This window comes from Serratia sp. MYb239 (assembly GCF_002966855.1).
In the GTDB taxonomy this organism is placed as follows: Bacteria; Pseudomonadota; Gammaproteobacteria; order Enterobacterales; family Enterobacteriaceae; genus Serratia_B; species Serratia_B rhizosphaerae.
The window spans coordinates 803,941-1,031,800 of the sequence record NZ_CP023268.1; the positions used below are offsets into that span (position 1 = coordinate 803,941).

Annotated in this window: 218 protein-coding genes, 8 tRNA genes, 3 rRNA genes, 1 pseudogene and 1 other annotated feature (2 of these 231 running past the window's edge); of the genes and pseudogenes, 145 read left to right on the forward strand and 85 right to left on the reverse strand. The window is 58.3% G+C overall.

The annotated features are described in order from the left end of the window. Positions 1-489, forward strand: partial view of a methionine gamma-lyase gene (locus CLM71_RS03720; protein ID WP_105229810.1) — the 3' portion only. Its footprint begins 702 nt before the window's first position; only the last 489 of its 1,191 coding nucleotides appear in the window; its start codon lies off the left edge, out of view; its stop codon occupies positions 487-489. A 30-nt stretch (positions 490-519) separates the two neighbouring features. Here the strand turns inward: CLM71_RS03720 and CLM71_RS03725 are convergent, their stop codons facing one another. The 4 genes from CLM71_RS03725 to CLM71_RS03740 all read right to left on the reverse strand — a co-directional run bounded on the left by CLM71_RS03725 (position 520) and on the right by CLM71_RS03740 (position 6,966). Next, complete coding sequence (locus CLM71_RS03725; RefSeq protein WP_105229811.1) at positions 520-1,914, reverse strand: amino acid permease; 1,395 nt, start codon at positions 1,912-1,914, stop codon at positions 520-522. Between the two features lie 101 nt (positions 1,915-2,015). Further along, complete coding sequence (gene hutH, locus CLM71_RS03730; protein WP_105229812.1) at positions 2,016-3,551, reverse strand: histidine ammonia-lyase; 1,536 nt, start codon at positions 3,549-3,551, stop codon at positions 2,016-2,018. Continuing rightward, on the reverse strand, positions 3,548-5,239 hold the full coding sequence (hutU, locus tag CLM71_RS03735) for a urocanate hydratase (RefSeq protein WP_105229813.1): 1,692 nt from the start codon (positions 5,237-5,239) through the stop codon (positions 3,548-3,550). The genes hutH and hutU overlap by 4 nt, the downstream gene beginning before the upstream one ends. 386 nt (positions 5,240-5,625) lie before the next feature. Next, on the reverse strand, positions 5,626-6,966 hold the full coding sequence (locus tag CLM71_RS03740; RefSeq protein WP_105229814.1) for an aromatic acid/H+ symport family MFS transporter: 1,341 nt from the start codon (positions 6,964-6,966) through the stop codon (positions 5,626-5,628). Positions 6,967-7,230: 264 nt separating this feature from the next. On the opposite strand from CLM71_RS03740, the gene queE reads away from it, so the two are divergent. Next, on the forward strand, positions 7,231-7,902 hold the full coding sequence (queE, locus tag CLM71_RS03745) for a 7-carboxy-7-deazaguanine synthase QueE (RefSeq protein ID WP_105229815.1): 672 nt from the start codon (positions 7,231-7,233) through the stop codon (positions 7,900-7,902). Between the two features lie 63 nt (positions 7,903-7,965). On the opposite strand, the gene queD is transcribed toward queE, so the two are convergent. Next, positions 7,966-8,325 (reverse strand): 6-carboxytetrahydropterin synthase QueD, encoded by a 360-nt coding sequence (queD, locus tag CLM71_RS03750; RefSeq protein WP_105229816.1) that lies wholly within the window; start codon positions 8,323-8,325, stop codon positions 7,966-7,968. Between the two features lie 414 nt (positions 8,326-8,739). Here queD and cysJ point away from each other — a divergent pair, with 414 nt between their 5' ends. The 3 genes from cysJ to CLM71_RS03765 are packed head-to-tail and all read left to right on the forward strand — an operon-like array spanning position 8,740 to position 13,009. Next, a complete protein-coding gene (gene cysJ / locus CLM71_RS03755) occupies positions 8,740-10,545 on the forward strand; it encodes an NADPH-dependent assimilatory sulfite reductase flavoprotein subunit (RefSeq protein WP_105229817.1) in 1,806 nt (601 codons plus the stop codon). Beyond that, positions 10,545-12,260 carry an assimilatory sulfite reductase (NADPH) hemoprotein subunit gene (gene cysI, locus CLM71_RS03760; RefSeq protein ID WP_105229818.1) on the forward strand — a complete coding sequence of 572 codons (1,716 nt, stop codon included), beginning with the start codon at positions 10,545-10,547 and terminating at the stop codon, positions 12,258-12,260. Before cysJ ends, cysI begins: the two co-directional genes overlap by 1 nt. 17 nt (positions 12,261-12,277) lie before the next feature. After that, the gene (locus tag CLM71_RS03765; RefSeq protein ID WP_105229819.1) at positions 12,278-13,009 is read left to right on the forward strand and encodes a phosphoadenylyl-sulfate reductase; all 732 of its coding nucleotides are present in this window, start codon (positions 12,278-12,280) and stop codon (positions 13,007-13,009) included. A 64-nt stretch (positions 13,010-13,073) separates the two neighbouring features. On the opposite strand, the gene CLM71_RS03770 is transcribed toward CLM71_RS03765, so the two are convergent. Next, positions 13,074-14,147: an aminopeptidase gene (locus tag CLM71_RS03770; protein ID WP_105229820.1), complete on the reverse strand. Its 1,074-nt coding sequence runs from the start codon at positions 14,145-14,147 to the stop codon at positions 13,074-13,076. Between the two features lie 236 nt (positions 14,148-14,383). On the opposite strand from CLM71_RS03770, the gene CLM71_RS03775 reads away from it, so the two are divergent. The 6 genes from CLM71_RS03775 to CLM71_RS03800 all read left to right on the forward strand — a co-directional run bounded on the left by CLM71_RS03775 (position 14,384) and on the right by CLM71_RS03800 (position 19,791). Further along, a complete protein-coding gene (locus tag CLM71_RS03775; RefSeq protein WP_105229821.1) occupies positions 14,384-14,764 on the forward strand; it encodes a hypothetical protein in 381 nt (126 codons plus the stop codon). A 194-nt stretch (positions 14,765-14,958) separates the two neighbouring features. Then, complete coding sequence (gene cysG / locus CLM71_RS03780) at positions 14,959-16,389, forward strand: siroheme synthase CysG (RefSeq protein ID WP_105229822.1); 1,431 nt, start codon at positions 14,959-14,961, stop codon at positions 16,387-16,389. 10 nt (positions 16,390-16,399) lie between these two features. Continuing rightward, positions 16,400-17,308 (forward strand): sulfate adenylyltransferase subunit CysD, encoded by a 909-nt coding sequence (gene cysD, locus CLM71_RS03785; RefSeq protein ID WP_105229823.1) that lies wholly within the window; start codon positions 16,400-16,402, stop codon positions 17,306-17,308. 11 nt (positions 17,309-17,319) lie between these two features. Beyond that, positions 17,320-18,747, forward strand: coding sequence for a sulfate adenylyltransferase subunit CysN (gene cysN, locus CLM71_RS03790; RefSeq protein ID WP_105229824.1), 1,428 nt, complete (start codon positions 17,320-17,322; stop codon positions 18,745-18,747). A 2-nt stretch (positions 18,748-18,749) separates the two neighbouring features. Continuing rightward, positions 18,750-19,379, forward strand: coding sequence for an adenylyl-sulfate kinase (gene cysC, locus CLM71_RS03795; RefSeq protein ID WP_105229825.1), 630 nt, complete (start codon positions 18,750-18,752; stop codon positions 19,377-19,379). Positions 19,380-19,473: 94 nt separating this feature from the next. Next, positions 19,474-19,791, forward strand: a complete 318-nt coding sequence (locus CLM71_RS03800; RefSeq protein ID WP_105229826.1) for a DUF3561 family protein — start codon at positions 19,474-19,476, stop codon at positions 19,789-19,791. A 51-nt stretch (positions 19,792-19,842) separates the two neighbouring features. Here CLM71_RS03800 and CLM71_RS03805 read toward each other — a convergent pair whose 3' ends face one another. From CLM71_RS03805 to CLM71_RS03815, 3 genes are all read right to left on the reverse strand, one after another. Beyond that, positions 19,843-20,565 carry an amino acid ABC transporter ATP-binding protein gene (locus CLM71_RS03805; protein WP_105229827.1) on the reverse strand — a complete coding sequence of 241 codons (723 nt, stop codon included), beginning with the start codon at positions 20,563-20,565 and terminating at the stop codon, positions 19,843-19,845. After that, complete coding sequence (locus CLM71_RS03810; RefSeq protein WP_105233214.1) at positions 20,549-21,268, reverse strand: amino acid ABC transporter permease; 720 nt, start codon at positions 21,266-21,268, stop codon at positions 20,549-20,551. The genes CLM71_RS03805 and CLM71_RS03810 overlap by 17 nt, the downstream gene beginning before the upstream one ends. A gap of 105 nt (positions 21,269-21,373) precedes the next feature. Continuing rightward, positions 21,374-22,135 (reverse strand): basic amino acid ABC transporter substrate-binding protein, encoded by a 762-nt coding sequence (locus CLM71_RS03815; RefSeq protein WP_105229828.1) that lies wholly within the window; start codon positions 22,133-22,135, stop codon positions 21,374-21,376. Positions 22,136-22,538: 403 nt separating this feature from the next. Here CLM71_RS03815 and ftsB point away from each other — a divergent pair, with 403 nt between their 5' ends. From ftsB to rpoS, 8 genes are all read left to right on the forward strand, one after another. Further along, complete coding sequence (gene ftsB, locus CLM71_RS03820) at positions 22,539-22,856, forward strand: cell division protein FtsB (protein ID WP_105229829.1); 318 nt, start codon at positions 22,539-22,541, stop codon at positions 22,854-22,856. A gap of 2 nt (positions 22,857-22,858) precedes the next feature. Continuing rightward, positions 22,859-23,566: a 2-C-methyl-D-erythritol 4-phosphate cytidylyltransferase gene (ispD, locus tag CLM71_RS03825; protein WP_105229830.1), complete on the forward strand. Its 708-nt coding sequence runs from the start codon at positions 22,859-22,861 to the stop codon at positions 23,564-23,566. 11 nt (positions 23,567-23,577) lie between these two features. Further along, the gene (gene ispF, locus CLM71_RS03830) at positions 23,578-24,051 is read left to right on the forward strand and encodes a 2-C-methyl-D-erythritol 2,4-cyclodiphosphate synthase (protein ID WP_105229831.1); all 474 of its coding nucleotides are present in this window, start codon (positions 23,578-23,580) and stop codon (positions 24,049-24,051) included. Positions 24,052-24,055: 4 nt separating this feature from the next. Further along, positions 24,056-25,102 carry a tRNA pseudouridine(13) synthase TruD gene (truD, locus tag CLM71_RS03835; RefSeq protein ID WP_105229832.1) on the forward strand — a complete coding sequence of 349 codons (1,047 nt, stop codon included), beginning with the start codon at positions 24,056-24,058 and terminating at the stop codon, positions 25,100-25,102. After that, complete coding sequence (gene surE, locus CLM71_RS03840) at positions 25,083-25,844, forward strand: 5'/3'-nucleotidase SurE (protein WP_105229833.1); 762 nt, start codon at positions 25,083-25,085, stop codon at positions 25,842-25,844. The genes truD and surE overlap by 20 nt, the downstream gene beginning before the upstream one ends. Then, positions 25,838-26,464 carry a protein-L-isoaspartate(D-aspartate) O-methyltransferase gene (locus CLM71_RS03845; RefSeq protein ID WP_105229834.1) on the forward strand — a complete coding sequence of 209 codons (627 nt, stop codon included), beginning with the start codon at positions 25,838-25,840 and terminating at the stop codon, positions 26,462-26,464. Before surE ends, CLM71_RS03845 begins: the two co-directional genes overlap by 7 nt. A gap of 319 nt (positions 26,465-26,783) precedes the next feature. Then, entirely contained in the window at positions 26,784-27,785 is a 1,002-nt protein-coding gene (nlpD, locus tag CLM71_RS03850; RefSeq protein ID WP_187043608.1) for a murein hydrolase activator NlpD, read from the forward strand. A 54-nt stretch (positions 27,786-27,839) separates the two neighbouring features. Next, positions 27,840-28,838 carry an RNA polymerase sigma factor RpoS gene (gene rpoS, locus CLM71_RS03855; protein ID WP_105229836.1) on the forward strand — a complete coding sequence of 333 codons (999 nt, stop codon included), beginning with the start codon at positions 27,840-27,842 and terminating at the stop codon, positions 28,836-28,838. Positions 28,839-28,911: 73 nt separating this feature from the next. Here the strand turns inward: rpoS and mutS are convergent, their stop codons facing one another. Continuing rightward, positions 28,912-31,464, reverse strand: coding sequence for a DNA mismatch repair protein MutS (gene mutS / locus CLM71_RS03860; RefSeq protein WP_105229837.1), 2,553 nt, complete (start codon positions 31,462-31,464; stop codon positions 28,912-28,914). A 323-nt stretch (positions 31,465-31,787) separates the two neighbouring features. Here mutS and mltB point away from each other — a divergent pair, with 323 nt between their 5' ends. Then, complete coding sequence (mltB, locus tag CLM71_RS03865) at positions 31,788-32,879, forward strand: lytic murein transglycosylase B (RefSeq protein ID WP_105229838.1); 1,092 nt, start codon at positions 31,788-31,790, stop codon at positions 32,877-32,879. Positions 32,880-32,917: 38 nt separating this feature from the next. Here mltB and CLM71_RS03870 read toward each other — a convergent pair whose 3' ends face one another. Next, positions 32,918-34,321: an MFS transporter gene (locus CLM71_RS03870; RefSeq protein WP_105229839.1), complete on the reverse strand. Its 1,404-nt coding sequence runs from the start codon at positions 34,319-34,321 to the stop codon at positions 32,918-32,920. Between the two features lie 237 nt (positions 34,322-34,558). Between CLM71_RS03870 and pncC the strand changes: the two genes are divergently transcribed. From pncC to luxS, 13 genes are all read left to right on the forward strand, one after another. Further along, positions 34,559-35,047: a nicotinamide-nucleotide amidase gene (gene pncC, locus CLM71_RS03875; protein ID WP_105229840.1), complete on the forward strand. Its 489-nt coding sequence runs from the start codon at positions 34,559-34,561 to the stop codon at positions 35,045-35,047. Between the two features lie 112 nt (positions 35,048-35,159). Further along, on the forward strand, positions 35,160-36,212 hold the full coding sequence (recA, locus tag CLM71_RS03880; protein WP_105229841.1) for a recombinase RecA: 1,053 nt from the start codon (positions 35,160-35,162) through the stop codon (positions 36,210-36,212). Positions 36,213-36,273: 61 nt separating this feature from the next. Further along, a complete protein-coding gene (gene recX, locus CLM71_RS03885; RefSeq protein WP_105229842.1) occupies positions 36,274-36,804 on the forward strand; it encodes a recombination regulator RecX in 531 nt (176 codons plus the stop codon). 134 nt (positions 36,805-36,938) lie between these two features. Further along, a complete protein-coding gene (gene alaS / locus CLM71_RS03890) occupies positions 36,939-39,566 on the forward strand; it encodes an alanine--tRNA ligase (protein ID WP_105229843.1) in 2,628 nt (875 codons plus the stop codon). A 252-nt stretch (positions 39,567-39,818) separates the two neighbouring features. Next, positions 39,819-40,004 (forward strand): carbon storage regulator CsrA, encoded by a 186-nt coding sequence (gene csrA, locus CLM71_RS03895; protein ID WP_004091602.1) that lies wholly within the window; start codon positions 39,819-39,821, stop codon positions 40,002-40,004. Positions 40,005-40,316: 312 nt separating this feature from the next. Further along, positions 40,317-40,409, forward strand: a tRNA-Ser gene (locus CLM71_RS03900). 3 nt (positions 40,410-40,412) lie between these two features. After that, positions 40,413-40,489 (forward strand) — tRNA-Arg (locus CLM71_RS03905). Between the two features lie 107 nt (positions 40,490-40,596). Further along, positions 40,597-40,673 (forward strand) — tRNA-Arg (locus CLM71_RS03910). A 50-nt stretch (positions 40,674-40,723) separates the two neighbouring features. Further along, a tRNA-Arg gene (locus CLM71_RS03915) sits at positions 40,724-40,800 on the forward strand. Between the two features lie 162 nt (positions 40,801-40,962). Next, positions 40,963-41,529: a fructose-1-phosphate/6-phosphogluconate phosphatase gene (yqaB, locus tag CLM71_RS03920; protein ID WP_105229844.1), complete on the forward strand. Its 567-nt coding sequence runs from the start codon at positions 40,963-40,965 to the stop codon at positions 41,527-41,529. After that, positions 41,526-41,954 carry a YqaA family protein gene (locus CLM71_RS03925; RefSeq protein WP_105229845.1) on the forward strand — a complete coding sequence of 143 codons (429 nt, stop codon included), beginning with the start codon at positions 41,526-41,528 and terminating at the stop codon, positions 41,952-41,954. The genes yqaB and CLM71_RS03925 overlap by 4 nt, the downstream gene beginning before the upstream one ends. A gap of 111 nt (positions 41,955-42,065) precedes the next feature. Beyond that, the gene (gene gshA / locus CLM71_RS03930) at positions 42,066-43,667 is read left to right on the forward strand and encodes a glutamate--cysteine ligase (RefSeq protein WP_187043601.1); all 1,602 of its coding nucleotides are present in this window, start codon (positions 42,066-42,068) and stop codon (positions 43,665-43,667) included. A 167-nt stretch (positions 43,668-43,834) separates the two neighbouring features. After that, positions 43,835-44,350: an S-ribosylhomocysteine lyase gene (gene luxS / locus CLM71_RS03935; RefSeq protein ID WP_105229847.1), complete on the forward strand. Its 516-nt coding sequence runs from the start codon at positions 43,835-43,837 to the stop codon at positions 44,348-44,350. A gap of 72 nt (positions 44,351-44,422) precedes the next feature. Here luxS and CLM71_RS03940 read toward each other — a convergent pair whose 3' ends face one another. Together CLM71_RS03940 and CLM71_RS03945 are read right to left on the reverse strand one after the other, a co-directional pair. Further along, entirely contained in the window at positions 44,423-45,712 is a 1,290-nt protein-coding gene (locus tag CLM71_RS03940) for an HlyC/CorC family transporter (RefSeq protein WP_145961159.1), read from the reverse strand. A 59-nt stretch (positions 45,713-45,771) separates the two neighbouring features. Continuing rightward, positions 45,772-46,563, reverse strand: a complete 792-nt coding sequence (locus CLM71_RS03945) for an inner membrane protein YpjD (protein ID WP_105229848.1) — start codon at positions 46,561-46,563, stop codon at positions 45,772-45,774. Positions 46,564-46,730: 167 nt separating this feature from the next. Between CLM71_RS03945 and ffh the strand changes: the two genes are divergently transcribed. The 5 genes from ffh to rplS all read left to right on the forward strand — a co-directional run bounded on the left by ffh (position 46,731) and on the right by rplS (position 50,343). Then, entirely contained in the window at positions 46,731-48,092 is a 1,362-nt protein-coding gene (gene ffh / locus CLM71_RS03950; RefSeq protein ID WP_105229849.1) for a signal recognition particle protein, read from the forward strand. Positions 48,093-48,307: 215 nt separating this feature from the next. Then, positions 48,308-48,556 carry a 30S ribosomal protein S16 gene (gene rpsP, locus CLM71_RS03960; RefSeq protein ID WP_004712517.1) on the forward strand — a complete coding sequence of 83 codons (249 nt, stop codon included), beginning with the start codon at positions 48,308-48,310 and terminating at the stop codon, positions 48,554-48,556. An 18-nt stretch (positions 48,557-48,574) separates the two neighbouring features. Further along, entirely contained in the window at positions 48,575-49,123 is a 549-nt protein-coding gene (rimM, locus tag CLM71_RS03965) for a ribosome maturation factor RimM (protein ID WP_105229851.1), read from the forward strand. Positions 49,124-49,175: 52 nt separating this feature from the next. Then, the gene (gene trmD, locus CLM71_RS03970; RefSeq protein ID WP_105229852.1) at positions 49,176-49,943 is read left to right on the forward strand and encodes a tRNA (guanosine(37)-N1)-methyltransferase TrmD; all 768 of its coding nucleotides are present in this window, start codon (positions 49,176-49,178) and stop codon (positions 49,941-49,943) included. A gap of 43 nt (positions 49,944-49,986) precedes the next feature. Beyond that, entirely contained in the window at positions 49,987-50,343 is a 357-nt protein-coding gene (rplS, locus tag CLM71_RS03975; protein WP_004932484.1) for a 50S ribosomal protein L19, read from the forward strand. An 83-nt stretch (positions 50,344-50,426) separates the two neighbouring features. On the opposite strand, the gene CLM71_RS03980 is transcribed toward rplS, so the two are convergent. From CLM71_RS03980 to CLM71_RS04085, 22 genes are all read right to left on the reverse strand, one after another. Next, complete coding sequence (locus CLM71_RS03980) at positions 50,427-50,798, reverse strand: hypothetical protein (RefSeq protein WP_234008613.1); 372 nt, start codon at positions 50,796-50,798, stop codon at positions 50,427-50,429. A 379-nt stretch (positions 50,799-51,177) separates the two neighbouring features. Continuing rightward, complete coding sequence (locus tag CLM71_RS03985; protein WP_105229853.1) at positions 51,178-51,600, reverse strand: tail fiber assembly protein; 423 nt, start codon at positions 51,598-51,600, stop codon at positions 51,178-51,180. 1 nt (position 51,601) lies between these two features. Beyond that, the gene (locus tag CLM71_RS03990; RefSeq protein ID WP_105229854.1) at positions 51,602-53,347 is read right to left on the reverse strand and encodes a phage tail protein; all 1,746 of its coding nucleotides are present in this window, start codon (positions 53,345-53,347) and stop codon (positions 51,602-51,604) included. Between the two features lie 11 nt (positions 53,348-53,358). After that, positions 53,359-53,925 carry a phage tail protein I gene (locus tag CLM71_RS03995; RefSeq protein WP_105229855.1) on the reverse strand — a complete coding sequence of 189 codons (567 nt, stop codon included), beginning with the start codon at positions 53,923-53,925 and terminating at the stop codon, positions 53,359-53,361. A gap of 3 nt (positions 53,926-53,928) precedes the next feature. Continuing rightward, a complete protein-coding gene (locus tag CLM71_RS04000; protein WP_105229856.1) occupies positions 53,929-54,162 on the reverse strand; it encodes an ogr/Delta-like zinc finger family protein in 234 nt (77 codons plus the stop codon). A 76-nt stretch (positions 54,163-54,238) separates the two neighbouring features. Further along, positions 54,239-55,390: a contractile injection system protein, VgrG/Pvc8 family gene (locus tag CLM71_RS04005; protein ID WP_105229857.1), complete on the reverse strand. Its 1,152-nt coding sequence runs from the start codon at positions 55,388-55,390 to the stop codon at positions 54,239-54,241. After that, entirely contained in the window at positions 55,387-55,869 is a 483-nt protein-coding gene (locus CLM71_RS04010) for a phage tail protein (protein WP_105229858.1), read from the reverse strand. Before CLM71_RS04010 ends, CLM71_RS04005 begins: the two co-directional genes overlap by 4 nt. Before the next feature lie 12 nt (positions 55,870-55,881). Continuing rightward, a complete protein-coding gene (locus tag CLM71_RS04015) occupies positions 55,882-57,936 on the reverse strand; it encodes a phage tail tape measure protein (RefSeq protein WP_105229859.1) in 2,055 nt (684 codons plus the stop codon). Next, positions 57,929-58,063, reverse strand: coding sequence for a GpE family phage tail protein (locus CLM71_RS04020; RefSeq protein WP_105229860.1), 135 nt, complete (start codon positions 58,061-58,063; stop codon positions 57,929-57,931). The genes CLM71_RS04015 and CLM71_RS04020 overlap by 8 nt, the downstream gene beginning before the upstream one ends. Positions 58,064-58,083: 20 nt before the next feature. Next, positions 58,084-58,371: a phage tail assembly protein gene (locus CLM71_RS04025; protein WP_105229861.1), complete on the reverse strand. Its 288-nt coding sequence runs from the start codon at positions 58,369-58,371 to the stop codon at positions 58,084-58,086. 69 nt (positions 58,372-58,440) lie between these two features. Then, the gene (locus CLM71_RS04030; RefSeq protein WP_015671015.1) at positions 58,441-58,950 is read right to left on the reverse strand and encodes a phage major tail tube protein; all 510 of its coding nucleotides are present in this window, start codon (positions 58,948-58,950) and stop codon (positions 58,441-58,443) included. Positions 58,951-58,963: 13 nt separating this feature from the next. Continuing rightward, the gene (locus CLM71_RS04035) at positions 58,964-60,133 is read right to left on the reverse strand and encodes a phage tail sheath protein (protein WP_105229862.1); all 1,170 of its coding nucleotides are present in this window, start codon (positions 60,131-60,133) and stop codon (positions 58,964-58,966) included. Between the two features lie 163 nt (positions 60,134-60,296). Next, positions 60,297-61,205 (reverse strand): baseplate assembly protein, encoded by a 909-nt coding sequence (locus CLM71_RS04040; protein WP_105229863.1) that lies wholly within the window; start codon positions 61,203-61,205, stop codon positions 60,297-60,299. Between the two features lie 4 nt (positions 61,206-61,209). Further along, the gene (locus CLM71_RS04045; protein ID WP_105229864.1) at positions 61,210-61,560 is read right to left on the reverse strand and encodes a GPW/gp25 family protein; all 351 of its coding nucleotides are present in this window, start codon (positions 61,558-61,560) and stop codon (positions 61,210-61,212) included. Continuing rightward, the gene (locus CLM71_RS04050; RefSeq protein WP_105229865.1) at positions 61,557-62,192 is read right to left on the reverse strand and encodes a phage baseplate assembly protein V; all 636 of its coding nucleotides are present in this window, start codon (positions 62,190-62,192) and stop codon (positions 61,557-61,559) included. Before CLM71_RS04050 ends, CLM71_RS04045 begins: the two co-directional genes overlap by 4 nt. An 88-nt stretch (positions 62,193-62,280) precedes the next feature. Next, positions 62,281-62,745 carry a phage tail protein gene (locus CLM71_RS04055; protein ID WP_105229866.1) on the reverse strand — a complete coding sequence of 155 codons (465 nt, stop codon included), beginning with the start codon at positions 62,743-62,745 and terminating at the stop codon, positions 62,281-62,283. Then, positions 62,720-62,953 (reverse strand): Rz1-like lysis system protein LysC, encoded by a 234-nt coding sequence (gene lysC, locus CLM71_RS24195; RefSeq protein WP_105229867.1) that lies wholly within the window; start codon positions 62,951-62,953, stop codon positions 62,720-62,722. Before lysC ends, CLM71_RS04055 begins: the two co-directional genes overlap by 26 nt. Next, positions 62,856-63,269 carry an Rz-like lysis system protein LysB gene (gene lysB / locus CLM71_RS04065; RefSeq protein WP_105229868.1) on the reverse strand — a complete coding sequence of 138 codons (414 nt, stop codon included), beginning with the start codon at positions 63,267-63,269 and terminating at the stop codon, positions 62,856-62,858. The genes lysC and lysB overlap by 98 nt, the downstream gene beginning before the upstream one ends. Beyond that, positions 63,266-63,778: a lysozyme gene (locus tag CLM71_RS04070; RefSeq protein WP_105229869.1), complete on the reverse strand. Its 513-nt coding sequence runs from the start codon at positions 63,776-63,778 to the stop codon at positions 63,266-63,268. The genes lysB and CLM71_RS04070 overlap by 4 nt, the downstream gene beginning before the upstream one ends. Beyond that, positions 63,762-63,980 (reverse strand): HP1 family phage holin, encoded by a 219-nt coding sequence (locus CLM71_RS04075; RefSeq protein WP_105229870.1) that lies wholly within the window; start codon positions 63,978-63,980, stop codon positions 63,762-63,764. Before CLM71_RS04075 ends, CLM71_RS04070 begins: the two co-directional genes overlap by 17 nt. A 3-nt stretch (positions 63,981-63,983) precedes the next feature. After that, positions 63,984-64,187 (reverse strand): tail protein X, encoded by a 204-nt coding sequence (locus CLM71_RS04080; protein WP_105229871.1) that lies wholly within the window; start codon positions 64,185-64,187, stop codon positions 63,984-63,986. Positions 64,188-64,394: 207 nt separating this feature from the next. Continuing rightward, a complete protein-coding gene (locus CLM71_RS04085) occupies positions 64,395-64,589 on the reverse strand; it encodes a hypothetical protein (RefSeq protein ID WP_105229872.1) in 195 nt (64 codons plus the stop codon). Positions 64,590-65,050: 461 nt separating this feature from the next. On the opposite strand from CLM71_RS04085, the gene CLM71_RS04090 reads away from it, so the two are divergent. Beyond that, a complete protein-coding gene (locus CLM71_RS04090) occupies positions 65,051-65,686 on the forward strand; it encodes a phage repressor protein CI (protein WP_234008614.1) in 636 nt (211 codons plus the stop codon). 28 nt (positions 65,687-65,714) lie between these two features. Here CLM71_RS04090 and CLM71_RS04095 read toward each other — a convergent pair whose 3' ends face one another. Next, entirely contained in the window at positions 65,715-67,058 is a 1,344-nt protein-coding gene (locus CLM71_RS04095; protein ID WP_105229873.1) for an anaerobic C4-dicarboxylate transporter, read from the reverse strand. A gap of 549 nt (positions 67,059-67,607) precedes the next feature. On the opposite strand from CLM71_RS04095, the gene CLM71_RS04100 reads away from it, so the two are divergent. Then, positions 67,608-68,681, forward strand: coding sequence for a 3-deoxy-7-phosphoheptulonate synthase (locus CLM71_RS04100; RefSeq protein WP_105229874.1), 1,074 nt, complete (start codon positions 67,608-67,610; stop codon positions 68,679-68,681). Between the two features lie 6 nt (positions 68,682-68,687). Next, positions 68,688-69,809 (forward strand): bifunctional chorismate mutase/prephenate dehydrogenase, encoded by a 1,122-nt coding sequence (gene tyrA / locus CLM71_RS04105; protein ID WP_105229875.1) that lies wholly within the window; start codon positions 68,688-68,690, stop codon positions 69,807-69,809. A 219-nt stretch (positions 69,810-70,028) separates the two neighbouring features. On the opposite strand, the gene pheA is transcribed toward tyrA, so the two are convergent. From pheA to bamD, 4 genes are all read right to left on the reverse strand, one after another. Then, positions 70,029-71,186, reverse strand: coding sequence for a bifunctional chorismate mutase/prephenate dehydratase (pheA, locus tag CLM71_RS04110; RefSeq protein ID WP_105229876.1), 1,158 nt, complete (start codon positions 71,184-71,186; stop codon positions 70,029-70,031). Positions 71,187-71,218: 32 nt separating this feature from the next. Further along, positions 71,219-71,345 (reverse strand) — a sequence feature (Phe leader region). Continuing rightward, entirely contained in the window at positions 71,297-71,344 is a 48-nt protein-coding gene (gene pheL / locus CLM71_RS04115) for a pheA operon leader peptide PheL (RefSeq protein WP_102024999.1), read from the reverse strand. It overlaps the preceding feature by 48 nt. Before the next feature lie 121 nt (positions 71,346-71,466). Further along, a complete protein-coding gene (gene raiA / locus CLM71_RS04120) occupies positions 71,467-71,811 on the reverse strand; it encodes a ribosome-associated translation inhibitor RaiA (RefSeq protein ID WP_105229877.1) in 345 nt (114 codons plus the stop codon). A gap of 311 nt (positions 71,812-72,122) precedes the next feature. After that, positions 72,123-72,854: an outer membrane protein assembly factor BamD gene (gene bamD / locus CLM71_RS04125; RefSeq protein ID WP_015671036.1), complete on the reverse strand. Its 732-nt coding sequence runs from the start codon at positions 72,852-72,854 to the stop codon at positions 72,123-72,125. 131 nt (positions 72,855-72,985) lie between these two features. On the opposite strand from bamD, the gene rluD reads away from it, so the two are divergent. The 24 genes from rluD (at position 72,986) to CLM71_RS04250 (ending at position 96,930) form a co-directional block, all read left to right on the forward strand. Then, positions 72,986-73,963: a 23S rRNA pseudouridine(1911/1915/1917) synthase RluD gene (gene rluD / locus CLM71_RS04135; protein ID WP_105229878.1), complete on the forward strand. Its 978-nt coding sequence runs from the start codon at positions 72,986-72,988 to the stop codon at positions 73,961-73,963. Beyond that, positions 73,963-74,694, forward strand: a complete 732-nt coding sequence (gene yfiH, locus CLM71_RS04140) for a purine nucleoside phosphorylase YfiH (protein WP_105229879.1) — start codon at positions 73,963-73,965, stop codon at positions 74,692-74,694. The genes rluD and yfiH overlap by 1 nt, the downstream gene beginning before the upstream one ends. A gap of 129 nt (positions 74,695-74,823) precedes the next feature. Beyond that, positions 74,824-77,397 carry an ATP-dependent chaperone ClpB gene (clpB, locus tag CLM71_RS04145; protein WP_105229880.1) on the forward strand — a complete coding sequence of 858 codons (2,574 nt, stop codon included), beginning with the start codon at positions 74,824-74,826 and terminating at the stop codon, positions 77,395-77,397. A gap of 499 nt (positions 77,398-77,896) precedes the next feature. Then, positions 77,897-79,438: ribosomal RNA gene (locus CLM71_RS04150) — 16S ribosomal RNA — on the forward strand. Between the two features lie 87 nt (positions 79,439-79,525). Further along, positions 79,526-79,601 (forward strand) — tRNA-Glu (locus CLM71_RS04155). 221 nt (positions 79,602-79,822) lie between these two features. Continuing rightward, a 23S ribosomal RNA gene (locus tag CLM71_RS04160) occupies positions 79,823-82,730 on the forward strand. 106 nt (positions 82,731-82,836) lie between these two features. Further along, positions 82,837-82,952: ribosomal RNA gene (rrf, locus tag CLM71_RS04165) — 5S ribosomal RNA — on the forward strand. The 16S, 23S and 5S rRNA genes sit together here with 2 tRNA genes alongside, the layout of an rRNA operon. Before the next feature lie 91 nt (positions 82,953-83,043). After that, positions 83,044-83,120 (forward strand) — tRNA-Asp (locus tag CLM71_RS04170). Positions 83,121-83,430: 310 nt separating this feature from the next. Then, on the forward strand, positions 83,431-84,138 hold the full coding sequence (locus CLM71_RS04175) for a beta-ketoacyl synthase chain length factor (RefSeq protein WP_105229881.1): 708 nt from the start codon (positions 83,431-83,433) through the stop codon (positions 84,136-84,138). Continuing rightward, positions 84,131-84,940, forward strand: a complete 810-nt coding sequence (locus CLM71_RS04180) for a 1-acyl-sn-glycerol-3-phosphate acyltransferase (protein ID WP_105233217.1) — start codon at positions 84,131-84,133, stop codon at positions 84,938-84,940. Before CLM71_RS04175 ends, CLM71_RS04180 begins: the two co-directional genes overlap by 8 nt. Before the next feature lie 4 nt (positions 84,941-84,944). Beyond that, the gene (locus CLM71_RS04185; RefSeq protein WP_105229882.1) at positions 84,945-85,205 is read left to right on the forward strand and encodes a phosphopantetheine-binding protein; all 261 of its coding nucleotides are present in this window, start codon (positions 84,945-84,947) and stop codon (positions 85,203-85,205) included. A gap of 9 nt (positions 85,206-85,214) precedes the next feature. Continuing rightward, a complete protein-coding gene (locus tag CLM71_RS04190) occupies positions 85,215-85,466 on the forward strand; it encodes an acyl carrier protein (RefSeq protein ID WP_105229883.1) in 252 nt (83 codons plus the stop codon). A gap of 15 nt (positions 85,467-85,481) precedes the next feature. Then, entirely contained in the window at positions 85,482-86,060 is a 579-nt protein-coding gene (locus CLM71_RS04195) for a hypothetical protein (RefSeq protein ID WP_105229884.1), read from the forward strand. Beyond that, positions 86,027-87,394 carry an AMP-binding protein gene (locus CLM71_RS04200; RefSeq protein ID WP_105229885.1) on the forward strand — a complete coding sequence of 456 codons (1,368 nt, stop codon included), beginning with the start codon at positions 86,027-86,029 and terminating at the stop codon, positions 87,392-87,394. The genes CLM71_RS04195 and CLM71_RS04200 overlap by 34 nt, the downstream gene beginning before the upstream one ends. Continuing rightward, positions 87,391-87,735, forward strand: a complete 345-nt coding sequence (locus tag CLM71_RS04205; protein ID WP_105229886.1) for a 3-hydroxyacyl-ACP dehydratase FabZ family protein — start codon at positions 87,391-87,393, stop codon at positions 87,733-87,735. Before CLM71_RS04200 ends, CLM71_RS04205 begins: the two co-directional genes overlap by 4 nt. After that, positions 87,726-89,444, forward strand: a complete 1,719-nt coding sequence (locus CLM71_RS04210; protein WP_105229887.1) for a glycosyltransferase — start codon at positions 87,726-87,728, stop codon at positions 89,442-89,444. The genes CLM71_RS04205 and CLM71_RS04210 overlap by 10 nt, the downstream gene beginning before the upstream one ends. Further along, a complete protein-coding gene (locus CLM71_RS04215; protein ID WP_105229888.1) occupies positions 89,441-89,869 on the forward strand; it encodes a thioesterase family protein in 429 nt (142 codons plus the stop codon). Before CLM71_RS04210 ends, CLM71_RS04215 begins: the two co-directional genes overlap by 4 nt. Beyond that, on the forward strand, positions 89,866-90,471 hold the full coding sequence (locus CLM71_RS04220; RefSeq protein WP_105229889.1) for an outer membrane lipoprotein carrier protein LolA: 606 nt from the start codon (positions 89,866-89,868) through the stop codon (positions 90,469-90,471). The genes CLM71_RS04215 and CLM71_RS04220 overlap by 4 nt, the downstream gene beginning before the upstream one ends. Continuing rightward, on the forward strand, positions 90,461-92,761 hold the full coding sequence (locus CLM71_RS04225) for an MMPL family transporter (RefSeq protein ID WP_105229890.1): 2,301 nt from the start codon (positions 90,461-90,463) through the stop codon (positions 92,759-92,761). The genes CLM71_RS04220 and CLM71_RS04225 overlap by 11 nt, the downstream gene beginning before the upstream one ends. After that, positions 92,761-93,330, forward strand: coding sequence for a DUF3261 domain-containing protein (locus CLM71_RS04230; protein WP_105229891.1), 570 nt, complete (start codon positions 92,761-92,763; stop codon positions 93,328-93,330). Before CLM71_RS04225 ends, CLM71_RS04230 begins: the two co-directional genes overlap by 1 nt. 3 nt (positions 93,331-93,333) lie before the next feature. Further along, positions 93,334-94,506, forward strand: a complete 1,173-nt coding sequence (locus CLM71_RS04235; RefSeq protein ID WP_105229892.1) for a beta-ketoacyl-[acyl-carrier-protein] synthase family protein — start codon at positions 93,334-93,336, stop codon at positions 94,504-94,506. Next, the gene (locus CLM71_RS04240; RefSeq protein ID WP_105229893.1) at positions 94,503-94,976 is read left to right on the forward strand and encodes a 3-hydroxy-fatty acyl-ACP dehydratase; all 474 of its coding nucleotides are present in this window, start codon (positions 94,503-94,505) and stop codon (positions 94,974-94,976) included. Before CLM71_RS04235 ends, CLM71_RS04240 begins: the two co-directional genes overlap by 4 nt. Continuing rightward, positions 94,973-95,704, forward strand: a complete 732-nt coding sequence (locus tag CLM71_RS04245) for a 3-ketoacyl-ACP reductase FabG2 (protein ID WP_105229894.1) — start codon at positions 94,973-94,975, stop codon at positions 95,702-95,704. The genes CLM71_RS04240 and CLM71_RS04245 overlap by 4 nt, the downstream gene beginning before the upstream one ends. Further along, on the forward strand, positions 95,701-96,930 hold the full coding sequence (locus CLM71_RS04250; RefSeq protein WP_105229895.1) for a beta-ketoacyl-ACP synthase: 1,230 nt from the start codon (positions 95,701-95,703) through the stop codon (positions 96,928-96,930). The genes CLM71_RS04245 and CLM71_RS04250 overlap by 4 nt, the downstream gene beginning before the upstream one ends. A gap of 56 nt (positions 96,931-96,986) precedes the next feature. On the opposite strand, the gene yafC is transcribed toward CLM71_RS04250, so the two are convergent. Then, on the reverse strand, positions 96,987-97,883 hold the full coding sequence (gene yafC / locus CLM71_RS04255; protein ID WP_105229896.1) for a DNA-binding transcriptional regulator YafC: 897 nt from the start codon (positions 97,881-97,883) through the stop codon (positions 96,987-96,989). Between the two features lie 300 nt (positions 97,884-98,183). On the opposite strand from yafC, the gene CLM71_RS04260 reads away from it, so the two are divergent. Next, positions 98,184-98,963, forward strand: a complete 780-nt coding sequence (locus CLM71_RS04260) for an endonuclease/exonuclease/phosphatase family protein (protein ID WP_105229897.1) — start codon at positions 98,184-98,186, stop codon at positions 98,961-98,963. A gap of 58 nt (positions 98,964-99,021) precedes the next feature. Here CLM71_RS04260 and mltD read toward each other — a convergent pair whose 3' ends face one another. After that, positions 99,022-100,413: a murein transglycosylase D gene (mltD, locus tag CLM71_RS04265; protein ID WP_105229898.1), complete on the reverse strand. Its 1,392-nt coding sequence runs from the start codon at positions 100,411-100,413 to the stop codon at positions 99,022-99,024. Positions 100,414-100,485: 72 nt separating this feature from the next. Next, positions 100,486-101,241 carry a hydroxyacylglutathione hydrolase gene (gene gloB / locus CLM71_RS04270; RefSeq protein WP_105229899.1) on the reverse strand — a complete coding sequence of 252 codons (756 nt, stop codon included), beginning with the start codon at positions 101,239-101,241 and terminating at the stop codon, positions 100,486-100,488. A 44-nt stretch (positions 101,242-101,285) separates the two neighbouring features. Here gloB and CLM71_RS04275 point away from each other — a divergent pair, with 44 nt between their 5' ends. Further along, the gene (locus CLM71_RS04275) at positions 101,286-102,005 is read left to right on the forward strand and encodes a class I SAM-dependent methyltransferase (protein WP_105229900.1); all 720 of its coding nucleotides are present in this window, start codon (positions 101,286-101,288) and stop codon (positions 102,003-102,005) included. Here the strand turns inward: CLM71_RS04275 and rnhA are convergent, their stop codons facing one another. Next, complete coding sequence (gene rnhA, locus CLM71_RS04280; protein WP_015671062.1) at positions 102,006-102,473, reverse strand: ribonuclease HI; 468 nt, start codon at positions 102,471-102,473, stop codon at positions 102,006-102,008. Between the two features lie 72 nt (positions 102,474-102,545). On the opposite strand from rnhA, the gene dnaQ reads away from it, so the two are divergent. Together dnaQ and CLM71_RS04290 are read left to right on the forward strand one after the other, a co-directional pair. Beyond that, positions 102,546-103,283, forward strand: coding sequence for a DNA polymerase III subunit epsilon (gene dnaQ, locus CLM71_RS04285; RefSeq protein WP_105229901.1), 738 nt, complete (start codon positions 102,546-102,548; stop codon positions 103,281-103,283). Between the two features lie 156 nt (positions 103,284-103,439). After that, positions 103,440-103,516, forward strand: a tRNA-Asp gene (locus CLM71_RS04290). A gap of 95 nt (positions 103,517-103,611) precedes the next feature. Here CLM71_RS04290 and CLM71_RS04295 read toward each other — a convergent pair. Then, complete coding sequence (locus CLM71_RS04295) at positions 103,612-104,553, reverse strand: sugar-binding transcriptional regulator (protein ID WP_105229902.1); 942 nt, start codon at positions 104,551-104,553, stop codon at positions 103,612-103,614. Positions 104,554-104,836: 283 nt separating this feature from the next. On the opposite strand from CLM71_RS04295, the gene dalD reads away from it, so the two are divergent. From dalD to CLM71_RS04310, 3 genes are all read left to right on the forward strand, one after another. Continuing rightward, entirely contained in the window at positions 104,837-106,207 is a 1,371-nt protein-coding gene (gene dalD / locus CLM71_RS04300) for a D-arabinitol 4-dehydrogenase (RefSeq protein WP_105229903.1), read from the forward strand. A 9-nt stretch (positions 106,208-106,216) separates the two neighbouring features. Then, on the forward strand, positions 106,217-107,680 hold the full coding sequence (xylB, locus tag CLM71_RS04305; protein WP_105229904.1) for a xylulokinase: 1,464 nt from the start codon (positions 106,217-106,219) through the stop codon (positions 107,678-107,680). Between the two features lie 68 nt (positions 107,681-107,748). Then, the gene (locus CLM71_RS04310; RefSeq protein WP_105229905.1) at positions 107,749-109,029 is read left to right on the forward strand and encodes an RbtT/DalT/CsbX family MFS transporter; all 1,281 of its coding nucleotides are present in this window, start codon (positions 107,749-107,751) and stop codon (positions 109,027-109,029) included. A 41-nt stretch (positions 109,030-109,070) separates the two neighbouring features. Here the strand turns inward: CLM71_RS04310 and CLM71_RS04315 are convergent, their stop codons facing one another. The 5 genes from CLM71_RS04315 to CLM71_RS04335 form a co-directional block, all read right to left on the reverse strand. Continuing rightward, positions 109,071-111,269, reverse strand: a complete 2,199-nt coding sequence (locus tag CLM71_RS04315; RefSeq protein WP_105229906.1) for a TonB-dependent siderophore receptor — start codon at positions 111,267-111,269, stop codon at positions 109,071-109,073. Positions 111,270-111,367: 98 nt separating this feature from the next. Beyond that, a complete protein-coding gene (locus CLM71_RS04320) occupies positions 111,368-112,696 on the reverse strand; it encodes a lysine N(6)-hydroxylase/L-ornithine N(5)-oxygenase family protein (protein WP_105229907.1) in 1,329 nt (442 codons plus the stop codon). Continuing rightward, on the reverse strand, positions 112,693-114,444 hold the full coding sequence (gene iucC, locus CLM71_RS04325) for an IucA/IucC family siderophore biosynthesis protein (protein ID WP_105229908.1): 1,752 nt from the start codon (positions 114,442-114,444) through the stop codon (positions 112,693-112,695). Before iucC ends, CLM71_RS04320 begins: the two co-directional genes overlap by 4 nt. After that, a complete protein-coding gene (locus CLM71_RS04330; RefSeq protein WP_199776397.1) occupies positions 114,441-115,391 on the reverse strand; it encodes a GNAT family N-acetyltransferase in 951 nt (316 codons plus the stop codon). Before CLM71_RS04330 ends, iucC begins: the two co-directional genes overlap by 4 nt. Further along, positions 115,391-117,136, reverse strand: coding sequence for an IucA/IucC family siderophore biosynthesis protein (locus CLM71_RS04335; protein ID WP_105229910.1), 1,746 nt, complete (start codon positions 117,134-117,136; stop codon positions 115,391-115,393). The genes CLM71_RS04330 and CLM71_RS04335 overlap by 1 nt, the downstream gene beginning before the upstream one ends. A gap of 138 nt (positions 117,137-117,274) precedes the next feature. On the opposite strand from CLM71_RS04335, the gene CLM71_RS04340 reads away from it, so the two are divergent. Further along, positions 117,275-118,477, forward strand: coding sequence for an MFS transporter (locus tag CLM71_RS04340; protein ID WP_105229911.1), 1,203 nt, complete (start codon positions 117,275-117,277; stop codon positions 118,475-118,477). A gap of 21 nt (positions 118,478-118,498) precedes the next feature. Beyond that, entirely contained in the window at positions 118,499-119,377 is an 879-nt protein-coding gene (locus CLM71_RS04345; RefSeq protein ID WP_105229912.1) for a siderophore-interacting protein, read from the forward strand. A 338-nt stretch (positions 119,378-119,715) separates the two neighbouring features. On the opposite strand, the gene CLM71_RS04355 is transcribed toward CLM71_RS04345, so the two are convergent. Both CLM71_RS04355 and CLM71_RS04360 read right to left on the reverse strand, forming a co-directional pair. Continuing rightward, positions 119,716-120,489: an amidohydrolase gene (locus CLM71_RS04355; protein WP_105229913.1), complete on the reverse strand. Its 774-nt coding sequence runs from the start codon at positions 120,487-120,489 to the stop codon at positions 119,716-119,718. After that, entirely contained in the window at positions 120,477-121,637 is a 1,161-nt protein-coding gene (locus CLM71_RS04360) for a pyridoxal phosphate-dependent aminotransferase (RefSeq protein ID WP_105229914.1), read from the reverse strand. The genes CLM71_RS04355 and CLM71_RS04360 overlap by 13 nt, the downstream gene beginning before the upstream one ends. 150 nt (positions 121,638-121,787) lie before the next feature. On the opposite strand from CLM71_RS04360, the gene CLM71_RS04365 reads away from it, so the two are divergent. From CLM71_RS04365 to CLM71_RS04375, 3 genes are read left to right on the forward strand one after another with little or no spacing between them, the layout of a single operon-like run. Further along, positions 121,788-122,402 (forward strand): methylthioribulose 1-phosphate dehydratase, encoded by a 615-nt coding sequence (locus CLM71_RS04365; RefSeq protein ID WP_105229915.1) that lies wholly within the window; start codon positions 121,788-121,790, stop codon positions 122,400-122,402. Beyond that, complete coding sequence (gene mtnC / locus CLM71_RS04370) at positions 122,399-123,085, forward strand: acireductone synthase (RefSeq protein ID WP_105229916.1); 687 nt, start codon at positions 122,399-122,401, stop codon at positions 123,083-123,085. The genes CLM71_RS04365 and mtnC overlap by 4 nt, the downstream gene beginning before the upstream one ends. After that, positions 123,085-123,627: an acireductone dioxygenase gene (locus CLM71_RS04375; protein ID WP_105229917.1), complete on the forward strand. Its 543-nt coding sequence runs from the start codon at positions 123,085-123,087 to the stop codon at positions 123,625-123,627. The genes mtnC and CLM71_RS04375 overlap by 1 nt, the downstream gene beginning before the upstream one ends. Before the next feature lie 46 nt (positions 123,628-123,673). On the opposite strand, the gene mtnA is transcribed toward CLM71_RS04375, so the two are convergent. Next, positions 123,674-124,702: an S-methyl-5-thioribose-1-phosphate isomerase gene (gene mtnA, locus CLM71_RS04380; RefSeq protein ID WP_105229918.1), complete on the reverse strand. Its 1,029-nt coding sequence runs from the start codon at positions 124,700-124,702 to the stop codon at positions 123,674-123,676. Positions 124,703-124,841: 139 nt separating this feature from the next. Between mtnA and mtnK the strand changes: the two genes are divergently transcribed. Further along, positions 124,842-126,041 (forward strand): S-methyl-5-thioribose kinase, encoded by a 1,200-nt coding sequence (gene mtnK, locus CLM71_RS04385; RefSeq protein WP_105229919.1) that lies wholly within the window; start codon positions 124,842-124,844, stop codon positions 126,039-126,041. Between the two features lie 65 nt (positions 126,042-126,106). Here mtnK and fadE read toward each other — a convergent pair whose 3' ends face one another. Beyond that, positions 126,107-128,563, reverse strand: coding sequence for an acyl-CoA dehydrogenase FadE (gene fadE / locus CLM71_RS04390; protein WP_105229920.1), 2,457 nt, complete (start codon positions 128,561-128,563; stop codon positions 126,107-126,109). A gap of 247 nt (positions 128,564-128,810) precedes the next feature. Here fadE and lpcA point away from each other — a divergent pair, with 247 nt between their 5' ends. After that, the gene (lpcA, locus tag CLM71_RS04395; RefSeq protein WP_054306523.1) at positions 128,811-129,392 is read left to right on the forward strand and encodes a D-sedoheptulose 7-phosphate isomerase; all 582 of its coding nucleotides are present in this window, start codon (positions 128,811-128,813) and stop codon (positions 129,390-129,392) included. A 75-nt stretch (positions 129,393-129,467) separates the two neighbouring features. After that, complete coding sequence (locus tag CLM71_RS04400; RefSeq protein WP_105229921.1) at positions 129,468-130,235, forward strand: class II glutamine amidotransferase; 768 nt, start codon at positions 129,468-129,470, stop codon at positions 130,233-130,235. Here the strand turns inward: CLM71_RS04400 and dpaA are convergent. Beyond that, positions 130,206-130,997: a peptidoglycan meso-diaminopimelic acid protein amidase gene (gene dpaA / locus CLM71_RS04405; RefSeq protein ID WP_105229922.1), complete on the reverse strand. Its 792-nt coding sequence runs from the start codon at positions 130,995-130,997 to the stop codon at positions 130,206-130,208. The genes CLM71_RS04400 and dpaA overlap by 30 nt on opposite strands. A gap of 709 nt (positions 130,998-131,706) precedes the next feature. On the opposite strand from dpaA, the gene CLM71_RS04410 reads away from it, so the two are divergent. The 8 genes from CLM71_RS04410 to nqrM are packed head-to-tail and all read left to right on the forward strand — an operon-like array spanning position 131,707 to position 138,825. Beyond that, positions 131,707-133,053, forward strand: a complete 1,347-nt coding sequence (locus tag CLM71_RS04410) for a Na(+)-translocating NADH-quinone reductase subunit A (RefSeq protein WP_105229923.1) — start codon at positions 131,707-131,709, stop codon at positions 133,051-133,053. A 3-nt stretch (positions 133,054-133,056) separates the two neighbouring features. Further along, on the forward strand, positions 133,057-134,298 hold the full coding sequence (locus CLM71_RS04415) for an NADH:ubiquinone reductase (Na(+)-transporting) subunit B (RefSeq protein WP_105229924.1): 1,242 nt from the start codon (positions 133,057-133,059) through the stop codon (positions 134,296-134,298). Continuing rightward, positions 134,288-135,082: a Na(+)-translocating NADH-quinone reductase subunit C gene (locus CLM71_RS04420; protein ID WP_105229925.1), complete on the forward strand. Its 795-nt coding sequence runs from the start codon at positions 134,288-134,290 to the stop codon at positions 135,080-135,082. Before CLM71_RS04415 ends, CLM71_RS04420 begins: the two co-directional genes overlap by 11 nt. Beyond that, the gene (locus CLM71_RS04425; protein WP_105229926.1) at positions 135,075-135,704 is read left to right on the forward strand and encodes an NADH:ubiquinone reductase (Na(+)-transporting) subunit D; all 630 of its coding nucleotides are present in this window, start codon (positions 135,075-135,077) and stop codon (positions 135,702-135,704) included. The genes CLM71_RS04420 and CLM71_RS04425 overlap by 8 nt, the downstream gene beginning before the upstream one ends. 6 nt (positions 135,705-135,710) lie before the next feature. After that, positions 135,711-136,307 carry an NADH:ubiquinone reductase (Na(+)-transporting) subunit E gene (nqrE, locus tag CLM71_RS04430; RefSeq protein ID WP_105229927.1) on the forward strand — a complete coding sequence of 199 codons (597 nt, stop codon included), beginning with the start codon at positions 135,711-135,713 and terminating at the stop codon, positions 136,305-136,307. Between the two features lie 27 nt (positions 136,308-136,334). Next, entirely contained in the window at positions 136,335-137,558 is a 1,224-nt protein-coding gene (nqrF, locus tag CLM71_RS04435) for an NADH:ubiquinone reductase (Na(+)-transporting) subunit F (RefSeq protein ID WP_105229928.1), read from the forward strand. Next, positions 137,559-138,590 carry an FAD:protein FMN transferase gene (locus CLM71_RS04440; RefSeq protein ID WP_105229929.1) on the forward strand — a complete coding sequence of 344 codons (1,032 nt, stop codon included), beginning with the start codon at positions 137,559-137,561 and terminating at the stop codon, positions 138,588-138,590. It abuts the gene before it with no gap. 7 nt (positions 138,591-138,597) lie between these two features. Continuing rightward, entirely contained in the window at positions 138,598-138,825 is a 228-nt protein-coding gene (gene nqrM, locus CLM71_RS04445) for a (Na+)-NQR maturation NqrM (RefSeq protein WP_105229930.1), read from the forward strand. Between the two features lie 9 nt (positions 138,826-138,834). Here the strand turns inward: nqrM and CLM71_RS04450 are convergent, their stop codons facing one another. Then, entirely contained in the window at positions 138,835-139,755 is a 921-nt protein-coding gene (locus tag CLM71_RS04450; protein ID WP_105229931.1) for a glycerophosphodiester phosphodiesterase family protein, read from the reverse strand. Positions 139,756-139,907: 152 nt separating this feature from the next. On the opposite strand from CLM71_RS04450, the gene dinB reads away from it, so the two are divergent. Beyond that, positions 139,908-140,972, forward strand: a complete 1,065-nt coding sequence (gene dinB / locus CLM71_RS04455; RefSeq protein ID WP_105229932.1) for a DNA polymerase IV — start codon at positions 139,908-139,910, stop codon at positions 140,970-140,972. A 30-nt stretch (positions 140,973-141,002) separates the two neighbouring features. On the opposite strand, the gene pepD is transcribed toward dinB, so the two are convergent. Continuing rightward, on the reverse strand, positions 141,003-142,463 hold the full coding sequence (gene pepD, locus CLM71_RS04460; RefSeq protein ID WP_105229933.1) for a beta-Ala-His dipeptidase: 1,461 nt from the start codon (positions 142,461-142,463) through the stop codon (positions 141,003-141,005). A gap of 391 nt (positions 142,464-142,854) precedes the next feature. On the opposite strand from pepD, the gene gpt reads away from it, so the two are divergent. From gpt to CLM71_RS04490, 6 genes are all read left to right on the forward strand, one after another. Next, the gene (gene gpt / locus CLM71_RS04465; RefSeq protein ID WP_105229934.1) at positions 142,855-143,313 is read left to right on the forward strand and encodes a xanthine phosphoribosyltransferase; all 459 of its coding nucleotides are present in this window, start codon (positions 142,855-142,857) and stop codon (positions 143,311-143,313) included. Positions 143,314-143,614: 301 nt separating this feature from the next. Then, positions 143,615-144,862, forward strand: coding sequence for an esterase FrsA (gene frsA / locus CLM71_RS04470; protein WP_105229935.1), 1,248 nt, complete (start codon positions 143,615-143,617; stop codon positions 144,860-144,862). Between the two features lie 60 nt (positions 144,863-144,922). After that, on the forward strand, positions 144,923-145,324 hold the full coding sequence (gene crl, locus CLM71_RS04475; RefSeq protein WP_105229936.1) for a sigma factor-binding protein Crl: 402 nt from the start codon (positions 144,923-144,925) through the stop codon (positions 145,322-145,324). Between the two features lie 107 nt (positions 145,325-145,431). After that, complete coding sequence (proB, locus tag CLM71_RS04480) at positions 145,432-146,535, forward strand: glutamate 5-kinase (protein WP_105229937.1); 1,104 nt, start codon at positions 145,432-145,434, stop codon at positions 146,533-146,535. A 9-nt stretch (positions 146,536-146,544) separates the two neighbouring features. After that, the gene (gene proA / locus CLM71_RS04485; RefSeq protein ID WP_105229938.1) at positions 146,545-147,798 is read left to right on the forward strand and encodes a glutamate-5-semialdehyde dehydrogenase; all 1,254 of its coding nucleotides are present in this window, start codon (positions 146,545-146,547) and stop codon (positions 147,796-147,798) included. 202 nt (positions 147,799-148,000) lie between these two features. Beyond that, positions 148,001-148,076: transfer RNA gene (locus CLM71_RS04490), tRNA-Thr, on the forward strand. Positions 148,077-148,431: 355 nt separating this feature from the next. On the opposite strand, the gene CLM71_RS04495 is transcribed toward CLM71_RS04490, so the two are convergent. Beyond that, entirely contained in the window at positions 148,432-149,472 is a 1,041-nt protein-coding gene (locus tag CLM71_RS04495) for an IS630 family transposase (protein WP_004966524.1), read from the reverse strand. A gap of 138 nt (positions 149,473-149,610) precedes the next feature. On the opposite strand from CLM71_RS04495, the gene CLM71_RS04500 reads away from it, so the two are divergent. Beyond that, complete coding sequence (locus tag CLM71_RS04500) at positions 149,611-150,078, forward strand: GNAT family N-acetyltransferase (protein ID WP_105229939.1); 468 nt, start codon at positions 149,611-149,613, stop codon at positions 150,076-150,078. Between the two features lie 180 nt (positions 150,079-150,258). Here CLM71_RS04500 and CLM71_RS04505 read toward each other — a convergent pair whose 3' ends face one another. Next, positions 150,259-150,597 carry a hypothetical protein gene (locus CLM71_RS04505; protein ID WP_105229940.1) on the reverse strand — a complete coding sequence of 113 codons (339 nt, stop codon included), beginning with the start codon at positions 150,595-150,597 and terminating at the stop codon, positions 150,259-150,261. Beyond that, positions 150,594-150,962: a tlde1 domain-containing protein gene (locus CLM71_RS04510; RefSeq protein ID WP_105229941.1), complete on the reverse strand. Its 369-nt coding sequence runs from the start codon at positions 150,960-150,962 to the stop codon at positions 150,594-150,596. The genes CLM71_RS04505 and CLM71_RS04510 overlap by 4 nt, the downstream gene beginning before the upstream one ends. 352 nt (positions 150,963-151,314) lie before the next feature. Here CLM71_RS04510 and CLM71_RS23860 point away from each other — a divergent pair, with 352 nt between their 5' ends. The 4 genes from CLM71_RS23860 (at position 151,315) to CLM71_RS04525 (ending at position 153,252) form a co-directional block, all read left to right on the forward strand. After that, positions 151,315-151,671 (forward strand): putative T6SS immunity periplasmic lipoprotein, encoded by a 357-nt coding sequence (locus tag CLM71_RS23860; protein WP_158684782.1) that lies wholly within the window; start codon positions 151,315-151,317, stop codon positions 151,669-151,671. A 125-nt stretch (positions 151,672-151,796) separates the two neighbouring features. Continuing rightward, positions 151,797-152,171 (forward strand): putative T6SS immunity periplasmic lipoprotein, encoded by a 375-nt coding sequence (locus CLM71_RS04515; RefSeq protein ID WP_105229942.1) that lies wholly within the window; start codon positions 151,797-151,799, stop codon positions 152,169-152,171. Between the two features lie 120 nt (positions 152,172-152,291). After that, on the forward strand, positions 152,292-152,738 hold the full coding sequence (locus CLM71_RS04520) for a DUF943 family protein (protein ID WP_234008646.1): 447 nt from the start codon (positions 152,292-152,294) through the stop codon (positions 152,736-152,738). Positions 152,739-152,787: 49 nt separating this feature from the next. Continuing rightward, positions 152,788-153,252, forward strand: coding sequence for a DUF943 family protein (locus CLM71_RS04525; protein ID WP_105229944.1), 465 nt, complete (start codon positions 152,788-152,790; stop codon positions 153,250-153,252). A 174-nt stretch (positions 153,253-153,426) separates the two neighbouring features. On the opposite strand, the gene CLM71_RS04530 is transcribed toward CLM71_RS04525, so the two are convergent. Beyond that, on the reverse strand, positions 153,427-153,765 hold the full coding sequence (locus tag CLM71_RS04530) for a helix-turn-helix domain-containing protein (RefSeq protein WP_105233218.1): 339 nt from the start codon (positions 153,763-153,765) through the stop codon (positions 153,427-153,429). 299 nt (positions 153,766-154,064) lie between these two features. Between CLM71_RS04530 and CLM71_RS04535 the strand changes: the two genes are divergently transcribed. Continuing rightward, complete coding sequence (locus tag CLM71_RS04535; RefSeq protein ID WP_105229945.1) at positions 154,065-154,958, forward strand: LysR family transcriptional regulator; 894 nt, start codon at positions 154,065-154,067, stop codon at positions 154,956-154,958. 34 nt (positions 154,959-154,992) lie between these two features. Here the strand turns inward: CLM71_RS04535 and CLM71_RS04540 are convergent, their stop codons facing one another. From CLM71_RS04540 to CLM71_RS23865, 3 genes and pseudogenes are all read right to left on the reverse strand, one after another. Beyond that, the gene (locus tag CLM71_RS04540) at positions 154,993-155,982 is read right to left on the reverse strand and encodes an aldo/keto reductase (RefSeq protein WP_105229946.1); all 990 of its coding nucleotides are present in this window, start codon (positions 155,980-155,982) and stop codon (positions 154,993-154,995) included. Between the two features lie 26 nt (positions 155,983-156,008). Beyond that, positions 156,009-156,161: pseudogene (locus tag CLM71_RS24090) on the reverse strand (aldo/keto reductase); the annotation flags it as partial. Positions 156,162-156,554: 393 nt separating this feature from the next. Next, entirely contained in the window at positions 156,555-156,893 is a 339-nt protein-coding gene (locus CLM71_RS23865; protein ID WP_145961157.1) for a hypothetical protein, read from the reverse strand. 347 nt (positions 156,894-157,240) lie between these two features. Between CLM71_RS23865 and CLM71_RS04550 the strand changes: the two genes are divergently transcribed. The 5 genes from CLM71_RS04550 to CLM71_RS04570 all read left to right on the forward strand — a co-directional run bounded on the left by CLM71_RS04550 (position 157,241) and on the right by CLM71_RS04570 (position 165,002). Continuing rightward, positions 157,241-157,810, forward strand: a complete 570-nt coding sequence (locus tag CLM71_RS04550; RefSeq protein ID WP_105229947.1) for a murein L,D-transpeptidase family protein — start codon at positions 157,241-157,243, stop codon at positions 157,808-157,810. A 96-nt stretch (positions 157,811-157,906) separates the two neighbouring features. Continuing rightward, positions 157,907-158,977 (forward strand): LacI family DNA-binding transcriptional regulator, encoded by a 1,071-nt coding sequence (locus tag CLM71_RS04555; protein ID WP_105233219.1) that lies wholly within the window; start codon positions 157,907-157,909, stop codon positions 158,975-158,977. Between the two features lie 167 nt (positions 158,978-159,144). Beyond that, on the forward strand, positions 159,145-162,228 hold the full coding sequence (locus CLM71_RS04560; RefSeq protein WP_105229948.1) for a beta-galactosidase: 3,084 nt from the start codon (positions 159,145-159,147) through the stop codon (positions 162,226-162,228). Between the two features lie 50 nt (positions 162,229-162,278). Next, on the forward strand, positions 162,279-163,529 hold the full coding sequence (locus CLM71_RS04565; RefSeq protein ID WP_105229949.1) for an MFS transporter: 1,251 nt from the start codon (positions 162,279-162,281) through the stop codon (positions 163,527-163,529). 171 nt (positions 163,530-163,700) lie between these two features. Continuing rightward, a complete protein-coding gene (locus tag CLM71_RS04570) occupies positions 163,701-165,002 on the forward strand; it encodes a mechanosensitive ion channel family protein (protein WP_105229950.1) in 1,302 nt (433 codons plus the stop codon). A 43-nt stretch (positions 165,003-165,045) separates the two neighbouring features. On the opposite strand, the gene CLM71_RS04575 is transcribed toward CLM71_RS04570, so the two are convergent. Next, complete coding sequence (locus tag CLM71_RS04575) at positions 165,046-166,533, reverse strand: UbiD family decarboxylase (RefSeq protein ID WP_105229951.1); 1,488 nt, start codon at positions 166,531-166,533, stop codon at positions 165,046-165,048. A gap of 397 nt (positions 166,534-166,930) precedes the next feature. Here CLM71_RS04575 and CLM71_RS04580 point away from each other — a divergent pair, with 397 nt between their 5' ends. The 3 genes from CLM71_RS04580 (at position 166,931) to feaR (ending at position 168,921) form a co-directional block, all read left to right on the forward strand. Then, complete coding sequence (locus CLM71_RS04580) at positions 166,931-167,155, forward strand: DUF4762 family protein (RefSeq protein ID WP_105229952.1); 225 nt, start codon at positions 166,931-166,933, stop codon at positions 167,153-167,155. Positions 167,156-167,553: 398 nt separating this feature from the next. Continuing rightward, the gene (locus CLM71_RS23870; protein ID WP_145961156.1) at positions 167,554-167,769 is read left to right on the forward strand and encodes a DUF4762 family protein; all 216 of its coding nucleotides are present in this window, start codon (positions 167,554-167,556) and stop codon (positions 167,767-167,769) included. Between the two features lie 237 nt (positions 167,770-168,006). Beyond that, positions 168,007-168,921 (forward strand): transcriptional regulator FeaR, encoded by a 915-nt coding sequence (gene feaR / locus CLM71_RS04585; RefSeq protein ID WP_105229953.1) that lies wholly within the window; start codon positions 168,007-168,009, stop codon positions 168,919-168,921. 28 nt (positions 168,922-168,949) lie between these two features. On the opposite strand, the gene CLM71_RS04590 is transcribed toward feaR, so the two are convergent. The 3 genes from CLM71_RS04590 to tehB form a co-directional block, all read right to left on the reverse strand. Further along, positions 168,950-170,449: an aldehyde dehydrogenase family protein gene (locus CLM71_RS04590; RefSeq protein WP_105229954.1), complete on the reverse strand. Its 1,500-nt coding sequence runs from the start codon at positions 170,447-170,449 to the stop codon at positions 168,950-168,952. 164 nt (positions 170,450-170,613) lie between these two features. Continuing rightward, positions 170,614-171,252, reverse strand: a complete 639-nt coding sequence (gene leuE, locus CLM71_RS04595; protein ID WP_105229955.1) for a leucine efflux protein LeuE — start codon at positions 171,250-171,252, stop codon at positions 170,614-170,616. A gap of 175 nt (positions 171,253-171,427) precedes the next feature. After that, a complete protein-coding gene (gene tehB / locus CLM71_RS04600) occupies positions 171,428-172,036 on the reverse strand; it encodes a tellurite resistance methyltransferase TehB (RefSeq protein WP_105229956.1) in 609 nt (202 codons plus the stop codon). Between the two features lie 168 nt (positions 172,037-172,204). Between tehB and CLM71_RS04605 the strand changes: the two genes are divergently transcribed. Next, positions 172,205-173,308, forward strand: coding sequence for a DUF1615 domain-containing protein (locus CLM71_RS04605; RefSeq protein WP_105229957.1), 1,104 nt, complete (start codon positions 172,205-172,207; stop codon positions 173,306-173,308). Positions 173,309-173,357: 49 nt separating this feature from the next. Here the strand turns inward: CLM71_RS04605 and CLM71_RS04610 are convergent, their stop codons facing one another. Further along, complete coding sequence (locus CLM71_RS04610; RefSeq protein ID WP_105229958.1) at positions 173,358-175,037, reverse strand: alpha-keto acid decarboxylase family protein; 1,680 nt, start codon at positions 175,035-175,037, stop codon at positions 173,358-173,360. An 816-nt stretch (positions 175,038-175,853) separates the two neighbouring features. On the opposite strand from CLM71_RS04610, the gene pagP reads away from it, so the two are divergent. The 3 genes from pagP (at position 175,854) to CLM71_RS04625 (ending at position 177,425) form a co-directional block, all read left to right on the forward strand. Then, positions 175,854-176,444 carry a lipid IV(A) palmitoyltransferase PagP gene (gene pagP / locus CLM71_RS04615; protein WP_105229959.1) on the forward strand — a complete coding sequence of 197 codons (591 nt, stop codon included), beginning with the start codon at positions 175,854-175,856 and terminating at the stop codon, positions 176,442-176,444. Positions 176,445-176,579: 135 nt separating this feature from the next. Continuing rightward, the gene (locus CLM71_RS04620) at positions 176,580-177,062 is read left to right on the forward strand and encodes a DUF2501 domain-containing protein (protein ID WP_105229960.1); all 483 of its coding nucleotides are present in this window, start codon (positions 176,580-176,582) and stop codon (positions 177,060-177,062) included. 102 nt (positions 177,063-177,164) lie between these two features. After that, a complete protein-coding gene (locus tag CLM71_RS04625) occupies positions 177,165-177,425 on the forward strand; it encodes a DUF333 domain-containing protein (protein ID WP_105229961.1) in 261 nt (86 codons plus the stop codon). Between the two features lie 13 nt (positions 177,426-177,438). On the opposite strand, the gene CLM71_RS04630 is transcribed toward CLM71_RS04625, so the two are convergent. Together CLM71_RS04630 and CLM71_RS04635 are read right to left on the reverse strand one after the other, a co-directional pair. Then, positions 177,439-178,050 (reverse strand): hypothetical protein, encoded by a 612-nt coding sequence (locus CLM71_RS04630; protein ID WP_105229962.1) that lies wholly within the window; start codon positions 178,048-178,050, stop codon positions 177,439-177,441. A gap of 78 nt (positions 178,051-178,128) precedes the next feature. Further along, a complete protein-coding gene (locus tag CLM71_RS04635; RefSeq protein ID WP_232251666.1) occupies positions 178,129-179,034 on the reverse strand; it encodes a LysR family transcriptional regulator in 906 nt (301 codons plus the stop codon). A gap of 127 nt (positions 179,035-179,161) precedes the next feature. Between CLM71_RS04635 and CLM71_RS04640 the strand changes: the two genes are divergently transcribed. The 3 genes from CLM71_RS04640 (at position 179,162) to CLM71_RS04650 (ending at position 180,852) form a co-directional block, all read left to right on the forward strand. Continuing rightward, positions 179,162-179,926, forward strand: a complete 765-nt coding sequence (locus CLM71_RS04640) for a pirin family protein (RefSeq protein WP_105229964.1) — start codon at positions 179,162-179,164, stop codon at positions 179,924-179,926. 198 nt (positions 179,927-180,124) lie between these two features. Further along, entirely contained in the window at positions 180,125-180,457 is a 333-nt protein-coding gene (locus tag CLM71_RS04645; RefSeq protein WP_105229965.1) for a hypothetical protein, read from the forward strand. 137 nt (positions 180,458-180,594) lie between these two features. Further along, on the forward strand, positions 180,595-180,852 hold the full coding sequence (locus tag CLM71_RS04650) for a hypothetical protein (protein ID WP_105229966.1): 258 nt from the start codon (positions 180,595-180,597) through the stop codon (positions 180,850-180,852). Between the two features lie 118 nt (positions 180,853-180,970). On the opposite strand, the gene CLM71_RS04655 is transcribed toward CLM71_RS04650, so the two are convergent. Both CLM71_RS04655 and CLM71_RS04660 read right to left on the reverse strand, forming a co-directional pair. Beyond that, the gene (locus CLM71_RS04655) at positions 180,971-181,717 is read right to left on the reverse strand and encodes a DUF2076 domain-containing protein (protein WP_105229967.1); all 747 of its coding nucleotides are present in this window, start codon (positions 181,715-181,717) and stop codon (positions 180,971-180,973) included. Between the two features lie 103 nt (positions 181,718-181,820). Continuing rightward, on the reverse strand, positions 181,821-182,612 hold the full coding sequence (locus CLM71_RS04660) for a helix-turn-helix transcriptional regulator (RefSeq protein ID WP_105229968.1): 792 nt from the start codon (positions 182,610-182,612) through the stop codon (positions 181,821-181,823). 101 nt (positions 182,613-182,713) lie between these two features. Here CLM71_RS04660 and CLM71_RS04665 point away from each other — a divergent pair, with 101 nt between their 5' ends. Continuing rightward, positions 182,714-183,481 (forward strand): class I SAM-dependent methyltransferase, encoded by a 768-nt coding sequence (locus CLM71_RS04665; protein ID WP_105229969.1) that lies wholly within the window; start codon positions 182,714-182,716, stop codon positions 183,479-183,481. A 196-nt stretch (positions 183,482-183,677) separates the two neighbouring features. Here CLM71_RS04665 and aqpZ read toward each other — a convergent pair whose 3' ends face one another. Next, the gene (gene aqpZ, locus CLM71_RS04670; RefSeq protein WP_105229970.1) at positions 183,678-184,373 is read right to left on the reverse strand and encodes an aquaporin Z; all 696 of its coding nucleotides are present in this window, start codon (positions 184,371-184,373) and stop codon (positions 183,678-183,680) included. Between the two features lie 358 nt (positions 184,374-184,731). Between aqpZ and CLM71_RS04675 the strand changes: the two genes are divergently transcribed. From CLM71_RS04675 to aroL, 7 genes are all read left to right on the forward strand, one after another. Then, positions 184,732-185,487 carry a nucleoside phosphorylase gene (locus tag CLM71_RS04675; RefSeq protein ID WP_105229971.1) on the forward strand — a complete coding sequence of 252 codons (756 nt, stop codon included), beginning with the start codon at positions 184,732-184,734 and terminating at the stop codon, positions 185,485-185,487. Between the two features lie 291 nt (positions 185,488-185,778). After that, entirely contained in the window at positions 185,779-186,063 is a 285-nt protein-coding gene (locus tag CLM71_RS04680) for a DUF1471 domain-containing protein (protein WP_105229972.1), read from the forward strand. 206 nt (positions 186,064-186,269) lie between these two features. After that, positions 186,270-186,827: a class I SAM-dependent methyltransferase gene (locus CLM71_RS04685; RefSeq protein ID WP_105229973.1), complete on the forward strand. Its 558-nt coding sequence runs from the start codon at positions 186,270-186,272 to the stop codon at positions 186,825-186,827. A gap of 250 nt (positions 186,828-187,077) precedes the next feature. Then, positions 187,078-188,196 carry an ABC transporter substrate-binding protein gene (locus CLM71_RS04690; RefSeq protein ID WP_105233221.1) on the forward strand — a complete coding sequence of 373 codons (1,119 nt, stop codon included), beginning with the start codon at positions 187,078-187,080 and terminating at the stop codon, positions 188,194-188,196. Then, on the forward strand, positions 188,189-190,312 hold the full coding sequence (locus tag CLM71_RS04695; protein WP_199776398.1) for a TonB-dependent siderophore receptor: 2,124 nt from the start codon (positions 188,189-188,191) through the stop codon (positions 190,310-190,312). The genes CLM71_RS04690 and CLM71_RS04695 overlap by 8 nt, the downstream gene beginning before the upstream one ends. A gap of 32 nt (positions 190,313-190,344) precedes the next feature. Beyond that, positions 190,345-190,860 carry a GNAT family N-acetyltransferase gene (locus CLM71_RS04700; RefSeq protein ID WP_105229974.1) on the forward strand — a complete coding sequence of 172 codons (516 nt, stop codon included), beginning with the start codon at positions 190,345-190,347 and terminating at the stop codon, positions 190,858-190,860. A 77-nt stretch (positions 190,861-190,937) separates the two neighbouring features. After that, entirely contained in the window at positions 190,938-191,465 is a 528-nt protein-coding gene (gene aroL, locus CLM71_RS04705; protein WP_105229975.1) for a shikimate kinase AroL, read from the forward strand. A 2-nt stretch (positions 191,466-191,467) separates the two neighbouring features. Here aroL and CLM71_RS04710 read toward each other — a convergent pair whose 3' ends face one another. Continuing rightward, a complete protein-coding gene (locus CLM71_RS04710) occupies positions 191,468-192,202 on the reverse strand; it encodes a helix-turn-helix domain-containing protein (protein ID WP_105229976.1) in 735 nt (244 codons plus the stop codon). A 100-nt stretch (positions 192,203-192,302) separates the two neighbouring features. Between CLM71_RS04710 and CLM71_RS04715 the strand changes: the two genes are divergently transcribed. Both CLM71_RS04715 and ppnP read left to right on the forward strand, forming a co-directional pair. Then, the gene (locus tag CLM71_RS04715; RefSeq protein WP_105229977.1) at positions 192,303-192,701 is read left to right on the forward strand and encodes a nuclear transport factor 2 family protein; all 399 of its coding nucleotides are present in this window, start codon (positions 192,303-192,305) and stop codon (positions 192,699-192,701) included. Between the two features lie 106 nt (positions 192,702-192,807). Further along, positions 192,808-193,098, forward strand: a complete 291-nt coding sequence (gene ppnP / locus CLM71_RS04720) for a pyrimidine/purine nucleoside phosphorylase (protein WP_105229978.1) — start codon at positions 192,808-192,810, stop codon at positions 193,096-193,098. 44 nt (positions 193,099-193,142) lie between these two features. On the opposite strand, the gene rdgC is transcribed toward ppnP, so the two are convergent. Beyond that, complete coding sequence (gene rdgC / locus CLM71_RS04725) at positions 193,143-194,054, reverse strand: recombination-associated protein RdgC (RefSeq protein ID WP_105229979.1); 912 nt, start codon at positions 194,052-194,054, stop codon at positions 193,143-193,145. A gap of 173 nt (positions 194,055-194,227) precedes the next feature. On the opposite strand from rdgC, the gene mak reads away from it, so the two are divergent. Beyond that, on the forward strand, positions 194,228-195,136 hold the full coding sequence (gene mak / locus CLM71_RS04730) for a fructokinase (RefSeq protein ID WP_105229980.1): 909 nt from the start codon (positions 194,228-194,230) through the stop codon (positions 195,134-195,136). 33 nt (positions 195,137-195,169) lie between these two features. On the opposite strand, the gene sbcC is transcribed toward mak, so the two are convergent. Next, complete coding sequence (gene sbcC, locus CLM71_RS04735) at positions 195,170-198,424, reverse strand: exonuclease subunit SbcC (RefSeq protein ID WP_105229981.1); 3,255 nt, start codon at positions 198,422-198,424, stop codon at positions 195,170-195,172. Then, entirely contained in the window at positions 198,421-199,650 is a 1,230-nt protein-coding gene (gene sbcD, locus CLM71_RS04740) for an exonuclease subunit SbcD (protein WP_105229982.1), read from the reverse strand. The genes sbcC and sbcD overlap by 4 nt, the downstream gene beginning before the upstream one ends. A gap of 255 nt (positions 199,651-199,905) precedes the next feature. Between sbcD and phoB the strand changes: the two genes are divergently transcribed. The 6 genes from phoB to proY all read left to right on the forward strand — a co-directional run bounded on the left by phoB (position 199,906) and on the right by proY (position 207,459). After that, the gene (gene phoB / locus CLM71_RS04745) at positions 199,906-200,595 is read left to right on the forward strand and encodes a phosphate response regulator transcription factor PhoB (RefSeq protein ID WP_015671148.1); all 690 of its coding nucleotides are present in this window, start codon (positions 199,906-199,908) and stop codon (positions 200,593-200,595) included. A gap of 24 nt (positions 200,596-200,619) precedes the next feature. Then, a complete protein-coding gene (gene phoR / locus CLM71_RS04750; RefSeq protein WP_105229983.1) occupies positions 200,620-201,936 on the forward strand; it encodes a phosphate regulon sensor histidine kinase PhoR in 1,317 nt (438 codons plus the stop codon). A gap of 16 nt (positions 201,937-201,952) precedes the next feature. Further along, positions 201,953-202,888, forward strand: coding sequence for a PstS family phosphate ABC transporter substrate-binding protein (locus CLM71_RS04755; RefSeq protein ID WP_105229984.1), 936 nt, complete (start codon positions 201,953-201,955; stop codon positions 202,886-202,888). A 239-nt stretch (positions 202,889-203,127) separates the two neighbouring features. Further along, a complete protein-coding gene (locus tag CLM71_RS04760) occupies positions 203,128-204,234 on the forward strand; it encodes a cobalamin-independent methionine synthase II family protein (protein WP_105229985.1) in 1,107 nt (368 codons plus the stop codon). A 444-nt stretch (positions 204,235-204,678) separates the two neighbouring features. Continuing rightward, a complete protein-coding gene (gene brnQ, locus CLM71_RS04765; protein WP_105229986.1) occupies positions 204,679-205,995 on the forward strand; it encodes a branched-chain amino acid transport system II carrier protein in 1,317 nt (438 codons plus the stop codon). 72 nt (positions 205,996-206,067) lie between these two features. Then, a complete protein-coding gene (proY, locus tag CLM71_RS04770; RefSeq protein WP_105229987.1) occupies positions 206,068-207,459 on the forward strand; it encodes a proline-specific permease ProY in 1,392 nt (463 codons plus the stop codon). Positions 207,460-208,161: 702 nt separating this feature from the next. Here proY and CLM71_RS04775 read toward each other — a convergent pair. Both CLM71_RS04775 and CLM71_RS04780 read right to left on the reverse strand, forming a co-directional pair. Next, complete coding sequence (locus CLM71_RS04775; protein WP_105229988.1) at positions 208,162-208,419, reverse strand: hypothetical protein; 258 nt, start codon at positions 208,417-208,419, stop codon at positions 208,162-208,164. Between the two features lie 130 nt (positions 208,420-208,549). Continuing rightward, positions 208,550-209,815 (reverse strand): mechanosensitive ion channel family protein, encoded by a 1,266-nt coding sequence (locus CLM71_RS04780; protein ID WP_105229989.1) that lies wholly within the window; start codon positions 209,813-209,815, stop codon positions 208,550-208,552. A gap of 242 nt (positions 209,816-210,057) precedes the next feature. Here CLM71_RS04780 and malZ point away from each other — a divergent pair, with 242 nt between their 5' ends. Beyond that, positions 210,058-211,878: a maltodextrin glucosidase gene (gene malZ / locus CLM71_RS04785; RefSeq protein WP_105229990.1), complete on the forward strand. Its 1,821-nt coding sequence runs from the start codon at positions 210,058-210,060 to the stop codon at positions 211,876-211,878. Between the two features lie 38 nt (positions 211,879-211,916). Here the strand turns inward: malZ and ggt are convergent, their stop codons facing one another. From ggt to CLM71_RS04800, 3 genes are all read right to left on the reverse strand, one after another. Further along, complete coding sequence (gene ggt / locus CLM71_RS04790) at positions 211,917-213,680, reverse strand: gamma-glutamyltransferase (protein WP_105229991.1); 1,764 nt, start codon at positions 213,678-213,680, stop codon at positions 211,917-211,919. 206 nt (positions 213,681-213,886) lie between these two features. Then, on the reverse strand, positions 213,887-214,489 hold the full coding sequence (locus CLM71_RS04795; RefSeq protein WP_054305460.1) for a peroxiredoxin C: 603 nt from the start codon (positions 214,487-214,489) through the stop codon (positions 213,887-213,889). A gap of 253 nt (positions 214,490-214,742) precedes the next feature. Further along, entirely contained in the window at positions 214,743-215,324 is a 582-nt protein-coding gene (locus CLM71_RS04800) for an ACP phosphodiesterase (protein WP_105229992.1), read from the reverse strand. A 145-nt stretch (positions 215,325-215,469) separates the two neighbouring features. Between CLM71_RS04800 and queA the strand changes: the two genes are divergently transcribed. The 5 genes from queA (at position 215,470) to secF (ending at position 220,948) form a co-directional block, all read left to right on the forward strand. Then, entirely contained in the window at positions 215,470-216,540 is a 1,071-nt protein-coding gene (gene queA / locus CLM71_RS04805; protein ID WP_105229993.1) for a tRNA preQ1(34) S-adenosylmethionine ribosyltransferase-isomerase QueA, read from the forward strand. A gap of 71 nt (positions 216,541-216,611) precedes the next feature. Then, positions 216,612-217,736, forward strand: a complete 1,125-nt coding sequence (tgt, locus tag CLM71_RS04810) for a tRNA guanosine(34) transglycosylase Tgt (RefSeq protein ID WP_105229994.1) — start codon at positions 216,612-216,614, stop codon at positions 217,734-217,736. Between the two features lie 28 nt (positions 217,737-217,764). After that, the gene (gene yajC / locus CLM71_RS04815) at positions 217,765-218,097 is read left to right on the forward strand and encodes a preprotein translocase subunit YajC (RefSeq protein WP_004949246.1); all 333 of its coding nucleotides are present in this window, start codon (positions 217,765-217,767) and stop codon (positions 218,095-218,097) included. Positions 218,098-218,121: 24 nt separating this feature from the next. Further along, positions 218,122-219,969 (forward strand): protein translocase subunit SecD, encoded by a 1,848-nt coding sequence (gene secD / locus CLM71_RS04820; protein WP_105229995.1) that lies wholly within the window; start codon positions 218,122-218,124, stop codon positions 219,967-219,969. A 10-nt stretch (positions 219,970-219,979) separates the two neighbouring features. Further along, positions 219,980-220,948: a protein translocase subunit SecF gene (gene secF, locus CLM71_RS04825; protein ID WP_105229996.1), complete on the forward strand. Its 969-nt coding sequence runs from the start codon at positions 219,980-219,982 to the stop codon at positions 220,946-220,948. Between the two features lie 74 nt (positions 220,949-221,022). Here the strand turns inward: secF and CLM71_RS04830 are convergent, their stop codons facing one another. Then, positions 221,023-221,568: a DUF3251 domain-containing protein gene (locus CLM71_RS04830; RefSeq protein ID WP_105229997.1), complete on the reverse strand. Its 546-nt coding sequence runs from the start codon at positions 221,566-221,568 to the stop codon at positions 221,023-221,025. Positions 221,569-221,765: 197 nt separating this feature from the next. Between CLM71_RS04830 and nrdR the strand changes: the two genes are divergently transcribed. From nrdR to pgpA, 6 genes are all read left to right on the forward strand, one after another. Then, entirely contained in the window at positions 221,766-222,215 is a 450-nt protein-coding gene (gene nrdR, locus CLM71_RS04835; RefSeq protein ID WP_021180191.1) for a transcriptional regulator NrdR, read from the forward strand. An 11-nt stretch (positions 222,216-222,226) separates the two neighbouring features. After that, positions 222,227-223,336, forward strand: a complete 1,110-nt coding sequence (gene ribD / locus CLM71_RS04840) for a bifunctional diaminohydroxyphosphoribosylaminopyrimidine deaminase/5-amino-6-(5-phosphoribosylamino)uracil reductase RibD (protein WP_105229998.1) — start codon at positions 222,227-222,229, stop codon at positions 223,334-223,336. 99 nt (positions 223,337-223,435) lie between these two features. Further along, on the forward strand, positions 223,436-223,906 hold the full coding sequence (ribE, locus tag CLM71_RS04845; protein WP_015671170.1) for a 6,7-dimethyl-8-ribityllumazine synthase: 471 nt from the start codon (positions 223,436-223,438) through the stop codon (positions 223,904-223,906). Between the two features lie 20 nt (positions 223,907-223,926). Continuing rightward, positions 223,927-224,343, forward strand: coding sequence for a transcription antitermination factor NusB (gene nusB / locus CLM71_RS04850; RefSeq protein ID WP_105229999.1), 417 nt, complete (start codon positions 223,927-223,929; stop codon positions 224,341-224,343). A gap of 182 nt (positions 224,344-224,525) precedes the next feature. Beyond that, the gene (thiL, locus tag CLM71_RS04855) at positions 224,526-225,503 is read left to right on the forward strand and encodes a thiamine-phosphate kinase (RefSeq protein WP_105230000.1); all 978 of its coding nucleotides are present in this window, start codon (positions 224,526-224,528) and stop codon (positions 225,501-225,503) included. Between the two features lie 10 nt (positions 225,504-225,513). Continuing rightward, the gene (pgpA, locus tag CLM71_RS04860) at positions 225,514-226,008 is read left to right on the forward strand and encodes a phosphatidylglycerophosphatase A (RefSeq protein ID WP_105230001.1); all 495 of its coding nucleotides are present in this window, start codon (positions 225,514-225,516) and stop codon (positions 226,006-226,008) included. A 36-nt stretch (positions 226,009-226,044) separates the two neighbouring features. On the opposite strand, the gene dxs is transcribed toward pgpA, so the two are convergent. Next, on the reverse strand, positions 226,045-227,860 hold the 3' portion of the coding sequence (gene dxs / locus CLM71_RS04865; protein ID WP_105230002.1) for a 1-deoxy-D-xylulose-5-phosphate synthase. 50 nt of this gene lie beyond the right edge of the window; the window shows 1,816 of its 1,866 coding nt (coding positions 51-1,866); its start codon lies beyond the right edge, outside the window — the gene reads right to left on this strand; the stop codon is at positions 226,045-226,047.

Sequence of the window (227,860 nt, forward strand, 5' to 3'; positions counted from 1 at the left end):
CTGATCGGCCTGAAGGACATGAACGGCGCGGTGCTGTCGGCGCAGGATGCGGCGCTGCTGCTGCGCGGGCTGAAAACCCTGCCGCTGCGGATGGAACGCCACTGCGACACCGCGCAGCGCATTGCAGAAATGCTGGCGCGGCATCCGGCGGTCGAGCGGGTTTATTATCCGGGGCTGCCGGTCTTCCGGCAGTACCAACTGGCGCAGCGGCAGATGGCGCGCCCGGGCGGCATGATCGCCTTTGAGCTGAAGGGCGGCATGGCGGCGGGCATCCGTTTCCTCAATGCGCTGCAGCTGATTCTGCGGGCGGTCAGCCTGGGAGATTGTGAATCATTGGCGGAGCATCCGGCCAGTATGACGCATTCGGCCTATAGCGAAGAGGAGCGCCACCGTCACCATATCAGCGACGGATTGATCCGGCTGTCCGCCGGGCTGGAAGATGCCGACGATCTGCTGGCGGATATTGAGCAGGCGCTGGCGCAGGCGTAAATAACAAGGGGCGCCAGGCGCCCCGTAAGGTTATACATCGTGTGCCGACTGGCCGATGTTGAGACCGTTGCCTTTTTTGCGCACCCACAGCCAGTAGGCCAGCGTGAGCAGCGCCACCCAGGCCAGTCCGACATACAGCGCGATGCGGCTCTCCTCAAAGTAACCGAGCAGGCCGATGACAAACACCATAAACGCCGTCGCCAGCGCCGGTGCGACCGGCCACCACGGCACCGGGAAGCTCAGCGCGGCGGCTTCCTCTTTGCTGATGGTGCGGCGCATGACGATCTGCGACAGCAGGATCATCAGCCACACCCAGACGGTGGCGAAGGTGGCGATGGAGGCGATGATCATAAAGATCTGTTTCGGGATCAGGTAGTTGAGCACCACGCCGACCAGCAGGGCAATCGCCATCACCAGCACCGTCATCCAGGGCACGCCGTTGCCGGTCAGTTTGGTGAAGCTCCTCGGCGCCTGGCCTTCCTGCGCCATGCCGTACATCATCCGTCCGGCGCCGAAGATATCGCTGTTGATGGCGGAAATAGCGGCGGTGATCACTACTACGTTCAGCAGGTTGGCGGCCGATTCAATGCCCAGGCTGCTGAAGATCTCGACAAACGGGCTGCCGTTCTGGCCGATGCTGTTCCACGGATAGATCGCCATCAGCACCATCAGCGTCAGCACGTAAAACAGCAGGATGCGCAGCGGGACGGCGTTAATCGCCTTTGGCAGCACCTTGTCGGGATCCTTCGCTTCGCTGGCGGTGATGCCGATAATTTCAATGCCACCGAAGGCGAACATCACCACCGCCAGCGAGGCCACCACGCCGCCGAAGCCGTTAGGCATAAAGCCGCCGTGCTGCCATAAATTGCTGAGGCCGGTGGCCTGCTGGGCCTGGCCGAAGCCAAACATCATCACCGCCGCGCCGCCGATAATCATGGCGACGATCGCCGCTACTTTGATCAGCGACAGCCAGAATTCCATTTCGCCGAATACTTTTACGCTGCACATATTCAGTGCGCCGATAAAGAGGATGATACTCAGCACCCAGACCCACTGGGCGACGTCCGGGAACCACAGCCCCATATAGATGCCGAAGGCGGTGACGTCGGCCAGCGCGACGATCACCATTTCAAAGGTATAGGTCCAGCCGGTGAGAAAACCGGCCAGCGGGCCGAGGTAACGGCTGGCGTAATGGCCGAACGAGCCGGAAACCGGCTGATGCACCGCCATCTCTCCCAGCGCGCGCATCACCATAAACACCGCCGCGCCGCCCACCAGATAGGCCAGCAGGACCGCCGGGCCGGCCAGCTGGATGGCGCCGGCGGAGCCATAAAACAGGCCGGTGCCGATCGCCGAACCCAATGCCATAAACCGAATATGTCGCGCGTTAAGTCCGCGTCTGAGTTGTGTTGTGTCGCTACGCATGTTGCTTCCCGTTGTTGTTGTTTTGCGAAACAGGTACATGCTGCCCGCGCCGGGTGAAACGTACCCGGCGGGGCAGAACAAACTGCGTGGTCAGTATGTGGTTATGCCAGACTTGGCAGCAGCGCCGCAGGCAGCAGCGCTGTCAGGTGACGGGCCGCCAACAGCTGGCTGGCCGCTTCAATATCAGGGGCGAAGAAACGATCCTGATCGTAATGGCTGACCTGCTCGCGCAGCAGACGGCGCGCCTGCTCCAGCCCTTCGCTGGTGTGCAGCCCTTCGCGCAGATCCAGACCCTGGCAGGCGGCCAACCATTCGACCGCCAGAATGCCGCGCACGTTGTCGGCCATTTCCCACAGGCGACGCCCGGCGGCCGGCGCCATGGAGACGTGGTCTTCCTGGTTGGCGGAGGTTGGGATACTGTCGACGCTGGCCGGGTGCGCCAGCGCTTTGTTCTCACTGGCCAGCGCCGCAGCGGTCACCTGCGCGATCATAAAGCCGGAGTTAACGCCGCCATTTTTCACCAGGAACGGCGGCAACTGCGACATATGCTTATCCATCAGCAGTGAGATGCGGCGTTCGGACAGCGAGCCGATTTCGGCGAACGCCAGCGCCAGATTATCCGCGGCCATCGCCACCGGTTCGGCGTGGAAGTTGCCGCCGGACAGCACGTCGCCCTGCTCGGCGAACACCAGCGGGTTATCGGACACCGCGTTGGCTTCGACTGCCAGAATCTCGCTGGCCTGACGAATTTGCGTCAGGCAGGCGCCCATCACCTGCGGCTGACAGCGTAGCGAGTAGGGATCCTGCACTTTTTCACAGTTGCGGTGCGAGTCGGACACTTCGCTGCGTTCGCCCAGCAGGTGGCGATAGGCCGCCGCCGCGTCGATCTGGCCGCGCTGGCCGCGAACCTCGTGAATGCGCGGATCGAACGGGCTGCGCGAACCCAGCGCCGCCTCTACGCTCAGGCTGCCGCAGACCGTGGCGGCGGCGTAGAGATCTTCCGCCTCAAACAGGCCGCGCAGTGCGAAAGCGGTGGACACCTGGGTGCCGTTCAGCAGGGCCAGCCCCTCTTTGGCCGCCAACTGCAGCGGCTTCAGACCGGCTTTCGCCAGCGCGTCGCCGGCAGACAGCCACTCGCCCTGATGGCGCGCTTTGCCTTCCCCCAGCAGCAGCAGGCTCATGTGCGCCAGCGGCGCCAAATCGCCGGAGGCGCCTACCGAGCCTTTCAGCGGGATATGCGGATAGACCTCGGCGTTAACCAGCGCCATCAGCGCCTGCAGCACCTCCAGGCGGATGCCGGAGAAACCGCGCGACAGGCTGTTGATTTTCAGCACCATAATCAGGCGCACCAGGCTGTCGTCGGTCGGTGCGCCGACGCCGGCGGCGTGGGACAGCACGATGGAGCGCTGCAGATTTTCCAGATCGTCCCGGGCGATGCGGGTCGAGGCCAGCAGGCCAAAGCCGGTGTTGATGCCGTAGGTGGTGCGGTTCTCCTCGACGATGCGTTCAACGCAGGCGACGCTCTGCTCGATGGCGGCGTAAGCGTTGTCATCCAGGGTTAATTTGACCGGATGGTGATACACGTCGCGCAGTTCGGCGAGCGTCAGTTTACCAGGGCGGATAGTGAGAGTTTTCATGCTTTTTTCCCCTGAGTGGCGGCAACCATTGGCAGGTTCAGACCCTGCTCGCGGGCGCAGTCGATGGCAATATCGTAACCCGCATCGGCATGGCGCATCACGCCGGTCGCCGGATCGTTGTGCAGAACACGGGCAATACGTTCGGCGGCTTCGTCGCTGCCGTCGCAGACGATCACCATGCCGGAGTGTTGTGAGAAGCCCATGCCGACGCCGCCGCCGTGGTGCAGGGAAACCCAGGTGGCGCCGCTGGCGGTGTTCAGCAGGGCGTTGAGCAGCGGCCAGTCGGACACGGCGTCGGAACCGTCCTGCATCGCTTCGGTTTCACGGTTCGGGCTGGCGACCGAACCGGAGTCCAGGTGATCGCGGCCGATGACGATCGGCGCTGACAGTTCGCCGCGGCGTACCATTTCGTTAAACGCCAGGCCCAGCTTGGCGCGCTGACCCAGGCCGACCCAGCAGATGCGCGCCGGCAGGCCCTGGAAGCTGATGCGCTCACGCGCCATATCCAGCCAGCGGTGCAGGTGCTCGTCGTCGGGGATCAGCTCCTTGACCATCGCGTCGGTCTTGTAGATATCCTGCGGATCGCCGGACAGCGCGGCCCAGCGGAACGGCCCGATGCCGCGGCAGAACAGCGGACGAATGTAGGCCGGCACAAAGCCCGGGAAGTCGAAGGCGTTGTCGACGCCCATTTCTTTGGCCATCTGACGGATGTTGTTGCCGTAGTCAAAGGTCGGGATACCCATCTGCTGGAACGCCAGCATTGCCTTGACGTGTTCCGCCATCGAATTTTTGGCGGCCTTCACTACCACCGCCGGCTCGCGTTGGGCGCGTTCACGATACTCTTCCCAGCTCCAGCCCTGCGGCAGGTAACCGTTGAGCGGATCGTGGGCGCTGGTCTGGTCGGTGACCATATCCGGGCGTACGCCGCGTTTGACCAGTTCCGGCAGAACATCTGCGGCGTTGGCGCACAGCGCGACGGAGATCGCCTTGCCCTCGGCGGTATAGCGCTTGATGCGCGCCAGCGCGTCATCCAGATCGCTGGCCTGTTCGTCGACGTAGCGGGTCTTCAGGCGGAAATCGATGCGGCTCTGCTGGCATTCGATATTCAGCGAGCAGGCACCGGCCAGCGTGGCCGCCAGCGGCTGCGCGCCGCCCATGCCGCCCAGACCGGCGGTCAGCACCCAGCGGCCCTGCAGGTTGCCGTCGTAGTGCTGGCGGCCGGCTTCGACGAAGGTTTCGTAGGTGCCCTGCACGATGCCCTGGCTGCCGATATAAATCCAGCTGCCGGCGGTCATCTGGCCGTACATCGCCAGCCCTTTGGCGTCCAGTTCGTTAAAGTGTTCCCAGGTGGCCCAGTGCGGCACCAGGTTGGAGTTGGCGATCAGTACGCGCGGCGCGTTGCTGTGGGTTTTGAACACGCCGACCGGCTTACCGGACTGCACCAGCAGCGTTTCGTCTTCTTCCAGCGTTTTCAGGGTTTCGACGATTTTGTCGTAGCAGTCCCAGTCGCGGGCGGCGCGGCCGATGCCGCCGTAAACCACCAGCTCATGCGGGTTTTCTGCAACTTCCGGATCGAGGTTGTTCATCAGCATGCGCAGCGGCGCTTCGGTCAGCCAGCTTTTTGCGTTTAATTGTGTGCCGCGAGGCGCGCGTACATCGACATTGCGAACTTTGTTATTTGCAGTCACAGCTCTTTCCTCAACTTGAAGTGTGGCAATTCAATCGGTGTGAATTGATGGCGTCGTTGCCTGCCCATCATGTCTGAATCGGGCGTCAGGTTTTATTAACATATACTTGTATGTACAAGCATATGCAATAGGGAATCAATTAACCGCTAAAATGGCATAAGTAAAAGTTATTTTTGTTTTTAATCATGTGGTTATTGTTTTGTTGGTTCGGTGTGGGGAAGAAAATAAGGCGAGGAATAGTGAGCTGACAGGCAAAAACGAATAAAAAATGCGTCATTTTTGAGCGTTAAATCACAATTAATTTACATAAGAATTACATGTCGGCGTGATGGATAAAAAAGCGTTATGGCGGGAGAGTCGGGCGCGGCCGGCCGCGCCCGTTGGCATCAAGGATTGGCCGTCTGTAGCGTCTTGCGGCGCGCCATTTTAACCAGCGTGGCGACGGCGGCAACGACCGCCGGCAGGCACAGGAACAGCAGAATGCTGTGCACTTCCCACTGCAGCGCCATCAGCTGTGCGCCAATCATCGTGCCGGCCACGCCGCCGAAACGGCCGATGCCCTGCATCCAGGCGATGCCGGTGGCGCGGCTGTGGGTCGGGTAAAAGGTGGCGGCCAGCGTTTGCAGCCCCGACTGTGCGCCGTTCATGGTAATACCCATCAGGAAAATCAAGCCGCCCAGCAGAACGATATGGCGATCTTCGGTGGCCATGCCGACGATCAACAGCGCGGTGACGATGAAGCCGGCGGCGACCACCTTATGCGCGTTCCAGCGGTCCATCATCCAGCCGGCCATCAGGATGCCGGCGGTGCCGCCAAAGGTGAACAGCGAGGTCAGCATGGCGGACTGCTCCAACTGATAACCCAGGCCCTGCATCAGAATCGGCATCCAGCTCAGCAGCATGTAGTAGATCACCAGCCCCATGCAGTAGGTGACCCACAGCATCAGGGTACCGAGCAGGTAGGGGCGGCTGAACAGCAGGCCGACGCTGCTTTTTGACGCCGCCAGCGGCGCTTCGTACAGATAAAAATGTTCGACGCCGTCGAGGTTTTTTCCGCTGAAGCGCTGGGTGATGCGTTTGATCTTTTGCATATCCTTGCCGCGGTTGACCAGATATTTGACCGATTCTGGCAGCAGCAGAATCAGCAGCACCGTCAGCATCAGCGGTGCGATCGCGCCGAGCAGCAGCACGCTGTGCCAGCCGTAGCCCGGTATCAGCCAGGAGGAGATCGCGCCGCCGGCGGCGGCGCCCAGCGGAAAACCGCAGTACATGGTGTTGATCGCCAGTGAACGGCAGCGCTGCGGCGCATACTCGGAAATCAGCGTAATGGCGTTAGGCATGGCGGCGCCAAGGCCGAGACCGGTAAGAAAGCGCCACAGCGTCAGGCTGTCGAGCGAACCGGCGTAGGCGGTCGCCAGGCTGGACAAGCCGAAGAACAGGCAGGAAAACACCAGCACCCGCTTACGGCCGATGCGGTCGGAGAGCGGCCCGGCCACCAGCGCGCCCAGCGACAGCCCGAGCAGGGCGGCGCTCAGCACCGGCCCCAGATCCTGCTTGACGATCCCCCAGTCCTCGGCCAGCGCCGGCGCGATATAGCCCATGGCGGCGGTGTCGAAACCGTCGATAGCCAGAACCAGAAAACCGAGAATAATCAGCGTCCAGTGGAACAGCGAGAACTTACTGTCGTCGATCGCCTGCTGGATGTTCAACTTGGTGGAATGAGCCATAGTCCCCTCGAAAAGTGCTTGTGATGGTTGTTGTATCGAACGCCGGAACGGATGCCCGACTTGTGCTTGCATGTATATACATCAGTGATGTGTGCGGGGATTAATGTCAAATACATTTATCTTATTTGTTGGCTAATTGTTATTTTTGCGACGCAGGATCGATTGTTGTGCGCCAGAGCGCGACATAGGCAGCGATGAGGTTATTTGGCCGCCGGGCGGGAATCTGAGATAATCGCGTTTTACCTGTCCAATATTGAGAGATGCATGCAGTACCCGATTAATGAGATGTTCCAGACTTTACAGGGCGAAGGTTATTTCACCGGCGTTCCGGCTATTTTTATCCGCCTGCAGGGGTGTCCGGTAGGATGCAGCTGGTGCGATACCAAACACACCTGGGAAAAGGATGCTCATCGGGAAGTGGACATGCAGCGCATTTTGGTGAAAACCGAGGAAAGCGACGCCTGGGGCAGCGCCAGCGCCGAACAGCTGCTGGCGGTAATACGCCAGCAGGGCTATAGCGCGCGCCATATCGTCATTACCGGCGGCGAACCGTGCATTTACGATTTAACCCCGCTGACCCGCCTGTTTGAAGAGCACGGCTACGGCTGTCAGATCGAAACCAGCGGCACCCACGAGGTGCAGTGCACGGCGGATACCTGGGTGACGGTTTCCCCGAAGGTGAATATGCGCGGCGGCATGAAAGTATTGGATCAGGCGCTAACGCGTGCGGATGAAATCAAACATCCGGTCGGGCGTCAGCGCGATATTGACGCGCTGGATGCGCTGTTGGAGACGCTGCACGATGAGAAACGGCGGGTGATCGCCCTGCAGCCGATCAGTCAGAAAGATGAAGCGACGAAGCTTTGTATCGCCACCTGCATCGAGCGCAACTGGCGCTTGTCGATGCAGACGCACAAGTATCTGAATATTGCTTAAGGCTGTCCGGCCGGCGGGCAAGATAGCGGGACGCGGCACTGCGCGCCCGTTATCGTTGCGCGCTTAACCTTTATAGACGCAGCCGGCGGTGCAGGTCTCTTTCACCATCACCGCGCTCAGTTCCGGCAGCAGCGGTTTCATCTGCTGCCAGATCCAGGCGGCGAGCACTTCACTGGTCGGATTTTCCAGCCCTGGAATATCGTTCAGATAATGGTGATCCAACCGCTCCCAAACGGGTTTGAATGCGGCTTTCAGTTCGGCAAAGTCCATTACCCAGCCGGTGTGCGGATCCACCTCACCGGTTATCTCCAGACGCACCATAAACGAATGCCCGTGCAGACGGCCGCATTTATGGCCTTCAGGCACATGCGGCAGGCGGTGTGCGGCTTCAAATTGAAAATCTTTAAACAGCGTGGTTGCCATTGTTACGGCCTCATTGACTCAAAAACCGACGCATACTACCGGAAAGCGTGATTGCTTGCCATTTATACCGTTATGGTCTACATGATTGCGCACGCAATGCATCCTCTGCATTTTTTATTGACGCCTGCGGGGCCTTACCGGCCGGGCCGGTTAGCGGGTAAATGCGATTCATTCAAAAAACATCAAAAAAATCGCATTAAATTCAAAATGATAAAAATGAAACCTTAGCGCTTTAAGCGTTATGCCTTACCAGTAAAACAGCTTAGTCATTTTGGTTATTAATTATTGCTATCCCTTATTTATTCGTTGCTATTTGGCTCGGTAACCTTACAAACTCTCCTGATCTTTTCAGGAAATCAGACTGAACGAAAAGACAGCGAATGACACTGGCTAAGCATAGGAATTATGTCCGCAATGACGACTCAGGCTCCTCCAACATCTTTGCTCCCGCTGACGCCCGAACAGCTCTCTAACCTGCAGGCGGCGATTGGCGACTATTCGCCGACGCAGCTGGCGTGGCTGTCCGGTTACTTCTGGGGAATGGTTAACCAACAGCCCGGAGCCGTCGCCTTGCCGGCCGCGCCCGCTGCTGCTGCCGCGCCGAGCATTACCATTATTTCCGCCTCGCAGACCGGCAACGCCCGTCGCCTGGCGGAACAGCTGCGCGACGATCTGCTGGAGGCCAAGCTGAGCGTCAACCTGGCCAATGCCGGGGATTACAAATATAAGCAGATCGCTCAGGAACGCCTGCTGATCGTGGTGGCCTCCACCCAGGGCGAAGGCGAACCGGCGGAAGAGGCGGTGGCGCTGCATAAGTTCCTGCATTCCAAAAAAGCGCCGAAGCTGAATGAAACCGCCTTTGCGGTATTTGGCCTGGGCGATACGTCCTATGAGAATTTCTGCCAGTCCGGCAAGGATTTCGACGCCAAACTGGCGGAACTGGGCGCCGAACGTCTGGTTGAACGTATTGATGCCGACGTCGAGTATCAGGACGTGGCAGCTGCCTGGCGCAAACAGGTGGTGACGGTGCTGAAAGAGCGCGCGCCAACGGAAAGCGCCGCGCCGGGCGTGCTGGCCGGCGGTGCGGTAGACCAGCTCGACAGCAGTCCGTACAGCAAAGAGCAGCCGCTGACGGCGCAGCTGGCGGTGAACCAAAAGGTGACTGGCCGTCATTCCGATAAAGACGTGCGCCACATTGAGATCGACCTGGGCGACTCCGGGCTGCGCTATCAGCCTGGCGATGCGCTGGGCGTCTGGTTCGATAACGATCCGGCGCTGGTCGACGAACTGGTGCAGCTGCTGTGGCTGAAAGGCGATGAAGCGGTCGAGGTGGACGGTAAAACGCTGCCGCTGAGTGACGCATTGCGCAGCCACTATGAGCTGACGCAGAACACTACGCCAATCGTAGAGAAATACGCCGCGCTGGCGCGTGATGAAAAGCTGCTGGCGTTGGTGGCCGACAAAGCCGCGCTGCAGCAGTATGCGCATAATACGCCGATCGTCGATATGGTGCGTCAGGCGCCGGTTGAACTCAGCGCCGAACAGCTGCTTGGCCTGTTGCGTCCGCTGACGCCGCGCCTGTACTCCATTGCCTCTTCGCAGGCGGAAACGGAAAACGAAGTGCATGTCACGGTCGGCGTGGTGCGCTATGACATCGACGGCCGCGCGCGCGCCGGCGGCGCATCGAGCTTCCTGGCCGATCGCCTGGAGGAAGACGGTGATGTGCGGGTGTTTATCGAACACAACGACAACTTCCGCCTGCCGGCCAACCCGGACACGCCGGTGATCATGATCGGCCCCGGCACCGGCATCGCGCCGTTCCGCGCCTTTATGCAGCAGCGCGACGCCGACGGCGCCGGCGGCAAGAACTGGCTGTTCTTCGGCAACCCGCACTTTACCGAAGACTTCCTCTATCAGGTGGAGTGGCAGCGCTACGTGAAAGACGGCCTGCTGACCCGCATCGATCTGGCCTGGTCGCGTGACCAGCAGCACAAAGTGTATGTACAGGACAAACTGCGCGAACAGGGCGCGGAAGTGTGGCGCTGGATCCAGCAAGGCGCGCACATTTACGTCTGCGGCGATGCCAATCGCATGGCGAAAGACGTGGAAAATACATTACTGGAACTGGTCGCCGAGCACGGTGGGATGGATACCGAGCAGGCCGACGAATTTTTAAGTGAGCTGCGCTTTGAGCGCCGTTATCAGCGAGATGTTTACTGATGAGTGATAAACACCCCGGCCCTCTGGTTGTAGAAGGCAAACTGGCCGATGCCGAGCGCATGAAGCGTGAGAGTAACTTCCTGCGCGGCACCATCGCCGAAGATCTGAATGACGGTCTGACCGGCGGCTTTAACGGCGACAACTTCCTGCTGATCCGTTTCCACGGTATGTATCAGCAGGACGATCGCGATATCCGCGCCGAACGCGCCGAGCAGAAACTGGAGCCGCGCCATGCGATGATGCTGCGCTGCCGTCTGCCCGGCGGTATTATCAGCCCGCAGCAGTGGCTGGGCATTGATAAGTTTGCCGAGGAGAGCACGCTGTACGGCAGCATTCGCCTGACCAACCGTCAGACTTTCCAGTTTCACGGCATTCTGAAAGGCAACGTGAAGCCGGTGCACCAGCTGCTGAACAAGCTGGGGCTGGACGCACTGGCGACCGCCAACGACGTTAACCGTAACGTGTTGTGCACCTCGAACCCGGTGGAGTCCGAGCTGCATCAGGAAGCCTACGAGTGGGCGAAAAAAATCTCCGAGCATCTGCTGCCGCGCACCCGCGCCTATGCGGAAGTGTGGCTGGATAAAGAGAAGGTGGCGACCACTGACGAAGAACCGATCCTCGGCCCGACCTATCTGCCGCGCAAGTTCAAAACCACGGTGGTGATCCCGCCGCAGAACGACGTCGATCTGCACGCCAACGACATGAACTTTGTCGCCATTGCGGAAAACGGCAAGCTGGTGGGCTTTAACCTGCTGGTGGGCGGCGGCCTGTCGATTGAACACGGCAACAAGAAAACCTATGCGCGTAACGCCAGCGAATTCGGCTACATTCCGCTGGAGCATACGCTGGCGGTGGCCGAGGCGGTGGTAACCACCCAGCGTGACTGGGGCAACCGTACCGATCGTAAAAACGCCAAAACCAAATATACGCTGGAGCGTGTCGGCGTCGACACCTTCCGCGCCGAAGTGGAAAAACGCGCCGGCATCACCTTCGAGCCGATTCGCCCTTATGAGTTTACCGGCCGCGGCGACCGCATCGGCTGGGTGAAAGGGGTCGATAACCACTGGCACCTGACGCTGTTTATCGAGAACGGCCGTCTGCTGGACTATCCGGGCCGTCCGCTGAAAAGCGGCGTGGCGGAAATTGCCAGAGTGCATCAGGGCGACTTCCGCCTGACCGCCAACCAGAACCTGATCGTCGCCGGCGTGCCGGAAAGCGAGAAGGCCAATATTGAAGCCATCGCCCGCGCACACGGTCTGATCGATGACGGCGTCAGCGAGCAGCGTAAAAACTCGATGGCCTGCGTGTCGTACCCGACCTGCCCGCTGGCGATGGCGGAGGCCGAGCGCTTCCTGCCGCAGTTTGTCACCAAGGTTGAAGGCATCATGCATCAGCACGGGGTGGGCGATGAGCACGTGGTGCTGCGCGTGACCGGCTGCCCGAACGGCTGCGGCCGCGCGCTGCTGGCGGAGATCGGCCTGGTGGGTAAAGCGGTCGGCCGTTATAACCTGCATCTGGGCGGCAACCGCGAAGGGACGCGTATCCCGCGCATGTATCGCGAGAATATCAATGAAGAGCAGATCCTGCAGGAGATCGACCAACTGGTCGGCCGCTGGGCGCAAGAGCGCAACGCGGGCGAAGGGTTCGGCGACTTCACCATCCGCGCCGGCATTATCCGTCCGGTGGTGGATCCGGCGCAGGATTTCTGGGACTAACCGAGGAGGCTGACAACATGGCTGAATTCGATCTGGCGGCGCTGAATGCGCTGCCGAAATCCGGGCAGGCGCTGGCGCTGGCTGAGGTCAACGGCAAACTGGAGCGGCTCTCTGCGCAACAGCGCGTGGAGTGGGCGCTGGAACAGCTGCCGGGCGCGTTTGTGCTCTCTTCCAGCTTCGGGATTCAGGCCGCGGTCTGTCTGCATCTGGTGACGCGTATCCAGCCGGATATTCCGGTGATCCTGACCGATACCGGCTATCTGTTCCCGGAAACCTATCAGTTTGTCGATCAGCTGACCGACAAACTGAACCTGAACCTGCAGGTGTTCCGCGCCGAGCACTCGCCGGCCTGGCAGGAAGCGCGCTACGGCAAACTGTGGGAGCAGGGCGTCGAAGGGATTGAGCGCTATAACCAGCTCAATAAGGTTGAGCCGATGAACCGCGCGCTGGAAACGCTGGGCGCCAACACCTGGTTCGCCGGCCTGCGCCGCGAGCAGTCCGGCAGCCGCGCCAACCTGCCGGTTCTGGCGGTACAGCGCGGCGTCTTTAAGGTGCTGCCGATCATTGACTGGGACAACCGTCAGATTTATCAGTATCTGACGGATCACGGGCTGAGCTATCACCCGCTGCGGGAGCAGGGCTACCTGTCGGTGGGGGATACCCACACCACGCGCAAGTGGGAGCCGGGCATGAATGAAGAAGAGACGCGCTTCTTCGGCCTGAAACGTGAATGCGGGCTGCATGAGTAATCCGGATGCGCTGAGTGCGCAGACGGAATAACGAAGAAGGGATGGCGCCGGCCATCCCTTTTTTTTATGGTTTTTTCGCTTTTGGCGCCGGGTGCGCCTGCGCCAGCTCTTTTAACAGCGGCAGCAGCACCTGAACGCTGTCCCGGCTGCGCTTATCAATCCGTCCCGGCAGGTAGCGGTCCAGATATTGTACGTTGTCGTACTGCGGCCGGTGCCAGGAGACGCCCTGCGGGAAGTGCGGGCTGACCGCACGCTGCTGATAGCCGTCTTTTTTGCCCAGCGCCCAGTTGGTGGCCTCGACCGCCATGACCGGAATACGCGCGTCGTCAAATACCTGCTGATCGGAGCAGCAGCCAGTGCCTTTCGGATAGTGGTCGCTGCCGGGGTTGAGCGAGGCGGCGATGCCGTAGCGGTGGGCGATATCCAGCGCCCGATCGCGGCTCTGTTTGGCGACCTTCGGCGGCGTGTTGCGGCCGGCGTGGAAATAGAGTTTGTCGCCGGTGATCAGGCTGTCGAGATTAATCACCAGCAGCGTGTTCGCCCGCTCTTCCGCACTCATGCGCTGCAGATAATTTTTCGCGCCCAGCGAGCCAAGCTCCTCGCCGCTGGTGGCGATAAAGCGCAGGCTGTAGCGGGTGGGGATATCCTTCATCCGCTGCGCCAGCTCCAGCATCACGCCGACGCCGGAGGCGTTATCGTCGACCCCTTGCAGCGTCAGGCCACCCAGGTTGTTGTCGACGTCGGCATCGCTGCGCGGCGTATAGGTATCGAAATGCGCCATGATGACGATCTGCTGCGGCCGATCGCCGCTTTTGGCGGCGATCACGGAATTGACGCGAATATTGCGCCAGTTCTCGCTGCCGTTTTTGTTGGTATAGAGATAGCGGCTGTTAATACTGCGAATATTGCTCTGATAACCCATCTGGGTGAATTGCTGTTTCAGGTAGTCGGCGGTCAGCTGTTCAGCCGGGCTGCCGGCCATACGCCCCGGAAAGTAGGTGGCGATATACCGCATTTTTTCGGCGGCGAATTTGCCTATTGGCGCATCCTGGCCGGGATGCGTCGCGGCTGAGGCGCAAAAAACGCTGCTGAATGCCGCGGCCAACAGGCCGGCTTTCAGACACTGGCGGGAAAACATAGCGGAAAATCCTTCTCGTAGGCGCTCAATGACGCCGATTATTTTTTCGGCCTTAGTATGAAACGCAATGGTGGATTAGACAATTTCATCCGCTCTTAATTTATGGCGGTAAAAGCTGAACGTCGTCGCTGGAAGGCGATTGCGAGGCGTATGGCAAATTAGCGGAATCGCTATTTAACCGTCTGAAAAATGTGGCTACTATCCGGCGAGATGATTTTTCTCGGCAGGGAGAGCGCATGATGCTGGATAAACTGGAAAACCGTCTGGGTGTCGTTGAGCAAAAGATTGAGCGCATGGATCAGCGAGTTGAACGGCTGGAGCAGCGCATTGAGGGGATGGATCTGCGCATTGAAGGGATGGGGCAGCGCATTGAGGGAGTGGAAAAGCGCGTCGAACGGGTGGAGGTGGACGTTAACCAGGTCAAACTGGATTTGGCCGCGCTGAACATGCGTTCGCTGGAATTTGTCACCAAGGGCGATCTGCATAAGGAGGTGGCCCTGCTGCACCGGGAAATTGGTTTGGTGAATAAAGAGGTTGTCAGCCAAACCAAATGGATGGTCAGCTGTATATTCGGCGTTGCCGCACTGTGCATGACCGCCGCTAAGCTGTGGTTCTGAGCGGTTTCGCCATCTCTTAAACGGCGTTATGTGCCTGTCTGTTCAGGCATGATGGCGGCGTAACCCAGCGCTGCGCCGCGCCGACGCTGCGGCCTATATTCCATAAATGCACATCTCATTCCTTTTCGTCATTTCAGGGGCTAAATCGCAGCCCGTATAGTCACACTATCTTTCCGTTATATGAAAAGGCTGTTGTGGACTATCTACCAATATTTGCCGATCTGAAACAACGTCCGGTACTGGTCGTTGGCGGCGGTGAAGTTGCTGCGCGTAAAGTTGAACTGCTTGCGCGCGCCGGGGCTGAAATACGGATAGTTGCGCAGTCGCTCTCACCGGAACTTGAACAGCATCGCCAGTCTGGACGCATCAACTGGCTGGGGCAGGCGTTTGCGCCGCACCAGTTGGATGAGGTGTTTCTGGTGATCGCCGCAACCGACGACGCCGCGTTGAACGCCCAGGTTTATGCCGAGGCGGATAAGCGCCGCTTGCTGGCCAACGTGGTGGACGATCAGCCGCGTTGCTCATTTATCTTTCCGTCGATTGTTGACCGTTCACCGCTGATGGTGGCGGTGTCATCCGGCGGCAAGGCGCCGGTGCTGGCGCGGATGCTGCGTGAAAAGCTGGAAGCGCTGCTGCCGGCCAGCCTTGGCACCATGGCGCAACTGGCTGGCGGTTTTCGCGCTCGGGTAAAACAGCAGCTGAGTTCGATCGGCGCACGCCGCCGTTTCTGGGAAAAATCTCTTAACGGCCGCTTTGCCACGCTGGCGGCCAATGAGCAGCCGCAGCAGGCGCAGCAACAGCTGGAACAAGACCTGGCCGCGTTTGCCGCCGGCGATGAGGCAGCGCAGGGCGAGATTGCGCTGGTCGGCGCCGGGCCGGGCGATGTTGGTCTGCTGACCTTACGCGGCCTGCAGGTGATGCAGCAGGCCGACGTGGTGCTGTACGACCACCTGGTGAGCGACGAGATTCTCGATCTGGTGCGTCGTGACGCGGAACGCATCTGCGTAGGCAAACGCGCCGGCGCGCATCTGGTGATCCAGGAAGAGACCAACCGCCTGCTGGTGGAACTGGCGCAGCAGGGCAAGCGCGTGGTGCGCCTGAAGGGCGGCGACCCGTTTATCTTTGGCCGCGGTGGCGAAGAGCTGCAGGTTGCGGCGGCGGCGGGGATTCCGTTCCAGGTGGTGCCGGGCGTCACGGCGGCGGCCGGTGCGACGGCCTATGCCGGCATCCCGCTGACCCACCGTGACCATGCGCAGAGCGTGACCTTTATCACCGGCCACTGCCGTCCCGACGGCGACGGGCTGGACTGGGCCGACCTGGCGCGTGCGCGCCAGACGCTGGCGATTTACATGGGCACCATGAAGGCGGCGGATATCAGCCAGCGCCTGATCGCCCATGGCCGCGAGGCGCAGACCCCGGTGGCGGTGATCAGCCGTGGCACGCGTGCCGACCAGCAGGTGCTGACCGGTACGCTGCAGCAGTTGGAACAATTAGCCCGACAGGCGCCGTTGCCGGCGCTGTTGGTGATTGGCGAAGTGGTGGAACTGCACCATCAAATCGCCTGGTTTGGGCATCAACCTCAGACGGACGGGGCCGCGCGTCCCGCCGTAGTGAATTTGGCTTAAAGGATCTGTTATGGACGAAAAACGACTCACTCACTTGCGGCAATTGGAGGCGGAGAGTATCCATATCATCCGTGAAGTTGCCGCTGAATTCAGCAACCCGGTGATGCTGTACTCCATCGGTAAAGACTCTTCGGTGATGCTGCATCTGGCGCGCAAGGCCTTCTATCCGGGCACCCTGCCGTTCCCGCTGCTGCATGTGGATACCGGCTGGAAATTCCAGGAGATGTATCAGTTCCGCGACCGCACGGCGAAAGAGTACGGTTTTGAGCTGCTGGTGCATAAAAACCCGGAAGGGGTGGCGATGGGGATTAACCCGTTCGAGCACGGCAGCGCCAAGCATACCGATATCATGAAAACCGAAGGCCTGAAGCAGGCGCTGAACAAGTACGGTTTTGACGCTGCCTTTGGCGGCGCGCGGCGCGATGAGGAAAAATCCCGCGCCAAAGAGCGTATTTACTCATTCCGCGACCGTTTCCACCGCTGGGATCCGAAGAACCAGCGTCCGGAGCTGTGGCACAACTACAACGGCCAGATTAACAAAGGGGAAAGCATCCGCGTATTCCCGCTGTCGAACTGGACCGAGCTGGACATCTGGCAGTACATCTTCCTGGAAAACATCGACATCGTGCCGCTGTATCTGGCGAAGCCGCGTCCGGTGCTGGAGCGTGACGGCATGCTGATGATGGTGGATGACGACCGTATCGATCTGCAGCCGGGCGAAGTGATCAGCCAGCGTATGGTGCGCTTCCGCACGCTGGGCTGCTGGCCGCTGACCGGCGCGGTGGAGTCCTCGGCGGAAACGCTGCCGGAAATCATCGAGGAGATGCTGGTCTCCACCACCAGCGAGCGTCAGGGCCGTATGATTGACCGCGATCAGTCCGGCTCGATGGAGCTGAAAAAGCGTCAAGGGTATTTCTAAGGAGCCGCCGGATGAATAACGTAATTGCACAACAAATCGCCGAGCAGGGCGGGGTGGAAGCCTATTTACACGCGCAGCAGCATAAGAGCCTGCTGCGTTTTCTGACCTGCGGCAGCGTCGATGACGGCAAAAGCACCCTGATTGGCCGCCTGCTGCACGATACCCGTCAGATTTATGAAGATCAGCTGTCTACGCTGCACACCGACAGCAAACGTCTGGGCACGCAGGGCGAAAAGCTCGACCTGGCGCTGCTGGTGGACGGCCTGCAGGCCGAACGCGAGCAGGGCATCACCATCGACGTGGCCTATCGCTACTTCTCCACCGAGAAGCGCAAATTTATCATCGCCGATACACCGGGGCATGAGCAGTACACCCGTAATATGGCCACCGGCGCATCGACCTGCGATCTGGCGATTCTGCTGATTGATGCGCGTAAAGGCGTGCTGGACCAGACGCGCCGCCACAGCTTTATCGCCACGCTGCTTGGCATTCGTCACCTGGTGGTGGCGGTCAACAAAATGGATCTGGTGGATTACAGCGAGCAGGTGTTTGAGCAGTTCAAACAGGACTACCTGACCTTTGCCCAACAGCTGCCAAACGATCTCGATATCAAGTTTGTGCCGCTGTCGGCGCTGGACGGCGATAACGTTGCCGGCCAGAGCGCCAACATGCCATGGTACAGCGGCCCGACGCTGCTGGAAGTGTTGGAAAGTGTGGAGGTGATTGGCCGTTCGGAAGCCCAGCCGCTGCGTTTCCCGGTGCAGTACGTTAACCGCCCGAACCTGGATTTCCGCGGCTATGCCGGCACGTTGTCCGCCGGCAAGGCGCGCGTCGGGCAGCGGGTAAAAGTGCTGCCTTCCGGCGTGGAGTCCAGCATTGCGCGCATCGTCACCTTTGACGGCGACCTGCAGGAAGCGGTGCCGGGCGAGGCGGTGACGCTGGTGCTGCAGGATGAAGTGGATATCAGCCGCGGCGATCTGCTGGTGGCGGCCGATGATGACCTGCAGGCGGCGCAAAGCGCGCTGGTGGATGTGGTCTGGATGGCGGAACAGCCGCTGCAGCCGGGGCAGAGCTATGATATCAAGGTGGCCGGCAAGAAAACCCGCGCCCGGGTGGAGGCGATTCGCCATCAGGTAGAAATCAACTCGCTGGCGCAGTATCAGACCGACAGCCTGCCGCTGAACGGCATCGGCCTGGTGGCGCTGACCTTTGACGAACCGCTGGTGCTCGACAGCTACCAGAGCAACCCGGATACCGGCGGCATGATTATTATCGACCGTCTGAGCAACGTCACCGTCGGCGCCGGCCTGATCCGTGAGGCGCAGCAGGCAACCACGGCCGCCGCCGGCGAGTTCAGCGCGTTTGAGCTGGAGCTGAATGCGCTGGTGCGCAAGCACTTCCCGCACTGGGGCGCGCGCGACCTGCTCGGAGGCCGGTAAGCGTGGCCGAGCGTGAACAGCGGCCGACCGGGCCGGACGATGAAAACGTGGTGTGGCATCCGCATGCGGTAACGCGTGCGGACCGCGAAACGCGCAATGGCCATCGCGGCGTGGTGCTGTGGTTTACCGGGCTGTCCGGCTCGGGAAAATCCACCGTGGCCGGCGCGCTGGAGCAGGCGCTGCACGCGATGGGTGTGCGCACCTATCTGCTTGACGGCGATAACGTGCGCCACGGGCTATGCCGCGATCTGGGCTTTTCGGATGATGACCGTCGCGAGAACATTCGCCGGGTCGGCGAAGTGGCGAAGCTGATGGTGGATGCCGGCCTGGTGGTGCTGACCGCGTTTATTTCTCCGCACCGCGCTGAACGGCAAATGGTGCGTGACATGCTGGACGACGGCCAGTTTGTCGAGGTGTTTGTCGACACGCCGCTGGCCATCTGTGAAGCGCGCGATCCGAAGGGCTTATACAAAAAAGCCCGCGCCGGCGAGCTGCGCAATTTCACCGGCATCGACGCGGTTTATCAGGCGCCGGAGGCGGCAGATATTCACCTGAATGGCGAACAATTGGTAACAAATTTGGTTGCGCAATTGTTAGACGTGCTGCGTGGTCAGGCTATTATCAAACCCTGAGTTCCCAAAAAGCGTGTGGCGGTTATCTGCCATGCGCTTTTTACTCTGACACGCCGCAGAGCGTGCTGAGAGCGATGAATAACCAGGGATTACTATGCAAAATGTCTCGCCCGTCGTGATTGATTCAACATCAGAGAAAGAAGAACCTTCTTACTCGTTTCTCGGTGGCGTCAGCGGTTTCGTTTTCTATTGGCTGGCGTTTACGCTGCCGTTCTTGGTCTATGGCTCCAACACGCTGTTTTTCCTGCTGTATACCTGGCCTTTCTTCCTGGCTTTAATGCCGGTGTCAGTCCTGATCGGCATCACACTCAGTATGCTGCTGCGCGGGCGTCTGATTTTGACGCTGCTGCTGACCGGCGTCGTGGTGCTTTGTCTGTTCTGGCTGGTGTTCAGTCTGTTGAGCGGTTGGTAACCAGCCGGGCGCGTAAGCGCGCGCCGACTGATTGCAAAGCCGTGCCGAAGGTTACAAAACTTTGCTTAAAAACGCCTGAGTACGCGGATTGGCCGGCTGGCCGAAAATCTGCTGCGGTGTCCCTTCCTCCTGAATGACGCCCTGATCGATAAACAGCACCCGATCCGCCACCTCGCGGGCAAACGCCATTTCGTGCGTCACTACCACCATGGTCATGCCTTCATGGGCCAGTGCCTTGATCACCGCCAGCACTTCGCCGACCAGCTCCGGGTCGAGCGCGGAGGTCGGCTCGTCGAACAGCATGACTTTCGGCTCCATGGCCAGCGCACGGGCAATCGCTACCCGCTGCTGCTGGCCGCCGGACAGGCTGCCGGGATAGGCGTCGATTTTATCCAGCAGACCGACCTTGCGCAGTAACGTTTCGGCCTGCCGCGTGGCGTCGGCGCGGGAGAGTCGTTTCACGTCCATCGGCGCCATAATAATATTTTCCAGCACGGTCATATGCGGGAACAGGTTAAAGCGTTGGAATACCATGCCGACGCTGGCGCGCATTTTATTGAGATCGGTCTTCCGATCGTGAATCGCGAAGCCGTTAACCTCGATTTCGCCGCCGGACAGGCTTTCCAGCGCGTTTAGGCAGCGCAGGAAGGTGCTTTTGCCGGAGCCGGACGGGCCGATGACGCACACCACTTCGTTGGCGGCAATCTGGCAGTCAATGCCGCGCAGCACATGGGTGGCGCCAAACTGTTTTTGCAGATTATGTACGCGAATCACTTTTCCCGAACCTCTTTTCCATATGCTGCACCATCAGCGACAGCAAGAAAGTGATGACCCAATAGACCAGCGAGATGGTCAGATAGGGTTCCCAGTAGGTGGCGTAGGCGCCGGATACGGTGCGCGCCGCGTAGGCCAGATCGGCCAGGCCGATGGCAGAGGCCAGCGAGGAATCCTTCACGATGGCGATGGCGTTATTGCCCAGCGGCGGCAGCATGCGGCGAAACGCCTGCGGCAAAATGACTTTGCGCATGGTCTTGCCGTAGCTCATGCCGAGCGAGCGCGAGGCCTCCATCTGCCCACGGTCGATAGACTGGATCCCTGCGCGGAAAATTTCGGACACATAGGCGCCGGCGTTAAGCGTAATCGCTACCACGCAGGACAGGAAAGCGCCGTAATCGGCGCGCAGTTCGCGGGCGAAATCGCTGCTCATAATGCCGCCAGCGATCAGCAGGCCGTCGCGCGGGTTGATAAACAGCGGCACCAGGGCGAAGTGCACCACCATGATCTGCACGAACAGCGGCGTGCCGCGGAAGGCGCTGATATAGATACGCACCGGCCATTGAACGCCGTAGTGCAAAATAGGTTTCCAGACGCCGTGCGGCGCCTGCGCCAGCCGGCCTAAACCGAGTATCAGGCCCCAGGTGGTGCCCAGCAGGACGCAGATAATGGTGCATTTGATGGTCATCCAGGCGCCTTCCATAAACAGCGGGGCGTACTCCTGGATGATCTCCCAGCGGAAGTTCACGGTAAGTTCCTTATTGGCAGTTGCAGGGCCGGACGTATCCGGCCCGTATCGGCGCGTGGATTATTGGGCCGGCAGCGTGGGGACGTTGTTGTCAAACCAGGTCTGGTAGATTTTGGCGTAGGTGCCGTCGGCGATGATTTTCTTCAGGCCGGCGTTGATCTTGTCGCGCAGCTCATCGTTGCCTTTGGCGACGGCGATGCCGAAATACTGCCGTTCAAACTTGGCGTCGGACACCAGCTTGAACTGCTTTTCCGGATGCGTCTTGATATAGAACTTGGCGACGCCGACGTCGCCGACTGCCGCGCCGATGCCGTCTTCATACAGCTCTTGCAGCATCAGCGGCGTATTGTCGAAGCGTTTGATGGCGGTGCTGTTTTTCCCCAGCACGTCGGATACCACGATATCGCCGGTGCTGGAGTTGACTACGCCGACCTTCAGCGCCTTCAGCGCGGCGATGGCGTCGACCGTCGAATCCTTCGGCACCACGATCGCCTGCTCCGCCGGGAAGTACGGCGCGGAGAATTCCACCATCTGCTTGCGTTTATCGGTAATGGTAATGCCGGAGATAATGATGTCACGATCGCCGGAGTTCAGCGTGGCGAAGATGCCTTCCCACGGCGTATTGACCAGCTTGATCTTGAAGCCCTCGGCATCGGCGACGGCTTTAATAATATCAATATCAAAGCCTTCCAGCTGTTTATTGCTGTTTTCGAACTCGAACGGACGGTAGGTGCCGCCGGAGCCGACCACATAGGTCGTCTCAGCAGCGGCGGAAAAGCTGGCGGTCAGGCAGGCTGCTATCAGCAGCAGGTGTTTTAACATGGCGAATCCCCGGAAGTTATGGTTGTCTTTGTTGGTGTTTATTCATATTTGATGCATAAAAATAATAACGTGGGGGTGAAATTACAACTAAGCCGGTAGGTTTTGTTGTTTTACGGTGTTAAATATTCATTTTCCTCCGTCGGCTGGTTGAAACCTTGGCGGCGTTGCCGGTAAGCCAGTGTTATTCGCTGTATAAAATATGAACCATGAGCGCTCGGTCATTGGGCGTTCGTCTGGTTTTTTCCGGCTGTGAGGGTTTTTTTTGCCGCTTTCAACGCGTTTTTAGGTTATAAACGCACATAAGTTCTCATCCGTATTCTTAAACTGGCGGCGAATTGCTGCTCTCAGTGTGGAGTCCAACGAAAAGTTGTGGGATGATTAGGCAGTTTTTCAGGGGGCGGGGATGGGAAAACTTACGCTACTATTGTTGGCATTGCTTGGTTGGTTGCAGTATTCGCTGTGGCTGGGCAAGAATGGGGTTCACGATTACGTGCGGGTCAATGACGATGTTGCAGTCCAGCAGGGCAGCAACGCCAAGTTGAAGGCGCGTAACGATCAGCTGTTCGCCGAAATCGACGATCTTAACGGTGGTCAGGAAGCGATTGAAGAGCGCGCGCGTAACGAGCTGGGCATGATCAAGCCCGGAGAAACTTTCTATCGTCTGGTTCCTGACCAATCCAGACGCGGCGTGACGCCTTCCTCGCAAAACAACGTAAAATAAACATGAATCACTCCGCAGGCTCCTTGCCGCAGGTGGTTGCCGTACTGCCGGCGGCAGGCATCGGCAGCCGTATGCAAACAGATTGCCCAAAGCAGTACCTCACCATCGGCAACCAAACTATCCTTGAACATGCGATCCACGCTTTGCTGCGTCATCCGCGTGTCCGTCAGGCGATCGTCGCCATCGGCCCGGACGATGGCCACTTTGCCCGTTTACCGATTGCCCGCGATCCGCGGGTGGTGGTGACGGTCGGCGGCCAGCAGCGCGCCGATTCGGTGATGGCCGGCCTGCAGCTGGCGGGCGACGCCGAATGGGTGCTGGTGCACGACGCCGCGCGTCCGTGTCTGCATGCTGACGATCTTGAGCGTCTGCTGGCGATTACCGAACACAGTAAAGTGGGTGGCATTCTTGCCGCGCCGGTGCGCGACACCATGAAACGTGCGGAAAGCGGGGTTGCGGCCATCGCCCATACGGTGGAGCGCCAGGACTTATGGCACGCGCTGACGCCGCAGCTCTTCCCGCAGGCGCTGTTGAAACAGTGCCTGCAGCGGGCGATGGATGAAGGGGCGAACGTCACCGATGAAGCCTCGGCGCTGGAGCATTGCGGCTACCATCCGCTGCTGGTGGCGGGACGCGCCGATAATATTAAAGTGACGCGGCCGGAAGATTTACGGCTGGCGGCGTTTTATTTAACCCAGTTGAACCAATAGGAGCAGGCTCGATGCGAATCGGTCACGGTTTTGATGTACATAAATTCGGCGGCGAAGGCCCGCTGGTGATCGGTGGCGTCCGCATTCCTTACGAACAAGGTTTGCTGGCCCATTCCGACGGTGATGTGGCGCTGCACGCCGCTACCGACGCGCTGCTGGGCGCCGCTGCGCTGGGCGATATCGGCAAGCTGTTCCCGGATACCGACCCGACCTTTAAAGGCGCCGACAGCCGCGAACTGCTGCGTGAAGCCTGGCGCCGTATCCGCGCCAAAGGCTACCGTCTGGGCAACCTGGACGTCACGATTATCGCTCAGGCGCCGAAAATGGCGCCGCATATTCCGCAGATGCGCGTTTTTCTGGCGGAAGATCTGCAGTGTCATATGGATGATGTCAACGTTAAGGCGACCACTACGGAAAAATTGGGTTTCACCGGCCGTGGCGAAGGGATTGCCTGCGAAGCGGTTGCCTTGTTAATCAAGGAGTAAGCCGATGGATATGGCAAACCTGACCTGGTTGCACGGTCAGCCGTCGTCCAGCGGCGTACTGAAGGCCAACCCGGAAGATTTCGTGGTGGTGGAAGACCTGGGCTTTACGCCGGACGGTGAGGGCGAGCATCTGCTGGTCAATATCCGCAAAAACGGCTGCAATACGCAGTTTGTCGCCGACTATCTGGCGCGTTTTGCCGGCGTTCACGGACGCGCGGTCAGCTATGCCGGCCTGAAAGACCGCCACGCGGTGACCGAGCAGTGGTTCTGCCTGCACCTGCCGGGCAAGGAAACGCCCGATCTCGCCCGTTTTGAGCTGGAAGGCTGCGAAGTGCTCGCCGCCGCTCGTCATCGCCGTAAACTGCGCATTGGCACGCTGAAAGGCAACGGTTTTACGCTGGTGCTGCGCCATATCAGCGATCGTGACGACGTAGAGCGTCGTCTGCAGGCGATTGCCGCAGACGGCGTGCCGAATTATTTCGGCAGCCAGCGCTTTGGCCACGGCGGTAATAATCTGACGATGGCGCGCCGCTGGGCCAATGACGAGATTCGCGTTAAAGAACGCAACAAGCGCAGCTTTTACCTTTCCGCCAGCCGCAGCGCCCTGTTTAATCTGGTGACGTCGACGCGGCTGGCCAATCAGCAGCAGCGCAGCGTGCTGGAAGGTGATGCGTTGCAACTGAGCGGACGCGGCAGCTGGTTTGTCGCCAAGGCGGATGAGCTGGAGAATGTGCAGCAGCGCGTGAATGACGGTGAACTGCTGATTACCGCGCCGCTGCCGGGAGATGGCGAGCCCGGCACCGCCGGCGCTGCGCTGGATTTTGAACAACAGTGCTTGGCGCAGCAGCCACAATTGCTTAGTCTCTTAAAGCGTGAGCGCGTAGACCCTGCCAGACGCGCTTTGCTGTTGCAGCCGCAGAATATGCAATGGAACTGGTGGGATGATGTCACCGTTGAACTGCGTTTTTGGCTGCCGGCCGGCAGTTTCGCCACCAGCGTAGTTCGCGAGATTATGCAGCAGGATAACCGTGATGCGGATATTACTGAGTAACGATGACGGCGTCAGCGCGCCGGGCATTCAGGTGCTGGCTGCGGCGTTGCGTGAGTTTGCCGAAGTGATGGTTGTCGCCCCCGATCGCAATCGCAGCGGCGCGTCCAATGCGTTGACGCTGGAAGCGCCTCTGCGTACCCAAACGTTGCCCAACGGCGATATCGCCGTACTGCAGGGCACGCCGACCGACTGCGTGTATCTGGGCGTGAACGCCCTGATGCGTCCGGCGCCGGATATTGTGGTTTCCGGCATTAACGCCGGCCCTAACCTGGGCGACGATGTGATCTATTCCGGCACCGTGGCGGCAGCAATGGAAGGGCGGCATTTAGGCCTGCCGGCGTTGGCGGTGTCGCTGAATGGCCACCGGCATTATGACACCGCAGCAGCCGTAACCTGCCGTCTGTTGCGTGCGTTGCTGCGTGAACCGCTGCGCACCGGAAAGATTCTCAACGTCAACGTGCCGGACGTGCCGCTGGCAGAAATCAAAGGGGTTCGCGTGACCCGCTGCGGCAGCCGCCATCCGGCGGAGCAGGTGTTTTGTCAGCAGGATCCGCGCGGTCGGGATCTCTACTGGATTGGGCCGCCGGGCGATAAATTTGATGCCGGGCCGGATACGGATTTTGCTGCCGTTGAGCAGGGCTATGTTGCGGTAACGCCGTTACAGGTGGATTTAACCGCGTATGCCGCCCAGGATGTGGTAAAAACATGGTTAACCAAAGCCGAGGTCAGCGGGGAATGGTGAGTAAGTCAATGCAAACATTGCTGGCTCAGCTGCGTCAGCAGGGGATCCAGGACGAACGACTGTTGCAGGCCATGGCGGCCGTGCCGCGTGAGCGCTTTGTCGATGAAGCGCTCCAGCATAAAGCCTATGAAAATACCGCGTTGCCGATAGGGTCGGGGCAGACTATCTCCCAGCCGTATACGGTGGCGCGTATGACCGAACTGCTGAACCTGACGCCGACGTCGCGCGTGCTGGAAATCGGCACCGGTTCCGGTTACCAGACGGCTATCCTGGCGCATCTGGTCCAGCATGTGTGCTCCGTTGAGCGCATCAAAGGGTTGCAGTGGCAGGCCAAGCGCCGCCTGAAGCAGCTCGATCTGCATAATGTTTCCACCCGCCACGGCGACGGCTGGCAAGGCTGGGCCTCGCGCGGGCCGTTTGACGCCATTATCGTCACGGCTGCGCCGCCGGAAATCCCGCAGGAGCTGATGGCACAGCTGGACGAGGGCGGCATTATGGTGCTGCCGGTGGGAGAACAGTCACAAATTCTCAAGCGTATTCAACGTCGCGGTGGCGAATTTGTTATTGATGCGGTGGAGGCGGTGCGTTTTGTCCCGTTGGTAAAAGGCGAGCTGGCCTAACCGGCTGTCTGTTTTATCGGCTAAACGCAAAATCTGTTGCACTTTCATACGTCAGGAGCGGTTTTTAACGTTCCAATAAGACTAATTTCCAATACAATTGCCTTTCTGCGGCGTTATCTGATAGCGCGGACGCGTTGAGGCCGCTACATTGACAACGAATTTTTGGCTCTCTGACGGGAGATGGCCTGGTATTCAGGCATCGGTCAGGGGAACCTCTTCAGGTAGAAACTGAGAAAAGACTTAAAGCTCAGCTACGCTGTATAGGATATTTTTTGGCTATAGATGCTGTAATGGGGGAAGCATGAGCACGGGAAGCCCAATGATTACTTTTCGCCGGGTTGCGGTGTGTACGATGATCGGTGTGTGGTTGGCGGGTTGTACGAACAGCGGTTCGTCTTCTGCTCCTATCAGCAGCGTCAACGGCGGTGGCGGTAGCCCGATGACGGCTGGCAGCGTTGCAGCTCCGTCTGCGCAGGCCACGCCGCAAGAGCGTATCGTTTATAATCGCAGTTATGACTCAATTCAAAAGGGCAGCTACAACGGCAGCACCTATACGGTAAAGCGCGGCGACACGCTGTTCTATATCGCCTGGATCACCGGCAATGATTTCCGTGATCTGGCGCAGCGCAACAATATCCCTGAACCCTATAGCCTGAATGTTGGCCAAACCATTCAACTTGGTAATGGTTCTGCCAATGCCGGCGGCGGCGTAGTAGCGGCCACGGACGCTACCGGTGGCGGTATTCCTAAACCACCATCCAGCAGTCAGATCCAAACGGCAACGGTTGATTCTCAACCAACTAACGCGTATTCTGACAATTCGGGTAAACAGAATGTAGGTAAGATGTTACCTGCAGCAGGAGCCGCCGCGGCGGGAAGCGCCACTGCTCCTGTTACCGCGCCAGTTGCTACGCCTCCGGCGAGCAGCGCCGCCAGTAATAATTCGCCGGTCAGTACCTGGCGTTGGCCGACTGACGGTAAGGTTATTGATAACTTTTCCTCATCAGACGGTGGGAATAAAGGGGTCGATATCGCTGGCACTCGTGGGCAAGCCATTTTTGCGACCGCTGATGGTCGCGTTGTGTACGCCGGCAATGCTTTACGAGGTTACGGTAATCTAATCATCATCAAACATAATGATGATTACCTGAGCGCCTACGCTCATAACGACACAATGCTGGTCCGGGAACAACAAGAAGTGAAGGCGGGTCAAAAAATAGCCACCATGGGTAGCACCGGAACCAGTTCAGTACGTTTGCATTTTGAAATTCGTTACAAGGGGAAATCCGTAAACCCGCTGCGTTATCTTCCGCAGCGATAGATTGGGCAGAATATGCTGATATTCTGCTCGCGGTATCACGGGTAGGAGCAGCTTATGAGCCACAATACGCTGAAAGTTAACGAGTTACAGACTGATGCAGATTTCGACGAGAATGGAGTTGAGGCGGAATCATTTGATGAAAAAGCGCTGGCAGAAACCGAGGCCAGCGAGAATGATTTAGCTGAAGAAGAGCTGCTGTCCCAAGGGGTAACCCAGCGTGTGTTAGACGCAACGCAGCTCTATCTCGGAGAAATTGGCTATTCGCCTCTGCTGACCGCAGAGGAGGAAGTTTATTTTGCGCGGCGGGCGCTACGTGGTGACGTGCCGTCCCGCCGTCGTATGATCGAAAGTAACCTGCGTCTGGTGGTGAAAATCGCCCGTCGCTACAGCAACCGCGGCCTGGCGCTGCTGGATCTGATTGAAGAAGGTAACTTGGGTCTGATCCGCGCGGTTGAAAAGTTCGACCCGGAACGCGGTTTCCGCTTCTCCACCTATGCCACCTGGTGGATCCGGCAGACCATTGAGCGGGCGATCATGAACCAAACCCGTACCATTCGCTTGCCCATCCATATCGTTAAAGAACTTAACGTCTACCTGCGCACCGCGCGCGAGCTTTCACATAAACTGGATCATGAGCCGAGTGCTGAAGAGATTGCCGAGCAGCTCGACAGACCTGTGGATGATGTGAGCCGCATGCTGCGTCTGAACGAGCGCATTACTTCGGTTGATACACCGCTGGGTGGGGACTCGGAGAAGGCGCTGCTGGATATTCTGGCTGATGAAAAGGACAACGGACCGGAAGACACCACGCAAGACGATGATATGAAGCAGAGTATCGTCAAATGGCTGTTCGAACTGAACGCCAAACAGCGTGAAGTGTTGGCACGGCGTTTCGGCCTGTTGGGCTATGAAGCGGCGACGCTGGAAGACGTTGGCCGTGAGATTGGCCTGACGCGTGAGCGCGTTCGTCAGATTCAGGTGGAAGGGTTGCGTCGCCTGCGTGAAATCCTGCAGACGCAGGGACTGAGCATTGAGGCGCTGTTCCGCGAGTAGCGTCGGTTGCCTGATGAATGAAATAAAAACGGTGAGCCTGCGCTCACCGTTTTTTTATGGCTACAAAAGCGGATTAGACCAGGCTTTTCAGGCGATAAATCCATTCCAGCGCCTGACGCGGGCTCAGCGAATCCGGATCCAGCGTTTCCAGCGCTTCAACCGCCGGCGAAGTTTCTTCAGTCAGCAGCGTCATCTGGGTAGCGTCTACCGTACCGGCGGCGGTGTGATTGGAGAGCGTTTCCAGCTCGCGCAGTTTCTGCCGTGCGCGTTTGATAACGTCGCGCGGCACGCCGGCCAGCGCGGCTACCGCCAGCCCGTAACTCTTGCTGGCGGCACCGTCCTGTACGCTGTGCATAAAGGCGATGGTGTCACCGTGCTCCAGCGCATCCAGGTGCACGTTGACGACGCCTTCCATTTTCTCCGGCAGGGTAGTCAGCTCGAAGTAGTGGGTGGCGAACAGCGTCATCGCCTTGATGCGGTTAGCCAGGTTTTCGGCACAGGCCCAGGCCAGCGACAGGCCGTCGTAGGTTGAGGTGCCGCGGCCGATTTCATCCATCAACACCAAGCTGTGCTCGGTGGCATTGTGCAGAATATTGGCGGTTTCGGTCATCTCCACCATAAAGGTGGAGCGGCCGGAGGCCAGATCGTCCGCCGCGCCGACGCGGGTAAAGATACGGTCGACCGGGCCGATGCTGGCTTTGGCGGCCGGCACGTAGCTGCCGATATGCGCCATCAGCACGATCAGTGCCGTTTGCCGCATATAGGTACTTTTACCGCCCATGTTAGGGCCGGTAATGATCAACATGCGACGTTGCGGCGACAGCGCAACCGGGTTGGCAATAAACGGCTCGCTCAACACCTGTTCCACTACCGGGTGGCGGCCTTCGGTAATGCGAATGCCTGGCTGATCGCTCATGGTCGGGCAGGCGTAGTTGAGCGTTTCCGCCCGCTCCGCGAGGTTGCCGAGCACGTCGAGCTCAGCCAGCGCGCTGGCGCTTTGCTGCAGTTCGCCCAGATGCGGCAGCAGCAGGTCGAACAGTTCGTCATACAGCGCCTTTTCAATGGCCAGCGCCTTGCCTTTGGAGGTGAGAACCTTGTCCTCATACTCCTTCAGTTCGGGAATGATGTAACGTTCGGCGTTTTTCAGCGTTTGGCGGCGCACGTAATGAATCGGCACCAGATGGCTTTGGGCGCGGCTGACCTGAATATAGTAGCCATGTACGCCGTTGAAGCCGACCTTCAGCGTATCCAGGCCCAGCTTTTCACGCTCGCGGACTTCCAGACGATCGAGGTAGTCGCTGGCGCCGTCTGCCAGCGCGCGCCACTCGTCCAGCTCGTCATTATAGCCGGTGGCGATGACGCCGCCGTCGCGCACCAGCACCGGCGGCGCTTCAACCACGGCGCGCTCCAGCAGGTCCTGCAGCTCATCGAACTGGCCGACCTGCGCCAGCAGTTGCTGCACGTGCGACGCCTCAACGTCCTGCAGCAGCGCGCGAATCTCCGGCAGTTGCTGGAAGGCGTGGCGCATGCGCGCCAGATCGCGCGGGCGCGCGGTCCGCAGCGCCAGACGCGCCAGAATACGCTCCAAATCGCCCACCTGACGCAGCGGAGGCTGCAGATCGGCAGTCAGATCCTGTAATGCGCCAATTGCCTGTTGACGGTTGTTCAGCACTTTGACGTCGCGGGTCGGCATATGCAGCCAGCGCTTCAGCATCCGGCTGCCCATCGGCGTGACGGTGCGATCGAGGATCGCCGCCAGCGTATTTTCGCTGCCGCCGGACAGGCTTTGGGTGATCTCCAGATTACGCCGGGTGGCGGCATCCATAATGATGCCGTCCTGCTGGCGCTCCATGGTGATGCCGCGGATGTGCGGCAGCGCGGTACGCTGGGTGTCTTTGACGTACTGCAGCAGACAGCCGGCGGCGCGCAGCGCCTGCTGCGACTGCTCTACGCCGAAGCCGGTTAGATCGCGGGTGCCGAACTGCAGGTTCAACTGCTGACGCGCGGTGTCCAGCTCAAACTCCCACAGCGGGCGACGGCGCAGGCCATGGCGCTGTTCGATCAGCGCCATTTGCTCGAAGCTTTCCGGGTACAGCAGCTCGGCCGGGTTGGTGCGCTGCAGTTCGGCCGCCATGGTTTCCACATCTTCCGGCTCGGCGACGCGGAAACGGCCGGAGCTGATGTCCAGCGTTGCGTAGCCGAAGCCGCGCGCGTCCTGCCAGATGGCGGCCAGCAGGTTGTCCTGCCGCTCCTGTAGCAGCGCTTCGTCGCTGACGGTGCCGGGCGTGACGATGCGCACCACTTTACGTTCCACCGGGCCTTTGCTGGCGGCGGGATCGCCAACCTGCTCACAGATGGCGACGGATTCGCCCAGCTGCACCAGCTTGGCTAAATAGTTTTCTACCGCATGGTGCGGCACGCCGGCCATCGGGATCGGTTCGCCCGCCGAGGCGCCGCGTTTGGTCAGGGAGATATCCAGCAGCTGCGAGGCGCGCTTGGCATCGTCATAAAACAGCTCGTAGAAGTCACCCATCCGATAAAACAGCAGAATTTCAGGATGCTGCGCCTTTAAGCGCAGATACTGCTGCATCATCGGCGTGTGTTCGACGTATTCTTTTTTTTCCATAATTTTCACTGCGTTATGTTCTGATTATGCGTCATGAGCATGATGCTTACCGTAGCCACGTTGATGCGTCCTGCAAAAAGGCCAAATGCCGGCTGCTCTGTTAGAGTGAAGATGTTAACAGGTGATACCTCAGTTTCAAACGCATCTGCAAGCGCCGGCGTTTTTTTCCTTAACTTCTGCTAAATTGTTCGCATTACTGGTTGGCGGTAGCGAAAAGACGGCGGTATTTCACTGATTATTTAACGCGGATATTCCTGTTTGTGCATCACCGTCTATGATTTACCATAACCAAAATTTTTTTAGCCTGGCTGTATGGATACCTGATGCGTCAATTTGCCCCTCTCATTCCTCTGGTTGTTTTGCTTTCCGCCTGCAGCAGCAAGCCGGAAAATACCACCCAGCCGCCGCAGAGCCGCACGGTGCAAGGCGGTTTCCTGCTGGAGGCCGATCACGTTAATCCGATGCTGTCCGGCGATTATGCCTATAACGCGGCGGCCCAGCGCTTTATCGACAAAATGGTGCGCGAGCACGGCTTTGATCGCCAACAGCTGCACGATGTTTTCGCGCAGACCAAACGCCTGGACTGGGTAATTCGTCTGATGGACCGTCAGGCGCCAAGGCCGACCGGCCAGCCGCCTTCCGGGCCGAATGGGGCCTGGCTGCGGTATCGTAATAAGTTTATTACGTCGGACAATATTCCCAACGGCGTGGCCTTCTGGAATCAGTATGCCGACGCGCTGGAGCGCGCTCACCGGGTATATGGCGTACCGCCGGAAATCATCGTCGGCATCATCGGGGTGGAAACACGTTGGGGGCGGGTGATGGGGAAAACGCGCATTATCGATGCGCTGGCGACGCTGTCCTTTGATTATCCCCGCCGTGCGACGTATTTTACCGGCGAGCTGGAAACTTTCCTGCTGATGGCGCGTAAAGAGCAGCGCGACCCGCTGGAGCTGCGCGGTTCTTATGCCGGCGCAATGGGATACGGCCAGTTTATGCCGTCCTCCTTTAAGGATTATGCGGTCGACTTTAACGGCGACGGACACATTAACCTGTGGGACCCTGAGGACGCGATCGGCAGCGTGGCGAACTATTTCCGCGCGCACGGCTGGCAGCGCGATGCGCCGGTAGCGGTGCCGGCCAGCGGCCAGGCGCCATATATGGAGCACGGCTTCAAGACCCGCTATACGGTCGGCGCCCTGCAGGCCGCGGGGCTGACGCCGCAGGGCGGGCTGGGCCATGACCAGGAGGTGAGCCTGCTGCGTCTGGATATGGGCAGCGACTATCAGTATTGGTTCGGTTTGCCTAACTTTTACACCATCACCCGCTATAACCACAGCACGCACTATGCGATGGCGGTATGGCAGTTGGGTGAGGCGGTCGGGCGCGAGCGGCGCGGCGGCAGCGTATTCTGAACAGCAAAAAGGGCCGGTGACGGCCCTTTTTCTTTGTTCTACAGCATGGTGTAGGCTTTTTTCAGCCCGGTGTCCTCATCTGGGTCCGCTCCTTGGGCGGGCGCTTCTGCCGTTTCCTCATCCGTCGCTTCCGTATTCTCTGCGGCGGGTTCCGGTTCGACCGGATCCGGTGCGGCTTCCGGTGGCGGCATGGTGTCATGAATCGTTTGTTCATCGAAGGTCGGGTTCAACGCCGGCGACAGCGGCGAACTGACCAGGCTGTCCGGCATCGGAATGTGCGGCAGCGGCGCATCGTCGACAAACTGCGATTCATCCTCTTTCACCGTGCGGCTAAAGCCGACAATCAGCACGCCGCACAGGGCGAAAAATACATACAGAATATTGCCGCCCAGCGGCTGGATCAGCATGCCGACCGTCAGCGGCCCGATGCTGGCGCCCACGCCGAAGGCCATCAGCAGACAGGCCGCCAGTGACACACGGCGCTCCGGCTCGACCAGGTCGTTGGCCAGCGCCACCGCCAGCGGATACAGCGTAAACTGCAGCATGCTGACGACAAAACCGATAGCCAGCAGCAGCGGGAAAGTGATGTGCGGCAAAATCGCCAGCGGCAGCGCCGCTAACACCAGCAGAATAGCGTTAAGGCGCATCAACAGCGTACGGTTGTAACGATCGGACAGCCAGCTCAAGGGGAACTGCGCCACCAGGCCGGCGAAAATCGCCAGCGCCATAAACAGGCCGGTATGCTGGGTGCTGAGGTCCTGCTGGCTGGTATACACCGGGGCCAGGCCGTAAAACGAGCCTACCACCATGCCGATAACCAACGTATTGGTCAGCACGCTGGGGATGTTGCGAATAAAGTAGAGCAGCTCCAGCGGCGCCGGCGACATATGGCGGACATTGGTGCGGGTGGTAAGGGCGATGGGCACCAGGCAGAGCGCGAAGCACAGGGCGATAATCAGCAGGGTGGTGATGCCCAGATCGGTTTGCAGCATCAGCACCACCTGGCCCAGAGACAGGCCCAGATAGGTGGCGGCCATATAGAAGCCGAAAACCACGCCGCGCTGATTGGATTCGGCCTGATCGTTAAGCCAGCTTTCCAGCACCATAAACTGGCACATCATGCACAGGCCGATAATCATCCGCAGCACCACCCAAATCGGGATGAATTCGGTCAAACCGTGCCCCAGCACCGCGGCGGTAATAATGCCCGCACAGGAGACGTAGGCGCGGATATGCCCGACGCGCGCAATCAAAAAATGACCGACCTTGCCGCCGATCACCAGCCCGATATAGTTGGCGGCGGTAATGGCACCGATCAGGCCGCCGGTGACGTGAATCGAGGTCAGGCGCAAAGAGATATAAGTGGTCAGCAGCCCGGAGCCAAGCAGCATCAGCAGCGTTGTGGTATATAACGGAAAGAATACGCCAAACGTTTTTTTCATTCGCTCATCCTATCGTCATCGGCGCTGATTATTGCCCGGCCACCAGCATCCTTGTTGTGTGCGCTATTGCGTTCCGCCCGTTACCTGGGCGCATTCTCTGATACTAGCAGTTTGCTCTGCGGCTTCAAACCTTGCCGGTTTTGCGCGTCGCTGCGCAATTCATTGAGCCCGCCCTCGCCGGCGCTTGATAAATGCTACTATCGGACGCATATAGCGATGATTCATTGAGGAGGCGTTATGAGCGAAGAGAGCCTGCATAAACTTAGCGTGGCCGTCGGCGAAAAATTAAAGGCAGGCGGACGCTGGATCACGGCGGCGGAGTCTTGCACCGGCGGCGGCATTGCCAAGGCGATTACCGATATCGCCGGCAGCTCCGCCTATTTCGACCGCGGTTTCGTGACCTACAGCAACCGGGCGAAGCACCAACTGCTGGGCGTATCCGAGGGGACGCTGCAGGTGCATGGCGCGGTCAGCGAAGCGGTAGTGCGAGAGATGGCGCAGGGCGCGCTGCATGCGGCGGACGCCGATATCGCGCTGTCGGTCAGCGGCATCGCCGGGCCGGATGGCGGCAGCGTGGCGAAACCGGTCGGCACCGTATGGTTTGGCTTTGCCGAGCGTTCGGGGCGGGTGTTGGCGTGCGAAAGGCATTTCAGCGGCGATCGTGACGCCGTCCGGCTGCAGGCGACGGTTTTCGCGCTGCAAACCGTGCTCGATGAATTTTTGTAAAATTAGGCTTGATACTGTATGACTGTACAGTATAATTAGTGACATTTCCTGCACAACATACATTCAGTGGCAGTGTGGGGTAAAACCGACATTGCGTAACGAAGGAGCAAAAATGGCTATTGATGAGAACAAGCAAAAGGCGTTAGCTGCGGCACTGGGCCAGATTGAAAAACAATTCGGCAAAGGCTCCATCATGCGTCTGGGTGAAGACCGTTCCATGGACGTGGAAACGATCTCTACCGGCTCACTGTCACTTGATATCGCACTGGGCGCTGGCGGCCTGCCGATGGGCCGTATCGTAGAAATCTACGGGCCGGAATCTTCCGGTAAAACCACCCTGACGCTGCAGGTTATCGCCGCCGCGCAACGTGAAGGCAAAACCTGCGCCTTTATCGATGCCGAACACGCGCTGGATCCGGTGTATGCGAAAAAGCTGGGCGTAGATATTGATAATCTGCTGTGTTCTCAGCCAGACACCGGCGAGCAGGCGCTGGAAATCTGTGACGCGCTGACCCGCTCCGGCGCGGTTGACGTGATCATCGTCGACTCCGTTGCGGCGCTGACGCCAAAAGCGGAAATCGAAGGTGAAATCGGTGATTCGCACATGGGCCTGGCGGCGCGTATGATGAGCCAGGCGATGCGTAAGCTGGCCGGTAACCTGAAAAACGCCAACACGCTGCTGATCTTCATCAACCAGATCCGTATGAAAATTGGTGTGATGTTCGGCAACCCGGAAACCACCACTGGCGGTAACGCGCTGAAGTTCTATGCCTCTGTTCGTCTGGATATCCGCCGTATCGGCGCGATTAAAGAGGGCGATGAAGTGGTTGGCAGCGAAACCCGCGTCAAAGTGGTGAAGAACAAGGTTGCCGCGCCGTTCAAACAGGCCGAGTTCCAGATCATGTACGGCGAAGGCATCAACAGCCGTGGTGAATTGATTGACCTGGGCGTGAAGCACAAGATGATTGAAAAAGCTGGCGCCTGGTACAGCTACAACGGTGATAAAATCGGCCAGGGTAAGGCGAATGCCTGTAACTTCCTGAAGGAAAACCCGGCGATCACTGCCGAGTTGGACAAGAAATTGCGCGATCTGCTGCTACACAGCAGCACCGTTGAAGCTGATGAAGGCTTTGATGGCGAAGCCGAAACCAGCGAAGAGTTTTAATCGCGACAGAGGCGATACGTTCTGATTCTGACGTATCGCCGCACGCCAAGGTTGTAATCCTATGAACGAACGGGTTTCCCAAAAGCCTGGAAACACGCAGAATGACCTGCTAAGCCGCGCGATGCGCTTACTGTCACAACGCGATCATAGTGAAGATGAACTGCGCCGCAAGCTGACGGCGCAGCCGTTTTTCTCCCGTGCTAAATTCTCCGACAAAGCCTCTTCCCCATCTTGCGATGAACCCATTGACCCAGCCGTTGTCGAACAAGTCATTGATTATTGCTATCAGCATAATTGGTTGGACGATCGGCGTTTTGCGACGCGTTATATCGGCAGCCGCAGCCGTAAAGGCTACGGTGCCCAGCGTATTCGTTCCGAGCTGATGCAAAAGGGTGTAGATAAAGAGGTGGTGCAGACGGCGTTGGCCGAATGTGACATCGACTGGTGTGAACAGGCCAAAGAGGTTGCGCAGCGTAAGTTTGGCGACCCGTTGCCGAAAGAGTGGAAAGACAAAGCCAAAGTGCAGCGTTATCTGCTTTATCGCGGCTTTTTTCAGGAAGAAATTCAGTCGATTTACCGTGATTTTGCGTAATCATCGCACACGGGGTTTTACTTCCCTCTGAAGAAAATTTATCTTATCCCCACTTTGTTCGTGAGCAGGCTGCCATCGTAAGGATGACGCGCGCCCTGTTCACGTATCGTTATTCTAGTCTTTCCGGGAAAAATATGAGCAAGAGCACCGCTGAGATCCGTCAAGCGTTTCTCGATTTCTTTCATAGTAAAGGTCATCAGGTCGTAGCAAGCAGCTCCCTGGTGCCTAACAATGATCCGACGTTGCTGTTTACCAACGCCGGTATGAACCAATTCAAAGATGTTTTCCTGGGGCTGGACAAACGCGCCTATACCCGCGCGACCACCTCTCAGCGCTGCGTTCGCGCGGGTGGTAAGCATAATGACCTGGAAAACGTCGGTTACACCGCTCGTCACCACACCTTCTTCGAAATGCTGGGCAATTTCAGCTTCGGTGATTACTTCAAACGTGATGCTATCGCCTATGCCTGGGAGCTGCTGACCGGTGAAAACTGGTTTAACCTGCCGAAAGAAAAGCTGTGGGTGACCGTCTACGAAACCGATGATGAAGCGTTTGATATCTGGCAGAACGAAATCGGTATTCCTGCCGAACGCATCATTCGCATCGGCGACAACAAGGGGGCGCCATTTGCTTCCGATAACTTCTGGCAGATGGGCGACACCGGCCCGTGCGGTCCGTGTACCGAAATTTTCTACGATCACGGCGATCATATCTGGGGTGGCCCTCCGGGGAGTCCGGAAGAGGATGGTGACCGTTATATCGAGATCTGGAATATCGTCTTCATGCAGTTCAACCGGCAGGTTGACGGCACAATGTTGCCGTTGCCTAAACCGTCGGTGGATACCGGCATGGGGCTGGAGCGCATTACCGCGGTACTGCAACACGTTAATTCCAACTACGAAATCGACCTGTTCCGCACCTTGATCGCTGCGGTCGCCAAAGTGACCGGCGCGACCGATCTGGATAACAAATCTCTGCGCGTTATCGCCGACCATATTCGTTCTTGCGCTTTCCTGGTTTCCGATGGCGTTATCCCGTCTAACGAAAACCGTGGCTATGTACTGCGCCGCATCATTCGTCGCGCGGTACGTCACGGCAATATGCTGGGGGCGAAAGAGACTTTCTTCTATAAACTGGTTGCACCGTTAATCGAGGTGATGGGGCCGGCAGCCGAAGAGCTGAAGAGCCAGCAGGCGATGGTCGAGCAGGTGCTGAAAACAGAAGAAGAGCAGTTTGCCCGTACGCTGGAGCGTGGTCTGGCGCTGCTGGACGATGAGCTGTCCAAGTTGCAGGGCGATACGTTGGATGGCGAAACGGCTTTCCGTCTGTATGACACCTACGGCTTCCCGGTTGACCTGACCGCTGACGTTTGCCGCGAGCGCGGTCTGAAAGTTGATGAGGCCGGTTTTGACGAGGCGATGGAAGCGCAGCGCCGCCGTGCTCGTGAATCCAGCGGTTTTGGTGCGGATTACAACAGCATGATTCGCGTTGATGGCGCCAGCGAGTTCTGCGGCTATGACCATGATAAGCAGCAGGCCAAGGTTACCGCGCTGTTCCGTGATGGCCAGCCCGTTGATGCTATCGCTGCCGGTGAAGAAGCCGTGGTGGTGCTGGACAGTACGCCGTTTTATGGTGAGTCTGGCGGCCAGGTTGGCGATAAAGGCGTGTTGAAAGCTTCGGCGGCGGAATTTGTCGTCGGCGATACGCAAAAATATGGTCAGGCGCTCGGCCATCAGGGCAAATTGGTACAAGGTTCGCTGAAGGTCGGCGACAGCGTTGCCGCCGAGATTGACCAGGCGCGTCGTAACCGCATTCGCCTGAACCACTCTGCCACTCACCTGCTGCACGCGGCGTTACGCCAGGTGCTGGGCGAACACGTAGCGCAGAAAGGCTCACTGGTTAACGATAAGTATCTGCGTTTCGACTTCTCTCATTTTGAAGCGATAAAACCTGAACAGCTGCGTGCGGTGGAAGATTTGGTCAACCAGCAGATTCGTCGTAATCTGCCGGTGCAGACCGAGGTGATGGCGCTGGATGATGCAAAAGAGAAGGGCGCCATGGCGCTGTTTGGTGAGAAGTACGACGACCATGTGCGCGTACTGACCATGGGCGACTTCTCTACCGAGCTTTGCGGCGGTACGCATGCGGCCCGCACCGGCGATATCGGCCTGTTCCGTATTCAGAGCGAGTCTGGTACGGCTGCGGGGATTCGTCGTATTGAAGCGGTAACCGGCGAAGGTGCAATTGCTTCACTGCATCAGCAGAGTGATTTACTGCAGGAGGTTGCCCACCTGGTGAAAGGTGATAGCAACAACCTGACGGACAAAGTGCGTGCGGTGCTCGATCGCTCTCGCGTGCTGGAAAAAGAGCTGCAACAGCTTAAAGACCAGCAGGCGGCGTCGGAAAGCGCTTCACTGTCCAGCAAAGCGCAATTGGTCAACGGTGTGAAACTGCTGGTTAGCCAGTTGGATAACGTCGAACCGAAAATGCTGCGAACCATGGTTGACGATCTGAAAAATCAACTGGGTTCTGCAATCATCGTTCTGGCTACGGTTGCTGACGGTAAAGTCAGCCTGATTGCTGGCGTGACCAAAGATCTGACCGACCGGGTAAAAGCCGGCGAGCTGATCGGCAGCGTCGCCCAGCAGGTAGGTGGCAAGGGCGGTGGTCGTCCGGATATGGCGCAAGCGGGGGGAAGCGACGTCAACGCCTTGCCTGCGGCATTAGGCAGCGTAGAAGCCTGGGTGGCTTCGAAACTGTGAATATAAATAAATAGCCTCGCTGAACGCCATAACTCATTGTTGATTATGGCGTTTTTTCAGCGTGCTAAAACAATGTGGTTATAATAACGGGAACAAAGTTTTTCAGGTCGGCTAAACTTATCATTAACTGGGGTGATACCAAGTCTACTTACATTTACTGTGGGTTCTATGGCTTACTTTTTCACCACATATGATGGATAATGGCGGGGAAACTGAGAGACCCGACTCTTTTAATCTTTCAAGGAGCAAAGAATGTTAATTCTGACTCGTCGAGTTGGTGAAACCCTCATGATTGGCGATGAGGTTACGGTCACAGTACTAGGGGTAAAAGGCAACCAGGTTCGTATTGGTGTGAATGCTCCGAAAGAAGTGTCCGTACACCGGGAAGAAATCTATCAACGTATCCAGGCAGAGAAGTCTCAGCAGACGACTTACTGATTTCAATCGTAGCGTCTCGTTGCCTAACGGGACGCTTCTGCCTTTTTTCTCCTTTCCGACGCCGTTTTTCTTCCCCTCGCTGATAATTTTTTCTCTGAGCGCTATTCAGGTTGTTGCACGGATATCGCCGTTTGTCTGTTGATAAAACACCCTTTTTGCCGTGTAATTGCCCACATTGCCTGCGAAGTGTGCAAACAAAAATAAGTTGGGAAAAATTGTTTGACTTATAAGTCGGGGAAAGTAATATGTGCGCCACGCAGTGCCGATGAGCTTCTCTAAAGCGAGTTAGGCACAATTCGAAAGAAGCGTGTTGGTGAGGTGGCCGAGAGGCTGAAGGCGCTCCCCTGCTAAGGGAGTATGCGGTCAAAAGCTGCATCCGGGGTTCGAATCCCCGCCTCACCGCCATTTGCATCCGTAGCTCAGCTGGATAGAGTACTCGGCTACGAACCGAGCGGTCGGAGGTTCGAATCCTCCCGGATGCACCATATTTAGACATGTGTTTGAACGTCGTAATTCAGACCTGTGTCACGCCATAGAGCAGTATGGTAGGGTGAGTAACAAAATACCATACGGTATCAAAAAGAATTACTGTGCATCCGTAGCTCAGCTGGATAGAGTACTCGGCTACGAACCGAGCGGTCGGAGGTTCGAATCCTCCCGGATGCACCATTCTTCAAGTCTTTCCTGATTGTCTTGTCAGGCAAGCAAAAATAGACAATGCATCCGTAGCTCAGCTGGATAGAGTACTCGGCTACGAACCGAGCGGTCGGAGGTTCGAATCCTCCCGGATGCACCATCTAAGAGAAACCCGCTTCGGCGGGTTTTTCGCTTTCTGCAAACCGCTCCCGTTCTGAAACCCTTACCCACAACGCGGCATTTTCCGACATCACGCGATCGGCGACAATTTCCCTGCTTTGCGATAAAGTAGTTTTCTTTCCTCAATGATCATGGAGTAACGATGTACGATCGCTACCAAGGTCTGATCTTTGACATGGACGGCACGATTCTGGATACCGAACCTACACACCGGCAAGCGTGGCGTGACGTGCTGGGGCGCTATGGCATAACATTTGACGAGTCTGCCGTGGTGGCGCTGAACGGTTCGCCGTCCTGGCGCATCGCCGAGGCGATTCTTGCCGCTCAGCAGGCCGATCTCGATCCTCATCAGCTCGCCGCGGAGAAAACTCGTGCGGTAGAAGCGATGTTGCTCGATAGCGTGCGTCCGTTGCCGTTGGTTGAGGTGGTGAAGTCTTATCACGGGCGCCGCCCAATGGCGGTGGGCACCGGCAGTGAACACCATATGGCGGAGAGGCTGCTGCGTCATCTGGGGCTGTATCAGTGCTTTGACGCGATTGTCGGTGCCGATGACGTCCAGCGTCACAAGCCGGAGCCGGACACCTTCCTGCGCTGTGCGGAGTTGATCGGCGTAGCGCCGGAACAGTGCGTAGTGTTTGAAGACGCCGACTTCGGCATTCAGGCGGCACGCAGCGCCAATATGGCGGTGGTAGACGTCCGTACGTTGTGAGTAGTACGCTAACGCTATTTTCATTATTCGGCAGCAGTTTTCTCAGTGCGACGCTGCTGCCGGGAAATTCAGAAATTCTTTTGGTCGCCTTGCTGACTAAAAGCCGTGTTGCACCGGAATGGCTGGTGCTGGCGGCTGCTTTGGGCAATACGCTTGGCGGACTGACGAATGTGATTATCGGGCGCCTGTTACCGGCGTTGAAGCCGCAACGCGGGCTGGAAACGGCACTGCGCTGGTTACAACGCTTTGGCCCGGCTGCGCTGTTGCTCAGTTGGTTGCCGGTAGTGGGCGATTTGTTGTGCGTGTTGGCAGGCTGGCTGCGCATGCCATGGGGATCTGTTGTGCTGTTTCTGGCGATCGGAAAGGCGCTGCGTTACGTCATTTTGACTATGATAACGCTACAGGGGATTTCCTGGTGGCACTAACGAAGTTAAACATAACCCCGGAAGGTTTCAGATTGATGGCGGACTGCGCATGCGTTGCCGCAACTGAAATTAGCGGGAATGAATACAATATTCTTCGGGCGTGGTTTTAGTATGCTTACGAGTAATCGTTTTTTGGAGCGGGAGGTCAATTTGATCCCGGACGTATCACAGGCGCTTTCTTGGTTGGAAGCCCACCCTCAGGCATTAAAAGGCATCCGCCGCGGTATTGAGCGTGAAACGCTACGCGTGACGGCGGATGGCAAGCTGGCGACAACCGGACATCCGGAACATCTGGGGGCGGCATTAACGCACCATTGGATTACCACGGACTTTGCCGAAGCGCTGTTAGAGTTTATTACGCCGGTTGATGACAATATCGATCACCTGCTGACGTTTTTACGCGACATCCACCGCTATGTGGCGCGCAATATTGGCGAAGAGCGTATGTGGCCGCTGAGTATGCCGTGTTTTATCGGCGCTGAGCAGGATATTGAACTGGCGCAGTTCGGTTCATCAAATATCGGCCGGATGAAAACGCTGTACCGCGAAGGGCTGAAGAATCGCTATGGCGCCTTGATGCAGACCATCTCCGGCGTTCACTATAACTTCTCGCTGCCGATGGAGTTCTGGCAGGCCTGGGCGGGGGTTGAGGATGCGGAAAGTGGCAAAGAGCAAATCTCCGCCGGTTATTTCCGTCTGATCCGCAACTATTACCGGTTCGGCTGGGTGATCCCTTATCTGTTTGGTGCATCGCCGGCTATTTGCTCCTCGTTCCTGAAAGGGCGGGAAACCTCGCTGCCGTTTGAAAGCAACGGACGCGGCATGCTGTATCTGCCGTATGCAACCTCGCTGCGTCTGAGCGACCTGGGTTATACCAACAAGTCGCAAAGCAATCTGGGTATTACCTTCAATGACCTGCACAGCTATGTCCAGGGGTTGAAAAAGGCGATTGCGACGCCGTCGGAAGAGTTTGCTCAGTTAGGCGTGAAACAAGGCGACCATTATCTGCAGCTGAACACCAATGTGCTGCAGATTGAAAATGAGCTGTATGCGCCGATTCGTCCCAAGCGCGTGACCCGCAGCGGCGAAACGCCGTCCGATGCCTTGCTGCGCGGCGGTATTGAATATATTGAAGTGCGTTCGCTGGATATTAACCCATTCTCGCCGATTGGCGTTGATGCGGTACAGGCACGTTTCCTTGACCTGTTCCTGATCTGGTGCACCCTGGCGGATGCGCCGGAAATGAGCAGCGATGAACTGCTGTGTACGCGTAAAAACTGGAACCGGGTGATTCTGGAAGGCCGTAAACCGGGGCAAACCATCGGCATCGGTTGTAACGATACGCGTAAGCCGCTGGTGCAGGTGGGGAAAGCATTGTTTGCCGATCTGCGGCGCGTGGCGGAAGTGCTGGACAGCGAAGCCGGCGACCGGGCGTACCAGCAGGTGTGCGATCAACTGGTTGCCGCTTTTGACGATCCGGAGCAGACGTTCTCCGCCCGTATTTTAAAGGCGATGCTGGAAGACGGAACCGGTAAGGTGGGTCTTGAACTGGCGGAACATTATCGCCAGATGCTGCAGTCTGAACCGCTGGAAATTCTTAGCGACGAGCTGTTTACACAAGAATCACGTGAGTCATGGCAGCGACAGCGCGACGTAGAAGCGGCGGATACGCTAAGCTTTGAACAGTTCCTGAAGGCAAACGGCGGGGGCTGAAAAAGAAAAAGGCCACATCAATGTGGCCAAATATGCATCTCTGATGACAGGGATGATGATAACAAATGCGCGTCTTTCATATACTGAGACCCGCAGGGTGGGAAAAGGTTTCCTTGGATCGCTAAAAAAAATCCTAAATAATTTTTCTTTTACGAGGAGGTGACAACATGCCACTGCTGGATAGCTTTACCGTAGACCACACTCGCATGGCAGCCCCGGCTGTCCGCGTTGCGAAAACCATGAAAACTCCTCATGGCGATACCATCACCGTGTTTGACCTGCGTTTTTGCATCCCAAACAAAGAAGTGATGCCTGAGCGCGGTATCCATACGCTGGAGCACCTGTTCGCGGGCTTTATGCGTAATCACCTGAATGGCCAGGGCGTAGAGATCATTGATATCTCGCCGATGGGCTGTCGCACCGGCTTTTATATGAGCCTGATCGGCGTGCCGGACGAGCAACGCGTTGCCGACGCCTGGAAAGCGGCGATGGCGGACGTGCTGAAGGTGACCGACCAGCGTAAAATTCCTGAGCTGAATGAATTCCAGTGCGGGACTTACGAGATGCACTCGCTGCAGGAAGCGCAGGATATCGCCAAGCATATTCTGGATCGCGACGTGGTAGTGAACCGCAATGACGAACTGGCGCTGCCGGCAGATAAATTGCAGGAACTGCACATCTGATAGGACGCTGGCCGCAGGTAATAAAAAAGACGCGATTATCGCGTCTTTTTTATGGATGGCAGACAGAGGGCGCTAGCTATTTTGCACGCTCTCCTCCAGCGGCTTGATCGGCGTGACGCGCACCTGTTTAATCATGTTGTCCTGCACGTCCAGAATGTCAAAATCATAGTGGCCAATGCGGATGCGGGTGCCGCTTTCCGGAATCTCTTCCAGCTCTTCAAGCAGCAGTCCGTTGATGGTGCGCGCTTCAATGGCCGGCAGGTTCCAGTTGAAGGCCTTGTTCAGCTCCCGCACGTTGGCGGTGCCGTCGATCAGTACGGAACCGTCGCTTTGCGGCGTGACTTCCTCTGCCAGCGTCGGGGACATGGAGGTGGTAAAGTCGCCGACGATCTCTTCCAGGATATCCTCCACCGTGACCAGCCCCTGAATATCACCGTATTCATCAACGACGATGCCCACTTTCTCTTTATTCCGCTGGAATTTGACCAGCTGTACGTTCAGCGGCGTGCCTTCCGGTACGTAGTAGATTTCGTCGGCGGCGCGCAGCAGATTTTCTTTATTAAACTCGTTCTTTTCCGTCATCAGGCGGTAGGCTTCACGCACGCGCAGCATGCCGATGGCGTCGTCCAGCGAATCGCGGTACAGCACGATGCGGCCGTGCGGCGAGTGCGTCAGCTGGCGCATGATGGACTTCCAGTCGTCATTGACGTCAATGCCCATGATCTCATTGCGCGGCACCATGATGTCTTCCACCGTGACCTTCTCCAGATCGAGCACCGAAATCAGCATATCCTGGTAGCGGCGTGAAATCTGCGAGTGGGATTCGTTCACAATGGTACGCAGCTCTTCTTTACTGACCGCGTCGCTGATTTGCTGGTTCATGCGGATGCCGAACAGCCGCAGCACCATGCTGGTAATGCCGTTAAGCACCCAGACCAGCGGGAACATCACTTTTTGCAGCGGCGCCAGCAGCATGCTGCTGGGGAACGCGATGCGCTCTGGGTACAGGGCGGCAAAGGTTTTCGGCAGCACCTCGGCGAACAGCAGGACGGCGAAGGTGAGTACGCCGGTGGAAATGGCCACGCCCAGATCGCCGTACAGACGCATCCCGACGATGGTCGCCAACGCCGAGGCCAGAATGTTCACCAGGTTGTTGCCGATCAGCACCAGTCCGATCAGGCGGTCAGGCTTTTGCAGCAGCTTCTCTACCCGGCGGGCAGATCGGTTGCCCTGTTTGGAAAGGTGACGAAGACGATAGCGGTTGAGCGTCATCATGCCGGTTTCGGAAGCTGAAAAATAAGCGGAAACCACAATCATGATCACCAGAATGATGATTAGGGTGGCTGTCGAAACGTGCTCCAACGCGAGATTCCTTATATATGGAGAAAGATTGCCTCATGGGTGAATGAGGCATGGCGCGCTCAGCGCACCATGATTTCCTGAATGAGTCGGCTGCCAAAATAGGCCAGCGTGAGTAAGAACGCCCCGGCGAAACTGAACCAGACCACGCGGCGACCGCGCCAGCCTTCATGGTAATGGCCCCACAGCAGAACGATATAGACAAACCATGCCATGATCGACAGCACCGCCTTGTGCACGTTCTCTTTGCTGAACAGATTATCCATATACAGCAGCCCGGTGCACAGGGTCAGCGTCAGCAACACCACGCCGATCTGCGTGATATGAAACATTTTACGTTCAATGCTCATCAGCGGCGGCATATCTGCGCTGAAACTGAGCTTTTTGTTCTTCAGCAGATAATCGAGCCACGCCAGCTGCAGTGCGTACAGCACGGCGATAATCAACGTGGCGTAGGCGAACAGCGCCAGGCCGATATGCACCATCAGTTCGGGGCTGGCCTCCAGGTGAGTGATAAACTCTCCGGGCAGCAGGCTGGCGAAGGCCAGATTAATCATGGCGAAGCTGTAGACGATCGGCAGCAGGAACCAGCCACGGTTGCGTGAAGCGACAATCGTCATCACGGTGCAGATGATCAGGCTGACGATGGATCCAATATTCAGCAGGCTCAGGTTTTGCCCGGTGCTGACGTCGAATACCCGCTGTTGCAGCGCAATGGCATGGCTGACCAGCGCCACCACGGCGGAAATGATGGCAAGCCGACGGTATGCGCTATTCTGCCGCAACAAGCTGGGAATGATCAGTCCAAGGCTGAGCAGGTAGGCTATCAAAGCCACGATGGAAAATACTGGCATAGCGTTATTTTAGGCATCGGCGTGGTTAATCGAACGGTCAGTATAGCGTTGAGCGCGCCGCACTCCAACCGATCTCCAACGCTGAGGCAGAGATCGTTAACGCTTCGTGTTATAATCGCCGCAATTGTGTCGCCATGGCGGCCTGTCATTACGTTGAGCCTGAGACGATGTTTGAAAATTTAACCGATCGATTATCGCGCACACTGCGCAATATCAGCGGCCGCGGGCGGCTGACAGAAGAGAATATCAAGGAAACCCTGCGCGAAGTGCGCATGGCATTGCTGGAAGCCGACGTGGCGCTGCCGGTGGTGCGGGACTTTATCAATCGCGTGAAAGAGAGCGCGGTCGGTCATGAAGTCAACAAGAGCCTGACGCCGGGGCAGGAGTTCGTCAAAATCGTCAAGGGCGAGCTGATCGCCGCGATGGGCGAGGTGAACACCGAACTGAACCTGGCGGCACAGCCGCCGGCGGTGGTGCTGATGGCGGGCCTGCAGGGCGCCGGTAAAACCACCAGCGTCGGTAAGCTCGGCAAATTCCTGAAAGAGAAACAGAAGAAGAAAGTACTGGTGGTATCTGCCGACGTTTATCGCCCTGCGGCGATCAAACAGCTGGAGACCCTGGCCGAAAACGTCGGCATCGACTTCTTCCCGTCCGACGCCAAAGACAAGCCGATTGATATCGTCAACCGCGCGCTGCAGCAGGCGAAGCTGAAGTTCTATGACGTGCTGATCGTCGATACCGCCGGCCGTTTGCACGTCGACGAAGCGATGATGGACGAAATCAAACAGGTGCACGCGGCGATTAACCCGGTGGAAACGCTGTTTGTGGTTGACGCCATGACCGGTCAGGACGCCGCCAATACCGCGAAAGCCTTTAATGAAGCGCTGCCGCTGACCGGCGTGGTGCTGACCAAGGTTGACGGCGATGCACGCGGCGGTGCCGCGCTGTCCATTCGTCACATCACCGGCAAACCGATCAAATTCCTGGGCGTCGGCGAGAAAACCGAAGCGCTGGAGCCGTTCCACCCGGATCGCGTTGCCTCGCGCATTCTCGGCATGGGCGACGTGCTGTCGCTGATCGAAGATATCGAGAGCAAGGTTGACCGCGAGCAGGCTGAAAAACTGGCCAGCAAGCTGAAAAAGGGCGACGGCTTCGATTTGACCGACTTCCTGGATCAGCTGAAGCAGATGCGCAATATGGGCGGTATGGCCAGCATGCTGAGCAAACTGCCGGGCGCGGGCCAGCTGCCGGATAACGTCAAATCGCAGATGGACGACAAGGTGTTGGTGCGTATGGAAGCGATCATCAACTCGATGACGCAGAAAGAGCGCGCCAAACCGGAAATCATCAAAGGCTCGCGCAAGCGCCGCATCGCGATGGGTTCCGGCATGCAGGTGCAGGACGTTAACCGTCTGCTCAAGCAGTTTGACGAAATGCAGCGCATGATGAAGAAGATGAAAAAGGGCGGCATGGCGAAGATGATGCGCAACATGAAAGGCATGATGCCGCCGGGCTTCCCGGGCCGCTAAGCGTCGCGATCTCCTGGAGATCTCGGCGCTGACCGTATTGCCGCTTGCGGCAAAAAAATGCCCGAAAGTGTGATGGCGCCAAAACGAATTAGCGGTGATCTACGCTTTAGATTGCTTTTTGCGCCAAAATGAGTAAAATTTTCGGGCTTTTTATATTGCAACCGGGCCCCGTCCCTCAATGGGGCCCGGCTGTTTTATTAACTAAAGAGGATGTTATGGTAACAATTCGTTTGGCACGTGGCGGCGCTAAAAAGCGTCCGTTTTATCAAGTAGTAGTGACCGACAGCCGCAACGCTCGTGACGGTCGCTTCATCGAGCGCGTAGGCTTCTTCAACCCGATCGCTTCTGGTCAGGCTGAAGCACTGCGTCTGGACCTGGACCGTATCGAACATTGGGTCGGCCTGGGTGCAACCGTTTCTGATCGCGTTTCTGCGCTGATCAAAGACGCTAAGAAAGCAGCTTAATCTGTCGCGGTGGTGGCAATGAGCAAGCAACATAAACCGCTGGTGCCTGAACAGCCGATTGTACTCGGCAAACTGGGTTCCAGTTACGGCATTCGTGGTTGGCTCAGAGTGTTTTCATCCACCGAAAACGCCGAAAGCATTTTTGACTATCAGCCCTGGTTTATCCAGAAGGCGGGTCAGTGGCAGCACGTTGAGCTTGAGAGCTGGCGTCGTCACAATCAGGATCTGATCGTTAAGGTGAAAGGCATTGACGATCGGGATGAGGCGAATCTGCTGACCAATTGCGAAATTGTCGTGGATTCCAATCAGCTTCCGCAGTTGGAAGAGGATGATTACTACTGGAAAGACCTGATGGGCTGCCAGGTAGTCACCGCCTCCGGCTACGATCTGGGCAAAGTCATCGATATGATGGAAACCGGATCAAACGACGTAATGGTCGTGCGGGCAAACCTGAAAGATGCATTCGGTATGAAGGAAAGGTTGATTCCGTTCCTTCATGGGCAGGTTATCAAGAAAGTCGATCTCGCTGCCAAGGTGATCGAGGCAGATTGGGATCCTGGTTTTTGACCTCCGGATCATGTGGTCGAAGCAAGCGGAATAACGGTACGGAGATTGGCTTGTGTTTATTGGTATTGTAAGCCTGTTTCCTGAAATGTTTCGCGCAATCACCGATTACGGAGTGACTGGCCGGGCAGTAAAGAATGGCCTGCTGAGCGTCCAGTGTTGGAGTCCGCGTGACTTCACCTACGACCGGCATCGTACCGTGGACGATCGCCCATACGGCGGCGGCCCGGGAATGCTGATGATGGTGCAACCTTTACGGGAAGCCATCACGGCTGCGAAGGCAGCGGCAGGCGAGGGTGCAAAGGTGATTTATCTTTCACCTCAGGGGCGCAAGCTGGATCAAACCGGCGTTTGCGAACTGGCGGCCAATCAAAAGATGATTTTGGTGTGTGGCCGCTACGAAGGGATCGATGAGCGCGTGATCCAAACCGAAATTGACGAAGAGTGGTCAATCGGCGATTACGTTCTCAGCGGCGGGGAACTGCCGGCAATGACCCTGATCGACTCTGTCGCCCGATTTATTCCGGGCGTGCTGGGACGTCAGGCGTCAGCAGAAGAAGACTCTTTTGCCGACGGATTGCTGGATTGCCCGCACTATACCCGGCCTGAGGTGTTGGAAGGGATGGAAGTGCCGCCGGTTTTACTGTCGGGCAACCATGCCGAGATACGTCGCTGGCGCTTAAAGCAGTCGCTGGGCCGAACCTGGCTTAGAAGACCTGAACTTCTAGAAAGCCTAGCTCTGACTGACGAGCAAGAGGTGTTGCTGGCCGAGTTCCAACGGGAACACCGGGCTTCGCAACAGGACTATGAAGGCAACGTCTAAGACGACGCCGATATATCAGTTTACCTAGGGTAAGAGACATATTATGAGCAACATTATTAAGCAACTTGAACAAGAGCAGATGAAGCAAGACGTACCTGCGTTCCGTCCGGGTGATTCCGTGGAAGTTAAGGTATGGGTCGTTGAAGGTAGCAAAAAACGTCTGCAGGCATTCGAGGGCGTGGTTATCGCTATCCGTAACCGCGGTCTGCACTCTGCATTCACTGTTCGTAAGATTTCCAACGGCGAAGGTGTTGAGCGCGTATTCCAGACTCACTCCCCAGTAATCGACAGCATTACTGTGAAACGTCGTGGTGCCGTTCGTAAAGCCAAACTGTACTACCTGCGTGAGCGTACTGGTAAGGCTGCTCGTATCAAAGAGCGTCTGAACCGCGTCGGCTAACGCTGCATCCGAAAGTTAATAGTGAATAAAGGGTCTGCCTTGCTGGCAGACCCTTTTTTTATGGTCAAATAAAAATAGAGCGGTTACCAGTTTAAGTCCTGCTTGCTGGCCTCAAGATCGCGGTCGTACATCATCTTCAGGTTTTGATAGGTGCACATATCGATCTGACCGCAATACGTCTCGATGACTTTTTTCAGCAGTTTCTTATCGGTAGCCGCCGTCAGCTGTTTAAAGGCGTCCAGATTGCTCTGTTCCATCATGCGTAATGTGGCCGGGCTATCAACCCCGATGGTTTTCATATCTTTTTGCGTTCTGGCTTTGATGTAGTTGATCGCCGACTGTTTTTCCGCCTCGCTGCCTTTGAAGGTCGTGGGATCGACAAAGCCTTTCGGCATAGCCATCGCCGCCATAGGCAGCAGTAACCCCAGGGCGAGCAGCGTTTTTTTAACTTGCATGACAACCTCTTTGTGCGTGTAGTTTATTGAAGTATTGATAAGGGCGGGAGGATCCGGTTCCGCCATATTGCGACTATGTTCCCTGTCTGAGTGTTCTCTAATCGATGGCTGTTGGGAGCCTGAGCGTTAAGAATGAAGCTATTCCCACAGTATTATAATGGTAACTGATTGGTTGTTTATTTGAAATGTTTAGAGTTATTGTTTTGTGAATTATTTAGTTTGGCTTGCAATTACTACTTTTCGGCTGGGGGAGTAAAAAAGCCTGCAGGAGCAGGCTTTCCGACAGCGTTATAGAAACGCTGGGCATCGTTGGGGAAAGAAGGGCATCCTCGCGATCCTTTATCAGCGATGTTCGGTTACGGACGTATTTCTCTGCTGTTTACGCTTCTGGGGCTAATGGCCAGCGGATGTTTTGGGCATCTTCGGGGTTGAGACGACTCAACTGTACCCGGTATATTTTCCAGCGTTTTAGTTTCTCCAATTCATCCGCTGTTGCAATACCTAAATCGTCAGCGTCTTGTAACGGAGCGATAATCTTTCCAGCGGTGTCCAGCAGTGAGGATTGTTGCCGTGCGGCCTTGGCTCTGAGTTGTTCCGCTGTGAGCGGAGGGATATCAATCCAGCATGGTAAACCGTCAGGCGATGCGCCTCGTTGTTTTCCCTCCGGAGGCTGGCCAGCATATATCTTGAAAATATTGTCTTCTACATTAACTCCGTCATCTGGCCATGATCCTGCGCTAATATAATCATCTTTCATTTCTAAAGGATAAAAGGAACACGTTGCTGCGCTAAAAATATACATATTATTTTCCTATTGCAAACCATGTCATACCTGAGTCCCAGTCTGAATGAACGGAGCCAAAACTTTGCTTGTTCCAGTTGAAACCCTGATTATTATTACTGCCTAGTATAGGGGCGTAATCGAAGACATCCCCCCAAGAGTCTCTGCCTGGCCAGTATGGCGTTAATAGTATTGGACCAACCCACTGAGAGAATGAAATGTTGAAATTTTGCCAAATATTTGTATTTTCATTAATGCCTTTAGTCACGGTGCGGCCATATTGGAATAAAACCCCGGTGTTTTCATCACGCCACCATCCGGAGCCTTCATGCGTACGATTAGAAAAAGAGCCCCAGTCTACGCGCCCGTTGACTTGTTCAATGATGGCATCCCATAGCCACTTATTACCCCAGCGGCTGCCCATAATATTGCCATCGCTGGAATGAATTGCGGGGCCAACATTCAGCCTGCCATTGATGGAAACATCGTGCCCCATCGTCACCGCACCGTTTTTTATATTAACGTACAGTGGACGCATATCGTTGAATCCACCATATTGGTCTTTGGCATTTGTCAGCATCAAATACAGACTATTACCGTCGTTACGCCAGAATGTCCCATAGTCACCGCCGATTGAGCGGTAATTATTAGGCACTGTTGACTGGATTTCAGCGCTGGTTTTTAGTGTCCCGGTTAACTGACCGCCGCTCTTCATCAGATAACGACCATCTGCTTCATTTTTGCTCCAGGCTCCCACATCTGCAGACGTCGGTTTGTTTTCCGTGCTGTAGTAATGTTGAAATGGTCCCCATACTCCTGCGGGAGAAGTGCGGTAACGTATGTATGTACGGGTAGTATTTGCGCCGGCTTGCCAAAAAAGCTGTTTGGTAGATCCTGAATCGTATTTAATGCACAGCATTTCCCAGGGCGCTGCGGGGTTTGGCGTGTTTGCTGCACGAGGCGCTAATCTGTAAAAGCCGATTTTGCTGGCTGCATTAGCATCGCTGATGTTAATTGCTGCTCCACCCAGGCCGAAAGCACCTACGGCCATCAACTGCCCGATTTCGGTACCGACGTTTTTGGTGGCTGCGTCACCCAGTTGTAGATTACTCCGGGCAGTTTCTTTATTTGGCACATCGCTGAGGTTTGACGTTTTTTTTAACCCGGCATCATTGACCTGTTTCAGCGCCGCCGGGGTTATCGCTTTGTTTTCATCAGAGCTGTTGATGGCGTTTGACAACATCACGAAGCCTTTCACCGTGGTGGTGGCGTCAGGATGATTGCGTGAGCCTTCATGCTCCAATATGGCTTTTTCGACAAAGTCCCTGCTTGCCAGCACGGTATCGCCACCAGCGATAACCTGGATGGCATCGGTGCTGCTGACAACCATGACCATGCGCAGCGTTTGCGTGCGTCCGCTGCCTTCTTCCAGCTTGGGCTTGTAGCTTTCGGCCATATTGCCGACGGCGATCAGTTCGCCCGACTCATCGAACAGCCCCATCTCGCGCAGCCAGAAACCGCCGACGTTTGCCGGGATGATCAGTTCAGCGACAATATGGTTTTGTGACGTATTGGCGATATCCAATGCGTTTAACGCAGCGCGGTATTGCTCGTTAATCAGCTGTGTCTGTTCTGGCGTTGGTTCGGGCAGTGTGCCATTGCCGTCGCCGACGGCCATGTGCGTAATCTTTAACTGTGTCCCGCCGGCCGTTGCTGCGGCAATTTTTGCCGCGCCGGCAGTGGTCACTATTGCTTTATATTTTGTCATACGGGTTATCTCTATCCGGGGTAAACGGTGGTGACATCACCGTCAATAGCCGCCGCGCCTGTATAGGCATATCCTGTCACGGCTTGTGAAATCGTCAGGCCAATCAAATGCCGGCTTACGGGTTTGGCATCGGCGATCATGCGCTCCATCTCAAGGTACATCTCTTCGCTGATGCCACTTTCCAATACGCCGATATTGAGCCGGAAGGTACCGGGTGGGTCATCGCCGCCGTGCCACCATTCGTCAACGTTAATCAGGTAACCCAGCGGTTCAACCACGCGGCGTATCGCGCCGATCGTTCCTTTATGCCGGTGGACAAAAAAGGATGATGCGATGACGCTGCGTTTTGTCTCCTCCGGCCATGCTTCATCCCAATGATCGACGGAAAAGGCCCAGGCCAAATAAGGCAATAAATTGGCTGGGCAGGTTGCCGGGTTCCATAAATCGCGCAGCGATACCGATATGTGTTCCAGTTCGGCGCAGGCCTGTGCGGCGGCGACTTCGAGCGGTGCTGAACCAACCGGCAGCAGCCGGTTGGTTGCCGGAGTCGGCAGTAAATCGGAGTCAAACGGCAGCATGGTTTACCTCTTGGCCGCAGTCTGCGCCGCTGGGCGTGCCTTGCCCGTGGCTACCGCCGCCGGCACTTGTGGGTTATCACCGCGCTTAACAATGACGCGCGCAACCGACTCATGCGTGGCAAACGTACAGCTGCAGTTGATGTTTTGACATTGGTGATAGCGTTCTTTGGTTGATTCGCTCAGGTAACGGCTGGAACGGGTGTGAGCGACGTTACCGCATACTGGACAGTGCATCATAATTAAATTCCTCTAGTGTTTATTCAAACAGTAATATTCATATTACACCTCAATCTTGTAAATGCAAGTTATTAACTCAAATTTGAGATCGTGTTTCTGTTGTGTGGTACGTGACGTCATCAAGCATCACCTGTAAGTCCAAGGTGCAGGTGTATCCGCTGCTGCTCAGGTTGTGAGTGATTGCGTTGATGAGCCATCGCTGACTATCAATCTGTGATTTGAAGCCGCGGACGATGATTGGCGTGTCTGGCACCAGGTCTGGCCGCCCGATAGCCAGGTTGATGGTGAACTTGGCCAATCCTTGCTGTATTCGTTTGAATACGGCCTCGGCGCCACGCATCGCAGCATTTTTATCCCGAAAGACCTTGGGGATATTAAATATGTTGTCTCCGGCACCGAGTAGATAGTTGTTTGGCGATGTTTGAGCGCCAGGTTTTGCTGGTGGTGAACCGGAGGTATTATTGGGGGCCCCCGGCAACTGGCGGTCGAGACGAATTTTTTTATTCGCGTCGTTAGGTTCATCGGTGTTGAGCCAGACGGCGCTGACGCCGGTATAGGCGTTTTTATCCGCAATATTGAAGGTATGCCGATCGCCATCATTGCGGGTAAGAACGCTTACGGGCAGCGGCTGACCGTTGCTGACGCCGCCCGCTCCCGGTTTGCTAAATGAAATTTTCTGGAAGCGAATACTCACCTTGGCGCCGTTGAGCGTCGCCAGCCGCACCAGGAACTGCAGGTCTGACTCATTGGTCTGATCGATATGCGGAATGGTTATTGTGCTTATCTCGGCATCTACATTAGGGGCGCGCAGTTGGTTGCGCTCCGATATTTGTTTAATGATGTCTCCCAGCTCGATATCTGAATAAGACTGGCTGCGTAATTGGTTAAGTGAGCGCCTAAAATCAGCGCTGTTAGCCGATATTGTCAGCTGGTCCGGTGCGCCGGTGTGGGTAATGGTGTCAATGACGAATGAGCCATGTCCAAATAACGCCGAACCTTGCCAGCCGATATAAAGTGTTAACAGCGCGCCGCGTCTGGGCATGATGAGCTGGCCGTCGCTATCGTCCAAAGTGATGCTCAGAGAGTCCGCGGCAAAGCCGCTGACGTCTTTCAACGTCAGCGAAATCAGCCGGGATGCGATTGACGCGGTAATATCCTTGTCGTCCAGCGTGATAATAAAATCAGGGGCAATCTTGCCCCCCATTGGCAGAGAGGTGTCGGTTATCATGGATTAATCCCCGCTGCCTGCTGCGCCTTATCCAGCAACGCTTCGGCTTTGTGTAACACGCCTTCCATCTGCGTACGCAGGTCGCCAAACATGGCGTGCAGAGACTCATCCACGCGTTTCAGCGTGATATCAAAATTGATTTGTCTTGGCTGGCCATCAGGGAACAGCTGCGTACCGGTCTGACTTAATCGTTGAATCACAAACATGCCGTAAATCGTTCCGCTCCCTTCAATCAGCGGCCAGGCGCGCCCCTGATCCGCCATTGCCTGCAAAGCGGCGAGCGAGACGCGGCCTCCCGTCAGTTCCGGCATTAACTGTCCCGCCAGGGTGATCGTTTCGACGTCGGGGCCGAGAAACTGCGAGGTCGCACGTTGGCCCACGCGTTTGTTTTCCGGCCACTGATAGGTGACGTCACGTTTGATGGTTTGGTAGGGGAGAGTACGCAGCATAAATACGTAGATCCCAAGGGTTAGCATCATAGTGTTGGTTCCTTAAATATTGGCGAATTGGGATTGCGCTACACGCTCCTGTTCCCGCTGCTGCTGCTGATTCAGTTGATGATAGATATTCTGTATTTCCTCGCGGTCCATGCCCGGCGTGGTATGGATCGTCACGTTATTGGTCACCGTTCGATGATTGGCCGTGACGGCGGCGCCGGGCGTTAGGGCCGGTTGATAAGCCGTCAACGGGGAGCTTTTCGATACACTGAGTTGGCTATTGGTATTTTCTGGCTCTGATGTTGATGCCGTTGGTGGCGCGATGGCTGCTTCCTGTTCAGGCGTTTTTTTAATGATCCCGATACTTTGCAGTAGCTTGGAAACGGCGCCGCTAACTTGTTGCAAGACCCAAATTGAGCTCCTTAGCGTTATGGTCAGGACTTCTCCTACCTTTTTTCCCGCCGCTGAAACTTTATCTAAACCTTCTTGCGTCATTTTTACCGGAGTAAGGAACTCCTTAATTTTGCCAACCACGAAGCTGAACACCTGACCGATAGGCTCGAAGAGGGTTTTAAACGGCGCCAGCGCCTCAAGAACGCCGTCGATAATGCCGCCGATAAATGCAGAAATCGGCTGCCAATATTTATAAATTACCGCTGCGCCCGCGACGACGGCGGCGATGACAGCGATAATTGGGAGGCCAAGCGCGGCGAATGCGGCGGCGATGGCGCTGCCGACACCGGTGAAAATACCGCCGAGCAGTGCGGCGCCGCTCATCAGCATATTGATGGCGCCGAGGGCCGGAACAATAAAGGTGCCGATGGAACCCAGGCCGCCTAGCAGCACGGATACGGCGCCGGCTACGGTTATCAGCGTTGCGGTCAGATCCGGATTATTGGTAACCCACTGCTGTAGCGTATCCAGCCACTTGGTCGCCGTTTGCGTCAGTGCCCGCAGCGCGGTGTTCTGTCCGTCAAAAAGGTTGATACGAATGCGGTCCCAACTGGCGAACAGCTTTTGGATATCGCCGTCCAGATTGTCGCCACGTACCGTCACGATGGCCTGAGCGGCGCCCGCGACGTTGCCCAGCTGTTTGTCGGCCGGAGCCAGCTGCGCCGCCGTTTGCTCCAGGCCTGTCCCTCGGCGGAGCGCGTCGGGCGCCGCCGATAACAGCTGTTTGTTAAGATCCGTCAGGGGAAGTGCATAGCTGTTGCTGGCTTTGGCCATGACATCGGCGATGTTGTTGGCCTGATCGACGGGCAGCTTAAAGGCCTGTTGCACGCCGGTGAGTGCTTTTACCGCATCTTTAATGCTGCTGCCGCTCGCCCTGGCCAAATTCAACGCGGCCGGCGTGGCGGCCAGCACCGCTTCGGCGTCATAACCGCTGTTTGCCAGCACCGCCTGTGCCTGCTGTATATCGGCTGGCGTATTCGCGCCGTTTTGTCGTTGGCTGGCCTGCTGCTGTAGCGCCAGCAAGTGAGGATCGTTTTGCTTTAATCCCAACCGTGCCTGCAGAGCGGAAAGCTGCTGCTCGAATTGCGCGCCGGGCGTGAACAACTGCTTACCGCCGGCAAACAGCTGATTGCTGATTGCGGCGGCAGGTTCGGTAAATTTGCCCAGCGCATCAATACGGCCCTGACGACGGTCGTGATTGGCAATAAGTTGCGCACGATGTTGCTGGCGCAGGCGGCTTTGTTCGGCTTTGTTGGCGCCCAGAGACGCTTGCGCATTATTCAGATGCTGGCTTTGCTGTTGCTGCGCCTCGTCCAGCCGTGCGGTGTTGAAACCTTTTTTTTCGAGCTTTTTACTTAACTGCCCCTTTTGGAAGGCGAGCAGTTTACGGTGTGCCCGTTGGAGCACGTCGTCGAAGTTTAATTGTTGGACGGTTTGAATATCCTCGATAGAGGAAATCGCGGCGGGCAGCGACGTACGCACCGCCCGGTTGTTATTTAACTGTTGCTGAATATCGTCAGTCTGGCGCTTCAGTGCCGCCAACTTTTTCAGCTGTGCGAGCTGTCGTTGCGCATAGTGGACCTGTTTGGTCGACAGGATCACATTACGATTGGCGGTCTTGATGGTGCTATCGTTGACTGCCTGTTGATTACTCATTGGTCTCTGCTCCACTACGTTGAAGGGCTCGGCGACGCCAGTCGATCAACTCCCCCAGCCCCATACCGTTCATCTCTGATGGCGGCCAGTGAAAAATCACTGCGATATCCGCCATCAGATCGTCCACGGTCAGCGCCGGGTCGATGCTTACTCCGCCGACTTCGGCGCTAAAAAACCGATCACCATGCCTGCCAGCGCGATCAGATCCGGCAGTTCCAGACGGGCGCACTCTTCTTTGGTCAGGTTCGGATAGGTGACGCGCGGTAAAATGGTGATCAGCGCATCCACGTCGGCATTGGCCAGCGCAGCCAGGCCGATGCCGCGCAGGCTGCCGGCGTTGGGCTTGGTGACCATGACTTCGCTAATTTCGCTGTCGCCGCGTTTGATTGGGGTATCGAGTACGACGCTGGTATCCTGAGAGGTGATCATTTCCATTGTTTTTTCCTTAACTGTGTTTGCTGTGGGGTAAAGCGGCCAGCGTACGGCTGGCCGTGGGTATAACGATTACAGGCCGATGGCCTTGCGGTGTGCGGCCAGCAGGTCGACGCCGTCCACTTTCTCGATCATGTTGACGGTATCGATCTCAATCAGTTCTTTGCCGTCGATGCTCAGCTTGAAGTAGGTGCAGTCGGTCGAAACCTTGGTTTCAGTGTCTTCACCTTGCTTGAAATCGCCGCTGTCGATCTCTTTGTGGCGGCCGCGCATCACCACTTCCAGCGCGGAAACGTCGCCGCTGTCATCGCGTTGGAAAGAACCGGTGAAACGCAGCGGAACTGCATCGACCTGACCCCATTGCTTCAGCACCAGTTCATCGATACCGCCCATAGTCCATTCGACCACCAGCGCATCGTCGTCCAGGCCAAAGTCGACCGATGCCGCGCCGTTCATGCCGCCGCCGCGGTATTTCTCCAGCTTGCGGGTCAGTTTTGGCAGGGTCAGCGAGGAAACCACGCCCATATAGTTGAAGCCGTCGTTAAACAGGTTCAGGTATTTCAATTTCTTTGGTAATGCCATTTTGTTGTTCTCCTTAGCCGTTTATGGACGCGGCGAAGTTCGCCAGGTAGCGGTCGGTAATGCGTTGACGCAGGGTGAGGTCTTCCAGCGGCGGCACCGGGGTGTAGTCATAATCGATAAACAGCTTGCCGGCTTTCAGGGTTTCCTGATCGTTGGCGCTTTCGTCGTACCAGCAGTCGCCGTCGATAATCAGACCGGCGGATTTCAGTTCGCGGAATTTGGCTTTGATGCCGTCGATCATGTCGCGGATCAGCGTTGGCGTCAGGGGGCGATCCACCGCCCACAGATGCGCTTCGGCCATGGTGTCCGCCAGAACCTGCGCGGTGCGGGTGTAGTTTTCAAACTGGAACAGCGGATCGTCGGCACAGGTGCGCGAACCCCAGAATTTGAAGCCATCTTTGCGGATCAGCGTGGTTACGCAGGCTTCATTCAACAGATCGGCATCGGTGCCGGCAGTTTGCAGATCCCAGAATACGCTGGCGGAAATACCGCTGACGCCGTTAACGCCGACGTTGGACAGCGACTTATGCCAGCCGGTCTCCTGGTCGATTTTGGCGCGCAGGCCGAGCGCACGGGCGGTAGCGTAGGCAATATCGCTGCTGTTGGTGGCGGTGTTCCAACTGACGAAGTCAGGCCAAATCAGCATCAGTTCACGCTGGCTGAAGTTTTTACGGTAGGCAATGGCTTCCGTAACGGTTTTGCAGCCGTAAGCGCTGATGTAGCCGAAGGCGCGCAGCTGCTGGCAAATGGTTGCCAGCGCCGTTGCTACCTGCAGGTTATCGAGGCCGGGTACGCCGAGAATACGTGGTTTTACGCCCAGTTCGGCCTGTGCTGCCAACAGGGCTTTCATGCCGGTGTATTTGCCGCTCTCATCGGCACCGCCGATGATATTGGTGGTGGTTTCCGCTTCGTCCTGACCTTCGGCGACGCGTACGACCACGGTGACCGGTTTGGCCTGTTCGGCGATAGCCAGCAGCGCGGCGGACAGCGTGCCTTTTTTACCGGCTTTGCCGCTGGCGGCCAGTACGTCGGTGATCAGCACCGGTTGGTTAAGTGGGAAAACGCTGGCATCGGCATCTTCTGCGGTACAAACCATGCCGATGACCGCCGTTGAGACGGTAGAAATTACGCGAGTGCCTTCATTGATTTCAAGGACACGTACGCCGTGGTGATAGTCACCCATAGTATTACTCCGTTTGTTGGTTGGTAGGAGTAGGATGCGCTTCTCAAGGCGGGCGTGCACGTCATTGGGTATGTACTAAATCTGACACAACATCAGGAAAAATAAGATAAAAAAACGCCCCAAAGGGGCGTGTCAGTAGGTGGTATAGAGGTGGAAAAAGTAATTATTCATCCGACCCCCCGATTTTCAGTACGTAGCTGTTGCAGTAAGAAGCCTGAGTTTTGTCCAGCACGATGTCGTTTTTCGGGCTGGCCAGCTCGACGCGCTGTACCCCTTCGGCATGCAGGGCGGCGTAAATGGCCGACAGGCGGATATCGCGTCCCAGACGGTGCTGGGCGCTGATGTATTTTTTGAGTTTGGCTTCGGCCGCCTGACGAATCGGCTCGGCTTCCGGGCCGGGATACAGGTATAGCGTCGCGTCGATGGCGTAACTGACAATATCGGCGGAGCGCACCGTCACGCGGTCGGCGACCGGTCGCACGTCTTCGTCGTTCAGCGCGCGTTCGACAACGGCCAGCAGATCGTCGCTGGCGGTGCCGTCGCCTTCACGGGACAACACGGCGATAACGACGGTTGCCGGGCTGGGGCTGGTGGCGGAAACGTCGGCGATGCGCCCGTCCGCCGAGCGGCCGTGATATTCATAGGATCCGCTGGATCCCGCCACGCTCAATCCTTCAAATGCCTGCTGGATGCGAACGCGGAAATCGCTGTCGGACTCCATAATCGCCGGCACCGGCGGCACGACGCTGTTATAGGGTTTTTGCACCACTAAGCGCTCAACCTGGAAATTGGCGCCGATCTGATCTAGATCGCTGCCGGTGGCGTAGCCGAGCATTACCGCCTGTGCCGCTTCATTTACGCGTTGGCGCAAAATCATCTCGCGGTAGGCGTTTTCCTGCAGCAGTTTGACCAGCGGTTCCGATTCCAGCGCCAGGGTGCGGGCAATGGCGTCGCGTTGATCTTCGGGGTAAAGGGCGATCAGCCTGGCCTTACGTTCGGCCAGTAAACTTTCGTAATTTAACGGTTCCACCACCGTCGGGGCGGGCAATAAACTCAAATCAATCGTAGGCATAGCGTTAGCTCACTGAAACTGAAAGGGAAAAATTATCCGGGGTGTCGGTACGACTGCCGGTCAGGTCGACCACCATTTTTCCGTCGAAGGTGGTGTTGACCGCGATCTCGGTCAGACGGATCCTTGGTTCCCACTGCAGCAGGGCGCTGTAACAGGCGGCCATGATTTGCAGGCGCAGCGCATCGTTTTGCGGTTGATCCAGCAGTGCGGAAAGCAGCGATCCGTACTGGCGACGCATCACGCGTGAACCTATCGGGGTGACCAGAATGTCGCTCACCGACTGGCGAATATGTTCGATATCGTTAATGGCGCGGCCGGAGTTGCGGCCCATGCCAATATATTTTGCGTTGTTCATAAGGGTTTATCCGTTTGGCCTCCGCCGTTTTGTACGCCGCCGTGGGTGTGGGTATGCACCACAATGCCGTTAGACGTGATGCTGCCGCCGGAGTGGGTGACATCACCGGTCATTGAACCGCCCTGACGGACGGCGAGTGAACCGGTAACCAGGTGCTGGGTGCACTCCACTTCCGGGGCATCCAGGGTGATTTTGCTGCTGGCGCGGCAGACGATATTGGCGGCGCTGACCGTCGCCGTCTCCGTCGCCTCCAGCGTGGCGCTTTTCATGCCGCTGGCTTTCAAAGCGCCTTGCGCTGGCTCGTACTCAATGACTGCGCCGTCGGCAAAGGTAATATGCAGCGCCTCGGCCGAATGCGACGGCGGCGGGAAGGCGTTGGAAAAAATGCCGGGCAGCACGAAAGCGGTATCCAACTCACCGCCCAGCGACAGCACCAGCACCTGTTCGCCAAGGCTCGGCGCCCACCAGCTGCGGGCGCTGCCGGCACGGCTGGTCATCCAACACAGCCAGTCGGTATGATTGCCGCCGGTCCTCACGCGGCAGCGTCCGCGTTCGAGATCGATGTCGCTGACGGTGCCAATGCGGATTAGGTTGCGCACCAGGCGCTGAATATCAGGGTTATATGTGTTCATGTGGTTACCATGCCGGTAAGAGAAAAGGGCGGCAACGCGGCGGGGTTTGACGGCTGACAGCACAACAAAACCCGCCGCCTGCCCGGGGTTAAGAGCGTTGCCAGTGGCTGATCAACTCCCCATGCAGGTAGACGTCGGTAAAACGCAAAACGTCTTGCGGCTCCGGCGGTTCCGGCAGCGGCGTGATATGCAACGTCTCCTCACGCTGTTCTACCAAGATCCGTTCGGTGAGCTGCAACTGAATGTCGAGCTGGCCGTGCGCTTCGTCGTGCAGGGCAAAAGTAAAATCGCCGTTGCGTTTTTCCACGTTAGCCAGCAGATCCGGCTGGTGGCTGCGCAACCATGCCAATAGGGTGACCATCACCAGCTCGCAGTCGGCCGCGCGATCGGCCAGCGTTAACTTCAACGAGTAGCGGTATTCAAATGACAACGATGGGCCTGGCGTGGCGACGACGCGGCCGTCCGTCAGTTTCATCGTCAGTTTTTCCGGCTGGGCCTGTAGGTCCGGTAACGCCTTGAATAAGGCGTCACGCAGCTGGTCGGGTTTTAACATCGTGTTCCTCCTGACACTGTTTAATCGCTTCTATCTGTAATGCGCACTGTATGAGCGCATGCTCAAGCTGGCGGATGTCGGCGCTGAGATCGCCGTTGGTGGCGAGGTGATTACCGGGAATGGGGCAACTGCTGACTTTCGGACAGCCAGCGTAGGTAATCTCCGGGCCTGGCGAAGGCGGGGCGCTGCTGCAGCCGGATAACATCATCAGGCAACCCAGTGCGATACCAGTCGCGCAGTTTCTTGTTTTCATTGAGTAACTCCTGTAATCGTTTTTCTCGCTGCAGCGTTAAATCCTGCGCGCTGCTCAGCGCCTGACGCAGCGCCAGTTCAGCGCGTTCACGCCGTTGGCGCTGTTGTTTCAGTTGGTTGATCTGGGCGTCGCGTGTCGTTAGCGTGGCCTGCGCCTCGCCAAGGCGTTGCTGTTGATGCGCCAGCGTTTGTTGCAGACGCTGGTTCTGCCACTGCGACGCCGCGAGCAGGGTCAATAGCAGCGCGCCAAGGCTGAGCAGCCAGCGATTCATGGCGACACCCCCTGCAAACACAGCGCACGCTCGGCCTGACGACGACGCTCCAGTCCTTTGCTCTTTACGCCGTTGACGTATACCCAGCGCGGCAGTTGATCGCAGGCTTGTTGCCAGCGACGTTGTTTAATGAAACCGGCCAACGTAGAGCGGCAGGCGGCGCCGACGCCGACGTTAAAGGCAAAAGCGCTGACCGCGTCGTAAACCGGCTGCGGCATATCCACACTCATACAGCGCGCGATGCCTTTTTCCACATTGCGTACGTCGTCCAGCAGGTTGGCTGCCGCCTGACGCTCGGTGATTGCCGTATTGGGTTTCACGCCCGCGGTATGGCCGATGCCGTTGGTCCAGACGTTGGCGCTGCACTGGTAGGGGGACAGTTGGCAACCTTCGAAGTCGGCGATCAGGCGCAGTCCCCGTTCGGAGGTATGCAGTTGGCCAAACTGCGGCAGAGTAGCGGCCAGCGCCAAAATGGCGACGGCGCTGCAGCGTTTAAGGAGTGGGTTCATCGTATTTCCCCCGTTTGAGAATTTTCTTTCTGAGCGATTTCAGTAACTGGTAGCTCTTATGGCGGTAGTACCAGTTCACCGCAAAGGTGCCTACGCCTACCGCAGCGCCGACCATCATGGCGATGTCTTCCGTCGAGTGACGGCCGAACCAGGCCAGGCAGGCGGCGATAAGGTAGGAAAGTGTTGAGGTGAATTTTTCCATCGTTTAGTCCCACAGTTTCACCGTTTCCCGCCTGGCGGCGGCGTTGAGTTCGGGCATTTCTACCGGGCAGCCGTGCGGCAGCAGCGCTCCGTATGCCGCCAGCCCGCGATTGGCGCGATAAACCTGTTCCACCACGTTTTCTGTGCTGCCGTAATAGCGCCAGCACATCGCGTCAATGGTGTCGCCTTGTTGTGCATAAATTTTCATCATTACCATCCTGCGATGCGGTTGTTGGTTGAGGACGCGGGGAGTGCGCCCGGTTAGCAGTAGTTTCCTGATGACGGCCTGCCGCCACAATGCAATAGGGTTGTGGTCGTTGTGGCACAACGGATCGGGATAAATCCCCGGAAGGCGGATAAAAAAATACCCGCCGGATGGCGGGTAAAAATCGGTATTAAGAAGCGGGGGGCGGTGCTAGCGGGAGTGTTGCTGGTCTGCCGGATAGTAGACGGCTTGGTAGTCGTGCTCGGGGAGTTCCTGAGCGGCCAGATCGGAAATCAGTGACAGTGCGATCAGGTATTCGGACGGACTGCACTGGGCTGCCTGTGATACATCGGCGATGAACTGGATGCGTGACAGTGTTAGTTGTTGTTTATCCGTAATTTCCACCGTGTTTGCCCTCGCTTAAATATACTGTGTATTTATACAGTATTAAGCAAAACGCTAAATGGGTCAATGGTTCTCGACGCCATTTATTGGTATGGCCGAGCGGCACAAACGGACAAGCCTGGCAGGATAACGTCGGCTCGGCCCGTAGAGGGCGGCGTTGTTTGCTGCTATGCCTTGTGCGTCTGGGAAGGGGGAAATGTCATAAGTTTTTTATTTTTCTCGCAAATTCAAGTTTTGTATTTTTCCCTTAATTATCATTGTGAAGTAGATGAATTACGTGATTTTTCAGTGCTGAACAATGTTTGTGGCAGGTATCGGCATTTGTATTTTCGGCGACTATATTGCATCATTTAACCATAGGTTAAATAGCAGGCGAGCCTGGCGTTAATAACGAATCCTATGTGCGTTAAGTCGAAAAGTGCGGCTTGCTTCTGCAAGTTTTAATGATGACCGGGGAAAATATGGCTGAAGATACTGTGAATGGGCGGGCTGCGGCGCATGGTAAGGCGTTGTATGAGCGCGTACTGGCGTCCGGCGGCAAGGGCGTGCTACGTAGGATTCTGGATGCCTATGGTTTCAGCTTGCAGAAGGAGCTGGGGGATTTACTGGGTATTTCATCCGGCACCATGAGCACCTGGGTGCGCCGTAATTACTTCCCGGGGGATATTGTGGTGACCTGCGCGCTGGATACCGGCGTTTCTCTGCAGTGGCTGGCTACCGGGCAGGGGGAAATGCGCGCGTCCGATCCGCAGGATATGGTACCGCCGGCATGTGCTGTACCGCTGTATCGACTGATTGCCGGCCAGCTGAAAGATGGCGGTGAATGGCTGGCCGATCAAACGTTGATTCCATCAACGGCCGAGCAGCCCGCATACGTGGACGGTGGGCGTGTAGCCTGGCTGGTGGATTTGTCGGTAACGAACATTGCCAACGGACGCTGGCTGCTCGATATCGACGGCAACCTGGACGTATATGATATTGCCCGTTTGCCGGGCAATCAGCTGCAGGTCAGCGGCAACGGGACAGATTTTCAGTGCAGTACCGATGCCGTAAAAGCGCTGGGTATGGTGTGGCTGACCTTGACGCCGCAGGCGTAAACGGCCCGTGTCGGGCCGCAGCATCCTCTTACAGCAGGGTCGTAACCAGCAGGTAGCCGGTTACGCAGGCGAATGAAACGCCAATCAGCCCCGGCAGGATAAAACTGTGGTTGATGATAAATTTCCCGATGCGCGTCGTTCCTGAGCGGTCGAAGCCGATACAGGCCAGATCGCTGGGGTAGGTCGGCAATACGAAGTAACCATAGGCCGCCGGGAAAAAAGCCAGCAGCATTTTCGGTTCGACGCCCAGCTGCAGCGCCATTGGCGCAACGGCGGTCAGCGCGGCGGCCTGGCTGTTAACCAGTTTCGATACCAGAAACAGCACAATGGCGTAAGTCCAGGGCTGGCTTTTAACCACGTCTTCAAGCAGCAGTTTTAAATCTCCCATATGCGCCTGGAAGAAGGTGTCGCTCATCCAGGCGACGCCGAATACCGAGAAAATGGCGACCATACCCGCTTTGAATACCGCGCCGTTGGCGATATCACCCGGCTTTACCTTACAGCCGATCAGCATGACGGCGCCGGCAATCAGCATCATCATTTGAATCACCAGGTTCATCGACAGCGGCTTCATCACGCCTTTGACGGCGAAGGCCGGACGCAGTTCAGAGAAGGCGCCGAGCAAGACCACGACGGCGATTGCGGCAAAAAAGATCAGGGTTGACGCATAGGCAGATTTGGCAAAACGCTGATCCAGCAGGGTTTCGCCGGCGCCGTAAATATAGGCGCGCTGCTCAGGATCGCTGATACGCGCCTGAAAATCGGCGTCGTGCTCCAGATCTTTACCGCGGCGCAGGCTCCAGAGCGCCGCGATCAGCACGCCAACCAAAGACGAGGGAATGGAAACCGCCAGGATTTCCACCAAGGAGTAGGCGCGGCCGATGCCGTGCCCGGCGGCGATAATCGATACCAGAGACACGACGGCGACGGAAACCGGCGAGGCGGTGATGGCCATTTGTGAGGCGACCGAGGCCACGGCCATCGGGCGTTCCGGGCGGATGCCTTTTTTCAGCGCGATATCGCCGATGATCGGGAACATGGTGTATACCACGTGGCCGGTACCGCACAGAAATGTCAGCATCCAGGTGGTGAACGGCGCGAGCAGCGTAATATGCTGAGGGTGCCGGCGCAGAAGACGTTCGGCATATTGCATCAATACGTTCAGTCCTCCGGCGGTTTGCAGTACCGAGGCACAGCCGATTACCGCCAGAATGGTCAGCATCACATCAATAGGCGGCTTGCCCGGCTGCAGCCCAAAGACAAAGCACAGCACAAAGATACCGACACCGCTGATTAATCCCAGCCCCATACCGCCATAGCGCGTGCCGACCAATAAACAAGCAATGATGATGCCGAATTCCAGAGTTATCATGCGGGTTCCTTCGCTGAAAAAGAGAGGCCCGGCTTATTACCTTTGCCGCCGACGTTAGCGTTGACCGCAAGCTAACCGGAAAGAGGTATTGGCCGTTTCTGCCATCATTCATGAATTGCGCAGACAGAACCCTGAGATAGCTCAATATTTATAAGGGAATAGCGCGATTTTTATCAGTGTAATAATGTGTAATTATTGAAAATCAACGGGTTGTTGTTTGTGGCGCCAGTGTTTTTACATTGTCTGAAATGGCCTGGCGGGGCTATGGCATTTAAGTGCCGTCTGGGCGCCGGTCTTAGAAATTATGTAATGTTTTGTTTACACTGCGGTGTTTTTATTCTTGTGTCATGTCATTTGTTGTTTTATTTTGTTTGGTTATTTTATTGTTATTTATGGTTTTTTAATTGATTTCTTCATGCTGACCTGCGTGGTAACCTTTTATTTACACATAATGGATTGAAAACTTTACAATGCGTGATAAGGTAGTCCTCGAAACGCTCAATGTTTTACTTCATTTATGCATAACGGCAAACGACAGGACATATCACCATGCAAAAAGACGCGCTCAACAACGTGCACATCAGTGCAGAACAGGTTTTGATTACGCCGGAAGAACTGAAGAATCAATTCCCGCTCAGCGTGGCGGATGAGGCCCAAATCGCCACGGCGCGCAAAACCATCGCCGATATTCTACAGGGGCGCGACCCCCGTCTGCTGGTGGTCTGCGGGCCGTGTTCTATCCATGATCCTGATGCGGCGCTGGACTACGCCCGTCGTTTGCAAGCACTGGCGGCCGACTTGAGCGATCGGCTGTATATCGTTATGCGCGTCTATTTTGAGAAACCGAGAACCACCGTCGGCTGGAAAGGCCTGATCAACGATCCCCATATGAACGGTTCGTTTGATGTTGAAGCCGGTTTGCACATTGCACGTCGTCTGCTGTTGGATCTGGTGGAAATGGGATTACCGCTGGCGACCGAAGCGCTGGATCCGAATAGCCCGCAATACCTGGGCGATCTGTTCAGCTGGTCGGCGATTGGCGCACGCACCACCGAATCTCAGACCCACCGTGAAATGGCCTCTGGCCTGTCGATGCCGGTCGGCTTTAAGAATGGCACCGACGGCAGCCTGAGTACGGCCATTAACGCCATGCGCGCTGCTGCAATGCCGCACCGCTTTGTCGGCATCAATCAGGCCGGACAGGTGTGCCTGCTGCAGACGCAGGGTAATCCGGACGGCCATGTGATTTTGCGCGGCGGTAAAACGCCGAACTACGGCCCGGAGGACGTCGCCGCCTGTGAAAAACAGATGCGCGATGCGGGACTCCGCCCGTCCCTGATGATAGATTGCAGTCACGGCAACTCAAATAAAGATTACCGTCGTCAGCCTGCGGTTGCCGCTTCCGTGGTTGAGCAGATTAACGCGGGTAACCGCTCAATTACCGGCATTATGCTGGAGAGCAACCTGCATGAAGGCAATCAGTCCTCCGAACAACCGCGCGCGGAGATGCGCTACGGCGTGTCCGTGACCGATGCCTGCATTGACTGGGAAAGCACGGAAACGCTGCTGCGTGATATGCATCAGCAACTGGGCGCCGCGCTGATGGCCCGCACTGGAGAGTAGCAAGTTATGGTGGCTGAACTGACCGCATTACGCGATCAAATCGACGAGGTGGATAAGGCGCTGTTGGATCTGCTGGCAAAGCGCCTGCATCTGGTGGCGGAAGTGGGAGAAGTAAAAAGCCGCTACGGCTTGCCGGTCTATGTTCCCGAGCGGGAGGCGGCCATGCTGGCGTCACGCCGGCAGGAGGCGGAAACGCTCGGCGTACCGCCGGATTTGATTGAGGATATTTTGCGCCGCGTGATGCGTGAATCCTACACCAGCGAAAACGACAAAGGCTTTAAAACGCTGTGCCCGCAGCTGCGGCCTATCGTGATTATCGGCGGTAACGGGCAGATGGGGCGTTTGTTCAACCGCCTGCTGACGCTGTCCGGCTATCAGGTCAACGTGCTGGATCAGCAGGACTGGCCGCAGGCGGAAAGCCTGCTCAGCGATGCCGGGATGGTGATCGTCAGCGTGCCGATCCACGTAACGGAGCAGGTGATTGGCCGTCTGCCCAAGCTGCCGGATGACTGTATTCTGGTGGATTTGGCCTCGGTGAAAAATCCGCCGCTGCAGGCGATGCTGACGGCGCATAGCGGGCCGGTATTGGGATTGCACCCGATGTTCGGGCCGGATGTCGGCAGCGTAGCCAAGCAGGTGGTGGTGTACTGCGACGGCCGTCAGCCGGAGGCGTACCAGTGGCTGCTGGAACAGCTGCAGGTCTGGGGCGCCAGACTGCACCGCATCAGCGCGGTGGAGCACGACCAGAATATGGCGTTTATTCAGGCGCTGCGTCACTTCGCCACCTTTGCTTACGGACTACATCTGGCAGAAGAGAATGTGCAACTGGAGCAGTTGCTGGCGCTGTCATCACCGATTTATCGCCTGGAACTGGCGATGGTAGGGCGGCTGTTTGCGCAGGATCCGCAGCTGTACGCTGACATTATTATGTCTTCAGGCGACAACCTGCAGCTGATTAAACGCTACTACACCCGGTTTGGCGAGGCGATCAAACTGCTGGAGCAGGGCGATAAACAGGCGTTTATCGACAGTTTCCGCAAGGTTGAGCACTGGTTTGGCGATTACGCCCAGCGTTTCCTGGTTGAGAGCCGCTCACTGCTGCGTCAGGCGAACGACAGCCGTCGCTAAATCTTGGTGAAAGAACAAGGTCTGGCATTCGCCAGACCTTTTTTATCCCTGCATGAACACCACCTCCTATGGAGGTGGTCAGCAACAGGTTTTGGCTTTGCCTTATTGTCTTTGGAATTAAATCGTTCAGAACAGGCAGAGACTAATTGTAGGGCTTTTAGTACGCCCCTCTGGGGCGAAATCAATGCCACCTGCTAAGCAGGTGGTTTTTTACGCGTATCAGGAAGGATTGACCGGTACCACGTTTTCGCTGGGGTAACAGCCGAGCACCTTCAGCGAGCGGGTGATTGGCGTCAGATCCTGCAGCGCTTTCTGCATCGCCTCTGAGCGGATATTTGCCTGCACATCAAGATAAAACATCTCTTCCCACGGATTACCGTTGATCGGGCGCGACTCCAGCTTGGTCATGATGATGCCGTTCTCGCGCAGCACCAGCAGCGCCTCCACCAAAGCCCCGGATTGCTGGCCGGTCGCCATGATCAGCGTGGTTTTCGCCGGCACCTGCTCGGAGACATCAATGGCCTTGCGCGCCAGCACGATAAAACGCGTGATATTTTGCTGTTGATTGGCCAGGTTATGTTCTAACACCTGCAGGCCATACAGCGCGCCGCCGGCTTCGCTGCCGAGCGCGGCGGCCGTTGGTGAATTGAGTTTGGCGACCTGCTCCATCGCCGCGGCGGTGCTTTCACAGTATTCGATTTTCCAGTGCGGATAACGGCTGATGAACTGGCTGCATTGCTGGAACGGCTGCGGGTGGCTGTAGACGGTTTCAATCTGATCCAACGTGCCGTTGCCGGTGGTCAGTACGCAATGGTCTATCGGATTGGTGAGTTCGCCGACGATCGACAAGCTGGTGTGCTGCAGCAAATCGTACACGTCGTTGATGGAGCCGGAGCTGGTATTTTCAATCGGCAGCACCGCGTAGTCCGCCTGGCCGGTTTCAACCTGGGTGAAGATGTCCTGGAATTTCTGGCAGCCGTGTTCGATTAACTGGTCGAAATGGCGCGCGGCGTACTGGCGTGCCGCCAGATGCGAATAGGAGCCTTTAGGACCAAGGAAGGCGATGCGCGCGGAATGCTGGCTGGTTTGGTTCAGCTGATGCTGCAGCAGCGCCTGCTGGGTCAGCACCGAGTCTTCGATAATCAGCTGGAACAGGCGGGTGACGTAGAAGCCGTCAAGGTCATAAGGCTTGGCGGCGGCAATCAGCGCATCCAGCAGATCGCGCTCGCGTTCTTTATCACGGATCGGGCGGTGAGAGTGCAGTTTGCTTTTTCCTACTTCCAGTGCCAGCTCACGGCGCTCTGCCAGCAGTGCCAGCAGCTTCAGATCCAGCGCGCTGATGCGTTCGCGCAGCACCAGTAACGGGTTATCGGTCATAATCAGTTGTGCCTTATGTTTTTCTAATAGTCATAAAAAAAGCCCCCTGTCTCCAGGAGGCTTTGCTGTTCGTCTTCGCATTCTTTATCACACGACGAAACGCCTCCCAATCAGGGGAAGGTAAAAAAGAATGCGAAGAAAAACGGTGTGCGTTGCATTTGGGTATCCAAGTCTGTTGCCAACAGGTTTTAAAGTAACCGCAGGCTTTTCCCTGTGTCAATAAAAACCGGCAGACAAAAAACGCGCCGGGAGGCGCGTTTGATGTGGCACAGGCCTGATATTAGGATTCTTGCTCCGGCGCCGCTTCCGGCACGATATCTTTCACGCTGGCGTAGGCGCGGCGTGCTTCACCCTTGTGCTGCACCTTGTTCAGTTGACGTTCCAGCTTGGCGATCAGCTCGTTGATGGCGGTATACATGTCTTCATGTTTGGCGCTGGCAACCAGCGGGCCATTCGGCGTGGTGATGGTGGCGTCGGCCACAAACCCTTTCGGCTCTTTGGACAGCACGATATGCGGGTTAATCAGTTGGGCCTGCCATTTATCCAGTTTGGTGAGACGGTCTTCGACATGACTACGGATTGCGGGGGTGATATCCATTTGTTTGCTGGTAATGTTGATTGTCATATGACTTACCTCTCTTGTCTTTCCGTCTTTGGATAAATTCAGCATACCCCCGTTTTGGCGTAAATGGGCGACGAAAATCGCCTTTTTTTGTCACTTTTTGCAAAGTTAGTTCAATCTGTGATTTGCTTTCGGAAACTGTTAACTGGCGCTTGAGTCTTGGTGCGTAATGGCGCATTATCGATAGGTTAACCGGTGAAAGTTCTTTGCTAACGCCGTGTTTTGACTGGCGTATTTGTCATCATCCGTTAAGAATGCGCCAAAAAAACGGCAGCCTTGGGCTGCCGTTTTGTCTTTCTGCTGTGCAGGATGCATCAGGCGCGGTTGGCGGCGATGATTTTCGCCACTTTGTCCGCCTGGCTGTTCAGCTGCAGCTGCTTATACGCATTTTCCATCAGCGGCAACGCATCGCGGGTCGCTTTGGTATCCGGGTATTCACGCATCATCTGCTCGACGCGATTAACAACCGCGACGTACGCACCGCGTTTAGTGTAGTATTCCGCCACTGACAGCTCATACTTGGACAGACGGTTCTTCAGGTACACCAGACGCTTTTGCGCGTCGGTCGCATACTGGCTGTTCGGATACTGCTGAATCAGCTGGCTGAAGTCGCGGAACGCGGCACGGGCGTGCTGCGGATCGCGGTCTGAACGATCGACCCCGAAGAAGCCCTGCAGCGCGCTGTCATCCAGCGCCATATCCGTCAGCCCGCGCATATACATCACATAGTCGATGTTCGGGTGCGTCGGGTTAAGGCGGATAAAGCGATCGATAGACGCCTGCGCCAGCGGCAGATCGGCCGATTTATAGTAGGCATAGATCAGATCGAGCTGTACCTGCTGGGAGTAAGGCCCGAATGGATAGCGGTTGTCTAACGCTTCGAGTTGCGTAATCGCGCCCTTGAAGTTACCGTCCTGCAGTTTTTGCTGGGCGTTAGCATAGATTTCCGAAGGCGGGTTGTCGGGAACCGCATCCTTGGAACTGGAGCAACCTGCCAGCGCCAGGCTCAACGTGGCTGCAGCCACCAGATATTTCATACGCGTCATGACGTTTTGATTATCCTCAGGGTGTTATTCCGGGAGACTGTCCGTTAAGCTCCCGACAAAGACCAGTTACAATAGCACATTATATTAAACGGCATCGCCGTGAAAACCCAACGTTAACGAAGAAGCTGCATATGGCACAACAAGTACAACTCACCGCAACGGTGGCCGAATCTCAACTCGGACAACGTTTAGATCAGGCTTTGGCCGAATTGTTCCCTGATTATTCAAGATCTCGCATAAAAGAGTGGATTTTGGAAGATCGGGTGCAGGTCGACGGCAAAACGATAAACAAACCGAAAGAGAAGGTGCTGGGAGGAGAGACGGTCGCCATTGATGCGCAGATTGAAGAAGAAGCGCGTTGGGAGCCGCAGAACATCCCGCTGGATATCGTCTATGAAGACGGGGATATTCTGGTGATCAACAAGCCGCGCGATCTGGTGGTGCACCCGGGGGCAGGCAACCCGGACGGCACGGTGCTTAACGCCTTGCTGTACCACTATCCCGAGATTGTTGACGTACCGCGCGCCGGCATTGTGCACCGTCTGGATAAAGACACCACCGGCCTGATGGTGGTCGCCAAAACCGTGCCGGCGCAGACGCGCCTGGTGGAAGCGCTGCAGGCGCGTGATATTACCCGCGAGTATGAAGCGGTGGCGATTGGCACCATGACCGCCGGCGGTACGGTGGAGGAGCCGATTGCGCGCCACTCCACCAAACGTACCCACATGGCGGTGCATCCGATGGGGAAACCGGCGGTAACCCATTACCGCATTATGGAGCACTTCCGCGCGCATACGCGGCTGCGGTTGCGGCTGGAAACCGGGCGTACGCACCAGATTCGCGTACATATGGCGCATATCAGCCACCCGCTGGTAGGCGATCCGCTGTACGGCGGCCGTCCGCGTCCGCCTAAAGGCGCATCGGACGCGTTTATCCATACCCTGCGCGGTTTTGACCGTCAGGCGCTGCATGCCACCATGCTGCGTTTGTATCATCCGATCAGCGGCATCCAGATGGAGTGGCATGCGCCGCTGCCGCAGGATATGGTCGACCTTATCGACGCGCTGAAAGCGGATACCGAAGAATTTAAAGACCAGATGGATTGGTGATGGAGACGTTGATTCTGCCCGACTGGCCGTTGCCGCAAGGCGTTCAGGCCTGCAGCACCACCCGCCGGGGCGGAGTCAGCCTGCCGCCTTATGATTCCCTGAATCTCGGCATGCACGTCGGCGACCGGCCACAGTCGGTACAGCAAAACCGGGAATGCCTGGTGAGCGTCGTCGGCCTGCCGCAGATGCCGCACTGGCTGGACCAGGTGCATGGTACGCGGGTGGTACGCCTTAACGGGCAGACGCCGGACGATCTGCAGGCCGATGCGGTGTATACCCGTGAGCCGGGGCAGGTGTGTGCGGTGATGACGGCGGATTGTCTGCCGGTGCTGTTTTGCTCCCGTCGCGGCGACGAAGTGGCCGCCGCCCATGCCGGCTGGCGCGGGTTGTGCCATGGCGTGCTGGAGCAGACGATCGCCGAGTTTTATGCCGAGCCGGGCGAGATCAGCGCCTGGCTGGGGCCGGCGATCGGCCCGCGGCAGTTTGAGGTCGGTGCTGAGGTGCGGACGGCGTTTATCGCTGCGGATGCGCTTGCCGAGCGGGCCTTTACCCCATTCGGGGAGAAATATCTTGCCGATATTTATCTGTTGGCGCGCCAGCGACTGCAACGCGCCGGCATCAACGCCGTTTACGGCGGTGACCGCTGTACCGTTAGCGAAAAGAGCGATTTCTTTTCCTATCGGCGCGATGGCATAACCGGACGTCTGGCAAGTTTAATCTGGCTGATATAACCTATTGAATTAGGACGATCCACTGACGCATAACGTAGTACCGATAATATAGTGTCGAAATAACCTTGAAAATTTGAGGAATGACCTCATTTAATCTCCAGTAGCAATTTTGACCATATTGGAGGTGTTATGCGTCTGGATCGTCTTACCAACAAATTCCAGCTGGCCCTCGCCGATGCCCAGTCTCTCGCCCTTGGGCACGACAATCAATTTATCGAACCGTTACATCTGATGAGCGCGCTGCTCAATCAGGAAGGGGGCTCGGTTCGTCCTTTATTAACGTCCGCCGGTATTGATGCCGGTCGCGTGCGTGTTGACATCGAACAGGCACTATCGCGCCTGCCGCAGGTTGAAGGTACCGGTGGTGACGTACAGCCGTCCCATGAACTGGTGCGTGTACTGAACCTGTGCGACAAACTGGCGCAGAAGCGCGCCGACAAATTTATCTCTTCCGAATTATTCGTTCTGGCGGTGCTGGAAGATCGCGGCACCCTGACCGAACTGCTGAAAGCCGCCGGCGCAACGGGCGACAAAATCAGCAAGGCAATTGACCAAATGCGGGGTGGTGACAGCGTGGAAGACCAAGGGGCTGAAGATCAGCGTCAGGCATTGAAAAAATACACTATTGACCTTACCGAACGCGCTGAACAGGGCAAGCTTGACCCGGTAATCGGCCGTGACGAGGAAATCCGCCGCACCATCCAGGTGCTGCAGCGCCGTACCAAAAACAACCCGGTGCTGATTGGTGAGCCAGGCGTGGGTAAAACCGCGATCGTCGAAGGGCTGGCGCAACGTATTGTGAACGGTGAAGTGCCGGAAGGTCTGAAGAACAAACGCGTGCTGTCGTTGGATATGGGCGCGCTGATTGCCGGCGCCAAATATCGCGGCGAGTTTGAAGAGCGCTTAAAAGGCGTACTGAACGATCTCGCCAAACAGGAAGGCAGCGTCATTCTGTTTATTGATGAACTGCACACCATGGTCGGGGCCGGTAAGGCCGACGGCGCGATGGACGCCGGTAATATGCTGAAGCCGGCGCTGGCGCGCGGTGAGCTCCACTGCGTTGGGGCCACGACGCTGGACGAATACCGTCAGTATATAGAGAAGGATGCGGCGCTCGAACGTCGTTTCCAGAAAGTCTTTGTGGCGGAACCGAGCGTGGAAGACACCATTGCGATCCTGCGTGGCTTGAAAGAGCGCTATGAACTGCACCACCACGTACAGATTACCGACCCAGCGATCGTGGCCGCGGCAACGTTGTCGCACCGCTATATTTCTGACCGCCAGTTGCCGGACAAGGCCATCGACCTGATCGATGAAGCCGCTTCCAGCATCCGTATGCAGATGGATTCCAAACCGGAATCGCTCGACCGTCTGGAGCGCCGCATTATCCAGCTGAAGCTGGAGCAGCAGGCGCTGAATAAAGAGTCGGACGACGCCAGTAAGAAACGGCTGGAAATGCTCAGCACCGAACTGGAACAGAAAGAGCGTGAATATTCTGAACTGGAAGAAGAGTGGAAAGCGGAAAAAGCCTCCCTCTCCGGCACGCAGAATATCAAGGCTGAGCTGGAGCAGGCGAAGATCTCGCTGGAACAGGCGCGTCGCGTCGGCGACCTGGGCCGGATGTCCGAACTGCAATACGGCAAGATCCCTGATTTGGAAAAACAGCTGGCGGCGGCAACGCAGGCTGAAGGCAAGACCATGAAGCTGCTGCGTAACCGCGTGACGGATGCGGAAATCGCCGAGGTGTTGGCCAAAGCGACCGGTATTCCGGTGGCGCGCATGCTGGAAGGCGAGCGCGATAAGCTGCTGCGTTTGGAGCAAGAGCTGCATTCACGGGTGATTGGTCAGGATGAAGCGGTCAGCGCGGTATCCAATGCGATTCGCCGCAGCCGTGCCGGCCTGTCTGACCCGAACCGGCCGATCGGTTCCTTCCTGTTCCTCGGCCCGACCGGGGTGGGTAAAACCGAACTGTGTAAAGCGTTGGCATCGTTCCTGTTCGACAGCGACGACGCGATGGTGCGTATCGATATGTCCGAGTTTATGGAGAAACACTCGGTCTCTCGGCTGGTGGGTGCGCCTCCGGGCTATGTTGGTTATGAAGAAGGGGGCTACCTGACGGAAGCCGTCCGCCGTCGTCCTTATTCCGTCATCCTGTTGGATGAAGTGGAAAAGGCGCACCCGGACGTGTTCAATATTCTGCTGCAGGTGCTGGATGATGGTCGCCTGACGGATGGTCAGGGGCGTACCGTCGACTTCCGTAATACCGTGGTGATCATGACCTCTAACCTGGGTTCTGATTTGATTCAGGAACACTTTGGCCAGATGAACTATGCGCAGATGAAAGAATCGGTGATGGAAATGGTGGGGCATCACTTCCGTCCTGAATTCATCAACCGTATAGATGAGGTTGTGGTATTCCACCCGCTGGGGCAAAAACACATAGCCGCTATCGCCAAGATTCAGTTGGATCGTCTGTATCAACGTCTGGAAGAGCGCGGTTACGAAGTCACCATCACCGAGCCGGCGTTGGAGCTGCTTGGCAAGACCGGTTACGACCCTGTCTATGGCGCACGTCCGTTGAAACGCGCTATCCAGCAGGAGATTGAGAATCCGCTGGCGCAGCAAATCCTTTCCGGTGAGCTGGTGCCCGGCAAACCGGTGACGCTGGACGTGGAAAACGACCATATTGTCGCCAAACAGTAAAGGGCGTGAGTGGTATCTATAAAGAGGAGCGGGTAACCGCTCCTTTTCTTTTTGGCGGTTTTGTCGGGGTTGTCACTGAAGAGGGGCAAAAAAGTCCCTTTTTTGCCTAATAAATATCCTAAAATGACAATATCGGGTGTTTTTTGTGCGGTTGGCATTTTTTTTGAAATTAGGGGTTGCGGCGTTCTGAGAACTCCCTATAATGCGCCTCCACTGACCGGGAACAACGACTGACAAGCTGCCGGGTTAGCGAGAAGAAAGCGAAATAAACGCTTGACTCTCCGGGCGAAAAGCGTAGTATACGCAGCCCGCGCCGATGAGAATTATCTCCGGCGATGCTCTTTAACAATTTATCAGACAATCTGTGTGGGCACTCACAAGACGATATCCAGCATCTTCGGATGCAAAAAAATATCAAGTCTTGAAGAGTGACTAACTGAAGTAAAATTCATGCAGTAAATCTTTGAGCAACAGCTATTAACTTAGCGAATCAAGCTTTTAATTGAAGAGTTTGATCATGGCTCAGATTGAACGCTGGCGGCAGGCCTAACACATGCAAGTCGAGCGGCAGCGGAAAGTAGCTTGCTACTTTGCCGGCGAGCGGCGGACGGGTGAGTAATGTCTGGGAAACTGCCCGATGGAGGGGGATAACCACTGGAAACGGTGGCTAATACCGCATAACGTCTTCGGACCAAAGTGGGGGACCTTCGGGCCTCACACCATCGGATGTGCCCAGATGGGATTAGCTAGTAGGTGGGGTAACGGCTCACCTAGGCGACGATCCCTAGCTGGTCTGAGAGGATGACCAGCCACACTGGAACTGAGACACGGTCCAGACTCCTACGGGAGGCAGCAGTGGGGAATATTGCACAATGGGCGCAAGCCTGATGCAGCCATGCCGCGTGTGTGAAGAAGGCCTTCGGGTTGTAAAGCACTTTCAGCGAGGAGGAAGGGTAGTGTCTTAATACGGCATTACATTGACGTTACTCGCAGAAGAAGCACCGGCTAACTCCGTGCCAGCAGCCGCGGTAATACGGAGGGTGCAAGCGTTAATCGGAATTACTGGGCGTAAAGCGCACGCAGGCGGTTTGTTAAGTCAGATGTGAAATCCCCGAGCTTAACTTGGGAACTGCATTTGAAACTGGCAGACTAGAGTCTCGTAGAGGGGGGTAGAATTCCAGGTGTAGCGGTGAAATGCGTAGAGATCTGGAGGAATACCGGTGGCGAAGGCGGCCCCCTGGACGAAGACTGACGCTCAGGTGCGAAAGCGTGGGGAGCAAACAGGATTAGATACCCTGGTAGTCCACGCCGTAAACGATGTCGATTTGGAGGCTGTGCCCTTGAGGCGTGGCTTCCGGAGCTAACGCGTTAAATCGACCGCCTGGGGAGTACGGCCGCAAGGTTAAAACTCAAATGAATTGACGGGGGCCCGCACAAGCGGTGGAGCATGTGGTTTAATTCGATGCAACGCGAAGAACCTTACCTACTCTTGACATCCAGAGAACTTAGCAGAGATGCTTTGGTGCCTTCGGGAACTCTGAGACAGGTGCTGCATGGCTGTCGTCAGCTCGTGTTGTGAAATGTTGGGTTAAGTCCCGCAACGAGCGCAACCCTTATCCTTTGTTGCCAGCGGTTCGGCCGGGAACTCAAAGGAGACTGCCAGTGATAAACTGGAGGAAGGTGGGGATGACGTCAAGTCATCATGGCCCTTACGAGTAGGGCTACACACGTGCTACAATGGCGTATACAAAGAGAAGCGAACCTGCGAAGGCAAGCGGACCTCATAAAGTACGTCGTAGTCCGGATTGGAGTCTGCAACTCGACTCCATGAAGTCGGAATCGCTAGTAATCGTAGATCAGAATGCTACGGTGAATACGTTCCCGGGCCTTGTACACACCGCCCGTCACACCATGGGAGTGGGTTGCAAAAGAAGTAGGTAGCTTAACCTTCGGGAGGGCGCTTACCACTTTGTGATTCATGACTGGGGTGAAGTCGTAACAAGGTAACCGTAGGGGAACCTGCGGTTGGATCACCTCCTTACCTAAAGATATCCTGACTGTGCAGTGTCCACACAGATTGTCTGATGAAAAGAACGAGCAAAGCGTCTGCGAAGCCGACATATATCGTGTCCCCTTCGTCTAGAGGCCTAGGACACCGCCCTTTCACGGCGGTAACAGGGGTTCGAATCCCCTAGGGGACGCCACTTGCTGATATCGGGTGAAAGACGGTATCAAACGATATCTCAAAACTGGCTTGCGAGTCATGTTTGAGATATTTGCTCTTTAACAATCTGGAACAAGCTGAAAATTGAAACATGGCAGCTGAAACTTGTCCCCCGTAGACGTTCGGGATGAGGAGTAACCTGTCATAGAGTCTCTCAAATGTAGCAACGCGACGATGTCGAAAGACACCTTCGGGTTGTGAGGTTAAGTGACTAAGCGTACACGGTGGATGCCTAGGCAGTCAGAGGCGATGAAGGGCGTGCTAATCTGCGAAAAGCGTCGGTAAGGTGATATGAACCGTTACAACCGACGATACCCGAATGGGGAAACCCAGTGTGTTTCGACACACTATCATGTCATGAATACATAGTGGCATGAGGCGAACCGGGGGAACTGAAACATCTAAGTACCCCGAGGAAAAGAAATCAACCGAGATTCCCCCAGTAGCGGCGAGCGAACGGGGAAGAGCCCAGAACCTGAATCGGCTTGTGTGTCAGTGGAAGCGTCTGGAAAGTCGCACAGTAAAGGGTGATAGTCCCGTACACGAAGATGCACAGGTCGTGAGTTCGATGAGTAGGGCGGGACACGTGTTATCCTGTCTGAATATGGGGGGACCATCCTCCAAGGCTAAATACTCCTGACTGACCGATAGTGAACCAGTACCGTGAGGGAAAGGCGAAAAGAACCCCGGCGAGGGGAGTGAAATAGAACCTGAAACCGTGTACGTACAAGCAGTGGGAGCACCTTCGTGGTGTGACTGCGTACCTTTTGTATAATGGGTCAGCGACTTATATTTTGTAGCAAGGTTAACCGAATAGGGGAGCCGTAGGGAAACCGAGTCTTAACTGGGCGTCTAGTTGCAAGGTATAGACCCGAAACCCGGTGATCTAGCCATGGGCAGGTTGAAGGTTGGGTAACACTAACTGGAGGACCGAACCGACTAATGTTGAAAAATTAGCGGATGACTTGTGGCTGGGGGTGAAAGGCCAATCAAACCGGGAGATAGCTGGTTCTCCCCGAAAGCTATTTAGGTAGCGCCTCGTGAACTCATCTTCGGGGGTAGAGCACTGTTTCGGCTAGGGGGCCATCCCGGCTTACCAAACCGATGCAAACTCCGAATACCGAAGAATGTTATCACGGGAGACACACGGCGGGTGCTAACGTCCGTCGTGAAGAGGGAAACAACCCAGACCGCCAGCTAAGGTCCCAAAGTCATGGTTAAGTGGGAAACGATGTGGGAAGGCACAGACAGCCAGGATGTTGGCTTAGAAGCAGCCATCATTTAAAGAAAGCGTAATAGCTCACTGGTCGAGTCGGCCTGCGCGGAAGATGTAACGGGGCTAAACCATGCACCGAAGCTGCGGCAGCGACACTTAGGTGTTGTTGGGTAGGGGAGCGTTCTGTAAGCCGTTGAAGGTGTGCTGCGAGGCATGCTGGAGGTATCAGAAGTGCGAATGCTGACATAAGTAACGATAATGCGGGTGAAAAACCCGCACGCCGGAAGACCAAGGGTTCCTGTCCAACGTTAATCGGGGCAGGGTGAGTCGACCCCTAAGGCGAGGCTGAAAAGCGTAGTCGATGGGAAACAGGTTAATATTCCTGTACTTGGTGTTACTGCGAAGGGGGGACGGAGAAGGCTAGGCTAGCCGAGCGACGGTTGTCTCGGTTTAAGCGTGTAGGGGGAGTGACCTGGTAAATCCGGTTGCTTGTCAACCCTGAGGCGTGATGACGATGCACTACGGTGCAGAAGTAGTTGATGCCAAGCTTCCAGGAAAAGCCTCTAAGCTCCAGGTAACACGAAATCGTACCCCAAACCGACACAGGTGGTCAGGTAGAGAATACCCAGGCGCTTGAGAGAACTCGGGTGAAGGAACTAGGCAAAATGGTGCCGTAACTTCGGGAGAAGGCACGCTGGCGCGTAGGTGAAGTCCCTTGCGGATGGAGCTGAAGCCAGTCGCAGATACCAGCTGGCTGCAACTGTTTAATAAAAACACAGCACTGTGCAAACACGAAAGTGGACGTATACGGTGTGACGCCTGCCCGGTGCCGGAAGGTTAATTGATGGGGTTATGGGTAACCAGAAGCTCTTGATCGAAGCCCCGGTAAACGGCGGCCGTAACTATAACGGTCCTAAGGTAGCGAAATTCCTTGTCGGGTAAGTTCCGACCTGCACGAATGGCGTAATGATGGCCAGGCTGTCTCCACCCGAGACTCAGTGAAATTGAACTCGCTGTGAAGATGCAGTGTACCCGCGGCAAGACGGAAAGACCCCGTGAACCTTTACTATAGCTTGACACTGAACATTGAGCCTTGATGTGTAGGATAGGTGGGAGGCTTTGAAGTGTGGACGCCAGTCTGCATGGAGCCAACCTTGAAATACCACCCTTTAATGTTTGATGTTCTAACTCGGCCCCCTAATCGGGGGTGAGGACAGTGTCTGGTGGGTAGTTTGACTGGGGCGGTCTCCTCCCAAAGAGTAACGGAGGAGCACGAAGGTTAGCTAATCACGGTCGGACATCGTGAGGTTAGTGCAAAGGCATAAGCTAGCTTGACTGCGAGAGTGACGGCTCGAGCAGGTGCGAAAGCAGGTCTTAGTGATCCGGTGGTTCTGAATGGAAGGGCCATCGCTCAACGGATAAAAGGTACTCCGGGGATAACAGGCTGATACCGCCCAAGAGTTCATATCGACGGCGGTGTTTGGCACCTCGATGTCGGCTCATCACATCCTGGGGCTGAAGTAGGTCCCAAGGGTATGGCTGTTCGCCATTTAAAGTGGTACGCGAGCTGGGTTTAGAACGTCGTGAGACAGTTCGGTCCCTATCTGCCGTGGGCGTTGGAAGATTGAGAGGGGTTGCTCCTAGTACGAGAGGACCGGAGTGAACGCACCACTGGTGTTCGGGTTGTCATGCCAATGGCATTGCCCGGTAGCTAAGTGCGGAAAAGATAAGCGCTGAAAGCATCTAAGCGCGAAACTTGCCTCAAGATGAGTCTTCCCTGGGCCTTTAAGGCCCCTGAAGGAACGTTTAAGACTAAGACGTTGATAGGCTGGGTGTGTAAGTGCAGCGATGCATTGAGCTAACCAGTACTAATGAACCGTGAGGCTTAACCTTACAACACCGAAGGTGTTTTAGAGACGCGATTTGATTTTCAGTGAAGTTCCGAGATTGGATTGACTGGCGGCGTGGAAACGTTGCGGGTTGATTGAAACAGAATTTGCCTGGCGGCAATAGCGCGGTGGTCCCACCTGACCCCATGCCGAACTCAGAAGTGAAACGCCGTAGCGCCGATGGTAGTGTGGGGTCTCCCCATGCGAGAGTAGGACACTGCCAGGCATCAAATAAACGTTATCAGAGTGACGTCTGATAATTGCAAGGCTCAGAAGAAGCCTTGCTGCTTTGAAAAAAGCAACGTAACAGAATCGGTGGAGCGGTAGTTCAGTTGGTTAGAATACCTGCCTGTCACGCAGGGGGTCGCGGGTTCGAGCCCCGTCCGTTCCGCCACTTTATTGATAAGCCCTGAGTCTCTGACTCAGGGCTTTTTCATGTGCAAAAATCACACCTAATAAAACTCTTAGTACCTTACCCTGGAAAGAATGCTGCGGTTATCAGCCTATTTTATTCCTGTCTCGTTCGGCTTTAATGCGTTAGCACAATGCGACACTGGCAGGTTGATATATAGTTAACTGACTAATAAATAAAATTTATTTTCACTAAAATAAATGCAGGCTATAAAATCAGACTTTTAGCCATGTTATCCGGGGGTAAATATCATAAATTTATGCACGATATATTCTGGTGACAAGCGGGTCGCATGAAGATACTCAATTGGTGGGCGTTGGCCGACGGGCGTGAAACTGCAGATAGCTGGCGTCAGTGGGCCAGACAGCCACATGGCGAGATAACCACGCAGACTTTGCCTCCTTGCCCACATATTCCCATGATGTCTTTACGACGCATGAGCGCAGGCACACGCTTGGCCGTCGAATGTGGTCTGACATTGTTGGAGCAGCAGGCTGTGGATATGGCCATCTTTACCAGCCGCCACGGCGAGCTGGAGCGCACCCATAAGATCCTGCAGCACCTGAACCAGCAACAACCGCTGTCGCCGACCGATTTTGCCATGTCGGTGCATAATACCGCCGCAGGCTGGTTAACCATCATTGCTAAAAATACCTTACCCACTACCTCTCTGGCCGCTGGCGAAGACAGTTTTCAACAGGGAATACTGGAAGCGCAGGGGATATTGGCCAGCGGCGCGGCGGAACGGGTTTTGTTGGTGGATTTTGACGGTGCGCTGCCTGAGGACTACCAGCCTTTTGTCACGTTAACCGCTCGCCCCTATGCGCTGGCGCTGCTGTTGGCGGCGGGGGAGTCATTACAATGCGTGCCGGTCGCCAGGCAAGCGGCCGCTGAGTCTTTACCACAAAGTTTATCCTTCCTGCGCCACTGGTTAAGCGGGCAAACAGAGTTTATCGTGCCGGGTCCGCGACACGATTGGCGCTGGACGTATGATGGCTAGGAAAGCTAACCCCACGCCACCCTCATCGTGGCTGAACCGCAGCTGGCGCGTGGTTGCGACCGGCGGATTATTCGCCCTGTTTGGCGTCGGCGGCCTGCTGCTCTCCTGCGTTTGGTTCAATCTGCTGCGCCTGCTGGTGCGTGATTCGGCCCGGCGTCATCAGCTAACTCAGGATTCTATCCGCCACAGCTTTCGCGTTTTTCTGGCCGCCTGCCGTTTTTTCGGCGTACTCGATTATGCTTTCGAGCATGAAGAACGTCTGCAAGAGGATGCCGGCTGTCTGGTGATCGCCAATCATCCCAGCCTATTGGACTATGTGCTACTGGCTTCGCGCATGCCGCGCTGCGACTGCATCGTTAAACAGGCGCTTTTGCGCAATGTATTCGTGCGCGGCGTGATTAAGGCGGCCGGTTATCTGGCGAATGCCGAATCTGAGCGTTTACTGGAGCAGTGCCGGCAACGTCTGGCCAGCGGCGGCACGATTCTCATCTTCCCGGAGGGGACGCGCACCACGCCGGGAACCATGCTGACGCTGCAGCGCGGTGCGGCGAATATCGCGATTCGCAGCCAATGTCCCATCCGACTGGTGCAGATCCACTGCGAGCCGCCAATGCTGACGAAACAGGGCAAATGGTATAATATCCCGGCGACAAAACCGCAGTTTCGCGTAACTGTTCTGGATAAGATCGATACGCGCACTTTTATGCGCGAGGACGATGTTTCTCCTGCCCGCGCAGCAAGACGTTTAACCCAGCATTTAACTGACGCCTTACAGTCAGATTCTATAAATAATGAGAAATAGTGGAATGCATTTATTGAGCACCGAAATCAAGCAATTGATTATTGATTCGCTCAATCTTGAAGGCATGACGCCGGATGAGATTGACACACAGGCGCCTTTGTTCGGCGAAGGATTAGGACTGGATTCCATTGATGCGTTGGAATTGGGGCTGGCGTTGAAAAACCGCTATGGCGTTGTGCTGTCGGCCGAAAGCGACGATATGCGTCAGCATTTTTATTCTGTGGAAACGTTGGCCGCGTTTGTTTCCGCACAGCGTAGCAAATAAGGGGTTTTCATGGATAAGCAGCAGATTTTTGTAGAGGTTCAGACGCTGATGGCGAAGCTGTTTGAGCTTGATGCCCAGGATATTACGCCGCAGTCCGGCCTGTATGACGAGCTGGATCTGGACAGCATCGACGCCGTAGACCTGGTGGTGCATCTGCAAAAGATCACCGGTGAGAAGATCAAACCGGAAATGTTCAAATCGGTGCGTACGGTACAAGACGTGGTCGATGCTATCGATCAATTGCTTAACCCTGGAAACTGATACAGGTGGCGCACGGTGAGACGCTGGCTGGCGCATAGTCGAACGCTGTTACAGGCGTTGACCTGGCTGCTGCTGGTGCTGTATCCGTTTGCGGTATGGTTTGGCGTCAGCCGCTGGGGGACGCACCTGCTGGCGCCATTGCTGGCTTTACTCTTCACCCTGCGCCTGCTGTCGCTGCGCGGCGGATGGCGTCAGCATGGCGGTCTGGCGAAAATGTTGGCTCTGGTGGGCATCGTGCTGGCCGTGAGCAGTTGGTTGCTGGGGCAATCCCACTGGCTGCTGTACTACCCGGTGTTGGTCAGCCTGCTGTTGCTGGCGTTATTCGCTTATTCCTTGTGGTTTCCCCCGACGGTGGTCGAGCGGTTGGCGCGTCTGCGCGAACCGGCGCTGTCTGCCGCGGGCGTGGCTTATACGCGCCGGGTCACCCAGGTTTGGTGCGGGTTCTTTATTGTCAACGCCTCAATAGCATTAATCACCTGCCAACTGGGGGATATCAAGCTATGGACGTTATACAACGGCGGGATCAGTTACCTGCTGATGGGCGCCCTGATGGGGGGAGAATGGATCGCGAGACAAAGGGTAAAACGCCGCTGACCTTGCCGATGAGCCGCTGGTTGGCGCAGGAGCGAGCGCCTGATACCGTGGTCGCCTGGCGCGGTGAGCTGCGGATAACGCTGGCTCAGCTGCGTCGCGATGTCGCCGGTCTGTATCGCGAGCTTAACGCGCATAGGGAAAAGCGTTGGGCGCTCTGCTTCGATGACTGCTACCGTTTTACGGTCGCGTTGTTAGCGTCGCTGTACTGCGGCAAAGTGCCGATTATCTTCGGCCATCAGCGAGAAGCCATTTTGCAAGAGCAGCGCGCGGATTTTGATGCGTTGTTGAGTGATTTGCCGCTGATGCTTGGCGTACCGAGGCTGACGGTCGAAGAAGGCGCCGCAGGCAGCGCCGCGTTGCCGGACTGGCCGGATGCCGCCAGCCTGGTTCTCTATACCTCCGGTTCGACGGGGGAGCCGCAGAAGGTACATAAGCCGGTTGCGGCGCTGGATGAAGAATGCGCGCTACTGGCGGCCCGCTGGTTGCCGCAGTTTCAGGGGCGCTGGATCGCGGCCTCCGTTTCTCATCAGCATTTATATGGCCTGAGCTTCCGGCTTTTTATGCCGATGGCCTGCGGCGTGCCGTTCGATGCGCAACTTACGGAATATCATGAACAACTGATTGCCAAACGTCAGGTGGGGCAACTGCTGTTTATCAGCAGCCCGGCCTGGCTAACACGGCTGGACGCTGCGTTAAGCCCGCTGGATTGCGCGCTGGTGTTCTCCGCCGGCGGCCCGTTGCCGTTCGCAGAGGCGCAGCGCGCGCAGCATCTGCTGGGGACGTTACCGCTGGAGATTTATGGTGCGACGGAAACCGGCATTATCGGCTGGCGGCAGCAGCATCAGCCAGAGACGGCGTGGCGCCTGTTTGACGGCGTCACCCTGCAGGTTGATGCGCAGGGGCTGCCGCAGATTGACTCACCGCTGCTGGATGCGCCGCTGTCGCTGAATGATATTTTGCAACCGGCGGCGGATACGCGTTATTTTCACCTGCAGGGGCGCAGCGACCGCATTATTAAAATCGAAGAAAAGCGCCTGTCGCTGACTGAAGTGGAACGACGCTTGCGGGCGCTGCCGGCCGTCAGCGATGCGGCGGTATTGCCGTTACGGCGTAAAGGGCGCATCAGCCTGGGGGCGGTGATTGTCCTGTCGGCACAGGGCCGCGCCGAACGGCAGACGCTGTCGGAAGGTCTGTTCACCCGGCGTTTACATCAGGCGTTGCGCCCGTGGCTGGAGCCGGTGGCGCTGCCGCGCAGCTGGCGGATTGTCACGGCGATCCCGCGCAATCCGCAGGGGAAACGCGCCTACGCTGAATTACAGGAACTCTTTTTATGATGCATCCCGAGGTGCTGCAACAGCAGACAACGGATACGACCCACGCCACGGTGACGATGCGGCTGCCCGCAGAGCTGTCGTGGTTTCGCGGTCATTTCCCCCGGCACCCTATCTTGCCCGGCGTGGCGCAGGTTAACTGGGCGATGCAGTTCGCCGCCGCGCTGTTGCCGATTGACGGTGATTTCTGCGGTATGGAAGTGCTGAAGTTTCAGCGGCCGATTCTGCCGCTGGAGACGGTGACGCTGTTGCTGGAGTGGCAGCCGGCCCGGCAGAAACTGCTGTTCAGCTATCGCGTCGGTGAGGTTATCGCCAGCAGCGGGAAGATTGCACTATGCCGCTAAATCGTGAGTTTCTGCCCTGCCTGATCGTCCCCTGTTTTAATCACGGCGCGATGATGGCCGGTGTCCTGGAGCAACTGGCGGCCTATCAACTGCCGTGCCTGGTGATTGACGACGGCAGCGATGCCGAGACGGCGACGGAATTACAGCGTCTGGCGGCGCAGTGGCCGTGGATGACGCTGCAGCGGCTGGAACAAAACCGCGGTAAAGGCGGCGCGGTAAGCGCCGGCCTGCAACTGGCACAGCAGCGTGGCTTCAGCCATGCGCTGCAGCTGGACGCCGACGGCCAGCATCAATTAAGCGATATTCCAGCCATGCTGGATGAGGCCCGCCGTTATCCGCATACGCTGATCTCCGGCCGCCCGGTATACGATGAATCGGTACCGAAGGCGCGACTGTATGGCCGCTATATCACCCACTTTTGGGTATGGCTGGAAACGCTCTCCTTTTCTCTGCAGGACAGCATGTGCGGCTTTCGCGTCTATCCGCTGGCAGAAACGCTGGCGTTGCTGAACAGCCGCCGGCTGGGGCAGCGCATGGATTTCGATACCGAAGTGATGGTGCGCCTGTATTGGCGCGGCGTACCCAGCCGCTTTTTACCGACCCGCGTGATCTATCCGGCGGGCGGCATTTCCCACTTCGACGCGCTGCGTGACAACCTGCGTATTTCCTGGATGCATACCCGGTTGTTTATCGGCATGCTGCCGCGCATTCCGCGTTTATTACGCCAGCGCCGGCGGCAGGCGGAACCGCAGCACTGGTCGGCGGCGCGTGAGCGCCAGGGGCTGTGGGGCATTCGCCTGATGCTCAGGGTGTACAAGCTGTTCGGCCGCCGGGCGTTTCAGCTGCTGCTGTATCCGGTGGCCGGCTATTTCTGGCTGACCGGACGCGCGCAGCGCCGGGCATCGCGCGATTATTTACAGCGCCTGCGGCGTTTTGCGCAGCAGCGTCAACAGCCGTTACCGCAGCCGCTGAACAGCTTTCGCCACTTTATGCGTTTTGGCGATGCCATGCTGGATAAGCTGGCCAGCTGGCAGGGCGATCTGCAGGGAATCCGGCTGATGGATCGCCAGCGTTGTCGGCAGCAGATCGACTCGGGCAAAGGCACGCTGATTCTGGCATCGCACCTTGGCGATATCGAATCGTGCCGCGCGTTGGGCGAATTGGGCGATGCGGTCAAGGTCAATGCGCTGGTGTTTACCGAACACGCCGAACGCTTTAACCAGGTGATGCAAGAGGTAAATCCGCGCGCCAACCTGAACCTGATCCAGGTTTCCTCACTGGGACCGGAAACGGCCATGCGGCTGATGGATAAGCTGAACGCCGGCGAATGGGTGGCCATCGTCGGCGACCGCACCTCCGCCGGACAGTACCAGCGCGGCGAACAGCCGCGCGTAGTCTGGAGCGACTTTCTCGGCCAGGCGGCGCCTTTTCCCCAGGGGCCGTTCGTGCTGGCCGCGGCGCTGCGCTGCCCGGTCTTTCTGATGTTCGGCCTTAAACAGCAGGGCGAGCTGCGGGTCTACTTTGAACCCTTCGCCGACCCGCTGCCTCTGCCGCGCGGCGATCGGCAGCGGGCGCTGCAGCAGGCGGTGGATCGCTATGCGGCTCGGCTGGAGCACTATTGCCTGCAGGCGCCGCTCGACTGGTTTAATTTTTTCGATTTCTGGCACTTGGCGGCCACGCCGCCTGCACGACAGGAGCCTGAGGTATGAATCTGCAAGACGATCCGCGTTTTTCCGTACGGGTGGAGATGACCGTGCCGTTCCACGACGTTGATGCGATGGGCGTAGTCTGGCACGGCAACTATTTTCGCTACTTTGAAGTGGCGCGCGAAGCGCTGCTGAAACAGTTCGACTATGGCTATCGGCAGATGCAGGCTTCCGGCTATATCTGGCCGATCGTGGATACGCGGGTGAAATATATCGCGCCGCTGCGTTTTGAACAGCGGGTGATTGTCTGCGCGATGCTGCAGGAGTATGAGAATCGCCTGCGTATCGGCTATCAGATCCTGGATGCGGAAAGCGGCCAGCGTACTACCAGCGGTTACACCATTCAGGTGGCGGTGGAGGCGAGCAGCCAGGAGATGTGCTTTGCTGCGCCGCAGGTGCTGTTGGACAAACTGGAGGGTAAGCGATGAAAAAGTGGCTCTTGCTGACGCTGTGCCTGTTTGCCGTGGGGGCGCAGGCCGTCACGCTGCCGCAGCTGCAACAGCGCTTCAGCCAGCAGGCGGTGCTGCGCGCCGAATTTGAGCAACAGCGCAGCATCAGCGGCATGGCCAAGCCGCTGCACTCAGGCGGCGAGTTGCTGATCTCCCAGCAGAAAGGGCTGTGGTGGGCGCAGCAGCGCCCCTTCCCGCTGACGCTGTTGCTGGATGACAAGCGCATGGTGCAAACCGTGGGCGGGCAGGCGCCGCAGGTGATAACGGCGGAAAATAACCCGCAGATGTTTCAGTTCAACCATCTGCTGAGCGCGCTGTTTCATGCGGACGGTCAGGCGTTGGAGCAAAACTTTACCCTGCAGTTCAGCGATCGGGGTGATGAAAACTGGCGCCTGGTGCTGACGCCGAAAACCACGCCGCTGGACAAGCTGTTTACCCGCATCACGCTCAACGGCGCCCAATTCCTGAACACCATCGATATCGATGATAAACAAAACGACGCCACCCATATTCGCTTCTTTAATCAGCGTACCGTGCCGGCGACGCTGACCGCCGAGGAGCTGCAACGTTTTGCGCCCTAATATTCACCGCCGCCTGGCTTATGGCTGGCTGGTGGTTTGCCTGTCGCTGATCGCGGCGCTGTGCGTACTGGCGCCGCGCAGCCAGATTAACAGCAGCGTGCTGGCGCTGTTGCCGCACGCCTCGCCGTCCCAGGTGCCGAAGGCGCTAGCGGACGGTTTCAGCCAGCGTTTGGATCGCCAGCTGATGTGGCTGGTCAGCCCGGCGCCGGGGCAGGATGACGCCGCGGTGACCTGGTGGTATCAGCAGTTGCAGGCGCAGCCGGCGCTGCAGCAGGTCGCCGGCCCGCTGGATGCCGGGCGTCAGCAGCAGTGGGGGCAGTTCTTTTATCAGCACCGCAACGCGTTGCTGGATGACGCCACCCGCCAGCGCTTGCAGCAGGGCGCGGAGGCGCAAAGCCAATGGATCCTCGGCCAGCTCTATTCGGCGTTCGCCGGGGTCAGCGGCAAGGAACTGACGCACGATCCGCTGCTGTTGGTGCGGGGCGCGCAGCTGGCGCAGCAGCAAAACGGCGGCGCGCTGCGTCTGCAGGACGGCTGGCTGACGGCGCAGGATCGGCAGGGGCGCAGCTGGTACCTGCTGCATGGCGAATTACGCGCTTCTTCTTACGATATGCGCAGCGCGCGGCAGATGGTAGAGACGTTGAACGGACTACAACAGCAGCTGCAGCAGCGTTTTCCGGGCAGTGAGGTGTTAAAGCGCGGCGCGCTGTATTACAGCGATTATGCCAGCCAGCAGGCTGAGCACGATATTTCCACCATCGGACTGGCCTCTGTAGCCGGCGTATTTCTGCTGGTGCTGCTGATGTTCCGCTCGCCGCTGCCGTTGCTGCTGTGTGCGCTGTCGATCGGCGTCGGCGCGCTGGCGGGAACGGTCGCCACCTTGCTGGCGTTCGGCGAAGTTCATCTGATGACGCTGGTGCTGAGCATCAGCATCGTCGGCATTTCTGCCGACTATACGCTGTATTTCCTCAGTGAGCGCATGGTGCATGGCCGGCAGTCGACGCCGTTGCAGAGCCTGCGTAAGCTGCTGCCGGCGCTGTCGATGGCGCTGCTGACGACGGTGGTGGCCTATCTGGCGCTGTTAATCGCCCCGTTCCCGGGCTTACAGCAATTGGCGGTGTTCGCCGCCGTGGGACTGAGCGCGGCGTGCATGACGGTGATCTGCTGGTACCCGCAGCTGTCACGGCGTCTGCCGGTGCGCAGCGCGCCGGGGCTGACGCTGATAATGCGCTGGCTGCGGGCCTGGCGTCGGCCGCTGCTGCGTTTTGGTCTGCCCGGAGCGATCGCCGTGGTGGTGGTCGTGGGCATCAGTCAACTGCGTGTTGACGATGATATTGGTCAGCTGCAGTCGCTGCCCGCCGGGCTGCAGCAGCAAGAACGGCAGATCGCCGCCTTGACCGGGCAGCATAACGATCAGAAATGGCTGGTGATATACGGGCAGAATGCGCAGCAGACGCTGCAGCGGCTGGAAATGTTGCGGCCTAAACTGCAGCAGGCGCAGCGGCAGGGGCTGCTGGGTGATTATCGCCTGCTGCCGCTGCCTTCTCTGCGTCAGCAGCATGCAGACGCGGCGCTGCTGGCGCACGTGGCCCCGCAGGTGACGGCGCAGCTGCAGCAGGCCGGCGTCGCGGTCGTTCAGCCCGATCTGCAGGCGCGCTGGGTGAAGCCGGAGCAATGGTTAACCAGCGTGGTCAGCGAAGGGTGGCGGCTATTATGGCTGTCGCTGCCGGACGGTCGCAGCGCGGCGCTGGTTCCCGTCAGCGGCGTGCAGGACAGCGCCGCGATGCTGAAGCTGGCGCAGCAGGTGCCGGGCGGCGGCTGGATCGACCGCAAAACGGAGTTCAGCGAACTGTTTGGCCACTACCGGCTGTATCTGTCCTACCTGCTGATGCTCTCGGTGGCGGCGATTGCGGCTATCTATCTGTGGCGCTTCGGCATCCGCCACGCGCTGCGCTGCATGGTGCCGACCCTGCTGTCGCTGGGCGGCGGCATTGCGGCGCTGGCGCTGAGCGGCCATACGCTGAATCTGTTTTCGCTGCTGGCGCTGGTGCTGGTGCTGGGGATTGGTATCAACTACACGCTGTTTTTCACCAATCCGCGCGGGACGCCGACCACCTCGATGTTTGCCATTTTTATGGCGGTGTTCACCACGCAGCTGACCTTCGGCATGCTGGTATTCAGCCATACGCAGGCGATCGCCAGTTTTGGCATCGTCCTGAGCGGCGGCATTGCGGTGGCGTTTTTGCTGGCGCCGCTGACCCTGAGAAAAACGTTAAGAGGTAATGTCTGATGCGCGGCCTATTGCTCCCGATCGTGCTGCTTGGCGCGTTGCTGACCGGCTGTGCCGGTTCATCTTCCGCGCCCGATGCGCCCAGCGCCTGGCTGAAGCCCGGCACACGGGTTGCCCTGCCGCCGCCGACGTTGGCGCAGCCGTTCAGCCAACAGCAGTTGCTGAACGCGCAGGTAAAAGGACAACGGCACACGATGATGGTGCTGTTGAACGCCGACGGTCAGCGTCTGACGCTGGTGGGCATGTCGCCGCTGGGTATTCGTCTGTTTAATCTGGTTTATGATGAACAGGGTATCCGCAGTCAGCAGTTTATCAAGCTGGGTGAGCTGCCGCCGGCCGCCCAGGTGCTGGCGGATATTATGCTGAGCTACTGGCCGCAGGCGCAGTGGCAGGCTCAACTGCCGACGGGCTGGCGGCTGGAGGATCGCGGCGATCGCCGTCGTCTGTATGACGATCGCGGAGCGCTGATCAGTGAGATCCGCTACCAGACGAGTGCGCGCCGCCAGCCGGTATCCATCAGTCAGTCGGCGTTCCACTACCGGATCGCCATTGAGAATCTGGATGAATAAGCGATGATTTATTTCTCCGCATTGGGCATGGTCAGCGCCCTGGGCACAACTCTGGCGCAAACCGCGCATAATCTGCGTTCGGGTCATGCGCCGGGCATGCAGCCGCAAACCCAGTGGCTGCTGGGCGATGAGCTGTCATGGTATGGCGCGGTGGAAGACAGCTTGCCGGCGGTGCCGGCGACGTTGCGCCGTCATGATTCGCGCAATAACCGCCTGCTGCTGGCGGCGTTGGCGCAGATTGCGCCGCAGGTTGAGGACGCGATAGCGCGCTACGGCGCGGATCGCGTGGCGGTGATCCTCGGCACCAGCACCTCGGGGATCCACGAAGGAGAGCTGGGGCTGCAGTATTACCAGCAGCACGGCGTCTGGCCGCCGGGCTATGATTATGCCCAGCAAGAGCTGGGCGATCCGGCTCAGTTTCTTGGCGCGCTGCTTGGCGTACAGGGGCCGGCGTATACGCTGTCGACCGCCTGTTCTTCCAGCACGCGGGCGATCATCAGCGGTAAACGGCTGATCGACGCCGGGCTGGTGGATGCGGCGATTGTCGGCGGCGCCGATAGCCTGTGCCGGATGGCGATTAATGGTTTCCGCAGCCTGGAGTCGCTGTCGGCAACGCGCTGTACGCCGTTTGCCCAAGGGCGCAGCGGCATCAATATCGGCGAAGGCGCGGCGCTGATCCTTCTGAGCTCAGAGCCGGCGCCGGTGGCGCTGCTGGGCGTGGGCGAATCGTCCGACGCCTGGCATATGTCGGCGCCGCATCCGCAGGGGCTGGGGGCGGAACGGGCGATGGCGATGGCGCTACAGAGCGCCGGGCTGCAGCCGCAGGATATTGGCTACATCAACCTGCACGGCACCGCGACCCGCTTGAATGACGCGATGGAAGCGCAGGTGGTGCAGCGTATCTTTGGCTCCGCCACGCCGTGCAGTTCGACCAAACATCTGACCGGCCATACGCTGGGCGCCGCCGGCGCGGTGGAGGCCGGGCTGAGCTGGCTGCTGCTGACGGAAGATCTGCCGCTGCCAGCGCAGGATTTCAGCCAGGCACCGCGCGATGACGAGCTGGCGGCGATCGATCTGCTGACCGCGCCGCAGGCGCTGACGCGGCGGACGATTTTATCGAATTCATTTGCTTTTGGCGGCAATAATGCCTGCCTGCTGTTAGGAGCGCTGCCATGAGTGGTTATCAGGCTGCTGAATACTATTTGCCGCATGCGGCGCCGATGGTGCTGTTGGAGCGGGTCATCAGCGTGGATAAAGAGGGCGCCTGCTGCGCGGTCAGCGTCTGCGATCGCGGCGTGCTGGCGCCATTTCTCGACGCACAGGGCGCACTGCCCGCCTGGTATGCGGTCGAACTGATGGCGCAAACCATCGGCGTCTGGAGCGGCTGGCACGGGCGCCAGTCCGGCCGGCCGCCGGCGCTGGGCATGCTGTTGGGCGGCCGCGCCATTCACTGCGAGCAGCCGGCGTTTGCCGCTGGCAGTGAGCTGGTGGTCAGCGCCCGGCTGCTGTTTCAGGATGAGAAGCTGGCCTGTTTCGAATGCGCGCTGACGCTGAATGGGCGGCAGGTTGCACACGGCAGACTTAATACCTACCAGCCCGACCAACAGGAAATTACTCAACTCACCAATCCAGGGGGCAACGCATGACGCGTTCCGTTTTAGTTACCGGCGCCAGCAAAGGAATCGGGCAGGCGATCGCCTGCCGTCTGGCGGCCGATGGTTTTTATGTGGTGGTGCACTATCACCGCGACAGGGCCGGCGCAGAACAGACGCTGCAGCACATTACGGCGGCCGGCGGTCAGGGGCGGCTGATTCAGTTTGACATCAGCGACCGCGTCCAGTGCCGCGAGCGGCTGGAGCAGGACATCGAGCGCCACGGCGCCTACTACGGCGTGGTGAATAACGCCGGTATCACCCGTGACGGCGCGTTTCCGGCGCTGAGCGACGGGGACTGGGACGGCGTGATCCACACCAATCTCGACAGTTTTTATAACGTGCTGCATCCGTGCGTGATGCCGATGATCGGTCTGCGTAAAGGCGGGCGGATTATCGCACTGTCGTCGGTGTCCGGCGTGATGGGCAACCGCGGGCAGGTCAACTACAGCGCCGCCAAGGCGGGGGTGATCGGCGCCTGCAAGGCGCTGGCGATTGAACTGGCGAAGCGCAAAATCACCGTTAACTGCATTGCTCCCGGGCTGATTGATACCGGCATGATTGATATGGAGCCACTGGCGCGGGATGAGGCGATGCGCGCCATTCCGTTAAAACGGATGGGCACGGCGGAGGAGGTTGCCGGGCTGGCCAGCTACCTGATGTCGGATATTGCCGGCTATGTGACGCGGCAGGTGATTTCCATTAACGGAGGCATGGTATGACGCAGCGGGTGGTGATCACCGGCATGGCGGGCATCACCGCCTTCGGCAACGACTGGCAGCAGATTGACGCGCGTCTGCGGCAGGGGAAAAGCGCGGTGCGCTATATGGCTCAGTGGGAAGCGTATCGGGGGCTGAATGCGCGGTTGGGCGCGCCGGTAGAGGACTTTACCTTGCCGGAGCACTACACGCGTAAACGCATTCGTTCCATGGGGCGGGTGTCGCTGCTGGCGACCCGCGCCACCGAGCTGGCGCTCGGACAGGCGGGCCTGCTGGAGGACGCGGTGCTGACCAGCGGCGCGACCGGCATCGCCTACGGTTCGTCGAGCGGCAGCACCGACTCGGTGAGCGAGTTCGCCACCATGCTGACCGAAAAGCACACCCACAATATTACCGGCACCACCTATGTGCGGATGATGCCGCACACCGCCGCGGTCAACACCGGCCTGTTTTTCGGCCTGCGCGGCCGGGTGATCCCGACCTCCAGCGCCTGCACCTCCGGCAGCCAGGCGATTGGCTATGCCTATGAGAGTATCCGCCACGGTTACCAAACGGTGATGGTGGCGGGGGGCGCGGAGGAGCTGTGCCCGTCAGAGGCGGCGGTGTTCGATACCCTGTTCGCCACCAGCCAGCAGAATCAGCGGCCGGATTTGACGCCGCGACCGTTTGACCGTCAGCGCGACGGGCTGGTGATCGGCGAAGGCGCGGCGACGCTGATCCTCGAATCGCTGGAACATGCGCAGGCGCGCGGCGCGACGATTTACGGCGAGATTGTCGGCTTTGCCACCAACTGCGACGCCGCACATATTACTCAGCCGCAGCGTGAAACCATGCAGATCTGCATTCAGCAGGCGCTGGATGCCGCCGGTCTGACGGCCGCGGATATCGGTTATATCAGCGCGCACGGCACGGCTACCGATCGGGGCGATATTGCCGAGAGTCTGGCGACCGCGGCGATCTACGGCAACCGTACGCCAATTTCGTCGATGAAAAGTTATTTCGGCCATACGCTGGGCGCCTGCGGTGCGCTGGAAGCCTGGCTGGCGCTGGAGATGATGCGCGACGGTCGGTTTGCACCGACGATTAACCTGAGCGAGCCGGACAGCGCCTGCGGCGATCTGGACTACATCATGGGGGATTACCGCGCCATTGAGACCGAATTTGTTCAGTCGAACAATTTCGCCTTCGGCGGCATTAACACCTCGCTGGTTCTGCGCCGCTGGCCGTAGCCATATCCGAGCGGAACCGCCGCTCATCATGACGCAGGCGCCGTAAGGCGCCTGTTTTATGGCTGAACCGGGCCGAGACGTGCGCTGATAAAATCGATAAAGCTGCGCAGCCGGTTACTGACCGCGCTGTCGCTGTAGTACACCGCATTTATCGGCATGGCGAGCGGCAGCGTCTGCTCGGTCAGGATCGGCACCAGATCGCCGCGCTTCACGTCTTCACCAATCATAAAGTCGGACAGGCAGGCGATGCCGTTGCCATACAGGCACAGATGGCGATGGGTTTCACCGCTGTTGCTGGTCAGCCCCGGTTCGATCTCCAGTTGACGGCCGTCGGCGCAGGAGAGCGGCCAGCGGTTGAGCGCCACCAGATCGTTAAAGCCGATGCAGCAGTGCTGATGCAGATCCTCCACGGTGGTCGGCGTGCCGTATTTTTCCAGATAGGCCGGCGAGGCCAGCACCTGACGGTAGCTGTTCATCAGTTTGCGCGCCTTCAGGCTGGAGTCGGTGAGTTCCCCCACGCGAATGGCGATATCCACCTTGCGTTCGATCAGATTGATAAAGGTTTCCGACGAGACCAGCGACAGCGACATGTCGGGATACAGCGTGCGGAACTCGGCCACCAGCGGCGTCAGGACATGCAGCACCACCGGCGTGGCGGCATCGACGCGCAGCAGCCCCTGCGGCCGCTGGCGGCTCTCCATCAGCGTATTTTCCGCCGCCGCCATCTCTGTCAGCACCTTCTGCACCTGGCGGAAATAGCTTTCTCCTTCCTGCGTCAGACTGATTTGCCGGGTGGTGCGGTTGAGCAGGGTCACCCCCAGCTTGTTTTCCAGTTTTTTTACCGTGCGGCTCACCACGGAGTTGGCCTGGCCCAGGCGCTCCGCCGCGCGGCTGAAACTGCCGTTTTCCACCACCGTGACAAAGGTGATCAGTTCATCCGAATTCGCTTTCATTGTTGCTCCGCTAGCAAGGCTGACTTAAAACTTTGAGCATTTTTATCAGTTAAGCATAAAGGGGATAACGGGCGTCATCAATCTGAACCGGCGTGGCGGGAACTGAATGCGGCAGCAAATAAGCGACTATCTTTACAGACGGGGGACGCCTTTATGATTGAAAACCCGCAGCGTCGCCCCTATAACATTTAAGGTTATGCAGCGGAAAGCCTAACAAGCGGGCAGGAGCGGCGTATAATCAATTCATTGTTGGCGGGAATAATTACCGCCCTTTCATCCAACGGGAAATAGGCGAATAGCGTGCCGAAACGAACTTACGCCATGCGGTATGTCGCAGGCCAGCCAGTAGAACGCATTTTCCCTGGCACCCACAATGCCCCGTTGCCGCCGGGCGCCGCGTTGCCTACCGGCGGCGCGCTGCGGGTGATGGTCTGGAATATCTTCAAGCAGCAGCGCGCCGACTGGCTGTCGGTGCTGAAAAGCTTTGGCAAAGACGCGCAGCTGGTACTGTTACAGGAGGCGCAAACCACGCCGGAGCTGGTGCAGTTCGCCACGTCGAACTATCTGGCGGCCGATCAGGTGCCGGCTTTTTCCCTGCCGCAACATCCCTCCGGCGTGATGACGCTGGCGGCGGCGCACCCGGTGTATTGTTGCCCGCTGCGTGAAAAAGAGCCGCTGCTGCGTCTGGCGAAATCGGCGCTGATTACCGTCTATCCGTTATTTAACGATGAATTGCTGATGGTGGTGAACATCCATGCGGTGAACTTCAGCCTGGGCGTGGACGTTTACAGTAAACAGCTGGGGCCGATTGGCGAACAGATTGCCAGCCATCAGGGGCCGGTGATTATGGCGGGGGATTTTAACGCCTGGAGCCGCAGGCGCATCAATGCGCTGTATCAGTTTGCCAGCGATATGGCGCTGCGCGAGGTGAACTTTACTGACGATCATCGGCGCAAAGCCTTTGGCCGTCCGCTGGATTTTGTGTTCTACCGTGATTTGGGCGTGGCGGAGGCGTCGGTGTTGGTGACGCGCGCTTCGGATCATAATCCGCTGCTGGTGGAGTTTCAGCCGGCGCGTTAGCCTGATTGCAGGCAATAAAAAAGCACCTCGAAAGGTGCTTTTTTACGTTTACGCGCGGTCAGGTATCCGGCGAGGCATTGTTGTCCACAAACAACGTCAGCGTCAGGCCCGGCTGCAAGCTGCTGTTCTTGCGTTCGAGCGCGCTGTTCCAGCGCATCACGTCGTTAATTTCAACGCCGTGACGACGCGCAATGCTGGCCAGCGAGTCACCTTTGCGTACGCGGTAGGTGATGCTGCTGTTACTGCCGCCATTGCGGGCTACCTGCAGCGTTTGTCCAACCTTCAGCGTGCTTTTGCTGCGCAGGTTGTTCCAGCTCTGCAGATCGCTGGTGCTGAGGTTCAGCCGCTGGGCAATGCCCGATAAGGTGTCGCCGGAGCGCACTTTATAGGTACTGCCGCCGGTCAGGCCGCTGTTTTTCGCCAACTGGGTGGTTGGCTGTGTCACGGCAACCTCGCGGTTAGCCAGCGACCCTTTCAGCTGATCGGCATGCCCTTGGGGAACCATGATGTAATGAGGCCCGTTAGGCGCGGTCACACCTTTTTTGTAACCCGGATTAAACGCCTTAATCTTGGTCAGCGACAGCCCGGACAGCTCGGCCGCCTGGGTCAGACGCATCTGCTGGCCGACGTCGATACGCGCCAGCGCCCGGCTTTCATCCGTTTTCGGCAAACGCACGCCATACTTTTTGCTGTGCTTGATAATCTCGCTCAGCGCCAGCATTTTCGGGACATAGATTGACGTTTCACGCGGAAGCGACAATGCCCAGAAGTTGGTCGGTTTACCCTGGCGGCGGTTCGCCTTGACGGCGCGCATCACGCGACCTTCGCCGCTGTTATAGGCGGCAACGGTCAGCAGCCAGTCGCCCTTAAACATGCGGTTCAGGTATTCCATCATGTTCAGCGCCGCCGTGGTTGAGGCGACGACGTCACGACGTCCGTCATACCATTTGTTGTTCTTTAAACCATAGTTACGACCCGTTTGCGGCACGATCTGCCAAAGCCCTGCGGCGTTGGCGCTCGAGGTCGCGTGTGGGTCAAAAGCGCTCTCCACTATGGGTAGCAGTACCAGTTCCATCGGCATATTGCGTTTTTTAATCTGCTCGACTATCCAGTACATGTACGGCTCAGCCCGTAATGTTACATCGTGGAGATAGCTCTTACTTTTTAAATACTTTCTTTTTTGTTCACGGATCCGGGAGTTTTCCGGAACCTCCATCTTCAGCTCGTCGCTAATGAAGTTCCACAGATCTTGCTGCTGGGCGCTGTTGCCGTTTTTATTCAGCCACTGCGCCGAGCTCGCTCGACTATTTGCTGTGTACTTTCCTGCTTCACTTTCTTGACCTGCCGAAGACAAACTCTGTGCATGCTGTTCTGGAGCCGGCGCGTCCTGCTTGGACGACTGGCAACCAACAAGCAAGACTGAGGCGAGTAATATCGCTTTAGCCTTCATGTGTGTGTCAATGTGGTTGCTTAAAAGACGAGCAATAATACTGTGCTTCGCCAATCAACACAACCAAAAGCTTCAAAAGGTATCCTTCCGGCGGCGTAATTCGGAAAAAGCCGAAGCAAGGTCGTCCGGTGGAGAGTTAAAGCCTAATTCTTTTTGTAAATCAGTGTCATGGCAACGTAAGAATACGTTTATTTTTCGCTCTAATTGCAGGGTTGTCGGCAGGCTGGGTTGGCCTTTTGCCCGTAATGCCTCAACCTGTTGCTGATATGTTTCTATTTGTCGATCTTGCGGCAGAATAGCCCGTGCAAACTTAAGATTTGCCAGCGTATATTCATGAGCGCAGCAAATTAAGGTGTTATCGGGAAGTTGCATGAATTGTTGCAATGAGTGGTACATCTGCTCTGCGGTGCCTTCAAATAAACGTCCGCAGCCGGCGGAAAACAGCGTATCGCCGCAGAACAGATAAGGAGCGCTGTAAAAGGCGATATGGCCCAGCGTATGGCCGGGAACCGCCATCACCTGATAGTTTCTGCCGCCGACATCGATCGTATCACCGCCTTTAACCACCTGCGTCGCGCCTTTATCGGCGGTTTCCTGCGGGCCGTATACCGGCAGGGCCGGATATTGCGCGACAATTTGCGCGACGCCGCCCACGTGGTCGTGGTGATGGTGGGTCAGCAGGATGGCGTCCGGCGTCAGCTGCAGGCGCTGCAATGCCGCCAGCACCGGCGGCGCCTCGCCCGGATCGACAATGACGCAGCGGCCTTGCTGGTCGTCTAATAACCAAATGTAATTGTCCTGGAAGGCAGGAATGCTGATAAGATTCATGGGACACCTCTCGTTGGCAACGGCTTGAAAGAAGATAATAAATCATGAAACCAGCCCACACTCTACAAAAGCTTCATAGTCCGCAGTCGTGGGCCGAGTTGCCATGGGGGGAATATTATCGTGCAGCGCTGGAGCAGCAGTTGCAACCCTGGTGGCCGAAACTGTTTGGTTTTCATCTGTTGAAAATCGGCAGCCTGAGCGCGGAGCTGACCACTGACAAGTGCGCCATCTCCCACCAGGTCAACGTGGGGATGAGCGGCGCGGCGCTCCAGGTGCGCGCCGACGTCTACCAACTGCCGTTTGCCGCCAAGTCGGTGGATGCCTGCCTGCTGGCCCACAGCCTGCCCTACGCCGACGATCCGCACCGTATGCTGCGTGAGGTGGACCGCATTCTGGTTGATGACGGCTGGCTGGTGATCAGCGCCTTTAACCCGTTCAGCCTGCTGGGGCTGGCAAAACTGGTGCCGCGGCTGCGTCAGCGTCAGCCGTATGCCAGCCGCATGTTCACGCAGATGCGGCTGTTGGACTGGCTGAGCCTGTTGAATTATGAAGTGCTTTGTCAGACGCGCTTCCACGTGTTGCCGTGGCATCGCAAAGGGGGGCAGTTTCTCAGCACGCATCTGCCAGCGCTGGGCTGTATGAGCTTGATAGTGGCGCGTAAGCGCACCTTGCCGCTGACGCCGACGCCGCTGAGAATGGGGGCGCGTAAACCGTCCCTTGGCCGCGCGGTCGGCGCGACCAAGAGCTACCGCAAACTGCCGTAATCAGGCGTCCGGCTGATAGCCGCTGTCTTCCTGAGTCGGGTTGCCGGCCGCCTCGCGCGCCAGCACGTCGCAGCGTTCATTCTCCGGATGGCCCGCATGGCCCTTGACCCATTCCCACTGCACGGTATGGCGGGCGATCGCCAGATCCAGCCGTTGCCACAGATCGACATTCTTGACCGGCTTTTTGTCGGCGGTTTTCCAGCCGCGCTTTTTCCAGTTGTGGATCCACTGGGTGATCCCCTGACGGACGTACTGGCTGTCGGTGCTGAGCACCACCGCACAGGGGGCGGTCAGGGTTTCCAGCGCGACAATCGCCGCCATCAGCTCCATGCGGTTGTTGGTGGTGAGCCGATAGCCGGCGCTGAGGCTTTTTTCCGTCTGCTTGTAGCGCAAAATAGCGCCGTAACCACCGGGGCCGGGGTTGCCAAGGCATGAGCCGTCGGTGAAAATTTCTACCTGTTTGAGCATCTCTGGTAGACTCTTCCTAATTAGGTTTTAAAAGCCAAGTCTGACATAAACGAGCGCGATGAGCACTGCAATATGATCACTACACCAACCAGACAGATCGTTCTTGATACCGAAACCACCGGTATGAACAAGCTAGGGGTTCACTATGAAGGGCACCGCATCATCGAAATCGGTGCGGTAGAGGTGATCAACCGGCGTTTGACCGGCCGCCACTATCATGTGTATGTCAAACCCGATCGGCTGGTGGATCCGGAAGCCTACGGCGTTCACGGCATCAGCGATGAATTCCTGGCTGACAAGCCCACCTTCGATCAGATTGCCGACGAGTTTCTCGACTTTATCCGAGGCGGCGAACTCGTTATTCATAACGCATCGTTCGATATCGGCTTTATGGATCACGAATTCCGCATGCTGCAGCGGGATATCCCGAATACCGATACCTTCTGTACCATCACCGATAGCCTGATGATGGCGCGCCGCCTGTTCCCGGGCAAGCGCAACAACCTGGATGCCTTGTGCAGCCGCTACGAAATCGACAACAGCAAGCGTACGCTGCACGGCGCATTGCTCGATGCCGAGATCCTGGCGGAAGTCTATCTGGCGATGACCGGCGGCCAGACTTCGATGGCGTTCCAGATGGAAGGGGATACCCAGCAGAGCGACTCGGTGCAGGAGGTGCAGCGTATCGTGCGTCCGGCTAATGCGATGAAAGTGGTGTACGCCAGCGATGAAGAGCTGGTTGCCCATGAGGCGCGCCTGGATCTGGTGGCGAAAAAGGGCGGCGGCAACTGCCTGTGGCGCGTAGAATAACGGCGTTTCGCGGCGAAAAAAAGCGCAATAAAATCACTCGCTTGTCCGGTTAGCTGAAAAACTGTGCAAACGGCGTTTTTCCCGAAAAAAAGGCGTTGACGGAATGCGCGCTCATCCGTAATATTCGCGTCGTTCCCCCGCAAGAGGGAACGACGCGGAGCGGTAGTTCAGTTGGTTAGAATACCTGCCTGTCACGCAGGGGGTCGCGGGTTCGAGCCCCGTCCGTTCCGCCACTATTCAGGCCCGATGTTATTAACAAATAACATCGGGCCTTTTCGTTTCTGCGATTCAGCGCATCCTGCGCCGCGCGGTGTGCGCAGCGTCGGGTTCAGCGCGTCAGCAGCCAGCGGGCGCTGTGCTCGTCGGTCACCAGCCCATTGATCCAGCCGCCTTTCAGCGCCGCCAGTATCGCCGGCCGTTTATCTTCACCGCAGGCTGCGGCGATGCGCGGGCAATCGCTGCGGCGGATATCGTAGCTGGTATTGCGCCGGTTGATCGCACAGTCGAGCACTTCCCCGTCACCGTCGATAAAGCGCCCCAGAATTTCACCGACCCCACCGAGAGCGGTCAGCTCGGCGAGCTGCGGCTGGTCGATAAAGCCGTCTTTGAAGATCGGGCTTTGCGTGCCCAATGCGCCGATGCCGACAAAGATCACGTCCGAGTTTTCCGCCACCGCCGAGACGTTGCGGTACAGCCGGCTGCCGCTCCACATGGCGTGTTCCTGCGTGGTTTGCGCGTAGCGCGGTGCGGGCCATTGGTAGTACTTCGCCTGGATTTTCCGCGCCAGCAGCAGCGGCACATCGTCGTAATAGTTACACTCGCCGTTTTCGTTCATGGCGCTGATCAGGGCGACGCAGCGGGCGTTCTGGCTGCTGAAGTCGATGCGGTGGATGGTTTTTTTCAGCGTCAACCCGGAGCCGATGCCGATCACCTTGGCCTCGGCGTCACGCAGGTAGCGCGCCATGATTTGCTGGCAGCCGAAAGAGACGCTGTCCAGCGTTCCCTTGCCGCCGTAAGCCGGCACCACGTTACACTCCAGCAGGCGATATTTTTCCTGCAGCAGCTGCGCATAGTCCAGACAGTTGGCCACCGGGTGATGCAGCCCGATCGAGACAATGCCTTCTTCCTTTGCCGCCGCGATCAGCCGTTGCACTACCGGCCGTGATGTGCCGAGCTGGCTGGCGATTTCGCTCTGGTTAAGACCGGCGATGTAGTACATCCACGCGGCGCGGACCTTTTGATCCAGCCGGATATCATCTTCTTTACTCACGAACTTTGCCTCAGGTAAAAGCCGCACGCCCGCCCCCGGTAGCGGCGTCATGCGCGCGGGGGAGCCTCTGCCAGCGCGCTGTCCGCATGTGAATGAAAGCGGAAAAGCGCCTGTCGGAATAAGGCCTTCATTGTGTCGTCAGCTATGTCTTCAGGCAAGTTATTTGCTCACTATTGGTCATATGTAATTTTATTGGTCTTTTGCTCTTTTGTGATCCATGGCTCTTATTCAACTCAAATGATCATCTACAGTGGGCGGCATAACCGTACTGGGGAGTTGAATCATGAACAACGATCAAAACACGTGGCTGCATATCGGTCTGGGATCTTTTCACCGCGCGCATCAGGCGTGGTATCTGCACCGTCTGATCGCCGGCGGTGACCGGCGCTGGCATATTGCCGCCGGCAATATCCGTAATGATGCGGAACAGGTGGTGCAGGCGCTGGCGGCGCAAGACGGGCGCTATGTGCTGGAAACCGTCAGCCCGGACGGCGAGCGCGAGTATGAAGAGATTACTTCGATTCAGACGCTGTTGCCGTGGCAGCCGGATCTGCAGCCGCTGATTGAGGAGGGCGCCCGGCCGCAGACGAAAGTGATCGCGTTTACCGTGACCGAAGGCGGCTACTACCTGAATACCCGCCACAAACTGGACGTGGAGAATGCCGATTTGGCGGCCGACCTGAACGGCGACTGCAAAACCATTTACGGCGCGATTACCAAAATTCTGGAACAGCGGATGGCGCAGAATGCCGGGCCGTTAACGCTGCTGAGCTGCGACAACGTGCGCCACAACGGCGATCGCTTCCACGACGGGCTGACGGAATTCCTGCAGCTGACCGGCAAAAGCGCGGTCAGCGACTGGCTGGCGGCCAACGCCAGCTGTCCGAATACCATGGTTGACCGCATCACGCCGCGTCCGGCGGCGGATCTGCCGGCGCGCATCAAGGCGCAAACCGGGATCGACGATCAAGCGCCGGTGATGGGGGAGAGCTTTATCCAGTGGGTGGTGGAAGACAATTTCCGCGCCGGATGCCCGGACTTGGCCGCCGTGGGCGTGGAGCTGGTGGAATCGGTGATCCCTTACGAAGAGGCGAAAATCCGCATTCTTAACGCTTCGCACAGCTGCATCGCCTGGGCCGGTACGCTGCTCGGTCAGCAATATATCCATGAGAGTACGCTGACCGCCGCGGTTTACGCCATTGCCGACCGCTATGTCACACAGGACGTGATCCCAAGCTTAGGGGACAACGGCATCGATCTGCCCACCTACCGCGACGTGGTGCTCAAGCGTTTCACCAATCCCCATATTCAGGATACCAACCAGCGGGTGGCGGCGGACGGCTTCTCCAAGATCCCGGCGATGATTGCACCTACCCTGCAGGAGTGCTACCAGCGCGGCGCGCGGCCGGAGGCCACCGCCATGCTGCCGGCGCTGTTCTTTGTCTTTATGGAGCGATGGCATCAGGGGGGGCTGCCGTACGACTATCAGGACGGCATTCTCAATGCGCCGGCGGTGCATGCGATGTTCGAATCGGACGATCCGATTGCCGCCTATGCGCAGGACAGCGCGCTGTTTGGCGAACTGACGCAGCGGGCGGATTTTGTCGCGCTGCTGCGCGAGAAGATTGCCGCGGTTTACGCGCTGATTAACTGAGGGGCGGCTATGTATTTAGGCATCGATCTTGGCACATCCGAAGTCAAGGCGCTGATCGTGGATGAAAATGGCGCGATTGTCGCCAGCCACAGCGCGCCGCTGACCATCCAGCGGCCGCAGCCGCATTGGTCGGAACAAGCGCCGCAGGCCTGGTGGGAAGCGACGGACTATCTGATGGCCACGCTGCGTGAAAAGTGCGGCCAGCACTGGTCAGCCATCAAGGCGATAGGGCTGTCCGGGCAGATGCACGGCGCGGTGTTGCTGGATGACAACGATGAGGTTATTCGGCCGGCTATTTTGTGGAACGACACCCGCAGCGCGCAGGAGTGCGTGGAACTGGAAGACATCGCGCCGGAACTGCATCAGGTGGCCGGCAATCTGGCCATGCCGGGCTTCACCGCGCCGAAGCTGCTGTGGGTGCGCCGCCATGAACCGGACAATTTTGCCCGCATCGCGACGGTACTGCTGCCGAAGGATTATCTGCGCTACCAAATGACCGGTAAAAAAATCTCCGATATGTCGGACGCAGCCGGCACGCTGTGGCTGGACGTGGCGCGCCGCGACTGGTCGGACGCGCTGTTGGATAAGTGCGGCCTGTCGCGGCGTCATATGCCGGCGCTGGTGGAAGGCTGTGAGGTTTCCGCCACGCTGGAGCCGCAGCTGGCCGCGCGCTGGGGGCTGAACCCATCGGTGCTGGTGGCCGGCGGCGGCGGTGATAACGCCGTCAGCGCCATCGGCGTCGGCGCGGTGTCGCCGGGCGATGCGTTTATTTCGCTGGGCACCTCCGGCGTGCTGTTTGTGGTGACGGAGGCTTACCGGCCGGCGCCGCAGTCGGCGGTGCACGCTTTTTGTCACGTGCTGCCGAATCTGTGGCACCAGATGAGCGTGATGCTCAGCGCCGCCAGCTGTCTGCAGTGGTTCTGCCGGCTGGTGGGGGTCACGGAAAACGCGCTGCTGGAGGAGATCGCCCAGCTGAGCGAGGAAGAAAAAGCCGCCGCGCCGCTGTTTCTGCCGTACCTGTCCGGCGAACGCACGCCGCATAACGACCCGGATGCGGGCGGCATGTTCTGGGGGCTGAACCATGCCAGCCAGCGCGCATTGATGGGCTACGCGGTGCTGGAAGGCGTGAGCTTCGGCATGGCGGACGGACTGCGGGTGCTGCAGGAGAGCGGCACCCGTATCGAACAGTGTTCGCTGGTGGGCGGAGGCGCCCGCAGCCCGTTCTGGGCGCAGCTGCTGGCAGACATCCTGAATTTGCCGGTGGTGACGCATAAAGGCGGCGAAACCGGCGGCGCGCTGGGCGCGGCGCGTCTGGCCTGCCTGGCGGCCGGCAAGCCGCTGGCGGCGGTGTGTGAAAAGCCGGAAATCTTCCGCACCTGGCGGCCGGAGGCGGCGCGCCATCAGCGGCTGATGACGCGCTATGCGCAGTTCAATGCGCTGTATGTCAACGACCTGAATTACCGTAAGCACTGATTTTAATAACAATAATACATCGCGGCCGCTCGCAGGGCGGCCCTCGGTACCCTGAAAACGAGGTCATTATGTCGGTAAACAACAAACAGTGGCTCGGACTGCCCCTGAACCTGATATGGGGATATATCGCCATTGCGGTCTTTATGACCGGCGACGGTTTCGAGCTGGCCTTCCTGTCGCACTACATTAAAGAGCTGGGCTTTACGCCGGCGCAGGCCTCTTTCGCCTTCACCCTTTACGGGCTGGCGGCGGCGCTGGCCGCCTGGATCTCCGGCGTGGTGGCGGAGATTATCACTCCGCAGAAAACCATGATGATCGGCTTTGTCATGTGGTGCATTTTCCACGTGCTGTTCCTGGTGTTCGGCCTGGGCGATGCCAACTATCCGCTGATTCTGCTGTTTTACGGCATTCGCGGCCTGGCCTATCCGCTGTTCTTGTATGCCTTTATCGTCGCCATCGTGCATAACGTGCCGAGCGACAGGGCGAGCTCGGCGCTGGGCTGGTTCTGGGCGGTGTATTCCATCGGCATCGGCGTGCTCGGCAGCTATATTCCGAGCTTTACCATTCCGCAGATCGGTGAGTTGGGCACCCTGTGGCTGGCGCTGGTGTTCTGTGTGATCGGCGGCATTATCTCGATGGTGGCGCTGCGCAATACCGAAACGCCGCGCCATATGCGCAACCTCACCACCCGCGAGAAGTTCGGCGAACTGAGCCGCGCGGTGACGCTGCTGTACACCAACCGCAGCATTCTGCTCTCCAGCATGGTGCGTATTATCAACACGCTGTCGCTGTTCGGCTTTGCGGTCATTATGCCGCTGATGTTCGTCGATGAGCTGGGCTTCACCACGCCGGAGTGGCTGCAGGTATGGGCGGTGTTCTTCTTTACCACCATTTTCTCCAACGTATTCTGGGGCATTGTGGCGGAGAAGATGGGCTGGATGAAGGTGGTGCGCTGGTTCGGCTGCGTAGGCATGGCGCTCTCCAGTCTGGCGTTTTACTACATCCCGCAGCATTTCGGCCATAACTTCGCCATGGCGTTGATTCCGGCGGTTGCCCTGGGGATCTTCGTCGCGGCATTCGTGCCGATGGCGGCGGTGTTCCCGGCGCTGGAGCCGAAGCATAAAGGCGCGGCGATTTCGGTGTATAACCTGTCCGCCGGCATGTCGAACTTCCTGGCGCCGGCGATTGCGGTGGTGCTGCTGCCGTACTTCAGCACCATCGGCGTGGTGGTGGCGTACACGGCGCTGTATGTGCTGGCGTTTTTCCTCTGTCCGCTGATTCGCGTCGAGCAGCCGGGAATTGGCCGGCAGACAAGCGGCGAGGGCGAAACCGCCGGGATATCGTCATAAGGGAAAAGCGGGGGCGCGGCGCGCCCCCGTTCGGGCAGGGATCAGAACAGTACCGAGTAGTTCAGACCAAAGGTGCGGCCGCGGCCTTTGTAGCTATACAGCTCAGGCGCGCCGTAGGTCGGGCTGTACAGGTACGGCGCCCGCTGGCCCCAGGTGGTGGTGTAGTCTTTGTCCAGCAGGTTCTCGATGCTGAAGCTGATTTTCCCCACCGGCAGCATGTAGCTGCCCAGGAAATCGACGGTGTTATAGCCGTCGATTTTTTTACCGTCGGCATCGGAGACGTCAAAGGTCTGCTGCGACTGCATGCGCAGGTTCCAGTCGCCCGGCGCCCAGGCGACGTAAGCGGTGGCTTTTGACGGGCTGGCGGTATCGACCGTCAGTTTCTCCCACTTGCCGTCAACCTTGGTCTGCGACTTGATCAGGTTGAAGGTTGCGCCAGTGCTCCATTCGCCGTCGTCGAAGAAGTAATCCACCGCCCCTTCCACGCCGTAAATCCGGCGCTTATCGTCGTCGAGGTTGATGGTCATATCGGTCTTGTTGATCGAAATGGTCTTGTCGGACAGCGAGTAGTAAGCCGCCACCTGCGTGCGCAGGTTATCGCCGGTGTAGCGCCAGCCCAGCTCGTAAGCGTTGACCTTGATGCCGTCGAGCTTGGAGTCATTGACGTTGACGCTGTTTTTCAGCTGATAGTGGCCGTTAACCAGATCATAGTTGCCAGAACCGTAGTATTTGGCGATATCCGGGATCTCGAAGCCCTGCGAGAAGTTGAACCACAGCTGCTGGCGTTCGGTCAGGTGTGCCAGCAGGCCGGCGTTGAACAGCGCGTTGTTGTAGCTGGTTTTACCGCCCGGCACGGCGTCGGCGGAGTTGGCCAGGCCGTTGGCGATGCCCTGCTGCTGCGCGTAGCCGACGAAATCATCCACCTTGTTCTCGGTGTACTGATAGCGCACGCCGCCGCTCAGGGTGAAGATTGGGTTGATGTCGTAGCTGGCCTGCAGGAACGGCGCCAGGTTGGTGGTGGTGTAGCTGGGGTAACGGCCGACGTTGTAGCTGTTCTCCAGGTGCATGCCGCCGGACTGCTTCGCCTTATCCAGATCGAAGAACTGCTGGTTGGCGTTAAAGCTTTCATGCTCGGCGTCGACGCCGTAGGTCAGCGTCAGGCCGTCGACCGGCTTGCTGTTCAGCGTCAGCTTGCCGCCGTAGAAGTCGGTTTTCTGCTGCGACGCGCCGATGCTGGTGACGTCGCCCTGTTTGCTCAGGGTCGGGAACGGGTAGAAGGTCAGCGACTCATCGCGGTAATAGACCTGCGCCACCAGATCCTGGCCCCAGAAATCGGTGTTGGAGTACTGCAGGTTGATCAGATGACGTTCGGTGCCGGGAATACGGTCGGAGTTGAGATTACCGCTGTTGGAGGCGGTGCCGTTGCCGGTGACCGCCGAGAAATTCTCTCCCAGATACAGGCCGTGGTCGCCGTCGGACTGGCTTTTGTAATATTGGGTGGTCAGCTGCAGCTGCTGGTGGTCGTCAATATTCAGGGTGCCGGTGCCCATCACGTCGATGCGGTCGGAATATTGCAGGCCGGTTTGGGTATTGTCGATCAATACCTCTTTGCCCTTGCCGTCATACCAGCCGCCGTAGCGCTGATAGGAGACCGACAGGCGCCCGGAGGCGTGTTCGTTACCGCCGCTGACCGCCGCCGCCACGTTTTCATCGTGGTCGTTATGGCCGCCGAAGCCGGTTTTGCCGCCGATTTGCAGCTCCACCTGTTTTTCCTGCTGGCCTTTTTTGGTGACGATATTCACCAGGCCGCCGGTGCTGCCGCCGCCGAACAGCGAAGTAGCGCCGGAGATCACTTCAATATGGTCGATATTGAACGGGTCGATCGAATCGAGCTGACGGCTGTCGGTGCGCGAGGAGTTCTGGCGCACGCCGTCAATCATTACCAGCATCGAACGGCCGCGCATGTTCATGCCGTAGTTGGTGCGCCCCTGGCTGCTGACGTCCATCCCCGGGATCAGCTGGGCGAGGATCTCTTTGATCTCTTTGCCGCCCTGCACCTGCTGTTCAATTTCCTGGCTTTCAATCACCCAGGTTGTCTGCGCCATTTCCGTCGCGCTGCGGTGCATACGGTTGGCGGAAACGACCAACTGGTCTTCATTTTTTTGATCGTCCGCCCAGGCGGTCGGCGCCAGCATGGCCAGCAGGCAGGGATTCAGTATCCAGAGGTGCTTGCGTTTCATCGTTATTCTCAATCTTTCCCGTTGTTGTGATTATTGCGCATCCCGGCGGCGGACGCGGCTTCGCGCGCCTTGCTCGCCGCAGGGATGAATATTAAAAACTAAAATTCAGAATAATTCAGCATAGATTGCTCATTTCGTGCTGTCGCCCCGGATTGTTGGCTACGCCACTGAATCAGCGACGGGCTTGAGGTTAAATCAAACGCTTCCTGCCCCAGCGCCCGGTTGAGAATGCGCGCCGCGCGCCAGGCCATCAGGCTGAGCTGCGGTTCGGCGATGCCGTGGCTGTGCATGCCGGCATTGACGGCAAACAGGCAGTTTTCCGCCGGCCCGTCCCATTCCAGCGTAAAGTCCGGCGCCACGCGATAGTTATCGTCGTCGGTCAGCCGCAGCCGGTCGGCCAGCGGCGCCAGAAACGCCGGGCGCTCCGGCTGATAGCCGGTGGCGAAAATCACCACGTCGCTGTCAAAGGTCTCTTTGCCCTGATCGAGGTGGTGGTGGGTGACCAGCTGGTAGCCGTTGCCCTGCGGCTGCATCGCCGCCAGCGAACGGCTGGGCAGCAGGCGCGCCCAGGGCGTTTCGCGCAGCACTTCAAAGCGGTGATACATGGCGCGGTAAATCGCCAGCAGCGACTCGGTGGTGATGCCGTCCGAGGTCATCTTCTGCTCCGTCAGCATGCGCTGCTTGGCGCTGTCGTTCAGGGTATAGAAGCTTTCCACGTAGTCCGGCGTAAAGTACTCGTTGGCGAACGCCGCTTCGTCCAGCGCATTGTAGTTGTTGCGGCGCGATACCCAGTTGAGCTGTACCGGCTGGCCCCACTCGCCGCGGAAAATATTCAGGAACAGATCGGCGCCGCTCTGGCCGCCGCCGACCACGGTGACGCGTTTGCCGGCCAGATCCGGGTTGCGCAGCGCCATTTCGCTGGCGTGGAAGCAGCGATCGTTCTGCTCGCTGACGCACTCCGGCAGCAGCGGTTTTTTACCGATGCCAAGGCACACGTGGCGCGCCCGGAAGGTGCCGCGCTGGGTGGTGACCTCAAACAGCCGCTGCGTATCGTTGAATTCCACCCGTTGGATCTCCTGGCTGAATGCCAGCGAGCTGAGTCCGTTGGCCGCCCAGTCAAGGTAGTCGGCAAACTCTTCGCGCGATACGGTGCGCTGTTCGGTGGTCAGGAAGCGGTAGAACTTTTTACGTTTTACCAGATAGTTGAGAAAGCTGTACGGGTTGGTCGGCGCCACCGCACTGACCAGATCCTTGAGAAAGCTGGTTTGCATATGGCAATCCGGCACCATCATGCCCGGGTGCCAGGAGAAGTGCGGCTTGCGTTCGAGAAACAGGCTGTTGAAACCGTCGACTTCGCTGCCCAACGCGGCAATGCTGAGGTTGAACGGACCGATACCGATGCCGATGAAATCGAGGGGCTGATTCATTGGGCAGACTCCTTGGAGACCAAATAAAGCGGGTTATCCAGATCCTGCAGATAGTTCGGCAACATGCGGCTGCCGCCATCGTGTTCTGAATAGGTAAGTTTCACCGGGTTGAGCACCACGCGAATAATTTGTGGTTTAAACAGACTGAAAAGTGCAAAGCGTTCCGCCATGTCCGGGTGCTGCGCCATATAGTCTTGCAGCACCGTCGCCAGCAGTTGATAAAAACGTTCTTCGCTGATTTGGCAACTGGCCATCAGCGGGGAGATAAAGCGCAGCACGGTGACAAAGTGGCCGGTCTGCAGATCGTGAATCAGGTAGTCGGCCGGCAGGCGCACGGTGACGTCCTTCACCGACTGCGGCAGCGACGCCGCTTCGGCAAATTCCTGCTCCACCAGGCGCATATCGCCCTGAAAATCCTTCAGCAGCACGCGCTGCGGCACGTAATCCTTCATCACCAGCGTGATGTTCTGGCCGTGGGCGATCAACGCCACGCCGTAGCGGCACATCAGGTGGTACATCGGGATCACCACCGCCCGGAACATCTGCGTCAGCCAGGCCTCGGCGCTGAGGCCGGAGCGCTCAATATAGGCGGCGATCAGCGGCTGGCCGTGGTTGTCGGTTTCCATCAGCGTCGCCATCAGTATCGCCTGCTCACCTTCCTGCAGATAGCCGGACGGATTTTCACGCCAGATCACGCCGAGCATCTCCTGATAGCGGTAGGGCGCCTGCGGCAGGCTGGCGTAGGTCTGGTGCGCCATGTAGCCGGCCGCCGGTTCGCCCAGAATCTGGGCGCCGCTGGCGCGCAGCGTGGCGTCGCCGGCGAAGATCTGCTGCAGCCAGCGGGAGGCCGCCGGGCCGGCGCCGATATATTTACCGGGAATGCCGCGGTAGCAGGAGGTGTTGTAAATGGTCAGCGGCAGCTTGATATCAAAGGCCGAGCGGCGGCTGACGTTGGTCAGCGTGCGCAGCGATTGCTGGGCCAGATAGCGATCGCCGAATTCCCCCAGCTCCACCAGTTCGCCGCTCGCCAGCTGCGGCAGGAAGTGCAGGGCGACTTTCTGCTGCCACTGCCACGGATGCAGCGGCACGGGAATCCAATCCTGCGTCAGCTTCAGTTCCTGCCAGCGCCGTTCGAAACGCTGACGCTCACTGACGTCCATGGCGCTGTCCAGCAGGTTATCCAGCGGATAGTCGTCATCGGCGCACCAGACGAAGCTGTCGCGCCGCGCCGCCACCCAGTGCAGGCAAAACTGCCCCTGATACTCCGGCGCATAGCGCTGCAGCGCCTCCAGCCCCCAGCCGCGCCGGCCTTTATTGAAGATAAACTTCGGGTGGCCGGCCAGCAGGCACTGCTGCTCATCAGGATCCAGTGCGATCAGATCCTGGGCGCTCATGCCGTGGCGCGCCGCCCGCAACTGCAGATCGCCGCGCAGGGTGGCGTACAGATCTTCCAGGTGCTCGGCGATTTGCGCGTCGCTCATGGTCAGCACCTGCGCCAGCTGGCGCAGCGTCTGGTCTGCCGCCAGCGGCTGGTCGCCGCAGGAGAGCGAATCGGCGTCGATATGCAGCCAGCCCCAGATGCCGCGCCGGGCGCGGAAGCGGTAGACCGTATCCCCCAGCGCGATGCGCTGCCAGCCCTCGGTTTCGGCTTCGGCGCGCAGCGTGCGTTCATACTCAAGTTCCGCCAGGATCTTGGCGATCATCTGGCGGTTGACGTGCTGCCAGTCCGTGTATTCCGTGAGATTCATACCGCTTGCCCCTGGAAGAAATCGTGACGTTGGTTGACGATCAGGCGTGAGCGCTTATGCGGAAAATCAAACTCCTTCACCGTCTGGTAGCCGGCCGCCGGCAGATGGCGGAACAGGCGCTGATTGTCGGCGCGCGGCTCGGCCACCACGCGGGTGGTGCGCGGCTCGTCCAGATAGAGATAGTGGGTCAGCCCGCGCAGCCAGCTGCGGATAAACTGCGCGCCGCGCCACGCTTCTTCGCCCACCAGCATATGCAGGCCGCGGTCGAACGGCTGCCAGCGGTAGTGGCGGCCGATGCGGTCTTCCGCCGCCCAGTAGACTTCGAAATAGCCGAACGGCTGGTCGTCGAAGCAGCCCAGCAGCGGGTAGCAGTAGCTGGAATCCAGCTGACGCTGCAGATAGGCCGCCTGTTGTTCCTGCGGGCCGGTCATCTCCCAGAATGCGGCGACGCGCGGGGCGTTCATCCAGCGGGTGAAGCGCTCCGCATCCTGCGCCACTTCCGGCAGGCGGAAGCTCAGCGTGTGCTTGATCTGCGGGTCGAAACGGCGATAGACCTCGCCCTGCGGACGCGCCGGGCGCTGCGGAAACCACAGCTCGCGCTCTGCGTCGTACTGCATCTGTCCGCCGGCCGGCGCGCGCGGTGCCGTCAGCCACAGCGGCAGCTGGTAAAAGGCTTCACGCGCCAGATAGTCGCCGTGCGCCAGGGCGAACAGCGCCTGCGCCTGCGGCTCTTCACGCCATGCGGCATACGGCAGGGCGATGCCCGTCAGCTGCGGCGCGGCGACCAACAGCTGATCCAGCGCCTGCACCAGCCAGCCGTCGGGCAGGGCGACGCCCGGCGGGTGCAGTACCGCGCTGCCGTCCAGCCCGAGGCTCAGCGGCAGGTTTTGCGCCAGCATTTCGCAGCGGAAGCCGGCGGCGGCATGCATCAGTTTGGCGATCGACATTATTTATCCTCCTGCGCGCGCAGCGGGTTGGTGAAATCAAAGTAGATCACCGCAGGGTCGACGATGGTGTTTTCGTTATGGTCGTGCAGGTAACAGAAGAAGTTGCCCTTGCAGTTCCAGTGGCTGCTGTCCAATACGTAGTCCAGACAGCGGGTGTCGAGCGCCGTGGCGCGCAGGCCGGCCAGCGCGTCGCGCACCTGTCCCATCAGGTTTTGTTCACTGTCGAAACCGGCGGCGGCCATCGCGGCGGTGACCGCCAGCGTGGAGTTCACCAGCAGGTAGTAGGGGAAGTAGCGCAGCAGTTGCTGTTCGCTAAAGCGGTTTTCCGCTTCGGCTTCGCCGATCTGATCGAGCCACGGCGTCGCGCTGTGGGTAAAACCGCTGCCCTGACAGTCGCGGTACAGCATGCCGACCGGCAGATCCTGCTGCATCTCCACCAGAATATTTTGCTGGTGCGCCAGCAGCACCAGGCCGTAGTCCGCTTCGGTACTGAACAGCGGCAGCAGCACGTGGTTGCAGTAAGCGTCCAGCCAGCAGCGCGCGGCCTGCGCCAGCGGCAGATCAAGGCGTGCGGCCAGGCGGCGCACCGCCGCCGCCAGCAGGCTGTCGCCGCCGTCCGGCGCGGCCTGGGTCAGCGTCACCAGCACGTTGGTTTGCGTATCAGGGCGATCGAACAGCAGGTTGACCCGCAGCGCCATCAGGCTCTCTTCCTGAATCTCGCCGTCTGCGGAGCGCAGACCGGCCCAGCCGTCTTCCTGCATCACGCGCATGGTGGGGTAGCGCGCCTGCAGCGTCTGCCAGCGCTCGGTTTGCGCCAGCCGCGCCAGACGCATGCCGCGTTTGACTTCTTTGACCGACAGCGTACGCACCGAGTTGGTCAGGCGCACGCTGAGGGAGAATTTGATCATGTCGCGGTTGCTTTCGCTGTACAGCGAGCGGGAGGAACTGGTCGGCAGCCAGCGTGCGCCGGCCTCGCCCAGATCGCGCAGCAGCCCCTGTTCAACCAGCGACTGGCACCACGGCTGGGCCAGCAGATGGTCGGCCTGCCACGGATGCATCGGCAGCAGCCAGACGTCATCGGTAAAATGCGCCAGCAGCTGCGGCGCGCTTTCGGCGGCAAAACGCTGCAGCCGCTGTTGCAGCGTCAGAGTCAGGCTGTCGCCGCACACCACGCGCTTGTCGGCGGCAAACCAGCGCAGCGGGAAGCGCGCGCCGAAGTCCGGCAGATAGCGCCGCGCCTGCTGCGGATCGAACGGTTCGTGGGATTTCGGCGCCGGGTGGAACGCGTGGCCGACCAGCAATCCCTGTTCCGCCTGCGCGAAGTTCAGCGGCCGGTCGCGCAGCGTCGGCCAGTCGAGACGCACGGCGATCGCCTGCTGCGTATTGTCGTGGCTCTCCAGCACGCGCTGGCGGAAGCGCGCCACGGTCTGGTCGTTCAGTTCGCCTTTTACCGCAGGCTTGGCCAGCAGCAGATCCACCAGTTGCTCGACGCTGAGCGCCGTCGCCTGACCGTCGTCTGACTGATGCAGATAGGCCGGGAACAGGTAGTGGTGGTGCTGCGTCGGTGAGGTGTAGCGCAGATTAATGCGGATAGCCTGATGGTGATTAAGAGGAATATGGAGCTGAGGATGTTGCTGGTGGTCGGTGGCCGGAAGAACTTGCCAATCCCGGGTTTCGCGCATTAATGCGTTGAGAAAACACTGCGCAGCCACATCGTTCTTTGCGGTTGCAAACTGAATAGTCATGATCCCAGATTCACTATGAAACAATTGAGAATGATTCTTATATCAAGAATGGTTCACATTCACAATAATCCCGTGGTACAATTTTTAGCATAAATCGTACGTAAAACTCTTATTTTCTTAACGGTTACTTTACTTTTCATGAGCCTATCCCCACAACCGGACGTTCTTGCAGGCGACAACATTGCGCCTGCCAACTGGCCCCTGGCGTTCTGTGCCGGCTTATTGGGCATCGGGCAAAATGGTTTATTGGTGGCGCTGCCGGCATTGGTCAGCATGACCCACCTGTCTCTGTCGGTCTGGGCAGGATTATTGACGCTCGGTTCGATGCTGTTTTTAGTCGGTTCCCCCTATTGGGGACGGCAGTGCGAAGTGCGCGGCTGTAAATATGTGGTGCTGATGGCGCTGGGCGGCTATCTGCTCAGCTTTGCGCTGCTGGCGCTGGCGGTATGGGGGTTGGCGGCAGGCTGGCTGCCCCCGCTGGCGGGCCTCGGCGCGCTGGTGGCGGCGCGTATTCTGTACGGCCTGACGGTGTCCGGCATGGTGCCCGCCAGCCAGACCTGGGCGCTGCAGCGCGCCGGCCATGAGCGTCGCATGGCGGCGCTGGCTACCATCAGTTCAGGGCTGAGCTGCGGCCGTCTGCTGGGGCCGCTGTGCGCGGCGCTGGCGCTCTCCCTACATCCGATGGCGCCGCTGTGGCTGATGGCCCTGGCGCCGTTGCTTGCCCTGCTGGTGGTGTGCCGCCAGCAGAACGATCCGCCGCTGCCGCCGGTGGCGCAGCAGCAAAACCGTTTGCAATGGCATATGCTGCCGTACCTGCTGTGCGCTCTGCTGCTGGCGGCGGCGGTCAGCCTGATGCAGCTGGGGCTGGCGCCGCATCTGACCCCGCTCTTCCAGAATTCGACAACGCTGGTCAGCCACCATGTGGCGATCCTGCTGAGCGTGGCGGCCGGCTGTACGTTGCTGGCGCAGTTTCTGGTGGTGCGGCCGCAGCGTTTTCCGCCGGCGCAGCTGCTGCTAATTGCCGCGCTGCTGATGGTGGTAGGGTTGGCGCTGATGTGCGCGCAGCCGCTGGCGCTGTTTTATCTGGGCTGTGCGCTGACGTCATTTGGCGCAGCGATGGCCACGCCGGGTTACCAGCTGCTGCTGAATGACAAACTCTCTACCGGCAAAGGTTCCGGGGTTATCGCCACCAGCCACACGCTGGGCTACGGGCTGAGCGCTTTGATGGTGCCAGCGGTGGCGAAATTTTACGGCGAGTCGCAGCTGATTGCGGCGGCGCTGGCGATGGCCGTCCTGCTGGGCGGCGTAAGCGGCTGGCTATGGCGCCGGCGAGAAAAATAAATAAGCGGGAGAGGCCGTCAGATGTCCGCGAGCTATCGTATTTTTGATGTTCAGTTAACCGAGAAACGCCAGATTTCCCCGTCGCTGGTGCGTTGCGTCTTCAGCGGTCCGCAGGTGAGCCGGATGAAGCTGGAAGCGCCGGACCAGCGTATCAAGCTGCTGTTCCCGAGTGCGGAAGGGCAGGCGTTGCAGCTGGCGAACGGCGATGACTGGTATCGCGACTATATGGCGATACCGAAGGCGCAGCGGCCGGTGATGCGCACCTATACCCTGCGTGCGCTGCGCAGTGAGCGGCAGGAGATGGACGTTGAGTTTGTGCTGCACGGCGACAGCGGCCCGGCCTCCGCCTGGGCAACGCATGCGCAGGTGGGCGACGCCATTCAGATTGTGGCGCCCAACGCCGATTTTGCCGGCGACAGCGGCGGTTATGAATGGGCGCCGCCGGCGCAGATGAACCAGGCGCTGCTGATTGCCGATGAAACCGCGCTGCCGGCGGCGATGGGCATTCTTGAACGTCTGGCGCAGCAGGACAACCCGCCGCGGGTGCAGGCCTTTTTTGAAGTGCCGCTGGCCGGCGACTGCGTCAGCGTGGCGCAGTTCCCGTTTGCCGAGGTGTTCTGGCTGCCGCGTGACGTCGGGCCGCAGCAGTTGCACGGCACGCTGCTGCTGGAGTCGGTGCGCCGCCGGGTGACGATTCCCGATTCTGCGCGCGCCGAAGCGCAGTCGCTGGCGGAAAACAGCCTGGGCGGCGAGGTACTGTGGGAAAGGGCTGAGGGCGCCTGCAGCTTTTACGCCTGGGTCGCCGCCGAATCGTCGACGGTGAAATCGCTGCGCCGCTATCTGGTTGGTGAATGCGACCTGGATCGTTCCACGGTCAACTTTATGGCCTACTGGTGCTGATAGCGTAAATCGCCAGGTTAGTGGCTTAATAAGTTATTATTTTCACAATGGGGTTGCTGCTTAATAAGGCTGATAACTTAATGGGTTATCAGCTTTTTTAGTTATTAATTAAATAAGCTATTAAGTTAATAATTTATCGATTTAATCACGACGACTGCGTTGATGTTAGCTTGTTAAGCTAATATTTTGTTGGCTTGTTGGCTTGTTGGCTTGTTGGCTTGTTGGCTTGTTGGCTTGTTGGCTTGTTGGCTTGTTGGCTTGTTGGCTTGTTGGCTTGTTGGCTTGGCAGGCCGCTGCCGTCGTCAGGAAGGCGGGCGCGCCTGAGCGCGCCCTGGGGATTAATCGTGGCGCAGAAAATCGTCGGCATCGCGCCAGGCAGGGAAGGCGGTGTGATAGATCTGCAGATTCTCCAGCGACAGATCGGCGTCCAGGCGCGCGGCAGCACCGGCATCGGCGCTGGCCAGCGTCTCTCCCTGCGGGCTGATAATCAGGCTGTCGCCGCTGTAGCTCAGCCCGTTGCCGTCTTCGCCGACCCGGTTGCAACCGGCCACGTAAGCCTGGTTTTCAATGGCGCGCGCCGCCAACAGCGTTTGCCAGTGCTGGCTGCGCGCCGCCGGCCAGTTGGCGACGTACAGCGCCAAATCATAATCCTGCTGGCAGCGCGACCAGACCGGGAAGCGCAGGTCGTAACAGATCTGCGGTAAAATCCGCCAGCCGCGCCATTCAAAGATTTCCCGTCGTTTTCCCGCTTGATAATGCAGGTGTTCGCCGGCCATGCGGAACAGATGGCGCTTGTCATAAGCGTGCACCGTGCCGCCCGGCTCCACCAGCAGAAAACGGTTCACCGCCGCTTTGTCGGTTTTCAGCGCCACGCTGCCGGCGATGGCCGCATTGGTTTTGATCGCCCAGCCGTGCAGCCAGTTAATCACCTGGCGTTCGGGCAGCGCGCTTTCGCCGGCGTCCATAGCAAAACCGGTGGTGAACATCTCCGGCAGCACGATCAGATCGTGGCCGTGAATATCGGCCAGCAGCCGGTCGAAATGCTGCAGGTTGGCCTGCCCGTCGCGCCATACCAGCGGTTGCTGCAACAGGGTAATTTTTAAAGTCGACATAACCGCTCCGCAGCCGCATCCAGCGTGTCATCCTGTTTGGCAAAACACAGCCGGATCAATTTATGAGGGAAAGGATCGGCGCAGAACACCGACAGCGGGATCGCCGCTACGCCCACCTGTTCCGTTAACCAGCGGCAGAACGCCACGTCGTCCAGATCCGACACGGCTCTGTAATCCGCCAGTAAGAAGTATGTACCTGCACACGGCAGAATTTCCAGCCTGCTGCGGCTTAACGCCTGCACAAAGCGGTCGCGCTTGGCGCGGTAAAACGCCGGCAGCTGACGCCAGTGCTCTGGCTCGGCGCGCAGCATGTCCGCCAGCGCCAGCTGGGCCGGGGTATTGACCGCAAAGGTCAGATACTGATGCACCTTGCGCACTTCGGCGCTCAGCGCGGCCGGCGCGACGCAGTAACCCACTTTCCAGCCGGTCATATGGAAGGTTTTACCGAAGGAAGAGACGGCGATCGCCCGCTGGCGCAGCTGGGGATGGGCCAGTACGCCGGCGTGGCCATTATCGGCAAAGCAGATATGCTCGTACACTTCATCGCTGAGCACGTAGATTTCCTGCCCGGCAATGGCCTGCCACAGCTGCTGTAAATCTTCGGCCTGCCAGACGGTGGCGGACGGGTTGTGCGGCGTATTGACGATCACCAGCCGGGTGCGCGACGACAGCTGTTCGCGGAACTGCCGCCAGTCGACGTTAAACGCCGGCGGCTGCAGAGCGATGCGTTTGAGAATGCCGCCGTACAGCTGCACAGCCGGGGCGTAGCTGTCATAGCTCGGGTCGAAGCAGATCACTTCATCGCCCGGCCGCACCAGCGCGCTGATGGCGGCGAACAGCGCTTCGGTGGCGCCGGCGGTGACGGTCACTTCCGTCCCGGCGTCCGGCCGCCAGCCATAAAGCTCGGCGGTTTTGTCGGCGATGGCCTCGCGCAGCGGCGCGACGCCGGTCATCGGCGCGTACTGGTTGGCGCCCTGTTCGACGTGCCAGGCCAAACGCTGCTTTAAATAGCCCGGGCCGTCGAAGTCGGGGAAGCCCTGCGACAGGTTAATCGCCTGATGCTGCTGCGCCAGCGCGCTCATCTGGCTGAAAATGGTGGTGCCGAGGGCGGGCAGTTTACTGTCGGGAGTCGGTGCGGAAAGCGTCATAAGCGATGTGGTGTCCCATTATGCTGATGTTGCTGACAATATAGCACGATGCTAGTATCTGGCAATCAAGACGTTTAGATGGCTATATCTGTGAGGCGGTCGCCGAATCGCATCGGCGCTGCCATCCGTACCTTTCACTGCGGGATACTCATGAGCGAAAACGAGCAACTCAGCGCGCTGCTGGCCGTTTGCCACTGGATTGGCGACAAAGGCTGGTGCCCGGCTACCGGCGGCAATATGTCGCTGCGCCTGAATGACGAACACTGCCTGGTGACCGAATCCGGCAGGGATAAGGGCAGCCTGCGCGAGCAGGATTTTCTGCGGGTGGAGATCGCCAGCAATGCCGCGCCGGACGGGCGCACCCCGTCGGCGGAGACCGGCCTGCATACGCTGCTGTATCGTCTCTATCCGCAGGTGAACGCCGTCTTGCATACCCACTCGGTCAATGCCACGGTGTTGTCGCGGGTGGAAAAGGGCAGCGCGCTGCGGCTGCAGGGTTATGAAATGCAAAAATCGCTCAGCGGCCAGCGCAGCCATCAGGACGAGGTATGCATCCCGATCTTCGACAACGACCAGGATATTGCCCGGCTGGCGGCGCAGGTGTCGGCCTATGCCGAACAGACGCCGCTGGCGTACGGTTTTCTGGTTCGCGGCCACGGGCTGTACTGCTGGGGGCGGCAGGTGCAGGAAGCGCGCCGTCACCTTGAAGGGCTGGAGTTTTTATTCCAGTGTGAACTGCAACGTCGTTTACTGGAGGCGCAATGATTCGCGCGATTGTTACCGATATTGAAGGCACCACCAGCGATATCCGCTTTGTGCATCAGGTGCTGTTTCCCTACGCCCGCCAGCATCTGGCCGATTATGTACGCCGCCATGCGGACGACGGCGAGGTGGCCGAGGCGCTGGCGGCGCTGCGGGCAGAGATCGCGCAGCCGCAGGCCGATGCCGAGCAGCTGATCGCCGCTCTGTACCGTTTTATGGATGAAGATCGCAAATCCACCGCGCTGAAGGCGCTGCAGGGCATCGTCTGGCGCAGCGGTTACCACAACGGCGACTTTCGCGGCCATCTCTATCCGGAGGTGGCGACGCAGCTGGCGGCGTGGCAGCGGCAGGGTATCGGACTGTATGTCTACTCCTCCGGCTCGGTTGAAGCGCAGAAACTGCTGTTCGGCTACAGCGAAGCCGGCGATCTGCAGCCGCTGTTCAGCGGTTATTTTGATACCCGCGTTGGCGCCAAACGCGAGGCGGGTTCATACCACAATATCGCCGCGGCCATCGGCCTGGCGCCGTCCGAACTGCTGTTCCTGTCGGATATCCGCCAGGAGCTGGACGCGGCGCACGACGCCGGCTGGCACGGTTGTCAGCTGATTCGCGGCGAGGACGATCCACACAGCCGCCACCCGCAGGTTAACCGTTTTGATCGTATCGACTTAGGGGAGTTTTGCTGATGAGCGCCTTGACCATTTATAGCGATGAACAGCCGCAGCAGCCGCTGTGGCAGAGCCGCGACGGCGAGCAGATCCGCCGGCAGCTGGAGCAGGTCGGCGTGCGTTTCGAACGCTGGCAGGCGGATCGCGTGCTGGAGGACGATCCGCAGCCGGAGGCGGTGATCGCCGCCTATCAGCACGCCATCGATCGGCTGGTGGCGGAAAAGGGCTACCAAAGCTGGGATGTGATCGCCATGCGCCCGGATCATCCGCAGCGCGAGGATCTACGGCAGAAGTTTTTATCGGAACATACCCACGGCGAAGATGAGGTGCGTTTCTTTGTCGAGGGCGCCGGGCTGTTTTGCCTGCATCTGAACCAGCGGGTGTATCAGATCCTGTGTGAAAAAAACGATCTGATCTCGGTGCCGGCCTATACGCCGCACTGGTTTGATATGGGCGCCGCGCCGCATTTTACCGCCATTCGCGTGTTTGATAATCCGCAGGGCTGGATCGCGCAGTTTACCGGCGATCCGATCGCTGACGCGTTCCCGCGTCTGGATTAACGCGCCGGGTGATCAACAGGGCTGCATAATCAGCCCTGTTACAGCGTTACCCCAGCGCCCGCTGGAAAATCCCCGCCTTGACCTGCTGCGGCGTAATCACGCCGCTGTCCAGCACCCAACCGCTAATCAGCGCTGACGGCGTTACGTCAAACGCCGGGTTATACACGTCGGCGTATTCCGGCGCCCAGCGGCACTGGCCGAAGCTGCCGCTGACGCCGGCCACTTCCTCGGCGGCGCGCTGCTCAATCGGAATGGCGGCGCCGTCGGCGCAGGCCGGATCGTGCGTGGTGTGCGGTGCGGCGACGTAAAACGGAATGCCGTGATAGTGTGCCAGCACCGCCAGGCTGTAGGTGCCGATCTTGTTGGCGACGTCGCCGTTGGCGGCGATGCGATCGGCGCCGACCCACACCGCATCGACCTGTCCCTGCGCCATCAGGCTGGCGGCCATCGAATCGCAGATCAGCCGGTAGGGGATGCCCAGCTCGCCCAGTTCCCAGGCGGTCAGCCGGCCGCCTTGCAGCAGCGGACGGGTTTCATCCACCCACACGCGTTCCACTTTGCCCTGCTGGTGGGCGCGCAGCAGCACGCCAATCGCCGTGCCGATGCCGGCAGTGGCCAGCCCGCCGGTGTTGCAGTGGGTCAGCAGCCGGCTGCCGGGGGCGACCAGCGCAGCGCCGTGGTCGGCGATGCGGTCGCACAGGGCGCGATCTTCTTCCACCAGCCGCCAGGCTTCCGCGCTTACCGCCGCGCGCCACGCCGGCTGCGCCAGCGCCTGCTTAATGCGATCCAGATTATTCATCAGATTAACGGCGGTCGGCCGCGCCGCCCGCAGCGTGCTCAGCGCCTGCATGACGTCGTCGCGGGCGAGGCCGCGCTCGGCCAGCAGAGCCAGCAGCAGGCTGGCGGACAGCCCGATCAGCGGTGCGCCGCGCACGCGCAGGGCGTGGATATGGCCGACGAGTTCTTCAACGCTGTCGCTGGCAAGCCAGCGTTTTTCCTGGGGCAACGCCTGCTGATCGAGGATCCACAGCCGGTTGTCGCGCAGTATCAAACTGGTGGTGTTAAGAGGGCGCATAGCAGTTAAATCCTTGTTACGAGCGTATTGCATCTGTAGCGCTATTCTGCCAACATGATTTTCGGATGTATAGATGTCCAAATGCCTTTACGTCTAAAAAAATAAGATCCTGTTTGTCAGTGATACCAGAGGGGTTGAGATGTCGCTTTACCGTACCTTTACGGCAGCCGATGCCGTTGAATACGCCCGCCAGTTCGGACAACTGGCCGATCCGCACACGCTGGTCAGCGCCGAGGAGATCGGCGACGGCAACCTGAACCTGGTGTTTAAAATCCGCGACCGGGAAGGCGTCAGCCGGGCGATCGTCAAGCAGGCGCTGCCGTACGTACGCTGCGTCGGTGAGTCCTGGCCGCTGACGCTCGACCGGGCGCGCATTGAGGCCCAAACGCTGCTGACCCATGGCGAGTTCTGCCCGCGCCATACCGTGCGCGTACTGCATCATGACGCGGAGCTGGCGGTGATGGTGCAGGAAGATCTCTCCGACCACCAAATCTGGCGCAACGCGCTGATCGCCGGGCATTACTATCCGTTGGCGGTCGGCCAGCTGGCGGAGTATCTGGCGCAGACGCTGTTTCATACCTCTGATTTTTACCAAAATGCGCAGCAGAAAAAGGCGCAGGTCAGCCGCTTTACCAACCCCGAGCTGTGCCAGATTACCGAAGATCTGTTTTTCAGCGATCCTTACTGCGACCACGAACGCAATCAGTTTGACGAAGCGCTGCTGCCGCAGGTACGCGAGCTGCGCCACGACGCGGCGCTGAAGCTGGCGGTCGCCGGGCTGAAGCACCGTTTTCTCAGCAAAGCCGAAGCGTTATTGCACGGCGATATTCACAGCGGCTCGATATTTGTTGCCGAAGGGCGGCTGAAGGCGATTGATGCCGAATTCGGCTTCTACGGGCCGATCGGCTTCGACGTTGGTACCGCGCTGGGCAACCTGCTGCTGAACTACTGCGGGTTGCCGGGGCTGCTTGGCCCGCGCGACGCCGCCGCCGGCCGCGAACAGCGGCTGCAGGACGTGCGCGAGCTGTGGCTGATTTTCGCCGACCGCTTTCTGGCGCTGTGTCAGCAAAAGACGGAAGATGCCGCGCTGGCGACGTCCGGCTATGCGGAGCGCTTCCTGCAGCAGGTATGGCAGGATGCGGTGGGCTATTGCGGTACCGAACTGATTCGCCGCACCATCGGCCTGGCGCACGTCGCCGATCTGGATGCGATTGAGGATGCTGATATGCGCGCCGAATGCCAGCGTAACGCGCTGAGCCTGGGACGGGCGCTGATCGTTAATGAGCCGCAGATGGCCAATGTCGATGAGCTGCTGGCGCGTATTCGCCAGCACAGTTAAATCGCGGCGGGTTGCGGCGATCAAAAAAGGGGCGAAGATCGCCCCTTAATGATTACCGCGTGTGTTTACGCCGCTTCAGTATGCGGACGGCGTTTCTCCTGCGGCTGCGGCTTTTCCGGCTGCTGCGCCGCCAGCGCCTCCGGTGCGAAGTCATCCACGTTGATCGAACGCAGACGGCTCTCTTCGGCCTTGGTCAGGATGCGCGCTTCCTCATCGCTGATCTTGCCTTCTTCCAGTGCGCGCTGCGCCAGACGATCCAGCCGGGTGAACGGCAGGTTTTTACCGGCCTCTTTACACAGGCGGGCATGAATCGGCTCGGCGGCGATCACATCCACCAGCGCCTCTTCCAGCAGGCCGATCGGGTTGTGCTCGCTGGCGGCCAGGTACTGCCCGCGTCCCAGACGGCTGCGGGTGGCGGACGGTTGCTGCAGGATCTTTGCCAACTGATGATCCAGACGATCGGACGGCGCCTGATGCACGCGGCCGAACGGCAGGATCACCAGCCGCAGCGCCCCGGCGATAAAGCGGTTCGGGAAGTTGCGCAGCAGATCGTCCAGCGCCTGCTCGGCCTGATGCAGACAGTCCTGCACGCCCCAGTGCACCAGCGGCAGATCGTCCTTCTGACGTCCTTCATCTTCAAAACGTTTCAGCGTGGCGGAGGCCAGATACATCTGGCTGAGAATATCCCCCAGGCGTGCGGAAATGCGTTCGCGACGCTTCAGATCGCCGCCCAGTACGCCCATGGAGACGTCCGACAGCAGCGCCAGGTTGGCGCTCAGGCGGTTCAGCTGCTGATAGTAGCGGCGGGTGGCGTCTTTGGTCGGCGAGGCGCTGGTGCGGCCGTTGGTCAGGCCGAGCCAGAAGCTGCGTACTTTGTTGCTGCCCACGTGGCCGAGGTGGCCGAACAGCGCCCGGTCGAAATCGGCCAGATCGTTGTTCTGCGCCGCCGCCATTTCCTGCAGGACGTAAGGATGGCAGCGGATCGCCCCCTGACCGAAGATCATCATGGTACGGGTCAGGATATTGGCCCCTTCCACGGTGATGGCGATCGGCGCGCCCTGATAGGCGCGGGCCAGGAAGTTGGATTCGCCCAGCATAATGCCCTTACCGCCGGCGATATCCATGGCGTCAATCGTTGACTGCTGACCGCGGTGGGTACAGTGGTATTTGACGATCGCTGACAGCACCGCCGGTTTTTCGCCCTGCACCAGCGCATAGGTAATCAGCGAGGCGGCGGCATCCATCACATAGGTGTTGCCGGCGATGCGCGCCAGCGGTTCTTCGATCCCTTCCATCTTGCCGATGGCGATTTTGAACTGACGGCGGATATGGGCGTAGGCGCCGATGCCCAGCGCCAGCGATTTCACGCTGCCGGTGGAGTTGGAAGGCAGCGTGATGCCGCGACCGACCGACAGACACTCAACCAGCATGCGCCAGCCCTGACCGGCCATTTTCGGCCCGCCGATAATGTAGTCGATCGGGACGAAGACGTCGGTGCCGCGCGTCGGGCCGTTCTGGAACGGAATGTTCAGCGGGAAGTGGCGGTTGCCGATCTCCACGCCCGGCGTGCTGGTCGGGATCAGCGCGCAGGTGATGCCCGGCGCTTCGTCGTCGCTCAGCAGGTGATTCGGGTCGTACAGTTTAAACGCCAGGCCGAGCACGGTAGCCACCGGCGCCAGCGTGATATAGCGCTTGTTCCAGGTCAGGCGCATGCCCAGAACCTGTTCGCCTTGCCACTCGCCCATGCACACGGTGCCGACGTCCGGAATGGCGCCGGCATCCGAACCGGCCTCAGGGCTGGTCAGCGCGAAGCACGGGATCTCTTCGCCGCGCGCCAAGCCCGGCAGATAACGGTTTTTTTGCTCTTCGGTGCCGTAATGCTGCAGCAGCTCGCCCGGGCCGAGGGAGTTCGGTACGCCGACGGTGATCGCCAGAATGCCGGACACACCCGCCAGTTTCTGCAGCACGCGCGCCTGGGCGTAAGGTGAGAACTCCAGCCCGCCGAACTCTTTCTTGATGATCATGGCAAAGAAGCGGTGCTCTTTCAGGTATGCCCACAGCTCCGGCGGCAGATCGGCCAGCTCATGAGTGATCTGGAAGTCGTTGGCCATACGGCAGGCTTCTTCCACCGGGCCGTCGAGGAACGCCTGCTCTTCGGCGCTCAGCTGCGGCTGCGGATAGTTATGCAGCTTGTTCCAGTCCGGCGCGCCGCGGAACAGATCGCCTTCCCACCAGGTGGTACCGGCGTCGATCGCCTCTTTCTCGGTGGTGGACATCGGCGGCATCACTTTACGGAACGCTTTTAACGCCGGTGCGGACAGCCAGCCGCGACGCAGTGACGTCACGTTCAGCGGCAGCAGGATCACGGCCAGCGGCAGCAGCATCCAGAAACTCCACAGGCCGATAACGCCCATGACGGCGGTATAGGCCAACAGCAGCAGGCTGCTGAGGGTCAGATTTACCCGGTGGTAGAACAGCACGCTGATAAGCGCCAGTAGCACAACAATACTAAGAACCATCATGATTACAGCTCCTAAGTCGTAAGAGGTCTGACCTGTTTGGTGTATAGATTGGTTTTAGTTCAGGCGATTGTTTTTATCAATGCATTTACACTTTAATTACAACTCAGGTCACAAACTGACAGCACCAAAGGTCAAAAAACGCAGGCGCTCCTCAACCGATGCGTAGTTTCGCGCGCAGTGCTTCTCGGTTTTTCCCCGATCCGTTACACTGCAAGGCGGAAGATTGACGATAAAAAGAGGCTATCTCATGTACCACGACCTGATTCGCAGTGAACTGAATGAAGCGGCGGATACGCTGGCGAAATTTATCAGCGATGACGCCAACATCGACGCCATTCAGCGCGCCGCCGTATTGCTGGCCGATTCCTTTAAAGCCGGCGGCAAGGTGATCTCCTGCGGCAACGGCGGTTCGCACTGCGACGCGATGCATTTCGCCGAAGAGCTGACCGGCCGCTACCGCGAGAACCGTCCGGGCTACCCGGCGATTGCCATTTCCGACGTGAGCCACCTGTCCTGCGTCAGCAACGACTTCGGTTATGACTATGTGTTCTCCCGCTATGTGGAAGCCGTGGGTCGCGAAGGCGACGTGCTGCTGGGCATCTCTACCTCCGGCAACTCCGGCAACATCATCAAGGCGATTGAAGCAGCGCGCGCCCAAGGGATGAAGGTGATCACCCTGACCGGCAAAGACGGCGGTAAAATGGCCGGTTCCGCCGATGTGGAAATCCGCGTGCCGCACTTCGGCTACGCTGACCGCATTCAGGAAATCCATATCAAAGCGATTCATATCTTGATTCAGCTGATCGAAAAAGAGATGGTTAAGGCTTAAGGCCGACGGGGGCCGCGCGTCCCCGTCTTCATGATGTAGGGGCGCAGGGCGCCCACTATGAAGGAGTGGTTTTCGATGTGTGAACTGCTCGGGATGAGCGCGAATGTGCCGACCGATATCTGTTTCAGTTTTACCGGCCTGGTGCAGCGCGGCGGCCGCACCGGTCCGCATAAAGACGGTTGGGGCATCACCTTCTATGAAGGCAACGGCTGCCGCACGTTTAAAGATCCGCAGCCCAGTTTCAATTCGCCGATCGCCCGTCTGGTGCAGGACTACCCAATCAAGTCCTGCGCGGTGATTTCGCATATCCGCCAGGCCAACCGCGGCGAGGTGGCGCTGGAAAATACCCATCCGTTTACCCGCGAGCTGTGGGGACGCAACTGGACTTACGCGCACAACGGCCAGCTGAAAGGCTACCGTAACCTGGAAACCAGCACCTTCCGCCCGGTCGGCCAGACCGACAGCGAATATGCATTCTGCTGGCTGCTGCACCAGCTGTCGCTGAAATACCCGCGTACGCCGGGCCGCTGGCCGGCGGTGTTCCGCTATATCGCGCTGCTGGCGCAGCAGCTGCGCAGTAAAGGCGTGTTCAATATGCTGCTGTCGGACGGCCAGTACGTGATGGCCTTCTGCTCGACCAATCTGTACTGGATCACGCGCCGCGCGCCGTTTGGCAAGGCGACGCTGCTCGATCAGGACGTGGAGATTGATTTTCAGCGGCAGACCACGCCGAACGACGTGGTCACGGTGATTGCCACCCAGCCGCTGACCGGCAATGAAACCTGGCACAAGATTGAGCCAGGCGAGTTTGCCTTATTTCACTACGGTGAGCGGCTGCTGTGACGGGCTGAACGGGTTGCCTGACTGCGCGCCGGAGGTGGTTGCCGGCTGCGTTGTCGAGGCGAACAGCGTATTCGACTGCCCGCCGTTCATCAGCGGTTTGCCCAGCACATACTGGCCGTTGGCGACCTGCATGGTCGGCGGCTGGTGGTTTTTGACAAAGTAGTCATAGCCCGGCTTCAGCTGACGCCAGAAGCTGGCGTACACCGAGGAGCGGTGGCGTATCATGTTCTGTTCGGTCATGCGGAACGGGTAGATGCTGATATCTACCAGACGCTGGCCGTTGTTGAACGCCGCCGCCACATAGCGGTAGATCTCATCCATATAACCGTTGGTCATGGCGTAGCAGCCGATGGATTTACATTCGCCGTGGATCATCAGGTAGGCGCCGGAATAGCCCTGCGCGCGGTCGTACGCATTCGGGAAGCCGATATTAATCGCCCGATAATAGCGGCTGTCGGGTTTCAGATGGCGCACGTCGACGCTATAAAAGCCCTCGGGACTCTTAAAGTCGCCCTGGACGCGTTTCGGCCCCAGTCCGCCGGAATAGTTACAGATCGGAAAACTATTCACCAGACGGAACTCATTGCCCATCTTGGCGTAAAGTTCTAACGTCCGCTCTTCTTTAAATATCTGGATATAGACGGGCGAACCCATTAATTGCTGTTTAACAACCGGTGTTTCAGGCACCTGCTCGCTGGCGCTGCAGGCGGTGATCATCGGCATAGAAACCAGCATCGCAAATAACAGCGCGATTCTGCTCATTAAATTATTCCTGCTATACCCCGTCATAATCCCGCGCCATACCCGTGCCGGCCATAGTGCCGCGCTTCCCGCCGCAGGCCATGGCCTGTTGCGGAACCGATGCCCGGTCGCCGTCCTGGTGTGACTTGAATTATTCAGGATAAATATTTATGTGCCGACGGTGATTAACCGTCCGCGTGCCACTGACTTTTTGTTGCATTTACGCCACGCCAGATTACCAGCGTGTTTATATTTAGCAATATAGGATATGTATAAAAAAACTACAAAGCTCGATAAAAGTGAATTAACTGCCAATTTTTAACGATTCATGCAGGAAATAAGCAACAACTTAATTCCGTTTGCTTGACTCAGGTCACTGACGAATGGAGAAAAATGTTGCGAAAAATGTTACCATCTTCGGCTTGATACCGCTGGGCTGTGGCCAGCAGGTCGGGTATTGGCAAGCAAACAAACCGTTCGCGTTCAGCGGCTGTTTCGCCAGTGGCGAAGCAGCGTTGCGCCGGTTGAATTGTGGGTGAGGGAAGGGGGCGTCAATAACAATGGAAGTGCTGTTCTCTACTCATAGCGTCAATACGCGAGAATTCATGTTGAATACGGCGTTGGAGTATTCAACCCGGAGGCGACGTGTGGCGTCTCATCATCCTGGCATTGTCCGTACTGGCCCTGGCCACGACGACATGTGAAACCATAAAAACATCGTATAAATCCTATGATTAAAATCAGAAAAGGGTTAGACCTGCCGATAGCCGGAGCACCGACTCAGGCGATTCAGGACGGCCCGCATCTCAAGCACGTGGCACTGCTGGGGGAGGAGTATATCGGTATGCGTCCCTCCATGCTGGTGCAGGAGGGCGACAGCGTTAAGCTTGGTCAGGCGCTGTTCGAAGATAAAAAGAACCCCGGGGTCTTATTCACCGCGCCGGCCGGCGGCAAAATCGTCGCCATCAACCGCGGCGAGCGTCGCGTCCTGCAATCGGTGGTGATTGCCGTTGACGACGACGCGCAGCAGGAAACGTTCGCCCATTACTCACCGGCCGATCTGGCGCAGCTGGAACGCGGCATGGTAGAAGGCGAGCTGCTGAGCAGCGGCCTGTGGACCGCGCTGCGCACCCGTCCTTTCAGTAAAACGCCGCGTCCGGGCAGCACGCCGCGCGCCATTTTCGTCACCGCTATCGACACCCAGCCGCTGGCCGCCGATCCGCAGGTGATCATCGCCGAGCAGCTGGCGGCGTTTAACGCCGGCCTGACGGTGCTGACGCGTCTGACCGACGGCAAGGTGCACGTCTGCCAGGTGGCCGGCGGCAAACTGTCCGGCGCCGATAACGCGCAAATCACCTACAACGAGTTCGCCGGCCCGCACCCAGCAGGGTTGGTAGGCACTCACATTCACTTTATCGAGCCGGTAAGCATCAAGAAAACCGTGTGGCATATCGGCTATCAGGATGTGATCGCCATCGGCACGCTGTTCACCACCGGCAAACTCGACACGCGTCGCGTGGTTGCCCTGGCCGGGCCGCAGGTTGAACAGCCGGCGCTGCTGCGCACCCGTCTGGGCGCCAGCCTGGATGAGCTGACCGCGGGCCGCCTGAAAGACGGCGAAAACCGTGTGATCACCGGCTCAGTGCTGAGCGGCACGCACGCCGTCGGCCCGAAGGCCTACCTCGGCCGCTTCCACAGTCAGGTGTCCGTGCTGGAAGAAGGGCGTGAAAAAGAGCTGCTCGGCTGGGTGCTGCCTTCGTCGAACAAGTTCACTATCACCCGTACCACGCTGGGGCACTTCCTGAAGAACAAACTGTTCGCCTTCTCCACCAGTACCAACGGCGGCGAACGTTCCATGGTGCCGATCGGCAACTACGAGCGGGTGATGCCGCTGGATATTCTGCCGACGCTGCTGCTGCGCGATCTGCTGGCGGGCGATACCGACAGCGCGCAGTCTCTGGGCTGCCTGGAGCTGGATGAAGAGGATCTGGCGTTGTGCACCTTTGTCTGCCCGGGCAAGTATGAATACGCTCCGGTGCTGCGCGACGTGCTGACCAAGATTGAGCTGGAAGGATAACCCATGGGCCTGAAGAACTATTTTGAGAAAATCGAGCATCACTTCACGCCGGGCGGCAAGCTGGAAAAGTGGTACCCGTTATATGAAGCCACCACTACGGTCTTCTACACGCCGGGCACGGTGACGCACGGCGCTTCGCACGTGCGTGACGCCATCGACCTGAAGCGCATGATGATCCTGGTGTGGATGGCGGTATTCCCGGCGATGTTCTGGGGCATGTACAACGTGGGGCAGCAGGCGATCCCCGCGCTGCACCAGATGTACAGCGGCGATCAGCTGCAACAGGTGCTGGCGGGCGACTGGCACTACGTGCTGGCGCAGTGGCTGGGCGCCTCGCTGGCGCCGGACGCCGGCTGGGTCAGTAAAATGGTGCTGGGGGCAACCTACTTTGTGCCGATTTACGCCGTGGTGTTTATCGTCGGCGGCTTTTGGGAAGTGTTGTTCTCCATCATCCGCAAGCATGAGATTAACGAAGGTTTCTTCGTCACCTCGATTCTGTTTGCGCTGATCGTACCGCCGACGCTGCCGCTGTGGCAGGCGGCGCTGGGGATTACCTTCGGCGTGGTGATTGCCAAAGAGATCTTCGGCGGCACCGGACGCAACTTCCTCAACCCGGCGCTGGCAGGGCGCGCGTTCCTGTTCTTCGCCTACCCGGCGCAGATTTCCGGCGATCTGGTGTGGACCTCGGCGGACGGCTTCTCCGGCGCAACCCCGCTGGCCCAGTGGAGCGCCGGCGGCGCGCAGGGCCTGAGCAACGTGGCGACCGGCCACTCCATCACCTGGATGGACGCCTTCCTCGGCAACATTCCCGGCTCTGTTGGTGAAGTCTCCACGCTGATGATCCTGATCGGCGGCGCGATTATCCTGTTTGCCCGCATCGCTTCCTGGCGCATCGTCGCCGGCGTGATGCTCGGCATGATCGCCACCGCCTATCTGTTTAACGCAATTGGCTCCGACACCAACCCGATGTTCGCCATGCCGTGGTACTGGCACATGGTGCTGGGCGGTTTCGCCTTCGGCATGATCTTTATGGCGACCGACCCGGTTTCCGCCGCCTTCACCAACAAAGGGAAGTGGTGGTACGGCATCCTGATCGGCGTGATGTGCGTGTTGATTCGCGTGGTCAACCCGGCCTATCCAGAAGGGATGATGCTGGCGATTCTGTTCGCCAACCTGTTCGCGCCGCTGTTCGATTATCTGGTGGTGCAGGCTAACATCAAGCGGAGAAAAGCCCGTGGCGAGTGAAGCAAAAAATGACAGCATCGGTAAAACGCTGCTGGTAGTACTGTTGCTGTGTCTGGTGTGTTCAGTGGTGGTGGCGGGCTCCGCCGTCGGCCTGAAGTCCAAACAGCAGGAGCAAAAGCTGCTGGATAAGCAGCGCAATATCCTGGACGTGGCGGGGCTGCTGCAGCCGGCGATGCCCGGCGAGCAGGTGAAGCAAATCTTCGACAAACGCATTGAGGCGCGGCTGGTGGATCTGAACAGCGGCGATTTCGTGCAGGGCGATGCGACATCGTTCGATCAGGCCGCAGCGCTGCGCGATAACGCCAAGAGCATCGCCTTGCCGGCGGCGCAGGATCCGGCGGGCATCAAGCGTCGCAGCAACCAGGCTGAAATTTACCTGGTGCGCGACGACGCCGGCGCGGTCAGCAAAATCGTGCTGCCGGTATACGGCACCGGCCTGTGGTCGATGATGTACGCCTTTGTCGCCGTCGACGGCGATGGCGACACGGTCAAAGGCATCACCTACTACGACCAGGGGGAAACCCCGGGGCTGGGCGGTGAGGTGGAAAATGCGTCCTGGCGCCAGCAGTGGGTGGGCAAGAAGCTGTTTGACGACAGCGGCAAGCCGGCCATCCGCGTGGTGAAAGGCGGCGCGCCCGCAGGGGATATTCATGGCGTGGACGCCCTGTCCGGCGCGACCCTGACCTCCAACGGCGTACAGCACACTTTTGATTTCTGGTTGGGCGAACATGGTTTTGGCCCGTTCCTGAAAAAAGTTCGTGAAGGAGCGCTGAAAAATGGCTGATTCCAAAGAGATTAAACGGGTCCTGCTGGGGCCGTTGTTTGACAACAACCCGATTGCCCTGCAGGTGCTGGGCGTCTGTTCCGCGCTGGCGGTGACCACCAAGCTGGAAACGGCGGTGGTGATGACCATTGCGGTCACGCTGGTGACGGCGTTCTCCAGTTTCTTTATTTCACTGATCCGTCATCACATTCCCAACAGCGTACGCATTATCGTGCAGATGGCGATTATCGCCTCGCTGGTGATCGTGGTTGACCAGGTGCTGCGCGCCTACGCGTTTGAAATCTCCAAACAGCTGTCGGTATTCGTCGGGCTGATCATCACCAACTGTATCGTGATGGGACGCGCCGAAGCCTATGCGATGAAGTCGCCGCCGATCGAAAGCTTTATGGACGGCATCGGCAACGGGCTGGGCTACGGCGTGATTCTGATCCTGGTCGGTTTCCTGCGTGAGCTGATCGGTTCCGGCAAGCTGTTCGGCGTGTCGGTGTTGGAAACGCTGCAGAACGGCGGTTGGTACATGCCGAACGGCCTGTTCCTGCTGGCGCCGAGCGCATTCTTTATTATCGGCCTGCTGATTTGGGCGCTGCGCACGCTGAAGCCTGCGCAGGTTGAAAAGGAGTAATCGGCGATGGAACATTATATCAGTCTGTTTGTCCGCGCCGTTTTCGTTGAAAACATGGCGCTGGCGTTCTTCCTCGGCATGTGTACCTTCCTCGCGGTGTCGAAGAAGGTCTCTACCGCCTTTGGTCTGGGGATTGCCGTCACCATCGTGCTGGGCATTGCGGTGCCGGCGAACAACCTGGTCTATAACCTGATTCTGCGCGACGGCGCGCTGATGGACGGTGTGGATCTGAGCTTCCTCAACTTCATCACCTTTATCGGGGTGATTGCGGCGCTGGTACAGGTTCTGGAGATGATCCTCGATCGCTTCTTCCCGTCGCTGTACAACGCCCTCGGCATCTTCCTGCCGCTGATTACCGTGAACTGCGCCATCTTCGGCGGCGTGTCCTTCATGGTGCAGCGTGACTACAACTTCGCGGAATCTGTGGTGTACGGCTTCGGCTCCGGCACCGGCTGGATGTTGGCGATTGTCGCGATGGCGGGGATCCGCGAGAAACTGAAGTATGCCGATGTGCCGGCAGGGTTACGCGGTCTGGGCATCACCTTTATTACCACCGGGCTGATGGCGTTGGGCTTTATGTCCTTCTCCGGGGTTCAGTTGTAATAACCCAGAGATAAAGGCGGAAAATTTATGGAAATTATTTTAGGCGTAGCGATGTTCACCTGCATCGTCATGGTGCTGGCGCTACTGATCCTGTTTGCCAAATCTAAACTGGTGAACACGGGCGACGTGGCCGTTGAAGTCAACGGAGACAAGGATAAAAGCTTCCACGCGCCGGCGGGGGACAAGCTGCTCAATATGCTGTCCGGTCAGGGGATTTTCGTCTCCTCGGCCTGCGGCGGCGGCGGCTCCTGCGGCCAGTGCCGGGTAGTGATCAAAGAAGGCGGCGGCGATATCCTGCCGACCGAACTGTCGCATATCACCAAGCGCGAAGCGAAAGAGGGCTGCCGCCTGGCCTGCCAGGTCAACGTGAAGCAGAATCTGAAAATCGAGCTGCCGGAGGAGATCTTCGGCGTGAAGAAATGGGAATGCGAAGTCATTTCCAATGACAACAAAGCGACCTTTATCAAAGAGCTGAAGCTGAAGATCCCGGACGGCGAAGACGTGCCTTTCCGTGCGGGCGGTTTTATTCAGATTGAAGCGCCGGCGCACGATATCGGCTATGCCGATTTTGACGTGCCGGAAGAGTACCGCGGCGACTGGGACAAGTTTAACCTGTTCCGCTACCGCTCCAAGGTTGACGACACCACGGTGCGTGCGTATTCCATGGCGAACTACCCGGATGAAAAAGGCATTATCATGCTGAACGTGCGTATCGCCACGCCGCCGCCGAACAATCCGGATGTGCCGCCGGGCATCATGTCGTCTTATATCTGGTCGCTGAAGCCGGGCGATAAGGTGACGATCTCCGGGCCGTTCGGCGAGTTCTTCGCCAAAGAGACCGACGCCGAGATGATCTTTATCGGCGGCGGCGCGGGTATGGCGCCGATGCGTTCGCATATTTTCGACCAGCTGAAACGCCTGCACTCGAAGCGCAAGATTACCTTCTGGTACGGCGCCCGCTCGCTGCGTGAAATGTTCTATGAAGATGACTTCAATCATCTGCAGGAAGAGAACGAAAACTTCACCTGGCACGTGGCGCTGTCGGATCCGCAGCCTGAGGATAACTGGACCGGCTACACCGGCTTTATCCACAACGTGTTGCTGGAGAACTACCTGAAGAACCATCCGGCGCCGGAAGACTGCGAGTTCTACATGTGCGGGCCGCCGATGATGAACGCCGCGGTGATCAAGATGCTGAAGGATTTGGGCGTTGAAGATGAAAACATCATGCTTGATGACTTTGGTGGCTAAATGCGCGCGTCAGCAATGAAAGGCTGGCTAACACTGGTGGCGCTTGGCGCCACCTTGTTATTAAGCGGATGCGGGCCGGCGCAGGTGAGCCTCGAGGGTAAAACCATGGGGACCTCCTATTCGATCCGCTATCTGCCCGGCGACGATACGCCGTCGGCCAGCGAGATACAGACGGAGATCGACAAACGTCTGGAGTTGGTAAACGACCAGATGTCGACCTACCGGCCGGATTCGGAACTAAGCCGCTTTAACCGCAGCCGCGCGGTCGATACGCCGTTTCCGGTGTCCGCCGCGACGGCGCAGGTGGTCAGCGAGGCGCTGCGTATTAACCGCGTGACCGACGGCGCGCTGGACGTCACCGTCGGGCCGCTGGTCAACCTGTGGGGCTTTGGCCCGGAAGGGCGCAGAACCCAGGTGCCGGAGGCCGCAGAACTGGCGCAGCGCCGCGCCTGGACCGGCATCGACAAGCTGGCGGTGCAGGGCAATGCGCTGGTGAAGCATATCCCGGAACTGTATGTTGACCTGTCGTCGATCGCCAAGGGGTACGGCGTCGACGTGGTGGTGAACTATCTGCAATCCCGGCAGGTGCGAAACTACATGGTGGATATCGGCGGCGAAGTACGCACCCGTGGTCTGAACGGCAAGGAGCAGCCGTGGCGGATTGCCATCGAGCGGCCCAGCGACGACGCGCAACAGCGCGCACAGCTGGTGATTCAGCCCGGCAATATGGCGATCGCCACTTCGGGCGACTATCGCAACTACTTCGAGCAGGACGGCGTGCGCTATTCGCATACCATCGATCCGCGCAGCGGCCGGCCGGTTGAGCACCGCCTGGCGTCGATTACCGTCATCAGCCCGACCTGTATGACCGCCGACGGCCTGTCGACCGGGCTGGACGTGATGGGGCCGGAACGCGGCATGGCGCTGGCCAACCTGCTCGGGATCCCGGTCTATATGATCGTGAAAACCGACGACGGTTTTGAAGAGCGCTATTCCGCAGCCTTTGAACCGTATATGAAGAAAATCCTGTGAGGCCGCTATGCTGACGGTATTTGTTGCCACCTTCGTGTTATTTCTGCTGATTATCGGCGGCATGTCGCTGGGCTATGTGTTTAAACGCAAAAGCCTGCAGGGCAGCTGCGGCGGCATCACCGCGCTGGGGATGGAGAAAGTCTGCGACTGCCCGGAACCCTGCGATGCGCGTAAAAAGCGCCTGGCGAAAGAGGCGCAGCGCCGGGAACAGTTGGAAAAGCACCGTATTTTATAGTCGTTGATATCATTCCGGGGCGCGGCTGACCGCGCCCTGATTTTTCTCCCGCCACCGTTGCGCCTGTTTGGGCGAATCCACCATTACCGCGTCTGCGCCTAATATCTGCGCCTGCCGGTAAGCCTGCGGCGAGTTGACGCCGAATAAGACAATCTGCGCCGGCCCTTGCGAGCGGAAACAGGCCATCGATTCATCGTCCCAACTGAGCTGTGCCTTGGAGCGTCCTTCGCCCAGCGTGTATTTTTCCACCACCTCGACTTCGCGCGTCAGTTCCAGCCCGTACCAGCGGGGCGCATTACCGTGCGGCTGCAGCTGGCAGCGGTGCGCCATGGTGACGTTAGCCAGCAGGCTGCGGGTTTCATCGCGGCTGACAAAGCGCGCAATCTGCGGCGGCAGCGCTTGCAGGTAACGGGCATCGGTGGAATAGACCCGGGTGCGCGTCAGCGCGTGCTGCGCTTCCAGCGTCGTCAGCAGCGCGCGGGCGAAGCGGGCCGGATCGGCGTCCGGCGACTTGATGTCCAGATAGAAGGTGGCGTGCGGAAAAGTTTGCAGCACCGTTGCCAGTCGGGGAATGCCGATGCCCTGCGCGCGGTACGGGTGGTTGCCGCTGCGGGCGTAGGCCCAGCCGGCATCCGTCTGCGCCAGCTGTTCGGCGCTGTAGGCGGAGACCGGGCCGCGGGTGTTAGTGAGTGCTTGCGTATCGGCGGGGCGATACAGCACGATGACGCCGTCTTTGGCCTGCTGCAGCGTGATCCACACGGCATCGGCGCCGTTGTCCAAGGCGCTGCGGATGGCCGGCAGGGTATTTTCCGGCGCGTCGGCGGTGCCGCCGCGGTGGGCGATAATCGCCGGCTGCGGCGCGGCAACGGCGTTCAACAGCGGGGTGCACAGCAGTAACAGCAGCGCGGGCAGAGCGCGTAGTGGCAACATAATAACCTTCCTGAATTTGACCTAGCGTTATCATACGGCTGAAAAATGACGCTTTTTTTACTCCCTGCCGCCTGTATTCAGATATTGCCCAGGCCCCGTATTGAGTACCGATAATTTTGCTGTATACTTATACAGTGTTACCGGAGGGCGCGATGCGTAAAATCATTCATGTCGATATGGATTGCTTCTTTGCCGCAGTGGAAATGCGCGACAATCCCAGCCTGCGGGATATTCCGCTGGCGATCGGGGGCAGTGCCGAACGGCGTGGCGTGATCAGCACCGCCAACTATCCGGCGCGTCGCTACGGCGTGCGCAGCGCGATGTCGACCGCGATGGCGCTGAAGCTGTGCCCGCAGCTGACGCTGCTGCCGGGGCGCATGGCGGCCTATAAAGAGGCCTCGCAGCATATTCGCCAGATCTTTGCGCGCTATACCTCGCTGATTGAACCGCTGTCGCTGGATGAAGCCTATCTGGACGTGACCGACAGCCCGCAATGCAACGGCTCGGCCACGCTGATGGCGGAAGCAATCCGGCAGGCCATTTTTGATGAACTGCAGCTCACCGCCTCGGCCGGCGTGGCGCCGATCAAGTTTCTTGCCAAGATCGCCTCCGATCTGAATAAACCTAACGGACAGTATGTGATCCCGCCGGCGCAGGTGGCGCCTTTTCTGCAGCAGTTGCCGCTTGGCAAAATTCCCGGCGTGGGTAAGGTGACCGCCAAGCGGCTGGAAGAATTGGGGCTGCACACCTGCGCCGACGTGCAGCGTTACGATCTGGCCGCGCTGTTAAAGCGCTTCGGCAAGTTCGGCCGGGTGCTGTGGGAGCGCAGTCAGGGGATTGACGAACGTCAGGTCTCCTCGGAGCGGCTGCGTAAATCGGTCGGCGTGGAACGCACGCTGGCAGAGGATATTCACGACTGGTCGCAGTGCGAGACGCTGATTGTCGACAAACTCTACCCCGAGCTGGAAGCGCGTCTGCGCAAAGTAAAACCCGATCTGCATATTGCCCGTCAGGGGGTGAAACTGAAGTTTCAGGATTTCCAACTGACCACGCAGGAGCACGTCTGGCCGGTGCTGAACCGGGAGGACTTGCTGGCGGTAGCGCAGCAGGTGTGGCGTGAGCGGCGTGAAGGGCGCGGCGTCCGGCTGGTGGGGTTGCACGTCACCTTACTGGATCCGCAGATAGAACGGCAGCTGCTGCTGCCGTGGGACGGTTAAGGGCCGGATGAACCCGGCCCTGATGCGTGCTTAGTCGCGCTCCGGGATGGCTTTCAGCAGTTCGGTCAGCAGCTGCCAGTACAGGCCGACGCTTTCGATCTGCACCTGTTCATCCGGCGAGTGCGGCCCGGTGATGGTCGGCCCGATAGAGACCATATCCATATCCGGATACGGCTTCTTGAACAGCCCGCACTCCAGACCGGCGTGGATCACCATGATGTTCGGCGTCTTGTTAAACAGGCGCTGATACAGTTCGCGCACCAGATGCATCACCGCTGAATCGGCGTCCGGCTGCCAGCCCGGGTAGCCGCCTTTCGGCACCACTTTGGCGCCCGCCAGCTGGCCCAGCGCGGTCAGCATGTCGACCACGTAGTCTTTGCCGCTGTCGATCAGCGAGCGGATCAGGCAGATGATTTCTGCTTCGCTGTCGCTGGTAGTGATCACACCGAGGTTCAGCGAGGTTTCCACCACGCCCTGCACCGCGTCGCTCATGCGGATTACGCCGTTTGGCGTGCCGTTCAGCAGTGCCAGGAAACGCTGCTGGCTGTCGGCGGTCAGCGCCTGCTGCGCGCTGTCGCTTGGCTCCAGCAGCACGGTGATGTTTTTCTCTTTTGCCGCCAGTTCGTTCTGCAGCGTCGCCAGGAACTCCTGGCTCAGCGCTTTCAACGCTTCAACCTGGTCCGCGGCGACCGCCACGGTGGCGAAGGCTTCACGCGGGATAGCGTTGCGCAGCGTGCCGCCGTTCAGCTCCAGCAGGCGCAGGCCGAGCTGCGAGGCGTGAGCGAACAGGAAGCGGGCCAGCAGCTTGTTGGCGTTGCCGAGACCCAGGTGGATATCCGCGCCGGAGTGGCCGCCTTTCAGGCCCTTGATGGTCAGTTTCAGCGTCTGATAACCGGCCGGCAGCGCTTCACGCTGCAGCGGCAGGGTGGTGATAAAATCAATCCCGCCGGCGCAGCCCATGTAGATCTCGCCTTCTTCTTCCGAATCGGTGTTGATCAGGATATCCGCCTGCAGCCAGTTCGGCTGCAGACCGAACGCGCCGTCCATGCCGGCTTCTTCGGTCATGGTCAGCAGCACTTCCAGCGGGCCGTGCTCAACGCTGTCATCCGCCAGCACCGCCAGCGCGGAAGCCATGCCGATGCCGTTGTCCGCGCCCAGCGTGGTGCCGCGCGCTTTGACCCATTCACCGTCGATATACGGCTGGATCGGATCTTTGGCGAAGTCGTGCACGGTGTCGTTGTTCTTTTGCGGCACCATATCCAGGTGCGCCTGCAGCGCGACCGGCTTACGGTTTTCCATGCCTTTGGTGGCAGGCTTGCGCAGCAGAATATTGCCGACCTGGTCGCGCTCGGCGTGCAGGTTTTTCTCTTTGGCCCAGTCGAGGATATGCTGCGCCAGCGCTTCTTCATGATAAGAAGGGTGCGGAATCGAGCAGATTTTGGCGAAAATGTCCCACAGCGGCTGTGGTGAAAGTTGAGACAATTCAGACACGTTGAGTCTCCTGTTGACGGCGCTTCCGGCTCAGACGGCGGAGGCCGTGCGGTTAAGTTAAGGGCAATGCCCGGCGGAGATAAACGCGTGGCCGGGGCGGCTGCCGTTAGCGTGGCTAGCTATGTGCCGCGTCGGCACGATAGTCAGAGAATATCATTTTATTTGCGCCGTTGCGCGTGCCGTATCACGCTGCATAATCGGTAAAAGGGCGCGGTTTTATAGGAAGTTGCCGGCTTTTTCAGCATGAATCGCCAGAGGCGGGCGGTAACGAATTCGCGATCAATTCCTCGGTTCAACTGGTATTCAGCGCGCCCAATCTCTATAATCTCGCGCAACCTTTTTTCCCCTGAACATTTAGTAAGCCGATTTTACACTGGCTGGGACACCTTTTATGAGCGAAAAATACGTTGTTACCTGGGATATGTTGCAAATGCAAGCGCGCAAACTGGCGCATCGCCTGCTGCCTGCCGAAAAATGGACCGGCATTATCGCGGTAAGCCGCGGCGGCCTGGTGCCGGCAGCGCTGCTGGCGCGTGAATTGGGGATTCGCCACGTCGATACCGTCTGCATTTCCAGCTATGACCACGACAACCAGCGTGAGATGAAAATCCTCAAGCGCGCTGAAGGTGACGGCGAAGGTTTCATCGTAGTTGACGATCTGGTGGATACCGGCGGCACCGCGAAAGCCATCCGCGACATGTACCCGAAAGCCCACTTCGTCACCATTTTCGCCAAGCCGGCCGGTCGCCCGCTGGTGGACGACTACGTGGTCGACATCCCGCAGGATACCTGGATCGAACAGCCTTGGGATATGGGCGTCAGCTTCGTCCCACCGATCGGCGGCCGCTAAGCGTCACGCTGTTGAAACGCCCGGTGATGCCGGGCGTTGGCATTTTCAGGCCTCCTGCCGCTTTATTTTTGTAAATTCCCGCCGTTTTTTCCCCTGCCGTCCGGCGCTTTTTTCCGCCGCTATTAGCGATAAACGGATTAGTTATCAGTGCGCTAGCGGGCGCTTTCGCCGCATTGATGCGTAAAATTAACGCATATTTAACAATGAGATAGTTTGGTTTCCGCCGCCGGAGTTAGGTACACTACAGGCAATCATCAGGCCGTTTTTCGCCTGCGCCAGATTTACGGAGGCTGTTGTTACCATGGCACAAGCCAACCTTTCTGAGATTTTATTCAAGCCCTCATTCAAGCACCGCGAGACGTCGACGCTGATTCAGCGTGCGCCGCACGCCCGCTCTGCCAGCATGCACTCGCCGCTGGAAGGCGACACCGCCAATAACTGGTACCGCATGCTGAACCGCCTGCTGTGGTCGTGGCGCGGCGTGGACGCGGTGGAGATTGTCGAGGTGCTGTCACGCATTGCGGCCTCCGCGGCGGAACACAGCGACGAGCGCCTGCTCGATACCGTGGTGGGCTACCGCAACGGCAACTGGATTTACGAGTGGGTGCATCAGGGCATGCAGTGGCAGCAGCGCGCGCTGGAACAGCAGGACCCGCTGCAGGCGGGCAGGCACTGGCTGCGTGCCGCCAACTTTTACAGCATCGCCGGCTATCCGCACCTGAAGGGCGACGAGCTGGCAGAGCAGGCCGAAGTACTGGCCAACCGCGCCTATGAAGAGGCGGCGCTGCTGCTGCCTTATCAGCTGAAGGAGCTGGAGTTCAAGATTGAAGGCGGCAGCCCGATTACCGGCTTCCTGCATATGCCGGAGCAGGGCAAGGCGCCGTTCCCGACGGTGCTGATGTGCGGCAGCCTCGATACGCTGCAGACCGACTACCACCGCCTGTTTAACGATTATCTGGCCCCGCTGGGCATTGCGATGCTGACCATCGATATGCCGTCAATCGGCGCCTCCTCCAAATGGAAACTGACGCAGGATTCCAGCTTCCTGCACCAGCAGGTGCTGAACCAGCTGCCCGGCGTACCTTGGGTCGACCATCAACGGGTGACCGCCTTCGGCTTCCGCTTTGGCGCCAACGTGGCGGTGCGGCTGGCGTATCTGGAACCGCAGCGCCTGCGCGGCGTAGCCTGCCTGGGCCCGGTGGTGCACGGTATTTTGTGCGATGCCCGCAACCAGCAGCAGGTGCCGGACATGTATATGGACGTGCTGGCCAGCCGGATGGGCATGGCCGACGCTTCCGATAATGTGCTGAAAATGGAACTGAACCGCTACTCACTGAAAATGCAGGGCCTGCTCGGCCGTCGCTGCTACACGCCGATGCTGTCCGGCTATTGGGAGCAGGACCCGCTCAGTGCAAAAGCGGAGTCGCAGCTGATTGCCTCCTCGTCGCTGGACGGCAAACTGCTGGCGATTCCACGCGCGCCGGTTTACCGCAGCTTCCACAAGGCGCTGCAGCAGATGAGTAGCTGGCTGAATGACAAAATGCGTTAAAGAGTTGCTAATTTTTAACAGTTTGTTAAAAAGAGGGGTCTACATTAAGGAGGTTGCAGTATGACGTTACCGAGTGGTCACCCTAAAAGCCGACTAATGAAACGATTTGCCAGCTTGGGGCCGTACCTGCGTGAAGGGCAATGTGAGAACGACCGGTTTTTCTTTGACTGTCTGGCCGTATGCGTCAACGTGAAACCCGCGCCGGAGAAGCGAGAGTTCTGGGGTTGGTGGATTGAGCTGCAGGCGGATGATGCACGTTTTACCTATACTTATCAGTTCGGGCTGTTTAATAAAGAAGGCGTATGGCAGCCGGAAAAGATTAAAGATGCTGAAGTAAAAGACAAGCTGGAAACCACGCTGCGGGATTTCCATCAGCGTTTGGCGGAGCTGCTGAACGGGATGGAACTGTCGCTGGAACCTGCCGACGATTTTAACGAGCAGCCGATCAAACTTTCTGCTTAGGCGGTTTCCCCGGCAATTGCACTGAATTCGCGTTGTGCCTGTTGGCATAACGCGTCTCTCCTGTTACAAAGTCCTCTGCATTTCTTCTTTTTCAACGGCGAATAATTATGAACGGCAGCCAGACATTGGTTGTGAAATTGGGCACCAGCGTGTTGACCGGCGGATCGCTGCGTCTGAACCGAGCCCATATTGTCGAGCTGGTGCGCCAGTGCGCACAGCAACATGCTGCGGGTCACCGCATTGTTATTGTCACTTCCGGGGCGATTGCCGCCGGGCGTGAGCACCTGGGCTACCCTGAACTGCCCGCCACCATCGCCTCTAAACAGCTGCTGGCGGCAGTAGGGCAGAGCCGCCTGATCCAACTGTGGGAACAGCTGTTTTCGATCTACGGCATCCACGTCGGGCAGATGCTGCTGACGCGCGCCGATCTGGAAGACCGCGAACGTTTCCTCAACGCGCGCGATACCATGAATGCGCTGCTGGATAACCGCATCGTGCCGGTGATCAATGAGAACGACGCGGTTGCCACCGCAGAGATCAAAGTCGGCGACAACGACAACCTGTCGGCGCTGGCGGCGATCCTGGCCGGCGCGGACAAACTGCTGCTGCTGACCGACCAGCCGGGCCTGTTCACCGCCGACCCGCGCAACAACCCGCAGGCGGAGCTGATTCGCGAAGTGCACGGCATTGATGATGCGCTGCGGGCGATTGCCGGCGACAGCGTTTCCGGCCTTGGCACCGGCGGAATGGGCACCAAGCTGCAGGCGGCAGACGTAGCCTGCCGGGCGGGCATCGACGTGGTGATCGCCGCCGGCGGCAAGCCGGGCGTGGTGGCCGACGTGATTGACGGCCATCCGGTGGGCACCCGCTTCCACGCGCTGGAAGCCCCGCTGGAGAACCGTAAACGCTGGATCTTCGGCGCACCGCCGGCCGGCGAGATCACCGTGGATGACGGCGCCGTCGATGCCATTATGGCGCGTGGCAGCTCGCTGCTGCCGAAGGGCATCCGCGAGGTGAAGGGCGACTTTTCCCGTGGCGAAGTGATCCGTATCCGCAACCTGGCGGGGCGCGATCTGGCCCACGGCGTCAGCCGCTACAACAGCGATGCCATGCGCATGATCGCCGGGCACCATTCACAGCAAATCAGTGACATTCTCGGTTATGAATACGGCCCGGTGGCCGTGCACCGCGACGATATGATCGTAAGTTAAGGAGTAAGCATGCTCGAGCAGATGGGGAAGGCCGCCAAGCAGGCCTCCTGGCAACTGGCGGTGCTCAGCACGGCGAAAAAAAATCAGGTGTTGTCGGTGATGGCCGACAGACTGGAAGCCGACAGCGACATCATTTTACAGGCTAACCAACAGGATATGGCGCAGGCGCGAGCCAGCGGGATGAGCGAAGCCCTGCTGGACCGCCTGTTGCTGACGCCGGCGCGCCTGACGGCGATCGCCAACGACGTACGGCAGGTGTGCCGCCTGAACGATCCGGTCGGCCAGGTGCTGGACGGCAACCTGCTGGACAGCGGGCTGAAGCTGGAGCGTCGGCGCGTGCCGCTGGGCGTGATCGGCGTGATTTATGAGGCGCGGCCCAACGTCACCATCGACGTTGCCAGCCTGTGCCTGAAAACCGGCAATGCGGTGATCCTGCGCGGCGGTAAAGAGACGCATCACACCAATCAGGCGACGGTTAAGGTAATCCAGCAGGCGCTGGAGCAGTGCGGCCTGCCGGCGGCGGCGGTACAGGCGATCGACAGCCCGGACCGGGCGCTGGTGAACGAACTGCTGCGGATGGATCGCTACGTCGATATGCTGATCCCGCGCGGCGGCGCCGGCCTGCACAAGCTGTGCCGCGAGCAGTCCACCATTCCGGTGATTACCGGCGGTATCGGCGTGTGCCATATCTATGTTGATGACAATGTGGATTACGACAAGGCGCTGACGGTGATTGAGAACGCCAAAATTCAGCGCCCCAGCGCCTGTAACTCGGTGGAGACGCTGCTGGTGAACCGCAGCATTGCCGACAGCTTCCTGCCGGCGCTCAGCGCCCGGATGGCGGCGGCCGGCGTGACGCTGCACGCCAGCGACAGCGCGATGCCGCTGCTGCAGGGCGGTCCGGCGCAGGTAACTGCGGTGAAGGCGGAAGATTACGAAGACGAATGGCTGTCGCTGGATCTGAACGTGACGCTGGTGGACGATATCGACCAGGCGATTGACCATATCCGCAGCCACGGCACTCACCATTCCGACGCTATCCTGACGCGTTCGCTGAGCAACACCGAGTACTTTGTCCGTGCGGTGGACTCCTCGGCGGTTTACGTGAACGCCAGCACCCGCTTTACCGACGGCGGCCAGTTCGGCCTGGGCGCGGAAGTGGCGGTCAGCACGCAGAAACTACACGCCCGCGGCCCGATGGGGCTGGACGCGCTGACCACCTATAAGTGGATTGGCTACGGCGACGATCTGGTGCGCGGCTGACGCGTAGCGAGCGGGTAACCAAGTCGGCGGGGCGCAGCATGCTGCGCCCCGTTTATTTCTGCCGCCCGCGACGGATTTAGCCCACAATAAGTATACGGTTGATGAGATATTCAGCGAACGATTAGCCGCCTATTGACTCATCGCCAGCTTTTGCATAAGTTGTTCAACGCACGCCGATCTGCCCGCAGATCCACCTCCCAAAGCCGATATAGCTCAGTTGGTAGAGCAGCGCATTCGTAATGCGAAGGTCGTAGGTTCGACTCCTATTATCGGCACCATATTCCTGCATAAAATCATTAAGTTATCGTTTCGGCGTTTTGCTTTGTTCAGCACCAAAGTGCGTTTTCGTGTTGGGTGGCAAAAGCAAATGCGTCAGCGATTCATAGGCAAGATCAACATGTCACCACATTGCAAGTTTGACGAGCAGTGCTCTGGCTGATAAAGAATGTGATTTCAAAGGTTGGTTGCTGAAACGCTTGGTCAGTACTCACTGTTGTTTGCCAGCATGGCTGAGTCTGCTGTGCGCCAGAAACGGACGTTGATACCTTAAGCCACTCAATAATCTCCATCCCGGTAACAGTGGGTTAGTCAATATCTTCAGCAGGACTGAATGTACGTGCTAAATAGCTGCGCCTAATACCGCTCCACTTTTGCCAGGCCATGTTTTCCTCCGGGGAATGGGCTGGCGGTTTCCATAAAATGCCGTACCTTTTTCAGCAGTTGCCACATTGAACGGCATTGATGGTTGCGCGTTATCGTGTTGTGCAACGCCTGCCATAACCGCTCAACGTGATTCACCCACGGCGAGTAAACCGGCTGATAAATCACCCTGAACTTCGGGTTCTCCTTCAGCCAGCGCTGGGTTTCCCGGCTTTTGTGGATAATGTAGTTGTCCACGATCAGCGTGATGGTTTTCGCCCGCCGGTACGTCGCTTTAAGCCGCTTCAGCAGGCTGATGAACAGCGCCGAACTTTTGCTGTTGCCGCCCACGTAGCTGACTTTGCCCGTGCCGCAGTGCAGTGCTCCGGCCAGATAGTATTTTTCGTTCTGTCCCGGCGTCACCACGCGTTTTTGCTGCCCGCGTAGCTGCCAGTCCGCACCGATTTTGGGATTAAGATGGATATCCACCTCATCTTCATAAAATACCGGATGCTCTGCGCTGCATTCGTCCAGTGCTTTGTGGATTGCCGCCATCTTTTCATCCTTATGCGGGTCACGGATACGCAGAGTTGGCGCGGCCCTGCGCCATACCATCCCGGCCGATGGCAGCCAGCGGCGAAGGGTCCCGGCATGTAACTGACATCCGGTTATCTCATTGATTTTTATTGCCAGCAATTCGGTACTCCAGCGTGAACGCTGATAGCCAAAATCACCGGGAGTGTGTTTTATCAACTCACGTAATAACGTGCAGATATGCTCAAAAGGCCAGCGACGGGAACGCCCTGCGGGGAGTGATTTGAGGCCTTCAACACCTGACTGCGTGAACCAGTTAATCCAGCGTCCGACGGAGGAACGGGCACAGCAGAGCGTTCTGGCAACGTCGATGACGCGGTCACCCCGATGTAGCATCAGCATGGCAGTCAGCCTGCGGGCATAATTTTTATCGTGCGTTTTATGGATTGCTTTCTGCATCAGGCGTCGTTCGTCACGGGGAATAGGTGCTATGATCGGCATCGCTCAGTCCGGTTAGTGATTTGGGATATTCAGCGATTGATCAGATCGCACAATCCGGACTGAGTTCCCTCAAAGTGATCTACTATTCCGCGCAGCTATTTAGATTCATAAGTCAGGATGATAAATTGGGGATGACCGATGTTCTATATTTCAGAAGTAATCAAAGGTGATTCTGAGTTAGATTGTCTGGTGAGTGAGCTTGATGCTTTTCAAAGAGAGCTGTATCCAGATGAAAGTAATCACTGTCTGAATTTTTCCAGTGTCAGTGATAATAAACTGCGATGTGTAATTGCACGAGATAAGTATGGAGTTCCGGCAGGTTGCGGCGCTTTACTCCTTCAGGAAGAAGGCTTTGGTGAGGTGAAACGGGTTTATATTCGTCCAGAATATAGAGGGCGTAAACTCGGAGAGCAAATTGTTACATCTCTTGAAAGTCTCGCGTTAGAAAATACTTGCCATCAATTACGCCTTGAAACAGGTATTCATCAGCAACCTGCTATAGCTCTATATCGCCGGTGCGGATATGTGGTTTGTGAGGCGTTTCCCCCTTATATCGCAGATCCTTTAAGTGTTTTCATGTACAAGAATATACAACTAACTTTATGAGATACACGGGATCCGTTATAACGTCTGCTCCTCGCATAACAGACGAGTCACCTTCTTGATTGCCAACTTCAGCAGATCTTTATATCAGAGTCGCATCGTATTGAATTGCATCCACAACCATAAGTATTTCCTATCCTCACGACAGTTTCCAGACAGACACCGCTGAGATGGCTACTGCTGTCAGTGGTTGTCTGTGCTTTTAGATATCAAGAACACATTAACGTCGCTTAATGAGCACTCCTCGTCCGATGCGTCATTTTGCGTGATTACTTCGTACTTATTCCCATTTTTATCATGAAATACAAAGTGATAAATCTGTGTGTATTCTCCTTTGTCATGTTTCTCGATAGCCAGCAGTTTGGATTCTGTTTTTGCCTCGTCAATATCTGCGATATCAACAATTTTTTCATTTTTCATCCAGACTTCAGCCATGTTCATCGGCCATGATGTACAGCCGGGAGATGCTGCCCCGGCGGAGATGGTGAACATCAGCCCGGCGATCAGTAAAAGCTTATTCATAGGATCACCTCGAGGTATCTGTCGTTGCTTGCCCATATTTCCTGTCGTGTTCGTAGTGGCATTATAATGCAACCGGTAGATGCTGTCCCTGGTCGGGCAATGCTATCACCATGAATCAAGAAGCCAGCTCGCCCGAACATTTCATTTGATGGGCACGGTTGCAGGCGAATGGAATATTTTCCTGTGGTGGGATGATGAAATGGGCGTCCGGTGATGATGTATTTTCCCCTCGGCAAGGGACCAACGTTGGTCACGTTCTGAAGCTCTGGATTGTTCTTTCCTTTATCCGCGCCCGCATACCCAATACTAACCAATTTTCCATTTCTAGATAATTTTCCTGTGCTTTGCTGATAAACCCAAGCCATATCAATATCCCTTTAAGTATAACCATGTTAAATACGAGCATAGTTCCATGTCTTAGATATCTTGCCATAGATTCTTGATGTTTCCTTTCTCTGCTTTAATAAATGTGCCATAGATCAAAGTATACATGATGTAACAGTGGGTTATAATTCTCGATAATATAAACTAGTCATGATGTTTTTATTATGAATAATAATTAATATGACTGTTCTTATGTGTTTTTTATGGTGTAAATATATTGGTTTTCTAGTTGTTTTTATAGATAAGATAAGGAAGTATTAACGAACTATGCTGCGACGTAGTTGTGAATTATTTGGTTGGTGAATGCAAGAAATTATCAGGAGGTTTTCTTAAGTGATTAAATATCCTTCTTTATTCGTTTTACTTGTATTTCTAACGGGATGTGCTGGCGATAGGCTTACTTTTCATCAAGAAGGGGATGCTACTGTAGATAAAAACCGTATATGTATAACTTCTTCTCCTGGGGATACACTGGAGTATTACTCATTAAGCTCATCAGAAAATAATCATAAAAAGCCACTGGCAATGGAGGACGGTATCGTAAGGCGATATCCTGATACTTGTATTCCCTTACCATTGAAGGGGGGTACGAATTATGAGCTGCTCTACGTGCTTAGCGGTCAGTATTACAGATTTGAATTTATAACCGATGACCATAAAAAGGTAACAAAAACTTATAGTAAACCGTGACGTATATGTTGTCCGAATGATAATTGGATATATCATTTTTGTGTCGGTGCTATTGGTGAAGTTACCGGCGTTTAACGTATAGCTGCCACTGCCCTGAAAGGGTTATCATAAGGAAGAGGCAATTAATGAAAGAGTTTTTTATTATATGCTCCATTTTACTTCTCTCTGGTTGCCCTGGTTCTGGCGATCGTTTACCGGAAACGCTATACGCAGATGTTAAGATAGAGGGTAACGCACCATGCGTATTATACCCTGTTAATTTAGGCGATCGCATTACCTCAATTCAAATTACTAGCGAAAAAGAGGCGTCATTTAGGAAACTGTTTGATGATGTCCCTTTTAGAATTGTGAGTGGTCAATGCTTACCTACGTTTGGTTATCACTTCAAAAATGATAGGAACTACGTTGTCTATTATGGCTTGGATAACGATAAGTCGAAACGGCAAAAATTGATTCAAGCTAACTTTTACATCGGTAATTTAAATTATGCCGTCAATTAATATCATGATGGAGGAAATATTCCGTAGGCTAGATGAGTAAAGTATATAATACCATTAGCGAACAGTCGTCAGTTGCTTTCAAAGAATCATGGAGGACGCAATGAAAGAAAAAATAAAACTATACGTTATGTGTCGCTATTGGTTGTATGCACATTTATCGTTTGTTTGTCCTGGATGTTGCTACGTCCGATTGAGATTATAGTAGTCCATAAAAATGACAACTTCAGCGATGTCTTGGTAACTAATTTCCCTTTAACAGATAAAGGTAAAATAAACTGGTGGTTGGAGAATAAGGATAAGTTAAGTAAAAACTATGGTATACCTAACCCATCCCTTGATTCTGGACGTTTCTCCATTACTTTTTGGGATTTTGGCGACGGCTATAAAAAGAAAGAAAAATACGACAGGATTTGTTTTCCTGAGATGAAGACAGATGTGAACTGCATTGAAAAAGATGCCGTACTTATTGTTAGCAATAACCGTGCTGGGAGCGTATTTTTCACCGTGGATAATGGGCGCTATATGGTGAAAGGTAATGGCGATATTGTGAAAACGAAAGGGTGGTAAAACGATTTTTTACGTCATGGACTTGACCTGGAGAGTGGTTTTTAACGGAATGAAATTAATGAATAAAAAGCTGCTCTATATACCGGCAATGATTACTTGTCTCCTTGTTGGGTCTTTCGTTTGGCTCTCGCTGTGTACGGTTGAAATTGTCGCAGTTTATGAGAATGATAATTTTAGCGATGTTTTGGTCAAGGACTTTCCTCTCACGGACCGTGGAAAAATAGACTGGTGGCTGAATAATAAAGATATGCTAAAGGAGCGCTATAGTATTCCCAAACCGGCAAGCTATGGTAGTTTTACCATAACTTTTTGGGATTTTGGCAGCGGCTATAAAGAGGAAGGGAAGTATGACAGGCTGTGTTTTGATGCCAGGAAAGCCAAGGATAATTGTATTGATAAGAACGCGGTGTTTTCCGTAAGACAGATAAAAAATTATCGTACGTTATTGATTACATATGACGGCCGCTATTTACTGCAAGATAACGGAGATGTGGTCAACGTTGAGCGTGAGTAATAGCGATGCCTATTGCATCTATAAAGGTCGGTTTGGCAGCCAGCAAGACTCTGCATCATCGTGGCGCCACCCGGCACGTTTGCCGAAGGGTAGGCACTTTCGCCCTGAGGTTGGCGTGTATCGTGCACAATCAGAGATAAAATACGCCCATTAGGCGCGAGCAGGGGTGTTGTTTCAGTCCTTCATTCTCTTCATATCCCGGTACTTTGACGGCGGCAGCTTATAATTCCTTGAAAATACTCTGGTAAACGTCTGCTGTGAATCAAAACCGTATTTACAAACAATGTCGATAATCGGGGCGTTGGTTTCAACAAGCTCCTTTTCTGCCAGTGCTAACCTTTTCTCCCTTATATATTTTCCAATACTGATTTTTTGCACCTGAGAAAAAATACGCTGCAGGTGCCATTTGGAATACCCGGCCCGGGATGCCACATCCTCAATTCGCAGGGGTTTATGAATGTTTGAGTCAATCCACAGGGTTATTTCTTCGATGATGTCTTCTGTTTTTATCATGATTTCACCCTTGATAGCCGCTGTCCTGACCAGGCGCTCGGCGCGTCTTCTCCTGCCATGGCGTTCAGTGCGCGGGGCCATGTGCTGAACCACTCAGTTAGGCCCATCGGGGCGGTATGAGTTTGATTATCTGCGCACGTTTTTCAATATGTGATATACACCGCCGCAAAAAATGCCAGCCAGTTCCGGTTTGTTGGCGATAGGGAAAGAATATCAATTATCATTATTGTTAGTAACGGGGCTAAAATGATTGCATCTATGAATGGCTTTCATGAGTGTTGTAAATAAGGAAACCGCTAATGCTGAAAGAGAACTTCAACGAACTGCAGAGCTTTCTTGTGGTTGCCAGGGAGAGAAGTTTTACCAAGGCGGCCGCTAAGCTTGGGGTTTCGCAGTCCGCGCTCAGCCATGCGATGAAGGCGCTGGAAGCGCGGTTGAATATACGCCTGCTGACCCGGACCACCCGCAGCGTTGCGCCAACGGAAGCCGGCGAAAGAATCATTGCCTGTCTGGAACCACGCATTACCGATCTGGAGCAGGAGCTGGAGGCGCTGATTCAGCTCAACGGCACCGCCTCCGGGAATATCCGCCTGTCGGCGGGGGAGCATGCCGCACGCAGCCTGGTGTGGCCAAAGCTGAAACCGTTCCTTCGGGAATATCCGCAAATCAATGTCGAACTGGTGGTGGATAATGGCTTTGTCGATGTTGTCGCCGGGCGTTACGATGCCGGCGTGCGGCTTGGTGAAAGCGTCGATAAGGACATGGTTGCGGTGAAAATAGGGCCGGATATGCGTCTGGCGGTCGTCGGCGCGCCGGAGTATTTTGCGGCCAAGCGCATTCCGCAGACGCCGCATGAGCTTCAGCATCATCGATGCATCAATATGCGCCTGCCCACCGCCGGCGGTCTGTATCACTGGGAGTTTGAAAAGGACGGGAAGCCGCTGCGCGTCAGGGTTGAAGGGCAGCTGACGTTGAATCTGCTGTCGGAAAGGATGGATGCGGTGCTGTCGGGATTCGGCCTTGCCTGTGTGCCAGAGGATATGGTGCAGGAGCAGGTTGCATCCGGGGAACTCGTCCAGGTTCTGCAGGATTGGTGCCCCTCATTTCCGGGGTATTATCTGTATTATCCCAGCCGTAAGCAGCATCCGCCCGCCTTTGCGTTGATGATAGATGCGCTGCGCTATTCGGAGTAACCGGCCTGTGGTGTGCCGCAAGCCGGTTTAAGCCTTACCGGCCGACCCGAGCCTGCAGCGCGGCGGGGTAGCGCTCGCCGACGATTTTCACCGTCTCCAGCGCCTGGGACATTTTGCGCAAATCGTCCTGAGACAGGATGATGGCGGCAGCCCCCAGGTTCTCCTCCAGCCGGTGCAGTTTTGTGGTGCCGGGGATGGGTGCAATCCACGGTTTTTGCGCCAGTAGCCACGCCAGCGCAATCTGCGCCGGGGTCGCACCTTTTTCTGCGGCAAGTTCGCCCAGCAGCGTGAGCAGTTTTTCATTGGCTTCAATCGCTTCTGCCGTAAAGCGCGGTACTTTGCTGCGGAAATCGTCCGCGCCGAACGTCGTCCCGGCGGTGATGGCGCCGGTCAGGAAGCCCTTGCCTAACGGACTGAACGGCACAAAGCCAATTCCCAATTCTTCCAGCAGCGGCAGGATTTCCTGCTCGGGTTCACGCCACCACATTGAGTATTCGCTCTGCAGGGCGGTGACCGGCTGGACGGCATGCGCACGGCGAATGGTTTGCGCTCCGGCTTCGGAAAGGCCAAAGTGTTTGACCTTGCCTTCGGCAATCAGATCTTTCACCGTGCCCGCCACGTCTTCGATCGGGACGTCGGGATCGACGCGGTGCTGGTACAGCAGATCAATCACCTCAGTGTTGAGGCGGCGCAGTGAACCTTCCACCGCTTCACGGATGTGTTCCGGGCGGCTGTTTAAAATCTGCTGCTTGTTATCATCACCAAAGGTAAAGCCAAATTTAGTGGCGATAACCACCCGATCGCGCAGCGGCTTCAGGGCTTCGCCCACCACCTCTTCATTCAGGTACGGGCCATAGACTTCAGCGGTATCGAAGAAAGTCACGCCGCGCTCAACGGCGGCGCGAATCAGTTCGACGGCCTGACGGGTATCGGTCGCCGGGCCATAGCCGTAGCTCAGCCCCATGCAACCCAGTCCTAATGCCGACACTTCCAGGCCGGATTTACCAAGATAACGTTTTTGCATCGATAACTACCTCTTCTGTGGCGGAATTAAACGTCGAGTTTACGATTGGTCAGCCATTCCACTCTGGCCGGGTCATGGCGTGAGAAGAACGCGTTGCTTGCGGTATCAAGAGCGGTAATCTGCAGCATCTCTTCGGGGTTGAGCGCAACATCGAGGACGTTGATATTTTCTTCCATGCGCGCATGCTGATAGGCTGCCGTCGTATCGTTCAGGCTTTCGATGGCGTCAGTAACGGCGCGCTCTCATTCGGCGGCATTTGTGATCGGGTACACGCCAAAGCCCGGCAGAGGCATATCAATATTGTTGTGCAGTTTTACTGTTTGCATGGCGTTACCCTTTCAGCGTGGAGTGGAAAGAGCATAACGCAGAGGGATTTATTTGATTAGATGGGGCAATTCGCTAGGGTTGATTAGAGGAATTCATTAATCTTGTCTGAACCTTGCTACGGCGTTTTTTCCTGCAGAGGCCGGGTAATCTGAACTTTATTCAGCGCTGAGAGGAGCGGCTCTGTCTTTCTGTCTCCAACACTGAAAACACCGGCCGATATGCCAGTGTTTTCAGTTTGTTATAAATTAGCCTGAGACCAGCCTCCATCTGCCGTCGTCTTTGATAAACTGTAACGGACTTATTGATTTTGATGTGCCTACCAGCGGCATTTTTGTTTCCATTTCGACTTCGCAGTTGTATTTCTTATCCCCTGATTTGGAACAGGATATTTTTCTGGCAGAAATAAGAGAGACTCTGTTTTCTTCTTTTTTTGCAATCTCACCAACGAGTTCTTCACGTTGTTTATTACTCTCGTCGAATGATGCTTGTATCGCTTTGGTGATATCGCTCTCTGAAGGTTCTGATGAACAGCCGGATAACAAAAAAGCCGTCCCCAATATGGCGGCGCTAATTATTTTATTCATTGAATATTCCCTTTTTTTATGATGCTTTTGGATTTATTGATATTTTAAATGGCTACTGTCAATCCTGATGCATAGCCTGTCGTAGTATACTTGCTGTTAAACGTTTTTCACCGTGTTTTTTTTCTGCGCTGTGGTTATTAATTTTATCTATGGCTTATAGTCTGATTGTTTTATTTTTCATGGTCGCCGGTAACGGATTCATATAATATGCTGCGGATGGTTGATATATGAATGCTATATCTATTTTCCGCAGAACCGCTGACGCGTACCGGCGACGGCGAAGAACAAACGTAAGGACCCGCGGTTGAGCACCTTGTTCAGCCCATTTTTATGGAGATCTCACCGTTATGCATCGCCTCAAGCGCCCTGGCCGTGTCGGCCGTTATCTGCTGATTTTTTTCACACTGCTGGTGCTGTGTCCGCTGGCCTATAGCTGGCTGATGGCGCGCTTTGGCTACGGTGCGCCGCCGGCGCAGCGTACGGCGGCAGAGCAGGTTGACCAGGTGCTGATTCGCAAGGCGTCGCGTACGCTGAGCCTGCTGAAGGACAACCGGGTGGTCGCCAGTTACCCTATTGCACTAGGGGGAGCGGCAGACGGCGGGGCGAAAACGCGCGAGGGCGATCGGAAAACGCCGGAAGGCGATTACACCATCGATTGGCGCAACTCCCGCTCCAAGTATTTTCTCAGCCTGCATATCTCTTACCCGGATGCTGACGATATCGCGCAGGCCAAAGCGGGCGGTTATTCGCCTGGCAGCCATATTATGATCCACGGACAGCCCAACGGCTGGGGATGGCTGGCGCCGTTGCTGCAGCGTATGGACTGGACCGATGGCTGTATCGCAGTGACCAACGCCGAAATGCAGGACGTGTGGTCGCGGGTGCCGGCCGGTACGCCGGTACGTATTGAGCCGTAAACCAGCGGGGGCCTGCGGCGCTCCTTTGCCCGGTGACGAAAAATCTTGCCGGCTGTGGCATGATAGCGCGGATAACTTTGGAATCAGGGGATGAATGTGAAACCGGTCACGCTATACGATGTTGCAGCGCATGCGGGCGTCTCTTATCAGACCGTCTCCCGCGTGGTTAACCAGGCCAACCACGTTTCCGCCAAAACCCGTGAGAAAGTCGAGGCCGCAATGGCGGCGCTCAATTATATCCCCAACCGCGTCGCTCAGCAGCTGGCGGGCAAGCAGATGCCGCTGATCGGCGTCGTCACCGCCAACCTGGCGCTGCATGCGCCGTCGCAAATCGTTGCCGCCATTAAGTCCCGTGCCGATCAGGCCGGCGCCAGCGTGGTGATCGGCATGGTCGAACGCAGCGGCGTGGAGGCGTGCCGGGCGGCGGTGCATAACCTGCTGACGCAGCGGGTCAACGGGCTGATTATCAACTACCCGCTGGATGAAGACGATGCGCTCGCCGTTGCCAAGGCCTGCGGCAACGTGCCGGTGGTGTTCCTCGATGTTTCCGATAGCTACCCCGTTAACAGCATTATTTTCTCCCATGACGACGGCGCGCGGCTGGGGGTCGAACATCTGCTGCAGCACGGTCATCAACGCATAGCGCTGCTGGCGGGGCCGCGTTCTTCCATCTCGGCGCGGCTGCGGCTGGCGGGCTGGCATAAGTATCTGGCGCAGCATCAGCTGCAGCCCGTTGCGGAAATTGAAGGCGACTGGAGTGCGATGTCCGGTTTTCAACAGACGTCGCAGATGCTGAACGATGGCACATTGCCCACGGCGATGCTGGTCGCCAACGATCAGATGGCGCTGGGGGCGATGCGCGCGATAAGCGAGTTCGGCCTGCGCGTCGCGGCTGATATTTCGTTGATTGGCTATGACGATACTGAAGACAGCTCCTGCTATATCCCGCCGCTGACTACTATCAAGCAGGACTTCCCGCAGCTGGGGCTGAGCAGCGTCGACAGATTGCTGCAACTCTCCCGTGGCGAGTCCGTCATCGGCAACCAACTGCTGCCGGTCACGCTGGTCAAACGTAAAACCGTCCTGCCGTTCAACGCACAGGCCTCTTCACCGCAGGCGTTGGCCGAATCGCTGCTGCAGCTTGCGCGGCAGGTTTCACGTCTGTAAGCGCACGGTCGTGCGCTGTGGCGAAGCGCTCACATTTTTTCACCAAATGGCGCCATTAATGTGAGTCGGCTCACTCATTAAACAGCTACTCCTTTACAGAAATTGCCCCGTCTCCGTATGTTCTTTATCAATTGTGAGCGGATATCAATTTTTGATAGGACATAGCCATGACCCTGAATACGGATTCACTTGCCGCCGTTTTGGCGCGTCGTGACTGGGAAAACCCCGGCGTGACACAGCTTAACCGTCTGGAGGCCCACCCGCCTTTTTGCAGCTGGCGCAATGCCGATGAGGCGCGACATAACCACCACGCCGACCGAGTGCGCAGCCTGAACGGCGACTGGAAATTTGCCTGGTTCGCCGCGCCGGAAGCAGTGCCGGAAAGCTGGCTGCTGAACGATCTGACCGATGCTGACACCGTGACCGTCCCCTCTAACTGGCAGATGGACGGTTACGATGCGCCAATCTACTCCAACATTACCTATCCGTTTCCGGTCGATCCGCCGCAGGTGCCGGCCGACAATCCTACAGGCTGTTACTCGCTCACATTCAGTTTGGATAAGCAGGCGATACGCGGTGAGCAGACCCGTATCATCTTTGACGGCGTGAACTCCGCGTTCCATCTGTGGTGCAACGGGCGCTGGGTCGGCTACGGCCAGGACAGCCGCCTGCCGTCCGAATTCGATCTCAGCGATTTTCTGGTCAACGGTGAAAACCGTCTGGCGGTCATGGTGCTGCGCTGGAGCGACGGCAGCTATCTGGAGGATCAGGATATGTGGCGGATGAGCGGTATTTTCCGCGACGTCTCCTTGCTGCATAAACCGGCGGCGCACATCGGCGATCTGCGCATCACGACCCGTTTTAACGATGATTTTAGCCGCGCGTGTCTGGAGGCAGAGGTCAGGATGGCGGGGGAACCGCGTGACGATTTACGCGTCACCGTTCAGCTATGGCGGGACGACGCGTTGACGGCAGAGGCCAGTGCGCCTTTCGGCAGCGCCGCCATTGATGAGCGCGGCGCCTACGCCGAGCGCGCTACGCTGCGGCTGGAGGTTGAACGCCCGGCGCTGTGGAGTGCGGAAACCCCGCACCTGTACCGCGCCGTGGTGCTGCTGCAGCGCGCCGATGGCACGCTGATTGAGGCGGAAGCCTGCGATGTCGGCTTCCGTCAGGTCAGCATTGAAAACGGTCTGCTGTTGCTGAACGGCAAACCGCTGCTGATTCGCGGCACCAACCGCCACGAGCATCATCCGCAGCGCGGCCAGGTGATGGACGAAGAGACTATGCTGCAGGACATTCTGCTGATGAAGCAGCATAACTTTAACGCGGTGCGCTGCTCCCACTACCCGAATCATCCGCGCTGGTACACGCTCTGCGACCGCTACGGCCTGTATGTGGTGGACGAGGCGAATATCGAGACGCACGGCATGACGCCGATGAGCCGGCTGAGTGACGATCCGCGCTGGCTGCCGGCCATGAGCCAGCGCGTAACGCGCATGGTGCAGCGCGATCGCAACCACCCGAGCATTATTATCTGGTCGCTGGGCAATGAGTCCGGCCACGGCGCCAACCACGATGCCCTTTACCGCTGGCTGAAAACGGACGATCCGTCGCGTCCGGTGCAGTATGAGGGCGGCGGCGCGAATACCGCGGCGACCGATATTATTTGCCCAATGTATGCGCGCGTCGATCAGGATCAACCGTTCCCCGTCGCGCCAAAATGGTCGATCAAGAAGTGGCTGTCGATGCCGGGAGAGCAGCGCCCGCTGATTCTCTGTGAATATGCCCACGCGATGGGCAACAGCCTCGGCGGCTACGCGAAATACTGGCAGGCTTTCCGCCAGTATCCGCGACTGCAGGGCGGTTTTGTCTGGGACTGGGTGGATCAGTCCCTGACCAAGTATGACGCCGACGGTACGCCGTGGGCGGCATACGGCGGCGATTTTGGCGATACGCCCAACGATCGTCAGTTCTGCATGAACGGGCTGCTGTTTGCAGACCGCACGCCGCATCCTTCGCTGTATGAGGCCAAACATGCGCAGCAGCTGTTCCAGTTTACGCTGCTGCCGGGTGATGAGCGCCGGATTGAAGTCGTCAGTGAATATTTGTTCCGCCATAGCGATAACGAAGTGTTGCACTGGTCGATTGCGCAGGACGGCCGGCCGCTGGCCACGGGAGAGGTGGTGCTGGATATCGCCCCGCAGGGCCGTCAGCTGATCACCTTACCGGCCGTGCCGATGTCGGAAGCGGCGGGGCAGCTGTGGCTGACGGTGCACGTGGCGCAGTCGCAGGCGACGGCATGGTCACCGGCCGGGCATATCAGCGCCTGGCAGCAGTGGGCGCTGGAGGAAAAACTCGACGTGCAGCCTGCCGCGTACGCCGACGAAGCTCCGCAACTGACCTGCAGTGAGACGCATTTTAGTATTGCGTTGGGTGATAAGCGCTGGGAATTCTGTCGCCGGCAGGGCGTGCTGATGCAGTACTGGATCGGTGAAGAGGCGCAGCTGCTGAGCCCGCTGCGCGACCAGTTCACCCGCGCGCCGCTGGATAATGACATCGGCGTCAGCGAGGTGACCCGCATCGACCCGAACGCCTGGGTTGAACGCTGGAAGGCCGCCGGCCACTACCGGGCAGAGGCCGCGCTGCTGCAGTGCGAGGCCGAAGCGCTGCCCCGTGCGGTGCTGATCACCACCGCGCATGCCTGGCAGCATCAGGGAGCAACGCTGTTTATCAGCCGCAAAACCTATCGCATCGACGGCCGTGGCGATTTGCAGATTACGGCGGAGGTTGAGGTCGCCAACGGCACGCCGCCGCCGGCGCGCATCGGCCTGAGCTGCCAGCTGTCGCAGCTGGCGCAGCGCGTGAACTGGCTGGGGCTGGGGCCGCACGAGAATTACCCGGACCGCCTGACCGCCGCCTGCTTTGACCGCTGGGAGCAGCCGCTGGAGGCGATGTACACCCCGTACGTCTTCCCGTGCGAAAACGGCCTGCGCTGCGGCACCCACGAACTGCAATATGGCGCGCACCGCTGGCGTGGCGACTTCCAGTTCAACATCAGCCGTTATAGCCAGCAGCAGCTGATGGAAACCAGCCATCGTCACCTGCTGCAGCCGGAGGCGGGCGTCTGGCTGAATATTGACGGTTTCCATATGGGGATCGGCGGCGACGACTCCTGGAGTCCTTCCGTTGCACCGGAATACCTGCTCAGCGCCGGGCGCTATCGCTACCAACTGGTCTGGGGTCAAAAATAATAAGCGGGCAGGCCTGGGCCTGCCCATTTTTTTAACTGAGGAAATCCATGATGTATTATTTAAAAAATACTAATTTTTGGATGTTCGGTTTTTTCTTCTTCTTTTACTTTTTTATTATGGGAGCCTATTTTCCATTCTTCCCTATCTGGCTACACGATATTAATCATATCAGCCAACGGGATACCGGCGTTATTTTTGCCTGTATTTCTCTGTTTTCCCTGTTGTTCCAGCCCGTTTTCGGGCTGCTGTCCGACAAGCTTGGTTTACGTAAACATCTGCTGTGGGTGATCACCGGTATGCTGGTGATGTTTGCCCCGTTCTTTATTTACGTCTTCGGGCCGCTATTACAGTTCAATATCTTACTGGGCTCGATCGTCGGCGGGATTTACCTCGGCTTTATTTACAACGCCGGCGCGCCGGCGATTGAGGCCTATATTGAAAAAGTCAGCCGCCGCAGCAGCTTTGAATTCGGCCGTGCGCGCATGTTTGGCTGCGTGGGCTGGGCGCTGTGCGCTTCGATCGTCGGCATTATGTTTACCATCAACAACGAATTTGTGTTCTGGCTGGGTTCCGGCTGTGCCGTGATTCTGGCGCTGCTGCTGTTCTTTTCACGCACCGATACGCACTCTTCTGCGGTGGTGGCGGACGCCGTGGGCGCCAATCAGAGCGCCTTTAGCCTGAAGCTGGCCCTGGAACTGTTCAAACAGCCGAAGCTGTGGTTCCTCTCGCTGTACGTGGTGGGTGTCTCCTGCACCTACGATGTGTTTGACCAGCAGTTCGCCAACTTTTTCACCTCTTTCTTCGCCTCCGGTGAACAGGGTACCCGGGTGTTCGGCTATGTCACCACGCTGGGCGAGTTGCTGAACGCCACTATCATGTTTTTTGCACCGCTGATCGTCAACCGTATCGGCGGCAAGAATGCGCTGCTGCTGGCGGGCGCCATTATGTCGGTGCGTATTATCGGCTCCTCGTTTGCCACCTCGGCGCTGGAAGTGGTGATCCTGAAAACGTTGCATATGTTTGAGGTGCCGTTCCTGATTGTCGGCTGTTTCAAATATATCACCAGCCAGTTTGAGGTGCGCTTTTCGGCCACCATCTATCTGGTGTGCTTCTGTTTCTTCAAGCAGCTGGCGATGATTTTCATGTCGGTGTTTGCCGGCAATATGTATGAAAGCATCGGCTTCCAGGGCGCGTATCTGGTACTGGGGTTGGTTACGCTGGGCTTTACGCTGATGTCCGTGTTCACCCTCAGCGGAGCCGGGCCGTTTTCTCTGCGCCGTGGTGCCAAAGAGGCGGTGTAACGTTATGTCGGATGGCGCGCGCTTGGTCGCGCGTCTTATCAGAACTTCTGGGAGGGGAGATATCGCGTCAAACGGGCAGTTCCATGCGCTCAATCACATGTTTGGTGAAAAAAATCGGCGAAGAGTCGCTATTCTTGTGGCAGGGAATTTTCCTTTCTTGAGATCTCTGACATGCAAGAGCTGTTATCTATCTGGAACTGGCTGCTGGCGACGCCGCTGACGTTTTCCCTGTTGTCGATCGCTTTTCTGCTCTTCGCCGGCTTCGTTTCCTTTGTGGTCTGTAAACTGTTCCTACTGGGCATTGTCAGACGCTTTATCTTACACACCCATAAATCCGATCCGCTGGATAAAGATATGCGGGTCGCCAGACGGCTGGCCAATATTGTGCCGGTGGTGACGGTTTATTTCCTGTCGCGACTGGTGCAGGGGCTGCCGTCAGGGCTGTTGGAAACCATTCAGGCGATCTGCGGCGTGCTGTTCATTATCCACTCTGCGATGCTGATTAATGAACTGCTGGATATCAGCAACAGCGCCTATATCCGCAAGCACGGCGAAAAATCCCACTCGATCAAAGGCTATGTGCAGATCGGCAAGATCATCGTGTCGTCGATCGCCACCATTTTGGTGATCGCCACGCTGTCCAACAAATCGCCGGTGATCATTATCTCCAGTCTGGGGGCGGTCGCCGCGGTGCTGATGTTTGTGTTCCAGCATACGTTGATTTCGCTGGTGGCCAATATCCAGCTGTCGTCATCCAATGTGATTCAGCTGGGGGACTGGGTGGAGATGCCGCAGGGCAATATCAGCGGCGAGGTGACGGATATTGCGCTGCATACCATCACCATCCGCAACTGGGACAACACCGTTTCCCGGGTGCCGACCAAGAACTTTATTACCGAAACCTATACTAACTGGCAGCCGATGTTCTCCTCGGGCGGCCGACGTATCAAGCGCAGTTTCTTTATCGATCAGTCCAGCATCACCTTTGCCGACGGCGCGCTGCTGGAGCGACTGAAAACGGTATCGCCGGTGAAATTCGCCGGGCTGAGCGACTATCTCAGCGGAAAGATGGAAACGCTGTCCGACGAACAGCTGGTCCACCACGGCATTACCAACCTGGGCCTGTTCCGCAAGTATCTGCTTGAGTATCTGAAGGCGCGCGACGATATCCGCAATGATATGTACCTGGTGGTGCGCCAGCTTAGCCCGACTTCCGAGGGGTTGCCTATCGAGGTGTACTGCTTTACCTCGAAGGTGTTCTGGAGCGAGTACGAAGATACGCAGTCGGAAATTTTCGAATACATGTACGCCACCGCCCGCTATTTCGCGCTGGGTATCTATCAGAAGCCATCGGGTATTGATATGAACAATATGATGCCGAAAAGAACGCGCCACGGCGCGCATTCTCTCCCCGCCGATGCGCCGGCGGGGGAGCATTCAGTTGGCGCTCAGGACATCGAGCACCGCCTTTAGGCTGCGGGTGTCGTTGCCATATCACATGCGATAGACCGCGGGATTAAAAGCCGTAATCGCGCCAGCGGCGGTTCACCTGCTGTTTAATCGTCTCAGGGTAGGAGTGTTCAAAATTGGCGGTGGTGGCGCGCTGTCGCCCGGCGAATGCTTCCGGGAACAGACAGTTGATGATCATTTTACCGCCTCTGCCGGCCTGTTTATCCTCGGCGTCCAGATATGGCACCATGGGAATGCCGGGGCTGTCGCTAAAGTCATGGAAATCACGTTTCGGATGGCTGCGGGTTGCCAGCGCCCAGACCACCTGATTGATATCGGTGATATCGATATCGTTGCCGACCAGAAGTATTTTCGGCACCAGCCAGGCGACGTGCGAGGTGAAAAATTTGTCGGCAATCAGCTGTACCAGGCCGTCGGCGTCGGTATTCAGCGCCGCCAGTTTTTCAATATCCACCGACAGCACCAGCCAGCAGGTGGCGGCCTCATAGGAACACCAGGCCATATCGATCGGCAGTTGCTGCTGGCGGCAGTGTTTCAGCGCTTCGGCGGAAATCATGGTGCCCCACAGCGTGTGGTTTTCTTCCGGCGGCGTACCGGCGACGCAGATTGGCAAAATGGCGCGATCGCGATAGCTCACCGCCTTGACGTGGAACAACGGCTGCGGTTTACCTTCGGCGAACGCGTAACCGTGGTACTCGCCCATCGGGCCTTCCATCGCGGTTTGCCCGACGCTGATCTCGCCTTCCACCACGATTTCCGCCGAGGCTGGCACGTACAGATCGTTGGTTTCACATTTGACTACCTCCACCGGCCGGCCGGTCAGCGCGCCGATGTAGCCCGGTTCGCTGACCCAGGCGGGCAGCGGCATACCGGCGACCGCCATCGCCGCCGGCGGTGCGCCCAGCACCATCGCCCAAGGGGTATTCTTGCCCTGTTCACGCCACATTTGATGGATCATGCCGATATGCTGTTGCGCCATCGCCGGGCCGACCAGCGTGCGCCGATCGTGCAGCATGGCGCGCGCCACGGACCAGCTGTCCCAGCGGCCGTCGGGTGACTGCACCACGTGGAAGCCGTAGGTGGCGAAGTAACGACCGCCGTCTTCCTGGTGCAGCAGCGGGATGGGGAAACGGTGCAGATCGACGTCATCGCCCAGCAGCACGTTCTGCTTGCAGGGAGCGCTGCTGACCTGAACCGGCGTGATGGGCGTCCGATCGCCGGCGCTGATAATCGTCTCCAGTATTTCGCGCGGCGTGGCGTTTTTCGGCAGGCCGAAGTGGGCGGCGAGACGGGCGTAGCGCTGGCCGTCGCGGCGGCTTAGCCCGGCCGGGGCGCCGAGGATCCTGAAGCCGTGCGGGTTGTTTTCCAGCGTCTGAAACAGCGGCGCCGGGGCGCCGGTTTCATAGACCTTGCGGGTAATCGCGCCGGCTTCCAGCTCAGAGCTGACGGTTATGTTGATATCCAGCAGTTCCTGATGCGCGCGCAAGTAGTCGATAAACTGGCGAAAGTCCGTGGCGGCAGGCAGATGGCTCATGCTTTTCTCCTCAATCACAGGTTGTTATCACCTGCCAGACTAGCTGAGAAGAGAGTGCGGGTCTGTGCGTAAGGTGGTGGTGTGGCGTATCAGCGTTTGTCGCTGATTTTTTATTTTTCGGCATAGGAGCAGGCCAGAGAAACGATAAGATTTGGCCTTATAGTATTATGTGTTATTTCGTTGGTGAATTTAAATGGGTGCATTTATGTGATTATTCTTGTTTTTTATTGCGGGTGTTTCTGTTTGTTGCCCGCGAAGATGGAATGCAATTGACTCTTTTTTTTATCGATCCATATAATTAATCGGCATGAGAGTAATATTTGTCTTGGTTATTATTGAAAGTAAGTCAAGATATTTTCTTATGCAAACACACCAATATCATTATTAAGGATAAAAAATGAAAAAGATGACCATGATGGAATCTTCCAACATCATCGGCGGTTATTATAACTGTTCAGCAACCACCTATGAGAAATCAACGGTAGGCGGAGTTGAAAGCTGCACCGCAGTCAGAAACTGCACCAACAAGTTTGGCCAGCCGACGAAAGTGATGTTTTACGTGCCAGTAAGCAACTGCGCCTCTACCGGCGGCGGCACCACCACGCCTCCAACGACGCCGTAATCGTTTTGCCGGGTGCGGCGCATTGCCGCACCCAATCCCCGCCTGTTTGATTTCAACGTTCGGCTTTACCCTCAGCAACGCGCTTCCGGCAATACCATTACCGACAGGTAGCGGATTTATGGTCAGTGATTTTACGCCCTCAGCACAGAGAGATGCTGCTTTTTATTTTCCATATGTTATAGATATATTCGCTGACGATTCATTTCAAGCGGAGTTAATTTTCTTTGAAAGTATTCAGTTATATCCCGTTGTTATCCATTTATGATGTTGTTATTTTACTCTCGTTCCCTGAGTGATTAGAATTGCTGGCGTGAGGGAGACGCTGTCTATGTGCTTCAGTTTAAAGATTGGCGCTTTTCTTATTTGATGTATCAATATCACCATATAAGGATATTACAATGAAAAAAATAAGCATGAAAAAAGCTGATAAGGTCATCGGCGGTTATATTCTTTTCTGCAGCCCGGAAACGTTTGAATGGGGCGCCGGGGGAAATAGCGATTTATGCTATTCGGTGGTGGAATGCCGCAATAAGTATGGCGTACCGCGCAAGACGATAAACGTTGTGGCCAAGAACTACTGCCCTGCCAAACCTGCTCCAACGCCTACACCTTAAGGCCTGAGCCTGTCAGTGCGAAACAATCCCTGTAACAACTCCGGGGGCGGCAGCGTTGCCGCCCCCGATTTTTTAGACGTTATCTTCCCCGCCGAATGCCGCCGGCGGGCGCAAACTTGTGATCGCATCGCTAAATCTCCCTTGTGTTGTTGCGTAAAAGTTAACGAGTGACTATGTTGGCTGAACGATCGACGCCGCTGTTATCTGCGTCACTGCTGATAGCTGGAAGGGGACATTATGGCGGTTACCGTACAGGCCCGGAGTGCCGGTTTTGACGAATGGCTGCAAAGCATCAACGCGGCCTGCGGGCGTTTTCGCGCCACAACGCTGGGGCCGGCGTTCAGCGGCGCGATGCAGGCATACCATACGCATGCGCTGCGGCTGAGCATCGTTGATGCGGCGCAGACGCGGCTGTACCGCACCCGGCAGGAGGTCGCCCAGAGCAATGGCGGCTACTTTTTTACCGTCTTTCAACTGCGCGGCAGCGCCCTGATGGAGCAGGGTGAAAGGCAGGCATGCCTGTCGGCAGGCGATATGACGCTGATTGACGCCGGGCGGCCCAGCAATTTCCTGTTCCAGCATGATTCGCAGCAAATCTCGCTGCTTTTGCCGCGTCACTATCTTGAATCTCCGGCGCGTCGCGGCAAGGTGCAGTGCGCCGCGCGTCTTGATGCCGGGAATGCGCTGGTCAGATTCAGCCATCAACTGGTGTGCGGCTATATCAACGGCCCGACGCTGGGGGCGGAAGAGAGCGAAGCCACGCTGAACGCGCTGGCCAGCCTGCTGCATCCGCTGCTGGTTGGCGGGGAAGCGACGGGAGAGGAGGGCGAACGCGGGTTTAATCAGGCGCTACGCTTTATCGATCGCCATATTCAGTCCGAGAGTTTGCGGCCGGAGTGGGTGGCGGAGGAGATCGGCATGTCGCTGCGTACGCTGTACCGGCTGTTTGCCCGCCATGGGCTGGTGGTGGCGCAATATATTAAACAGCGCCGCCTGGAACTGTGCGCGCAGGCGCTGCGCCATGCGCCGGCATGGCAAAAATTATCCCATCTTAGCGATGACTGGGGGTTTCGCGACCACAGCCATTTTTCCACCGCGTTTAAAACGCACTTTGGCATTTCGCCCAGCGAATACCGCAAGCGTTATCAGTAAGCCCCCGGCCGGGCCGGGGGAAGGGCATTCAGTAGCGGATACAGACAGATTTGCTTTCGGTGTAGGCATCCAGCCAGTCCGGGCCGAAGTCGCGGCCGCTGCCTGACTGCTTAAAGCCGCCGAACGGCATATTGGCGTCAATCAGCGTATGGGTGTTGACCCACACCGTCCCGGCCTGAATGCGCGGCGTATAGGCCATCGCGGTTTGCAGGCTGGTGGTCCACAGGCTGGCGGTCAGGCCGTAATCGGTATCGTTGGCCTTCTGCAGCGCCTCTTCACCGTCCGCCACCCGAATCAGGTTGACCACCGGGCCGAACACCTCTTCGCGCGTCAGGTTGAGGCTGTCGTCCGGGTTGACCACCAGCGTCGGCGGAATATAGAAGCCGTCGCCCGCCGGGCCGCTGGCGCCGCCGATCAGCTCGGCGCGCTTGTTTCTGGCGTCTTCCAGATAGGCGGCGACCTTGTCGCGGTGCGCGCGGGAAACCAGCGGGTTGATCTGCGCCGCCGGATCCATCCCCGGCCCGACGCTGAGGGATTTCACCGCCTGCTCAAAGCCGGCGACCAGTTGGTCGTAGATCGGCGCTTCAATATAGATCCGCGAGCTGGCGGCGCACACCTGGCCCTGATTCAGGAAGCTGCCCATCATCAGACCCTCAACCACCTGCGGGATATCGGCGTCTTTCAGCACGATGGCCGGGTTCTTGCCGCCCAGTTCCAGCGTCACGCGCGTCAGCCGGTCAGCGGCGGCGCGGGCGATGCCCTTGCCGACGGCGGTCGAGCCGGTAAAGCTGACTTTGGCGACCAGCGGATGTTCGGTCAGCGCTTTGCCGCAGACGGCACCGCTGCCGGTCACCACGTTGAATACTCCCGGCGGCACGCCGGCTTCGCTGGCCAGTTCAGCCATCCGCAGCAGGGTCAGCGGCGTGGTTTCCGACGGTTTAATCACGATTGAACAGCCGGCGGCCAGAGCCGGCATCACTTTCCAGATGCCGATCATCAGCGGGAAGTTCCACGGCACGATGCCGGCCACCACGCCGATCGGCTCTTTGCGGGTATATACCTGATAGTTGGCGCCCGGCGGCATCGGAATGGAAACGTCCAGCGTCTGGCCGGTGATTTTGGTGCTCAGCCCGGCGGTATAGCGCATCCAGTTCAGGGTGCAGCCCACTTCGAACGCGCGGGAGATATTGATGGATTTGCCCTGTTCCAGCGTTTCCAGCTGCGCCAACTCTTCGGCGTGCTGCTCTACCAGATCGGCATAGCGCAGCAAAATACGTTCACGCTCGGCCGGCAGGCGCCGTGACCAGACGCCGTCGCTGAACGCCCGATGGGCGGATTGCACCGCGCGGGCGACATCGTCCGCACTGGCGTCGGCGCTGGTGGCGATCTGTTTGCCGTCGGCGGGGTTATAGACCGGCAGCCGCGTCGCAGACTGCGAGCTCTGCCACTGTCCATCGATATACAAGCCGTGCTGACGTTCAAGAAAGCGCAACACGTTGTCCATCACTGCTACGGTAGTATCAGGCATATGCCCTCCTGTCATACGAAGAGATCGATCGGGAAAAACTTCACCGACTTAGCATAATCGCGATGGCGGGAGGAAAATTTGCTCTGTCTGACATTCGGTTTGTCCGCCGTGACAAAATGACGGCGGCATACCGGGGCGTTAAGGCGCCCCGGTTTTGGCGCGGTTCAGGAGCTGAGCGTCGCCAGGCGGGTGGCAAAGCCGAGGAACAGCAGGCCGATCAGGCCGTTGCCCAGTTTGGCCAGCCGTTTTTTATGGCTGAAGAAGTGCGCCAGCATGCTGCCGGCAAAGATCAGCGTGCTCATATAGATAAAGCTGACCGATTCCAGAATCAGCGCCAGAATGGTGTAAGACAGGCCGGTATGCGCGTAGTTGAAGTCGATAAACTGCACGAAGAAAGATACGTAAAACAAAATCGCCTTGGGGTTGGTCAGGCTGAGCGTCAGCGACTTGCGCAGAATGCTGTGGCTGTCTTCCAGCGTCTGGTGTTCCGGCAGATTTTTTTGCACAAAGTTGGCGTAGAGGATCTTCACGCCGAGGAACAGCAGATAAATTGCCCCCAGATAACGCACCAGCGTAAACAGCAGCGGCGTAGTGCGGATCAGCGTGGCCACGCCGATATAGGCGCAAAAAATCAAAATGGCGTCGCCGATAAATACGCCGAGGGCGGCGGTGTAACCGGCGCGGATACCGCGGGAGATGCCGGTTTTCAGTACGAACAGGGTATTAGGGCCGGGCAGCACGATAATAAATATCACCCCGGCCAGATAGGTCCATAAATTCAGGACGCCGAAACTTTCTAACACGATAACCTCTCAAAATGCCTGGCCGCATCTGCGCGTTGATCGTCGTGAAGCAGCGCGGCGTGCGGCGTAATCCCTGGCCCGTCTTTTGGCCGGGCGCGATCCTAACGCCGCGCGCCGAGATTGGCAACGCGATTCCCGCTTCGGCGTGCAGATAATCGGCCCTTGCGGGCGGCCATCAGAGTGCGGACGGCTTGCGCGCCAGCAGCGTGGCGAAGCGCAGCTTGATGCGGTTGCCGTTGGCGTCGGTTTTATGCAGTTCGCCGACGTCTTCGTTGTATTTCACTATCTGCCAGTCCCGATAGTAGTTTTTCAGTTCATCGGGCTTAAAGGCGAAGGGGAACGGCAGCGGGCAGGGGAAATCCGGCGTATCCATCGCGGCGACGATCAGGTTATGGCCGCCGTTGACGGTGCTGGCCTGCATATCCTGAATGATTGACGGAATCGCCGCAGGCTGCAGAAACATCATGACTACCGTCGAGAGAATAAAATCATAGTCGCCGTGGAAACGCAGATTGTTCAGATCCTGCTCGGCGGCCCGGATCGCGCTCAGCCCTTCGGCGTCGATAATGCGGTTCAGCTCGGCGATTGCCACGGCGTTTTTATCCCAGGCGGTGACGTCAAAGCCCTTCAACGCCAGATACAGCGCGTTGCGCCCGCCGCCGCAGCCCAAATCCAGCGCCTTGCCGGCGGGCAGTCGCCCGGCGGCGGCAATCACTTCCGAGTGGGTGCGGGTTAAGCCATATTTCTGATGAAAGTAGTCTTCCGGCTGAATGTCTGCGGACATGGTGTGCTCCTTGTTCGGACTGAGTTTTAAATTGCATGTAAAATACACCTTATTGCGCCGGCTTGCCATCGCAGAATCGGTACGGCGGATTTTCCCGCGTGGGGCTGGATCATCCGGCGCGGCTGGGATAACGTCTTGGGCGCACATACCTTAACGATCAGGGAAAAGATGCCTAACTATCGAACATTTACCGGTCGCGCGCTGACGCTGACCGCGCTGCTGGTGTTGGCCGGCTGTACCAGCAAAATTACGCCGCAGGCGCCAAGCCGCACTCCGGCGGAGGTGAAGGCACAGGTGGTCAAACTGATGCCGGCCAACGCGCAGAATAAGCAGGGATGGGCCGGCGACATTAGCGCGGCCTTTGCCGCTCAGGGGCTGGACGCCAGCGATGAGAACCTGTGCGCCGTGCTGGCGGTGACTGAGCAGGAGTCCACCTTCCATGCCGACCCGCAGGTGCCGGGGCTGTCGAAAATCGCCTGGCAGGAGATCGACCGCCGGGCCGATAAGCTGCATATCCCGCATTTTGTGGTGCGCACCGCGCTGCTGCTTAAATCATCCAACGGCAAAAGCTACAGCGAGCGCCTGGACAAGGTGCGCAGCGAAAAAGAGCTGAGCGCCATCTTCGACGACTTTATCGATATGGTGCCGATGGGGCAGCGCCTGTTCGGCAACCTCAATCCGGTGCATACCGGCGGGCCGATGCAGGTCAGCATCGCTTTTGCCGAAGCGCATGCCAAAGGCTACCCGTACTCGGTCGACGGCTCTATTCGTCGCGAAGTGTTCAGCCGCCGTGGCGGCATGTATTTCGGCATTATGCACCTGCTGGATTATCCGGCCAATTACAGCCGCTCGCTGTACCGCTTCGCCGACTTTAACGCCGGCTGGTACGCCAGCCGCAATGCCGCCTTCCAGAGTGCGGTCAGCCAGGTCAGCGGCATTCCGCTGGCGCTGGACGGCGATTTGATTATTTATGGCAGTGATAAGCCGGGCACCACCGAACTGGCGGTACGCACGCTGGCGAAGCGGCTGGATATCAGTCATTCCGCCATTCGTCGTGCGCTGGAGAAAGGGGATACGCTGGAGTTTGAAGACACCGATCTGTATCAGCAGGTGTTTGCGCTGGCGGATAACACCGCCGGGAAAAAACTGCCGCGTGAAATGCTGCCGGGCATTACCCTGGAAAGCCCGAAAATTACCCGTAAACTGACCACCGCCTGGTTCGCCAAGCGGGTGGACGAGCGGCGTCAGCGCTGTATGGCGCGCGCCCGCTAAGACGGAATGCGGCCGGCGGGGCAGTGCCTGACGCCGGCCGTGGAGAGCGTTATGCGCTGCGGCGCGGGTTGGTCAGGCCGAAGTTAAAGCTGTTGCAGCGGTTGCAGAACTCTTTCATCACCGGCGGCGTATCCATCATCGGCAGTTTTACCTCGATAAACGCCAGCGTCTCCTGACGTGAGGCGTGTTCCAGCGCTATTTCCAGCTGCTGGCTGGTTTCTACCGCTGCGCAGAACGGCCGCGCCTGGGTATTAAGCACCGCCGGCAGTTTGGCGTAGTCCCACGGGCCAATATCGTTGTAGGACGAATTTTCCCCCAGAATGTAGCGCTCAATGGTGTAGCCGTCGTTATTAATCAGGAAGATGATCGGTTTCTGCTCATAGCGCAGCAGGGTCGAGACTTCCTGCGCGGTCAGCTGGAAGGAGCCGTCGCCGATAAACAGCATATGGCGTCGCTGTGGCGCCGCCATCAGCGTGCCGAGCAGCGCCGGCAGGGTGTAGCCGATCGAGCCCCAGATCGGCTGGTTAACCACTTTTACCCCGTCCGGCATTCGCATGCCGCCGACGGCCGCGCCCGAGGTGCCGTTTTCCACCACCAGTACGTCATCCTCACGAATAAAGCGACTCATTCGCTGCCAGAAATAGGCCTGATCGAGCGGTGCGTCGCTCGGCGCGGCCAGCTGGGCGTGCGGGTTAGGCAGCGTTGCCATTGGCGCGGCGTGTGGCCGATCGTCGGCGTCGAGCAGCGCCTGCAGTAAATCGGCGGTCGCCACCGCCGGGTAGGCGGTGTTATCCAGTTTCAGCGAGTAGGGCTGGATATCAACCTGCGCCGCAGCCGGGATTTGGTGGGAGAAATAGCCGGTGGTGGAATCCACCAGACGTACGCCAAAGCTCAGCACGCAGTCGGATTTGGCCATCAGTTCAAACAGCTCCGGACGCGACAGGTTGCCGCTGTAGCCCCCCATCCAGCCGGCGGTCGTCTCCGGAATAATGCATTTGGCGGTTGGCATATTGGTCAGCGCAATGCCGAAGCGTTGCGCCACGGCGATAGTCAGTTGCTGCAGCTGATAGCGGTCGACCATTTGATCGACCAGCATCAGCGGATGTTTGGCGCTGCGCAGCCGCTGCAGCAGCGCCTTGGCGGCCAGCTGCAGGTTGTGCGGATCGCTGGCGGGCAGCTGCGGCGCGGCAACCGGCCCGGCGATATCGATCTGCACCTCGCAGATATCTGACGGCAACTGCAGATAGACCGGTTTTTTCTCCGTCCAGGCGGCGGCAATCACCCGTGGAATTTCTCTGGCGGCGTTTTCCGGCGTAATCAGCGCCTGGGCGACGGTAAACTGTTTAAAGCAGTTCATCACGTTGTCGAAGTTGCCGTCCGCCAGCGAATGGTGCAGCAGGGCGTGATCTTTCATCGCGTGCAGCGGCGGGGTGCCGGCCAGACAGATCACCGGCGATGACTCGGCATAGGCGCCGGCAATGCCGGACAGCGCGGCCAGATCGCCGACGCCATAGGTGGTAATCAGCGCGCCGGCGCCGTTGAGACGGGCATAGCCGTCGGCGGCGTAAGAGGCGTTCAGCTCGTTGCAGTTGCCGACAAACTGCACGCTATCGTCATGCTCAATCATTTCCAGCAGCGACAGATTATAATCGCCGGGCACGCCGTAGATATGTTCAATATTCAGGGTGCGAAGTTGTTGCAGGATAAATTGTCCGATAGTGATTTTCATCTCTAGCTCCGAATTCATTGTCTTTTTTGTTTCAGGTAGAAATCAGCAAGCGTGGCTGCTGGCGATGTTGTATTTGTCGGTGTACAGAGGTCGCGAGGCGTTAATGGCATTGCGTCCGTTGCTATAACAGTTATGTAAACACGGGCGGGCTTCAAGATAACGGCGGCTGGCGCCGTATGCCGGAAATGTATGGGGAGCTTTACGTATGAAACTATCTGAAAACGATAAATTGGCAGGCTGATAATGTGGGCCGGGTATTTTTCAGCGGCGAAAGGATGAAGGAAAAATAGTGCGGATGATGCCGGGCGGCGTATTGGCAAGGACAGGGAAGAATAGCCGGTACTTTTACCGGTATGCATTTTTCTGGCGTGGATGAGGGGCCGGTAGGCCGACGGAGATTAACGCAGGTGTAGCAGCTGACGGCCGCGAAACGACGTAATATCAATAATTAACCGTGCTAATTGTTTTTTAAACATAACTTGTCACAAATGATTTACATCTAATTAACTGCGCTATGTGGGGGAAATGTGTGCGGCAGTTAACAATTACCGTGACAGGTCAGGCCGCCGGCGCCGCGTGCGATCACATTCTGATTTTTGAGCGGGGTAAATATTTTTTCACGGCGCGGCCGGGCGCTATTTTCGTCGAGGTCTTACCGGGTTCTGGTCCGGTAAAAACGAAATGTCGATATTCAGCGGCTAAACTTAACGAAAAGACAACGAACAGCGGTTTACGGCGGGAAAGTGTTGCCCTGGCTTGATCTTGCAGGTGCAATCGGTAAGAATCCCCGGCCGTAATTTGTACAGGAGTTATTTTATGTTGTTGAAACGGACATGCATTGCCGGCTGTATGGCGTTGATATTTCCTGCACTGCCTTCTTTGGCTGAGGTTAGTTCAGAAAATAGCACTGCCGCACCGGCGGAGAAACCGGGCCTGTGGCAGCGCTTTACGGACAACGTTGCGGAAACCTGGAACAATTCGCCGAACCACGATCTCTATATTCCGGCGATCACCTGGCACAACCGCTGGACGTACGACGATGAACATATCGACAAGTACAACGAGCGGCCATGGGGCGCCGGCTACGGCATCTCGCGCTTCGATCAGGACGGCGACTGGCACGGCATTTATATCATGGCGTTTAAAGACTCCTTTAATAAATGGGAGCCGATCGGCGGCTACGCCTATGAGAAAATCTGGCGTCCGCTGGATGATAAGGATTTCCGCCTGGGGCTGGGCTTCACCGCCAGCGTGACCGCCCGCGATAACTGGAACTATATCCCGATCCCTGCGCCGCTGCCGCTGGCGTCGGTCGGTTATAAAAAACTGACGTTTCAGGCGACCTATATTCCCGGCACCTACAATAACGGCAACGTGTTCTTCGCCTGGCTGCGCTGGCAGTTTTGAGCCGCCGCAGTTTGCTCATAATCCTAAAAATTCTGCGGCGAACAGTTAAATGGAACTTGTCGACGCGCACAGCGTCCGAAAGTATGTTCCGGCGATATCGCCGTTTACCGTAGAGAAGACAGGAGTTTGAACACTATGAATAATAAGCATCGTGCATTGTTGGCGCTGGCATTGGCCACCTCATTGAGCGCCGGCGCGGCGCAGGCCGGTTTAATGGATTCCGTCAGCAACGCCGCCGGCGAACTGAGCAAATCCGGTGGGGAAAGCGGCGGTACGTCGCTGTCGACCCTGACCGGTCTGCTGAACGGCGGCGACAAGGCGCTGAGCTCCGGCAGCATGACCAACGCGGCCGGTATCCTGCAGTACTGCGTGAAAAACAATGTCCTGTCGGAAAGCGGCGCGGCGGATGTGAAAGACAAACTGCTGGGGAAACTGGGCATCAGCAGCGAGTCTGACGCCAAAAGCGAAGACTACCAGCAGGGGCTGGGCGGCCTGCTGCAAACCGGCGAAGGCAAGAGCCTGGATCTGAACAACCTCGGCACCTCGCAGATCACCGAAAAAGTGAAGCAGAAAGCCTGCGATCTGGTGTTGAAACAGGGCAAATCCTTTATTTCTTAAGCATCTGATATTATCTGACGCTGCGGGGCGTGATGCGCCGCAGCGTTGTTGTTTCTACCCCTCGCGCGTGACTTACGGCGCGGGCCGGATCACAGTGAAATCATGAAAAAAACGTTGTTGCTTTCCCTGCTCGCAGGCGCAGCGCTGCTGCAAGGATGTCAGATGAAAACCAATAATGATGCGCCGCCGCCGCCACGAACCATCGGCATGGCGAATCCGGCCGATGTTTACTGCACGGAGATTGGCGGCAAACTGAACGCCAAAGAGAATGAGCACGGCCAGTATTCCACCTGTACGCTGCCAAGCGGTGAAGAAATTGAGAGCTGGCAGCTGTTCCGCCGTGACCATCCGGTGAAAAAATAGCGCGCCGGCGCGCTTAAAACTGGCCGGCGTCAATGGCCTGAAATTGCACCTTACCGTGGCTGTGCAGGCTGATGGGCAGCCGCCAGTTGTGGTCGCTGGCCAGCGCAAAGGGCTGTGAACGGTAGCTGCAGCCGCTTTGGATATCTTTCACTTTCATCACATAGCGTTCCGCCGCGGTGGTCTGGATACTGAAACTGGCGGCGGCGGGAATAAACAGGTCGGCGACGTGCTGCGGGTTTTCCGCACTGGCCAGTTTTACCCGCACGGCGAAGGCGTTATGCTGATTATCCAGCGTGATGCGCTGCGTCCGGCCGCGTTCCTGTGCGTCGGGCTGCCGTAAATAGCCGGCGGAATCCGGCCAGGGGCTGCCCTGGTTGTCGTGCAGCGGCCCGCCGCACTGCCCGCGCGCCTCGCGCGGCGGCACTTCGCGCTGAATATCATAGTGGGGCTGCGCGGCCGGGGAGAGCGGCTCAGCCTGCGGATCGGTGCGCAGATAGCGCTTCACGGCGATGACGCCCAGCGCCACCAGCATAAAAAAGATAAAGGTCGTCAGACGGCGGCTGAATACCATGCCAAACAGCCTGCCGGGTAATTGAAACAGCCACCTTGCGATTCTCAGTAACATAGTTTTCCTTTAGCGCCCAAACCGTTACGTCTGCGGTAACGTTGTTATTGCACAGTATAGACAACATCCTGCCGGAGATTACTCTTCTTCCAGCGCGGCAAACTGCTGGCCGAGATAATCCAGCAGCAGCCGCACCGCCGGCAGCAGGCCGCGGCGGGACGGGTAGACCGCATGCACGATACCGCCTTCGGGGTGCCAGTCAGGCAGCAGTGGGGTTAAATCGCCGCGTAGCATTTCATCGTGCATCATCATACGCGGCAGTTGCACAATGCCGGCGCCGGCGATCGCCGCTTTACGCAGCATCAGCATATCGTCGCTGACCAGGCGCGGATGGTGCTCCCAGCGGAAGGTTTTTTCCTGCGGGCCGTACAGCGTCCACTGATGTTGCGCGCGCGCCGGGCCGAGGTCGAGCGTCGGGTAGCGCTCCAGATCCTCCGGCTGCCGCACTTCGCCCAAGGTGCGTACCAGCGCCGGGCTGGTGGCGATACACCAGCGACGGGTCGCCAGTACTTTCAGCACCAGATCGCTGTCTTCCAGCGGCGGCGGGCGTACGCGGATGGCCAGATCCAGCCCTTCGCCCACCACGTCTACCCGTCGGTTGGTGGCCTCCAGATGCAGCGTGACCTGCGGATAATCCGCCATAAAGGCGGCCAGCATATCGCCAACGCGGGTATGCAAAATCGCCACCGGACAGCTCATGCGCACCGTGCCGCAAGGCTCGGCACGGGTTTGTTCGATCGCCTGCTGCGCCGCTTCGGCCTCTACCAGCATCGCCTTGCAGTGGCGGTAATAGCTCTGGCCGACCTCGGTGACCGAGAAGCGACGCGTTGAGCGCTGCAGCAGCCGCACGCCGAGCCGCTCTTCCAGCAGCGCCACCCGGCGGCTGAGCTTGGATTTGGGGATGCCGAGCGCCCGGCCGGCCGGGGCAAATCCCCGGTGATCCACCACGCTGGCGAAAAAGAACAGATCGTTTAAATCAACCAACACCGTCACTCCATTGTTCTACTGGTAGAACGCTGAGTGTATATCTTGCCGACTACCTGAGCAATTCAGAGTGAATTACACTGCCGTCATCGAGTAGGGCCGTGGGGTCCGCAACCGGAGAGAAATGATGAAAAAGATCCTTGGCGTGTATGACAGCCCGCAGGCGCACTGGGTCGGCAACGGTTTTCTGGTCAACTCCCTGTTCTCATATAACGAGCTTGGGGCGGAAATGAGCCCGTTCCTGCTGTTGGATCATGCGGCGCCGACCAAGTTTCGTGAAACCACCGGGCGGCGCGGCGTCGGCCAGCATCCGCACCGTGGGTTTGAAACCGTAACCATCGTCTATCAGGGAGAAGTGGAACACCGCGACTCCACCGGCGGCGGCGGCGTGATTGGCCCCGGCGATGTACAGTGGATGACGGCGGCTTCCGGCATTCTGCATGAAGAGTTTCATTCTACGGCGTTTTCCCGCCGCGGCGGCACCGTAGAGATGGTGCAATTGTGGGTGAACCTGCCGGCCAAAGACAAAATGGCGGCGCCGGGTTACCAAACGCTGCTGAATCAGGCGATTCCGCAGGTTCCGCTGGCGGACGGTGCCGGCCAGGTACGGGTGATTGCCGGTAACTTTGACGGTCACGCCGGCCCGGCGCGCACCTTCAGCCCGCTGAACGTCTGGGATATGAAGCTGAATGCCGGCCATCGCACGGAGCTGACGGTGACCGAGGGCCATACGTTGGCGCTGGTGCTCAGCGGGGAGCCGATCGATGAACCGATCGTCGGTTACGGCCCGTTTGTGATGAACAGCGAAGCGGAGATCCAGCAGGCGTTTCATGATTTCAACAGCGGCGAGTTTGGCGTGATGCCGCCGGTGGAAGCGCAGTTGGAACGCTGAACAATTCTGCCATCTACTCTTATTGCCGGTCAGTACATGCTGACCGGCATTTTTATGGGTGCGGCAGGCATTTTCCTTACGTAATCCTGCGTGATGTAAGCAAATGGCAGCATGGTGAAAAGGTAGCGAAAAGCCGCTTTCTCAGCGTATTGGCGCGGAGTAGGTTAGGGACGTTCCCGTTCAATAAGGAGTGATATGATGAAAATGCGATTGAAAGCTCTGGCGCTGCCGGCGCTGGCCGCCGCGGTGTTGTTCAGCAGCAGCGCGATATCGGCACCGACGGCCAAAGAGGCGCCTGCACCGCAGATGGCGGGGAAAGAGCGCCCGCCGTTCCCGGGGCCGCATCCGATGCCTAAGCCCGGCTTCTGCCACGGCGGCGAGCTGTTTTGCGCCTCATCGCTGAGCGACAACCCGACGGAAACCATCAATAAGCTGACCTCGGTGATCCCGGCGGGCAAGGCCAAGCGCTATGAAGTACGGGTGTCGGTGGTTGAGCTGCCGGCTCAGCCGCCGGTGCCGCCTGCGTCTTAATGGGGGTAAGCCGGCCGAAATGAGCCGGCCGGCTTACCGCAGGCGGCGCTGGTTTACGCTTCTTTACGTAGGAGCTGCTTGAAATTGCAGCAATTGATCCCCATATAATACCTATTCGACGATAAAAGGAGAGGCATATGGGAATCAGTGAAGAAGAATATATTCGTCGCCAAAGTCGGGAGAAACACGCCGTCGGTAATATGGCGAAGTGGGTAGCGATTGTTTCGGCGGTATATTTTGTTTTGATGGTCTTCTACGGTCATCCGACCGGCGTACTGGCCATGTCCGGCGTCATGTTTCTGGTGTCCACTACCACTTGGCTGAAGAAGCGCCAGAAAGTAAAGTCCTACCGTCGCGCGCTGGCGCGTATCGAAACGGACGAAGTCCCGCAGTAATCCCCGTACCGGCAGGGCGTCAGCCGTGCCCCGGCAACCAGTCTGATGCGTTCCTTGTCACGGGCAATAAAAATGCCAGACAGGCGGCGCTGGCTGGCATTGCGGGCGGCGTTAATCGTTAAAGAAATGAATCATCATCATTGCCGAAGCCGTCATCGTCGGCGAAATCATCGCTCTGATAATCGGCATTCTGCCAGCCGCTGTCCTGCGACAGGAAGCTGCCGTCACCGTTGTTAAAGGTGTCGAGATTATTGGACGCATCAAACTCACGCATCGCGCTATCATCCTGCAGCGCAGCGTTCTGCGCGTCGTCGGCGGGCGTTTCATTAATGATATTCACAATCTCTTCCGGCTGGGTATGGCGGAACATACCGGTCAGCATATCCGCCAGCATGACGCCGCCGGCAACCCCTGCGGCAGTCTGCAGCGCACCGCCGAGGAAACTGCCGGCGCGTGACGGCGTGGCCTGCTGCTGTTGCGGCGCATAGCCGCCCTGCGGCTGATTATTCCACGCGGCGTTGTTCTGCTGACGCGCCTGGGCCTGAGCCTGCGGGCTGGGGGCGCTGCGGCCGGTACCGCCGCCAAACAGCCCGGCGAGAAATCCGCCGCTGCTTTGCTGGCCGGCGCCGTTCTGCTGTAGCTGCGTGACTTGGCCTTCCAGCTCTTTGACCCGCTGATCCAACTGCTTCAGCGCGGCTTCCTGAATAATGATCGCCTGCGCCATATAGTAAGGCGCGGCGGGCTGTTCGCTCAGATGCCGGTTAATTTGCTGTTCTGCCTGAGCATCCCGTTGTCCCGTTTTGGTTTCAGCCTCTTTTAAGCGGCCGAACAGGCCATCGATAAGGCGTTGTTCTTCTGATTGCATTGGATGACTCCAGGAAAATAAAGATTGATCGCTGTCACGTTAGCCGGTTTGCCGGCGGCAATAAATAGCGCGTCAGTAAAGCTGGCTGCAAATTTGTTACCAATTACGGCAAGGGCATCAGCATCACCAGCTTCAGCGCGCTGCTTTCCGCCGGGTGCAGGGTCAGCTGCTGGTAGCGTATCTGGCCCTGCTCGGCATGGCGAAAACGACGCTCCCCGCCGGCGCGCGCCATCACGTCGTGCTGTTGCCACCAATGGTTAAAATCTTCGCTGTGGTGCGTCATCTGGCGCACGAAAGCGCGCATGGTTTCGCTGCTCTGATGATGGCTGGTTTCTGCGCGGAACTCGGCTACCACGCGGCGGGCGCGATCCGGCCAGTCATCGACCAGCGTTTTTGCCAGCGGATGGAAAAACATAAAGTGCAGCAGATTAGGCTGGGTCTCCTCGCCCAGCCAGCCGGCAAACAGCGCTTCCGCCTGGGCGTTCCAGGCCAGCATATTCCAGGTGATGTCCAGCAGATAACAGGGCACCGTTACCGCCTGTACGCTGTGCAAAATCAGTTGATTGACGCCGTCCTGTTGCGGCGTCTGTTGCGGGTCGGCCACGCGCGCCAGGGTAAACAGGTAGTGACGTTCCGCATTACCGAGGCGCAGCGCCTTGGCGATGCGCGCCAGCGTGTGCGGTGAAATCGACACTTCTCGCCCCTGCTCTATCCAGGTATACCAGGTGGCGCTGATGCCGCTGATTTGCGCCAGCTCTTCCCGGCGCAGGCCGCTGGTGCGGCGGCGCGGCGAACTGGGCAGGCCGATCATTTCCGGCGTGATGCGTTCCCGGTGGGCGCGCAGGAATGCGCCCAGGGCCTTCGGGCCGGACAGGGCTTCTGATGTTGAGGTCATAGCATGGTACCTTCTTATACCAGGATAACTGCTTATATTGTACCCGTATAGTAAGCAGATTATAGTCGCTGGCAGTGATTCACAACCAGTCAGGAGCCGCTATGAACAGCAATAGCCACAACGATGCCGTCGACCGTCAGTTTGGCGCACAGGCCAGCGCCTATTTAACCAGTGCGGTGCACGCGCAGGGCAATGATTTACAACGTCTGGGCCGGCTGCTGGCGGCGCACCCGCAGGCGCGGGTGCTGGATCTGGGATGCGGCGCCGGGCATGCCAGCTTTACGGCCGCCGCGCAGGTGTCGCAGGTCGTGGCCTACGATTTGTCGGCGCAGATGCTGGCGGTGGTTGCGCAGGCGGCACAGGAGCGGGGGCTGAGCAATATTCAGACGCAGCAGGGCGTGGCGGAGTCGCTGCCCTTTGCCGACGGCGACTTTGATCTGGTGATCAGCCGCTATTCGGCACACCACTGGCATGATGTCGGGCAGGCGCTGCGTGAAGTCAAACGGGTGCTGAAGCCGGGCGGCAAGGCGATCCTGATGGATGTGGTCTCGCCGGGGCATCCTTTGCTGGATATTTATCTGCAGACCGTTGAGGTGCTGCGCGATACTTCGCACGTGCGCAACTATGCGCCGGGTGAGTGGTTAAGCATGCTGACGGCGGCGGGGTTGCGGGCGGAAGAGGTGACCAGCGACCGCCTGCCGCTGGAGTTCAGCAGTTGGGTGGCGCGGATGCGCACGCCGGAGACGCTGGTGGCCGCCATCCGGGAGTTTCAGCGGCAGGTGTCCGACGAGGTGGTCAGCCATTTCGCCATTCAGCCGGACGGAACCTTTACCAGCGATATTATGATGCTGGTGGCGCGGCGCGGTTAAAAAAATAAGGCTGCCGGTGACGGCAGCCTTACGCGTATTTGCTATTTATACCCTCAATAATTCGAGTTGCAGGAAGGCGGCAAGGGAAGGAGTCCCGATGCGTTGACTCAGGTCAGTGATTCGGGTGACTGAGCGCCGCCAACGCACCTGCAGCTTGAAGTAGGACGGGTATACACCGACCGGGTTAACGCGGTGCTTATTGTTTATCTTCCAGCAGGCAGCGGTAAATCAGGCCGCCGATGATGCCGCCGACCAGCGGTACCAGCCAGAAGATCCACAGCTGTTCCAGCGCCCAGGTACCCTGGAAAATCGCGACGCCGGTACTACGCGCCGGGTTGACCGAGGTATTGGTGACCGGAATGCTGATTAAGTGAATCAGGGTCAGCGCCAGACCGATAGCCAGCGGCGCAAAGCCTGCCGGGGCGCGTTTGTCTGTGGCGCCGTGAATAATAATCAGGAAGAAAGCGGTTAATAATAATTCAATAACGATCGCCGCCTGCAGTGAATAACCGCCCGGCGAGTGTTCACCAAAGCCATTGGAGGCGAAACCGCTGGCGGTAGCATCAAAGCCGGCTTTACCGCTGGCAATGGTATACAGCGCTGCGGCGGCGACAATGGCGCCGATAACTTGCGCAATGATATACGGGATAACGTCTTTTGCCGGAAAACGGCCGCCGGCAAATAAGCCTACGGTTACCGCCGGGTTAAAGTGTCCGCCGGAAATATGGCCAACGGCGTAAGCCATGGTGACAACGGTTAAACCAAATGCCAGTGCCACGCCGGCAAAACCAATGCCTAATTCAGGAAAGGCCGCAGCTAATACGGCGCTGCCGCAACCGCCAAACACCAACCAAAATGTGCCAAAAAATTCGGCAAAGAATCGCTTTAACATAGACTCCATCCTATCGGGATAGCTAACGGGTGTTAGCATTAAAAACTATAGAACACCTTTTTAATTTGTCGCGGACGTTTTGACCATTTTCTTTATGGGCATATAAAACGCGCGCGCTATTAAATCTCCGGCGTACGGTTTTGTCCATGTAAAAAATAGGTTTTCGGTTATTAACCTGTATTTGCCATGCTTTGCGATGGGAAATGTTCAGATTATTCCCTATGCCTGATGATTAAATCTCCCGGGCAGCGACAGGCAGCGGGATAAAAATCGTATTGTGGAAAGCAGATCAATACATCAGGCAAATTGAATTGGCAGAATAGGCGCCAGCAAATAAAAAAATGACGGAGATAATAATATGTATAAAAAGGGTGACGTTTTTTACCACATCGGCCTGAAGGAAGGTGACGTCGGGCGTTATGTGCTGCTGCCGGGGGACCCGTTCAGGACCGATATCATTGCGCAGAGCCTGGACAACCCGCGGCTGGTGGCTCACCAGCGCGAGCATAAAACCTGGACAGGGACGTTAAACGGCGAGAAAGTGTCGGTCACCTCGACCGGCATGGGCTGTCCGTCGACGGCCATCGCCGTCGAAGAGCTGATCGCCGCCGGTGCGGATACCTTTATTCGCGTCGGCACCGCCGGCCGTGTGGCCGCGCCGGCGCATGACGGCGGTGTGTCCGGTACCATCGTCACGGCAGCGATCCGCGATGAAGGCACCACAACGCAGTATTTACCGATTGAATACCCGGCGGTCGCCGACCGGCGGGTGGTGCAGGCGCTGGCCGAGGCGGCGGATACGCTGGGCTATCGCTTCTTGGAAGGCATTACACACTCGAAAGACTCGTTCTATACCCAGGTGTTCCCTGATGCGGTGCCGGCGGGCGAGCTGTGGCAGGCGCGGCAGAAAATCTGGCAGCGCTCCAACGTGATGTGCTCCGAGATGGAGTCGGCGGCGATTTTTGTTATCTCCTCGATTCGCGGCTGCCGCGCGTCCGGCGTGATGGCCTTCTCCGATGCGCCGGATCAGGCCGCCGAGGTGGCGAAGGCGATCGACACCGCCTGTGAAGCGATTAAGATTCTGATCGCGATGGATAAACAGAGCGGGAAATAACGCGACGATATACCACGTTCGGATAAGCGCCGATAACGTCGGCGCTTTTTGTCGGCATCGGTACAACCATGCGGCTTTAGGAATAGTCGCTGTTTTATTTACGTTATGACCGGGCTATGTTGTGTATTCAGCAGCGCAGGCTGCGCTTGTCCGTTTATCTCCTGCTACAGATTCTCCTTAATCCTCTCACAATGATTGATCTTCTTTACATTGCATGACGTCCGTTTTCATGGGCCGGCAGATAATTAACGTTGCGACGAAATAAATAACCAAGAAGCAACAGGAGCCACCATGAAACGCTTTTATTCTTACCTCACCGCCGCGCTGCTGGCCGGCGCTTCGTTTTCCACCTTTGCCGCGCCGCTCAGCGTCACGGCGGTCAATAATCAGCAGGCTGCGTCGTTACAGAGCCTGGGTGCGGTATCGGTGTCCGGCGTTGCCGGCACGTCGGACGACGCGGTCAGAAAACTGCAGGAAAAAGCTGCGGCTCAGGGCGCCTCCCATTACCGTGTGATCGGTCTCGATACGCCGGGAGACTCCAGCCTGTGGCGGGGTAATGCAGAAATTTACCGCTAAGCGCTAACGGCGCCGGCGGCACAAGAAAACGGTGGTGAAACGGGTCGGCAGCCGGCGATAGGGCGCGGGTTTGCGGATAACGATCGCCGCCGTTTTTTTATCGCTGTTGCATTTTATTACAACTGTGTCGCCCGCTTTCGGAATGGTATTAATGAATCTTTAAGCTTTTCCGCCCAGATTAAGGGGTTCATGTTAAGGAGCCTCGAATGATCAATGCGACACGGCTGCAACTGAAACACCGCTTTTCTTATATCCAGCAGTTTATGGCCTCGCCGCGTACCGTCGGCACGCTGGCGCCATCCTCGCCCTGGCTATGCCAGGCCATGTTGGATCAGATCGAATGGACCCGCACGTTATCCATCGCCGAGCTGGGCGCGGCCGACGGCGTATTGACCAAGCGTATTATCGGCCGGATGCGCGCCGACGCCGGGCTGGACGCCTATGAAATCCAGCCGAACTTTGTCCGGCGTCTGCAGCAGATTGAGGAGCCGCGGCTGCAGGTGATGGCGCAGTCGGCGGAAAGGCTGGAGCGGGAGTACGACGTGATTTTCTCTTGTCTGCCGCTGCTGTCGATACCGCTCAAGATCAGCATACGCATTCTGCAGCAGGCGCGGGAAAACCTGCAGGGGCGCAACGGTACGCTGGTGCTGTTCCAGTACAGCCATCTGTCGGAAAAGCTGCTGTCGCGCTACTTCCACTGGAAGAAGCAGCGCGTGGTGCGCAATTTCCCGCCGGCGCTGGTGTACGTCTGCACCCCGCGTTAAAACCGAGGTTTCATAGCGATCATTGCTGCGTGCCGCAGACGGCGTCTGGCGGCACGCGCACGAAACTTGCTTCTCCGACGCCGTTCCCGCCACTTTTTTAACTTTTTAAACCCCATTTGCCTGCGGTTAAACGTGTTTTAGCCGGGAAAGGGAAAAATTACGCTGTTTCACGCCGCGCCAGTGGTGAGTGATTGAAAATGATAATGAGAGTAATTATCATGCGTGGATATTTTTCCGTTCCGGCACCACCATGCGTAAATCCTTCCTGTTGTTACTGGCCTCCCTGCTATTTTCCATTCTGTCCTGCGCCCAGGCGAAAACGGTGACGGATATTCTGGGCCGTCGCGTTGACGTGCCCGATAATCCGCAGCGTATCGTGCTGGGGGAAAGCCGCATGCTGTATACGCTGGCGCTGCTGGAGCCGGGAGATCCGGCCCGGCGGGTGGTGGGCTGGCCGCGCGATCTGGCGCGTTATGACGCCCAGAGCTGGCAGCTGTACAGCCGGAAATTCCCGCACATTGCGCAGATCCCGGCGATCGGCGGCGGCAACTTTCGTCAGATCAATCCGGAAAGCCTGATCCAACTACGGCCGGATCTGGTGATTCTGGCGCGCTATGCGCGCGAAGACGGCGATGAGGCGCAGCGGGTGGCGGCGCTGGGTAAAGCGGGGATCCCGGTGGTATATGTCGATCTGCGTATCGATCTGCTGCACAACACCGTACCGAGCGTGCGCCTGCTGGGTGAACTGCTCAACCGTCAGGCGCGTGCCGAGGCGTTTATTACCTTCTATCAGCAGCACATGACGGCGGTCCGCGAACGGCTGGCTGCCTATCACGGCGACAAGCCCAAAGTGATGCTGCATCTGCACCTTGGCCGGCGTGACACCTGCTGCACCACCGCCGCGCACGGCAATCTGGGGGATCTGGTGACCTTTGCCGGCGGCGAGAATATCGCCAACGCCAGCATTAAGGGCGTGTACGGCGAACTGAACCCGGAAACGCTGCTGACCGCCAACCCCGATGTCTATCTGGCCACCGGCATGGCCGGTGAGCAGGGCAAGCGCTATTCCGACCTGTTGCTGGGGCCGCAGGTCAGCCGCCGGCAGGCGGACGACAGCTTCCGCCGCCTGATTCAACAACAACCGATGATCGCCGGGCTGAACGCGGTAAAAAACCAGCGGGCCTGGAGCATTTGGCACAACTTTTATCTCAGCCCGTACCACGTGGTGGCGGTCGAGATGTTTGCCAAGGCGTTTTATCCGCAACTGTTTGCCGATATCGATCCGCAAGAGACTTTCCGGCAGCTCTACCAACAATTTTTGCCGTTGCCATTTTCAGGGACCTATTGGAGTCAGTTAACAGGTGAATAACTATCAACGCGGCTGGCTGTGCGCCATTCCGCTGGCGGCCGGCAGCGCCTGGCCGGCCGTCGGGGCCGAAAATCATAACGATAAATCAGAACATATGCTGGTGATCGGCAGCAGCCAGGCGCCGAGCGCCGAGAGCTATCAGCCGCTGACCAGCGTGACCGGCACGCGCAGTGAAACCAGCCTGCTGAACGTGCCGCAGGCGGTTGACGTGGTGCCGACGCAGGTGCTGACCGATCAGGCGGTCAGTAATCTTGATGAGGCGCTGTACAACGTCAGCGGCATTACCCAAAGCAATACGCTGGGCGGCACGCAGGACGCGGTGATGAAGCGCGGCTTTGGCGACAACCGCGACGGCTCCATCTTACGCGACGGCGTCCGTTCTATTCAGGCGCGTAACTTTACCCCGACCACCGAACGGGTCGAGGTGCTGAAGGGACCGGCGTCGATGCTGTACGGCATGGGCGAACCGGGCGGCATGATCAACATGATCAGCAAAAAGCCGCAGCTGCAGCAGCATACCCACGTTGAAGGCTGGGGCAGCAGCTTTAAGGGCGGCGGCGGCCAACTGGATGTGACCGGCCCGCTGGGCACCTCGGGTTTTGCCTATCGGATGATCGTCGACCATGATGAAACCGACTACTGGCGCAATTTCGGCCGCAACCGCCAGACGACGATTGCGCCGTCGCTGATGTGGTACGGCGAGAGCACCACGGTGCGTCTGGCCTACGAGCATATGGAGTACCTGACGCCGTTCGACCGCGGCACCATTATTGATTCGCGCACCGGCAAGCCGGTCGATACGCCGCGCGATCGCCGTTTTGATGAGGCCTACAACGCTACCCGCGGCGATCAGGACAGCGTGACGATGCAGATCGATCAGGTGCTGAACGACCGCTGGAAAAGCTCGCTGACCTACGCTTATAACCGCAACAGCTACAGCGATAATCAGGCGCGCGCCACCAAGCTGGACCCGGAGAGCGGCGCGCTGACGCGCCAGGCGGACGCTACCGCCCATGCGGTCAGCCATGCCAACGCGGTGCAGCTGACGTTGAACGGCGACGTGGACTGGGGACGGGTCAATCATCAGTTGCTGTTCGGTTTTGATTTCGAAGACAGCCGCACCTACCGCGGCGATATGATCCGCGGCAGTAAAAACAGTGATTTCAATATCTACCATCCGGTGTACGGCCAGATGCCGGCTTCGACCAAGGTCAGCGCCAAAGACAGCGACCAGCGTGAAAACCTGACCAGCTATGGCTGGTTTATGCAAGATTCCCTGCAACTGACCGATAACTGGCTGGTGATGGGCGGGCTGCGTTACGACACCTTTGACGTCTATGCCGGCAAAGGGCGGCCGTTTAACGTCAATACCGACAGCTCGGAGGCGAAGCTGGTGCCGCGCGCCGGGGTGGTGTACAAACTGACGCCGTATGTCTCGCTGTACGGCAGCTACACCGAGTCCTTCAAGCCTAACTCCTCCATCGCCACCCAGATTGGCTCACTGCCGCCGGAGCAGGGGAAATCCTGGGAGATGGGCGGTAAGGTCGCCTTGCCGAACGGCATCACCGGCACGCTGGCGCTGTTTGATATCACCAAACGCAATGTGATGGTCAGCGAGCTGGTGGACGGCGAAAGCGTGACCCGCACCGCCGGGCGCGTGCGTTCGCAGGGGGTTGAGCTGGATATGGCCGGCAATATCACCGACAGTCTCAGCCTGATCGGCGCCTACGCCTATACCGACGCGCGGGTGGTGGATGACCCGGCCAACAAAGGCAAGGAGATGGCTAACGTGGCGCGCCATACCGCCTCGCTGTTCCTGACGCAGAACCTGGGATCGCCGGGGCTGTACAGCGGCGATGAGCTCCGCGTCGGCGCCGGGGCGCGTTATGTCGGACGCCGGCCGGGCGATGCCGCCAACAGCTTTTATCTGGATCACTACACCGTGGCCGACGCCTTTGCCGCCTACAGCATGCCGTTGCACGGCTACCGGGTAAAATGGCAGCTTAACGTCAAGAACCTGTTCGACAAAACCTATTATCCTTCCAGCGGCAACAATCTGCGGGTGGCGGTAGGCGAACCCCGCGAGGTGGTGCTGCGGGCCAGCGTGGATTTTTAAACCGACCCGGTGCGGCGGTTAAGGAGAGAGTGATGAGTGTGACGATTCGTCCGGCGCAGACTGCGGATATCGAGGCGATGATGGCGGCGGAACGTTCGGCGGCGGAACTGTTTCGCCCGCTGCCGCAGTGGGCGTTTATTGCCGATGACGCCATCATGTCGGCCGCGCAGCATGCGGCGCTGATTGCCGAAGAGAGCGAATGGCTGGCGCAGGACGGCGCGGCCGTCGCCGGTTTTATCGCCGTACGCCGACATGGGGACGAATGGCATATTGCCGAATTGTCGGTAGCGGCTGAGCACCAGCGACGCGGGATTGGGCGTCAGCTGATCGTAGCGGTGGCCGACTGCGCCAGCCGGCAGGGCGTCAGGCAGCTGACGCTGACCACGTTTCGCAACGTGCCGTGGAATGCGCCGTATTACCGCCGGCTGGGGTTTGAAACCATCCCTACGGTGGAGCTGTCGGCGCGGCTGCGCGCCCAGATGGCGAGCGAAGCCGAGCACGGGCTGCCGTTGGGCAGTCGCTGTGCGATGAAATTTACACTATTGTAAAGATTGAAATACACAGGGCGGGCGGTATGATGCATCAACAGCAACGCCACTCAGTCACCGTATAGGGTACAGACGTAATGACACAAACCATTTTCATGGTAGGCGCTCGCGGAGCAGGAAAAACTACCGTGGGGAGCGCGTTGGCGCAGGCGATGGACTATCGCTTTATTGATATCGATCTGTTTATGCAGCAGACGACGCAGATGAGCGTCGCCGAAATCGTCGCGCAGGAGGGCTGGCAGGGCTTTCGCCGCCGCGAAAGCCTCGCCTTGCAGGCGGTGACCCATCCGTCAACCATTGTTGCCACCGGGGGCGGCGCGGTGCTGGCGGAAGAGAACCGTCGCTTTATGCAGCAGCACGGCACGGTGATCTACCTACGCGCACCGGCGGAGGTGCTGGCGCAGCGGCTGGAGGAGTCTCCGCAAGACGCACAGCGACCAACCCTGACCGGCCGGCCAATCGCTGAAGAGATGCTGGAGGTGCTGGCCGCGCGCGAAGCGCTGTATCAGGATGCGGCGCATCATGTGCTGGACGCTGCACTGGACCCGCACCGGGTGGTGACGCAGATCCTGGAGATGCTGCGCCTGCATGAGGCGGTGAAATAGCGCTAGCCGGGGAGCGCGGCGAAGTAGCCGCCGGGCGTGACGCCGAAGTGGCGGCGGAACGCGGCAATATAGGCGCTGACGTTGTCATAGCCGCAGTCGGCGGCCACGTTGGCGACCGAAACTCCGCGCGACAGCGCTTCCAGCGAACGGATAATGCGCGCCTGCTGACGCCAGCGGGCAAAGCCGATGCCGGTCTGCGCCATAAATAACCGGCTGAGATTGCGTACGCTGATGCCGGCCCAGCCGGCCCATTCATTCTGCCGCCGCGTGCTGGCTGGGTCGTCCAGCAGCGCGCGGGCGATTTTCAGCAGCCGTGGATCCTGCGGCATCGGCAGCTGTAGCGCCGTCTCTTCTTCTCCCTGCATCTCATCAAGCAACACCTGCACCATGCGCCGCTGCGGCGCCGGTAACGGCGACGGCGGAAACTGCGCGATGCGCGCCACCAGCGCCTGCGCCAACGCGCTGGCGGCCAACAGCCGCGGCTGAGTCGGCAGATGTTGACAGTTCTCCGGCGGCAGAAACAGTAGCCAACCCTCAACCTGCCCGCAGGACTGCGCCTGATGGCGGCAGCGCGCCGGCAGCCAGCCAAGCGTGCCGGCGGTCATCGCCCACTGGCGCCGCTCGGTTTCTAGGGCGATAGTGCCGCGCGTCAGCAGGTAAATCTGCCCGTCATCATGCTGATGCCAGGGGGTAAGGTGCCGGTTGGGATGAGATAGCGGTATGCCGCGCAGTTGCATGGTTTTGGCCGATTAACGTTATATATGGTCTTAATCAGGTTATCACGCCATTGTCTGCGCCGGTTAGTATTTAGCCTGATTCCTCTGACGGAGATAGGTAATGACACAGTTAACCCCGCAAGATATCGTGCTGCAGGCGCTGCAACAGGTGGTGGCGCAGCCACAACATCAGCCGGCGGCCATCGCCGCGTTTTTCGCCGACGATTATCGGCAGACGGTGGACGGGCAGTCGCTGGACTATGCGCAGTTTGTCAGTCATATGGCGCTGCTCAAGCAGATCACCCGGCGGATGACGCTGCGGGTGCAGGCGCTGGCGGCGCAGGGCGACAGCGTGCTGAGCCATCATCGGGTCGAGGTGGAAAAATGCGACGGCACACGCAGTGAGATTCAGGTGATGGCGCATTTCATACTGCGCGACGGCAAGATTATCGCCTGCGATGAACTGACCCGTCAGCTGTCGGGCGATCGTGCCGATCATGACCTTGGCGGCCGTTATTGAGCGTCGGCGCATAGCGATCGCATTTTAGCGGGAAAATCAGTGACAGCCGCCGGGCGATCCCCCACTATGAGCTTTCCAATACGGATAACTACGCGGGTGCCAGTCTATGCTGAATGTAAGTGAGTATTTTGCCGGAAAAGTGAAATCGATCGGTTTTGACAGTAGCAGCATCGGTCGTACCAGCGTTGGGGTGATGGAGGAAGGGGAGTACACCTTCGGCACCAATCAGCCGGAAGAGATGACGGTGATCAGCGGGGCATTGCGGGTGCTGCTGCCGGGGGCGCCGGACTGGCAGGTGTTTATGCCGGGTGAGAAGTTCTTTGTGCCGGGCCACAGTGAGTTCAACGTGCAGGTGGCGGACGCCACGGCCTATTTGTGCCGCTATCTGAGTAAGTAATAATGATGCAAGGGCGCTGGTGACAGCGCCCTTGTTATTTGCTCTTAGCGCTGGGCTTCGCCGCCGAGGGCTTCGATCAGGTTCTGGATCAGCGCCGCCAGTTCGCTGGTCATCAGAATAAAGTCGGCGTCAAAACGCTGGGCGAAGTCATCGCGGTCGATATCGTCGTTCTGCTCGCGCAGCGCATCGGCAAACTTCAGGCGCTTGATGGAGCCGTCGTCGGCAATCACCAGCTGAATGCGCTCCTGCCAGTCGACCGCCAGTTTGGTCACCAGCTTGCCGGCTTCGATATGCACGGCGATCTCATCGCTGATCAGGTTCTGTTTTTTACAGCGGATCACGCCGCCTTCTTCCAGAATGGCCTTCAGCTCCGCCTCATCCTGAATGGCAAAACCGGCCGGCAGCTCGCCGGAACGCACCCACTCGGTCAGCGTCAGTTCGATCGGGCTTTCCATCGTCAGCGGCACCACCGGCAGTGAACCGAGGCTTTTACGCAGCAGCGCCAGGGTATCTTCTGCGCGTTTGGCGCTGGCGGCGTCGACCATGATCAGGTCGTTGACGGTGTCGATCCACATAAAGGTCTGGTTAAAGCGGCTGAAGGCGCGCGGCAACAGGCTGTGCAGCACTTCGTCTTTCAGCGCATCCTTTTCCGTTTTTTTCAGTTTGCGGTGCTGTTCGCTTTCCAACTGGTCGATTTTCGCCTGCAGCGCCTGTTTAATTACTGGCGAGGGCAGGATCTTCTCTTCTTTACGCGCACAGATGATAATCTGGCCGTTGACTACGTGCGTCAGTGCGTCGCTGTGCGAGCCCATTGGGGAGACCCAGCCGGTTTTCGCCATATCCTGACTGCCGCACGGCGTGAAGGAAAAGGCGCTGAGCTGTTTTTCCATTTCATCCGCATTTAGCGCAACGTCGCGGCTCAAACGGTAAACCATCAAATTCTTAAACCACAGCATAATGTTATCCCTGACTGGGCGTGCCGTTCGCACGCGGGTTCATCAAAAGCAGGGCGGCATGATACCCAATCGACGCCGAAAAATCGCCTGCTTCCTCTGATTTGCGCGTGGATCCGTATTGCGGCACACTCGGTGACATTAAAAAACGATGACGTCGCACAGAGGAGAAAACAGTGCGTATTGGAATTGATTTAGGGGGCACCAAAGTTGAAGTGATTGCGCTGGCGGACGACGGCAGCGAGCGGTTTCGCCACCGTATCGCCACGCCGCGCGATGACTATGCGCAGACGCTGCAGGCCATCGCCGGACTGGTGCAGATGGCGGAGACGCATACCGGCGAGCGGGGCACGGTGGGCGTCGGTATTCCCGGCACGCTGTCGCCGTTTACCGGCCTGGTAAAAAACGCCAACTCCACCTGGCTGAACGGCAAGCCGCTGGATAAAGACCTGTCGGCGCTGCTGCAGCGCGAGGTGCGGCTGGCGAACGACGCCAACTGCCTGGCGGTGTCGGAGGCCACCGACGGCGCCGGCGCCGGCAAACCGGTGGTGTTTGCGGTGATTATCGGTACCGGCTGCGGCGCCGGCGTGGCGATCAACGGCCGGGTGCATGCCGGCGGCAACGGCATTGCCGGCGAGTGGGGGCATAATTCACTGCCCTGGCCGGATGACGACGAGCTGCGCTTTCGCGATGAGGTCCCGTGCTACTGCGGCAAGTCCGGCTGCATCGAAAGTTTTATTTCCGGCACCGGTTTTGCCGTCGACTACGCGCGTCTGAGCGGCAATCCCCTGAAAGGGGAAGCGATCATGACGCTGGCGGCGCAGCAGGATCCGATTGCCGAGCGGGCGATTCGTCGTTATGAGCAGCGTCTGGCGAAGTCGCTGGCGCATGCGGTCAATCTGTTCGACCCGGATGTGATCGTGCTGGGCGGCGGCATGAGCAACGTGGAGCGGTTGTATCACAACGTCCCGCAAAAAGTACGGGAGTGGGTGTTCGGCGGCGAGTTCGCCACGCCGATCCGTCAGGCGGTGCACGGTGATTCCAGCGGCGTACGCGGCGCCGCCTGGCTGTGGCCGCAGCAATAATGATAACCGGGGCGGCAGCGCCCCGGTGTGCGGTTAGCCTTCGACGCGGTACTGCGGCTCCAGCCGGCTGATCCCCAGGCCGTTGACCTTTTTCACTTTGATCTGCACCGGGATCCGCTCTTTCATCGCCTCGACGTGGCTGATCACGCCGATGGTCTTGCCGGAGGCGTTAAGGCTGTCGAGCGCGTCCAGCGCGGTATCCAGCGTCTCGGCATCCAGCGTGCCGAAGCCTTCGTCCAGGAACAGCGAATCGATGCTGGTTTTGTGACTGACCAGATCGGACAGCGCCAACGCCAGCGCCAGACTGACCAGAAAACTTTCGCCGCCGGACAGCGTGCGGGTGTCGCGCTGCGCGTCGGCCTGCCAGGTGTCCACTACCAGCAGTTCCAGCGCATCGCTGTTTTTCCGCTGCAGCAGATAGCGGCCGTGCAGGCGGCTGAGCTGGTTGTTCGCCAGATAGACCAGATGATCGAGCGTCAGCCCCTGGGCGAATTTACGGAATTTATCGCCTTCTTTTGAGCCGATCAGCTGGTTGAGGTAGCTCCAGTCGTCATACTGCCGCTGACTCTGGGCAATTTGCGCGAACAGCGCCTGCTGATTGCCGCGACGCTCGGTGTCGCTGGTCAGCTGGTTGCGCAGCTCGCCCTGACGCAGCTGCAGCGTCTTCAACTGCTGCGCCAGCGCCTGCTGCTGCTGTGCCAGCGCCGTGAGATCGGCATGTTGGTCATCCACACCTTGCGGGCGCTGCTGCTGGTGCTGCTCGCGCGCCTGTTCGGCCTGCGCCAGCAGCGCGCGGGTTTCCACCTGACGCTGTTGCAGCTGCTCTTTCAGCTGTTGCAGATGCTGACGCTGCGCATCGTCCAGCAGGGCGGCGTGGAAGGCGGCGTCATCGGCAAATTCACTGGCGCTCAGCGCCTGCTGCCACTGCTGCTGCGCCTGCTCGGCGCGCTGCGTTTGCTGCGCCAGCTGCTGCTGCAGCCCCGCCAACTGGCCGTTCAGGCGTTCACGCTGTTCCTGCGCCTGCTGCCAGCGTTCGGCGGCCTGCTGGCTGGCCAGTTCGCAGGCCGCCTGTTTGGCGCGCAGCTGTTCGCGCGCCTGCGCCACCGGCTGCTCGCCAAACAGCGCCAGGCGCTGCCGTTGCTGGGCGGCGAGCTGCTCCTCGTTGTCCTGCCACTGCTGCTGCAGACGCTGCTGCTGCTGCTGAGCGTCGGCATACTGTTTTTCCAGCAGCGTCAGGCGTTCATTCAGCAGCGCTGTCTGCTGCTGCGCCTGCTGCTGTGCGTTCTGCAACGCGATCAGAGCATCTTTGGCCTGTTGCACCGCCTGCGCCGCCTGCTCATGTTGGCTGAGGCGCTGCTGGCCCTCGCGCTCTTCGCGGTCGCAGTCGCTCAGCCACTGCTGCAGGCGCTCGCTCTCCTGCAGGCCGAAATCAAACGCCAGCTCGGCGGTCAGGGTCTGCCACCGTTGCTGGTGGGCCGCCAGTTGCTGTTCATCCTGCTCAATCGCCTGCTGCTGACGCTGTTGCTGTTGCTGCATACCGTCGTGACGGGCGCGCAGCTCGATGCCGTTTTTATACAGCGCTTCGCCCTGCTGGCGCAGCTCGTCAAGGCGCCGGGCGCTGGCTGACGGGTTAAGCGTCTGATAATCGGTAATGGCCGGGTGCTCGGTAGAGCCGCACAGCGGGCAGGGCGCGCCGGTCTGCAGCCGGGCGCGTTCGGCTTCCAGACTGACAATGCGCTGCTCAAGCTCATGGGTTTTCTCTACTTCCGCCTGCAGGGTTTTGTGCTGCTGATACTGCTGTCTGGCCTGTTCTAACTGCGGCGCCAGCTGTTGCAGCTGTTGCTGGCCGGCGGCCAACTCCTGCCGCTGTTGCGTCAGCCGTTGATCCAACTGCTGTGCCAGCGAGGACAGGGTCGCCAGCTGCTGGCGCGTCGGGCGCAGGTCGCTCAGCTGCTGCAGGCGCTGGCGCAGGGCGGCCAGCGGCGTTTCGGCTTCCAGCACGCTGTGCTGCTGCTGTTGTGCGGAGAGCGCCTGAGTCAGGGCGCTCAGCTGCGTCTGATGTTGCTCGGCCTGTGTCGCCAGCTGTGCGCGTTCGGCGTGCAGTTTGTCCAGCGTCTGTTTCTGCTGTCCGCACTGGCGCACGGCGTCGTCGCGGGTTTGCTGCAGTTCGCTACGACTTTTGCTCAGCTGTGCGATGTGGTGATCGAGCGGCAGCACCTGTTCGTCGATCAGCTGCTGCTGCTGTTGCCGGTGCGCCGCCTGTGTCTGTTGTTCGGCGCGCGCCTGCTCCAGCGCCTGCTGCAGCGGTGCCATTTGTGCGGCCTGCTGCTGTTGCTGTTGGTCAAGCTGGGTCAGCTGCTGTTGCGATGCCTGCAGTTCATCGCGGTAGCGCTGGCGTTCATTGTGCAGCGGGCGCAGTTTTTCGGCGGGTTCGCTGCGCGCCAGCGTCTGCAGCTGCGGTTCGGCCTGCTCCTGTTCCTGTTGCAGCGCCTGTAAGCGCTGCCGGCACTGTTGCAGCTGTTGCTGCAGACGCTGCCACTGTTGTAGCCAGTTAAGCGTCTGCCGCTGCTGTTCATCGTGCTGACTGAGCGCGGTTTCTTCCTGACGCAGCGCGTCGAGCTGGGTTTCCAACTGTTGGCGCTGTTCGTCGCTCAGCAGTTCAATACCGCTGGCGCGCTGGTGCAGCGCATCCAGCTCAAGTTTGGCCTGCTTATGCTGTTCGAACACCCGCTCGGACAGCTGGCCGTAGATTTCGGTGCCGGTGAGTTCTTCCAGCAGTTCGGCGCGATCGTTGGCGTCGGCGTTGAGGAAGGCGGCGAACTGCCCCTGCGACAGCATCATCGATTTGGTAAAACGGCCGAAGTCCAGGCCGGTGATGGCGGCGACCGCCTCCAGCTTGTCGCGCACCTTATCGGCGAGGATCTTGCCGTCCGCCAGCAGCGCCAGCTCGACCTTCGGCGCCTGCAGGTTGCCGTTCGGATCGTTTTTGGCCCGGCGCTGGCTCCAGAAGGCGCGGTAGCCGACGCCTTTGACCTCGAACTCCACCTCGGCCAGCGATTCGGCAGTATGGCGCGTCATCAGATCGTTCTGGCTGGGGGAGACGTGCAGCCGCGGCGTCTGGTGATACAGCGCCAGGCAGACGGCGTCGAGCAGGGTGGTTTTGCCCGCGCCGGTCGGGCCGGTGATGGCGAACAGGCCGTTGCTGGCGAACGGTTCGGCGCTGAAGTCTATTTTCCACTCGCCCTGCAGCGAGTTGAGGTTTTTCAGCCGTAGGCTCAGAATTTTCATGCCGATGGCTCCTCATTCTGCTGCAGAGCGTCGACCGTCTGGCGGAACATGGCGCGCATCCGGCCGCGCCGCGCTTCTTCCAGTTCGCTTTCCTGCGCCAGACGGCGTTCAAACACCTCATCAACGCTCAGTTCGTTCAACGTCTCTTTATCCTGCTGCTCGATGGCCTGACGGCGCTGCTCTTTACTGCGCCGCAGCAGCACCACCTCCACCGGCAGATTATCCGCCAGCGCCTGGATGCGGCGCTGAATGTCGCTGAGGTAATCCTGCGTCGCCACCTCGATATCCAGCCACACCGGCAGCTCGCCCTGATAGTCGGCAAACTGCTGCAGCTGCTGTTCGATCTGGGCGAGATCGCCTTTGATCAACTGCATCGGCTGGAAAAGCGGGACGGGCAGCGTAGTGACCTGCTGCAGCCTGCCGTCGGCGAAGTCGACCATAAACACGCTTTTGGCGCTGCCCAGCTCATCAAAGCTGAGCGGGATCGGCGAGCCGCTGTAACGGATATGCTCGCTTTTCGCCACCTTTTGCGCCCGGTGAATATGCCCCAGGGCGATATAGTCCGCCGGCGGGAAGGCCTGCGCCGGGAAGGCGTCCAGCGTGCCGATATAGATATCGCGCACCGAATCCGAGGTGGTGACGCCGACGGTGGTCAGGTGGCCGGTGGCGACGATCGGCAGCGTAAGATCGAGCGCCTCGCGCTGCGCGCAGGCCGCCTGATACAGCGTTAGATAATGTTCGGCGATGGCTTCCTGCAGCGCCTGCTGCTTCTGCGTGCCGGATTCGCCGGCGCGGCTGGTCAGCAAATCGCGCGGGCGCAGGAACGGGATGGCACACAGCAGCGCGCCGGGCTGGCCGTCGCGGCGGTTAAGCGTCACGATTTGCTGCCCGGCCTCGGCCTGCGCGCTGGCGATCACGCGGGTGTTCAGACAGGAGAGCAGCTCGCGCGATTCATTCAGCGTCGCCACGGAGTCGTGGTTGCCGCCCAGCACCACCAGTTGGCAGCCGGTCTGCTGCAGTTCCACCACAAAGCGGTTGTAGAGTTCACGCGCGTAGCTCGGCGGCGAACCGGTGTCGAACAGATCCCCGGCGACGATCAGCGCGTCTACCTGATGCTGTTCAATCTGCGCAATCAGCCAGCGCAAAAACGCCTGATGCTCGGCGGCACGGCTTTTGGTGAAAAAATACTGACCCAAATGCCAGTCAGAGGTGTGTATCAGGCGCATGACTCTCCCGGGGATTGGCCGTCGGTTGTGCCGGGGCGAAACGCGGCGGCGGTAAAACGTTGACGATGATTATACGGGTTGGCGGGTAAAAATATGCTATTTCTATCTATTCCGGCGGTTAAGCCTGCGCGACGGTGATAAGCATTTATATTGTGAATGTTACTGAGTGGTTAATTTCATAAATCTGTCACAAAACTGACGCATAATGGCGCCCGCAAACAAATTGTGAACGCTAACACATTGGCAGGATTGACGATGGCAAGACGCATACTGGTGGTGGAAGACGAAGCGCCTATTCGCGAGATGGTGTGCTTTGTGTTGGAACAGAATGGTTACCAACCGTTGGAAGCCGAAGATTATGACAGTGCCGTAACGCGCCTGTCTGAGCCGTTCCCCGATTTAGTGTTGCTGGACTGGATGTTGCCCGGCGGCTCCGGCATTCAATTTATCAAACATATGAAGCGCGAAGCGCTGACCCGCGATATCCCGGTGATGATGCTGACGGCGCGCGGCGAGGAGGAGGACCGGGTGCGCGGCCTGGAAGTCGGCGCGGATGATTACATCACCAAACCGTTCTCGCCGAAGGAACTGGTGGCGCGGATTAAAGCGGTGATGCGCCGTATTTCGCCGATGGCGGTGGAAGAGGTGATCGAGATGCAGGGGCTGAGTCTCGACCCGTCTTCGCATCGGGTGATGGCCAACGAACAGCCGCTGGATATGGGCCCCACCGAATTCAAACTGCTGCATTTCTTTATGACCCACCCGGAGCGTGTTTACAGCCGCGAACAGTTGCTTAATCACGTCTGGGGCACTAACGTTTATGTGGAAGACCGCACCGTTGATGTGCATATCCGCCGGCTGCGCAAGGCGCTGGAGAGCAGTGGTCATGACAAGATGGTTCAAACCGTTCGCGGCACAGGTTACCGCTTTTCAACGCGCTATTAATCGCGCAGCGTCGGAGAGCATGCCGTGCTAGAACGCCTTTCCTGGAAAAGGCTGGCTCTTGAGCTGGCCCTTTTTTGCTTGCCGGCCCTGCTGTTGGGGCTGATTTTCGGCTATCTCCCCTGGTTACTGCTGGTCGCCGTGCTGGCGGCGCTGGGCTGGAACTTCTATAACCAGCTGAAACTTTCCCACTGGCTGTGGATTGACCGCAGCATGACGCCGCCGCCGGGGCGCTGGAGCTGGGAGCCGCTGTTTTACGGCCTGTATCAGATGCAGCAGCGTAACCGCCGCCGTCGGCGCGAGCTGGCGCTGCTGATCAAACGCTTCCGCAGCGGCGCCGAATCGCTGCCGGATGCGGTGGTGATGACCACCGAAGAGGGAAATATTTTCTGGTGCAACGGGCTGGCGCAGCATCTGCTCGGCTTCCGTTGGCCGGAGGATAACGGCCAGCATATTCTCAACCTGCTGCGCTACCCGGAGTTCAGCCACTATCTGCAACAGCAATCCTTTGATAAGCCCCTGACGCTGCAGCTGAATAACGAGCATTACGTTGAATTCCGCGTGATGCCGTATTCGGAAGGGCAGCTGCTGATGGTGGCGCGCGACGTGACGCAGATGCGGCAGTTGGAGGGCGCGCGGCGCAACTTCTTCGCCAACGTCAGCCACGAGCTGCGCACGCCGCTGACCGTGCTGCAGGGCTATCTGGAAATGATGGGCGACGACGAGCCGGACGGTTCGCTGCGCGGCAAGGCGCTGGCCACCATGCAGGAACAAACCCGGCGCATGGACGGGCTGGTGAAGCAGTTGCTGACGCTGTCGCGCATCGAGGCGGCGCCGATTATCGAGATGAATGAGACGGTGGACGTGCCCCTGATGCTGCGGGTGCTGCAGCGTGAGGCGCAGTCGCTCAGCGGCGGCCGCCATGAAATCAGTTTCCGCGTGAATGAAGCGCTGAAGGTGTACGGCAATGACGACCAACTGCGCAGCGCGGTGTCCAATCTGGTGTATAACGCGGTGAACCACACGCCGGCAGGCACGCACATTGAGGTGAGCTGGCAGCAGACGCCGCAGGGGGCGCAGTTCCAGGTCAGCGACAACGGGCCGGGCATCGCCGCCGAGCACCTGCCGCGTCTGACCGAGCGCTTTTACCGCGTGGACAAGGCGCGTTCGCGGCAGACCGGCGGCAGCGGGCTGGGGCTGGCGATCGTCAAGCACGCCCTCAGCCATCACGATGCGCGGCTGGAGGTGCTCAGCGAGCCGGGCAATGGCACCCGCTTTATCTTTACTTTGCCTAACCGGTTGATTGTTCCCGACGCTTTGTCAGAGAATGCGCTGAAAAATTAATGCGTGAGGCACCGGTATGCGACTGACCCGAGGGATATGGCTCTGCCTGCTGTTATTGTGCAGCTCCGGCCTGCGGGCGCAGCCGAGCGGCATGCTGTCGGGCAATCTTTCCAGCGTCGGTTCTGACACGCTGGCGAACTTGATGTCGCTGTGGGCGCAGGACTTCAGCCAGCACTATCCGAATATCAATCTGCAGATGCAGGCCGCCGGTTCATCGACCGCGCCGACGGCGCTGGCCGCCGGCGCCGCGCAGCTGGGGCCGATGAGCCGTCCGATGAAGGCGGCGGAGCTGTCGGCGTTCGAACAGCGCTACGGCTACGCGCCGCTGGCGGTGCCGGTGGCGGTCGATGCGCTGGTGGTGCTGGTGCATCAGGACAACCCGCTGCCGGGGCTGAACCTTGGCCAGTTGGATCAGATCTTTTCCGCCACCCGCCGCTGCGGCGAAGCCGCCGCACTGCGGAACTGGGGCCAGCTGGCGCTGCCGGGCGACTGGGCGCAGCGCAGTATTCAGCGTTTTGGCCGCAATTCCGCCTCCGGCACCTATGGCTATTTCAAACTGCGCGCGCTGTGCGGCGGCGACTTTATGGCGCGGGTCAATGAGCTGCCCGGCTCGGCGTCGGTAGTGCAGGCGGTGTCCGGATCGCTGAATAGCATCGGCTATGCCAGCATCGGTTTCCGCGCCAGCGGCGTCCGGCTGCTGCCGCTGGCGGAGCGGGGCGATCGCTACGTGGCGCCCAGCGCTGCCAACGTGCGCAACGGCAGTTATCCGCTGGCGCGCTACCTGTATATCTACATCAACAAAGCGCCGCACCGGCCGCTTGAGCCGCTGACGGCGGCGTTTCTTGACCGGGTGCTGTCCGAGGAAGGGCAGGCGCTGGTCAATCAGGACGGTTATCTGCCGCTGTCGCCGGCAACCCTGCGGAAAACCCGCCAGGCGCTCGGGCTGAAGTAGCACCGGCTTAGCGCCTGGGCGCGTATGACGGCAGCTCTCAGCCAGCTGCCGCCCACCATCATGAATTTCTTTCAACACCCATGAAAATTTCTCCATTGCCGCCGGGCAGGCGGCATGACAGGATGATTTTAGCTATTTAGACGTCTGGATGTCCAATTGTAACCCAGCGTAATCATTCAATATGTAAATCATTCCGGCAGGCCAACGCGACGCCTGCCGTTCACCGGGAGTGGAAAAAGATGTGCAATTGCAATCATGCCGTTCATGCTGACGTCGTCGGCAGTTTATTACGTCCTGCGGCGCTGAAAAGCGCGCGTCAGCAGTTTCAGCGCGGTGAGATTGACGCGGCGCAGCTGCGGGCGGTGGAAGATGAGCAGATCCGCCAGGCGGTGGAAAAACAGCGCCAGCTGGGACTGGCGGTGGTGACCGACGGGGAATTCCGTCGCGCCTGGTGGCACTTTGATTTCCTCGAAGGCCTGGACGGCGTACAGGGCTACGACGCCGAACAGGGCATCCAGTTCAACGGCGTGCAGACCAAGGCGCGCAGCGTCAAGGTGACGGGCAAGCTGGGCTTTAACCCGCAGCATCCGATGCTGGCGGATTTTCGTTTCCTGCAGCAGATTGCCGGCGACGCGCAGCCGAAGATGACCATCCCCAGCCCGAGCGTGCTGCACTTCCGCGGCGGGCGTCAGGCGATCGACAGCACGGTTTATCCGCAGCTGGATGCCTATTTTGCCGATCTGGCGCAAACCTATCGCGATGCGATCCGCGCGTTTTATGACGCCGGCTGCCGCTACCTGCAGCTGGATGATACGGTGTGGGCTTACCTCTGTTCTGACGATCAGCGCCGCCAGATCCGCGAGCGCGGCGAAGATCCCGACCAGCTGGCACGTATCTATGCCGACGTGCTGAATGCGGCGATCGCCGGCAAGCCGGACGATCTGACCATCGGTTTGCATGTCTGTCGCGGCAACTTCCGCTCCACCTGGATCTCGGAAGGGGGCTATGAGCCGGTGGCGGAGATCCTGTTCGGCCAGGTCAATATCGACGCCTTCTTCCTGGAGTACGATAACGAACGCTCCGGCGGCTTCGAACCGCTGCGCTTTATCAAGCCTGGCAAGCAAAAAGTCGTGCTGGGGCTGATCACCACCAAAGACGGCGAGCTGGAAAACCCGGAGCAGGTTAAGCAGCGCCTGCAGGAAGCGGCGCAGTTCGTCGCCCCTGAGCAACTGTGTCTGAGCACCCAGTGCGGCTTCGCTTCGACCGAAGAGGGCAACAGCCTGAGCGAGCAGCAGCAGTGGGACAAGCTGAGCAGCGTGGTCAGCATTGCCGGACAGGTCTGGTAACCGCCGGCAGCCCGTTTGTTATGCGCGGAAATGCCGCCGATATTGGCGTTTTCGCGCGGTTTAACCCGCAATGCTTCACGTTTTGTGAGCGCTTTGGTTAAAAATGATACAAATCATGTAGGGCATATTTCCTGAAGACTGGTGCGATCGACTGGTGATGAATATTTATCTGGTCGATCGCTCTGCATTTCCCCGTGAGCCTTGCCTTTTGGCGCTATAAACGTTTTACTTACCCTCCGTTGTTGGACTAATCCTCCATTTTATAACTTCTAACATTCTGCCCATCTTCAAGAGTGGTCAATTTCGCATAAGGACAAAACGCCCGAGCGGTATGCGTTTTCTTGCTCTTATTGCTCTTGTGATGAAATGGCAGGCCGACAGCGAAATGGCGAACCGCCATGAAAAGAACGTTTTTTTTCATTTGAACAGGCAACACGACATCCTATGAGTCATCGTTTAACGTCAAAAGATATTCTGGCATTAGGTTTTATGACCTTTGCCTTATTTGTCGGCGCCGGGAATATTATTTTCCCGCCGATGGTGGGGCTGCAGTCCGGCGAACACGTCTGGATCGCGGCGCTGGGCTTTTTGATTACCGCCGTCGGCCTGCCGGTGATGACGGTGATTGCGCTGGCGCGCGTCGGCGGCGGCGTTGACGCCCTGAGTACGCCGATCGGCCGCACCGCCGGCCTGCTGCTGGCGACCGTCTGCTACCTGGCCGTCGGCCCGCTGTTTGCGACGCCGCGCACCGCGACCGTGTCGTTTGAAGTGGGGATTGCCCCGCTGACCGGCGACGGCGCGACGCCGCTGCTGATTTACAGCCTGGTGTACTTCGCGCTGGTGATCGGTATTTCCCTCTATCCGGGCCGCCTGCTCGACACCGTCGGCCATATTCTGGCGCCGCTGAAAATTGTCGCGCTGGGCGTGCTGGGCATCGCCGCGCTGCTCTGGCCGGCCGGTTCGCCGATTCCGGCGGTGGATGCCTATCAGCATGTGCCTTTCTCTTCCGGCTTTGTGAATGGTTATCTGACCATGGATACGCTGGGGGCGATGGTATTCGGCATCGTGATCGTCAACGCCGCGCGTTCACGCGGGGTGAAGGACAACGGCCTGCTGACCCGTTACACCATTTTTGCGGGGCTGATCGCCGGTGTCGGCCTGACGCTGGTCTACCTGAGCCTGTTTAAACTGGGTTCCGGCAGCGGCGTGTTGGTGCCGGACGCCACCAACGGCGCGGTGATCCTGCATGCCTACGTGCAGAACACCTTTGGTAGCCTGGGCAGTTTCTTCCTGGCGGCGCTGATCTTTATCGCCTGTATGGTGACCGCGGTCGGCCTGACCTGCGCCTGCGCCGAGTTCTTTGCCCAGTACCTGCCGTTCTCTTATAAAACGCTGGTGTTTATTCTGGGGCTGTTCTCGATGTTCGTCTCCAACCTGGGCCTGAGCCACCTGATTCACCTCTCGATTCCGGTGCTGACCGCCATTTATCCGCCGTGTATCGTGCTGGTGGTATTGAGCTTCACCCTGCGGATGTGGAATAGTGCGCCGAAGGTGATTTCGCCGGTGATGCTCGTCAGCCTGTTGTTTGGTATCCTTGACGCGGTGAAGGCCGCCGGCTTCGAGAATCTGCTGCCGGCATGGAGCACGCACCTGCCTCTGGCAGGTCAGGGATTGGCATGGCTGCCGCCTTCCGTACTGATGCTGGTACTGGCCGCCATCTACGATCGGGTATGCTCGCGCTCTGAAGCGACCGCGCATTAATTCTTCCCGGTCTGATTTTGAGGCCACGGACTTGTCCGTGGCTTTTTTGTGTATAAGAAGACAGGTCTTTAAATGCAACAGGAATCAGTAACACCCGCCGCCAATAAGTTGAAACGTGGCCTCAGCACGCGCCACATCCGCTTTATGGCGCTCGGGTCGGCGATTGGCACCGGGCTGTTCTACGGCTCCGCCGACGCCATTAAAATGGCGGGGCCCAGCGTACTGCTGGCGTATCTGATCGGCGGCGTGATCGCCTTTATCATTATGCGCGCGCTGGGGGAAATGTCGGTCAATAACCCGCAGGCCAGCTCTTTCTCGCGCTATGCGCAGGATTACCTTGGCCCGATGGCCGGCTATATCACCGGCTGGACCTACTGTTTTGAGATTTTGATCGTCGCTATTGCCGACGTGACCGCGTTCGGCATCTATATGGGGGTGTGGTTCCCGGAGGTACCGCACTGGATTTGGGTGCTGAGCGTGGTGCTGATTATCGGCGCGATCAACCTGATGAGCGTGAAGGTCTTCGGCGAGCTGGAGTTCTGGTTCTCGTTCTTTAAAGTGGCCACCATCATTATCATGATTGCCGCCGGTATCGGCATTATCATCTGGGGCATCGGCAACGGCGGGCAGCCGACCGGCATTCATAACCTGTGGAGTAACGGCGGCTTCTTCAGCCACGGCGTGATGGGCATGATACTGTCGCTGCAGCTGGTGATGTTCGCCTACGGCGGCATTGAAATCATCGGTATTACCGCCGGTGAGGCCAGCGACCCGAAAAAATCGATTCCGAAGGCGATCAACTCGGTGCCGTGGCGCATTCTGGTGTTTTACGTCGGCACGCTGTTCGTGATTATGTCGATTTATCCGTGGAATCAGGTCGGCACCAGCGGCAGTCCGTTTGTTCTGACCTTCCAGCATATGGGCATCACCATTGCGGCCGGTATCCTCAACTTTGTGGTGATTACCGCGTCGCTGTCGGCGATTAACAGCGATGTGTTCGGCGTCGGCCGTATGCTGCACGGTATGGCGGAACAGGGCCACGCGCCGAAAGTATTCAGCAAAGTTTCCAAACGCGGTATCCCGTGGGTGACGGTCGTGGTGATGATGGCGGCGCTGTTGATTGCGGTGTACCTCAACTACATCATGCCGGAAAGCGTGTTCCTGGTGATCGCTTCGCTGGCGACCTTCGCGACCGTGTGGGTGTGGATTATGATCCTGTTCTCGCAGATTGCGTTCCGCCGCACGCTGAACAAACAGCAGGTGAAAGATCTGGCGTTCCCGCTGCGCGGCGGGGTGTTTACCTCGACGATCGCCATTATCTTCCTGGCCTTCATTATCGGCCTGATTGGCTATTTCCCGACCACCCGCGTGTCGTTGTACGCCGGTCTGGTGTGGGTGGTGGTGCTGCTGGTGGGGTACTGGGTGAAGGTGAACCGCCAGAAGAAGCGTGCGCAGACGGCGTAAGGTTTCCGTTACGGGGGATTTTGTCAATTTAACGGTGGTTTTCGGTCGTTAAGCCTTCGTAGGTTTATGTGACCCCGGTGACTCGACCGAGTCAGGGGCCGAAGGCGCGGCCCCTGACCACCCGCGCCCTCGCCAGGCCAGGCGGTTGGCTGCGCCAACTGCCCTCACTCATTCTCGGCGCATCACGGCCGGCTGCGACAAGCGTCCCTGCTTGTCTCACCTAAAACCGCCGTCCATGGCGGTTTTGCCTATGCGCCGTTCCTTCGTTCGGCGCCTTCTATGGCGGTCACCCACCGTGCACATTCCAGCAATGTCTTCGTCTGTAAATTATGAATGTCAAAATCTGAGGTTAACTATCCCGGTAATGGCAGATTCGGGTGTTGACCTTTAGCGCGCATCACGGGCTGCCGAACAAGGAACCTGAGCCAGGGGCAACCGGACAGGGATGTCCGGTTGAGGCGGCACAGGCAGGGATGCCTGTAGAGCCGACCCGCCCGGCGACGGTGACGCCGTGAGGGTACCCGCGAAGCGGGCAGAACGAGCCTAAGCGCGGGCGCGGGTGCAGGGGCCGCGCCCACGGCCCCTGCAATTGCCGTTTATCGTAGTTACAGAGAAATACCGTACGTTTACGGCAATTCCAATCACACTGAGCCTACAGATTGCCGTGCAATAACGATGTCACTAGAGCTTCATTGAATCTTGCTATTTATCTTCAGTATCTCCACGTTCGGCAGCGTGGGTTTCGCCGCGCGTGAGGGGCGTGGGGGATTCCTCGCCTTCACCGGCGTAGCGCGTCAGCGCGTCACGGATATCCCGCATATCGCGGCTTAAGGCGCTCAGCGCCGGCTGTAGCGTGACCTTCAGGTTCCCTTCAACGCGTGCGGCGCTGTGCAGGCAGCCGATAAACAGCAGCGTGCTGAGCAGCGTGAAAAAGCGATGTTTGAGCCGTGTTAAGTGCATGCGTTCTCCCCCGGTGGTTGAGTATTCGCTGCATTAACGCCGTTTTAGCGCGGAAAGAAAAGAGGGGGGAGATATCTGCTGGCAATCAGAGCAGGATAATTACCAGCAGAAATAATTACGTCAGTTTCGGTCAGGAAACGTCGGCCGTCGGGCGGATATCTTTCAACAGGCCGCGCATATCGTTACCGGTCGGCGTCTGATGAATACGCAGGTCGAACTCTTCAATCACCGCATAGATATGGTCGAAAATATCCGACTGGATACTCTCGTACTGCGCCCAGACCGTGGTGTTGGTAAAGGCGTAGATCTCCAGCGGCAGCCCCTCCGGCGTCGGTGCCAGCTGACGCACCATCAGCGTCATATGCTGGTGGATGTGCGGGTGGGCGCGCAGATAGGCTTCCAGATAGGCACGCAGCGTGCCCAGATTGGTCAGGCGGCGGCCGTTGAGCGGCGAGCTGAGATCCACCTGCGCCTGCTGATTATATTGTTGCAGCTCTTCCGTTTTGTTGTTCAGGTAGTGCTGCAGCAGCGGGTTGCGGTTCAGGCGCTGCTCTTCCTGCTCGGAGAGGAAGTGCACGCTGGTGGTGTCGATATTGATGCTGCGTTTGATGCGACGACCGCCGGATTCCGACATGGAGCGCCAGTTTTTAAACGAATCGGAGATCAGCGCGTAGGTCGGGATGGTGGTGACGGTGTTATCCCAGTTGCGCACTTTGACCGTGGTCAGGCCGATGTCGGTGACCGCGCCGTCGGCGCCGTATTTAGGCATCTCCAGCCAGTCGCCGATTTTCAGCATATCGTTGGCGGACAGCTGGATGCCGGCCACCAGGCCCAGGATCGGATCCTTAAACACCAACATCAGCACCGCGGTCATGGCGCCCAAACCGCTGAGCAGCAATAGCGGCGATTTACCCATCAACAGCGAGACGATCATAATGCCGATTAACACGGCGGCGATCAGCTTCACGCTCTGGAAAATGCCGCGCAGCGGCAGCTGATTGGCCGCCGGGCTTTCGCGCAGCACCGCCAGCAGGGTATCCAGCAGCGAGAACAGCGTCAGCAGGGCGTAGGCCATGATCCACACCTGCGCGGCGGTGACGATTACCGCCTGGGTCTGAGTGCCGCTGTGCAGCCATAACAGCGCCTGCAGGTTGATGATCACGCCCTGCAGCAGCAGCGCCGCGCGCTGGAACAGTTTGTACTGGGTCAGCGCCTGTTGCCAGACGCGCTGCGACTGCTGGCCGCGGCGCTGAATGGCCGCCAGCACTACGCGGTGCAGGATAAAGTGGATAACCACCGAAATCAGGGCGATCAGCACCAGTACCAGCACCAGCGACATGATGTCGGTAAATTCGATGCCAAACTGATCTAACCATTGAGCAATCCGTTGTTGCATAGCTCCTCCATAAAACGTGTTAACAATAGCCACTAAGCGGATAGGGGCGTAAGCCTATAGCCCGTGCCGCGTAATGTGTACCGGTTTACCAATTTTTACATTAAGTTAGCACGATTTCCTCCTCTCAGCCTCCCGGCTCCTCCCCCGTTTTTATCGCTGACAGATGAGTGACGGGAGCGTGCGGCGTGGCATGGTGGGCGCAATTCACGGTTATTTGCGCTGGCAACAGCGGGAGGAACGTTATGCTGGAAGCCTGGCATCTGCCGGTGCCGCCGTTTGTGGAAAAGAATGGGCAGCAGTTGGATATCACGCTGTGGTTGCAGGCTTCAATGCCGCCTCTGCAGGTATTGCTGCGTGCGGAACCGGATAATGAAGAGTGGCTGCTGCCGATGGCGGCGCAGGCCGTTGACGGTCGGCTGTGCTATCGCGCCAGCCTGACGCTGAATGAAGGAGAGGCGACGCGGCGCTACTGCTTTAAGCTGCTGTGGGCCGACCGCCAGCGCTGGTTCGGCCCGTTAGGCTGGTCGCTGACGCCGCCGGATCAACTGACGCAGTTTGCGCTCGACGAGCCGGACGACGGTCCGGGCTGGGTGGCGGATCGACTGTTTTACCAGATATTCCCCGATCGCTTCGCCAGCAGCGGCGGCGCGCATGGGATACAGAGCGGCAGCTACGTGCATCATGCCGCCGGTACGCCGGTGGAGCGGCGCAGCTGGCAGCAGCCGTTGGACGAACGGCTGGCGGCGTCGACCTTTTACGGCGGCGATCTGGACGGCATTATTATGAAGCTGCCCTATCTGCAGCAGTTGGGCGTCACCGCGCTCTACCTCAATCCGATTTTCACCGCCCCCAGCGTGCATAAATACGATACCGAGGATTACTATCAGGTGGATCCGTACCTGGGCGGCAACGCGGCGCTGCGACGCTTGCGAGTAAGCACTCACAAAATAGGGATGAAACTGCTGCTGGACGGCGTATTTAACCATACCGGCGATTCGCATCCGTGGTTCGATCGCCACCGGCAGGGTGAAGAGGGCGCCTGCCACCACCCGGATTCCCGCTACCGTAACTGGTTTAACTTTTATCCCGACGGCACCGCATTAACCTGGAAAGGCAACGCCAGCCTGCCGAAGCTGAATTACGCCGAGCCGCAGGTAGCGGCGGCGATCTATGGTGATGCCGACAGCGTGGTGCGTCACTGGCTGAAGCCGCCGTACAGCATTGACGGCTGGCGGCTGGACGTGGTGCATATGCTTGGGGAGAACGGCGGCGCCGGCGGTAACCTGCGCCATTTGGCGGGCATCTATCAGGCGGCCAGAGAGGAGAATCCTGCCGCCTATCTGCTGGGTGAGCATTTTGGCGATGCGCGCCGCTGGCTGCATGCCGGCGTAGAAGATGCGGCGATGAACTATATGGGCTTTGCCCTGCCGCTACGGGCATTTCTGGCGGGGGTTGATGTGGCGCGTCATCCTGTCGATTTGGACGCCGCCGCCGTTGCAACATGGATGGACAGCTACCGCGCCGGTCTGCCGCATAACCGCCAGCTGATCATGTTCAATCAGCTCGACAGCCATGACACGCCGCGTTTTTTGACCCTGCTGGGCGGTAATATGGCGCGGATGCGCATGGCGGCGGTGTGGCTGATGAGCTGGATCGGCGTGCCCTGCCTGTATTACGGCGATGAAGTGGGGTTGGACGGCGAGAATGATCCGCTGTGCCGTAAACCGTTTCCCTGGGATGAGAGCCTCTGGGAACGGCCGCTGCTGGCGCTGTTTCAGCGGATGGCGGCACTGCGCAAGCAGAGTCTGGCGCTGCGGCGCGGCGGCTGTCAGGTGCTGTATGCGCAGGGGGAGACGCTGGTGTTTGTACGTACTTACCAGCAGGAGCGCGTGCTGGTGGCGCTGCAGCGCAGCGGCGGTAATCAGGCGGTGCGGCTGGCATATAGCCCGCTGCTGACGCCGGGCGACTGGCGGAGGCTGGAAGGCGAGGGCGAACTGTCGGCGTGCGATGGTGGCCTGTCGCTGCGTCTGGTCGCGGAATCGGCGAGCGTCTGGCGGCTTTAGCGAAAGGAACGGGGGCCGAGCGGCCCCCCGGGATGGCATCAGTAGCCGATCGCCGCGCCGGCCGGGCGGCGTACGTCGTTAGCGCCGTACAGATAGCCTTCGCGCACCTTGCCTGAGACCGCCGAATCATTGCCGGAGTTGGGCGGCGTCACGCCCGCCGCGCCCGGCAGACCGACCAGAATCAGTTCGGCCGCCCCCCATGGCGTCTGCTCCACCATTTTGTAACCCATCTTCTGCAGCAGATTCAGCGTATCCGCGGAGACGCCGCGCTGTTCGTAGTAGACCTCGTCAGGCAGCCACTGGTGGTGAATGCGCGGCGCATCCACCGCCTCCTGCGGCGCCATACCGTGGTCGATCACGTTAAGCGCGGTCTGCAGCGTGATGGTGATAATGCGCGAACCGCCCGGTGAGCCGAGCACCATAAAGATTTTATTGTCTTTGGTCACCAGCGTCGGGCTCATCGACGATAGTGGGCGCTTACCGGGGGCGATGGCATTGGCGGTGCCCTGCACCAGCCCATAGAGGTTTTTCTCGCCGACCTTCACGGTAAAGTCATCCATTTCGTCATTGAGGAAGAAACCGGTGCCGGGGGCGATCACCACCGCGCCGAAGCGGCCGTTGACCGTATAGGTGGTTGATACCGCATTGCCGTCATGATCGACGATGGAGTAGTGAGTGGTTTCCGGCTTTTCATGCGGCTCCATGCCGGGCTGCACGTTTTCCGACGGCGTTGCCTTGCCGGGGACGATTTGCTTGCGGATTTGCTCGGCATAGCTTTTGCTGACCAGCCGGTCGATCGGGTTGTTGATAAAGGCCGGGTCGCCGAGATAGGTGTTGCGATCCATATAGGCGTGGCGCATGGCTTCGGTCATGGTGTGGATGGCCGCCGCCGAGTTAAAGCCCATACTTTTCAGATCGTAGCCTTCCAGGATATTCAGCGTTTCGCACAGCGTAACGCCGCCGGAGCTTGGCGGCGGCGATGAGACGAACTTATAGCCGCGGTAGCTGCAGGTAATCGGCGCCGTTTCGGTGACTTTGTAGTTGGCGAAGTCGGCCGCGGTCAGAATACCGCCGCCCTTGCGGGCCGCCGCTTCCACTGCCTGCGGAATTTTACCGTGATAGAAGGCGTCCGGCCCCTGTTTGGCGATGGCTTCCAGCGTATTGGCCAGATCGGCCTGCACCAGACGATCGCCCGGCTGCAGCGCGCTGCCGTCTTTACGCAGGAAGATTTTGGCCGCTTCGGGGTCCTGCTTAAAGCGAGCGACGGTGGTATCGAGGATATCGGTATCGGCGCGCGTCAGCACAAAGCCTTCCCGCGCCAGCTTGATGGCCGGCGCCATCACCTGTTCGCGGCTCAGCTTGCCGTATTTTTTGCGCGCGGTTTCCATGCCCAGCACGGTGCCCGGTACGCCGGCGGCCAGGTAGCCGTACAGGCTGGCGCCTTTTTTCACTTTGCCGTCGGCGTCCAGGTACATATTGGCGCTGGCCGCCGCCGGCGCGGTTTCACGGAAGTTGATAAAGGTATCGGTGCCGTCGGCCAGATGGACGGTCATAAAACCACCGCCGCCGATATTGCCGCAGCAGGGGTTAACCACCGCCTGCGCGTAGCCGACGGCCACGGCGGCATCCACCGCATTACCGCCCATTTTCAGAATGTCGACGCCCACCTGTGAGGCCAGACGTTGCGAGGTGACCACCATACCCTGCCGTGCTTCTACCGCCGGCGTGGAGGCGGCGTGCAGGCTGCCGCTGACCAGCAGCGCCGCCATGGTCAGGGGTTTACTCCATTTATGCAAAAACATTGATATTCCTACCCTGTCAGTTTTTTATTATCAGGCTCTGCAAAGAACAGGCCAGCGGTTACAGCGTAGCGCCATGGCGCGGCACGCGCTGAAAATTGACGGGAGAATGTGAACCAAAACAAGGAAAACGCGGCGGGGTTGCACAACAAAAGGGCATAAAAAAACCGGCCAGCAAGGCTGACCGGTAGATAACGCTAGGGCTGAAATTACAGCTTGGCAGCGTTTTCAGACAGGTATTTAGCAACGCCGTCTGGAGACGCGCCCATACCTTCTTTGCCTTTTTCCCACTGAGCCGGGCACACTTCGCCGTGCTCTTCATGGAACTGCAGCGCATCAACGGTGCGGATCATTTCGTCGATGTTACGGCCGATTGGCAGATCGTTAACGATCTGAGAACGCACGATGCCGTCTTTGTCGATCAGGAAAGAACCACGCAGCGCAACGCCCGCTTCCGGGTGCTCGATGCCGTAAGCTTTCTGGATTTCACGCTTAACGTCAGCAACCATTGCGTATTTCACTTCACCGATGCCGCCGTTTTCAACAGGGGTTTTACGCCATGCGTTGTGAACGAACTCGGAGTCGAAGGAAACGCCAACCACTTCTACGCCACGCTTCTGGAACTCTTCATAGCGGTGATCGAAAGCGATCAGCTCTGAAGGGCACACGAAGGTGAAGTCCATTGGCCAGAAGAACAGTACGGCTGGTTTGCCGTTCAGGTGTTTTTTCAGGTTGAAGTTTTCAACGATTTCGCCGTTACCAAGTACGGCAGCTGCGGTGAAGTCAGGGGCTTGACGAGTTACCAGGACCATGATTACTCCTGTAATAGTAGTTAAGGGTTAATGTCTGCCCGAGGAGGTAAACCGCGGGCAAAAACTTGGGCCAGTATAGGGGCCTTGCGTTGGCGAATAAAGGTTAAAAACGCCAATCATTGAGATAGTTTTTATCTATCGATATCAGTAATTAATACAGCGAGCCTTAAAAATAACCTTTTCCGGCAAAAGGGCAAGCGTTAACGGCAAAATTGTTGTCAGGCGGCGTTGTCACGCGCGCTTGCCGGCCCTGCTACAGGCGTTTGGCCTGTGCCTGACGCATCAGTTGAGGATAAAACTGCCAGAACTGTGTTTCAAGCTGATGATAGTGGCGTTCTACGTCGGCGAAAGAGCCGCCCAGCGCCGCCAGCCGCGGTCGCCGACTGGCCATGCCGCGCAGCACCTGAGCGATAAACGGCAGTTCGGCGTAGCGCTCCAGCCAGCGTTCTGACCAGAGGTAATGGTTCAGGGTCTGAAAACGCTCGGGCGTTTGCGCCAGATGAGGAACGATTTGATCGCGCGCCTGGCGGGTAAAATCACTGAGCGGACGCGCCGGCTCGATCTGCCGCCAGTGGCGCGCCAGAAAGTGGTCCCACACCACATCGAGCGTGATGGGCGCCACGCGGCGATAGTCGGCGCCAAAGTAATCGCGGCTCTGTTTAACCTGCGGCAGCGAGTCCGTCAGGACGTCAATACGGCGGTGCAGCATAATGCCTTCCGCCACTTCGGGCGCATAGTCCGCCGCCGGGTTGCCGCGTACAAAGTCGGCCAGCAGGTTACCCAGCAGCGAGCTGTCCGCCAGCTGGGCCAAATGGAGATGAGCAAGGAAATTCATCCGGTCACTATACCTTAAAGTGGGTTATCTTGAGGCACCGTTCTGTGCCATAACGACGGCGCGCGGGAAATTCGCCTTATTCCTTGCCGCCTTTCCCCCATGGCTTTAGACTATAGCGCCTATTTTTTTAGCTGAAGTGAATACCATGCGCGTCGCCGATTTTTCCTTTGAACTTCCCGAGTCTTTAATCGCCCGTTACCCGCAGGCGCAGCGCAGCGGCTGCCGCCTGCTGCAGTTGGACGGGCCAAGCGGCGAGCTGACGCACGGCGTGTTCACCGACCTGCTGGATAAATTGGAGGCCGGCGACCTGCTGGTGTTTAACAATACCCGGGTGATCCCGGCGCGCATCTTCGGCCGTAAGGCCAGCGGCGGCAAGATTGAGGTGCTGGTGGAGCGCGTACTGGACGACAGCCGGGTGCTGGCGCACGTGCGCGCCTCGAAGGCGCCGAAACCGGGCGCTGAGTTGCTGCTGGGCGATGACGAAAGCATCGCTGCGACCATGGTGGCGCGTCATGACGCCCTGTTTGAGCTGCGTTTCGACGATGAGCGTGACGTGTTCGCCATTTTGAATGATGTCGGCCATATGCCGCTGCCGCCGTATATCGACCGGCCGGACGAAGACGCCGACCGCGAGCTTTATCAGACCGTCTACAGCGAAAAGCCGGGCGCGGTGGCGGCGCCGACCGCCGGCCTGCACTTTGACGAGCCGCTGCTGGCGGCGTTGCGCGCCAAGGGCGTGGAGATGGCGTTCGTCACCCTGCATGTCGGCGCCGGCACCTTCCAGCCGGTGCGGGTGGACAGCATTGAAGATCACATTATGCATGCCGAGTATGCCGAAGTGCCGCAAGAGGTCGTGGATGCGGTACTGGCCTGTAAAGCGCGCGGCAAGCGGGTGATTGCCGTCGGTACCACCTCGGTGCGCTCGCTGGAGAGCGCCGCCGCTGCCAGCAAGGACGCGCTGATTGCGCCGTTCTTCGACGATACCAGCATCTTTATCTATCCGGGGTATCACTATCAGGTGATCGATGCGCTGGTGACCAATTTCCACCTGCCGGAATCGACGCTGATCATGCTGGTTTCCGCCTTTGCCGGCTACCAGAACACTATGCATGCCTATCAGCAGGCGGTGGCCGAGCAATACCGCTTCTTCAGTTACGGCGATGCGATGTTTATCAGCCGTAACCCGCAGGCGGAAAACGAATCCGTCGGCGAGTAAGTTTCCGGGCCGCGCCGATGCGTGGTCCTGTATTAATGACATCAGACTGTTTCTCTGATGCTGGAGGATAAGTGAAGTACGAATTAGATACTACCGATGGCCGCGCGCGTCGCGGCCGCCTGGTCTTTGAGCGCGGTGTGGTGGAAACGCCGGCCTTTATGCCGGTCGGCACCTACGGCACCGTAAAGGGCATGACGCCGGAAGAAGTGAAAGAGACCGGCGCGCAGATTTTGCTGGGCAACACTTTCCACCTGTGGCTGCGTCCGGGGCAGGAGATCATGAAGCTGCACGGCGACCTGCATGACTTTATGCAGTGGCCCGGCCCGATCCTCACCGACTCCGGCGGTTTCCAGGTGTTCAGCCTGGGGGCGATGCGCAAAATCAAGGAAGAGGGCGTTTACTTCCGTAACCCGATCAACGGCGACAAAGTGTTTCTCAGCCCGGAAAAATCGATGGAAATCCAGTATGACCTGGGTTCTGACATCGTGATGATTTTTGACGAGTGCACGCCGTACCCGGCGGACTGGGATTACGCCAAGCGTTCGATGGAGATGTCGTTGCGCTGGGCGCAGCGCAGCCGTCAGCGTTTTGACGAGCTGAACAATAAAAATGCGCTGTTCGGCATTATTCAGGGCGGCGTTTACGAAGATTTACGTGATGTTTCAGTAAAAGGGCTGGTGGAGATCGGCTTTGATGGTTACGCTGTGGGCGGTTTGGCGGTAGGTGAGCCAAAAGAGGACATGCACCGTATTCTCGAACATGTTTGCCCGCAAATTCCGGAAGATAAGCCTCGCTATCTGATGGGCGTCGGCAAGCCGGAAGACCTGGTGGAAGGCGTGCGTCGCGGCATTGATATGTTTGACTGCGTGATGCCGACGCGTAATGCGCGTAACGGCCATCTGTTCGTGACCGACGGTGTGGTAAAAATCCGCAATGCCAAGCACAAGGATGATACTTCTCCGCTGGACAGCGAGTGTGATTGTTACACCTGTCGCAATTACAGCCGCGCCTACTTGCATCATCTCGACCGTTGCAACGAAATACTCGGTGCCCGTTTGAATACCATTCATAACCTTCGCTTTTACCAGCGTCTGATGGCGGGTTTACGCCAGGCCATCGAAGAGGGTAAATTAGAGGCGTTTGTTGCGGACTTCTACGGTCGGATCGGTAAACCGGTTCCGCCTTTAAATGTTTAATAATTGATAACTTAATGAGGGAATTTCAATGAGCTTTTTCATTTCTGACGCCGTCGCATCCGCAGGAGCTCCGGCTCAGGGAAGCCCGTACTCTCTGATCATTATGCTGGTGGTATTCGGCCTGATCTTCTACTTCATGATCCTGCGCCCGCAGCAAAAGCGCGCCAAAGAGCATAAAAAACTGATGGACTCCATCGGCAAGGGTGATGAAGTGCTGACCACCGGCGGTCTGATCGGTCGCGTTACCAAAGTGGCCGATACCGGCATTATCGCTATTGCGCTGAACGACACCACGGAAGTGATGATCAAGCGTGACTTCGTGGCGGCCGTTCTGCCGAAAGGTACCATGAAGGCCCTGTAATTTTTTTTCCCGAAGGGAATTGCCGTGCTAAACCGTTATCCTTTGTGGAAGTATCTGATGCTGATCGTGGTGATCGCCGTCGGTCTGCTTTATGCGCTTCCCAACATTTATGGTGAGGATCCGGCCGTACAAATCACTGGCGCGCGCGGTGTCGCCGCCAGTGAAACTACGCTGGGCCAGGTCCGTACCGTATTAGAAAAAGACCATATCGAGAGCAAGTCGATCGCGCTGGAAGAAGGCGCCATCCTGGCTCGCTTTAAAGATCCTGACGTTCAGCTGCGGGCGCGTGAAGCCCTGATGTCGGCGCTGGGCGATAAGTACGTCGTGGCGCTGAACCTTGCGCCGGCGACGCCGCGCTGGCTGTCCATGCTGGGCGCCGAGCCGATGAAACTGGGCCTTGATTTGCGTGGCGGCGTGCACTTCCTGATGGAAGTTGACATGGATACCGCGCTCAGCAAGCTGCAGGAACAGACCATCGACACCCTGCGCAGCGACCTGCGTGAAAAGGGCATCCCTTACGCGTCTATCCGCAAGCTGGACAACAACGGCGTTGAGGTCCGCTTCCGCGATAACGACGCGCGCGATCGGGCTATCAGCTATATGACGCCGCGTCAGCGCGACTACGTGTTCTCCTCTAACGGCAGCAACGTCATGAAGGTCACCCTGACCGATGCGCGTCTGAGCGAAGCGCGCGAATATGCCGTGCAGCAGAACATCACCATCCTGCGTAACCGCGTCAACCAACTGGGCGTCGCCGAGCCGCTGGTGCAGCGTCAGGGTTCTGACCGCATCGTGGTTGAACTGCCGGGCATCCAGGACACCGCGCGCGCCAAAGAGATTCTGGGCGCTACCGCGACGCTGGAGTTCCGTCTGGTTAACACCAACGTTGACGCCACCGCAGCGGCCAACGGCCGCGTGCCGGGCGATTCGGAAGTGAAGAACACCCGTGAAGGCCAGCCGATCGTGCTGTACAAGCGCGTGATTCTGACCGGTGACCATATCACCGACTCCACCTCGACCATGGACGAGTACAACCAGCCGCAGGTTAACATCTCGCTGGACAGCGCCGGCGGCAACTCGATGTCCAACTTCACCAAGGACAACATCGGCAAGCCGATGGCGACCCTGTTTGTGGAATATAAGGACAGCGGCAAGAAAGACGCCAACGGCCGTGCGGTGCTGGTGAAGCAGGAAGAAGTGATCAACGTGGCGAACATTCAGTCGCGTCTGGGCAACAGCTTCCGCATTACCGGTATCGGCAACCCGAACGAAGCACGTCAGCTGTCGCTGCTGCTGCGTGCTGGTGCGCTGATTGCGCCGATCCAGATCGTGGAAGAGCGTACCATCGGCCCGACCCTGGGGATGCAGAACATCGAACAGGGCCTGGAAGCCTGCCTGTGGGGCCTGGTGGCGTCCATCGTGTTTATGGTGGTGTGGTACCGTAAATTCGGCGTGATTGCGACCAGCGCGCTGGTGGTTAACCTGGTGCTGATTGTCGGTGTGATGTCGCTGTTGCCGGGCGCAACGCTGACCATGCCGGGGATTGCCGGTATCGTTCTGACGCTGGCGGTGGCGGTTGACGCCAACGTACTGATTAACGAACGTATCAAGGAAGAGCTGAAGAACGGGCGTTCCGTTCAGCAGGCGATCCATGAGGGCTATAAAGGCGCGTTCTCCAGTATTATCGACGCCAACATCACGACGCTGATCACCGCGATTATTCTGTACGCAGTGGGCACCGGTTCGATTAAAGGCTTTGCGATTACCACCGCGATCGGCGTGGCGACGTCCATGTTTACCGCGATTGTCGGTACCCGTGCCATCGTCAACCTGCTTTACGGCGGCAAACGCATTAACAAGCTGTCTATCTGAGGAGTGCGTTGTGGCACAGGATTATACTGTTGAGCAACTCAACTACGGCCGTAAAGTCTATGACTTTATGCGCTGGGACTATCTGGCTTTCGGCATCTCGATTGTGGTGCTGATCGCCTCTATCGCCATCATGTCGGTGCGCGGCTTTAACTGGGGACTGGATTTCACCGGCGGTACGGTGATTGAAATCAACCTGGAGCAGCCGGCAAACCTTGACCTGATGCGCGATACGCTGGAAAAGGCCGGGTTCCAGGACCCGGTTATCCAGAACTTCGGCAGCAGCCGCGATGTAATGGTGCGCATGCCGCCGGTTACCGGCAATGCGGGCCAGGAACTGGGCAACAAAGTGATCGGCGTGATCAATGAGTCGGTGGATAAGAATGCGACCGTGAAGCGTATCGAGTTCGTCGGCCCGAGTGTGGGCAGCGAACTGGCGCAGACCGGCGGCATGGCGCTGCTGGTGGCGCTGATCTCGATTCTGATCTACGTCGGTTTCCGCTTTGAATGGCGCCTGGCGGCCGGTGCGGTTATCGCGCTGGCGCACGACGTGGTGATTACCCTCGGCGTGCTGTCGCTGTTCCATATCGAGATTGACCTGACCATCATCGCTTCCCTGATGTCGGTTATCGGTTACTCGCTGAACGACAGCATCGTGGTGTCAGACCGTATTCGTGAGAACTTCCGCAAGATTCGCCGCGGTACGCCTTACGAAATTGTCAACGTGTCGCTGACCCAGACGCTGAGCCGTACGCTGATGACCTCCGGCACCACGCTGGTGGTGGTGCTGATGCTGTATATCTTCGGCGGCGCGATGCTGCATGGCTTCTCGCTGGCGATGCTGATCGGCGTGTCCATCGGTACCATTTCCTCTATCTACGTCGCCTCTGCGCTGGCGTTGAAACTGGGAATGAAACGCGAACACATGCTGCAGCAGAAAGTGGAGAAAGAGGGCGCCGATCAGCCTTCTATTCTGCCTTAATCTGCTGTACGTTCAGCGGAATAAAAGAGCGCCGGTTGGCGCTCTTTTTTTATGCACGGTTGCCGGCGGCTGAGTTAACGGCTTTCGGCGGTGAGCGGCTCAACGCTGTGTAGGCGGATATAGCCCAGCTGTTCCGGGGTGACGTCGCTGAAGCGCAGCTCGAAACTTTGCGTGGTTTTCGCCAGCAGCGAGTCGCCGTTTTGAATCGGCTGGGACAGCGCGCCGGCATTTTGCAACTGGCCGTTGTCATCCAGCCGTCCCCACTCCACCATCGCCTTGAAGGCGGGCAGCGCTTTGCCGGACAGCGTGCGGATATGCAGCACCGCCTGCGAGCCGTTGGCTTCGCTTTTTACCCGATCCAGCGCGACGCTGAGTTCGCCGATATTGCTCTGCAGGCGTGCCGGCGTGTTGGCGGCGGGCAGCAGATAGACGCCGCTGGTCGAACCTTGGTTCAGCTGTTTCTGGCGTTCCAGCGCCGTAGCCTGTTCGGTCAGCGTGGTGACTTTTTGGCTCAGCTCGCCGACCTGGTTGCGCAGGTTCGGCACGTCGCGGTTTTGCGCGCAGCCGGCAAGCAAAATCAGGGCGGTAAGCAGGCAGACTTTAGGATAACTGATTGTCATGGCGGCGATTCCCTATTCAATGACTCCTGTTATCAGCTTAGTCGGAATGTGCCGGAAAGTCATGTTTGACGCAGAGTATCGCCGGGGCGTGAAGCACGTTTCGTCAGTGCGTGGCAACAAATGCCCGGTACCCTTTGTTATGGTGAAAGTTCGGGGTAAACTGTGCGTCATTATGAGAACGCTTATCAGGACCTGTTATGCATTGCCCTTTTTGCGCTGCTGTTGATACCAAAGTGATAGATTCCCGTCTGGTCGGCGATGGATCGCAGGTGCGCCGTCGCCGCCAGTGCCTGGTTTGCAACGAACGTTTTACCACCTTTGAAGTGGCCGAACTGGTCATGCCGCGGGTGATTAAAAGTGATGAAGTCCGCGAGCCATTCAATGAAGACAAGCTGCGTCGCGGCATGCTGAAGGCGTTGGAAAAACGCCCGGTCAGTTCCGATGACGTCGAGAACGCCATCAACCACATCAAATCCCAACTGCGTGCCACCGGCGAACGCGAAGTGCCGACCAAAATGGTCGGCAATCTGGTGATGGACGCGCTGAAAAAGCTCGATAAGGTGGCGTATATCCGCTTTGCCTCGGTGTACCGCAGCTTCGAAGATATCCGCGAGTTCGGCGAAGAGATCGCCAAACTGCAAGACTGACAGGATTGCTGATGCCTAACGATCAACTGTATATGGCGCGCGCGTTTGAACTGGCGCGCCTGGGCCGTTTTACCACGGCGCCGAACCCCAACGTCGGTTGTGTGATCGTGCGCGATGGCAAGATCGTCGGCGAAGGCTACCATTTACGTGCGGGTGAACCGCATGCGGAAGTGCATGCATTGCGTATGGCCGGGGAACTGGCGCGCGGCGCGACCGCCTATGTCACGCTGGAGCCCTGCAGCCACCACGGCCGTACGCCGCCGTGCGCCGATGCGCTGATCAATGCCGGCGTCAGCCGCGTGGTGGCGGCGATGCAGGATCCGAACCCGCAGGTGGCGGGGCGCGGTCTGTACCGCCTGCAGCAGGCGGGCATCGACGTCAGCCATGGCCTGATGCTGGCGGAGGCCGAAGCGGTGAACCGCGGTTTCCTCAAACGGATGCGCACCGGTTTTCCCTATGTGCAGCTGAAGCTGGGGGCGTCGCTTGACGGGCGCACCGCGATGGCGTCGGGCGAAAGCCAGTGGATTACCTCGCCGCAGGCGCGCCGTGACGTGCAGCGTCTGCGGGCGGAAAGCGCGGCGATCCTCAGCACCAGCGCCACCGTCCTGGCGGACGACCCTTCGCTGACCGTTCGCTGGGATGAGCTGGACGCCGATACGCAGCGCCGCTACCCGCGTGACAATCTGCGCCAGCCGCTGCGCATTATTCTTGACAGTCAGAACCGCGTCACGCCGCAGCACCGGGTGGTGCAGCAGCCGGGCGCGACCTGGCTGGCGCGGCTGCAGCCTGACCAGCAGGCGTGGCCGGAAGGCGTGGAGCAGCTGACGCTGCCGGCGCACGGTGGCGGTATCGATCTGGTGGTGATGATGATGCAGCTGGCCAAGCGCCAGGTGAACTCCGTCTGGGTCGAGGCCGGCGCGCAGCTGTCCGGCGCGTTGCTGCAGGCCGGGCTGGTGGATGAGCTGATTGTGTACGTTGCGCCGAAGCTGCTCGGCGATAATGCCCGCGGGCTGTGTCACCTGCCTGGCCTGGAACGGCTGGCGGAGGCGCCGGAGTTCGTGTTCAGCGACGTGCGGCAGGTCGGTCCCGATTTGCGGTTGCGCCTGACGGCGAAACAGTGATTGCCTGGCGGCTTTGCAAAAAGCGCCGCGCAGGCGGCCAAAGAATATGATAGAATCCGCCCCCCTGCGGGGTATTGAACCCATTTTTAAGGAAAGTCCATGAAAGTTATCGAAGGTGTTGTTGCTACTCCTAATGCTCGTGTGGCGATCGCAATTGCACGTTTTAACAATTTCATCAACGACAGCCTGCTGGAAGGCGCCATCGACGCGCTGAAACGTATTGGCCAGGTTGCAGACGACAATATCACCGTTGTCTGGGTGCCGGGCGCTTACGAGCTGCCGCTGACCGCAAAAGTGCTGGCCAACACCGGCAAATACGATGCCATTATCGCACTGGGCACCGTGATCCGCGGGGGCACCGCGCACTTTGAATATGTGGCGGGCGAAGCCAGCTCCGGCGTGGGCAGCGTGGCGTTGAGCAGCGAGATCCCGGTGACTTTCGGCGTATTGACCACCGAAAGCATTGAACAGGCGATCGAGCGTGCCGGCACCAAAGCGGGCAACAAAGGCGCAGAAGCCGCCCTGACCGCACTTGAAATGATTAATGTTATTAAAGCTGTTAAAGCCTGAATTTAGTTAAGGGGAATTCCGTGAAACCTGCTGCTCGTCGCCGCGCTCGTGAGTGCGCTGTTCAAGCGCTTTACTCTTGGCAGTTGTCTAAAAACGACATTGCCGATGTTGAATTACAGTTCCTGACGGAGCAGGACGTCAAAGACGTTGACGTCGCCTATTTTCGCGAGCTGCTGTCCGGCGTGGCGATGAATGCGGGTACGTTGGACGCGCTGATGACGCCTTACCTGTCTCGCCAGCTGGAAGAGCTGGGCCAGGTGGAAAAAGCCATTCTGCGCGTGGCGCTGTTTGAGCTGAAAATGCGTGAAGATGTCCCTTACAAAGTGGCAATTAACGAAGCGATCGAACTGGCGAAAGTGTTCGGCGCCGAAGATAGTCACAAATTTGTGAACGGCGTGCTGGATAAAGCGGCGCCTCACATCCGCAAGAAAAAATAAATGATGTGGCCGCTCTGCGGCCCATTTTATTTCGGCGTTTGTTCAACACTGTCATTGCACGTTAGGGCATATCTCACGCCCATAAAAATCATTTGCTAACCACGGGCTGCAGGCCCTGGCCGCTGAACATATTGCTGCGAGCCGGCTTGTCAGCACAGCGATTCTTTATTGGAATATTTACCATGGCATGCGGCGAATTTGACCTTATTGCCCGCTATTTTGACCGGTTCAAGAGTTTGCGCCGGGACGTACAGTTGGGCATTGGAGATGACTGCGCACTCCTGACAGTGGCAGAAAAACAGCTTTTAGCCATCAGCACCGATACCCTGGTTGCCGGGGTGCACTTCCTGCCGGATATCGATCCGGGCGATCTCGGTTACAAAGCCCTGGCGGTAAACCTGAGCGATCTGGCCGCCATGGGCGCGGATCCGGCCTGGCTGTCGCTGGCCCTGACGCTGCCGGAGGTGGATGAAGCGTGGCTGAAAGCCTTTAGCGATGCCCTGTTCGAACAGCTGAATTACTACGGCATGCAGCTGATCGGCGGTGATACTACGCGCGGGCCGCTCAGCATGACCCTGACCATCAACGGCCTGGTGCCGGCGGGGCGGGCTTTACGCCGCGACGGCGCGCGTATCGGCGACTGGATCTATGTGACCGGTACGCTGGGCGACAGCGCCGCCGGGCTGGCGTTGCTGCAACAGCGGTTGGCGGTGGATGATATGACGGCGCGCGATTATCTGCTGGCCCGTCATCTGCGTCCGCAGCCGCGGGTGTTGCAGGGGCAGGCGTTGCGCGATCTGGCCAGCGCGGCGATCGATATTTCCGATGGTTTAATCTCTGATTTACAGCATCTGTTAACCGCCAGCCAGTGCGGCGCGCGCATCGATCTGGACGAATTGCCGCTGTCGCAGGCGCTGACCGAGCATACCGACAGCGAACAAGCGCTGCGCTGGGCGTTAACCGGCGGTGAAGATTACGAACTGTGCTTCACGGTGCCGGAGATCAACCGCGGTGCGCTGGACGTGGCGCTGAGCCATCTGGGCGCCGACTACACCTGTATTGGTCAGATTGGCCCGGAAGCGGAAGGCGTCAAATTCTTCCGTGATCATGAAGCGGTGGAGCTGCCTTGGCGGGGCTTCGACCATTTCAGCAGCAAATAGGGAAATCCGCGTGGATGAAGCAAAACGCCGGTTGCGCATGAGCAACCCCTGGCATCTGCTGGCGACCGGTTTCGGCAGCGGACTGTCGCCGGTGGTGCCGGGTACGATGGGATCGCTGGCGGCTATTCCGTTCTGGCTGCTGCTGATACAGCTGCCGTGGCAGCTTTATTCGCTGATCGTGATGTTCAGCATCTGTATCGGTGTCTATCTGTGCCACCAGACGGCGAAAGACATGCGTGTGCACGACCACGGCAGTATCGTCTGGGATGAGTTTGTCGGTATGTGGATCACGCTGATGGCGCTGCCGGTGAATGACTGGCGCTGGGTTGCCGTTGGTTTCGTGCTATTTCGCATTCTGGATATGTGGAAGCCCTGGCCGATCCGTTGGTTTGACCGCAATGTGCACGGCGGTATGGGCATTATGATCGACGATATCGTCGCCGGCGTGATCGCCGCAGGGATGATCTACCTGCTGGGGCATCACTGGCCCGTCGCTCTGTTCTGAGATAAAACAAGGGCGCCTTGCGGCGCCCTTTATTGATTATTCAGCCAGCCAGTCTTCTATCTGACGTTGGATACCGGCGGCGTCCAGGCCGAGGTCGCTGCGGATCTCCTCTTGGCTGCCCTGCGGGACAAAGCTGTCCGGCAGGCCGAGATTCAATACCGGCACCAGACGGCGTTTCGCCATCAGCAGCTCGTTTACGCCGCTGCCGGCGCCGCCCATAATGGCGTTTTCTTCCAGCGTGACCAGCAGCTCATGGCTGGCGGCCATCTCCAGCACCAGCTCCTCATCCAGCGGCTTCACGAAGCGCATATCCACCAGCGTGGCGTTTAACGCCTCGGCGGCCAGCTGCGCTTCCGGCATCAGGGTGCCGAAGTTGAGAATGGCAACCTTTTCCCCTTCACGGCGTACGATGCCTTTGCCGATCGGCAGTGACGTCAGCGGTTCCTGAGCGGCGCCGGTACCGCTGCCGCGCGGATAGCGCACCGCGCTCGGGCCGTCCTGATAGTGGTAGCCGGTGTACAGCATCTGGCGGCACTCATTCTCATCGCTTGGCGTCATGATCACCATATTGGGGATGCAGCGCAGGAAAGAGAGATCGAACGCCCCTTGGTGGGTCTGGCCGTCGGCGCCGACGATGCCGCCACGGTCGATGGCGAACAGCACTGGCAGCTTCTGGATCGCCACATCGTGGATCACCTGATCGTAAGCGCGCTGCAGGAAGGTGGAGTAGATGGCCACCACCGGCTTGTAGCCGCCGATCGCCAGGCCGGCGGCAAAGGTGACCGCGTGCTGTTCGGCGATGGCGACGTCAAAATACTGCTGCGGATAGTCGCGTGAGAACTGCACCATGCCGGAGCCTTCACGCATTGCCGGGGTAATTGCCATCAGCTTGTCGTCTTTGGCTGCGGTTTCACACAGCCACTCGCCGAAGATCTTGGAATAGGTCGGCAGGCCGCCGGCGCTTTTCGGCAGCGTGCCGCTGGCCGGATCGAATTTTGGCACCGCGTGGAAGCTGATCGGGTCTTTTTCTGCCGGGGCATAGCCGCGCCCCTTTTTGGTCATGATATGCAGCAGCTGCGGCCCTTTCAGATCGCGCATGTTCTTCAACGTCGTGGCCAGCGCCTGCACGTCGTGGCCGTCGACCGGGCCGATATAGTTGAAGCCCAGCTCCTCGAACAGCGTGCCCGGCACCACCATCCCTTTGAGATGCTCTTCGGTGCGTTTGACCAGCTCTTTGATCGGCGGCAGGCCGGACAACACCTTCTTGCCGCCCTCGCGCAGCGTGGAGTAGAGCTTGCCGGACAATAGCTGCGCCAGATGGTTATTCAGCGCGCCGACGTTCTCGGAAATCGACATTTCGTTGTCGTTCAGGATCACCAGCATGTCCGGATCGATATCGCCGGCGTGGTTCATGGCTTCGAACGCCATACCGGCGGTGATGGCGCCATCGCCGATCACGCAGACGGTGCGGCGGCCTTTGCCTTCGCGCTCCGCCGCCACCGCCATGCCGAGGCCAGCGCTGATCGAGGTGGAGGAGTGGCCGACGGACAAGACGTCGTATTCACTCTCATCGCGCCACGGGAAAGGGTGCAGGCCATTTTTTTGCCGAATGGTCGAAATGCGGTCGCGGCGTCCGGTCAGAATTTTATGTGGGTAGGCCTGATGGCCGACGTCCCACACCAGATGGTCGAACGGCGTGTGGTAAACGTAGTGCAATGCCACCGTCAGTTCGACGGTACCCAGCCCGGAAGCAAAGTGGCCGCTTGAGCGGCTGACGCTGTCCAGCAGATATTGCCGCAGCTCATCACACAGCTTCGGCAGGCTTTCTTTTGGCAGCGAGCGGAGTTCCTCG

Coding starts and splice junctions, on each gene's coding strand:
- CLM71_RS03725 (WP_105229811.1), bottom strand. CDS start 1,914: ATGCGTAGCGACACAACACAACTCAGACGCGGACTTAACGCGCGACAT.
- hutH (WP_105229812.1), bottom strand. CDS start 3,551: ATGAAAACTCTCACTATCCGCCCTGGTAAACTGACGCTCGCCGAACTG.
- CLM71_RS03740 (WP_105229814.1), bottom strand. CDS start 6,966: ATGGCTCATTCCACCAAGTTGAACATCCAGCAGGCGATCGACGACAGT.
- queE (WP_105229815.1), top strand. CDS start 7,231: ATGCAGTACCCGATTAATGAGATGTTCCAGACTTTACAGGGCGAAGGT.
- queD (WP_105229816.1), bottom strand. CDS start 8,325: ATGGCAACCACGCTGTTTAAAGATTTTCAATTTGAAGCCGCACACCGC.
- cysJ (WP_105229817.1), top strand. CDS start 8,740: ATGACGACTCAGGCTCCTCCAACATCTTTGCTCCCGCTGACGCCCGAA.
- cysI (WP_105229818.1), top strand. CDS start 10,545: ATGAGTGATAAACACCCCGGCCCTCTGGTTGTAGAAGGCAAACTGGCC.
- CLM71_RS03765 (WP_105229819.1), top strand. CDS start 12,278: ATGGCTGAATTCGATCTGGCGGCGCTGAATGCGCTGCCGAAATCCGGG.
- CLM71_RS03770 (WP_105229820.1), bottom strand. CDS start 14,147: ATGTTTTCCCGCCAGTGTCTGAAAGCCGGCCTGTTGGCCGCGGCATTC.
- CLM71_RS03775 (WP_105229821.1), top strand. CDS start 14,384: ATGATGCTGGATAAACTGGAAAACCGTCTGGGTGTCGTTGAGCAAAAG.
- cysD (WP_105229823.1), top strand. CDS start 16,400: ATGGACGAAAAACGACTCACTCACTTGCGGCAATTGGAGGCGGAGAGT.
- cysN (WP_105229824.1), top strand. CDS start 17,320: ATGAATAACGTAATTGCACAACAAATCGCCGAGCAGGGCGGGGTGGAA.
- CLM71_RS03800 (WP_105229826.1), top strand. CDS start 19,474: ATGCAAAATGTCTCGCCCGTCGTGATTGATTCAACATCAGAGAAAGAA.
- CLM71_RS03810 (WP_105233214.1), bottom strand. CDS start 21,268: ATGGAAGGCGCCTGGATGACCATCAAATGCACCATTATCTGCGTCCTG.
- CLM71_RS03815 (WP_105229828.1), bottom strand. CDS start 22,135: ATGTTAAAACACCTGCTGCTGATAGCAGCCTGCCTGACCGCCAGCTTT.
- ftsB (WP_105229829.1), top strand. CDS start 22,539: ATGGGAAAACTTACGCTACTATTGTTGGCATTGCTTGGTTGGTTGCAG.
- ispD (WP_105229830.1), top strand. CDS start 22,859: ATGAATCACTCCGCAGGCTCCTTGCCGCAGGTGGTTGCCGTACTGCCG.
- ispF (WP_105229831.1), top strand. CDS start 23,578: ATGCGAATCGGTCACGGTTTTGATGTACATAAATTCGGCGGCGAAGGC.
- truD (WP_105229832.1), top strand. CDS start 24,056: ATGGATATGGCAAACCTGACCTGGTTGCACGGTCAGCCGTCGTCCAGC.
- surE (WP_105229833.1), top strand. CDS start 25,083: ATGCGGATATTACTGAGTAACGATGACGGCGTCAGCGCGCCGGGCATT.
- CLM71_RS03845 (WP_105229834.1), top strand. CDS start 25,838: ATGGTGAGTAAGTCAATGCAAACATTGCTGGCTCAGCTGCGTCAGCAG.
- nlpD (WP_187043608.1), top strand. CDS start 26,784: ATGATTACTTTTCGCCGGGTTGCGGTGTGTACGATGATCGGTGTGTGG.
- rpoS (WP_105229836.1), top strand. CDS start 27,840: ATGAGCCACAATACGCTGAAAGTTAACGAGTTACAGACTGATGCAGAT.
- mutS (WP_105229837.1), bottom strand. CDS start 31,464: ATGGAAAAAAAAGAATACGTCGAACACACGCCGATGATGCAGCAGTAT.
- mltB (WP_105229838.1), top strand. CDS start 31,788: ATGCGTCAATTTGCCCCTCTCATTCCTCTGGTTGTTTTGCTTTCCGCC.
- CLM71_RS03870 (WP_105229839.1), bottom strand. CDS start 34,321: ATGAAAAAAACGTTTGGCGTATTCTTTCCGTTATATACCACAACGCTG.
- pncC (WP_105229840.1), top strand. CDS start 34,559: ATGAGCGAAGAGAGCCTGCATAAACTTAGCGTGGCCGTCGGCGAAAAA.
- recA (WP_105229841.1), top strand. CDS start 35,160: ATGGCTATTGATGAGAACAAGCAAAAGGCGTTAGCTGCGGCACTGGGC.
- recX (WP_105229842.1), top strand. CDS start 36,274: ATGAACGAACGGGTTTCCCAAAAGCCTGGAAACACGCAGAATGACCTG.
- alaS (WP_105229843.1), top strand. CDS start 36,939: ATGAGCAAGAGCACCGCTGAGATCCGTCAAGCGTTTCTCGATTTCTTT.
- csrA (WP_004091602.1), top strand. CDS start 39,819: ATGTTAATTCTGACTCGTCGAGTTGGTGAAACCCTCATGATTGGCGAT.
- yqaB (WP_105229844.1), top strand. CDS start 40,963: ATGTACGATCGCTACCAAGGTCTGATCTTTGACATGGACGGCACGATT.
- gshA (WP_187043601.1), top strand. CDS start 42,066: ATGCTTACGAGTAATCGTTTTTTGGAGCGGGAGGTCAATTTGATCCCG.
- luxS (WP_105229847.1), top strand. CDS start 43,835: ATGCCACTGCTGGATAGCTTTACCGTAGACCACACTCGCATGGCAGCC.
- CLM71_RS03945 (WP_105229848.1), bottom strand. CDS start 46,563: ATGCCAGTATTTTCCATCGTGGCTTTGATAGCCTACCTGCTCAGCCTT.
- ffh (WP_105229849.1), top strand. CDS start 46,731: ATGTTTGAAAATTTAACCGATCGATTATCGCGCACACTGCGCAATATC.
- rpsP (WP_004712517.1), top strand. CDS start 48,308: ATGGTAACAATTCGTTTGGCACGTGGCGGCGCTAAAAAGCGTCCGTTT.
- rimM (WP_105229851.1), top strand. CDS start 48,575: ATGAGCAAGCAACATAAACCGCTGGTGCCTGAACAGCCGATTGTACTC.
- rplS (WP_004932484.1), top strand. CDS start 49,987: ATGAGCAACATTATTAAGCAACTTGAACAAGAGCAGATGAAGCAAGAC.
- CLM71_RS03980 (WP_234008613.1), bottom strand. CDS start 50,798: ATGCAAGTTAAAAAAACGCTGCTCGCCCTGGGGTTACTGCTGCCTATG.
- CLM71_RS03985 (WP_105229853.1), bottom strand. CDS start 51,600: ATGTATATTTTTAGCGCAGCAACGTGTTCCTTTTATCCTTTAGAAATG.
- CLM71_RS03990 (WP_105229854.1), bottom strand. CDS start 53,347: ATGACAAAATATAAAGCAATAGTGACCACTGCCGGCGCGGCAAAAATT.
- CLM71_RS03995 (WP_105229855.1), bottom strand. CDS start 53,925: ATGCTGCCGTTTGACTCCGATTTACTGCCGACTCCGGCAACCAACCGG.
- CLM71_RS04000 (WP_105229856.1), bottom strand. CDS start 54,162: ATGATGCACTGTCCAGTATGCGGTAACGTCGCTCACACCCGTTCCAGC.
- CLM71_RS04005 (WP_105229857.1), bottom strand. CDS start 55,390: ATGATAACCGACACCTCTCTGCCAATGGGGGGCAAGATTGCCCCTGAT.
- CLM71_RS04010 (WP_105229858.1), bottom strand. CDS start 55,869: ATGATGCTAACCCTTGGGATCTACGTATTTATGCTGCGTACTCTCCCC.
- CLM71_RS04015 (WP_105229859.1), bottom strand. CDS start 57,936: ATGAGTAATCAACAGGCAGTCAACGATAGCACCATCAAGACCGCCAAT.
- CLM71_RS04025 (WP_105229861.1), bottom strand. CDS start 58,371: ATGGAAATGATCACCTCTCAGGATACCAGCGTCGTACTCGATACCCCA.
- CLM71_RS04030 (WP_015671015.1), bottom strand. CDS start 58,950: ATGGCATTACCAAAGAAATTGAAATACCTGAACCTGTTTAACGACGGC.
- CLM71_RS04035 (WP_105229862.1), bottom strand. CDS start 60,133: ATGGGTGACTATCACCACGGCGTACGTGTCCTTGAAATCAATGAAGGC.
- CLM71_RS04040 (WP_105229863.1), bottom strand. CDS start 61,205: ATGCCTACGATTGATTTGAGTTTATTGCCCGCCCCGACGGTGGTGGAA.
- CLM71_RS04045 (WP_105229864.1), bottom strand. CDS start 61,560: ATGAACAACGCAAAATATATTGGCATGGGCCGCAACTCCGGCCGCGCC.
- CLM71_RS04050 (WP_105229865.1), bottom strand. CDS start 62,192: ATGAACACATATAACCCTGATATTCAGCGCCTGGTGCGCAACCTAATC.
- CLM71_RS04055 (WP_105229866.1), bottom strand. CDS start 62,745: ATGTTAAAACCCGACCAGCTGCGTGACGCCTTATTCAAGGCGTTACCG.
- lysC (WP_105229867.1), bottom strand. CDS start 62,953: ATGATGTTATCCGGCTGCAGCAGCGCCCCGCCTTCGCCAGGCCCGGAG.
- lysB (WP_105229868.1), bottom strand. CDS start 63,269: ATGAATCGCTGGCTGCTCAGCCTTGGCGCGCTGCTATTGACCCTGCTC.
- CLM71_RS04070 (WP_105229869.1), bottom strand. CDS start 63,778: ATGAACCCACTCCTTAAACGCTGCAGCGCCGTCGCCATTTTGGCGCTG.
- CLM71_RS04075 (WP_105229870.1), bottom strand. CDS start 63,980: ATGGAAAAATTCACCTCAACACTTTCCTACCTTATCGCCGCCTGCCTG.
- CLM71_RS04080 (WP_105229871.1), bottom strand. CDS start 64,187: ATGAAAATTTATGCACAACAAGGCGACACCATTGACGCGATGTGCTGG.
- CLM71_RS04090 (WP_234008614.1), top strand. CDS start 65,051: ATGGCTGAAGATACTGTGAATGGGCGGGCTGCGGCGCATGGTAAGGCG.
- CLM71_RS04095 (WP_105229873.1), bottom strand. CDS start 67,058: ATGATAACTCTGGAATTCGGCATCATCATTGCTTGTTTATTGGTCGGC.
- CLM71_RS04100 (WP_105229874.1), top strand. CDS start 67,608: ATGCAAAAAGACGCGCTCAACAACGTGCACATCAGTGCAGAACAGGTT.
- tyrA (WP_105229875.1), top strand. CDS start 68,688: ATGGTGGCTGAACTGACCGCATTACGCGATCAAATCGACGAGGTGGAT.
- pheA (WP_105229876.1), bottom strand. CDS start 71,186: ATGACCGATAACCCGTTACTGGTGCTGCGCGAACGCATCAGCGCGCTG.
- raiA (WP_105229877.1), bottom strand. CDS start 71,811: ATGACAATCAACATTACCAGCAAACAAATGGATATCACCCCCGCAATC.
- bamD (WP_015671036.1), bottom strand. CDS start 72,854: ATGACGCGTATGAAATATCTGGTGGCTGCAGCCACGTTGAGCCTGGCG.
- rluD (WP_105229878.1), top strand. CDS start 72,986: ATGGCACAACAAGTACAACTCACCGCAACGGTGGCCGAATCTCAACTC.
- yfiH (WP_105229879.1), top strand. CDS start 73,963: ATGGAGACGTTGATTCTGCCCGACTGGCCGTTGCCGCAAGGCGTTCAG.
- clpB (WP_105229880.1), top strand. CDS start 74,824: ATGCGTCTGGATCGTCTTACCAACAAATTCCAGCTGGCCCTCGCCGAT.
- CLM71_RS04175 (WP_105229881.1), top strand. CDS start 83,431: ATGAAGATACTCAATTGGTGGGCGTTGGCCGACGGGCGTGAAACTGCA.
- CLM71_RS04180 (WP_105233217.1), top strand. CDS start 84,131: ATGGCTAGGAAAGCTAACCCCACGCCACCCTCATCGTGGCTGAACCGC.
- CLM71_RS04185 (WP_105229882.1), top strand. CDS start 84,945: ATGCATTTATTGAGCACCGAAATCAAGCAATTGATTATTGATTCGCTC.
- CLM71_RS04190 (WP_105229883.1), top strand. CDS start 85,215: ATGGATAAGCAGCAGATTTTTGTAGAGGTTCAGACGCTGATGGCGAAG.
- CLM71_RS04200 (WP_105229885.1), top strand. CDS start 86,027: ATGGATCGCGAGACAAAGGGTAAAACGCCGCTGACCTTGCCGATGAGC.
- CLM71_RS04205 (WP_105229886.1), top strand. CDS start 87,391: ATGATGCATCCCGAGGTGCTGCAACAGCAGACAACGGATACGACCCAC.
- CLM71_RS04210 (WP_105229887.1), top strand. CDS start 87,726: ATGCCGCTAAATCGTGAGTTTCTGCCCTGCCTGATCGTCCCCTGTTTT.
- CLM71_RS04215 (WP_105229888.1), top strand. CDS start 89,441: ATGAATCTGCAAGACGATCCGCGTTTTTCCGTACGGGTGGAGATGACC.
- CLM71_RS04220 (WP_105229889.1), top strand. CDS start 89,866: ATGAAAAAGTGGCTCTTGCTGACGCTGTGCCTGTTTGCCGTGGGGGCG.
- CLM71_RS04230 (WP_105229891.1), top strand. CDS start 92,761: ATGCGCGGCCTATTGCTCCCGATCGTGCTGCTTGGCGCGTTGCTGACC.
- CLM71_RS04235 (WP_105229892.1), top strand. CDS start 93,334: ATGATTTATTTCTCCGCATTGGGCATGGTCAGCGCCCTGGGCACAACT.
- CLM71_RS04240 (WP_105229893.1), top strand. CDS start 94,503: ATGAGTGGTTATCAGGCTGCTGAATACTATTTGCCGCATGCGGCGCCG.
- CLM71_RS04245 (WP_105229894.1), top strand. CDS start 94,973: ATGACGCGTTCCGTTTTAGTTACCGGCGCCAGCAAAGGAATCGGGCAG.
- CLM71_RS04250 (WP_105229895.1), top strand. CDS start 95,701: ATGACGCAGCGGGTGGTGATCACCGGCATGGCGGGCATCACCGCCTTC.
- yafC (WP_105229896.1), bottom strand. CDS start 97,883: ATGAAAGCGAATTCGGATGAACTGATCACCTTTGTCACGGTGGTGGAA.
- mltD (WP_105229898.1), bottom strand. CDS start 100,413: ATGAAGGCTAAAGCGATATTACTCGCCTCAGTCTTGCTTGTTGGTTGC.
- gloB (WP_105229899.1), bottom strand. CDS start 101,241: ATGAATCTTATCAGCATTCCTGCCTTCCAGGACAATTACATTTGGTTA.
- CLM71_RS04275 (WP_105229900.1), top strand. CDS start 101,286: ATGAAACCAGCCCACACTCTACAAAAGCTTCATAGTCCGCAGTCGTGG.
- rnhA (WP_015671062.1), bottom strand. CDS start 102,473: ATGCTCAAACAGGTAGAAATTTTCACCGACGGCTCATGCCTTGGCAAC.
- dnaQ (WP_105229901.1), top strand. CDS start 102,546: ATGATCACTACACCAACCAGACAGATCGTTCTTGATACCGAAACCACC.
- dalD (WP_105229903.1), top strand. CDS start 104,837: ATGAACAACGATCAAAACACGTGGCTGCATATCGGTCTGGGATCTTTT.
- xylB (WP_105229904.1), top strand. CDS start 106,217: ATGTATTTAGGCATCGATCTTGGCACATCCGAAGTCAAGGCGCTGATC.
- CLM71_RS04310 (WP_105229905.1), top strand. CDS start 107,749: ATGTCGGTAAACAACAAACAGTGGCTCGGACTGCCCCTGAACCTGATA.
- CLM71_RS04315 (WP_105229906.1), bottom strand. CDS start 111,269: ATGAAACGCAAGCACCTCTGGATACTGAATCCCTGCCTGCTGGCCATG.
- CLM71_RS04320 (WP_105229907.1), bottom strand. CDS start 112,696: ATGAATCAGCCCCTCGATTTCATCGGCATCGGTATCGGTCCGTTCAAC.
- iucC (WP_105229908.1), bottom strand. CDS start 114,444: ATGAATCTCACGGAATACACGGACTGGCAGCACGTCAACCGCCAGATG.
- CLM71_RS04330 (WP_199776397.1), bottom strand. CDS start 115,391: ATGTCGATCGCCAAACTGATGCATGCCGCCGCCGGCTTCCGCTGCGAA.
- CLM71_RS04335 (WP_105229910.1), bottom strand. CDS start 117,136: ATGACTATTCAGTTTGCAACCGCAAAGAACGATGTGGCTGCGCAGTGT.
- CLM71_RS04340 (WP_105229911.1), top strand. CDS start 117,275: ATGAGCCTATCCCCACAACCGGACGTTCTTGCAGGCGACAACATTGCG.
- CLM71_RS04345 (WP_105229912.1), top strand. CDS start 118,499: ATGTCCGCGAGCTATCGTATTTTTGATGTTCAGTTAACCGAGAAACGC.
- CLM71_RS04355 (WP_105229913.1), bottom strand. CDS start 120,489: ATGTCGACTTTAAAAATTACCCTGTTGCAGCAACCGCTGGTATGGCGC.
- CLM71_RS04360 (WP_105229914.1), bottom strand. CDS start 121,637: ATGACGCTTTCCGCACCGACTCCCGACAGTAAACTGCCCGCCCTCGGC.
- CLM71_RS04365 (WP_105229915.1), top strand. CDS start 121,788: ATGAGCGAAAACGAGCAACTCAGCGCGCTGCTGGCCGTTTGCCACTGG.
- mtnC (WP_105229916.1), top strand. CDS start 122,399: ATGATTCGCGCGATTGTTACCGATATTGAAGGCACCACCAGCGATATC.
- CLM71_RS04375 (WP_105229917.1), top strand. CDS start 123,085: ATGAGCGCCTTGACCATTTATAGCGATGAACAGCCGCAGCAGCCGCTG.
- mtnA (WP_105229918.1), bottom strand. CDS start 124,702: ATGCGCCCTCTTAACACCACCAGTTTGATACTGCGCGACAACCGGCTG.
- mtnK (WP_105229919.1), top strand. CDS start 124,842: ATGTCGCTTTACCGTACCTTTACGGCAGCCGATGCCGTTGAATACGCC.
- fadE (WP_105229920.1), bottom strand. CDS start 128,563: ATGATGGTTCTTAGTATTGTTGTGCTACTGGCGCTTATCAGCGTGCTG.
- lpcA (WP_054306523.1), top strand. CDS start 128,811: ATGTACCACGACCTGATTCGCAGTGAACTGAATGAAGCGGCGGATACG.
- CLM71_RS04400 (WP_105229921.1), top strand. CDS start 129,468: ATGTGTGAACTGCTCGGGATGAGCGCGAATGTGCCGACCGATATCTGT.
- dpaA (WP_105229922.1), bottom strand. CDS start 130,997: ATGAGCAGAATCGCGCTGTTATTTGCGATGCTGGTTTCTATGCCGATG.
- CLM71_RS04410 (WP_105229923.1), top strand. CDS start 131,707: ATGATTAAAATCAGAAAAGGGTTAGACCTGCCGATAGCCGGAGCACCG.
- CLM71_RS04415 (WP_105229924.1), top strand. CDS start 133,057: ATGGGCCTGAAGAACTATTTTGAGAAAATCGAGCATCACTTCACGCCG.
- CLM71_RS04425 (WP_105229926.1), top strand. CDS start 135,075: ATGGCTGATTCCAAAGAGATTAAACGGGTCCTGCTGGGGCCGTTGTTT.
- nqrE (WP_105229927.1), top strand. CDS start 135,711: ATGGAACATTATATCAGTCTGTTTGTCCGCGCCGTTTTCGTTGAAAAC.
- nqrF (WP_105229928.1), top strand. CDS start 136,335: ATGGAAATTATTTTAGGCGTAGCGATGTTCACCTGCATCGTCATGGTG.
- CLM71_RS04440 (WP_105229929.1), top strand. CDS start 137,559: ATGCGCGCGTCAGCAATGAAAGGCTGGCTAACACTGGTGGCGCTTGGC.
- nqrM (WP_105229930.1), top strand. CDS start 138,598: ATGCTGACGGTATTTGTTGCCACCTTCGTGTTATTTCTGCTGATTATC.
- CLM71_RS04450 (WP_105229931.1), bottom strand. CDS start 139,755: ATGTTGCCACTACGCGCTCTGCCCGCGCTGCTGTTACTGCTGTGCACC.
- dinB (WP_105229932.1), top strand. CDS start 139,908: ATGCGTAAAATCATTCATGTCGATATGGATTGCTTCTTTGCCGCAGTG.
- gpt (WP_105229934.1), top strand. CDS start 142,855: ATGAGCGAAAAATACGTTGTTACCTGGGATATGTTGCAAATGCAAGCG.
- frsA (WP_105229935.1), top strand. CDS start 143,615: ATGGCACAAGCCAACCTTTCTGAGATTTTATTCAAGCCCTCATTCAAG.
- crl (WP_105229936.1), top strand. CDS start 144,923: ATGACGTTACCGAGTGGTCACCCTAAAAGCCGACTAATGAAACGATTT.
- proB (WP_105229937.1), top strand. CDS start 145,432: ATGAACGGCAGCCAGACATTGGTTGTGAAATTGGGCACCAGCGTGTTG.
- proA (WP_105229938.1), top strand. CDS start 146,545: ATGCTCGAGCAGATGGGGAAGGCCGCCAAGCAGGCCTCCTGGCAACTG.
- CLM71_RS04495 (WP_004966524.1), bottom strand. CDS start 149,472: ATGCCGATCATAGCACCTATTCCCCGTGACGAACGACGCCTGATGCAG.
- CLM71_RS04500 (WP_105229939.1), top strand. CDS start 149,611: ATGTTCTATATTTCAGAAGTAATCAAAGGTGATTCTGAGTTAGATTGT.
- CLM71_RS04505 (WP_105229940.1), bottom strand. CDS start 150,597: ATGAATAAGCTTTTACTGATCGCCGGGCTGATGTTCACCATCTCCGCC.
- CLM71_RS04510 (WP_105229941.1), bottom strand. CDS start 150,962: ATGGCTTGGGTTTATCAGCAAAGCACAGGAAAATTATCTAGAAATGGA.
- CLM71_RS04515 (WP_105229942.1), top strand. CDS start 151,797: ATGAAAGAGTTTTTTATTATATGCTCCATTTTACTTCTCTCTGGTTGC.
- CLM71_RS04525 (WP_105229944.1), top strand. CDS start 152,788: ATGAAATTAATGAATAAAAAGCTGCTCTATATACCGGCAATGATTACT.
- CLM71_RS04530 (WP_105233218.1), bottom strand. CDS start 153,765: ATGATAAAAACAGAAGACATCATCGAAGAAATAACCCTGTGGATTGAC.
- CLM71_RS04535 (WP_105229945.1), top strand. CDS start 154,065: ATGCTGAAAGAGAACTTCAACGAACTGCAGAGCTTTCTTGTGGTTGCC.
- CLM71_RS04540 (WP_105229946.1), bottom strand. CDS start 155,982: ATGCAAAAACGTTATCTTGGTAAATCCGGCCTGGAAGTGTCGGCATTA.
- CLM71_RS23865 (WP_145961157.1), bottom strand. CDS start 156,893: ATGAATAAAATAATTAGCGCCGCCATATTGGGGACGGCTTTTTTGTTA.
- CLM71_RS04550 (WP_105229947.1), top strand. CDS start 157,241: ATGCATCGCCTCAAGCGCCCTGGCCGTGTCGGCCGTTATCTGCTGATT.
- CLM71_RS04560 (WP_105229948.1), top strand. CDS start 159,145: ATGACCCTGAATACGGATTCACTTGCCGCCGTTTTGGCGCGTCGTGAC.
- CLM71_RS04565 (WP_105229949.1), top strand. CDS start 162,279: ATGTATTATTTAAAAAATACTAATTTTTGGATGTTCGGTTTTTTCTTC.
- CLM71_RS04570 (WP_105229950.1), top strand. CDS start 163,701: ATGCAAGAGCTGTTATCTATCTGGAACTGGCTGCTGGCGACGCCGCTG.
- CLM71_RS04575 (WP_105229951.1), bottom strand. CDS start 166,533: ATGAGCCATCTGCCTGCCGCCACGGACTTTCGCCAGTTTATCGACTAC.
- CLM71_RS04580 (WP_105229952.1), top strand. CDS start 166,931: ATGAAAAAGATGACCATGATGGAATCTTCCAACATCATCGGCGGTTAT.
- CLM71_RS23870 (WP_145961156.1), top strand. CDS start 167,554: ATGAAAAAAATAAGCATGAAAAAAGCTGATAAGGTCATCGGCGGTTAT.
- feaR (WP_105229953.1), top strand. CDS start 168,007: ATGGCGGTTACCGTACAGGCCCGGAGTGCCGGTTTTGACGAATGGCTG.
- CLM71_RS04590 (WP_105229954.1), bottom strand. CDS start 170,449: ATGCCTGATACTACCGTAGCAGTGATGGACAACGTGTTGCGCTTTCTT.
- tehB (WP_105229956.1), bottom strand. CDS start 172,036: ATGTCCGCAGACATTCAGCCGGAAGACTACTTTCATCAGAAATATGGC.
- CLM71_RS04605 (WP_105229957.1), top strand. CDS start 172,205: ATGCCTAACTATCGAACATTTACCGGTCGCGCGCTGACGCTGACCGCG.
- CLM71_RS04610 (WP_105229958.1), bottom strand. CDS start 175,037: ATGAAAATCACTATCGGACAATTTATCCTGCAACAACTTCGCACCCTG.
- pagP (WP_105229959.1), top strand. CDS start 175,854: ATGTTGTTGAAACGGACATGCATTGCCGGCTGTATGGCGTTGATATTT.
- CLM71_RS04620 (WP_105229960.1), top strand. CDS start 176,580: ATGAATAATAAGCATCGTGCATTGTTGGCGCTGGCATTGGCCACCTCA.
- CLM71_RS04625 (WP_105229961.1), top strand. CDS start 177,165: ATGAAAAAAACGTTGTTGCTTTCCCTGCTCGCAGGCGCAGCGCTGCTG.
- CLM71_RS04630 (WP_105229962.1), bottom strand. CDS start 178,050: ATGTTACTGAGAATCGCAAGGTGGCTGTTTCAATTACCCGGCAGGCTG.
- CLM71_RS04640 (WP_105229964.1), top strand. CDS start 179,162: ATGAAAAAGATCCTTGGCGTGTATGACAGCCCGCAGGCGCACTGGGTC.
- CLM71_RS04645 (WP_105229965.1), top strand. CDS start 180,125: ATGAAAATGCGATTGAAAGCTCTGGCGCTGCCGGCGCTGGCCGCCGCG.
- CLM71_RS04650 (WP_105229966.1), top strand. CDS start 180,595: ATGGGAATCAGTGAAGAAGAATATATTCGTCGCCAAAGTCGGGAGAAA.
- CLM71_RS04655 (WP_105229967.1), bottom strand. CDS start 181,717: ATGCAATCAGAAGAACAACGCCTTATCGATGGCCTGTTCGGCCGCTTA.
- CLM71_RS04660 (WP_105229968.1), bottom strand. CDS start 182,612: ATGACCTCAACATCAGAAGCCCTGTCCGGCCCGAAGGCCCTGGGCGCA.
- CLM71_RS04665 (WP_105229969.1), top strand. CDS start 182,714: ATGAACAGCAATAGCCACAACGATGCCGTCGACCGTCAGTTTGGCGCA.
- aqpZ (WP_105229970.1), bottom strand. CDS start 184,373: ATGTTAAAGCGATTCTTTGCCGAATTTTTTGGCACATTTTGGTTGGTG.
- CLM71_RS04675 (WP_105229971.1), top strand. CDS start 184,732: ATGTATAAAAAGGGTGACGTTTTTTACCACATCGGCCTGAAGGAAGGT.
- CLM71_RS04680 (WP_105229972.1), top strand. CDS start 185,779: ATGAAACGCTTTTATTCTTACCTCACCGCCGCGCTGCTGGCCGGCGCT.
- CLM71_RS04685 (WP_105229973.1), top strand. CDS start 186,270: ATGATCAATGCGACACGGCTGCAACTGAAACACCGCTTTTCTTATATC.
- CLM71_RS04690 (WP_105233221.1), top strand. CDS start 187,078: ATGCGTAAATCCTTCCTGTTGTTACTGGCCTCCCTGCTATTTTCCATT.
- CLM71_RS04700 (WP_105229974.1), top strand. CDS start 190,345: ATGAGTGTGACGATTCGTCCGGCGCAGACTGCGGATATCGAGGCGATG.
- aroL (WP_105229975.1), top strand. CDS start 190,938: ATGACACAAACCATTTTCATGGTAGGCGCTCGCGGAGCAGGAAAAACT.
- CLM71_RS04710 (WP_105229976.1), bottom strand. CDS start 192,202: ATGCAACTGCGCGGCATACCGCTATCTCATCCCAACCGGCACCTTACC.
- CLM71_RS04715 (WP_105229977.1), top strand. CDS start 192,303: ATGACACAGTTAACCCCGCAAGATATCGTGCTGCAGGCGCTGCAACAG.
- ppnP (WP_105229978.1), top strand. CDS start 192,808: ATGCTGAATGTAAGTGAGTATTTTGCCGGAAAAGTGAAATCGATCGGT.
- rdgC (WP_105229979.1), bottom strand. CDS start 194,054: ATGCTGTGGTTTAAGAATTTGATGGTTTACCGTTTGAGCCGCGACGTT.
- sbcC (WP_105229981.1), bottom strand. CDS start 198,424: ATGAAAATTCTGAGCCTACGGCTGAAAAACCTCAACTCGCTGCAGGGC.
- sbcD (WP_105229982.1), bottom strand. CDS start 199,650: ATGCGCCTGATACACACCTCTGACTGGCATTTGGGTCAGTATTTTTTC.
- phoB (WP_015671148.1), top strand. CDS start 199,906: ATGGCAAGACGCATACTGGTGGTGGAAGACGAAGCGCCTATTCGCGAG.
- CLM71_RS04755 (WP_105229984.1), top strand. CDS start 201,953: ATGCGACTGACCCGAGGGATATGGCTCTGCCTGCTGTTATTGTGCAGC.
- CLM71_RS04760 (WP_105229985.1), top strand. CDS start 203,128: ATGTGCAATTGCAATCATGCCGTTCATGCTGACGTCGTCGGCAGTTTA.
- brnQ (WP_105229986.1), top strand. CDS start 204,679: ATGAGTCATCGTTTAACGTCAAAAGATATTCTGGCATTAGGTTTTATG.
- proY (WP_105229987.1), top strand. CDS start 206,068: ATGCAACAGGAATCAGTAACACCCGCCGCCAATAAGTTGAAACGTGGC.
- CLM71_RS04775 (WP_105229988.1), bottom strand. CDS start 208,419: ATGCACTTAACACGGCTCAAACATCGCTTTTTCACGCTGCTCAGCACG.
- CLM71_RS04780 (WP_105229989.1), bottom strand. CDS start 209,815: ATGCAACAACGGATTGCTCAATGGTTAGATCAGTTTGGCATCGAATTT.
- malZ (WP_105229990.1), top strand. CDS start 210,058: ATGCTGGAAGCCTGGCATCTGCCGGTGCCGCCGTTTGTGGAAAAGAAT.
- ggt (WP_105229991.1), bottom strand. CDS start 213,680: ATGTTTTTGCATAAATGGAGTAAACCCCTGACCATGGCGGCGCTGCTG.
- CLM71_RS04795 (WP_054305460.1), bottom strand. CDS start 214,489: ATGGTCCTGGTAACTCGTCAAGCCCCTGACTTCACCGCAGCTGCCGTA.
- CLM71_RS04800 (WP_105229992.1), bottom strand. CDS start 215,324: ATGAATTTCCTTGCTCATCTCCATTTGGCCCAGCTGGCGGACAGCTCG.
- queA (WP_105229993.1), top strand. CDS start 215,470: ATGCGCGTCGCCGATTTTTCCTTTGAACTTCCCGAGTCTTTAATCGCC.
- yajC (WP_004949246.1), top strand. CDS start 217,765: ATGAGCTTTTTCATTTCTGACGCCGTCGCATCCGCAGGAGCTCCGGCT.
- CLM71_RS04830 (WP_105229997.1), bottom strand. CDS start 221,568: ATGACAATCAGTTATCCTAAAGTCTGCCTGCTTACCGCCCTGATTTTG.
- nrdR (WP_021180191.1), top strand. CDS start 221,766: ATGCATTGCCCTTTTTGCGCTGCTGTTGATACCAAAGTGATAGATTCC.
- ribD (WP_105229998.1), top strand. CDS start 222,227: ATGCCTAACGATCAACTGTATATGGCGCGCGCGTTTGAACTGGCGCGC.
- ribE (WP_015671170.1), top strand. CDS start 223,436: ATGAAAGTTATCGAAGGTGTTGTTGCTACTCCTAATGCTCGTGTGGCG.
- thiL (WP_105230000.1), top strand. CDS start 224,526: ATGGCATGCGGCGAATTTGACCTTATTGCCCGCTATTTTGACCGGTTC.